Annotated in this window: 170 protein-coding genes, 1 tRNA gene and 4 pseudogenes (1 of these 175 running past the window's edge); 49 read left to right on the top strand and 126 right to left on the bottom strand. The window is 67.5% G+C overall.

Going from position 1 to position 194592, the window contains the following annotated elements; translation table 11 throughout:
• Positions 1 to 75: 75 nt before the first annotated feature.
• From CDN99_RS12655 to CDN99_RS12485, 35 genes are all read right to left on the bottom strand, one after another.
• Positions 76 to 486 carry a conjugal transfer protein TraH gene (locus CDN99_RS12655; protein WP_238139497.1) on the bottom strand — a complete coding sequence of 137 codons (411 nt, stop codon included), beginning with the start codon at positions 484 to 486 and terminating at the stop codon, positions 76 to 78.
• A gap of 9 nt (positions 487 to 495) precedes the next feature.
• Complete coding sequence (traF, locus tag CDN99_RS12650) at positions 496 to 1341, bottom strand: conjugal transfer protein TraF (RefSeq protein ID WP_088385197.1); 846 nt, start codon at positions 1339 to 1341, stop codon at positions 496 to 498.
• A 12-nt stretch (positions 1342 to 1353) separates the two neighbouring features.
• On the bottom strand, positions 1354 to 1725 hold the full coding sequence (locus tag CDN99_RS12645; protein ID WP_238139496.1) for a hypothetical protein: 372 nt from the start codon (positions 1723 to 1725) through the stop codon (positions 1354 to 1356).
• Positions 1722 to 4142 (bottom strand): type-F conjugative transfer system mating-pair stabilization protein TraN, encoded by a 2421-nt coding sequence (gene traN, locus CDN99_RS12640; protein ID WP_088385195.1) that lies wholly within the window; start codon positions 4140 to 4142, stop codon positions 1722 to 1724. Before traN ends, CDN99_RS12645 begins: the two co-directional genes overlap by 4 nt.
• A complete protein-coding gene (trbC, locus tag CDN99_RS12635; RefSeq protein WP_202820256.1) occupies positions 4139 to 4912 on the bottom strand; it encodes a type-F conjugative transfer system pilin assembly protein TrbC in 774 nt (257 codons plus the stop codon). Before trbC ends, traN begins: the two co-directional genes overlap by 4 nt.
• Positions 4899 to 5915: a TraU family protein gene (locus CDN99_RS12630; RefSeq protein WP_088385194.1), complete on the bottom strand. Its 1017-nt coding sequence runs from the start codon at positions 5913 to 5915 to the stop codon at positions 4899 to 4901. The genes trbC and CDN99_RS12630 overlap by 14 nt, the downstream gene beginning before the upstream one ends.
• Entirely contained in the window at positions 5912 to 6541 is a 630-nt protein-coding gene (gene traW, locus CDN99_RS12625) for a type-F conjugative transfer system protein TraW (protein ID WP_088385193.1), read from the bottom strand. The genes CDN99_RS12630 and traW overlap by 4 nt, the downstream gene beginning before the upstream one ends.
• Before the next feature lies 1 nt (position 6542).
• Entirely contained in the window at positions 6543 to 6806 is a 264-nt protein-coding gene (locus CDN99_RS12620; RefSeq protein WP_238139495.1) for a hypothetical protein, read from the bottom strand.
• A 78-nt stretch (positions 6807 to 6884) separates the two neighbouring features.
• A complete protein-coding gene (traF, locus tag CDN99_RS12615; RefSeq protein ID WP_088385191.1) occupies positions 6885 to 7469 on the bottom strand; it encodes a conjugative transfer signal peptidase TraF in 585 nt (194 codons plus the stop codon).
• A complete protein-coding gene (locus CDN99_RS12610) occupies positions 7466 to 7822 on the bottom strand; it encodes a hypothetical protein (RefSeq protein ID WP_088385190.1) in 357 nt (118 codons plus the stop codon). Before CDN99_RS12610 ends, traF (CDN99_RS12615) begins: the two co-directional genes overlap by 4 nt.
• Positions 7819 to 10425 carry a type IV secretion system protein TraC gene (gene traC / locus CDN99_RS12605; RefSeq protein ID WP_088385189.1) on the bottom strand — a complete coding sequence of 869 codons (2607 nt, stop codon included), beginning with the start codon at positions 10423 to 10425 and terminating at the stop codon, positions 7819 to 7821. The genes CDN99_RS12610 and traC overlap by 4 nt, the downstream gene beginning before the upstream one ends.
• A 25-nt stretch (positions 10426 to 10450) precedes the next feature.
• A complete protein-coding gene (locus CDN99_RS12600; RefSeq protein ID WP_088385188.1) occupies positions 10451 to 11077 on the bottom strand; it encodes a TraV family lipoprotein in 627 nt (208 codons plus the stop codon).
• A complete protein-coding gene (locus CDN99_RS12595; protein WP_088385187.1) occupies positions 11074 to 11901 on the bottom strand; it encodes a DsbC family protein in 828 nt (275 codons plus the stop codon). Before CDN99_RS12595 ends, CDN99_RS12600 begins: the two co-directional genes overlap by 4 nt.
• Positions 11888 to 13246, bottom strand: a complete 1359-nt coding sequence (locus CDN99_RS12590) for a TraB/TrbI/VirB10 family type IV secretion system protein (RefSeq protein WP_088385186.1) — start codon at positions 13244 to 13246, stop codon at positions 11888 to 11890. Before CDN99_RS12590 ends, CDN99_RS12595 begins: the two co-directional genes overlap by 14 nt.
• A gap of 3 nt (positions 13247 to 13249) precedes the next feature.
• Positions 13250 to 14071, bottom strand: coding sequence for a type-F conjugative transfer system secretin TraK (locus CDN99_RS12585; RefSeq protein ID WP_088385185.1), 822 nt, complete (start codon positions 14069 to 14071; stop codon positions 13250 to 13252).
• On the bottom strand, positions 14013 to 14627 hold the full coding sequence (gene traE / locus CDN99_RS12580; protein ID WP_088385241.1) for a type IV conjugative transfer system protein TraE: 615 nt from the start codon (positions 14625 to 14627) through the stop codon (positions 14013 to 14015). Before traE ends, CDN99_RS12585 begins: the two co-directional genes overlap by 59 nt.
• A gap of 15 nt (positions 14628 to 14642) precedes the next feature.
• Positions 14643 to 14942 carry a type IV conjugative transfer system protein TraL gene (gene traL / locus CDN99_RS12575; RefSeq protein ID WP_088385184.1) on the bottom strand — a complete coding sequence of 100 codons (300 nt, stop codon included), beginning with the start codon at positions 14940 to 14942 and terminating at the stop codon, positions 14643 to 14645.
• 45 nt (positions 14943 to 14987) lie between these two features.
• Positions 14988 to 15332 (bottom strand): hypothetical protein, encoded by a 345-nt coding sequence (locus CDN99_RS12570; RefSeq protein WP_193531709.1) that lies wholly within the window; start codon positions 15330 to 15332, stop codon positions 14988 to 14990.
• Positions 15333 to 15356: 24 nt separating this feature from the next.
• Positions 15357 to 15671, bottom strand: coding sequence for a hypothetical protein (locus tag CDN99_RS12565; RefSeq protein WP_088385182.1), 315 nt, complete (start codon positions 15669 to 15671; stop codon positions 15357 to 15359).
• A complete protein-coding gene (locus CDN99_RS12560) occupies positions 15671 to 16402 on the bottom strand; it encodes an OmpA family protein (RefSeq protein WP_088385181.1) in 732 nt (243 codons plus the stop codon). The genes CDN99_RS12565 and CDN99_RS12560 overlap by 1 nt, the downstream gene beginning before the upstream one ends.
• Complete coding sequence (locus CDN99_RS12555) at positions 16399 to 16941, bottom strand: lytic transglycosylase domain-containing protein (RefSeq protein ID WP_088385180.1); 543 nt, start codon at positions 16939 to 16941, stop codon at positions 16399 to 16401. Before CDN99_RS12555 ends, CDN99_RS12560 begins: the two co-directional genes overlap by 4 nt.
• A gap of 5 nt (positions 16942 to 16946) precedes the next feature.
• A complete protein-coding gene (locus tag CDN99_RS12550; protein WP_088385179.1) occupies positions 16947 to 17408 on the bottom strand; it encodes a hypothetical protein in 462 nt (153 codons plus the stop codon).
• Between the two features lie 152 nt (positions 17409 to 17560).
• Positions 17561 to 18190 carry an IncC plasmid conjugative DNA transfer DtrJ family protein gene (locus tag CDN99_RS12545; RefSeq protein WP_088385178.1) on the bottom strand — a complete coding sequence of 210 codons (630 nt, stop codon included), beginning with the start codon at positions 18188 to 18190 and terminating at the stop codon, positions 17561 to 17563.
• Positions 18190 to 20094 (bottom strand): conjugative transfer system coupling protein TraD, encoded by a 1905-nt coding sequence (gene traD, locus CDN99_RS12540; protein ID WP_088385177.1) that lies wholly within the window; start codon positions 20092 to 20094, stop codon positions 18190 to 18192. The genes CDN99_RS12545 and traD overlap by 1 nt, the downstream gene beginning before the upstream one ends.
• Complete coding sequence (gene mobH, locus CDN99_RS12535) at positions 20081 to 21883, bottom strand: MobH family relaxase (RefSeq protein WP_088385176.1); 1803 nt, start codon at positions 21881 to 21883, stop codon at positions 20081 to 20083. Before mobH ends, traD begins: the two co-directional genes overlap by 14 nt.
• 146 nt (positions 21884 to 22029) lie before the next feature.
• Positions 22030 to 23118 carry a FlhC family transcriptional regulator gene (locus CDN99_RS12530; protein WP_088385175.1) on the bottom strand — a complete coding sequence of 363 codons (1089 nt, stop codon included), beginning with the start codon at positions 23116 to 23118 and terminating at the stop codon, positions 22030 to 22032.
• A 20-nt stretch (positions 23119 to 23138) separates the two neighbouring features.
• The gene (locus CDN99_RS12525; RefSeq protein WP_088385174.1) at positions 23139 to 23450 is read right to left on the bottom strand and encodes a flagellar transcriptional regulator FlhD; all 312 of its coding nucleotides are present in this window, start codon (positions 23448 to 23450) and stop codon (positions 23139 to 23141) included.
• Between the two features lie 267 nt (positions 23451 to 23717).
• Positions 23718 to 24551, bottom strand: a complete 834-nt coding sequence (locus CDN99_RS12520) for a helix-turn-helix domain-containing protein (protein WP_088385173.1) — start codon at positions 24549 to 24551, stop codon at positions 23718 to 23720.
• 251 nt (positions 24552 to 24802) lie between these two features.
• Entirely contained in the window at positions 24803 to 25867 is a 1065-nt protein-coding gene (locus CDN99_RS12515; protein WP_088385172.1) for a DUF932 domain-containing protein, read from the bottom strand.
• A 242-nt stretch (positions 25868 to 26109) separates the two neighbouring features.
• Positions 26110 to 27123, bottom strand: coding sequence for a DUF7146 domain-containing protein (locus CDN99_RS12510; protein WP_238139494.1), 1014 nt, complete (start codon positions 27121 to 27123; stop codon positions 26110 to 26112).
• A gap of 76 nt (positions 27124 to 27199) precedes the next feature.
• The gene (locus tag CDN99_RS12505; RefSeq protein ID WP_088385171.1) at positions 27200 to 29659 is read right to left on the bottom strand and encodes an adenosylcobalamin-dependent ribonucleoside-diphosphate reductase; all 2460 of its coding nucleotides are present in this window, start codon (positions 29657 to 29659) and stop codon (positions 27200 to 27202) included.
• Positions 29660 to 30015: 356 nt separating this feature from the next.
• Positions 30016 to 30366, bottom strand: coding sequence for a hypothetical protein (locus CDN99_RS12500; RefSeq protein WP_088385170.1), 351 nt, complete (start codon positions 30364 to 30366; stop codon positions 30016 to 30018).
• Between the two features lie 27 nt (positions 30367 to 30393).
• Complete coding sequence (locus CDN99_RS12495; RefSeq protein ID WP_088385169.1) at positions 30394 to 30702, bottom strand: hypothetical protein; 309 nt, start codon at positions 30700 to 30702, stop codon at positions 30394 to 30396.
• A 331-nt stretch (positions 30703 to 31033) separates the two neighbouring features.
• Positions 31034 to 31657, bottom strand: a complete 624-nt coding sequence (locus CDN99_RS12490; RefSeq protein ID WP_193531708.1) for a hypothetical protein — start codon at positions 31655 to 31657, stop codon at positions 31034 to 31036.
• A gap of 431 nt (positions 31658 to 32088) precedes the next feature.
• Positions 32089 to 33207, bottom strand: coding sequence for a GGDEF domain-containing protein (locus tag CDN99_RS12485; RefSeq protein ID WP_158218831.1), 1119 nt, complete (start codon positions 33205 to 33207; stop codon positions 32089 to 32091).
• Between the two features lie 422 nt (positions 33208 to 33629).
• On the opposite strand from CDN99_RS12485, the gene CDN99_RS12480 reads away from it, so the two are divergent.
• Complete coding sequence (locus CDN99_RS12480) at positions 33630 to 34418, top strand: AcaB family transcriptional regulator (protein ID WP_088385167.1); 789 nt, start codon at positions 33630 to 33632, stop codon at positions 34416 to 34418.
• Positions 34419 to 34530: 112 nt separating this feature from the next.
• Complete coding sequence (locus CDN99_RS29280; protein ID WP_238139493.1) at positions 34531 to 34758, top strand: hypothetical protein; 228 nt, start codon at positions 34531 to 34533, stop codon at positions 34756 to 34758.
• Between the two features lie 93 nt (positions 34759 to 34851).
• On the opposite strand, the gene CDN99_RS12470 is transcribed toward CDN99_RS29280, so the two are convergent.
• Positions 34852 to 35748, bottom strand: coding sequence for a LysR family transcriptional regulator (locus tag CDN99_RS12470; protein WP_088385165.1), 897 nt, complete (start codon positions 35746 to 35748; stop codon positions 34852 to 34854).
• Positions 35749 to 35850: 102 nt separating this feature from the next.
• Between CDN99_RS12470 and CDN99_RS12465 the strand changes: the two genes are divergently transcribed.
• The 8 genes from CDN99_RS12465 to CDN99_RS12430 all read left to right on the top strand — a co-directional run bounded on the left by CDN99_RS12465 (position 35851) and on the right by CDN99_RS12430 (position 46596).
• Positions 35851 to 37011, top strand: coding sequence for an acyl-CoA dehydrogenase family protein (locus tag CDN99_RS12465; RefSeq protein WP_088385164.1), 1161 nt, complete (start codon positions 35851 to 35853; stop codon positions 37009 to 37011).
• Positions 37008 to 39068 (top strand): 3-hydroxyacyl-CoA dehydrogenase NAD-binding domain-containing protein, encoded by a 2061-nt coding sequence (locus CDN99_RS12460; RefSeq protein ID WP_193531707.1) that lies wholly within the window; start codon positions 37008 to 37010, stop codon positions 39066 to 39068. The genes CDN99_RS12465 and CDN99_RS12460 overlap by 4 nt, the downstream gene beginning before the upstream one ends.
• A gap of 23 nt (positions 39069 to 39091) precedes the next feature.
• Positions 39092 to 40294, top strand: coding sequence for a 3-oxoadipyl-CoA thiolase (gene pcaF / locus CDN99_RS12455; RefSeq protein WP_088385163.1), 1203 nt, complete (start codon positions 39092 to 39094; stop codon positions 40292 to 40294).
• 26 nt (positions 40295 to 40320) lie between these two features.
• The gene (locus CDN99_RS12450) at positions 40321 to 41997 is read left to right on the top strand and encodes an electron transfer flavoprotein-ubiquinone oxidoreductase (protein ID WP_088385162.1); all 1677 of its coding nucleotides are present in this window, start codon (positions 40321 to 40323) and stop codon (positions 41995 to 41997) included.
• Positions 41998 to 42306: 309 nt separating this feature from the next.
• Positions 42307 to 42981 carry a TetR/AcrR family transcriptional regulator gene (locus CDN99_RS12445; protein ID WP_088385161.1) on the top strand — a complete coding sequence of 225 codons (675 nt, stop codon included), beginning with the start codon at positions 42307 to 42309 and terminating at the stop codon, positions 42979 to 42981.
• Positions 42978 to 43901 (top strand): alpha/beta hydrolase, encoded by a 924-nt coding sequence (locus CDN99_RS12440; RefSeq protein WP_088385160.1) that lies wholly within the window; start codon positions 42978 to 42980, stop codon positions 43899 to 43901. Before CDN99_RS12445 ends, CDN99_RS12440 begins: the two co-directional genes overlap by 4 nt.
• 172 nt (positions 43902 to 44073) lie before the next feature.
• Positions 44074 to 45177 (top strand): saccharopine dehydrogenase family protein, encoded by a 1104-nt coding sequence (locus CDN99_RS12435; RefSeq protein ID WP_088385159.1) that lies wholly within the window; start codon positions 44074 to 44076, stop codon positions 45175 to 45177.
• A gap of 477 nt (positions 45178 to 45654) precedes the next feature.
• Positions 45655 to 46596, top strand: coding sequence for an AraC family transcriptional regulator (locus CDN99_RS12430; RefSeq protein WP_088385158.1), 942 nt, complete (start codon positions 45655 to 45657; stop codon positions 46594 to 46596).
• Positions 46597 to 46971: 375 nt separating this feature from the next.
• Here CDN99_RS12430 and CDN99_RS12425 read toward each other — a convergent pair whose 3' ends face one another.
• From CDN99_RS12425 to CDN99_RS29745, 8 genes and pseudogenes are all read right to left on the bottom strand, one after another.
• The gene (locus CDN99_RS12425; protein WP_088385157.1) at positions 46972 to 48192 is read right to left on the bottom strand and encodes a CaiB/BaiF CoA transferase family protein; all 1221 of its coding nucleotides are present in this window, start codon (positions 48190 to 48192) and stop codon (positions 46972 to 46974) included.
• A gap of 22 nt (positions 48193 to 48214) precedes the next feature.
• A complete protein-coding gene (locus tag CDN99_RS12420; protein WP_088385156.1) occupies positions 48215 to 49648 on the bottom strand; it encodes an NAD-dependent succinate-semialdehyde dehydrogenase in 1434 nt (477 codons plus the stop codon).
• A 168-nt stretch (positions 49649 to 49816) separates the two neighbouring features.
• On the bottom strand, positions 49817 to 50881 hold the full coding sequence (locus CDN99_RS12415) for an alcohol dehydrogenase (RefSeq protein ID WP_088385155.1): 1065 nt from the start codon (positions 50879 to 50881) through the stop codon (positions 49817 to 49819).
• A gap of 76 nt (positions 50882 to 50957) precedes the next feature.
• Entirely contained in the window at positions 50958 to 51857 is a 900-nt protein-coding gene (locus tag CDN99_RS12410) for a transporter (protein ID WP_088385154.1), read from the bottom strand.
• 287 nt (positions 51858 to 52144) lie between these two features.
• A complete protein-coding gene (locus tag CDN99_RS12405; protein WP_088385153.1) occupies positions 52145 to 53740 on the bottom strand; it encodes a flavin-containing monooxygenase in 1596 nt (531 codons plus the stop codon).
• 42 nt (positions 53741 to 53782) lie between these two features.
• Positions 53783 to 54685 (bottom strand): alpha/beta hydrolase, encoded by a 903-nt coding sequence (locus tag CDN99_RS12400; RefSeq protein ID WP_088385152.1) that lies wholly within the window; start codon positions 54683 to 54685, stop codon positions 53783 to 53785.
• 553 nt (positions 54686 to 55238) lie between these two features.
• Positions 55239 to 55444, bottom strand: a pseudogene (locus CDN99_RS12395) (IS110 family transposase); the annotation flags it as partial.
• 157 nt (positions 55445 to 55601) lie between these two features.
• A pseudogene (locus CDN99_RS29745) lies at positions 55602 to 55806 on the bottom strand (HAD family hydrolase); the annotation flags it as partial.
• A 138-nt stretch (positions 55807 to 55944) separates the two neighbouring features.
• On the opposite strand from CDN99_RS29745, the gene CDN99_RS12390 reads away from it, so the two are divergent.
• The 3 genes from CDN99_RS12390 to CDN99_RS12380 are packed head-to-tail and all read left to right on the top strand — an operon-like array spanning position 55945 to position 59252.
• Positions 55945 to 56592: a TetR/AcrR family transcriptional regulator gene (locus CDN99_RS12390; protein WP_088385151.1), complete on the top strand. Its 648-nt coding sequence runs from the start codon at positions 55945 to 55947 to the stop codon at positions 56590 to 56592.
• Entirely contained in the window at positions 56589 to 57452 is an 864-nt protein-coding gene (locus CDN99_RS12385; RefSeq protein WP_088385150.1) for a 3-hydroxyacyl-CoA dehydrogenase, read from the top strand. Before CDN99_RS12390 ends, CDN99_RS12385 begins: the two co-directional genes overlap by 4 nt.
• Positions 57453 to 57482: 30 nt before the next feature.
• Positions 57483 to 59252, top strand: coding sequence for an oleate hydratase (locus CDN99_RS12380; RefSeq protein ID WP_088385149.1), 1770 nt, complete (start codon positions 57483 to 57485; stop codon positions 59250 to 59252).
• A 384-nt stretch (positions 59253 to 59636) separates the two neighbouring features.
• On the opposite strand, the gene CDN99_RS28665 is transcribed toward CDN99_RS12380, so the two are convergent.
• A complete protein-coding gene (locus CDN99_RS28665) occupies positions 59637 to 59960 on the bottom strand; it encodes a hypothetical protein (RefSeq protein ID WP_158218830.1) in 324 nt (107 codons plus the stop codon).
• Between the two features lie 94 nt (positions 59961 to 60054).
• On the bottom strand, positions 60055 to 60543 hold the full coding sequence (locus CDN99_RS12375; RefSeq protein WP_088385148.1) for an Lrp/AsnC family transcriptional regulator: 489 nt from the start codon (positions 60541 to 60543) through the stop codon (positions 60055 to 60057).
• 100 nt (positions 60544 to 60643) lie between these two features.
• Here CDN99_RS12375 and CDN99_RS12370 point away from each other — a divergent pair, with 100 nt between their 5' ends.
• From CDN99_RS12370 to CDN99_RS12360, 3 genes are all read left to right on the top strand, one after another.
• The gene (locus tag CDN99_RS12370; protein ID WP_088385147.1) at positions 60644 to 61801 is read left to right on the top strand and encodes a cystathionine beta-lyase; all 1158 of its coding nucleotides are present in this window, start codon (positions 60644 to 60646) and stop codon (positions 61799 to 61801) included.
• 322 nt (positions 61802 to 62123) lie between these two features.
• A complete protein-coding gene (locus CDN99_RS12365; protein WP_202820261.1) occupies positions 62124 to 63029 on the top strand; it encodes a DMT family transporter in 906 nt (301 codons plus the stop codon).
• A 190-nt stretch (positions 63030 to 63219) separates the two neighbouring features.
• Complete coding sequence (locus tag CDN99_RS12360) at positions 63220 to 64122, top strand: DMT family transporter (protein ID WP_088385146.1); 903 nt, start codon at positions 63220 to 63222, stop codon at positions 64120 to 64122.
• Between the two features lie 141 nt (positions 64123 to 64263).
• Here CDN99_RS12360 and CDN99_RS12355 read toward each other — a convergent pair whose 3' ends face one another.
• From CDN99_RS12355 to CDN99_RS12345, 3 genes are all read right to left on the bottom strand, one after another.
• Positions 64264 to 65484 carry a pyridoxal phosphate-dependent decarboxylase family protein gene (locus CDN99_RS12355; RefSeq protein ID WP_088385145.1) on the bottom strand — a complete coding sequence of 407 codons (1221 nt, stop codon included), beginning with the start codon at positions 65482 to 65484 and terminating at the stop codon, positions 64264 to 64266.
• 255 nt (positions 65485 to 65739) lie between these two features.
• Positions 65740 to 67623, bottom strand: coding sequence for an MOSC domain-containing protein (locus CDN99_RS12350; protein ID WP_088385144.1), 1884 nt, complete (start codon positions 67621 to 67623; stop codon positions 65740 to 65742).
• A complete protein-coding gene (locus tag CDN99_RS12345; RefSeq protein WP_088385143.1) occupies positions 67624 to 67914 on the bottom strand; it encodes a PLP-dependent aminotransferase family protein in 291 nt (96 codons plus the stop codon).
• Positions 67915 to 68010: 96 nt separating this feature from the next.
• Here CDN99_RS12345 and CDN99_RS29740 point away from each other — a divergent pair.
• Positions 68011 to 68136, top strand: a pseudogene (locus CDN99_RS29740) (Lrp/AsnC family transcriptional regulator); the annotation flags it as partial.
• A 49-nt stretch (positions 68137 to 68185) separates the two neighbouring features.
• Positions 68186 to 68527, top strand: a pseudogene (locus CDN99_RS29020) (DUF3363 domain-containing protein); the annotation flags it as partial.
• Between the two features lie 192 nt (positions 68528 to 68719).
• On the opposite strand, the gene CDN99_RS12330 reads toward CDN99_RS29020, so the two are convergent.
• The 3 genes from CDN99_RS12330 to CDN99_RS12320 all read right to left on the bottom strand — a co-directional run bounded on the left by CDN99_RS12330 (position 68720) and on the right by CDN99_RS12320 (position 72752).
• Entirely contained in the window at positions 68720 to 69868 is a 1149-nt protein-coding gene (locus tag CDN99_RS12330) for a porin (RefSeq protein WP_088385142.1), read from the bottom strand.
• 163 nt (positions 69869 to 70031) lie between these two features.
• Positions 70032 to 71153 (bottom strand): mandelate racemase/muconate lactonizing enzyme family protein, encoded by a 1122-nt coding sequence (locus CDN99_RS12325; protein WP_088385141.1) that lies wholly within the window; start codon positions 71151 to 71153, stop codon positions 70032 to 70034.
• A gap of 48 nt (positions 71154 to 71201) precedes the next feature.
• Positions 71202 to 72752, bottom strand: a complete 1551-nt coding sequence (locus CDN99_RS12320; RefSeq protein ID WP_088385140.1) for a BCCT family transporter — start codon at positions 72750 to 72752, stop codon at positions 71202 to 71204.
• Between the two features lie 181 nt (positions 72753 to 72933).
• Here CDN99_RS12320 and CDN99_RS12315 point away from each other — a divergent pair, with 181 nt between their 5' ends.
• The gene (locus tag CDN99_RS12315; RefSeq protein ID WP_158218829.1) at positions 72934 to 73842 is read left to right on the top strand and encodes a LysR substrate-binding domain-containing protein; all 909 of its coding nucleotides are present in this window, start codon (positions 72934 to 72936) and stop codon (positions 73840 to 73842) included.
• A 921-nt stretch (positions 73843 to 74763) separates the two neighbouring features.
• Here CDN99_RS12315 and CDN99_RS12310 read toward each other — a convergent pair.
• Positions 74764 to 75894, bottom strand: coding sequence for a tyrosine-type recombinase/integrase (locus CDN99_RS12310; protein WP_088385138.1), 1131 nt, complete (start codon positions 75892 to 75894; stop codon positions 74764 to 74766).
• Between the two features lie 213 nt (positions 75895 to 76107).
• Here CDN99_RS12310 and dusA point away from each other — a divergent pair, with 213 nt between their 5' ends.
• Positions 76108 to 77097 (top strand): tRNA dihydrouridine(20/20a) synthase DusA, encoded by a 990-nt coding sequence (gene dusA / locus CDN99_RS12305; protein ID WP_310732474.1) that lies wholly within the window; start codon positions 76108 to 76110, stop codon positions 77095 to 77097.
• Between the two features lie 25 nt (positions 77098 to 77122).
• The gene (locus CDN99_RS12300; protein ID WP_088385136.1) at positions 77123 to 77704 is read left to right on the top strand and encodes a methylated-DNA--[protein]-cysteine S-methyltransferase; all 582 of its coding nucleotides are present in this window, start codon (positions 77123 to 77125) and stop codon (positions 77702 to 77704) included.
• A gap of 6 nt (positions 77705 to 77710) precedes the next feature.
• Here the strand turns inward: CDN99_RS12300 and CDN99_RS12295 are convergent, their stop codons facing one another.
• The 5 genes from CDN99_RS12295 to CDN99_RS12275 form a co-directional block, all read right to left on the bottom strand.
• Entirely contained in the window at positions 77711 to 78727 is a 1017-nt protein-coding gene (locus CDN99_RS12295; RefSeq protein ID WP_088385135.1) for a recombination-associated protein RdgC, read from the bottom strand.
• A 318-nt stretch (positions 78728 to 79045) separates the two neighbouring features.
• The gene (locus CDN99_RS12290; RefSeq protein ID WP_088385134.1) at positions 79046 to 79750 is read right to left on the bottom strand and encodes a DsbA family oxidoreductase; all 705 of its coding nucleotides are present in this window, start codon (positions 79748 to 79750) and stop codon (positions 79046 to 79048) included.
• A 22-nt stretch (positions 79751 to 79772) separates the two neighbouring features.
• Positions 79773 to 80756, bottom strand: coding sequence for a succinylglutamate desuccinylase/aspartoacylase family protein (locus CDN99_RS12285; RefSeq protein ID WP_088385133.1), 984 nt, complete (start codon positions 80754 to 80756; stop codon positions 79773 to 79775).
• A gap of 190 nt (positions 80757 to 80946) precedes the next feature.
• Positions 80947 to 81855: a PIG-L deacetylase family protein gene (locus tag CDN99_RS12280; protein ID WP_088385132.1), complete on the bottom strand. Its 909-nt coding sequence runs from the start codon at positions 81853 to 81855 to the stop codon at positions 80947 to 80949.
• 273 nt (positions 81856 to 82128) lie between these two features.
• Complete coding sequence (locus CDN99_RS12275) at positions 82129 to 83088, bottom strand: DMT family transporter (RefSeq protein ID WP_088385131.1); 960 nt, start codon at positions 83086 to 83088, stop codon at positions 82129 to 82131.
• A 37-nt stretch (positions 83089 to 83125) separates the two neighbouring features.
• Here CDN99_RS12275 and CDN99_RS12270 point away from each other — a divergent pair, with 37 nt between their 5' ends.
• Positions 83126 to 83575: a DUF3052 family protein gene (locus CDN99_RS12270; protein ID WP_193531706.1), complete on the top strand. Its 450-nt coding sequence runs from the start codon at positions 83126 to 83128 to the stop codon at positions 83573 to 83575.
• 28 nt (positions 83576 to 83603) lie between these two features.
• Here CDN99_RS12270 and aptA read toward each other — a convergent pair whose 3' ends face one another.
• The 3 genes from aptA to CDN99_RS12255 all read right to left on the bottom strand — a co-directional run bounded on the left by aptA (position 83604) and on the right by CDN99_RS12255 (position 86741).
• Positions 83604 to 84914 (bottom strand): omega-aminotransferase AptA, encoded by a 1311-nt coding sequence (gene aptA / locus CDN99_RS12265; protein WP_088385129.1) that lies wholly within the window; start codon positions 84912 to 84914, stop codon positions 83604 to 83606.
• Between the two features lie 66 nt (positions 84915 to 84980).
• Positions 84981 to 85874 (bottom strand): DMT family transporter, encoded by an 894-nt coding sequence (locus tag CDN99_RS12260; protein ID WP_088385128.1) that lies wholly within the window; start codon positions 85872 to 85874, stop codon positions 84981 to 84983.
• Positions 85875 to 85946: 72 nt separating this feature from the next.
• On the bottom strand, positions 85947 to 86741 hold the full coding sequence (locus CDN99_RS12255; protein ID WP_088385127.1) for a ferritin-like domain-containing protein: 795 nt from the start codon (positions 86739 to 86741) through the stop codon (positions 85947 to 85949).
• Between the two features lie 29 nt (positions 86742 to 86770).
• Between CDN99_RS12255 and CDN99_RS12250 the strand changes: the two genes are divergently transcribed.
• Positions 86771 to 87295, top strand: coding sequence for a gamma carbonic anhydrase family protein (locus tag CDN99_RS12250; RefSeq protein WP_088385126.1), 525 nt, complete (start codon positions 86771 to 86773; stop codon positions 87293 to 87295).
• Between the two features lie 113 nt (positions 87296 to 87408).
• A complete protein-coding gene (hslO, locus tag CDN99_RS12245) occupies positions 87409 to 88392 on the top strand; it encodes an Hsp33 family molecular chaperone HslO (protein ID WP_088385125.1) in 984 nt (327 codons plus the stop codon).
• 213 nt (positions 88393 to 88605) lie between these two features.
• On the opposite strand, the gene CDN99_RS12240 is transcribed toward hslO, so the two are convergent.
• The 12 genes from CDN99_RS12240 to CDN99_RS12185 form a co-directional block, all read right to left on the bottom strand.
• Positions 88606 to 90387 (bottom strand): bifunctional metallophosphatase/5'-nucleotidase, encoded by a 1782-nt coding sequence (locus CDN99_RS12240; protein ID WP_238139492.1) that lies wholly within the window; start codon positions 90385 to 90387, stop codon positions 88606 to 88608.
• A gap of 94 nt (positions 90388 to 90481) precedes the next feature.
• Entirely contained in the window at positions 90482 to 91156 is a 675-nt protein-coding gene (locus CDN99_RS12235; protein WP_088385123.1) for an AAA family ATPase, read from the bottom strand.
• Positions 91157 to 91166: 10 nt separating this feature from the next.
• Positions 91167 to 91829 (bottom strand): nicotinamide riboside transporter PnuC, encoded by a 663-nt coding sequence (pnuC, locus tag CDN99_RS12230; protein ID WP_088385237.1) that lies wholly within the window; start codon positions 91827 to 91829, stop codon positions 91167 to 91169.
• Between the two features lie 29 nt (positions 91830 to 91858).
• Positions 91859 to 92128, bottom strand: a complete 270-nt coding sequence (locus CDN99_RS12225) for a septum formation initiator family protein (protein ID WP_088385122.1) — start codon at positions 92126 to 92128, stop codon at positions 91859 to 91861.
• A 289-nt stretch (positions 92129 to 92417) separates the two neighbouring features.
• Positions 92418 to 93704, bottom strand: a complete 1287-nt coding sequence (gene eno / locus CDN99_RS12220; RefSeq protein WP_088385121.1) for a phosphopyruvate hydratase — start codon at positions 93702 to 93704, stop codon at positions 92418 to 92420.
• Positions 93705 to 93920: 216 nt separating this feature from the next.
• Positions 93921 to 94208, bottom strand: a complete 288-nt coding sequence (locus CDN99_RS12215; protein WP_088385120.1) for a DUF1330 domain-containing protein — start codon at positions 94206 to 94208, stop codon at positions 93921 to 93923.
• A 52-nt stretch (positions 94209 to 94260) separates the two neighbouring features.
• Positions 94261 to 95934, bottom strand: coding sequence for a CTP synthase (gene pyrG / locus CDN99_RS12210; RefSeq protein ID WP_088385119.1), 1674 nt, complete (start codon positions 95932 to 95934; stop codon positions 94261 to 94263).
• 135 nt (positions 95935 to 96069) lie between these two features.
• Entirely contained in the window at positions 96070 to 96942 is an 873-nt protein-coding gene (locus tag CDN99_RS12205; RefSeq protein WP_088385118.1) for an alpha/beta hydrolase, read from the bottom strand.
• 49 nt (positions 96943 to 96991) lie between these two features.
• Positions 96992 to 99589 carry a DNA mismatch repair protein MutS gene (gene mutS / locus CDN99_RS12200; RefSeq protein ID WP_238139491.1) on the bottom strand — a complete coding sequence of 866 codons (2598 nt, stop codon included), beginning with the start codon at positions 99587 to 99589 and terminating at the stop codon, positions 96992 to 96994.
• Positions 99590 to 99681: 92 nt separating this feature from the next.
• Positions 99682 to 100101 (bottom strand): hypothetical protein, encoded by a 420-nt coding sequence (locus CDN99_RS12195; protein WP_088385117.1) that lies wholly within the window; start codon positions 100099 to 100101, stop codon positions 99682 to 99684.
• The gene (locus CDN99_RS12190) at positions 100098 to 100568 is read right to left on the bottom strand and encodes a Panacea domain-containing protein (RefSeq protein WP_088385116.1); all 471 of its coding nucleotides are present in this window, start codon (positions 100566 to 100568) and stop codon (positions 100098 to 100100) included. Before CDN99_RS12190 ends, CDN99_RS12195 begins: the two co-directional genes overlap by 4 nt.
• 188 nt (positions 100569 to 100756) lie before the next feature.
• The gene (locus tag CDN99_RS12185; protein WP_088385115.1) at positions 100757 to 101725 is read right to left on the bottom strand and encodes an inositol monophosphatase family protein; all 969 of its coding nucleotides are present in this window, start codon (positions 101723 to 101725) and stop codon (positions 100757 to 100759) included.
• A 122-nt stretch (positions 101726 to 101847) separates the two neighbouring features.
• On the opposite strand from CDN99_RS12185, the gene CDN99_RS12180 reads away from it, so the two are divergent.
• Together CDN99_RS12180 and cysE are read left to right on the top strand one after the other, a co-directional pair.
• A complete protein-coding gene (locus tag CDN99_RS12180; RefSeq protein WP_088385114.1) occupies positions 101848 to 102651 on the top strand; it encodes an RNA methyltransferase in 804 nt (267 codons plus the stop codon).
• Positions 102652 to 102744: 93 nt separating this feature from the next.
• Positions 102745 to 103512, top strand: coding sequence for a serine O-acetyltransferase (gene cysE / locus CDN99_RS12175; protein WP_088385113.1), 768 nt, complete (start codon positions 102745 to 102747; stop codon positions 103510 to 103512).
• Between the two features lie 135 nt (positions 103513 to 103647).
• Here the strand turns inward: cysE and CDN99_RS12170 are convergent, their stop codons facing one another.
• Genes CDN99_RS12170 through yjgA form a run of 3 tightly spaced genes read right to left on the bottom strand, consistent with a single transcriptional unit; the run spans position 103648 to position 105385 of the window.
• Entirely contained in the window at positions 103648 to 104154 is a 507-nt protein-coding gene (locus tag CDN99_RS12170) for an FKBP-type peptidyl-prolyl cis-trans isomerase (RefSeq protein ID WP_088385112.1), read from the bottom strand.
• A gap of 42 nt (positions 104155 to 104196) precedes the next feature.
• Positions 104197 to 104799, bottom strand: a complete 603-nt coding sequence (mog, locus tag CDN99_RS12165) for a molybdopterin adenylyltransferase (RefSeq protein WP_088385111.1) — start codon at positions 104797 to 104799, stop codon at positions 104197 to 104199.
• A complete protein-coding gene (gene yjgA / locus CDN99_RS12160) occupies positions 104792 to 105385 on the bottom strand; it encodes a ribosome biogenesis factor YjgA (protein WP_088385110.1) in 594 nt (197 codons plus the stop codon). The genes mog and yjgA overlap by 8 nt, the downstream gene beginning before the upstream one ends.
• 130 nt (positions 105386 to 105515) lie before the next feature.
• Here yjgA and pmbA point away from each other — a divergent pair, with 130 nt between their 5' ends.
• Positions 105516 to 106883 (top strand): metalloprotease PmbA, encoded by a 1368-nt coding sequence (gene pmbA, locus CDN99_RS12155; protein WP_088385109.1) that lies wholly within the window; start codon positions 105516 to 105518, stop codon positions 106881 to 106883.
• Positions 106884 to 107230: 347 nt separating this feature from the next.
• Positions 107231 to 108313: a TRAP transporter substrate-binding protein gene (locus CDN99_RS12150; RefSeq protein ID WP_088385108.1), complete on the top strand. Its 1083-nt coding sequence runs from the start codon at positions 107231 to 107233 to the stop codon at positions 108311 to 108313.
• Between the two features lie 71 nt (positions 108314 to 108384).
• On the opposite strand, the gene CDN99_RS12145 is transcribed toward CDN99_RS12150, so the two are convergent.
• The 3 genes from CDN99_RS12145 to CDN99_RS12135 form a co-directional block, all read right to left on the bottom strand.
• Positions 108385 to 108819: a response regulator gene (locus CDN99_RS12145; RefSeq protein WP_088385107.1), complete on the bottom strand. Its 435-nt coding sequence runs from the start codon at positions 108817 to 108819 to the stop codon at positions 108385 to 108387.
• Between the two features lie 102 nt (positions 108820 to 108921).
• A complete protein-coding gene (locus CDN99_RS12140; protein ID WP_088385106.1) occupies positions 108922 to 109503 on the bottom strand; it encodes a PEP-CTERM sorting domain-containing protein in 582 nt (193 codons plus the stop codon).
• Positions 109504 to 109511: 8 nt separating this feature from the next.
• A complete protein-coding gene (locus CDN99_RS12135; RefSeq protein ID WP_088385105.1) occupies positions 109512 to 112139 on the bottom strand; it encodes a phosphocholine-specific phospholipase C in 2628 nt (875 codons plus the stop codon).
• Between the two features lie 175 nt (positions 112140 to 112314).
• Here CDN99_RS12135 and CDN99_RS12130 point away from each other — a divergent pair, with 175 nt between their 5' ends.
• On the top strand, positions 112315 to 115656 hold the full coding sequence (locus CDN99_RS12130; protein ID WP_088385104.1) for a DUF8696 domain-containing protein: 3342 nt from the start codon (positions 112315 to 112317) through the stop codon (positions 115654 to 115656).
• Positions 115657 to 115773: 117 nt separating this feature from the next.
• Here the strand turns inward: CDN99_RS12130 and CDN99_RS12125 are convergent, their stop codons facing one another.
• The 14 genes from CDN99_RS12125 to CDN99_RS12060 all read right to left on the bottom strand — a co-directional run bounded on the left by CDN99_RS12125 (position 115774) and on the right by CDN99_RS12060 (position 133373).
• Positions 115774 to 116607, bottom strand: coding sequence for a transporter substrate-binding domain-containing protein (locus CDN99_RS12125; RefSeq protein WP_141100750.1), 834 nt, complete (start codon positions 116605 to 116607; stop codon positions 115774 to 115776).
• Positions 116608 to 116716: 109 nt separating this feature from the next.
• A complete protein-coding gene (locus CDN99_RS12120) occupies positions 116717 to 117196 on the bottom strand; it encodes a VOC family protein (protein WP_088385235.1) in 480 nt (159 codons plus the stop codon).
• A 134-nt stretch (positions 117197 to 117330) separates the two neighbouring features.
• Entirely contained in the window at positions 117331 to 117762 is a 432-nt protein-coding gene (locus CDN99_RS12115) for a YciI family protein (protein ID WP_088385102.1), read from the bottom strand.
• A 140-nt stretch (positions 117763 to 117902) separates the two neighbouring features.
• Complete coding sequence (locus CDN99_RS12110) at positions 117903 to 119165, bottom strand: MFS transporter (protein WP_088385101.1); 1263 nt, start codon at positions 119163 to 119165, stop codon at positions 117903 to 117905.
• A 245-nt stretch (positions 119166 to 119410) separates the two neighbouring features.
• The gene (locus tag CDN99_RS12105) at positions 119411 to 120694 is read right to left on the bottom strand and encodes a hemopexin repeat-containing protein (protein WP_088385100.1); all 1284 of its coding nucleotides are present in this window, start codon (positions 120692 to 120694) and stop codon (positions 119411 to 119413) included.
• A 10-nt stretch (positions 120695 to 120704) separates the two neighbouring features.
• Positions 120705 to 125528 carry a S8 family serine peptidase gene (locus CDN99_RS12100; protein WP_088385099.1) on the bottom strand — a complete coding sequence of 1608 codons (4824 nt, stop codon included), beginning with the start codon at positions 125526 to 125528 and terminating at the stop codon, positions 120705 to 120707.
• Positions 125529 to 125585: 57 nt separating this feature from the next.
• Positions 125586 to 126008, bottom strand: a complete 423-nt coding sequence (locus CDN99_RS12095) for a PASTA domain-containing protein (RefSeq protein WP_088385098.1) — start codon at positions 126006 to 126008, stop codon at positions 125586 to 125588.
• A gap of 36 nt (positions 126009 to 126044) precedes the next feature.
• Positions 126045 to 126638 (bottom strand): hypothetical protein, encoded by a 594-nt coding sequence (locus CDN99_RS12090; protein ID WP_088385097.1) that lies wholly within the window; start codon positions 126636 to 126638, stop codon positions 126045 to 126047.
• Between the two features lie 69 nt (positions 126639 to 126707).
• The gene (locus CDN99_RS12085) at positions 126708 to 127250 is read right to left on the bottom strand and encodes a hypothetical protein (RefSeq protein ID WP_141100749.1); all 543 of its coding nucleotides are present in this window, start codon (positions 127248 to 127250) and stop codon (positions 126708 to 126710) included.
• Positions 127237 to 128589, bottom strand: coding sequence for a hypothetical protein (locus tag CDN99_RS12080; RefSeq protein WP_141100748.1), 1353 nt, complete (start codon positions 128587 to 128589; stop codon positions 127237 to 127239). Before CDN99_RS12080 ends, CDN99_RS12085 begins: the two co-directional genes overlap by 14 nt.
• A 123-nt stretch (positions 128590 to 128712) precedes the next feature.
• The gene (locus tag CDN99_RS12075) at positions 128713 to 128925 is read right to left on the bottom strand and encodes a hypothetical protein (RefSeq protein ID WP_088385094.1); all 213 of its coding nucleotides are present in this window, start codon (positions 128923 to 128925) and stop codon (positions 128713 to 128715) included.
• A 402-nt stretch (positions 128926 to 129327) separates the two neighbouring features.
• Positions 129328 to 130347 carry an AfsR/SARP family transcriptional regulator gene (locus CDN99_RS12070; protein ID WP_088385093.1) on the bottom strand — a complete coding sequence of 340 codons (1020 nt, stop codon included), beginning with the start codon at positions 130345 to 130347 and terminating at the stop codon, positions 129328 to 129330.
• A gap of 119 nt (positions 130348 to 130466) precedes the next feature.
• Complete coding sequence (locus CDN99_RS12065; RefSeq protein WP_088385092.1) at positions 130467 to 131204, bottom strand: GAF domain-containing protein; 738 nt, start codon at positions 131202 to 131204, stop codon at positions 130467 to 130469.
• Between the two features lie 96 nt (positions 131205 to 131300).
• Entirely contained in the window at positions 131301 to 133373 is a 2073-nt protein-coding gene (locus tag CDN99_RS12060) for an alpha/beta hydrolase family protein (protein ID WP_088385091.1), read from the bottom strand.
• 148 nt (positions 133374 to 133521) lie between these two features.
• Between CDN99_RS12060 and CDN99_RS12055 the strand changes: the two genes are divergently transcribed.
• Positions 133522 to 133776, top strand: a complete 255-nt coding sequence (locus CDN99_RS12055; protein WP_141100747.1) for a hypothetical protein — start codon at positions 133522 to 133524, stop codon at positions 133774 to 133776.
• Between the two features lie 24 nt (positions 133777 to 133800).
• Here CDN99_RS12055 and CDN99_RS12050 read toward each other — a convergent pair whose 3' ends face one another.
• The 6 genes from CDN99_RS12050 to CDN99_RS12025 form a co-directional block, all read right to left on the bottom strand.
• The gene (locus tag CDN99_RS12050; RefSeq protein ID WP_088385089.1) at positions 133801 to 134523 is read right to left on the bottom strand and encodes a nucleotidyl transferase AbiEii/AbiGii toxin family protein; all 723 of its coding nucleotides are present in this window, start codon (positions 134521 to 134523) and stop codon (positions 133801 to 133803) included.
• Positions 134520 to 134828 carry a hypothetical protein gene (locus CDN99_RS12045; protein WP_088385088.1) on the bottom strand — a complete coding sequence of 103 codons (309 nt, stop codon included), beginning with the start codon at positions 134826 to 134828 and terminating at the stop codon, positions 134520 to 134522. Before CDN99_RS12045 ends, CDN99_RS12050 begins: the two co-directional genes overlap by 4 nt.
• Positions 134829 to 134918: 90 nt before the next feature.
• The gene (locus CDN99_RS12040) at positions 134919 to 136922 is read right to left on the bottom strand and encodes an ATP-binding response regulator (protein WP_088385087.1); all 2004 of its coding nucleotides are present in this window, start codon (positions 136920 to 136922) and stop codon (positions 134919 to 134921) included.
• 3 nt (positions 136923 to 136925) lie between these two features.
• Positions 136926 to 137384 carry a response regulator gene (locus tag CDN99_RS12035; protein ID WP_088385086.1) on the bottom strand — a complete coding sequence of 153 codons (459 nt, stop codon included), beginning with the start codon at positions 137382 to 137384 and terminating at the stop codon, positions 136926 to 136928.
• 17 nt (positions 137385 to 137401) lie between these two features.
• Positions 137402 to 139720 carry an ATP-binding protein gene (locus tag CDN99_RS12030; protein ID WP_088385085.1) on the bottom strand — a complete coding sequence of 773 codons (2319 nt, stop codon included), beginning with the start codon at positions 139718 to 139720 and terminating at the stop codon, positions 137402 to 137404.
• Positions 139721 to 139736: 16 nt separating this feature from the next.
• Positions 139737 to 140396, bottom strand: a complete 660-nt coding sequence (locus CDN99_RS12025) for a biliverdin-producing heme oxygenase (protein ID WP_158218828.1) — start codon at positions 140394 to 140396, stop codon at positions 139737 to 139739.
• Between the two features lie 362 nt (positions 140397 to 140758).
• On the opposite strand from CDN99_RS12025, the gene CDN99_RS12020 reads away from it, so the two are divergent.
• On the top strand, positions 140759 to 141130 hold the full coding sequence (locus CDN99_RS12020; RefSeq protein ID WP_088385083.1) for a response regulator: 372 nt from the start codon (positions 140759 to 140761) through the stop codon (positions 141128 to 141130).
• A gap of 199 nt (positions 141131 to 141329) precedes the next feature.
• Here the strand turns inward: CDN99_RS12020 and CDN99_RS12015 are convergent, their stop codons facing one another.
• Positions 141330 to 142670 carry a sigma-54-dependent transcriptional regulator gene (locus CDN99_RS12015; protein ID WP_088385082.1) on the bottom strand — a complete coding sequence of 447 codons (1341 nt, stop codon included), beginning with the start codon at positions 142668 to 142670 and terminating at the stop codon, positions 141330 to 141332.
• The gene (locus CDN99_RS12010; protein ID WP_088385081.1) at positions 142663 to 144486 is read right to left on the bottom strand and encodes a sensor histidine kinase; all 1824 of its coding nucleotides are present in this window, start codon (positions 144484 to 144486) and stop codon (positions 142663 to 142665) included. The genes CDN99_RS12015 and CDN99_RS12010 overlap by 8 nt, the downstream gene beginning before the upstream one ends.
• Positions 144487 to 144819: 333 nt before the next feature.
• Here CDN99_RS12010 and CDN99_RS12005 point away from each other — a divergent pair, with 333 nt between their 5' ends.
• From CDN99_RS12005 to CDN99_RS11980, 6 genes are all read left to right on the top strand, one after another.
• Entirely contained in the window at positions 144820 to 145743 is a 924-nt protein-coding gene (locus tag CDN99_RS12005) for a branched-chain amino acid ABC transporter permease (protein ID WP_088385080.1), read from the top strand.
• Between the two features lie 10 nt (positions 145744 to 145753).
• Positions 145754 to 146866: an ABC transporter permease subunit gene (locus CDN99_RS12000; RefSeq protein WP_088385079.1), complete on the top strand. Its 1113-nt coding sequence runs from the start codon at positions 145754 to 145756 to the stop codon at positions 146864 to 146866.
• Between the two features lie 21 nt (positions 146867 to 146887).
• On the top strand, positions 146888 to 147679 hold the full coding sequence (locus CDN99_RS11995; RefSeq protein ID WP_088385078.1) for an ABC transporter ATP-binding protein: 792 nt from the start codon (positions 146888 to 146890) through the stop codon (positions 147677 to 147679).
• 26 nt (positions 147680 to 147705) lie between these two features.
• Positions 147706 to 148422, top strand: a complete 717-nt coding sequence (locus CDN99_RS11990; RefSeq protein ID WP_088385234.1) for an ABC transporter ATP-binding protein — start codon at positions 147706 to 147708, stop codon at positions 148420 to 148422.
• Between the two features lie 352 nt (positions 148423 to 148774).
• Positions 148775 to 149209 (top strand): helix-turn-helix domain-containing protein, encoded by a 435-nt coding sequence (locus tag CDN99_RS11985; protein ID WP_088385077.1) that lies wholly within the window; start codon positions 148775 to 148777, stop codon positions 149207 to 149209.
• On the top strand, positions 149206 to 150615 hold the full coding sequence (locus CDN99_RS11980; RefSeq protein WP_088385076.1) for a type II toxin-antitoxin system HipA family toxin: 1410 nt from the start codon (positions 149206 to 149208) through the stop codon (positions 150613 to 150615). Before CDN99_RS11985 ends, CDN99_RS11980 begins: the two co-directional genes overlap by 4 nt.
• Before the next feature lie 39 nt (positions 150616 to 150654).
• Here the strand turns inward: CDN99_RS11980 and CDN99_RS11975 are convergent, their stop codons facing one another.
• From CDN99_RS11975 to CDN99_RS11950, 6 genes are all read right to left on the bottom strand, one after another.
• Positions 150655 to 150903, bottom strand: a complete 249-nt coding sequence (locus CDN99_RS11975) for a hypothetical protein (RefSeq protein WP_088385075.1) — start codon at positions 150901 to 150903, stop codon at positions 150655 to 150657.
• Between the two features lie 136 nt (positions 150904 to 151039).
• Positions 151040 to 151237 (bottom strand): hypothetical protein, encoded by a 198-nt coding sequence (locus CDN99_RS11970; protein ID WP_088385074.1) that lies wholly within the window; start codon positions 151235 to 151237, stop codon positions 151040 to 151042.
• Between the two features lie 2 nt (positions 151238 to 151239).
• Entirely contained in the window at positions 151240 to 151380 is a 141-nt protein-coding gene (locus tag CDN99_RS28660; protein WP_158218827.1) for a hypothetical protein, read from the bottom strand.
• An 81-nt stretch (positions 151381 to 151461) separates the two neighbouring features.
• Positions 151462 to 152568 carry a Glu/Leu/Phe/Val family dehydrogenase gene (locus tag CDN99_RS11960; protein WP_088385072.1) on the bottom strand — a complete coding sequence of 369 codons (1107 nt, stop codon included), beginning with the start codon at positions 152566 to 152568 and terminating at the stop codon, positions 151462 to 151464.
• A gap of 197 nt (positions 152569 to 152765) precedes the next feature.
• The gene (locus tag CDN99_RS11955; protein WP_088385071.1) at positions 152766 to 153512 is read right to left on the bottom strand and encodes a 2OG-Fe dioxygenase family protein; all 747 of its coding nucleotides are present in this window, start codon (positions 153510 to 153512) and stop codon (positions 152766 to 152768) included.
• 151 nt (positions 153513 to 153663) lie between these two features.
• On the bottom strand, positions 153664 to 154701 hold the full coding sequence (locus CDN99_RS11950; protein WP_088385070.1) for a CDP-6-deoxy-delta-3,4-glucoseen reductase: 1038 nt from the start codon (positions 154699 to 154701) through the stop codon (positions 153664 to 153666).
• Positions 154702 to 154856: 155 nt separating this feature from the next.
• Between CDN99_RS11950 and CDN99_RS11945 the strand changes: the two genes are divergently transcribed.
• Positions 154857 to 155801 (top strand): NAD-dependent epimerase/dehydratase family protein, encoded by a 945-nt coding sequence (locus CDN99_RS11945; protein WP_088385069.1) that lies wholly within the window; start codon positions 154857 to 154859, stop codon positions 155799 to 155801.
• A 57-nt stretch (positions 155802 to 155858) separates the two neighbouring features.
• Here the strand turns inward: CDN99_RS11945 and CDN99_RS11940 are convergent, their stop codons facing one another.
• From CDN99_RS11940 to CDN99_RS11915, 6 genes are all read right to left on the bottom strand, one after another.
• Entirely contained in the window at positions 155859 to 156446 is a 588-nt protein-coding gene (locus CDN99_RS11940) for a rhomboid family intramembrane serine protease (protein ID WP_088385068.1), read from the bottom strand.
• 146 nt (positions 156447 to 156592) lie between these two features.
• A complete protein-coding gene (locus CDN99_RS11935; RefSeq protein WP_088385067.1) occupies positions 156593 to 157936 on the bottom strand; it encodes an HlyD family type I secretion periplasmic adaptor subunit in 1344 nt (447 codons plus the stop codon).
• Positions 157933 to 160134, bottom strand: coding sequence for a type I secretion system permease/ATPase (locus CDN99_RS11930; RefSeq protein WP_088385066.1), 2202 nt, complete (start codon positions 160132 to 160134; stop codon positions 157933 to 157935). The genes CDN99_RS11935 and CDN99_RS11930 overlap by 4 nt, the downstream gene beginning before the upstream one ends.
• A 135-nt stretch (positions 160135 to 160269) precedes the next feature.
• Positions 160270 to 167952 (bottom strand): hypothetical protein, encoded by a 7683-nt coding sequence (locus CDN99_RS11925; RefSeq protein ID WP_088385065.1) that lies wholly within the window; start codon positions 167950 to 167952, stop codon positions 160270 to 160272.
• An 89-nt stretch (positions 167953 to 168041) separates the two neighbouring features.
• Complete coding sequence (locus CDN99_RS11920; RefSeq protein ID WP_088385064.1) at positions 168042 to 169424, bottom strand: TolC family protein; 1383 nt, start codon at positions 169422 to 169424, stop codon at positions 168042 to 168044.
• A 626-nt stretch (positions 169425 to 170050) separates the two neighbouring features.
• Positions 170051 to 170135 (bottom strand) — tRNA-Leu (locus CDN99_RS11915).
• 141 nt (positions 170136 to 170276) lie between these two features.
• Here CDN99_RS11915 and cysM point away from each other — a divergent pair.
• The 3 genes from cysM to CDN99_RS11900 all read left to right on the top strand — a co-directional run bounded on the left by cysM (position 170277) and on the right by CDN99_RS11900 (position 172114).
• Complete coding sequence (gene cysM / locus CDN99_RS11910) at positions 170277 to 171206, top strand: cysteine synthase CysM (protein WP_088385233.1); 930 nt, start codon at positions 170277 to 170279, stop codon at positions 171204 to 171206.
• A gap of 66 nt (positions 171207 to 171272) precedes the next feature.
• The gene (locus CDN99_RS11905; RefSeq protein ID WP_088385063.1) at positions 171273 to 171800 is read left to right on the top strand and encodes an NUDIX hydrolase; all 528 of its coding nucleotides are present in this window, start codon (positions 171273 to 171275) and stop codon (positions 171798 to 171800) included.
• Positions 171801 to 171886: 86 nt separating this feature from the next.
• The gene (locus CDN99_RS11900) at positions 171887 to 172114 is read left to right on the top strand and encodes a sulfurtransferase TusA family protein (protein WP_088385062.1); all 228 of its coding nucleotides are present in this window, start codon (positions 171887 to 171889) and stop codon (positions 172112 to 172114) included.
• Positions 172115 to 172277: 163 nt separating this feature from the next.
• Here CDN99_RS11900 and galU read toward each other — a convergent pair whose 3' ends face one another.
• Positions 172278 to 173147: a UTP--glucose-1-phosphate uridylyltransferase GalU gene (gene galU, locus CDN99_RS11895; RefSeq protein ID WP_088385061.1), complete on the bottom strand. Its 870-nt coding sequence runs from the start codon at positions 173145 to 173147 to the stop codon at positions 172278 to 172280.
• Between the two features lie 85 nt (positions 173148 to 173232).
• Here galU and CDN99_RS11890 point away from each other — a divergent pair, with 85 nt between their 5' ends.
• A complete protein-coding gene (locus CDN99_RS11890; RefSeq protein WP_088385060.1) occupies positions 173233 to 174207 on the top strand; it encodes an NAD(P)-dependent oxidoreductase in 975 nt (324 codons plus the stop codon).
• On the opposite strand, the gene CDN99_RS11885 is transcribed toward CDN99_RS11890, so the two are convergent.
• Positions 174149 to 177007 (bottom strand): valine--tRNA ligase, encoded by a 2859-nt coding sequence (locus tag CDN99_RS11885; RefSeq protein ID WP_088385059.1) that lies wholly within the window; start codon positions 177005 to 177007, stop codon positions 174149 to 174151. The genes CDN99_RS11890 and CDN99_RS11885 overlap by 59 nt on opposite strands.
• Before the next feature lie 247 nt (positions 177008 to 177254).
• Between CDN99_RS11885 and CDN99_RS11880 the strand changes: the two genes are divergently transcribed.
• Genes CDN99_RS11880 through CDN99_RS11865 form a run of 4 tightly spaced genes read left to right on the top strand, consistent with a single transcriptional unit; the run spans position 177255 to position 180328 of the window.
• Positions 177255 to 178028 carry a hypothetical protein gene (locus CDN99_RS11880; protein WP_141100746.1) on the top strand — a complete coding sequence of 258 codons (774 nt, stop codon included), beginning with the start codon at positions 177255 to 177257 and terminating at the stop codon, positions 178026 to 178028.
• Positions 178028 to 178351, top strand: coding sequence for a 4Fe-4S binding protein (locus CDN99_RS11875; protein WP_088385057.1), 324 nt, complete (start codon positions 178028 to 178030; stop codon positions 178349 to 178351). Before CDN99_RS11880 ends, CDN99_RS11875 begins: the two co-directional genes overlap by 1 nt.
• Entirely contained in the window at positions 178329 to 179039 is a 711-nt protein-coding gene (locus CDN99_RS11870) for a response regulator transcription factor (protein WP_088385056.1), read from the top strand. Before CDN99_RS11875 ends, CDN99_RS11870 begins: the two co-directional genes overlap by 23 nt.
• Entirely contained in the window at positions 179036 to 180328 is a 1293-nt protein-coding gene (locus CDN99_RS11865) for a sensor histidine kinase (RefSeq protein WP_088385055.1), read from the top strand. Before CDN99_RS11870 ends, CDN99_RS11865 begins: the two co-directional genes overlap by 4 nt.
• Positions 180329 to 180445: 117 nt before the next feature.
• Here CDN99_RS11865 and CDN99_RS11860 read toward each other — a convergent pair whose 3' ends face one another.
• The gene (locus CDN99_RS11860) at positions 180446 to 182611 is read right to left on the bottom strand and encodes a TonB-dependent receptor (protein WP_375134438.1); all 2166 of its coding nucleotides are present in this window, start codon (positions 182609 to 182611) and stop codon (positions 180446 to 180448) included.
• 87 nt (positions 182612 to 182698) lie between these two features.
• Positions 182699 to 183052 carry a DUF2946 family protein gene (locus tag CDN99_RS11855; protein WP_088385054.1) on the bottom strand — a complete coding sequence of 118 codons (354 nt, stop codon included), beginning with the start codon at positions 183050 to 183052 and terminating at the stop codon, positions 182699 to 182701.
• A 349-nt stretch (positions 183053 to 183401) separates the two neighbouring features.
• Between CDN99_RS11855 and lepB the strand changes: the two genes are divergently transcribed.
• Both lepB and CDN99_RS11845 read left to right on the top strand, forming a co-directional pair.
• Positions 183402 to 184082 carry a signal peptidase I gene (lepB, locus tag CDN99_RS11850; RefSeq protein ID WP_088385053.1) on the top strand — a complete coding sequence of 227 codons (681 nt, stop codon included), beginning with the start codon at positions 183402 to 183404 and terminating at the stop codon, positions 184080 to 184082.
• A gap of 101 nt (positions 184083 to 184183) precedes the next feature.
• Positions 184184 to 184894, top strand: a complete 711-nt coding sequence (locus CDN99_RS11845; RefSeq protein WP_088385052.1) for a glutathione S-transferase N-terminal domain-containing protein — start codon at positions 184184 to 184186, stop codon at positions 184892 to 184894.
• Positions 184895 to 184937: 43 nt separating this feature from the next.
• Here CDN99_RS11845 and msbA read toward each other — a convergent pair whose 3' ends face one another.
• The 3 genes from msbA to glf form a co-directional block, all read right to left on the bottom strand.
• The gene (msbA, locus tag CDN99_RS11840) at positions 184938 to 186746 is read right to left on the bottom strand and encodes a lipid A export permease/ATP-binding protein MsbA (RefSeq protein WP_088385051.1); all 1809 of its coding nucleotides are present in this window, start codon (positions 186744 to 186746) and stop codon (positions 184938 to 184940) included.
• A gap of 187 nt (positions 186747 to 186933) precedes the next feature.
• Entirely contained in the window at positions 186934 to 187857 is a 924-nt protein-coding gene (locus CDN99_RS11835) for a hypothetical protein (RefSeq protein ID WP_088385050.1), read from the bottom strand.
• Positions 187854 to 188957 (bottom strand): UDP-galactopyranose mutase, encoded by a 1104-nt coding sequence (gene glf, locus CDN99_RS11830; RefSeq protein WP_088385049.1) that lies wholly within the window; start codon positions 188955 to 188957, stop codon positions 187854 to 187856. The genes CDN99_RS11835 and glf overlap by 4 nt, the downstream gene beginning before the upstream one ends.
• Before the next feature lie 64 nt (positions 188958 to 189021).
• Between glf and CDN99_RS11825 the strand changes: the two genes are divergently transcribed.
• Positions 189022 to 190155, top strand: coding sequence for a glycosyltransferase (locus CDN99_RS11825; protein WP_238139489.1), 1134 nt, complete (start codon positions 189022 to 189024; stop codon positions 190153 to 190155).
• Here CDN99_RS11825 and CDN99_RS11820 read toward each other — a convergent pair.
• The 6 genes from CDN99_RS11820 to rpsA all read right to left on the bottom strand — a co-directional run.
• Positions 190128 to 191216: a glycosyltransferase family 2 protein gene (locus tag CDN99_RS11820; protein ID WP_088385047.1), complete on the bottom strand. Its 1089-nt coding sequence runs from the start codon at positions 191214 to 191216 to the stop codon at positions 190128 to 190130. The genes CDN99_RS11825 and CDN99_RS11820 overlap by 28 nt on opposite strands.
• A 34-nt stretch (positions 191217 to 191250) precedes the next feature.
• Complete coding sequence (locus CDN99_RS11815) at positions 191251 to 192030, bottom strand: glycosyltransferase (protein ID WP_375134437.1); 780 nt, start codon at positions 192028 to 192030, stop codon at positions 191251 to 191253.
• Complete coding sequence (gene lapB / locus CDN99_RS11810; RefSeq protein WP_088385045.1) at positions 192014 to 193171, bottom strand: lipopolysaccharide assembly protein LapB; 1158 nt, start codon at positions 193169 to 193171, stop codon at positions 192014 to 192016. Before lapB ends, CDN99_RS11815 begins: the two co-directional genes overlap by 17 nt.
• Positions 193161 to 193448, bottom strand: coding sequence for a LapA family protein (locus CDN99_RS11805; RefSeq protein ID WP_088385044.1), 288 nt, complete (start codon positions 193446 to 193448; stop codon positions 193161 to 193163). The genes lapB and CDN99_RS11805 overlap by 11 nt, the downstream gene beginning before the upstream one ends.
• Before the next feature lie 196 nt (positions 193449 to 193644).
• Entirely contained in the window at positions 193645 to 193956 is a 312-nt protein-coding gene (locus CDN99_RS11800; RefSeq protein WP_088385231.1) for an integration host factor subunit beta, read from the bottom strand.
• Positions 193957 to 194172: 216 nt separating this feature from the next.
• Positions 194173 to 194592, bottom strand: partial view of a 30S ribosomal protein S1 gene (gene rpsA, locus CDN99_RS11795; RefSeq protein ID WP_088385230.1) — the 3' end only. Its footprint extends 1293 nt past the window's final position; the window shows 420 of its 1713 coding nt (coding positions 1294-1713); the start codon falls outside the window, past its right edge; the stop codon is at positions 194173 to 194175.

The following is a 194592-nucleotide window of genomic DNA, read 5'->3' as shown; positions in this document are numbered from 1 at the left end:
ACAACCCCAAGCGGCGCCACGGCACCGCAGGCGACACTTCGCCGGTCGAGTTCGAACGACGCCATTCCCAACGGCTCACGGGTGTCTAGGAAATCCGGGGCGATTCACAAGTTGGAACGCGATGCCTGGCAGTGCCGCGGTAATGTTCTTTAGCATGTTCTTGAATTCAGCCGCCGAGATGTGCGAGAAGGAGCCACCGAATAGGTCGATCCCACCGCAACCACCCTTTGCATTCGGGAACTGGATGGCAGCGAGCTGGTACGTCTTGTTGGGCGATCGAAGGTAGAGATTCCCGCCGGTGTATGTGTTGAACGTCTGCCCCTTGAACGCGCCAGGTGACGTGTAGTTGCCGACAGCACCAAGGTTGTTGAACATGTTTGTGACCTCCGAATTGAGGTCACCGGCATAGGAAATTGGCAAGGCCAGAACCAGTGACCAACTCACGGCCACGACGACGGCCTTCCTCGCAAGCGTTTTGAAGTCCATGTTGATCTCCTATTGCAGAGAGACTCGACGGGTTGCCGATGGAACGAGAGCGTCAGCGCCAGGTGCAGTCACCGTGGCGATGCGCTCCAGAAGCTGGGCTTCCGAGAGCACGCCAAAGCCGATCGGGGTGATCTTTCCGGAGAAGGGTTCGGCCAGGAACACGGCGGGCACCTGCGTGACCTGCAGCGTCTTTGAGATGCCGTTGTCGCGGCGGTACTGCGGGAAGTTGGGCAAGCCGCCACCATCCACGCTGATGGGCACGATCTGGATGCCGTGGCGCGCCTGAAAGGCCTCGAGCGTGGGCGCGAAGGCGTGGCAGTAGGGGCAGTCTGATCTGAAGAAGAAGAACAGGACGTGGGTTGCGGCTAGGGCTGCAACGGATTGGTTGCGTCCTTGTGTCTGCTCTCGGTCGAAGACCTCGATCGCACGGCCATTGACGGGGCGGCCTTCCAGCGTCATGTCGAGATTGGGTGTTGCCCATGCGACGCGCTGCGCGACATCAGCGAAGTAGGACGCCTGGCGTACGACCTTGGCCTCCAGCTCCATGTAGCGGCGGACGTTGTCTTCGCTCGGCCGGATGATCGCGATGTTGCGGTAGGCCTCCAGGCGCTTCTGCAATTGCTCGAACTCGATGAGCTCTGGGGCGCGCCGGTCCTTCGGCTCGGGCCTTTCTGTAGCGCGCGGCGCGGCCTTGGCGGGCGGCGCCTCGGGCTCGGGCTCTTCATAGAAATGCCAGCCGCGACGGAAGTCGTCCCAGAAGAGCGGGCGCGGCGCTGGGGGTTGCGGTTCGCCCGACTGGGCCAGCGCGGAGAGCGCAGCCAGCGCCGTGAGGACGGAGACAAGAACAGCTCGCATGGTTGCGCCTCCTCAGGATGTCGACTTGGGCGGCAGCCCGTCGCGGCAGTAGTTCAGGCCGATGTCGATCGACTTGGCCTGCGGTGAAGGGTTGCCGGGCAGGACCACACCGTCTTGGCTGAAGTGCACGTTCAGGCGGCTGCAGCCAGCCTGCGAGAAGCGCTTCTGCGTAGTCACGTCGATGAGGATCGGACCAGATGCCTTGAAGCGATCGGTGATCATCTTGGCCATGTCACCCGTGAACACCCCGCGTGCCTCGCCGGTCGGCGAGTCGATCGCCGCGATCAGCAGCACGCGAACATCAGTGACGGGCATGCGTGGCGCATCTTGTGCGGCGGCCAGCGCGGGAAGGAGGGCGGTCGCCCAGACGAAGAGTGCTTTCAATTGCACCTCCCTTGGCCGAAGTAGCAGTTGTTCACGCGGCCGGCGTTGCTCCCCTGGACTGCCGTGACATCGAGGGCCTTGGGCACCAGGGACGCGTAGAACTCCGTGAAGTCCATCGCCGCGAAGTTGAGAGATTGCAGTTGCGAGACAGTGAAGCCGCTGCAGTCGGGGGAGTTTGAGCCGCCCCAGCCCTTGCCGATCTGGGCCCGGCCCTGCTCGTTGACGATGCGGGCGAGCATCGAGTTGAAGCAGCACTTGGACGTCGTGTGCTCGATGCAGGAGACGCAGTGCCCGAGGATGCGGATGCACGAGGAGCAATAGGTGCCGACGCTGTGGCACAGCCTTGCGCCTTCCTGCAGTGCCAACCGACCCTCGGTTTCGTTGCACGACATCATGGACATGATCACGTAGATGACGATGGCGATCACGAGGGACCACGGATCGAAGGCAATGACCACGCCTTCGCCGGCGACTGCAGAGGACGAATAGAGCACCGTGGAGCCGGCGGGGAGTGCCGTTCCGTTCAGGGCGATCGTGACGCCATAGGAGGTGAACGAGCCACTGAATCCGGCGCCGGTGATCAGTGCGCTCATGCCGGCCATGACGAACTCTCGGTTCTCCGAGTTCATCAGGATGTCGTAGACCAGCCGCGTGCCTGAGCCGAAGACGCTCTGATTAGTCATGCCGGCGCCCGCACCGTCGGAGTAGCAGCAGTTCTTCAGCAGCCGATCTCTGCAGCGGTTGTCTTCACCCTTGAAGACCTGCATGCGGTCCGTGTCCAGGTAGACGCCTGCCTCGCGCGCGGCCTCGAGCATCGACATGCTCTTGCCGAAGTCTGGGTCGTTGGCGTAGCCGATGTTGAAGCAGTTCGATCCGAGGCAGAAGACGTTTGTGGGGCAGCTCGACGCCGTTGTGACCGTCTCTGCGGGCATCGGGCAGCTGTACTGGTCCTGGTAGACCTCGCAAGCGCCTGACACGGCATTGGTCTGGGCGCATGTGGACGACAGCGGCGTGCAGCCGGTGGCGGCGAGAGGTGCGCACTGGTCGCTCGTCACGGTGTCAGAGCAAGACATCGTGGTGCGGTATTCCCAGCAGTCGCGGGTCACCGCGACGCCGTCGATGATCTTGGTGGACGGACCGTCAACACATTGAGGCGCGGAGGCGGGCATGCAGCGTCCGGGCCCTGACAGCGTGGGGCATTGGCTGCTCCAGGTGTCGGCACCGGTGGCGGAGGTCGCCGGCCGGGTATAGGTCAGGCTCATCTGCGGAATCGGGCCGTAGGCCGGATTGGGTGTCCAGCCGATCACCGAGCGCGCGGATTGGGCGCGCCAGTAGATGTCCGGGAACACGAAGCTCATGTCCTGGGCGTAGATGTCAGAGGGACTGCCCGGCTGGTAGCAGGTCTTCTTGTCGAGGAACACGGGGGGCGGGCAACCGGACTCGCCGCCGCTCCAGCAGGGATTGATCTGCAGGTTGTCGCCGCTGAGCGTTCCTGCCGGGCACGCCGACAACACCTCGAGGAACGGCTTTTCGGTGGTGCAGGTCATGGACTCGCTGCCACCGGTGCAGATGTCGCGCTGCGAGTCGGCCAGCATCGCCGTCAGGCTGCACGTTGAGCCCGAGCACGACTTGTCAGCGACCCAGACACCCGATTGGATCTCGCTGCCATCCACCCAGGAGTAGCTGGTGCCCAGGACCGCGACGATCTGCGGGAACACGACCGACGTCGCCATGTCGACGTCGAAGAACGCGAGCGGGCTCCCGCTCGACGTCACCCGGAAATGTTGTTGATTGACCGGCCGATCAGGGAGGCATTGAACGTCGAGGCCGGTGGAGCCGCTGCCGGCATGTGCGAACCAGTCGCCGGGCGTGCAATTCGTGGAGCGCGACACGGCGACGGAAAGCGAGTTCGAGCAGCTGTAGCTGCCGACACCGACATAGCGCGCGCAGGTGCGCGTCTCGTTGCGTGCCGGTGTTGTGACCTCGGAGGTGGTGCAGCCGCTGTAGTACGCCGCGAGGCTCCCCAGGTCGGTGGACGGGTTGCGGGCGATATTGCGCGCCGCCACTACCGCCGGGTCGCCAGGGCTCACCACGGGTCGCGGGGTGTTGGCCGATAGCACGGCGTTGCGCAGCGCTTGGCAGTTGGGGTCGGCCGGAGTGGTCGCGCAAGCGGCGAGCTTGGCATTGACGTCAGCGCCCAGGCTGGCCTTGCCGGCCAGCGCTGCTTCCGGCGGTGTCGTCGTGTAGCCGGGAACGACGGCGGTCGCCGACGGTGTGTTCACCATGCCGCGGATCACCGTATTAGCCGCGGTCCCAGCCGCGGTTCCCTGGTCATGTGCGCTCTGCGCGTAGACGTCGATGCGTGTGAACAGGAAGGCGTAGATGTTCAGCCAGACGACCAGGCGTTTCGTGTTCATCGCCGGCCCCCTTTCATCTTGAGCAGGAAGCTGTCGGCCTCCTGTTTGAAGCCGGGTGCGCCGCGCTTGATGAACTCGAGCGCGTAGTCCACGCTGACGTCACCCACCGTCGAGACGTAGCCAGAGGCCGGGAAACATGTGCCGGCGGCGCAGGGCGCCGGCACGGCGCCAGCGCGCAGAAGCACAAAAGTCGGCGTCGCCGTCACGGAGAAACGATCGAAGGCCTGCGGGTCGATCTGGAAACCGACTTGCCGTTGCCCGATCAACTGCTGTGTGCGCTGGACGGTCTGCTGCAGTGAGCCGCCGACGAAGCCGCGCAGCACCATCGTGGCTCCGGCACGAGCCGCCTGGTCGACCAGCCGGGACAATGCAGGCTCGGGCATGGAGAAGCTCACGAACACGAGCAGCGCCGGTCCGCTCGCCAGTGCGCCGGTGCTTCCGGGCGAAGTCATGGCCTCGTACCCCTTCGCGATCGCGCCGAGGTCGACCGGACGACGGGTGGCAGGCTGCGGCAAGGCGTCGATTCGCAGCGTGCCCTGGATCGGTACCCGCGCCAGCTCGGCGTCGGCGGGCATGCGATGTTTGCGCGCCGCCGCCTCCATGTCCTTCTCGGTGATCACTGGCTGCTGCTTGGCCGCCTTCGCCACGTCGGCCTCGGTTACGACCGGCGCGGCAGGTGCCGTCTGCGAGCCGGTCGACGGGCAGGTGAACGCGAGGAGGGTGGCCAGGCCAAGGCCGGCCAGCCGAGAAGGGTGGTCAGTAGCCGACACAGCAGTTCCTCTTCCTGAACAGCATGAAGGCGAAGTCTTCGCCTCGAACGGGATACTCCTTGCCGGCTCCCCACAGAACCGTCGTGCGTCCGAAGGGCTGGCAGCACTTGCCGTCCAGCTTGTCGGTGGTCGGGATGGGATAGGTCAGCTGCGTCTTGTAGGCCGACTTGTCCATGATCGGTTCGAGGTAGGGTCCACAGAGCCCCTTCTGGCCATGCCAGCCCCAGGCGATCAGCTCCCGATGCATCTTGGCGGTGAGACGCTGCGCCAGAAGTGCAGCGGTGCGCACGCCGCCCAGGTGGTACTGCACCTGGCCGTCCAGCGGATAGATGCCGCCCTGGCAGCCCGCACACCAGAACAGCGAGTTCAGCCCGAAGCCCAGCGTGGCGGCTACACAGTCCGCGGCACAGGCCGCAATGGCCACCGGGTTGGCGAACAGCACGGCGTCCGGGTTGAGAATGACCGTGAGTTCGTCGTCGTTCCAGAGTGGGTCGACCTCCGTGAGATACGCAAGATCGAAGCTCCCGCGTTCGAGGCAGGGGAAGTCCGTCACGACCTCCATCCAGTAGAGGACGGGATTGACGTAGAAGTGGGCCTGATAGAACGAGCCGCCGTCCCCGTCCCCCTCCGGCCGCGTGAAGCGCGCGCCCTCCGGCGCCGCGATGCCAGGATCCAGGTTGAGGCCGCCCAGCGAGGGCAGACAGAAGGGCTTGCGCACGGCCTCGACATGGCGAGCAGGCTCCCAGAACCCGATGGTGAGCCCGACCACGGGGTTCACGCCGCAACTGCACACCGGACTGCTCGGATTGCTGTCGTTGTCCTCCTGGCCACCGAAGTTGCCGACCGTGGCGCGGCCGATGGTGATCGGCAGGATGCACGACCAGCAGATGTCGGTGACCGGATTCGGGAACTTGCCCGTGCAGGTCGCGATGGGGGCGCCCCCCGCCACCAGCGTGCCAAGGAAGAGTGCTGCCGCGAGCAGCGTGCGCAGGAGTCGCTTCACTTCACCACCACCTCGTCGATGCGAAGGCGATTGCCTTCCTGGGAAACGATCGCAGGCACCGCGGTGATGCCCAGCTTCCTGACCAACGCGCCTTCCTGGTCGTAGAAGACCTGGCGGTTCCAGGCCTTCATCAAGTCCAGGTAGCTGCCGCCAACGAGGATGGGCTTCACGCGGCCCTGATAGGTGTCGATCAGCTCCCTCGCGCGTTGCACCTGCCGCGGGTCTCGGGCGTCGAAGAACAGCAGGTGCTTTGACAGTGAGACGACGTCGAGCGGGTTCTTCCTCAACCCGGCAGGGAACAGCACCTGGCCGTTCTCGTCCACGACGTTGCGGTCGAGCGTGAAGCTTGGGTCGAAGTAGTAGGTCCGCGCCGTATCTGCGCGGCGCAGACCCGGCACCGGCTTCGGCGAGCGCACGGACTGCGTCGCGCGAGCCTGGGCCTGTTCCTGCAGTTGCTTCAGCTCACCGCTGCGCTCCTTCTCGCGCAGCTTGGCCATGATGTGGTCGAGCAGATGCTGTTCGGCGATCGGATAGGTCGGCCCGATGGTTCCCAGGCTCTCGGCGCGCGCTGCCGCGCTGGCACCGAGGATGGCGCCGACGAGAATGATGCGCGCGAGCGGAGACACTTCATCCTCGCGGGCAGGTGATCGAGGCGGACAGTCGCTGCATCGCAGCGGTGTCCTTCTGATGCGCTGCGCGAATCATCGCCATCAAAGTCGGGTTGCCACTGCCTTCGGCGAAGGCTTTGCGCAACTCGATCGTGGTCATTGCCCGTCCACATCGCGCCTTGAAGGCGGCCATGTAGGCTTCGGCACCATCGCGCGCTGGCGGCGCGACCTGGGCCAGCAGTGCCAGGTAGGTCTCGATCGGCACGTCGTCGCGGATCTGCATCTCGTCGCTCTGGCCGGCGGCGAGCGAGCAGAGGCCAAAAAGCAGGGCCGGCAGTAGTAAATGGCGCATGGCGATCTCCTACAGAAGCGGCTTGACCCGGGCGGTCACATCGCGCATGGCGACCAGTCCGCTGGATCGATAACGTGAGTCGAAGCTGTCCGGGCTGGTGCCCTGTACATAGAGGAACCCCGGCGGGATGACCGTGGCGGCGATGGGCTCCAGCGGCCGGCGGTCGAAGGTGTGGGTCTTCGCGGTACCGACGCCGACGCCATTGACGAAGACCTCGCGGCCGACCACCGTGACCGTGTCGCCTGGGACGCCAGCGATGCGCTTGAAGAAGGGCTGGTCCTTCAAGCCAGGGAAGTCCCGGCGTGCCGCCTCGCCCTCGAATGCGTAGACCACCAGGTCGCCGCGGGCCAGCGGCAATCCGCTGTAGTCCACGTAGACAAGATGGTGCGGAATGCTCGGCGTCCAGTTCACCATCACCGGCAGCATTGGCGAGTGGTGGACAAACAGGCGCATCGCCGCCAGCAGCCAGATCAGCGCGAGGACGGCGAACAGGTACCAGCGCCGGCGCATCTCGTACCCGAGCAGCCGCGCGCCGCGTGACCACCAAGCAAGCAGGCCGACGCGGGGCGCCGCGGCATTCGACGATGTGCTCATGTTTGCTCCAGCTTGGCCTTGAGCCGTGGTGTCAGGTCGATGGTGTGCAGCGTCGGTCCGGCCAGGGCGCTCTTCATTACGACCAGGCAGCTGCACTCGCGCGGCAGTTCTTCCAGCGCCTGTGGCAGCCGGCGTGCGAAGCTCGCAGCCAGGTCCATCGCGCGCTGCCGGTCATCCTCGTTACGCCCCGCCGTGATCAGCGCGGCGAACTCGGTTTCCTTCTGGCGATAGACCTCGGAGACGTCGACGACCCCAATGCGTTGCGCCGGCCGGGCGACGAGCCGGTCGTAGGCGAGCAGGCCCCCGGAGGTGAGCAGCAGCGAGATGGCCGCGGACAGGGCAATCTGTTTCATGCCTGGTACCCCCTGCGGCGCAGCAGTTCGCTGATCGCGTCGTCAATCGACAGGCCGGCGCGGCGCAACTCGTCGAGAGGCGCGTTGTCGTCGATCTTGTTGCTGAACAGCAGGTGGCTGAACGGATCGAGGATGTTCCGGGCGACGCCTTCACCGACGGGCGAGGAGATATAGCACTCGGAGAACACGCCCGGCTCGGTGCGCAGCGACTGGAGGAGCCGCTTCTTCGGCTCGTCCATCGAGATGCGGCCGTTGCGGCCGAGAAGTTCGATGGATTCCGCCTTTTGCCGCAGCAGGAACGTCCAGTCGGAGCAGTTCAATGCCGCTTCCATCTGGGCAGAGCCGTAGTAGTCGTCAGCACTTTGCGTCGCCGTGCCGAGCGCGCCACCGTACTTCCGCGCGCGGCGCGCGGCCTCCTCGACGACAGCGGCCTTCACCGGATCATCGGATCCGATCTCGCCGAGCTGCTGCTTCAGCTCGTCGATGAAGAGCAGCTTCTTGCGATCACGGGTCAGGTACATCTGCCCGGTGATCTGGTACATGAGAAGGATGTTGACGACGGCATGCAGCTCGGGCTTGCGCTTGAGCTCCTCGTTCTCGATGACCATGAAGTCGTTCGAGAAGTCGACGTTGTTGCGCCCCTCGAAGAAACGGGCGTACTCGCCGTCCTTCGTGTAGGGGTTCAGCATCACGGCCAGATCCTTGATGCGCTGATCACCCTTGAGTCCGAGCTCGGGGATGCTGCCGGTGATGAACGCGTCGCGCAGTCCTGTGATCGTCAACTCGCGGCCGTACTGCTTGTACAGCTTCAACGTCATGGCGCCGAGCGCCTTGATCTGGACCTCCTCGAGCGTGCTGCCCATCGAGCACATCTTGGCCAGGGCCGGCTTGAGCATGTCGATGTCTTCGTTGATGCCGCCCTCGATGGACCCATCTGCCGCCGTCCGCTCTTCGGAGACCACGCTGAAGGGATTCAGGTTGATGCGGGCGTCGCTGCGGAACTCGATGTAGGTACCGCCGGCCTTCTTGCAGAGCTTCTCGAAAGAACGACCCAGGTCCATCATCCAGACGCGCGCTCCGATGGATCGATAGGACCACGCCATCTCGTTCATGAGCACGGACTTGCCGGAGCCTGGCGCACCGATGATGGCGAAGTTGTAGTTGCCGAGGTCGTTGTCGTAGACATCCAGCGTCATGAGCTGTCCGCGGCGGCCGCCGAAGAGCAGGGTCGGCGTTCGCGTGCCGCGCCATTCCGCGACCAGCGGCGCGAGGTGGATCGCGTTGCCCATCGTCTTGCGTGTGACGCGACGCATCTTGCGAAGGTCGCCATGGAAGCGCGGCGACAGCGTCATGGGCAGGCTGGCGATGAGCGCCTGGCGGTGCATGTAGACATCGGCGTTCAGCTCGAAGCCGCGTGCCCGCCAGATGGCCTTGGCCGTCTCCTGCGTCTGCACAGCGCGCTCGGGCGGGCTGAAGACGGCGAGCTGGTGGTAGAGGCTGACGATGGCGCCGCCAGCGTCGATGACGTCGGCAGCTGCCGTCCAGTCGCGCGCCTTCTTGCTCACGTCCGGCATCACCCGCGCCATCTTGCTGTCGGCGTTCTGCGTGGCACGGACATGGTTGGCGATCACCGTCGTGCGCGTGGCGTTCGGGTCCAGCACATGGACACCCATCGTCAGCAGGAATGGCGCGTTGTACTGGAGGGCCGGCTGCATCAGGTCGCCGATTAGCGCGCCCATCTGCCACAGTCCGAAGCGCTCGGGGAAGGACTTGATGGAGTAGAAGCGCACGTCCATGCCCGGGCCGCCGCCTTCCTTCCACAGGTGAAGGCCATTGGCCTTGGCATCCTGGATGGTGTCGTGGTCGACCATCTGGTCGCGGATCTCGCGGCCGTCGTCGTAGTGCAGGTCCGGGCCGTGTGTGCTGGTGATGCGGTCGGGGTTGACGAACAGCGAGCACCAGTTGATGAGGTCCGCCGCGTCGCATACACGGTTGGGCAGCGACGCGGACCGCAGCGTGGTTGCCATGCCGTCGCGCAGCGAGACGATCTCCTCGCGCCGAGCGAGGTTGGACGCATCCCCTTGCACGGACACGCTCATCATCAGGCGGAAGTCACGGATCGTGTAGTGGAAGCCCTGCGTGAGCGAGCGTTGCGCGCCGCCGGTCAGGTGCTCGAAGCGCCGGCGCGCCAGCTTGCGGAACAGGTTGTCGTTTCGCGCCGGACGTCCCCAGGTCTGCGCCTTGTGGACCTGGTCACCGTCTTCGGAGCGCAGATTGGCGTACTGCCGCAACTGGGAACGGATGTGCGGCGACGCGAAAAGGTGGAACTGCACCCCAGCGTTGGGGGGGCAATTGGCATAGAGCGAGATCAGGACCTCGACCATGCGGTCGTCTGCGCCGCTCTGCGGCATGATCTCGAGCATGAAGCCGATGCCGTCTCGGTTGACGAACAGTTGCTCTTCATCGAGGTAGGAGGCATACGGCAGCCAGCTGGCGAACTGGTCGGCGGGCGAGTCGTCCGCGGCGCCGAATCCGAAGAGGCCCGCGCCGATGTCGCCGGCACCATCGCTGCCGAACAGGCCAGTGCGCAGTACGTTGAGCATGGTCGTGATCCTTGGCCGGCGAGGCTCAGTTGTCGGCCGCGGCGGGAGCGCGGCTCTGCAGGGCGCGCAGTGCGCCGGCCAGCGAGTTCCCGTCGTCGTTTGCCTGCGCGGCGCCTGGCTTGCCGGACTCGCTGGCCGCTTGCGCCGCGGAGGTCGGAAGCTTCATCGGGCGCACGGGCGCGTACTGCTCGCGCGCCAGGCGCTGGACGTGGTCCACCATCCAGCGGCCGTTGTCCACCTGGACGTAGACGAGGCTCTCGCCGTTCAGATCTCGGTCGGCGTCTTCCCAGGGTTTGATCCACAGGCGCAGCACCTTGGGCGAGCTGCGTAGAGGCGCTGCCACGTAGGCCTCGCCTACCGGCGCGGGGGCACCGGCGGTCGACACGGACGTGGCATGAAAGCGGGCCGGCGCCGGCGCAGGTGCGGACGGGGCCGGAGCTGAAGAGCCCGACAGGCCCTGGCGCTGCGCAGGCAGGTTGTTCTGCAGCGCGTTGTAGTACGTCCCCGAGACGGAAAGGCACTTGACGCCCTCGGGCGCCTTGCAGCCATAGCTCGAGGTGCCGTCCAACCCACTCAGACTGGAGCAGGCTGACAGGCAGCAAGCCACTGCCACGGCGAGCGTGACGTGCGCGAAGGATTGGCGACGAATCATGGCGACTTCTCCTGTGGGGTGGTGGGTCGCGCGCTGGCCTGGCGGCCCGAGGCATCTCCAGCTGCAGCGATGCGTCGTTCGACCTCTGCGACCGGGGCGTAGCCTGCGGTCCTTGTGCCGTCGGCATAGAACAGCGTGGGCGTGCCAGACACGCCGAGTTGCCGCGCGAGCTGCAGATTGCGGTCCAGGGCGGAGGGGCATTCCGCCTGCGAGGCCAGGCCGGAGCTGTCGCCGTTGACCATGAGCGCGCGCCAGGCCTTTGCGGGATCGGTTGCGCACAGCACGGCCTGTGGAAGGTTGCGGCCCAGGAAGGGAACGACGAAGGTGTAGACCGTCACGTCCCGCAGGTTGGCCAGCTCAGGTTCGAGCCGGCGGCAGTACTGGCACGCCGGGTCGCTGAACACGTAGAGGGTGCGGGCGCCGGTGCCGTGCACGGTCTTGATCGCATCGGTCGCGGGGAGCTTGTCTACCGCGACGGGCTTGTCTTCCGCTTGGGGCGGCTCAGCAGCGCCGCGTGCCTGCTCGGCCCGCGCCAGCTTGGGTCCCGTGATGTCGGTCATCGTCTTGGTGTCGATGACACGACCGAAGACGAAGAAGCGAGGATTCTTCGCTGACACATACGCCACGTTGGGCCCCATCCAGACTTCGTAGAGGTCGGGGATGGCGCTGGCGCTCACGGATGTGAACTGGGTGCCGGGGTGGGTCTTCTTGAGGCCGGCCAGCAGCTTCGCTTCCTGTGGCGTCGCGGCAGCAACCAGCGCAGTGCTCAGGACCAGCACAGCCCCAAGAACACCTTGCACGAAGGGATGCTCAGTCTTCTTCATTGGCGACTTTCAGGTGGCGATCGGAGGGATCGGCGTTGCGGGGGAGGGAAGTCGGCGAAGCCCGGACGGACTCGCCGCCGTCGATGCGCACGCCTTTGGTGAGCACGACGTCGATCTCGCGGCCCGAGTCGATCTCGATGATCGGAAAAGTCTGTTCGGCGAGCTTGATGTAGTACTGCGCGAGGCGGTCCAGCGCCTTCCCGACGCCGCTGCCGAGACCGGCTTTCAACGCGTCGGAGCCATTGGTTGTGGCTACCGACCCGAGGGCCGAAGTGCTGTACGTCGTGTTGGCCGTGGAGATGCCCTGGCCAATCCCGCTGATGACGCCGGCCATGAGCGCGTTCGCGAGCATCTGGCCCTGCTTGGTCACCAGGCGACCGCGCATGCCGACCTTGCCGTCCTCGCCGTAGACGCTGCCCTGGATCTTCACTTCCAAGGCCACGCCGTCGGGACGCACGCAGGACAGTGACTCGGTGCGCAGGTAGGCACGCTCCGAGCTGATGTCGCCGTAGCCCGCGGCCACCACGAAGCATTCGCGGTATTCGGCGCGGAAGCGGTTGGGCAGGACCGAGTTGTCCGAGAGGCGGATCAGCACGGGGTGGGGATTGCTCTGAGCCTGTCCGCCGGTCGGGGCGTCCAGGCCGCCGATCAGCGTGCCCCGCGTGAAGCTCACCGGAAGGAACGTGTCGATGGTCTGTTGACCTGCCTTGCCGCCTTCGGTCGTGCTGTCGGCAGCCTTCTGCGGCTGCGAGAGAGTGACGCGGACCAGTGCAGGCTGCGGCGGCGTTGGCGCAGCTTCGAAGGAGGGCGCGCCGTCGGGGAGGCCCACATTGCGGCCGCGCGCCGGCGGCGGCGGCGGGGGCAGGCCGTTGCGTGCGAGTGCCGCATCCGGTGGGTAGGTCGCGGGCGCGGGCGGCGTCGGCTGCGCCGGAACCACCGGTGCCGAGGCCGCGGGTTGTGGCGGAGGCGCCGCCTTCAGGCGGGTCTCCAACTCGGCGAAGCGGCGTATCAGCGCCTCCTGGCCTTCTTGTCGGTCCCGGTTGATGCGGCGCTGCTCTTCGCGATCGCTCTTGTACTGCTCGAGGTCGCGACCGGCCTTGCCCACCCAGGTCTCGACTTCTCGCACCTGCGCGCCCGGCGCCATCAGGTCCACGTTGGTGGGCTTGAGGTCGGCCTTCGACGCCGCCGCGGCGCGCTGCGACGAGTCGCCGGAGCCCATCGCGAACACCGCCCAGAGGATGCCCATGGCGGCGGCGGAGATGCCGCCGACGGTTGCCCATTGGCGCGTGCGCGGCGACATGCGCTCGACGAGGCCGGCGAACTTGTCCTTGAGGGATGTCGACATGGCTCAGGCTCCCTGCCGAATGACGTAGACCGTGGTGCTCTCGCCGGGCCGCAGGTTGTGGTTCTCGATGGAGACCGCGAGCACGTTGCCGGTTTCCCGGTCGAACTCCTGCTCGGCAAGCACCATGGTCTGGTTGCTGGCGTTCGTGATCGAATAGCGCTCGCCGATCAGGCCGCGACCCTCGTACAGGCGGGTCAGCGAGAAGCGCGCCTCGGTCCACAGCTGCAGCGGGCGGTTGACTTCTTCGACCCGGACGTCCGCCGGCACGCGATCCGACGCCATGGCGACGAGCATTGCCTTCAGCGCTCGGACATGCTGGGGTTGCCGAGCCGTCGGGCCACCGGCCTGGTCGGCCTTGGCCACGCGCGGCGTCTTGTCGCGGATGACGATGGTGTCGGCCGGCGTGTCGGAGCGGCGCAGCAGCAGCGTGTAGGTCGCGTGCTGGCTCGACACGAAGAGGTTCACGGGCTTGCCCGCACCGCCGACCGGGCGCACATAGATTTCGCCCTTGTCGGTGTCGCACTCCAGCACGATCTCACCGGCAGGATTCACCGCGGGCGCCAGTGGCGACACACCGGTCGCGCCGGGCTGGCCCGGTGGCGCGGTCACCGCCGCGCCGCAGTTGCTCGAGTAGATGTTGCCGAAGACGTTGGTGATCGAGGCGCCGTCGATGCGAATGCGCGTCGGCTCCTTGAGCGAGATCACCGCGTCGATGGTGACGCCGTCGCTGCCCTCGACCACCTGCAGCGCATGCGCTGCGGGGCCTTCAGCGAGCCACAGCAGCGGGATCAGCAGCGCTGACGCGAACTTGACCGTTCTGCGCATTCTGGATCTCCTTGAAGGTCTGGAGGTGCACACGGCCGCCCGTGTACTTGAACTGGGCGAGGTAGGCGCGCGTCTCGGGCTCGCCGACGTCGGCGCCGTTGATCTGGCGTCGCAGGCGACCCGTGATGAGCACGGACTGCTCCTTCTCGTCCGCCGTGAACTGCTGGATGAGGAAGGAGGTCGCTGCGTTGTTGCTGCGCAGGCGGTCGGCCTCCAGGTCCATCTTTGTCTTGAGGGCTGCGTGCTGGTCGGGCGCGACCCAGTTCAGCAGCACGTTGCGCTTCCAGTCGATGGTCGACGGCGACACGTCGAGCATCAGCCACGCGACGAAGCCCGCCATCTCTTCCAGGTACTCGCGACTCGCTTGGTCGCGCGTGACCCAGAACGTGCGATCGATGGACGGCGGCACGATGACCGTGCGCTCGCTGCCCACGACGCTCGCGATGACGCCGAGCGAGATCAACTGGCAGGTGGCCAGCAGCGCGACGATGGCGCCGAGCGTGCGGTTGGCCTTGCGCTGCACGCGCAGGTCATTCTGGTGGCGGTCGAATTCCATGGTGTTGGTCCGTGCTCAGCCGACCATGCGGCGCAGGTGGGATGGCGGCGTAGCGCGCAAGGCCGTGATGGGGTTTGCTGGCAGGGCCCAGTGGGCCCAGTGCATGGCAAAGGCCGGGTGCTTGTCCGCCTTCGTGCGCGACACCCACCGGCTGAGATACATGCCGGCGGCCGCGCAGATCGCGAAGCCCAGCTTGGTGCTCGTCAGGTAGCCGACGAACAGCGAGAAAACGAAGGGGAACGCGACGTCGGCGTCCCAGAAGCCGATCTTCCATTGGTCATCCAACCGGCGCGGGATGTAGGTGTCGGACTGCATCGCGTTCCCCTTCTCTTGCCTGTGTGTGCAGGTCTTGCGACCGGCTCAGGCCACTGCACCCAGGATGGCGCCGGCGATGGTCAGACCCACGGCGCCGAAGATGGCCATGCCCAGGTAGAACAGCACCGGGCCGAAGTTGCGCAGGGCGGCGAGGCTGATGAAGGCCACGACGAACCCGACGAAACCCACCAGCGCCTTGACGCCCGGCGCGAGGCCGGCGAGCTGGGTGAGAGCGGACACCAGCGGGCCGGTGATGCCGGTGAAGGCCACCAGGTCCAGCGCGTGGCTGGGCGTGGTGGCCAGCAGGGCCAGGAAAGCCAGGGCGAACAGCCCCGAAACGGCCAGGACCTTGCGCGAAGGCGCGCGGACATGCGAAAGGACAGCGTTCATTGCTTGCTCCATGGAACGTGAAGATCAGGAAGTGGGTCGCACGGGACGCAGGGCATCCAATGCGCGCTTCACGATCGCCTCCGCACCAAGCTCAAGAGCGATCTGCAGGCACGCGTCCGTCAGATAGCTCAAGTCGATCGCGGGATCGCTCGTGGATTTCTGGATGGCCCGTAACTTGGCGAAGGAGTCGGCCCGGACGATCGTTGCCTTCCATCCGGGTCTGACCTTCCGCTTCGGCTGCGGGTATGCAGAGGAGCGCGTCGACGAGCCGCCTTGCGGTGAGTCGGCGTCGCGGTCCTCAGGAATCTGGGCCGCGGGTCTGAGAATCGGCTGATTCATCAGGCACCTCCTGCGGCCAGGAACACGACCTCCACGCGCCGGTTGCGCGCGCGGCCGGTCTCATCGGCGTTCGATGCCACGAAGCAGCAACGCCCCTGCGCATCGATAGAGATCGTCGCTGCGAGATCTGGGGCGACCGTGCGCAGATGGTCCCGGACGGCCAGCGCACGGGACGTCGCCAGGGCCTGGTTCACCTTCACGTCGCCCACCACGTCTGTTCGGCCCGAGATGACGATCCGATCCGCACGCCGCGCGTCCTGGACCGAGGAATCGAGCGTGGCGCGGGCGGCAGCGCTGAGCTCGGCGCTGCCAAACCCGAAACCGACCACCAACTGGCGGATCTGTTCGGGCTCCTGTGGCTGCGGCGTCTTGACGGTCTTTTTCATCGGCGCGATGGGAGGCGGCTGCTCGATCATGCTGACCGGTCGCGCGGTGGGGGCCGGCAGGATTTGCGCGGGTGCGGCCGCCGGAATGGCCGCCGGCGCCGCGCCGGCCAGCGTCTTCGGAGTGGCGCGAGGGCATGCCGGCTCGATGCAGACGCCGAAGCTTGCGTCCCGGCCGAAGGAGAACTGCGCTATGCGCTGCTGGCTTGGCGCTGAAGCGTTGTCGTGTTCCGCTGGTGCCTGCGGCTCGCCACGCAGGTGGGCACACGAGGAGCACGTCAGCAGGAGACTCGCCGCGAAGCCAATCGATGCGGCCATCTCGGTGAACCGGTGATTGCGCGGGGTCATGGAGCGACCCTCGCGGACAGGATGTAGATCGGCTGCTGCTGCGCCGTGGATTCCATCTGTTGCTTGGCCTGGGCGCCCGCGGCCGGAGGCAGGCGGCGATAGACGCGCCAGGCGTAGCGCGACCGAGCCTCGGTGCAAGCCTGGCCTTTGAGCTGGCTGCACGCCGCGTTGTAGGAGCCGACGGCGTTCCATGAAACGCCATGCGTCGCAAAGGCATGCGCGAGAAGCCAGGCCCCGACCTTGATGTTCGTGCAGCTGTCGTAGAGGTCCTGCTCGCGAATGCCGACCGCCGCCAGTTGCTGCAAGTGGCTGCTGTTGATCTGCATGAGGCCGATGTCGTAGGTGCCCGTCCGCTCGCGATGCGAGTTGTTGACGGCTGCAGGGTTGAGGTCGGACTCGGCGCGTGCGACGGCATAGAGCAGGCTCGCTGAGACCCCATAGAGCCTCTCGGCCTCTTCCCAGCAGGCGTAGCTGCTGGCGGGTGCCGTCGTCGCTGCGATGGCGAGCAGCGCGATGAGGTATGTGCGCTTGAAGCTCATGATGGTCAGTTGGCCGTGGCCCGACGCGCCTGGGCGCGCTCCAGCAGGTTCTGCCGCGCTTGCCGAAGCACCTGCATCTGTCCATCCGGACGCTGCATCGCGATGGCCACGCATGCCGTCGTGATGTGGTCGATCTCGAACATGGGATTCGGGAAGCGATTCCACGAGGCGCGGTGGGCCTGCATCACCTGCTCGAACTGCGTGCACCAGATGTCGCAACTGCGGCGTTCGGTCCGCGGGTCCCGCAGGGTCAGGCGGGTCTCGAGGTAGTCGACGAGACGGCGTTGCCCGTCTTCGCAACCGACGGCCAGCGACACGCATGCGCCGAGCAGGTCGGGAAAGCGGAACTTGGGCGAGCAGTTCTCGGCCGACTTGAAGATGCGGTGAAGCCAGTCGTGTTCATCGACCCAGACGCCCGTCTGAACGGTGGGCTGCTGGCTGTCGGCACGGTCGATCGGAGTTTCCATCGATAGACCTCGCGGAAGTTGCAGTACGGCTTGCATCGGGTGAGCCCCTTGCAGACGAGCACAGGTGTCGTCTCAGTGCTTTCAGCGTAGGGAAGAGGTCCCTCTGCCGCACCCGAGAATCCGGCCCATCGAGGGCCGAGTTGATGGGGGTGTCAGCGGATGGCGTGGTAGTTCGCCAGCGCCCTGCTGAGCACGAACAGCATCAGCAGCAGGGTCAGCGTGATGAACATCGGATGCAGCTGCATCGGGAGAAAGCACGCCACGACCACCACGCTTCCCAGCGTGATGCCGCCGACGACGCTGCCGCCGAATAGCTCGGCACTGTGGGGCACGAACTCGCGGGCGCGTACCTGCCGCAGGACCAGGCCGTCCACGGCGACGACACCGCAGAAGATCAGCAGCAACGGCAGCAGTTCGACCAGCGCGCTGAGCCGATAGGTCACCAGCACGAAGAGCGCGTCGATCGAACGGAAGTAGGGGTTGCCGAACAACCGCGTGCTGACGGCGCTCATCTGCTGCGCCACCGCGGTGTCGATGGCGCCGCTGGCGGGGCTTGACGCAGGCTCGGCCGTTGGCGGTGCGCTGAGTTGTTTGCCAGCCTGCTGCATGTCGAGCATTCGACCCAGGATGCGCTGACCTGTGGCCTCGCCCCAGACACGCTCATTGAGCGCATGCTCCGAGCGCAGCACATCGAGGAAGCGCTCCGGCGGCACCGCCGAAGGGATGTAGAGCACGATGCAGAGGATCGCCAGCATGGCGGTGATCCAGACGTAGCGGATCATCAGGTCGCCTCCTTCTGTGCGACAGGAGGGCGGTCGAAATCAGGGTTGAGGATCGTGAACCGCCCCTTGACCAGCCGGCCGGCGACCGACCCGAAGTACTGCAGGTTGGGCAGCTTGCCGAGGATGTCCACCGGCACGCGCTCTTCAAGTGACTCCGTCACCTGCACGCTCTTGCCGGCGCTCCAGTCGCCGAGGTGCGTGTCGGCGCCTTGGTTGAGCCCGACGCGCATCGTGTGGATGCCGGTCTTGCCGAAGGTCTCGACGATGAAGTCCTGTGTCGGCCGGTCCTTGGATCTCAGCGCGAACAGGTTGTTGAGGTTGCCCAGCGCCATCCGCGCGGCATCTTCGGAGCCCAGCCGCTTCGCCAGGTCGGCCAGCGTCTGCATCGCACAGATGGAATGGATGCCGCCCTCGGCCCCCTTGTTCAGGATCTCGATCAGGGGCTGGTTGATCACGTTGGCGATCTCGTCGACCACGAGCGTGATGCGCTGGCTGCTGCCCAAGTTGTAGCGCATGCCCGCGCGAGCGGCGAGGTCCGCGATCGCCAGCGCGCCGATGGCCGAGGCCACCGATGGATCGGGCAGCGAGTCCAGGCACATGTACAGCACATGGCCGCCGCGCTCGATCTTCTCGAAGTTCATGATGGGCCGCTTGTCGTCGAGGTCGAAAGGATCGGGCGATAAGCTCTGGCCCAGGTCGCCAGACGTGAGCATCGACAGGATGGGCAACAGGTTGGCGGTGATCTTCTGGTAGTGCTCGCGGTTGTGGCGGAACACGCGGATTTGTGAGTCGATCACCTTGTCTCGCTGGTTCTGGGGCAGGCGTTGCTCGTAGTAGGCGACAAAGGCCAGCAACTGCGGCGTGGCCACTTCGGAGGGTTTCTTGATGCCGCCGCGCGCGGCGGTTTGCAGCAGTGCACGCATCTCCTGGGAGTCGCGCCAGCCGGGGCCGAGCTGGCGGTCGAAGAAGCGCTGCAGCGACGCTTCCAACACGGGCTCAATGCCGCCCTCGATGTAGCGCGTGAGCTTGAGGAGGTTGGGGCGATCCTCCAGGCTCACGAGACCCTGCACCACGACGTTCACGGCATCCCAACCGAACGCGGTGAACGCCCCGCCAGCGTCGACCGGCATGATCGACTGGATACGCGACGCGATCTCTGTGGGCTTCTGCCAGTTGAAGGTGAAGTCCAGCCGCACCCCGACTTCGGGGAAGGCGGGGTGGAACTCCATGAACGTGTCCGCCTCGCGGTAGTCTTGGCAGGCCCGCTGCACGACGCGCTTTAGCCTGCGACTGTTCTTGGGATCGATGAAAACCACAACGTCGCCGCGGCGGATGGCCTGCGTCAGGAAGATGCCCAGCGCCACGCCTTTGCCGGCTTGTGTCGTGCCGACCAGCAGCGTGCCACCTTCGAAGTTCTGCAGCGGCCGATACAGCGGCTGCTCCCGGGGTTCGACGCCGTGGATGTAGGGCAGGCCGATCTCGGCATCCGGTTGTGGATTCACGGCGAAGCCGAGGAGCCCTAGCAACTGGGGCGATACCGCGTATTCCTTGTAGTTGACCTTGGCCAGTTCGTAGAGCCGCTGCGAATGCACGGGCAACCACTCGAAGCCAAATCCAAGAAAGACCTGATCGGGCTTGCGGGTCAGCGTCTCGAGCTTTCGCGTGGTGATGACCTGCATGGCCTTGCCTGACAGCGATGCGCGGATCGTCAGCACGCGCAGGCCTTGGCGTGCTCGGTGAGCGGCCATCAGCAGCGCGAGGAACGCCAGGCCGAGGGCGATGGGCGACGTGATGAGGCCGCGCCCCCCGAGATAGACGAAGAACAGTAAGCCCACCAGCCATGCGCCGCTGGCCCACATCTCGTAGGCCGGACGCCACGGCATCTCGTAGCTACGCACCAGCATCGCGGGCCTCCTGAGTCGGCGCGAAGTCAGCCGGATCGAGGCCGGCGACGAACTGCGGTTTCAACACGAATCCGAGGACGGGCTGTCCCGCCAACTCGTGCTGCAGGGTGTCGACGCGCGACGCACGCCGTGCCGTTGCCATGCCGGCCTCCGCGAGCGAGCGCAAGACGACGGACACGTCGACGTTGGTGCGCTTGAAGTGGTCGAGAGGCACAAAGACGCCAGTCGGCACCGTGACGGCCACCGCAGCCTTGGCGTCGCCGTTCATGCTCTCGATCGCGAGAGACAGCGCGTCTCTGACCTGTGGGTTCAACCGCAGCGGCGCGTTGAGCTTGAACTGGGGCGCCGCGGCACACATTGGTTGACGTGAAGGGGCTGCTTCAGGCGCATCCTCTGCAGGCAATTCCACGGCAGGGGGTGGGGCGTCGACATCGAGCTCCAGTTGCTGGCCGATCGATGTGTCGGGCGCGGCAGGCGAGGGCGCCGGTGAGGGGGATGCCGTTGGCGACGCAGCGGGTGCAGGCGAAGGCGCTGGCGCTGCCCGACCGGCATGCGGAGCAGCTTGGCTTGGGGCTTGTGCCGCGGGCGGGGAGACGCGAACGACGAGTGCGTCCGGCAGGGGTACGACTGGGTCGAGGTGGGCCGCAAGGAGGATTTCCGGCGACGCCAACTTCACCGCTTCCAGCGGTGTCTTGCCCGGTGGCGGCGCGATGTTCCAAAGCGCCTCGGTACTTGTGCGCGCTTCGAGGACCCTGGCGCCGAGCAGGATCTCCAGAATGGTCTCCGGCGCCTTGGGGATGCCCGGCAGCTCGTCCTCCTCCAGCAGCTTGCGGATCTCGGCCACTGCGTTCGGCCACACGATGAAGAGCCCGTCCTTGCCATACCAGACCCGGGACTTTTCCTGGTTAGGCGCCCACGCCGTGTGCGAGGTGACCAGGCGGCGCATGGCGTCCAGGAGGTAGCGCTCCAGGTGGGCACCGAGGATGGGGCGCCCATACCGGTTCGCGCTGGCGAGCAGATCGCGGTCGATGACCAGTGCAGCCGCGCGTTTCACGAGTTCGACGAGGATGCTTTGCTCGCGATAGAGCGGCATGCCGGCCAGACAGGCAAGAAACTGCGGCACCACCACGGCGTTGCCGTTCGCGAGGTGCTGCATCGTGTGCTCCGGCACGACATGGCGGAGCGCAAACAGGCCGAGCGCGCGGGTCTCCTGCGCGCCCGACAGCCAGCGGATGAAGAAGCGCTTGGAGTGCTGCTGGCCGAGCCATCGCGTCAGCGGGAGCAGGTAGGCAGGCCATGCGTTGCCGTGTTCGTCGGTGACAACGATATGGCTCAGCGTCCGGTGCAGCTCGCTGCAGAGGCCAGCCAAGAAGGTGGCCTGCCGCCACCGTGGCTCGAGATGACGTCGCGTCGTGATGGTGGAGCGGCCCGAGACGATGTGTCCGTCCGTGCCCTGCAGCGCAAAGAAGCCGACCTCAAGGCCGAGGCGGAAGAGCCCGCCCGCTTCTGAGAAGTAGTTGTCCGCGGTGGCCGGCAGCAGGTTGACGTAGTCGGCGAAGTTCCTGATAGGCGCCAGCAGGTCCGCTTCGAACGTCGCGCGGTCGGCGCCGTAGCAAAGCTTGATACGCGACAGCAACTCGGCGTGGGCGGCGAGCAGTTGCTCGACCGTTCCCGCGGCGAGGCCCGGGTCCACGGAGGGATGAGCCGACAGCACGTCCAACGCCGGCTCGACAGGAGGCTGCGGTGAAGCACGCGCGCCGGGGCGGGCGAGGAACGAGAGGAATCGCATCGGTGTCGCTCCCGGAAGTGCGACGACGATGGTGGAAGGGGCGGAAGCGCTGGTCTATGCGAAAAGTCGCGACTCGCAAGGGCGAGAAAGCCACCCGTGGCTGCTCCGGCGTCAGGCGGCTCTGCAGACGGCCGGACGTTCCGTGCTCAGGCCGCCTTGCCTGCGAGATAGGTCTCGGGGTGCCGAAGCAACTGGCAGTAGGGGCAGCGACGCTGCTGTGCTCCGCCAGACCCCTGGTCGGCCAAGCCGACCAGGAAGGAGGCGCCGCAGCGATCACACGGGGCCAGCACGAGCGTGGGCGTGGCGACGCCCCACCGGCCCGCCACCTGGCTGACGACCTCGAAGCAGCGATCGAACGAGGGCGCGGCCGCATGGCGGAACGCGTCCCGGGCTTGTCGATAGGTCGCGATGAGCGCGCGGTCTGCGCCAATGCCCCCAGATGTCAGCCTCTGGAACAGCACGGCCACGAGCGAGAACTGGGCGCGCTGCAGCGTCCGTACGCCGGAGCTCCAGCGCTGGACGGGCAGGGCGCGGCCGATGCGGATCAGTGCGGCGGGCGGTCGATGCGGCGTGTCGGGATAGGCTGAGAGAATCGCCGCTCGGACCCGACGATGGGCGCCGAGTTGTTCCAGTTCGACGTCGACGCGCAAAGCCTCGATCTGCAGCGGCAGGCTCTCGGACACTTCGATGCGTTCGGCCATGGCCGGTGTCCGGCCGGCCACACGCTTGCGCACGCCACGCTCGCCGGATTCTTCTTTGCAGAAGGCACATGCCGGTGTGTACGCGCCACCGAACGCCACGAGGCGCCGTGCTTGGCAGGCCTTGCAGGGTTCGAGCTGCAGCGAAGGCGTCTTGCAGGCCCAGATGCCATCCAGGTTGGAGACCAGGAAGAACGCCTCGTCGAAGCTGAATGAGGGCACCGGCGTAAAGGATAGGTAGTGCTGGTAGGCCGTGACGAGCGACGCCGCGGGCGTGAAACCCGCGGCAGTGAGTTCGCGGTACTTCACCGCGAACGATCCGAGCTCGGCCTGGATCTTGAAGGTGGTCTTGAAAACCAGGTCCTCGGTGTAGGGCGGTCGCCCGCGCGGGGCGCGGTGGCCGGCATCGAACACCTTGCTAAGGATGAAGTGGCTGGGCAGGCCTGTCACCCAGCCGATGGTGCGCGGGCAGGCTCCCAGCGTCGCGCACAGGCGGGCCGTCTCCAGCGAGCGGATGCGGGTGTCGGCGTAGGCCATCTCAGCCCTCGCCTCGCAGGTCAGGACGTCGCGGCGGGAGCGCGGGCCGGGCCGTGGGAACGGGCGCTGGCGAGGATGGGGATCACCGTGCGAGGCGCGGCCAGCAGGAGGTCAATATCGTCCCGGGGCGCGAACAGCAGCACGTTGCCGGTGCTTGCAACGATCTGCATCAGATCGGTGGGGCTCAATGCGGTGATGGTGCGCAGCTGATCGGGATGCAACCCGAACTGGCAGCAGGCGGTGGCCAGATCGCTTCGGGCCGAATCGCGAATCAGCGAAAGCGTTTCGAAGTTGAGGTGCTGGACGGCATTCAACGGCGTGGCGTCGTTCATGTGCTGCTCCCGGTCTGCCAGGTGGCGGATCCGCAGCCGCAGTCGGCTGGGAAATCGGCGCGCTTGAAAGCGCGACAACTGGCACGCAGCGTACTCAAGAAAGTCGCAAAGTGTCAAATAGTTCTATCGTTCAACGATAAAAACTAGAGGTGATGAGTTTTCAAAACTAGACAAATTCGTGAGGACGGAAGCCGCGCGAGAGCGTCCCGCCAAGCGCTGACGCCAGGGAATGTGCTGGATCCGTTGCCGGGGACCGGTGATCCAAATTTAGGCGCGCGGCATAGCCTCGAAGCCGAGTTCGAGAGCGTTGTAAAGACTGAGTGCCCGCGAGGGTTTTTCGTAGAGCTGGGCGCGAAACGCAGCCATCGCTGTGGCCAGATCCGATTCCTGCGCCTCGCCGTCGATCTGGCCGGTCAAGATGATCACCGGGCCGTGCGGGTTCTTGGCGCGGATCAGGGGCAGCAGTTCCTCGGCGCGGCCGTCGCTGAGCACCCAGTCCAGGATGTACCCATCGAAACTGGTCGTCTCAAGCGCGGTTCGTAGGTGCTCAGCTGTGGTGTAAGAGATGGCGTCGAGCCCCTTCTGGCGGAGAAACTGGACGATCGCGCGCCCGAGGTCATCGTCGTCGTCGATGACTGCCACGCGCCGGGGCTGCTCCATTTCAACGACGAGGCGGCGCACCTCGTAGGCATCCCGGCCGGTGGCCTCGGTGGCAGTCACGACGGTCCAGGCATCGCCCGGGCTTTCCGCCGCCAGTGCGACGTAGGGGCCGAAGCCCTGTTCTGCCCGCGGACCGGGCCAGATCGTGCACGGCGTGCGGGTCCCAGCGACGCACAGAACCGCAGGTTCGCCGGGCTGCTCCTCCACTAGGGCACCCAACAATCCGAACAACGGTTCGCCGAAATGGGCCGCGACGCGCTTGATCTCTTCGGCGCTCCACGGCGTTTCGCCCATCATGCGGCGCCTGACCTGCTGGTAGGCGATGCCGGCGGCGGCTTCCAGCGCCACCAAACGCTTGCGCTCCGGCACGCTTCGACGGTCCAGAAGAGCCTGGATGGCCTGGGTGATGGCCGAGTTGGACTTGGCAGGTTCCTGTTCCATGTTCCTGGACTTCTTCTCGAACGACGAACTCTTGAGAGCTTGGTCGAGTGTACGGCCCGCGATAGGCGGGAGGCACGGGCAAGCGGAGCGCCAGTCCCCTGCATTACCCTTATCTGTGACGAGTATTTATCAGAAAACGTCAACTTTGAGGGCGTCCGTGGCGTCGAGAAGGCAAGAAAAAAGGGCACCACCCGAAATCGGTTGGTGCCCTGAAGCGCTTGTCACCGCCGACGCGGCGGCGGTGCTCATCCTTATGCGGCCTCGACCACGGCCTCCCATTCAGACCGGCTCTGGTCGATCATCCGGCCGGCGATCGCCTCGAGCTCCGTGGAGCGGTCGTAGTCGGCGACCTCCTGGGCGTAGCCCGTCACCGCATTGACCAGCCCGTAGCCCGACAGGTCGGCCTCGGCGATCAGTGAGCGCAGCACGCCGGCGCGCTCCTGTTCGTTGAAGAGGTAGCGGGTGGCCAGCACCTCCACCGCCTTCACCGGGTCGCCCTTGAGCGGGATGCCCAGCGTGCGGCGCATCTTGTCGGCGGCGACCGTGAAGGTGGCTTCCGACACCGCCGACTGGACGACGTCGCGCACCTTCAGGAAGAAGGCCTTGTCGTCGGCGGCCAGCGTGTCATCGCGGAAGATGGTGACTTCCTCGGTGGACGCCTCGCTGAGGCGGCCCACGTGCGTCTTGCGCATCGCGCGGTCGGGTGCGATCAGGCCGTTGCTGCACTTCAGCCGGAACACCAGAGGCTGCACCGACAGCGTGCCCTGGCCGATCTCGGAGTTGCTGACGACGACCCCGGCCTGGACGATGTCGCCGGGCTGGATCTCGAACTGCACTTCGGGCGTGACCACCTTCAGGTACATCCGGCTGGCCGTCAGTTCGACCGACTCGAAACGAGCGCCCGGCAACTGCTTCAGGATCGGGAAGACGTGCTGCAGCAGGTCGTAGTTGTCGAGCCGGCGGTAGCGGTCCGAGAGGAAGGCGCGGGCCTGTCCATCGAGCGTGCGCACCATGCGCTGCTCGGGTTCCTGATGGAGCCAGGTGTCGACGTTACGGTCGAGCAGCGTCGGCTGGTCCATGCGCATCCGCTCGAAGTAGGCGAACGGGATCTTCAGCTTGTCGGCGATCTGCCGGCGGAAACCTTCCGTGGTCGGGAAGGACTTCGGGCCTTCGGGCGCTTCGATGGTGACGCTCGTGCCGCCGCCGGCCATCGTCTGGTGATGCATGAGCTGCGTGGGCACGATCATGTCGACCTTGGTCGCGAGCTGGCGTTCGAGTTCGTTGGCCAGGTCGATGAGGGAACGTCCGTACTTCATGGCAATCTCCAATGAAAGACGGGGACGGACCTCCCCGTGGGGAGTGCGTCCCCGCGGGGTGATACCCAGGACTGGCCTGGGCAGGGATGTAGCGAGACGGATCGACGTCACGCTGTGGATTCAAGGGCTGCCTTCGCCGCGATGCGGCCTGGTTTGGTAGCTACCAGAGGGAACCTCTTTCGCTGGGTCCGCTGGGGGCCCACTGAAAGTGAGCGGGGGCATTGCTGCCACCCGCCAAACGGCTATGCCGCCTTCGCCTCGGCGGCGACGCGTGCGAACCAGATATCGGCCCAGTCAGCGCCGGCCTGGCGAGGCACGAACACCTGAACCTTGCGGTCCATGGCGTCGCGCTTGGCCTCGCGCACGAGCCGTTGAGCCAGTGCGAAGGCCGAGGCCTGACCCGCGAACTCCGCATCCGCGTCGTTGTCGGCGTAGATGCAGACCCGTTTCACCGTGGGTGGTATCCACAGCTTTTCGAGGTTGCCGCAGTTCAGTGCGGACCAAACTTGCTTGCCGGTACTCAGTCGCACTGCGAGGCCGGTCTCTATGCCCTCGGTGATCGCCAACTCCTCGGCCGGCTCGTCGAGCCGTACCGCAGCGCCATTGATGCCCGAGGACAGGACCTTCTTGCTCTGCTCGCCAAGCGCCTTGCGACCATCCGTCAGGTACGTCCGGTGGAGCGTGATGGCATGGCCATCGGCGCCCTGCACACAGGCGATCATGGCGGGGTAGTCCGCGATCTTCTTGGCTCGCTGCTGCCCGGGCGTCTTGTCGTAGTAGCCCAGCGCCGGGTGGAAGCGCAGCGAGCGCGGATAGGTGGTCAACGCGATACCTCGATTGCGCAGGTACCGATCCACGTCGTCGCCCATTGCGATGGGCTTGGCCTCGTTCCAGATCCGCTGGCACAGCCGCTTCATGCGTTCCGGGGACGGCCCGGAGCCGCCTGCTGGCAGTGCGCGCACGACGCCGAGTTGGCGTTCGATAGCGTCCAGCAGCTCTCCGAACCGCAGTCCGAGCACGGCTTGCGCGAGCTTCAGGCCGCCGCCAGCGCCGCAGGTGCGGCAGTGGTAGTTGCCCTCTCCGAACTTGTCGGTGTACTGGAAACGGTCGGTGCCGCCGCAGCCGTTCAAGGGACACGGCTGGTTCTTGCCATTGAGGATGCTCTCGTCGACGCCCATGGCCTTGAGGATGGGCGTCCAGTGGTGATGCGCCCGGGTCTTGATGTCCCGGACGCGTGCTTCGAACTCGTCGTTCATGATGTCCTCGACATGTTGTGGGGCCGATGGATTGCGCAGTTCAACCCGCGCTCGCCACCGGCCCCTGGTCCAAGCCTCAGCCGCAGCTGCCGATGTGGTGGCAGTGCTCGCACCGCAGGCAGCCGTCCACCTTGCGCAGCGCGTGGGCGCCGCATTCGGGGCACTGCTTGCCACTGCGGGGAGCCGGCACCGCCGCCACGTGCACGGGCGCCGGGCTCGCTGGGTTACCCGCGTCGTTCGTGCAGGCCAGCGCGCCGGTCGGCATCTGCGCACCCATGGCGTCCAGGAAACCGCGCCGAATCAGGATCTCCTGCAGCGCGTGGCCGATGGCCGCGACCTCGGAGTCGTGGATGCGCGGCACCTGGCCGCCTTCGGCCTTTGCAACCGAGCCGTGGCGCACAGGGCCCTTGTCCCAGACCACTTCGCGCATGTTGGCCAGCGCTTTCGCGATTGACCCGCCGGAGCGGGCCACCATGGAAAGCAGGCGCATGTTCGAAGAGATCCACTGCTGGCCCTCGTCACGCTGTCCGGCGGGCACGAAGAACTCCACCGGCCGCTCGATTTCGACCTCGCGGCCGCCGACCGTCCCGCGCACAAGCATGAAGTTGACCGTGAGGTACACGGACTTCTTGCCATCGCCGGTCCAGTACTCGACCTTGGACGTCACCCCCTGCAGGTCACCGCCGGGACGACTCTCGATCTGCTTGCGCAACGGGTCCTCGTCGCCTGCCGCGGCGTTCGCCGGTGCGATCGACTCGACCGACAAGACGGACCCCGTGACGCTGTTGGGCCGATAGGTCGCCAAGCCCTTGAGGCCGGCCTTCCACGCTTTCGCATAGAGTTCGCGGAAGGCCTCGAAGGGGTAGTCCTTGGGAACGTTCACCGTCTTGGAGATCGACGAGTCGATGAAGGGCTGCACGCTCACCAGCATCTGCAGGTGCTCGTCCGCCGACATCTCCAACGCCGACACGAAGCTGGCCGGGAGGCTCGCTACGTCGCCGCCGCGCTCGCGGTACAGCCGGTATGCATGGTCCTCGACGCGGTACTCCTGGAAGGAGTCGTCGGGCATGCGCTTCTTGCGACTGTAGGTCCACGCGAACGCCGGTTCGATGCCGTTGCTCGCGTTGTCCGCGAAGGCCAGGCTGATCGTGCCGGTGGGCGCGATCGACAGCAGATGGCTGTTGCGCAGACCACGCTGGGCGATGGCCAGCCTGATGTCGGTCGGCAGCCGCTGCGCGAAGCCGCTCTCCAAGTAGCGCGGGGCGTCCAGCGCCGGGAAGGTGCCTTTCTCCTCGCCCAATGCGATCGATGCCCAGTAGGCCGCGTCGCGCATCGCCTGGGCCACTTTGGCTCCGAAGGCGACACCGTCCGCCGAGTTGTAGCGCACGCCCAGCATCACCAGCGCGCTGCCGAGGCCCAGGAAACCGAGGCCGACGCGGCGCTTGAACATCGCCTCGCGCTGCTGTTCCGGCAGCGGCCAGAAGGTCACGTCCAGCACGTTGTCCAGCATGCGCACCGCGATGCGCACGACGGCGTCGAAGGCCGGCCAGTCGAACCGAGCGGCGGCCGTGAAGGACTCGTGCACGAAGCGGGTCAGGTCGATCGAGCCCAGGCAGCAGCAGCCATAGTCGGGCAGGCTTTGCTCGCTGCAGGGATTGGTGGCCTCGATGACTTCGACGTAGTGCAGGTTGTTCTCCTCGTTCATGCGATCGAGGAACACGACGCCGGGGTCCGCGTGGTCGTAGGTAGACCGCACGATCTCGTCCATCAGCTCGCGTGCGCGCACCGTGCGGTACACCCACTTGCCGTCGGCACGCTGGTGCGCGCCGGCGTCGAGCGCTGACGCTGCAGGTTCAGCCACATGCACGAGCTCGAAGGTCTCGTCGGCTTCGACCGCGCGCATGAACGTGTCGGTCATGCCCACGGAGATGTTGAAGTTGTGCAGGCCGTTCTGGTCCTTGGCGTGCACGAACTCCAGCACGTCGGGATGGTCGCAGCGCAGGATGCCCATCTGGGCGCCACGCCGCGAACCGGCCGACTCCACCGTCGCACAGGACTGGTCGAAGATGAGCATGTAGCTCACCGGACCCGATGCGTTCGAGTGGGTGCCCTTGACCATCGCGCCCTTCGGGCGGATGCGGCTGAAGTCGTAGCCGACGCCACCACCTCGACGCATGGTCTCGGCGGCCCTGGCCAGTGCCGTGTAGATGCTGGGCTTGCCGTCGACGTCGTCGGAGACGCTGTCGCCGACCGGCTGCACGAAGCAGTTGATCAGCGTGGCGCGGATGTCCGTGCCGGCGGCGGAGTTGATCCGGCCGGCGGGGACGAAGCCGCTGCGCATCGCATGCAGGAACTGCTCCTGCCAGTGATCGCGTCTGTCGGCAGGCTCGGCCTGCGCAAGCGCACGGGCGACGCGCAGCTGCACATCGTCGATCGAGGTCTCGTCACCCTTGGCGTACTTCTCGAGCAGCACATCCACGGAGATGGGCTGTGGGGCGAGCAGGGCGATGGGCGAGGGAAAGTCATTGAGTTTCATGACGACTCCTGAAATGGAATACCCGCGCGGCCAGGGCTGCGCCGGCAGTGCTCGCGTGTGCGAGCGCTGCCGCGCGGCCTCGAAGGCGTGAGCGGGCGGAAAAGGCGAGGGGACGCGTGTGCGTCGACCGCCTGGCGGTGGTCAGCGGGCGCGGGCTTGCCGCGTGTTGGCTGAATTCGTGCAGCGGCGGGCTGCAGTGGGGACTCTTGGGCTGACTTCGTCGCAGGTGCAACAGGTTCGCCAGCTACCTCGGGGAAAGCTTCTTTCCGGAGCACGCGGCGGCGTGCTCTGGAAAGAACCGCCATGGGCGGTTCTCAAGGCCGGTGAGGTGTTCACCGGTAGTTTGCACTCAGCGCCTAAGATGCGCGCACGGCGGAGGCGGGCACGTTGTCGGCGTCCTTCACGCGCCAGACGGGCGCCTGTACGAAGCCGGACGCGCAACGGCGGCCGGTGTCCTCGAACAGTCCCGACGCGAGCAAAGGTTCGATCAGCGGTTCGTTCTCGGACCAGGACTTCACGGTGAATTCGTCGTGCGCAACACGCGCGCCGTAGGGCCCCAGGTTGGTCGACAGGATCCAGCCATCGTCGGGATCATCGCCGAGCAGGAGTTGCACCGAGATCGCGCCGCCTTTCGGATAGCGACCGACGATGATCCGCGCGGCGCCGTAGGGGGTCTCGACGGTACCGAGGCTCTTGGGTTGGGACATGGCCCGCTCCTTTTGAAAGCCGCGTGGCTACTGCAACGCGGAGGTGTACAGAAGGCCGCACACGAGGGCATTGCCCAGCGCATGCTTGAACAGATCCGGCACCGTCGCGCGGTGTGCCACCTGGGTGTCACCGTGGTCGGTTCGGCGGATCTGGTAGCCGCCTTGATCGAGCTGAACGTGGAACGCCGGGCGGTCCGCACCGGCAACCACAAACTCACGACCGGGTTCACCGGTCATCAACTCGCTTTCCTTCACGAGCCAGTCAAGGTCGTTCAGGGTGTGGACAGGAACCAGCGCGCGCAGGTCGGCGCGACGGATCGTGCTGGTATGGTTCATGTTGCTTCTCCTCATTCGTCGATGACGAGGCAGAAAAGGGCAGTGGGGGTGTGAATGACTCCAAGTTCCGGGCCGGCGCACTCGCCGCCTGGAGCAGCAGAACGCGGCCGCTTCCGTCCGGTGCCATGCCAGGTCTCGCGTCGGCCTCGCGGTCGGTCGCATCGATCAGGCACTGCAGCCGAAGGGACGGCGGTGCGGCGTACGTTGGAGCTTCGTCAGGCGGCTCCGATGCCTGCATCGGCTCATCGAAGGCGCCAGCGATGCCCCAGAGAATGAAGATCGCGAGCAGGGCCCATCCCGGGCTGAGCTTTGCTTGCCGCATCGGATGGTCTCAGCACGGAAGGAGCGAAGCGCTCGAGCCGAACAGATCCGGCTGGGCGGCCTCGCTGTGGGCCTTGATCTGTTCATTGATCCACTGCGGATTGCGGGCCAACTGCTTGGCCACCCAGTCCGGGTGCTCGCGGATCAGCGCCTGTACCCAGTCGGGATAGCGGGCCAGCGTGGCGCCAACCCACTTGCGGGCGTTTGCACGCAACCAGTCGCGCACGTCTTCGACCTGCAGTTCTCCGAAGTACGCGGTAGGCGACATCGGACTGCAGCCAACCACGCGAAGGCAGTTGGCAAACGAGAACGGCCGACTGTCCAGCGCAGGGTCCGTGAGGGCCCAGGCCAGCGTGTCGAGCTTCTCTTCGAGCGGAGTCTCGGGATCGGGTAGGCGGCGCAGCTCCAGCAGCAGTCGCCAGTGCAGGTGGACCACGTCCTCCTCAGTCCACTCCGGCGCGGGGTCCGAGTCGTCGAGGAAGTTGCGAACCGCCCTTTGGGCCTGGGCCGGAAGCTCTTGCATCGCGACGGGCTGGGGATGGTCCAGTTCGTCGTGGTCGCCGTGAAGGGCAAAGAACGCCCGAGACAGCGGGTCTCGCGCCAACGGTACGCGAGTAGCACTGGGAATCGGCATGATGTGCCTCCATGGGATGGCGGAGGCAATGCGATGCCCGGCGCGGGTGCAATGCCCCGCGGGGTTGAGTGGTGTCGGCGTAACCGACGTTCTAGGACTGGTGGTTGGAGCGTGCGAGGACCGCACGCCATCGGCACCAGCTGGCCGATCGGGAAACCTTTCGACGCACGCCCGCATGCGGAGCGGCGCCTCGAAAGGTCAGATCGAATAGGGAAGGATGGGCCCCGTGGGGCAGCACGAGGAATCCGTGCGCAGGATGGACTTGCCGAGGTTTGAGTGCCGGGCCAGCTGCGGCAGTGATGACTAAGTTACTTGCGTCGACGGCGCTTGTCAAATGCCCAGGCGACTGCGCTCCGAGGCCCCGTCAACCAAGGCATGGGACTGCCGGATTTCCGGTTGCCACGACAGCACATTTCTGACCGTGCGCCGCGCTAGCGATCCGAGCTGCGGTGGGCATGCACACGATTGCGACCGCCTGCCTTGGCGGCATACAGCGCCTGGTCCGCGCGCGCGACGAGGTCTTCGACGGTTGCGTCGCTTGGCGTCCATTCGGCGAGACCGAGACTCACGGTGATGGCAGGCAGGGACGCGTCCGCGGGTACGGCGAGCGCATTCCGGATCCGCTCCGCTGCGTGCAATGCAGCTGGCATCGCCGTCTCGGGCATCAGGATCAGGAACTCTTCGCCGCCGTAACGCGCGAAAACGTCGTGAGGTCGAATCAGCGAAGCCGTCCGCTCGCAGGTGTCGACGAGCACGCGGTCGCCCACCGGGTGCCCGTGCTGGTCGTTGATGCGCTTGAAGTGGTCGATGTCCAGCATCGCGACGCAGAAGGTGTGACCACCGCGCTGGCTCCGTGACATCTCGCGTTCCATTGAGGCGAAGAGCGCGCGGCGGTTGAGCACGCCGGTCAGGGGATCCCGGATGGCCTGTTCCTCGATGCGTACGCGAACATGATCGGATGCCATCGTCGCGAAGCCGATGACCAGCATGAGATTGCAGACCGTGAAGCTCGCGGTGTAGATGACCTGGATGACGTCCTGGGTCAGCAAGCCGCTGTTGCCCTGCGGCAAGACCAGTGCGTGCCCGGCACGCAGGCCATACACCAGCGTCAGCAGCGCCAGCCAGGTGATGGTGATAGAAGCCCCGATGCCTCGCTCGGAACTCGAAGCCTTTCCTACGCGGCGCAAGACGAAGGCGTGGCGAGCATTGATCGCTGCGCACAGGCCGGCGACGATCACGACGCGAATCCGGAAGCTGTGGTCGATGGCATCGAACCAGGTCAGGCCGAGCGCAGTGCCAACTACGACGCCGATCCAAGGAAGCCATCTCGCCCTTCCGCCGAAGTGCTCCTGCGTCCCGCCCAGCCACACAACGTAGGCCAGGATGAGCGCGGTGTTTCCGAGGGTCACGGATGCCAGGCTTGAAATCAAGTCCCTCAGGCCAAGCAGGACCAGCGCGGCAAAGACCAGCCATGCGCCAACGACCCAGCTCCGCAGGGCCGGAACGGGAAGGGGCGCGGCGCGCTTCAGAAAGGTCAGCACGAGGGCCATGAGCCCGCATGTGATCCCCCCGATGAGGACGGTTGTGCGAGGGTCCAGCATCGATGTCTCGTGGTCAGCCGGCGCTCGGCCAGCACATCCTCTGGCGAAGGTTCGGCCTGAGCGTTCCGCGTGGGCGCGGCGCAAGGGCGACAAGTACCCACTAGTTCGGTAAGGCTACCAGGATCGATGCGTCTTCTAGCCTACGTATCGCGAGCTCAACCCCTCGGGTTTTGCGCGGCTTGACGCGACGGAGGTGGCCCAAAAGGAGTCAACACCTCCGCAGCGCCACACCGGTTCGGAACGCGGGGGGCAGAAGCGAGGGGCCTGGCAGCCCCCCTCTAGTTCGAGTGTGAACGGGCGGATTTCCGGTTGTTGCGCGCCGCCCTCAGTGGTGAAGATCGAGCCAGGTGTCACAGCACACGGAGATACGCATGAACGAGAGCGCACTGGCGGTGATGGACAGCGGCGAGGCGAACAGGCGCATCCTGGCGAAGGACGAGTACCGTGCGGACTTCCGACGCGTTGAGGCTGCCTCGCTGAAGCGCAAGACGTCGCTGGCCAGCGGCGAGGGCAAGCGCATCTTCGCTCGCTGCTTCTACACCTTTCAGGCGGGCATGTACTTCGTGTCGACGCTGGGCCGCACGAAGCTGCCGCGGGAGTCGATCGAACAGATCGAGCAGGCGGTACGCGTCAAGCTCGAGGTAGCCACCAAGGAAATCGACAAGGTCATCGACGGAGCCGAACTGCTACTCAAGCAGAACAGCATCGAGACGATCGCAACCTATGACACCGTTCCCTTGGAGATCGAGATCGGAATCACGTCGGCGCTGGGGCGCAGGTACTTCGAGCTCATTCACAAGCTGGACCAGGCCATGCCCCTCGTTCAGACCCTGGAGATCGAAGAGATCATCAGCGAGAAACAGGCCGAGCATCAACGCTCGAATGCCAAGCGCATCGTCTTGTCGCTGGCCTCGACGGTCCGCAACTTCTCGTCCGGGGTGCGCCGGCGCATGAACGAGGCTGACGCAAAGAAGGCCGAAGGCGACGAACGTCCGGCGGCACGACCGGCGGACGATGCACCTTTGACAGAAGCAGCCGGCGGGACGAACGGCCACGACATTGCCGTCGACTCCTCTGTAGATCAAGACGCGCAGGTCATCGTTCCAGCTCAACTTGGTGCGGTCGACGGCGTGCACGTCGAGCAAACGACGGTCCAGTAGTGCCTCGCCTCGCGTCGCGCTGGCGCTGCAGGCGCCGATGGTTACCCAGCGGCCCAGCGCTGATCGAGGTTCGAGAAACGGCAATCAGCGTTCCGGTTCCACCGTGCTCCAGATGCGCAGCGTCGAGGGCTCGCTGTGTGGGCGGGACAGGCAGAGCGTGTACGGGGTGTTGGCCCGCCCCCAGTTGTTCCGGAACCTAGCCAAAGGCTTTCTCGCCGGTCGCCCTGACGGGCATGTCATCAACGTGGGTTGCGGTCTCTCCCACTACTTCCAGTGGCTCGACAACGGACAGGCGACGATGACCGACGCAGACCTGGAAGAAGCCCTCAATACCTGGTGACTCGGACATCCGAACTCCCGGCCTACAGACGCCCCATCACAGGACTGAGGCCGGATGTCAATTGGAGGGAAACCCGTGAGAAGCACGAGCGGCTCAAGCAGCCCAGACACGGGTCTTCGCCACGACGAAGTCGATCAGCGCGCGGGTTGCAAGCGTCTGATACCGCCCAGGCATACGAAGCAGGAACATCCTGGTGCCGAAGACACTCAGCCGCCAGTCGTTCAACGCCGTGATGACGTGGCCCGATTTCACGTCCTGTGCGACCACGTAGTCAGGCACCAGGCCCACGCCGATACCCGCCAATATGGCTTCGCGGAGGAACTGGAAGTTCTCTGAGGCAAGGGTCGGATGCAGCGTCAGCTCGCGACGATGCTCACCCTGGTAGGCCGACACGCGCAATTCACGCCCTGCGACTGCCGAGGTCACCAGAGGGGTGACGGTGAGGTCCTCAAGCTGCCGAGGCATTGGCCGAGTGGCGGCGTATTCGACTGATGCGCATGTCACATATCGAACCTGTGCCAGCTCGATGGCCACCATGAGTTGGGGTGGCTCCGACATGACGCGAACCGCGACGTCAACCTCTTCCTTCAAGAGGTCATCAACGCGGTTCTCGAAGAGGAGGTCGAGGGCGATGTCGGGGTACTGGCGCTTGAACTCAATCAGCCAGTCGGACATCACCATGTGACCGAATCCGGTGGGTACGCTCAGGCGGACCGAGCCGTGTAGCCCCTTTCCGAGCATCGTGATGGACTCGCGCGCAGCGAGAACCTCGTCGCGAATGATGCGGCCGTGCTGATAGAGCTTTTGCCCTGCCTCGGTCAGCTCCACACGTCGGGTGGTACGACGCATCAGCTGCATGCCTACCGACTTCTCCAACTGGGTCAGGTGGTAGCTGACGTTTGCCCGGCTCATCTTCATGTTTCGAGCCGCTAGGCTGAGATTCCCGGCTTCCACGATGTCGACGAAAAGGGCGAGCGATTGGGCATCCATCAGTTATTGGTCAAAAATCCTTGACATACTGTTCACAGTCTTTGTGATTGTCAAGCGGGTTCGATGGTCGAAGAATGATCGGCAATCAACAGGAGACCACCCATGTCGCTCGATCAGGAAACCTTCCAACTTCTCAAGGACAGCGTCCATCGATTCGTGAGGGACCGCCTGATGCCGGCTGAGGACCAGGTCGAAGAGAACGATGAAGTCCCTGCTGACATCGTCAGCGACATGAAGGAACTCGGACTGTTTGGTATCTCCATTCCCGAAGAGTTCGGCGGCATTGGCCTGTCGATGGCGCAGGAATGCGAGGTGGCCTATGAGTTGGGCCACACAGCGCTGGCGTTCCGCTCTGTGGTCGGTACAAACATTGGCATCGGGTCACAAGGCATCCTGATGGATGGAACGCCGGAACAAAAGGCCAAGTACCTGCCTCAGATTGCCAGCGGCGACCTGATCGTCTCGTTCGCTTTGACCGAGCCTGACGCAGGTTCCGATGCTGCGTCGATCAAGACCAAGGGCGTGAAGGATGGTGACGACTATTTGCTATCGGGCACCAAACGATTCATCACCAATGCACCGCGCGCCGGCGCTTTCACTTTGATGGCTCGCACTGAAGGGGCGAGCGCCGCGGGCATCACCGCGTTTGTCGTTCCGGCAGGCCTGCCTGGCCTTTCGCTCGGCAAGCCCGACAAGAAGATGGGCCAACGCGGCACCAAAACCTGCGACGTCATCCTTGACAACGTGCGCGTGCCGGCTGCAAACATCATCGGAGGAGTGCCGGGCAAGGGCTTCAAGACCGCCATGAAAGTGCTGGACCGCGGGCGCCTGCATATTTCGGCGCTGGCATGCGGCATGGCGAGCCGGATCCTGCAGGAGAGCATCGCCTACGCTCAGCAACGAAAGCAGTTTGGACAGCGCATCGGCGACTTCCAGCTCGTTCAAGCCATGCTTGCAGACAGTCAGGCGGAGTTACTCGCTGGCTGGGCGCTCGTTCAGGCTACGGCTCGTCGTTACGACGCCAAGCAAATCGGCGTCAGCGATCCGGATGTCAGCATGCAGGCCTCCTGCACCAAGATGTTCACCACAGAGATGGTCGGACGCGTTGCCGACCGGGGTGTCCAGATTCACGGCGGATCGGGCTACATCAACGAGTTCAAGGTCGAACGGTTCTACCGTGATGTGCGCCTGCTTCGCCTGTACGAGGGCACGACGCAAATTCAACAGACGGTCATCGGCAAGCACCTGATGAAAGCGGCATGAGCACCATGACGCTGGACATCCGCGACGGCATAGCGATCATTGCCCTGGACCATCCGCCGGTCAACAGTCTAAGCCTCGCGCTGCGCGAGCGCATCGTCGAACAGCTCGATGCGGCAGCCTCAAATCCGGCCGTGCGCGGGATTGTGCTCGCCGGTGGAGAGAGGGCGTTCTCAGCAGGCGCAGACCTGACCGAAATCGGTACCCCCCGCCAGTTCCAGGAACCGATCCTGCGCACCGTCATCGACAGGATCGAGAGCAGTTCCAAGCCGGTGGTCGCCGCAATCGCAGGCGTTGCGCTCGGTGGCGGGCTCGAGTTGGCTCTTGGATGCCATCGACGCGTGGCCCTTGAGACGGCACGTGTTGGACTGCCTGAGATCAATCTGGGTCTCATCCCTGGCTCCGGTGGAACCCAGCGACTGCCGCGCCTCATCGGTATCGCCGCCGCCCAGGCCCTGATGTCCAGCGGTGCGCAGCAGAACGCTCGCCAGCTCGCCGGTTCCGGCCTGCTTGATGAAGTCGTGTCAGCCGACGTTGTGGGGGCTGCAACTACGCTAGTGACCAAAATCGTCGACTCGGGCGCGCCTTTCCCGCGCGCTCGGGATCGCAATCTCGACATTAGCGAGGTCCGGACTATTGTTGTTGCGCAACGTGAAAAGCTGACCGCACGACAGCGACTTCAACCTGCCTACGGCGCCTTGCTCGACGCTTTGGTCGCCTCATCCCTCCCTTTTGATGAGGGAATGAAGAAGGAGCGCGAGCTGTTCCTCGACCTCGTTCCGACCGCAGCCGCACAGGCATTGCGCTACCAGTTCAAGGCCACGCAAGATGCTACTAAGCGCCCTACGGAACTGACTGCGCCTCCGCGACGTGTGGGCACCGTCGCCGTAATTGGCGCAGGAACCATGGGGTCGGGCATTGCCATCGCTGCACTGGACGCGGGCCTGACCGTTCAATTGATCGAGCAGGATGCAGAGGCCCTCGACCGCGGCAGGGAGCGCATCGTCGAGCACTATCGAGCTCGCGTTGCTGTGGGCAAGCTGTCCCAAGAGATCGCATCTTCGAACGGAGACCGACTGCGGGCAGTTATCGATTGGCACGTTCTCCGCGACGCGGATCTGGTCATCGAAGCAGTATTCGAAGACCTGGGTGTGAAGCAGGACGTGTTCCGCAAGATTGACGCCCACGCTCGGCCCGGCGCCATCCTGGCAACGAACACTTCCTATCTCGACATCGACCAAATTGCTGCCGTGACCTCACGCCCAGAGGACGTCCTGGGGCTGCACTTCTTCGGCCCGGCAGAGGTGATGAAACTGCTGGAAGTCGTGCGCGGTTCGAAGACAGCAGCAGACGTCGTGGCAACCGGCATGTCGGTTGGATCGACGTTGAAGAAGGTTCCGGTGCTCACGGGGAACGCCTTCGGCTTTGTAGGCAACCGCATCTACAACGCTTACCGGCGTCAGTGCGAGTTCATGTTGGAAGACGGCGCTTGGCCCGAAGACGTCGACAGAGCCTTGACCGACATCGGCTTCGCGATGGGGCCCTTCACAGTGGCCGATCTTTCTGGCCTCGACGTCGCATGGCGTATGCGCAAGGCACAGGCCGCCACGCGGGATCCGCGCGAAAGGTATGTCGCCATCTTGGACCGCTTGTGCGAGGCGGGACGACTTGGGCGCAAGGCTGGCGCGGGCTACTACACCTACGTCGACGGCAAGCAATCCAAGACGACGGACGAAGCCGTCCGCTACGTGATCATCAAAGCGAGCGCTCAACGTGGACTGCACCGAAGACGGCTGAAGCCGGAAGAAATTCAACGTCGAGCTCTGCTGGCGATGGTCAACGAGGCCGCGTTGCTGTTGGCCGAAGGCGTTGCAGGCCGACCCAGTGACGTCGACGTTGTCCTTGTCCATGGCTATGGCTTTCCCCGTTGGATGGGTGGGCCGGTGTTCTGGGCACGCAAACAGGACAGAGCCCAATTGCAAGCGGACCTGAGAAATTTGGCCGAAGAAGGCGGCCATGGCTTTGTTCTCGCCGATCTGTCCCCGTTGCTCAACGCCTGAACTTAACCCAAGAACCCATGACAATGCCCCAAGCATTTATCTGCGATGCCATCCGCACGCCCTTCGGTCGCTACGGTGGATCCTTGTCCAGCATTCGTGCCGACAACCTCGGCGCGATCCCTCTCAGAGCATTGATCGCCCGCAACCCGAACGTAGACTGGGCTGAGATCGGCGACGTGCTTTACGGCTGTGCCAACCAGGCAGGGGAAGACAACCGAAATGTCGCCCGCATGAGTGCGCTGCTCGCAGGACTGCCCGTAGCTGTGCCGGGAAGCACGATCAACCGCCTCTGTGGCTCAGGCCTGGATGCCGTGGGAACGGCGGCTCGGGCCATCAAGTCCGGCGAGGCGGGGCTGATGATCGCCGGCGGTGTGGAGAGCATGAGTCGCGCTCCCTTTGTCATGCCGAAGGCCGAATCGGCCTTCGGCCGGTCCAACGCCGTTTATGACACGACCATTGGCTGGCGCTTTGTGAACCGGCTGATGAAGGCTCAGTACGGTGTCGATTCGATGCCTGAAACCGCCGAGAACGTGGCAACTGACTTCTCCATCGAACGAGAGGCCCAGGACCGCATGGCGCTTGCCAGCCAGCTTCGTGCCGTCGCAGCTCAAACGGCGGGACACCTGGCCCGCGAGATCACGCCGGTGACCGTGCCACAGAAGAAGGGCGACGCTCTTGTCGTTGACAAGGACGAGCACCCGCGACAAACCAGCCTCGATGCCTTGGCCAAACTCAAGGGCGTGGTGCGCGAAGGTGGGACGGTGACCGCGGGCAATTCGAGTGGGGTCAACGATGGTGCTTGCGCGCTCCTGCTGGCAGACGAAGCGTCCGCGACGAAGCACGGGTTGTCCCCGAAGGCACGTGTTGTCGGCATGGCCTCCGCAGGTGTGCCGCCGCGAGTGATGGGCATCGGTCCTGTCCCGGCCACACAAAAAGTGATGGCTCTCGCCGGGTTGCATTTCGACGAGTTGGACGTGGTCGAGCTCAACGAAGCGTTTGCCGCACAGGGCCTAGCAGTGCTGCGTCAGCTCGGACTGCCGGATGACGATGAGCGCGTCAATGCATGGGGCGGAGCAATCGCACTTGGGCATCCACTGGGTGCCAGTGGTGCTCGCCTTGTCACGACAGCGGTGAACCGACTTCATCAGACCGGTGGTCGATATGCACTGTGCACGATGTGCGTCGGTGTCGGTCAAGGAATCGCTATCGTGCTGGAGCGCGTCTGAGAGATAGCCATTTCACAACTGCTCAGATGAAGCCATCAGAAATCCTGGCCCAGTTCGGCCCCCGCGAGTCCATGGAGTACGACGTGGTCATCGTCGGCAGTGGCCCGGCCGGCCTGGCCACTGCCATACGGCTCAAACAGATCAGGCCCGACGCCAACGTCGTCGTGCTGGAGAAGGGCTCGGAGCCTGGCGCCCACATCCTGTCCGGCGCCGTCATGGACCCGCGCGCCATGGACGAGTTGTTCCCGAACTGGAAGGAACTGGGCGCGCCGCTGAGCCAGGCCGTCTCCGGCGACGACGTGCTGTTCATGACCGAGACCGGCAGCACCCGCACACCCGACTGGCTGGTGCCGCGCAACTTCCACAACCACGGCTGCTACGTCCTCAGCCTGTCCGACGTCGTCAAGTGGATGGCGCAACAGGCCGAGAGCCTGGGCGTGGAGATCTTCCCTGGCTTTGCCGCTGCCGAGGTGCTGTACGACGAGCAGGGCCGCGTGAAGGGCGTGGCCACCGGCAACATGGGCATCGGCAAGGACGGCGAGCCCGGCGACAACTTCCAGTTGGGCATGGAACTGCTTGGCAAGTACACGGTCTTTTCTGAGGGCGCACGCGGCCACCTGGGTAAGCAACTGCTCTCCAAATTCAAGCTGACCGAGGGCAAGGACACGCAGACCTATGCCATCGGCATCAAGGAGCTGTGGGAGATCCCCGCCGACAAGGCTCAGCCCGGCAAGGTGGTGCACACGGCCGGCTGGCCCATGGAGGGCGACACCTTCGGTGGCGGCTTCCTGTACCACCTGGCGGACAACAAGGTCACGCTGGGCTTTGTCATCGGCCTGGACTACGACAACCCCTACCTCAGCCCATTTGAAGAGATGCAGCGCTGGAAGGCTCACCCGGCCATCCGCGCCCATATCGAGGGCGGCAAGCGTATCGGGTACGGCGCGCGCGCCATCAACAACGGCACGCCGCAGGCCCTGCCCAAGACGGTCTTTCCGGGCGGCGCCCTGGTCGGCTGCGACGCCGGCTACCTGAATGCCGCCCGCATCAAGGGCAGCCACGCGGCCATCAAGAGCGGCATGCTCTGCGCCGAGGCCCTGGCCCCCGCGCTGGACGCCGGCCGCGCGCAGGACGAGCTGACGGCCTACCCTGAGGCCTTCGAGAAGAGCTGGCTCAACGAAGAGCTGCAGCAGACCCGCAACTTCAAGCTGTGGTTCAAGAAAGGCAAGATGACCGGCCAGCTGATGACCGGCATCGAGCAGTGGCTGCTGCCCAAGCTGGGCGTCAGCAGCCCGCCGTGGACGCTGCACAACCACAAGGCCGACAACGTCTCGCTGCGCCCCGCCGCCGAGTGCAAGCCCATCGTCTATCCCAAGCCGGACGGCAAGCTGACCTTCGACCGCCTCTCGTCGGTGTTCATCTCCAACACCAACCACGAAGAGAACCAGCCGGCCCACCTGACGCTGAAGAACGACTCGGTGCCGGTGCAGGTCAACCTTGCCAAGTTCGCCGGCCCAGAGAGCCGCTACTGCCCGGCGGGCGTGTACGAGTTCGTGCCGGTTGAAGGCGGCAGCGGCCAGCGCCTGCAGATCAACGCGCAGAACTGCGTGCACTGCAAGACCTGCGATATCAAGGACCCGACACAGAACATCGTCTGGGTCACGCCCGAGGGCGGCGGCGGGCCGAACTACACCGGCACGTAGCCTGACGCTGTCTCTCAGCGTCGGTCGTGCTCATCGTCCTCGGATTGCACGGGGCTCCAAACACAGCCGGAACCTTCGCAAGACGATCGATCGCATGGGGACAAGCTGCCGTGGACGCCGATCGCAGCAGCGCCTCCAATGGCTCGCTGGACAGTGCGAGCATCTTGCGGGGGCAGGACGACTTCGCCCGAGGCTCAAGTGCATCTTGCAAATCTGTTGGCACGACCGTTATTCGACACGTGTTGATTATTTGTGGACATCCGTCTATCATCTGGATGAACGCAGGCAAGCATTGATTTGGAGGGATGAATGTCAGACCGAAATGCTGCGGCTCCTTCGCGTCGCGCGCAGCGCAAGGCCGAACAGCCGCGTAGCGGAGATGAGCGAGAGCGCGCCATTCTCGAAGCGGCCCGAACTGCGGTGAAGGGCGGCACCTTTGAGACCGTATCCATCTCGGAGTTGGCAGCCAGTGCGAAGGTTTCCCGCTCGAGCTTCTACTTCTACTTTGCCTCGAAGGATGCACTCCTCGCCACGCTGGTCGAGCAGGTGCTGGCAGAGATCTTTGCGAACCTGAGGTTGGCCGCATCGCGCAAAGGCGCAAACATACGATCGCAGATCAAAGAAGCCGTCGGCCACATCGTGAATGCGTGGTTGGCCCATCGCGAGATTCTTTGCGCCGCAGTGGAGCTCAGCAGCCGCATGCCGGTCATAGCGCAACTGTGGAACCAAGCCGTCGTCGGAAGCGTAGATCTGTCTTTGGAACAGCTTGACCTTGCCGCTTTGGCACGAAGGCGTTCCACCTTGCGACGGCAGGCCCATCTGCTCGCATGGGGGCAGGAACGCAACCTATACAACCTGGCGAAATCCGGTGGGGACGCCGCCGCATTTGCTGCAATGACTGCAGACTTGACCGAGATGTGGATCACGGCCTTGTATGTCCCAGCTGAATCGCCGATTTCAAAAGTCAAAGGATCAAAACGATGAGCCAGACCAACCGTATCGACGAGAGTTTTTATGTGAGGGGCGTCAAGTGCGCCGCCTGGCTCTATCTTCCCGCCAACCACAGTCAAGGGCCTGTTCCTGCTGTCGTGATAGGCCATGGCCTTGGAGGGGTGCGCGAATGGCGCCTCGACAATTTCGCGCAAGCTTTTCGGGCGGCGGGCTACGCGTGTCTGGTCTTCGACTATCGGGGTTTCGGAGAGAGCGATGGCGCCCCACGGCAAGTGGTGGAACCGGAAATGTTGCTGGAAGACTGGCGGGCGGCGATTGTCTACGCTCGTGCTCGCCCGGAAATTGATCCGGATCGCATTGTGTTGTTTGGCACATCGTTCAGCGGTGGGCATGTGACGCGCCTTGGCGCCGAAGACCAGAGACTCGCGGCCATCATGGCACAGGGACCCTTCATGGATGGCCCCGCATCGCTGCGTATGGCGGATCCAATCAGATTGCTGCGCTTGATGGTTTCTGCCATCCGAGATCTGGCTGGCGAGCGATTGGGCAAGCAACCCTATTTGGTGGACATCGGTGGCGCACCTTGCAGCAACGCACTGGTACGGGCCGATGAGGCCGACTTTGCTTCAATGATCCCCGAGGGTGTTCAGTCAGAAACCAGGGTTGCAGCGCGTATTGCGCTCAAGATCATGAGATACCGGCCCGGCCAGTCAACGCCGCAGATTGGATGTCCCGCACTTTATGTGCTCTGTGAGTACGACAAGCTCATTCCGGTGAAGAACTCATTGAAGCACGCGCGGCGCGCGCCACACGGCGAGGTCCATGTCGTTCCCTACGGTCATTTTGATATCTACAGCGGTGCGCCCTTCCGCGATGTGCTGAACAAGGAGCTGGCCTTTCTCGCCCGCGCCGTACCCATTGGGGCATCCTCACAGGTCGGGAGCCAGCGATGAAGCGGCGGAAGCTCAAAGGCATGGTGCTGTCCATCATGGGGGCGCTGCGTGGACCGGGCTCTACCCTTGCTCTCAAGTTGGTTCATAGCGGCCACTTCGGTCGGATTGACGCGGTAGTCGCCGATGCGGCCATTAAGAAGTTCACATCCGTTGCTAATGCACAGGGGGCGCGATGACCGCAGCTCGAATCGTCGTCTTCGGTGCGACTGGATACACGGGCACGCTGCTGGCTCGAGCCCTTGTGAAGCGTGGTGCTCGACCGGTGCTGGCGGGGCGCTCCAAGGAGAAGTTGTCATCCCTGGCGGCTCAACTGGGCGGTTTGGAAACCCATGTTGCGGATGTTTCGAACCCAGCCTCCATCCAGTCTGCGCTGCGTGCGGGAGACGTGCTTGTATCCACCGTCGGCCCGTTCCTGCGTTGGGGTGATGCTGCAGTCTCGGCCGCCATTGGAGCCCGTGCGATCTACCTTGACTCGACAGGCGAGCCGGGCTTCATCCGGAAGGTGTTTGAACACTATGGTCCGCTTGCGCATGAGCGCTCGTCCACACTCTTGACGGCTTCCGGTTTTGATTGGGTACCCGGCAACCTGGCGAGTGCCTTGGCGCTCACCAAGGCCGGTGGATCAGCCGCGCGGTTGGAGGTCGCCTATCTGCTCAACGGCACCAGCGCCGAAAGCGGTGGGGCCCAGGCGAGTGCCGCCGCTGCCTTGATCGCGCCTTCGTTTGCATACCGAGACGGTGGCCTCACTTCAGAACGGACAGCAGCGCGAGCTCTTCGCGTGACGGACAGCAATGGGCAGTCGCGATGGGTCCTTAGTGCGGGGGGCACTGAACATCTCACCATGCCGGAGCTGTTCCCGCACGTACGCGACATTGAAGTGGGCTTGGGTCTGTATGGCGCGGCCTCAGTGGCTGTACCTTACGTATCAGCCGCGCTGAACGCCGGGATGCGGGTCCCATTCTTGGCGCGTGTCATCCGGCGTGCTGTTGAACGCAGTGCGACCGGGTCCACGGGGGGGCCTAGCGACGAGGCACGCGCCGCTGGATCGACGAATGTCATCGCGCGCGCCTATTCGGCAGATCGTGAGTTGCTGCACAGCGTCTCACTCTCCGGTTTAGACGGATTCACGTTCACGGCGAACTTTCTGGCGTGGGCAGCAATCCAAGCCGCGTCGGGTGGTGTTCGAGCCGCTGGGGCTCTGGGCCCCGTCCAAGCCTTCGGCATTGAAGCACTGACCGAGGGTGTCCGGCAAAGCGGCTTGTCTATCGCAACGTAGCGTGGCGGCGCGATCCCTGGGGCGGCAATGGAACTCGGATCAACAGCTGGTGTGAGCATTGTTTGACCGAGCGTTCGCCGTCCTTGAGGTACGCCCCAAGGCGTTGCGAACCGCTTGCGCGCGCAGTTGTGTGTCGAGCGTGCCAACCGTGACCAGAAGCGGGAAGCAAGCATTGGGCTTGCCATGTGGCCTTGCACGTCGCGCAGACTCAATGGCGAGGTTCGGGCTCTTCAGTCGGTCTCTGCTTCGGGTTGGAGGTTCGCGATGCTCGCGCGATAAGCCGAGAGTGCCGACAGTTGGGCCCCGGCAACTGATGAGGATCTCCTGAGTACCCGATCCCGGTACCTGCTTGCGCAGCGGGGGCGCTACACATCGGCTTGGCGCTGCAGGGGAGGGGGAACCCTGACAAAAAACCCAGCCATAGAGACGAAAATATAAGGCTGGGCGCAAACAATCGGACTATCGGAGACGTAGTTTGTGAACAAGCTGATCGCACCTGACGAAGTACCCCACTGGATCCCCGGTGAGTTGACGCTCGACAGCGCAGCGTCCGGGTGGGAGCAGGTGACCGTCAAGGGCTACCGCTACGACGCGCTCGACGTCGCCATCCCCTCGATGCGCGACTACATGCTCGTTTGCTACAAGGGCGACGAAGCCGTCATGAGCCGGCGCGCCGGCGGACCCTGGCGCAGCGAGCACGTCGGCCGCGGTGTGTGTTCGTTGCTGACCCGTGGCGAATCCTCGCAGTGGCGGTGGGACCGCCCCATCGACGTTGGCCACATCTACCTGTCACAGGTCGAACTATGCCGCGTTGCCGAGGATGTCTTCGAGCGCCGCGTCAGCGAGATCGGCATGGAAGACCGGGTCCGGGCCGAAGATCACATCCTGCCGGGCCTGATGATGGCCTTCGAGAACGAACTGACCAGCGGCGGGCTCGGCGGCAATCTCTACCGCGCGGCACTGGTGAACCAGCTGTGCATCCACCTGCTTCGCCGCTACGCCAAGGCCGGAGTCCGCGAAGTGCCGCTGGCGGGTCGCATGGCCGAGTGGCAGCGGCGACGCCTGGTGCAGTATGTCGAAGACAATCTGGAACGCAATTTCAAGCTCGACGAGTTGGCGGGCGAGGCCAACGTCAGCGTGTCCGGGCTGATCCGAAAATTTCGCGTCGAGTTCGGCTGCTCACCCCATGCCTACGTTCTCCGCCAGCGCCTGGAGCGTGCGCGGCGCCTGCTGGCGCGTCCGGTTGGCGAGCCGCTGAAGTGCATTGCCACGGACTGCGGATTTTCCGACCAGAGTCATCTGGTTCGCCACTTCAAGCGCGCCTTCCTGCAGACGCCCGCCGAGTACCGGAGCACGCTCACCGGGCGTCCTCTGGAAGCGCCGGGGCCGATCAATCAGATCGACGTTTCGAGCCGCTAACCGGCAATTCGTCCAACCTTCGTCCGGAGCACCGTCCGAGCGTCCCGGCGAGTCCCACCACAGCCTCAAGCGATCGACCTCCAGGTCGCAGTCGGCGACGCTGAAGGCTGGCGTCTCCCGATGGAAAGCGTTGAGAAGTGGAGAGGGCCGTTGTTTAGGAGCGTCCAAGGCGGCGTGAATATCCCCGCGATTCGCCCTGTGCTCTGGTTCTTGGGCTTTTTCAGGTTCGGTGCGGCGGGTGCGGCCGGCACCGAGCACCGGCCACCCCGCCTCGGAGACCCAGGTGGCGGCGGCGATCGTCATCGTGAGCGTCGTGAACACCGGGGCCGTGCCGCGCTGCATCAGGGCCTCGATGAAGGCCTAGCGCAGGGAGCGTCAGATGACTTGGCTGCGACGCAGGTCCTGCAGTTCAGCGGATGAGATCCCGGCCAACTCGCTCAGCACTGCATCGGTGTGCTCCCCGAGCAAGGGCGGCGGCAGGCGGTACTCGACTGGCGTGCCGTTCAGCTTCAACGCGCTGGCCGGGAAGCTGACTTGACCAGCGGTCGGGTGCGCCATGTCGAGTTGCATGCGGCGCGCGACGACCTGAGGGTCGGCGAAAACCTCGGCGAGGTCGTTGATCGAACCGCAGGGCACGCCCGCAGCTTCCAGTTCGGCCAACCATCGCGCGCGGCTCCGGCTCAGCAGCAGGGGTTCGAGCAGCGGGATCAGGACCTCCCGGTGGCGAATGCGCTGCGGGTTGGTCGCGAAGCGTTCATCGTCGGCCAGAGAGGGCTGCCCCGCCACCTCGACCAGCTTGCGGTACTGGCCGTCGTTGCCGCAGGCCACGATCACCCAGCCGTCGGCAACCTTGAACACTTGGTATGGCACGATGTTCGGATGTGCGTTGCCCCAGCGCTTTGGCGGTTCGCCGGTCGCGAGAAAGCTGGTGGCCATGTTGGCCATCATTGCCACCTGCACGTCCAGCAAGCAGATGTCGAGGTGCTGACCTTCTCCAGTGCGCTCGCGATGCGCCAGTGCGGCCAGGATGGCGATGGTGGCGTGCGCCCCGGTGAACAGGTCGGCAATCGCGACTCCCGCCTTCTGCGGGCCCCCACCGGGCAGTTCGTCACGCTCGCCCGTGACGCTCATGAAGCCGCCCATGCCTTGCACGATGAAGTCATAGCCCGGACGTGGTGCGTAGGGGCCGGTCTGACCGAAGCCCGTGATGGAGCAGTAGATCAAGTCGGGCTTGATGGCCCGCAGGCTGTCGAAGTCCAGGCCGTAGCGGGCCAATTGACCGACCTTGTAGTTCTCGACCAGCACATCGGATTGCGCCACCAGTTGGCGCACCAACGCCTGCCCCTGAGGCGTTGCAATGTCCAGCGTGACCGACTTCTTGTTGCGGTTGACCGCGAGGTAGTAGGCCGCCTCGCTCGTGGGGTGGCCTTCGGCGTCTTTCGCATACGGCGGCCCCCACTGGCGCGTGTCATCGCCCGCGCCGGGCCGCTCGATCTTGATGACCTCAGCCCCGAGGTCGGCGAGCGTCTGCGTGCACCAGGGACCGGCGAGCACGCGGGTCAGGTCCAGCACACGCAGATGGCTTAGGGCACCCATGTCGGTCCTCGCTGGTCCGCGTTCAGCTCAGTTGCGAGATGAACTTGGTGGTCAGGTAGCCGTCGAAGGTTTCGCTTCCGCCTTCGCTGCCGTAGCCGCTTTCCTTGACGCCGCCGAAGGGGGTCTCGGCCAGTGCAAGACCGATGTGGTTGATCGAGACCATCCCCGCCTCCAGCCCGCGGGAGATCTGGTGGGCATTCTTCAGCGACGTGGTGAACGCATACGAAGCGAGCCCGAAGGGCAGGCTGTTGGCGCGCACCAGCACCTCGTCCACGGACTTGAACGAGACGATGCCGGCGATCGGACCGAAGGGTTCCTCCGTCATGAAGCGCGAATCGTCCTCCAGTTCAGCCAGTACGGTCGGTGCGAAGAAGTTGCCGTTACCGGGCAGGCGCTTGCCGCCCGTCAGCACCTGGCCGCCACGGTGCCGAGTGTCCTCGACGAAGCTCTCCATCACCGCCACGCGGCGGCGTTGCGCCAGCGGGCCCATACGCGTGGCCTCGTCCAGGCCATCACCCACCTTCAGGGCTTCGACCTGTCCCACGAAGCGGTCGACGAAGCGGGCGTAGGCGCCCTCCTGGACATAGAAGCGCGTGGGCGAGATGCACACCTGCCCGGCGTTGCGGAACTTGAAGGCTGCCAGCACCTTGGCGGCCTGGTCGATGTCAGCGTCGTCACAAACAATCACCGGTGCGTGGCCGCCCAGTTCCATGGTGCTGCGCTTCATCTTGGCCCCCGCGAGCGCCGCCAGCCGCTGGCCCACCGGCGTCGACCCGGTGAACGAGATCTTGCGCACGATCGGCGAGCGGATCAGGTGCTCAGAGATCATGCCCGAGTCGCCGGATACGACGTTGAGCACACCCGGGGGCAGGCCGGCGTCGTGGAACACCTTGGCGATTGCCAACACCGAGGCGGGTGTGTCGCTCGATCCCTTGAGGATGACCGTGCAGCCCGCACCGATCGCCGCCACCACCTTGCGGAAGGCCTGGCTGAACGGGAAATTCCACGGCGAGAAGGCCACGCAGACGCCGATGGGCTCGCGCAGCACCGTCTGCTGGACGCGGGCGTCGCGGGCCGGAATGAGGCGGCCGTAGATGCGTCGCGCTTCCTCGGCATGCCACTCGGCGTGCTCGGCGCAGCTCATCACCTCGCCCAGCGCTTCGGCCAGGGGCTTGCCTTGCTCCAGGGTCAGGTTGCGGCTGATCGCCGGTGCGTGTTCGCGGATCCCCGCGGCGACCTTGCGCAGCAGCTGCGAACGCTCCAATGCCGAGACCGTGCGCCAGGCCGCAAAGGCGCGCTGCGACGAGGCCAGCGCCGAGTCGAGATCGGCCTGCGTGGCGTGTGGCAACTGGCCAATGACCTCGTTGGTAGCCGGGTTCAGCACGTCCTGCTCTTGGCGGCCCTCGCCACGCAGCAGCTGCCCGTCGATGTAGAGGTTGAGCTGTGGGTATTGCACTGGTTTTCTCCAGAGATGTCGAAGTGGCTGCCTTAGGGCAGGTGCAGCAGTACGCACGCAGACCGGGCCGGGCCCGGATCGCCCGGGCTGGGCGCGTTCAACGCAAGGTGATTCACGGGTCTCGCGATGGGCTGTTGGAACGGAAGCAGTGACGACGTACAACGCGCGTCAGTGAGCGAATTCAGGAGCGAGGACGATGCGACCGATGACACGCCCGTGGTGGAGGTCGGCGATGGCCTGGTTCACCTGGTCCATCGGGCGGCGCGACACCGGGATCGGCTTCATGCCGGTCCGCTTCACGAGGTCCACGAGTTCGCGCAGTTCAGCCAAGTTGCCGACATAGCTGCCCTCGATGCACAGCGGGCGCAGCGGAATGGTGGCCAGCGACACCGTGAGGTCGCCGCCCATCAACCCGCAGATGACGATGTGCCCGCCACGCCGTGCACCTTGCATCGCCAGCGTGACGGTGGGCGCGGCGCCTACCAGGTCCAGGATCAGGCCGGCACCGCCCTCGGTCGCCGCGATGACCTGCTGCGCCGCATCCGGTGCCTTCCCGTCGATGGCTGCCAAGGCACCGGCCGCCAACGCAGCCTCGCGCTTGGCTGGATCGATGTCGACGACGATCGCGCCTATCCCTCCCAAGGCCTTCAGCACCTCGATGGCCATCAGGCCCAGGCCGCCGGCACCGATAATGAGCACGGGCTCGTTCCGGATGCCGTCGCCCAGTTTTTTGATCGCGCTGTAGGTGGTCACGCCCGCGCAGGCCAGCGGTGCCGCCTCGGCCCCGTCGAGGCCCTCAATGTCGACGAGGTAGCGCGGGTGAGGCACGAGCACGTAGTCCGCAAAGCCGCCCGGCCGCGCCACGCCGAGGGCGCGCCCCTTCAGGCAGATGTTCTCGTCGCCGCGCAGGCAGGTCGGGCAGGTGCCGCAGCCGATCCACGGATGGATCACGAAGCGGCCGCCCGGCTTCATATCACCCGCGGCAGCCCCGGCGGACACCACCTCGCCGCAGATCTCGTGGCTGAGGACCAGCGGCGGCTTGATTCCCCGGTCCGCCAGGTTCAAGCGCTTGCCTCCGCCCAGGTCGTAGTAGCCCTCCCAGATGTGCAGGTCCGTGTGGCACAGACCCGCGGCCGTCACGCGGACCAGGACTTCCGTGCCCACCGGTGTTGGAATGTCCTTCTCGACGAGCTCAAGCGGCTGGCCGTGGTGCATGACGCAATAGCAGCGCATGGTGTGTCTCTCCTTCGATGCGTCGTGGTTCTGGTTCGAATGACGGGCAGCGGACCCGGGCTGGCGGGGCCGAGGCTCAGAAGAGCGTCAACAGGCGCAGGTTGAGCTGGTTGTTCACCTTGAAGCCCTCGCGCGCCTTGATGTCGCGGCCATAGGTGGCGAGCAGCTGCGTCGTGGGCGCGACGAACCAACCGGCGCCGACGTTGAACTTGGTCGTCGCCTGGCGGTTGTCCTGGTCCACGCCGCCGAGCTTGGTCTCGCCGCCGGCGGTGTAGAACAGGCCGCCGCGCAGATCGAGCGTCGGACTGAGCTGGTAGCGCAAGTGCGACTGCAGCGCGAGCAGCGGCTTCTGCTTCAACGTCGTCGCGCCGCCAGCGCCGTTGTTTGCATCCGTGTTCTTGCCGTAGAAGGTGACGTCGGCCGCCAGGTCCAGGTTCACACCCGGTGCCAGCTCGTGGATGCTTCCCACCTGCAGCGCGAACTTGTAGCGGTTCTCGCCCAGGCTCAGTGGGTCGTTGCGGTTGTATTTGCCGGTGGGCAGCCACAGGTAGGGCGTCACGGCGAAGTGCGTCTTTGCGCCGGGCTGGGTGAACCAGATCGCCGAGGCCAGGATGAGATCGCCCACGCCGCTCGACGAGCCCAGCGCGGCGGTATCGTCCTTGCCCTTCAGGCGCCCGAATGGCAGCAGGAACTGCGGATCGATGATGAGGCCACCGACCTCCATGAAGTGCACGCCACGCAGGATGCCGATATCCGAGTCCAGCCCCGGATGGATCGGCACCTGGTCGCCCTTGCTGTACAGCTTGTCGCGCGTGGCGTGCTGGCCATACACGACGAGCGCGTTGGTGCCGGCAGGCAAGGCCGTGTAGTCGCCGGCATCGAGGTCGATGGCGCGGGCCGGCGCCGTCAGCGCCAGTGAGGCTGCGGCGGCTGCAATGGCCGTGAGGGGCCTGAGGGGCTTGAGGGCTTTCGTCATTCTCTTGTCTCCAGAGTCGTTGTTCATGGATCGGGAACTCCTTGAGGTCGGTTCGTGCCTCATGCAGAGCTCTTCGCCAGCCAGGCGTGCAGTGACGGCCATGGCCGCGGTCACGACCGCGTGACGGTGTTGCTCCCAGTCACGAGGTCGGTGTGGCCACGTTTGGGCACGATGTGTTCGGCATGCTGGTGCTCACGGCGCCCATCGGGCGAAGCGGCGTGGCACGAAGAACCCATGCACTCTCAGCCCGCCCGGGTGTCGGGCTGGCCGGTGGCTACACCTTGGCGTCAGACGAGGGCGAAGCCCTCGTAGCCTTTGCTCTTGACCGCATCGAGCTGCTGCCGGTAGGCGCCGATGCCGGCCATGTAGAACATCACGGCGTTCTTCTTGCCCGGGATGTTGGCGCCGAAGATCCACGAGTCGACCTTCGGGAACAGCGTCATGTGCGCGATGTCGTCGCAGGTTTTGGTCCAGGACTGCTCGGCCTCGCGCGTCGGCTCGATGGTCGAGACCTTCGCACGCTCGGCGTGGCCGATCGCTTCGCCGATCCATTCCACCTGCGCTTCGATGCTCGGCGGCAGGTTGGTGAAAGGGCCGTTGGGCCCGAGGATCATGAACATGTTCGGGAAGCCATGCGTCGACAGGCCCAGATAGCTGGTGGGGCCGTCGGCCCAGTACTCGTTGATGTGTTTGCCCCCGCGGCCGCGCAGGTCCATCGAGCGGTAGTTACCGTCCACCGCGTCGAAGCCGGTGGCGAAGACCAACACATCGAGTTCGTGTTCGACGCCGTCGGCGGTCAGGATGCCCTTGGGCGTGATGCGGTCGATCGGGTGTTCCTTGATCGAGACCAGGCTGACGTTGTCGCGATTGAAGGTCTCGTAGTAGCCCTCGTTGCAGAGCGGACGCTTGGCGTACAGGCCGCTCGGGCAGAGCTTGCGGGCGGTCTCCGGGTCCTTGACGATCTGCTTGATCTTGGAGCGGATGAAGGCCGCCGCAGCCTCGTTGGCCTCGGCGCTGGTGGCGATGTCGCAGAAGGTCCCGAACATGAACCGGAAGCCGTTGCCCTTGTCCCAGTTCTCCTGGAAGACGCGCTCGCGCTCAGCGTCGGAGACCTTCATCGCCTCAATGCCGCTTTCCTGGAAGCCGAAGGCGACAACCGAGTTGCGCACCTGGTCCCAGATCGCGTCGAAGTTCTTTTTGGTCTCGACGACCTCGGCCTGACCCACCGGGCCGTTGCCTGAGGGCACGCAGTACTGCGGCGAGCGCTGGAACACCGTCAGGTGGCTGGCCATCTTGGCGGCCTGGACAATGAACTGGGTGCCGGTGGAGCCGGTGCCGATCACGCCGACGCGCTTGCCGGTGATGTCCAGGTCCTTCGGCCACGCATTGGTGTGCACCGTGCGGCCGGCGAAACTGTCGCGACCCGCGATGTCGGGGATGTTGCTCTTGGCCAGCAGGCCGAGGGCCGTGACGAGGTAGCGGCAGGTGAAGACCTCGCCCTTGTTCGTGCGGACGGTCCAGCGCTTGCGCCCCTCGTCGAACACCGCGCTTGTCACTTCGGTGTTCAACTGGATGTCGCGGCGCAGATCGTGGCGATCGACGACGTGGTTGAGGTACTTCTCGATGTCGGGCTGCTCCAGGTAGCGGGTGTTCCAGTCCCACTCCTGCAGCAGATCCTTGTCGAAGGAGTAGCGGTAGACGAAGCCCTCGGTGTCGGACTTGGCGCCCGGGTAGCGGTTGAAGTACCAAGTACCGCCGACGCCGCCACCCTTCTCGAGGGCGCGGGTCTTCAGCCCGAGTTCGTTGCGCAGCTTGTGCAGCATGTAGATGCCGCCGAAGCCGCTGCCGATCACGATGGCGTCGAAGCCATGTTCGTTGCTCATGGGGATGTCTCCTGTGCGTTTTTTTGGGGCTGTGGGGAGCGCTCAGGCGCTCTTGAACCACTGGGCAATGCGACGCAGTTCATCGTCCGCCGCGGCGGCCCTGCCGGCCAGGAACGGGAAGACGTGCTGCATGCCAGCGACCACCGACAAGGTGACGGACACGCCGGCCGCCTTCGCAATGCGCGCCAGGTCCTGCGCGTTGTCCAGCAGGGTCTCCACTTCACCGGCGTTGATGTACAGGCGCGGGAAGCCCGTGTAGTCGGCCTTCAGTGGATTGGCGAGCGGATCGACACGCGAGCCCTTCTCGCCGAGGAACATGCCCGACATGCCTTCGAGGATGGCTTTGCTGACCAGGGCGTCCGTTGCCGCATTGGTCTGCAGGGTCTTGCCGACGTGCTCCATGTCGAGCCAGGGCGAGAAGGCGATCACGGCCCCCGGCAGCGCCACGCCATCGGCGCGCAGTTTCAGCACTGTGGCGATGGCCAGATTGCCCCCGGCGGAGTCGCCGCTGGTGGTGATGTCTGTCGGCTTGAAACCACGCGACAGCAGCTCCTTGTAAACGGCCGTCGCGTCCTCGATTTGCGCCGGGAAGGGATGCTCCGGCGCACGGCGATAGTCGATCACCACGGCGGTAACGCCCAGGTGCTTAGCCAGGTGCCCGGCGAGTTTGCGGTGACTCGCGGCCGACCCGACCGCGAAGCCGCCGCCGTGGGTGTAAAGGATGACCTTCTTCGTGTCGGCGCCGACCGGCAAAGCCCAGAGGGCGTCGACGCCCGACAGAACGTCCGACTTGTAGGTCACACCCTCGGGCTCGAGCGTCGATTGATGCCATTCGTCGAACAGGCTGCGCAGGTCGGCAATGGTCATCTCGGGGTTGGCCGCCATGCGGTCCGACCACGATCGGTACAGGGTTCGCAGGAAATCTGACTGGTCAGTATTGCCCATGCTTGTCTCCATCTCGTGTTGTTTGGGGTGACGGTATGGTCGGCACAGGCGCCCGGGTGGTCTTGAACGTCCGGGTCAGGCGTGTTGAAGGAAATGCGCAGTGATGGGCTAGTGGCGGTGTTTCTCGACGGCTTGCGCTATGGCGCCGCGCCGCGGGCTGCACGATCAAGGGCGAAGTGAGGCTGGTGCGCGCAGAGGCATCTCTGCCGGCTTGAGCGATCTAATCAGGATTCGATCGATCTCATCGAGGCAGGTCGTGAGTGCGCTCTCGTGTTTCGTGTTCCCGTTGCCTGGCCCGAGAGCTGCGTGTGTCTACGCTGCGTCGTCCCCCGGCCCCGCAAACGATGTACTCGGCCTGGCGCCCGGGGCGCAGCATGTGTTCGCCGCTGGTTCAGTCAAGTTACCTTCGAGCGGAGGAGGTTCCCTTGGAGTTAGGAGTTCCAAAGAGCATCTCGCAGAAGACGACCGGGTGGACCCGCCCTAGCGTGCACAGCACGGCCAAGTGACGAGCCAGCGCTTCGTCGAACTGAGCCATGAGCGGCGGCGCTTCAGCGAAGTACATCGAGGGCCGGGCCACCGCCTCGCAGATCGCTTCAGCATCCGCGGCATCGTTCTTGTTGCGCTTGACGTACGGCTTGATGAACGGAGAGGCCATCCGCCGTACCGTATGACCCAGCGCCTGCAGCTTGCGCGTCCAGTGATGAGCGCTGGCACGGGCCTCGATCCCAACATGCAGGCCGACAGGTGGGCGAAGAAGGGCGGACACCGTGAACCTGGAACACGTTCTGGGCCCAAATCAAGCCCGCTCGTCGTAATCTCCATGGGAGACGCTTCTTGCGGATCGAGTGGCTGTTGACACTTCCACCGAGGCACTTCGATGCCGTCTACGGTTGGAGAGCGTCCATCCCATTGCTTACGCAACGCCCACTCCCGCACGCGCCAGCGCCGGGCGTCGTCAATGCTGTCGCCGCGCCTTCGCCACTGCGCGGCCCTCGCGTTGCAGTCGTTCGACCAAAGCCAGTCTGTCCGCCGGATTGACCTTGCACCTCATCGATGCCCAGGCTCCCTGCGACCGCGCGTGCGGTCGTTTTGCCGTCCCCGGTGGCCATGAAGATGCGGATCTGGCGACTTAACGATCGGCTCGGCAATTGTGGAATCAAGTGCCGTATAGTTATTAATGAGTTTAGTCATTAACGATGGGATCCGTAATGGTCATAGCTCCGCGCGCATCTGCAGCCCCTCGCCGGCGCGAACGCAACATGCCCGACAAGCATGCGCGCATCTTTCGCGCGGCCGCTCACCTGTTCGCCGAGCGCGGCTTCGGCGGGGTGACCACGCAAGCGGTGTCCGAACGCGCCGACATCGCGGCCGGCACGCTGTTCCGCTATGCCGCATCCAAGGACGCGCTGTTGCTGATGGTCTACAACCAGGAACTGCGCGCTGCGCTGGCGCAGGGCGCCGAGCGAGCCAGTCGCTTGCCAGATCTGGTGGACAGCATCGCGGCGATGGTGGAACCGATCCTGGAACTGGGACGCCTGCATGCCGAGAACCTGGCGGTCTATCAACGCCAGTTGATGTTCGGCTCGCCCACGGAGAAGTATCGGTTGGAAGGTCTGGCGCTCATCGCCGATCTGGAGGCGGCCATCGCCGCGCGTCTGACCGCGCACGCGGAACGATCGGACTGCCCCCCGCAGCCGGATGCGGCCCGCTTGGCCAGCATCTCGGTGTTCGCGGCGGCGCACTTGGCGGTCTCGCGCGCCTCGACCGGCGCGCATCCCGGCCACTCCCCGATGGAGGACCTGCGTGCGCAGATCCGGCAGATCGTGGACGGCTATCTGGCCGGACTGACAGCGGGTGTCCCGGCGTCCAGACGGAAGCGACATTCACCCACAGGAGCGACACGATGAGTACCATCAGCAAGGTGACGGTACTGGGCACCGGTGTGCTGGGTGCGCAGATCGCCTTTCAGACGGCCTACAGCGGCTTCGACGTCAGCGCCTACGACATCGGCGAGGCGGCCCTGGAACAGGCCCAGCAGCGTTTCGCTGGTCTGGCTGCGACCTACGCGAAGGACGTGCCCGGCTCGGACAGCGCCAAGACCGACGCGGCGCTGGCGCGCATCGTCACCTTCACCGACCTGGGCGCGGCCGTGGCCGAGGCCGACCTGGTGATCGAGGCGATCCCTGAAGTGCTTGAGCTCAAGCAGCAGACCTATCAAGAACTTGCCACCCTGGCCCCCGCCAGGACCATCTTCGCCACCAACTCCTCGACCCTGCTGCCGAGCGCCATCAAGGATTCCACCGGCCGGCCGGATCGCTTCCTGGCGCTGCACTTAGCCAACCAGATCTGGAAGTTCAAAACCGCCGAGGTGATGGGCACAGCGGACACCGACCCGGCCGTGTTCGATGCGGTGGTCGCCTTCGCCGCCGCGATCGGCATGGTGCCGATCCCGGTGCGCAAGGAGAAGGCCGGCTACGTGCTCAACTCGCTGCTGGTGCCGCTGCTCAACGCGGCGGCCGAACTGGCGGCCGGCGGTTATGCCGACCCGCACGACGTCGACAAGGTCTGGCGCATCGCCACCGGCGCGCCGCTGGGGCCGTTCCAGATCTATGACGTCATCGGCCTGACCACGCCCCACAACATCCTCTCCCACGGCGATGAGCACGCCCGGCAGCTCGCCGCATGGCTGAAGGAGAACTACATCGACAAGGGCAAGTTGGGCATCGCCAGCGGCGAGGGTTTCTACAGCTACAAATCCGCCAATTGATCAATCAGCACGCAAGAAAGAGAGATCGTCATGCATTACAGCAGTGGAAACTATGAGGCATTCGTCCGTCCCCGCAAACCCGAGGGCGCGGACAGGAAGACGGCCTGGTTCGTGGGATCGGGGCTTGCCGGGCTTGCAGGCGCCGCTTTCCTCATCCGAGACGGCGGTGTCGCGGGAGAGAAGATCACCATCCTCGAGGAACTGGCCATTCCGGGCGGCGCGCTCGACGGTCTTGACGTTCCCAAAAAGGGATTCGTCATTCGCGGCGGCCGCGAGATGGAAGAACATTTTGAGTGCCTGTGGGATCTCTATCGCTCGATCCCATCGCTGGAGATCGAAGATGCCAGTGTCCTCGACGAGTTCTACCGCCTCAACAAAGACGATCCCAACATTTCATTTCAGCGCACGACGCAGAACCAGGGCCAGGACGTGCCCGACAAGGGGCTGCTGACGCTGAACGACCAAGCGCAGAAGGACTTGATCTCCGTCTTCCTGGCGACGCGCGAAGAGATGGAGAACAAACGGATCAATGAAGTCTTTGGCGAGGATTTCCTCAAGAGCAATTTCTGGCTCTACTGGCGCACGATGTTTGCCTTCGAGGAATGGCATTCCGCCCTGGAGATGAAGCTCTATCTCCATCGCTTCATCCATCACATCGCCGGTTTGGCGGACTTCTCCTCGCTGAAATTCAACCGGTACAACCAGTATGAGTCGATGGTTCTGCCGCTGGTCAAATGGCTGACCGACCATGGCGTCCAGTTCCGCTACGGCGTCGAGGTCACCGATGTCGATTTCGATATCCAGCAGGACCGCAAGCAGGCGACCCGCATTCAGTGGGTCGAAAACGGCGTGCAAGGCGGTGTCGACCTCGGCCCCGACGATCTCGTCTTCGTCACCATCGGATCGTTGACGGAGAATTCTGACAATGGCGATCACCACACGCCGGCCAAGCTGAAGGACGGTCCGGCACCGGCTTGGGATCTGTGGCGCCGCATTGCTGCCAAGGATCCCTCGTTCGGCCGTCCCGACGTGTTCGGCGCGCATATCCCCGAGACGAAATGGGCCTCCGCGTCGATCACCGCCTTCCACCCGCGGATTGCGCAACAGGTGGAGAAGATCACGAAGCGCAATCCGTTCACCGGCAAGGTGGTCTCCGCCGGTATCGTGACGGTGAAGGATTCAAGCTGGCTGTTGAGCTGGACGGTCCACCGGCAGCCGCATTTCAAGAAACAGCCGAAGGGCCAGATGATCGCGTGGTTCTACGCGCTCTTCGTCGACAAGCCGGGCGACTATGTGAAAAAGCCGATGCAGGAATGCACCGGTGAGGAAATCACTCAGGAGTGGCTGTACCACCTCGGCGTGCCGGTCGAAGACATTCCCGAACTCGCCGCGACGGGCGCCAGCACGGTCCCCACCATGATGCCCTACATCACCGCGTTCTTCATGCCGCGTCAGACGGGTGATCGGCCGGACGTGGTGCCGCAGGGCGCGGTCAATTTCGCCTTTATCGGCCAGTTCGCGGAGTCGAAACAGCGGGACTGCATCTTCACCACGGAGTATTCGGTGCGCACGCCGATGGAGGCGGTCTACACCCTGCTGAATGTCGAACGCGGCGTGCCGGAAGTGTTCAATTCCACTTACGACATCCGCACCTTGCTGGCGGCGGTCCATACGTTGCGCGACGGGAAACCCGTGGGTGCCGGTATCCCTGCATTCCTGCGCGATCGCCTGCTGAAGAAACTCGACGGCACCCAGATCGGTGTATTGCTGCGAGAAAACGGGTTGGTGCCGGAAGATTGAGCCATCCGTCTCATGCGGTCAGTTCAATAGCGGGTCGCTCTGTGCAAAAGCAAAAGCGCACCCCTCTGGGCTGCGCTTTTGCCGTCAGGATGCAACGACGACGACATCATCGCGGGTGACTGCATCGTGGCGGGAGACGATATTCTTGATCGCTCGGCGACAACTATCGTGAGCGGTTGACGCAGGTCGCCGGGCGGCGTTTGCGGGTGGATTTCTACAGTGGTGGGCTTCCAGAGGGAGGCTGTCACGGTGCCCGGCAAACGCATATCGGACATGCAAGTGAGCAAGTACAAGGAACTCAGAGGCAAGCACAACCAGGAGGCCGCAGCGGGCAAACTGCCAATCAAAATCCGCGAGCCCTGCGATCTCGCTCTGACGGCAACTCTACGAAGACAGCTCTGAAGGGTAGGTTAAGGCCAGGTCCATACGCTCCAGTGTGGCATTGAGGCCAGAAATTTCTATGGGCGATGTGCCACGTTCGATGGCTGCGCGCTGCTCAACTTCCTTGGCTTCGCGAGGTATGTCCCTCGTGCCGCTGGTGCTGGCGGTGGTTGTGCGCTGACGGTGACGCTGCACAAGACGCAGATGGCACGGGCTTGATGCCATGCAGTACTCTTTGTACCGCGAAGCCTTGGCAATGATCCTGCTGTGGTGCTGCACGATCAGCAGGGCCTGGCCTCCAGCGGCTTGTTCTCGTCGGCTGGACAAGCCGCAGTTTCTAGACACTCCGGAGGTCTTTAAGCTGCAACTGGCAAAAGTTTTCTAAATCCAGCTTGGGCTGCGAGGCCAACGGTATATTTATCTAATTACTTGCCTCAGCGTCAGTGAGCGGGACGTGAAGTGTTGTTTTCACCCTATCCATTACTACAATAGTTCTGAACCATTTAACGTTTGGATTGTTGTAGAAAAGCCTATTTGAAATCACTTGAAACTCAGCCATGCTGGCGACATTCAGAATCAACAGAAAGTCAGCATCCCCTGTGACGTAATAACACTGTTGGATTTCCTGACCGGAGAACTGCTTTTTGATGGCTTTTAGATCATCGGATTGAACGCGATCCACATGCACTTCGACCGCAATCGTGATCACCCTCCCCACCTTATCGGGGTCTATGACGGCTGTATTAGCCTTGATGACCCCTGTTTTCTGCATCCGCTGAATACGCCGCTGGACTGAGGCGGTTGACAGGTGTACTTGATCAGCCAGCTCGCGCAACGGGACGCTGTTGTCCACCTGCAGCGCAGCGATCAAAGCCATATCGAATTTATCCAGGTGCTGATCCTGCGCCATAGAGAAAATTTCTCATTTCAAGTTGGAAAAACGGGGCAATCTATCAAGCCATACGCAATAGACTAACACCAAATCGTGGCCACGTTATAAGGTGTTTCTCATGGATTGGCGTACTCGTCTCGTTCAACCGCAGCAACTCGCACCCACCGGCTTCAAATCCCTCACCGTTCCGACGTACCGTGGTTCGACAGTCCTGTTCGACTCGCAAGCTGACGTCCGGGACGATTGGAAACAGCAGCAGGACCGGTACACCTACGGTCTCTATGGCACCCCTACCGCCATGGAACTTGCGGCGCGGGTTGGCCAGCTTGAGGGGGCTCATCACACCTTCACGGTACCTGGTGGTCAGGCTGCTATTACGTTGGTGTATTTCGCTCTCTGCTCTGCGGGCAGCCATGCCCTCGTGCCGTATAGCGCCTACGGCCCGAACAAGGAGATGGCATCCAATCTGCTCAAGCGGCTTGGCGTTGAAGTTGAACCCTACGATCCGCTGATCGGGGCCGACATCGCTGCGTTGATCCGTCCAAACACTGCCCTGATTTGGACGGAAAGTCCGGGGTCGGTGACGATGGAGATTCAAGATATTCCAGCCATCTGCAAGGCTGCGCGTGCGCTTGGTGTTCCGGTTGCGATCGATAACACGTACGCCGCCGGAGTTCTGTTTGATGCGTTCGCGCACGGGGTGGATATCAGTGTCCAGGCGCTGACGAAGTACATTGGCGGGCATAGTGATCTCTTGCTGGGGACGGTCTCGGTCAGGAACGAGCACCTCAAGGAAGTGGTGGGAGACACGTTCAAGCAGCTTGGCTTGGCGGTCTCGCCAGATGATTGCAGCCTCGCGCTCCGTGGCCTGCAAACACTGGGTATCCGACTGACCCATCTGGAAAAAAGCACGCTGGCGATCGCCGGCTGGTTGGCGGAGCAGCCAATGATGGAGTCTGTTCTCCATCCTGCCTTCGCTTCTTGCCCGGGCCACGAAATCTGGAAGCGAGATTTCACCGGCTCGGCAAGTGTCTTCTCGATCAAGTTCCGCGATGAGATCCCGGCAGCGCAAGTCGAAGCGTTTGTTAACGCGCTGAAGGTGTTCAGAATTGGAATGAGTTGGGGTGGGGTCACCAGCCTGGCGCTGGTCTACCCGAATCTGGAGCGGCCGGGCAAAAACTACGGTGGACGCTTGGTCCGATTGAATATTGGTCTTGAAGCGCCGGAGGACCTCCGTTCCGATATCGAACAGGCCTTGAGGACTGGCATCAAATAGGTAGCGCCAGCGTGCAAGTGGCTCTCTAGGAGGGTGTAGACAAAAGAAAGAAACTGCTTGGGAGCGTCTGCAAAAACCTCCCTGCTTGCTCGTCCGTAGAGCCAAGCATTCCCGCGCGTGCTGCTGAATCAGCGCCGCAAGCACTGGCCAGGGCACCACCTGATTCATCTCATCGAGGAAGACTTCTATGCGGGTCTTCTTGGGCAGTGGGTCAAGGGCCGAGCATGCCTGGTTCATGTCCGAAATCTTGCGCGATATTCAACTCCGAATCCAGTTTTTGGCGGGTGGGTCTTGGAGAGATTCCTTAAAACCGACGAGGATAATGGACGTGAACGAACGAGCACGTGGAATGATTGAGATGGTTGCCGCGATGATGATCTGTGGCACCATCGGCTGGTTGGTGGTTGTATCTGGACGTCCAGTCACGCAGGTCGTGCTTTGGCGCTGCGTGTTTGGCGCACTGGTACTTCTACCGATCTGCGCAACCAAAGGATATCTGAGATCGGGAAGGATGAGCTGGCGCCAGTTTGCGATCGCGGTCGCGGGTGGGGCCGCCCTGGTAGCAAACTGGCTGCTACTGTTCTCGGCCTACTCGAAATCCTCCATATCCATTGCCACGACGGTCTACAACACCCAGCCGTTCATGCTGGTCGGCTTGGGCGCACTGTTCCTTGGAGAACGATTGACACTGGCTAAACTCGGATGGTTATCACTGTCATTCTGCGGCATGTTGCTGATCGTGCGAACTCAATCCGAACCCGGTGCGGCGCAGAGCAATTACCTTTGGGGCATCGCACTATCTTTGGGTGCAGCGTTTTTCTATGCTTTGGTGGCTCTGTTCGCAAAACAACTCAAAGGCGTTCCTCCGCATTTGATCGCACTGGTTCATGTGATCGTGGGAGTTGTCGTGCTGTCGCCACTCGTATTACAAGGGGGTTGGCCCGCTGGAGCACTTACCTGGAGTACGTTGGCCACGCTTGGGGTAATACATACAGGCCTGATGTATATCTTGCTGTACGGGGCCATTCAGAGACTGCCGACACACCTGACGGGTGCCCTGTCGTTCATCTACCCGATAGTAGCTATTGTCGTGGATAACGTGGCCTTCGGCCATCGGCTGCATCTGCTGCAAGTGATTGGAGCTGCGTTGATCTTGCTAGCAGCCGCAGGTATGACGTTGGGCTGGTCATTGCGACGGAAGGCCCATGAAGAAAAAGCGATCGTGTGACGAAGGCCCACCAGCTCAATACCAATACGCGCGAAATGAGTGACCAAGCAAACTCTATGACTGTCGGCTCTGCGGTTGGTCCACTACGAACCTCACACCCCCAAGGTCGTACCGACGCGAAATAGGCAGTGGCTGAGATGCGGGCACCACTGGCCTTACCCTCTGCAGTACAACGCTGAAGGCGACAATCATGACTACACCGTCTTTATCCGGATCTTCACCGAACGGTGCCCATCGTCTTGCGCTACCTGCACTCCTCATCGGCGGCGTTGCCATCGGCTGCTCGCCGATCTTCGTACGTATCTCCGAGTTGGGCTCAGTCTCAACGGCCTTCTGGCGCCTGGCTCTGGCACTGCTCCCATTGTGGTACTTGTTCAGACGCTCCCACACGGGCGAAACCGCTGCACAGATGCCGCGCAGGCTCAGCGAGCATATTGCTGTGGCCATGCCCGGCATTCTGCTGGCGAGCGAGCTTGCAACCTGGCACATATCGCTACGGATGACGTCAGTGGCGAACTCGACGCTGCTCGTTAATATGGCGCCGATATTCGTGACGTTATTCAGTTGGTTCGCGCTAGGCCAGAAAGTCAGCCGAGTGTTTCTGGCGGGGTTAACACTTTCGATCGCAGGAATAGTGGTTCTGAAATGGGGAGACAGTGCTATCGGTGCAGGCAGCGCCAAAGGAGACGCGGTAGCCCTATCGGCGGCGGCCCTCTACGCTGGCTACATCCTGCTGCTCGGTCGACTGCGAAAGATATACGCCACGATCATCATCATGCTGTGGAGCACGATATCAGCGGCGTTGTGCACGCTGGTACTTGCACTGATTGTCGATACTGCGATCGTGCCCTGGACGCTTGCTGGATGGGCCATTGTTCTTGGCCTTGCCTGGATCAGTCACACAGGCGGGCAAAGCCTGATCGCCTATGCGCTCGCGTGGCTGCCACCAACTTTTTCTTCACTCACGCTTTTGATTCAGCCAGTGGTCGCGGCGCTGTTGGCGTGGTTTCTGTTAAGAGAACCTCTGTCAATGTTTCAGATCACAGGGGCGCTGATCGTGATTGCCGGTATCCTCATTGCGCGAAGAGGCTAGTCTGGCCGCCACTTTCTCGCGGCAGTCGGCACCAAATCCGCGCTGTGCCAACAATGCTTCCGATTTCGGCCATTTTCGCTGCAGGCCCGACAGCGCAGCCGTTAAGCCGGCCTCCTTCGCGTGGGCGCATTATCGCGTTGATCAGTTGAGGCACATCTCGAGTGCTGTCGCCAGGTTTTCAAGTAGCGTGGTGACATCTGCATTCGGATTTGCGGCGACATTCCGGAGCCAACGTTCGCCTTTGATCGTTGTCGTGGAAACCATACCGGGCGGCAATGCGGCAAGAAGGTCATCAAATCGGTCCTGTCGCGCAGGTCGCCACACCACCACGCCGGATTGAGGCTCTGCCAATAACTGCAGGCGAGCGTCGTTTTTGATAAACCCGGCCAGACTGTCCGAAATTTCTACGCAGCGCTCGATCCGCTCGGCAAGCCCTTGCCTTCCCCAAGCTAACAGGGTTGCGAGCAACGGGACGGCAGTAGCGCCATGAGAACCTAATATTCCGACGTTGGGAACAGCAAGATATGCGCCCCCGAAACTGATAGCAGCGCTTGCTTCGGCGTTGTCCCGGAACAAGATCAGCGCAGACTCTTTGGGTTGAAACAACCATTTGTGAGCGGATACAGCCACGGAGTTCGCTCGCTCGATTCCGTTGAGTAGCGTTCGATACCGGGTCAGGCGCAGCGGACCCGCCCATGCTGCGTCTACGTGGGCCCAGGCCGCCTCGCTGGCCAGATGAAGTGGATCGATAACTCCAGTACTCGTCGTCCCGGCAGTCAGTACCAACGCCGCGCGTGAGAGATCGGTCGGAACCTGATCCGCGAGCATAGCCCCTGTTGCGTCCGTGGCAACCTGACGAAATCTCAGGCCAAGAATGTGTGCCGCCTTGGCGATGGAAAGATGTGCGCTGTCTGAGGCAACGACCTCGTCAATACCGGCACACTCTCGGGCAGCCCATAAAGCTGTCAGGTTGGCGAGTGTCGAACCGGGTGTGATATGTCCACCCGACATGCCGAAGTATGGGGCCAACCAGTTAACGACGGCTTCTTCAATCCGACGGGCCACGGGGGCCGTTGCGGGGTGAAGTAGGTTCTGATTGAGCGAGGCATTCCACAACGTTGTTGCCCAGGTAATCCATGGGGTAGGTGGGTCCATGTGAGCCAGGGATGAAGCTGCGCCAAGATGCGCGGCGCCTCCTAGAACGAGCGGAGCAAGTAACTCCAGCGCCGCGCTTGCTCCAAGTCCGGTGTCGGGCAGGTCAGCTGGCAGCGGTTGCGCACCGCTCTGAGCGTGCGTCTGCAATAACATTTCGAGGGATCTTTTTAGACCCTCCTCGTTTCCCAGAAAGTCGGCGTCAGACATTTGCTACCCAATTCGCTTGTCCTGAAGGCTCCCCCTTTAAAGTGAGGGCGTGAGCGGTATTCGTGACCGCAATGCGATCAAACCTGTCACAGCGTGAGCGCCTTGCGCGTGTTCCGCAGTGCCAGGCTCCCCTATCTTCGGGATACGGTGCCGGCGACCGGCGTTGTTCTTGTGAGGCATGCATCAACTTCAGGACAGCGGGCCAATACGTCATTACCCTGACCTTTCGTCGACCTACCCATGTACCAACGCCGGTCAGATCGTTACGGCGGAAACTGGCACCGCGCAACAGGTGAGCACGTCGCGCGGACCGAGAGGGAACGGTGACTCGATCAGATGAACGACTTCGCCGGCCAGTAATGTCTGCCGACACGCTCCGCAAACGCCTGCGCGACAATTCGCCGGTAGGCTCAGCCCACATGCCTCTGCGAGTTCTAGCAGCGTGCCATCCTCCAGATGCCATGTCGCATCTATCCCATCGGCTTCAAAGCGGACCGATATTGGCCCGTTGACTGGTGGCTTGCGTCGCTGTGCCGAAACGGCTGCCGGTGAGGCAAAGCTTTCGCTGTGGATAGCCTCGGGCGCCACGCCCGCCTCCTCGGCCCACCGACGCACATCCGTGACGAAACGTGGTGGGCCGCAGACATAGACTTCGGCCTGCGCTGGGAGACCGGCAAAAGCGTTGGCGGACAGGCGGCCGGCCTCAGCATGAGGGACCATGTCCAACGCCCCGCCGTCCTCCGGTCGGCTCAGGAACAACCGCAAGCGCGCTGCCGGCAGCACCATCGCCAATTCACTGGCCTCGCGCCACAAGGCCAGCGAATTTTCATGCCGCGCCGCGTGCAGCACCGTCACCGGGCGGCCACCGTCCTCGCGATCCGCGAGTGCACGCAGCATAGCGACAATAGGCGTGATGCCGATGCCGGCGCTGACCAGTACCAGTGGACGCTCACGCTCCGCCGCGCCCAGGTGAAAGCTGCCGAATGGCCCGGACATCAGCAGGCTGGAAGACTCTCGCAGCGTCGCGTGCATGAGCGGAGACACGGTGCCGCCCGATCCTTCGTTCTTGACGCTTAGACGCAGCTGATCGCCCTCGGCCGCGGAAATCGTGTAGGAGCGCCAGTACGGCTGTGCATCAGGGCCCGGCACGCTCACGCGCACATGCTGCCCGGGCAGCGGCGCCGGGCGAAGGTGAGCGAGCGGGTCGCGCAGCCAGAAGCTGTCAACGTCGGCGCTTTCCTGAACGCGCCTGACCACCTGCGCATGCCGTGGCCATTGGGCCGGCGGCGGGCCCGGATTGGGGGCGCCGACTTCCTGCGCGGGACTGGCTGGCTCGCCGGTTCGCAGCGGATCGCCGGCGCGAACAAACCCGGCGCGCGTCACCCGCGCATAAACGCCGAAGAACAAATGCCCCTCCCGGCCCGCCAAAAGCGCCGGCACGTTGATGTCAGATTGCCCCGTCATGGGGTTAACGGAAGTGGCCTTGCATCGCTCGATCGGCCGCAGAATTTCCAGTTCAACCGCGTCACCGATTCGAATGCGCCCCCCGACCCAGCGAAATTCCTCCCAGGCCGGCAGACCGTCCAGGTAAAGGTTGCCGCGGAAACGAAGCGGGTCCAGCACGGCGCCTGCCTGACGCGACAGCGCGCGCACAGTTTCAAGGTTGATGAGCGACAGGGGGGCATCCTCGAAATCCCACCAGCCCAAATCAGCATTGCGGCGTACGAAGCGGGGCGCATCAAGTGCACCGGGAGAAAACCAGGATGCAATCGCCTGGTTCGCGTGTTCCCATGTATCTGGCTCGGACAAGCTGATGCTCGCGCAGCCACCCATCGGCGCATTCAATGTCAGCCGCAGACGTTCCGGGTCGAAGTTCAGGCTATAGCACGGCAGTCCTTCGTTGCGTGTCATACGCACGAAGCCCTGGCACGGTGCCCACCCCTCGCCGGGGATCACCGCGTGGCCGTTGGCGATACCCAGGAACCGGTCCATCGGGATGCCGCGGCCTGGCTCTAGTTTGACCTCGGTTAAGGTTTGTCCACTGAAACCCTTGACCGGGTAGCGATAGAGCGACGCCAGTGTGGGCATTGCATGGTCGACATCTGGCAGGTCGAAGGGCTGCGTCCTTGCATCGATCATTTAAGGCATCTGCTCCGTCGTTTGCACCAGCGCGATTGCCGCCTGCCCACCAAGTACCGCGAAGGTATGCAGCGCGTCTTCCAGCTGGCCGACGCGGGCAGCCAACTCCAGCGCAGTTGCCGTTCCGAATAGTCCGTAGGTGTAGCCCCTCTCCCGTTGGCGCCAGTCGTCGGCCACATCGGCGAGCCGCCCGAACAGCACGGTCGAGCCTCGGTGGGTGGGCACGGTCAGCGAGGCGAAGTCGCCACGGGCCAAGGTTTGAGGCTGGACAAGTCGGGTACGCCAGTGCATGCGGGGGGCGCTGGACAATGGAAGATTGTGATAATTTAGTTCGCGTAGATTGATAAATGATCTCTAAATAACACCTATGAACGAGAAACTTTATCGATGAAGCCCGCCGCCCAACTGGACGAATTCGACCTGGCTCTACTCGACATCCTGCAGCAGGACAACATGGTTCCGCTGCTCGAGATGGCGGCACGCGTGCACTTGTCCACTGCCTCGGCGCAGCGTCGCATCCAGCGGGCAGTGCTATTACGTGACGGGAGACGCGGATTTTCTGTTGATGGAGGTGAAGGGATCGGCCGACGTGCGCGCGGCCGACAGGAACATCGCCGCGCTGGCGAGCGATGGCCTGTACCGCACCGCCCACCACTTGGCGGTGGCACAGGGCCAGGCCGTACCCGGACGCGACCCGCAGGAGGTCGTGGCCGCCCACCTCCGCTGGCTCGAAGCCCTGCGCCGTGTCGGCGTCGTGGAGCGCGTTGCCGAAGGGCTATGGAAGGTGCCGGGTGACCTACCCGAACAGGGCCGCCAGTACGACGCGCAGCGCCTGGGCGGCGTGGCCGTGGAGCTGAAATCGCATCTGCCCATCGAGCGGCAGGCGCGCGTGATTGGGGCCACCAGGCCGACGGGCATGCAATGCTCACTGGACGGCGTTCACTTTCGGGGGGAACTCTCCGGTCGCAGATCGCGTGCCGCTGCGATGTGCGGGATTCGGTTGAGTGTTAAATCGAAAACAGTCGAAGGCGATTCGAACCGACTCAACGCAAGGCGCGCGCAGCCCGCGATTCTCTGCAGGCATCAACGCTGAATCCTAGAACTTGTGAACCACGCCCAGGCGGAGCACCAGTTGCCGCTGTGTGGATGAGGCATCTCCGACGACGCCGTCAAAGATCGCAGCGGGCTGGGCCGCACCGGCCGCGACCTGGTAGGCGGTCGACACATACAGCTCGGTCGACTTGTTCAGCTTATAGTCGGCCATCAGATTGAGCTGGTGGTATTTCGGCCGCGACGACGAGTAGCCGACACGGCCGTCGGTGAAGGTGTAGCCGGCAGCGATGGTCGCGGCCTTCGAGAGAGCGTAGGAGCCCCAGGCCTCGTAGTTGTCGAATCTGACCGTGCTGCTCGTCCCATTCGCATCGGCGAAGCGCGTGCTCGTGAAATCCGCGCCCAGCGTGGTCGAACTCAGGGTCCAGGTCGCACCGGCGCCGAAGATCTGCTGTTTGGATGGCGTGCCGACATAGCTGAAGGCGCCATGGGCGCCGATGGCGGAACCCGTGGTGTTAGCGACGAAGTCGCCGTCCGTGAAGAGCGCGGCCGGCTGCTTGGCCGAGAGGTAGCCCGCGGAGACATTGAAGCCATCGGTAGCGTAGGACGCCCCGGCGCTCCACATGCCGAGCGTGCTGGCGCCCGCTGCATTGCTCTCGGCGAGGCTGGCCATGCCACCGAACTGGAGGCCAGCCATCCGCGGGCTGGTGTACTTAATCGCATTGTTCACGCGGTAGGAATCGGCGATGTTGTCGACGTCGCCGGCATGGAAGGCGAGGCCACCCCAGTTGCCGTCCATGCTCACCGGCTGGAGGTAGTCGACGATGGAGTCGTATTGGCGTCCCAGCGTCAACGTGCCCAGCGTGGCAGAAGACAGGGCCACCCAACTCTGCCGGCCGAACTGCCGGCCGCCTTGCGCGAGCGTGCCGCTGTCCACCCTGAAGCCGCTTTCCAGCTTGAACAACGCCTTGAGGCCGCCGCCCAGATCCTCTTCGCCTCTCACGCCCCAGCGGCTACCGTACATGCCGTCGGAGGTGCCGTCCCGCATGTTCCACAGCTTCTTGCCGCCGCTGTTGTTGGTGAAGTCCATGCCGACGTCGAGGACGCCGTACAGGGTGAAGCTGGCTTGTGCACTTGCAGCGCCGCAGAGGCTGGTGATGGCCAGCGCCGCGAGGGTCTTAGTGAAGTGATTCATTCTGTCTCCTGCTGATCGTTGTATGAACCGGATATTCGGTTTTTGGTAATGACACAGGCACAGCAAAGCCTAGGCGACCGAATTTCACGGGGCCTGATTACTGGCGGTTTGTGTTTTTGGTTCTTTGCCGAGACGATGGTGTCTCAGGCCAAGCGCGCAGCGCTTATTTCCGGACTCGGTAGCGCTGCACCATGTCCTCGTCGAGAACGATGCCGAGGCCCGGGGTATCGGATACCTTGACACTGCCGTTTTCGAGCGGCGTCAAGTTCTTGACGAGACCGCGGAACAAGGGACTGTCGCTCTGCGAGTATTCGATCAGATTGCCGAATTCTCGAGAGGCCAGGAAGTGAATCGTCGCCGCCAACAGGATGCCGGTGCTGAAACCATGGGGCACCAGGCGGGCGCCGTATTCCTGGGCCATTTCGTAGATGTGCAGCATTTCGCTGATGCCGCCGCAACGAGTGATATCGGGCTGAACGATGGCCGGCCGGCTGCCTTCGAGGAAGGCGCGGAATTCATGCCGCGTCGCCAGGCCTTCGCCGCCCGACACCGGAATGCCGGCATGCTCGGCGAGATAGGCGAGACCGCGCAGATCGTCCGAGGAAAGCGGCTCTTCGATCCATCCCAGATTGAACTCGCGCAGCGCATTGCACTGCGCCATCGCGTGGGAAGAATTCAGCCAGCGCCCGACCAGATCGATCTGGATCTGGACCTCGTCACCGACCTGTTCGCGAATCTTGCGCAGGATGTGCGCATCCCTCGGCAGGTTCTCGCCGAAGCCTGCGCCGCCCAGCTTGATGCTGCGCAGCCCTTGGCTCAGCAGGCGCGCGACGATGGCATGGTTCTGCTCGTCCGTGGCCGCGGGAATGAAGGTGCCATAGGCCTCGATGCGGTCGCGGTACTTGCCGCCCAGCAGCGTGTGGACCGGCACCTGGTAGTGCTGGCCGGCAATGTCCCAGAGGGCGATGTCCAAGGCGCTGATCGCATGGATGGCCACCCCGCGACGACCCATGTATTCGGTCGAGCGGTACATCTTCTTCCACAGCCGATCGATCTCCAGCGGGTTCTCGCCGATCAGCACCTGCCGCAGCCCCTGGCAGGTCTCGTGAGACGCGGGCGTCTCGATCAGCGCCTTCACGACGGCGGGCGAGCTGTCGGTCTCGCCCAGGCCGATCAGGCCGGTATCCGTGTGGATGCGTACGATCAGGGCGTCTTCGCCCCATTCGCAGGCCTGGTCCAGGGCGGGAACCCGCAACCAGATGGCTTCAACATCGGTGATCTTCATTTTTTAGCGCTGGTAAGTTGGCTTGGCTTCGATCGACTGGCGTGTCGATCAATATTTGGCAGGCAGGGGCGCCACTGAGTCGTGATCCTCGCGCAGCCACTTGAACAGGCCCCAGATCTTCACCGCGAGGATGATCACGAAGGGGATGGCCGTCAGGATGACCGCGGTCTTGAGGGTGCTCAGCGGCGCCTTGATGTAGAGCATCCCCAGCGGCAGGATGGCCAGCATCACGCACCAAAACAGGCGCAAGCCCGGGGACGGGTCTTGCCCTTCGCGGAGGTTCTTCGTGCTGGTGGCGGCGACGGTGTAGGCCGTCGCATCCAGGTGCGAGGCGAGGAAGACCAGCATCAGAACGAAGTACACGACCGACATCAGCTTGCCGAGCGGTAGGTTCGAGAGCAGCTGAGACACCGCCGCTTCGCCGCCCAATCCGTTCAGCATGGCCGGAGTGTTCACCACGTTGTGCATGAACTGATGGATCGCATAGCTTTCCAGGCTGCCGAAGAAGAACCAGCAGCCGCCGCAACCGCCCAGGATCATCGCCAGCACCACCTCGCGGATCGTGCGGCCCTTGGAGACGCGCGTCACGAAGATGGCGACGCCAGGCGTATAGGTGATCCAGTAGAGCCAGTAGAAAACAGTCCAGTCGCGCGTGAACGCACCGTCCCCGATGGGGTCGGTGAAGAAGCTCATGTGCACGAAGTTCTGCAGGCTCAGTCCGACGGCATTAGCGAAGTTGTTGACGATGAAGCCGGTCGGGCCCATGACGAGAACCACCAGCGCGAAAGCCAGGGTGAGGCCGCAGGCCAGCTTCGCAAGGCGCTGCATGCCGGAGCCGATACCGATCCACGAGCTCAGCGAGAACACCAGAGTCACGAGGGCGACGAGGCCGGCCTTGAGCGCGAAACTGTCTTCGATGCCGACCAGATCGGCGAGCCCCTTGGCGACGGTCGATGTCGTCAGCGTGGTCGTGAGGATCAGGCCGCCGAAGGTCGCGAACAGGAACACCAGGTCAATAATCCGGCCGAGCACGCCGTGCGCGCTGAGGCCAGTGACTGCTTCGATGATGCCGGCCAAGCTGAGGCCCTTGTTGCGGCGCACATGGAAGTGATATGCCATCGCGAGCGAGGCGATGCCGTAGAAGCCCCAGGGCGTGATGCCCCAGTGGAAGAACGAGTAAGCGACGCTGAATTCCAGCGCTTCCTTGCTGCTTGCAGCAATATTGAGACCCGGCGTCACATAGTAATATGCCCATTCGGTGAAAGCCCAGTACATCGTGGCCGAACCGAGGCCCGCACAAACAAACATGAATACCCAAGCGGTATTGCTATATTCAGGGCTGTCCGTTCCCAGGCGAATATTTCCATACTTGCCGGCGGCCAACCATCCTATCAATACGACGCAAACAAATCCGAGTAGTTGAACGATCGTGCCGAAGGTCTTGGTTGCACCATTAAATAACTCATCAGCGAAGGTCTTGGAGCGATCTGGAAAGGCTATCAACAGCGCCATGGTCAATGCAACTACCACGATGCTGGAGACAATCAGTACTCGGTCCTTTTGAGGGGCTGATTCTGTGGCGATCAAGTATTTAGACATGACCGCCTCCTGCCATGAGGTGACCGATAGCGATGGTTTGCATGATGTCTCGCTCCTATAATAAGTTAATTGCCGTAGCTTCCATGCGAGATGTAATGTAAGCTTCACCAAGAGCGCGGGGAAACGTCAGTTCTTAATGGATTCATAAGCGGTGCTTATTAAACGGCCTAATGAGACCCAGGTGGTCACCCGACTGCCTCATCTCAGTCTGCTGCTGGCGTTCAAGACGGTGGCGGAACATGGCAGCTTCACGCGAGCAGCCGATCTGCTCCACCTGTCCCAGTCGGCCGTGAGCCAACAGGTGGTGAGGCTGGAGGAAGCCCTCGGCGTGCAACTGTTCGTCCGCTCCACGCGCTCGGTCAGCCTGACATCTGCGGGACACGACCTGCTCAACGACATTCGCGGCGCCTTCGACGAGTTGGTGGTCGCCTTCGACCGCTGCGCACGCAAGGGAGAGGCACCGACGCTTCATGTAGAAGCCGAACCGGTGTTGAGCGCGTTCTGGCTGACACCCCGGCTGAAGCAATTCACGCAGCGTTTCCCTGGCCTGCAGATCAAGCTCCTGCTGACGACCCAGCGAGTCGAGTTTCCGCGCGAGGTCGAGTTCGCCATCAAGTGGGGCGATGGTCATTGGCCAGGCTTCGATGCCGAGTTTCTTCTGGGTCTGAACTACGCACCAGTCTGCAGCCCGAGCTTGCTGAAGGGACCGAAGGCGCTTCTCCTTCCGGCTGACCTTCAGCACTACCAACTGCTGCATGATCGAAATGCGGATGACTGGGATCGCTGGCATCAGCAGTTCCCGGAGGTACCGCTGAACTTCCAGCGGGGGCATGTCGTGACGGACTCGAATGTGCTGGCACAACTCGCGGCTGCGGGGCATGGCGTCGCCTTGTGCGCGCTGGAGTTGGTGGAGTCGCAGCTTCGACACGGGGAACTGGTCACGCCATTTCCGCAAATGACAATGCGCCACTGGCTGGCGTATCACGTCCTCACCCGCCGGCACCAGATGTTGAGCGAGGTCGCGACGCAGTTCGTAGCTTGGCTGAAGGCCGAGGCTGCCGCAGCGGATCAAAATCCGCCCCGGGCATGAGGCGAGACGTGATGCCAAGCACGCTGAGCATCGCTGCTGTGTCCGCAAAATCGCGCACGTCGTCGCCAAAGCCGCGCGTTCGGTTGAACCAGTCTGTCATTGACCAATTCGAGCTGAGCACCGTGCCAATGCAGCACCGGCTGCGAGCCGAGATGCACTAGTGGCGACGCTAGGGCTTGCGGCGACATCTCGACGGGGCCGAAGCCGATTTTTTTGTGACCCATCGGCGCGACGCGGGCTCCTGGATTCTCGCGATGAACTCTGCGACCCTGATGATTTCGCTCGTTTAGTCTCTGGTTGTCGGACTTCTGTATACCTCGTAGCTGCAACGGCCACTGCTTCTCTGCCAAGGGGGTTTGTCCGTCTTCAACCTATCGTTCGCCCGCTCTCACAGTCGCTCGCGGAGGTGATGGAGTGCGTCGTGGCGAGCTATAGACACAAGTACTTGGGCAAACAGGTGCTGCCTAAGCTCATCCACCGATCGACTTGAGAGCCGCCGGCCGCTACTCGGCATCTACCTGGGCGCACACCCATGCATCATGGGCTAAAGGGGGCGTGTCGACTTTCCGCCCTAAACCGAGATCACCCCTTGCGGCCGGCCTCGGTCACAAGTTCCGGGCGCAGCGAGTGCGCCGAAAACGCCCCGTCCACGCAGGCCAGCCGAGTCAGCGGACATCGCCCTCGGGGTTGTCGGATCAAATTGGCCGTACTGTGGACCGGCCACGGACTCCTGAGGGGCTCGCAATAGGCTTCTTCCGTCGATCGCGCCCACTTGCCGCACGCCTGCAGAACCGCTCGGGACCCGCTGCAGCCCTTGCGGGGCGCGGTCGCTCAAGTGGCCTGCGAATACGTGTCAGGAGACAGCCTTTGCGCACTCGCGGGGCGGCGCCGCCGTATGTAGCAGCAGGCGCGGGCTGACACTCAATCGTTCGCCATTTTGCGCGAGAGATCAGCATGCGGCGCCGACTTCGAGGGGGCCGCCTGCTTGAGTTGCTCGAATCGCCGATGCAAATCTTCCGGGCGGATATGGGTGTAGCGCCGCAAGGTGTTCCAGTTGGTATGGCCGGATACCATGGCTACTTCCGCGATCTGGAACCCGTGCCAGAACAGCATGCTGATCCCTGTATGTCGCAGATCATGGAATCTCAAATCCTTGATGCGCGGCATGCCGGTGATGGCAATTCGGTTGCGCGCCCTTTCGAAAGCGGCCGAGGCGGATTCCATGTTGTGGGGAAAGACCCGCGCCTCCAATTTTGGGATGATCTGTAGGAGATCCCAGGCCGGCGCGAGAAGCGGCACGGTCTGGTCGTTGTATTCCTTCCGCTTCGGATGTTTCACCTTCCGAATAATGATCGTGCGGCGCTTAGAATCAATATCTTTCCATTCCAAGCGACCAAGCTCGCTCAGCCTGCGTGGAAATGCCAGCGCAAATTTATAGACCAAAATCATGTCAATTTCGGTCTGGTGATGCTGATTGCGCCGTTCAAACTCAGCCAGTAAGGCGTCTTCCTCCTCTTGGTCAACCCATCGAATGATTTCCTTCGATTTGGAAACCAGACCTTGCTCATCCAGATAATGCATGGCCGTCTGGATAACCTCCGGATCGGCATCAATCTCGTAGGCAATCCTGGCCACGCCGAAGGCGGCGGAAACCGGCGAGAGGTCGCTCTTGATCGTCGCTGGCGTCACGCCGTCCTTTGTCTTGCGACGGATGGCATAATCAATAAGGTGCTTCGGCCTTAAGTCTTTGACGAGAACTTGATCGAACTCCTGCGCGATCTTCTCGTGGTTGTGGATGGTCGATCTCCCCAGCAGGGGGCGGACCTTCAACTGAGCTTCGAGGTGCATGCGCACCAACTGCCCGACCGTCGTCTTGGACGATGTGTGGCGGGCAGGGCCCTCGGCCTTGACCTTTGCTTCCAGGCGCTCTCCCCAGGAGGTCGCTTGGGCGCGGGTGTCGAAGACCTTCGACTCTGAGAAAATTACGACGCCGCCTTGCTTGATGCGGACTTGAGCAAGGAACTTGTCGCCTCGGGGTGTGACCGATGCCATGCGTGTTCTCCAGTGCAACTGCAGGTGCAACTGCGGGTGTTTTGACGGTGCAACTGGCCCGTCGAGTTGCACAGGCTAGTCACACTGGACGGTTCTGGATACCCAAAAATCCGACCCAAAGCCCGCAAGTTAGAAGACCCAGGAATGACGCGATCTGAGAAAAATCAACAGGTTAGAAGCGATATCTCACCTTGGCGTTTAAGTATTGCGCCCATGCTCGACTGGACCGACCGCCACTGCCGCTATTTCCACCGGCTGCTGACCCGCCACGCCCTGCTGTACACCGAGATGGTCACCACCGGTGCCATCCTGCACGGCGACAAGCCACGCCACCTCGATTTCAACGCCGAGGAGCACCCCGTCGCGCTGCAGCTCGGCGGCTCCGAGCCGGCCGATCTCGCCGCCTGCGCGAAGCTGGCCGAGCAATGGGGCTACGACGAGGTCAACCTGAACTGCGGCTGCCCCAGCGAGCGCGTCCAGCGCGGCGCGTTCGGCGCCTGTCTGATGGCGGAGCCCGCGCTGGTCGCCGACGGCGTGAAGGCGATGAAGGACGCCGCGAGCCTGACCGTCACCGTCAAGCACCGCATCGGCATCGACAAGATCGAGAGCTACGACTTCGTGCGGGACTTCGTCGGCACCATCGCCGATGCCGGCTGCGAGGTCTTCATCGTCCACGCCCGCAATGCGTGGCTGCAAGGGCTCTCCCCGAAGGAGAACCGTGACATCCCGCCGCTGCGTCATGAGCTGGTTCATCGGCTGAAGCGCGAGTTCCCCCATCTGACCATCGCCATCAACGGCGGGATCAAGACGGACGACGAGATCGCCGAGCAGCTCCAGTACGTCGACGGCGTCATGGTCGGCCGGCAGGCGTATCACGAGCCCTGGCAGATGACGCAGTGGGACCAGCGCTTCTTCGGCGAGGGCGCCGCCCCCGTGGTCAGTCGCGAGGAGGTCGAGGAACGCTGGCTCGGCTACCTCGACAGGCAGGTCGCCCAGGGGCGCCCGTGGTCGCAGGCGATGCGGCATGCGCTGGGGCTGTGGAACGGGCTGCCGGGCGCGCGTCGCTGGCGCCAGGTGTGGTCGGACCACAAGCTCAAGGCGCTGGCGCCGCGCGAGGTCGCCCGGCTCGCGACCCAGGCGCGCCTGCAGGCCGTCGAGTCGGCCAGCCAGCATCCCGCCTTCCCGGCGTCGGTCACGAACTGATCGCGCGTCCCGACACCGCACCGCCATGGCTCCGCAAGTCTTCTTCCATTGCTATCCGACGGCGCTCGGCCACTGCGGCATCGCGTGGACGGAGCGAGGCATCGTCGGCTCGCAACTGCCGGAAGAGAGCGCCGCGGCCACCCGCGATCGCATGCGCGTGCGCTTCCCCGCGGCGCGTGAGGAGGCGGAGGTCGAACGACTACCCGAATCGGTCCGGCAAGCCTGCGACGGCGTCAGGGCGTTGCTCGACGGCGAGCCCCGCGATCTGCTGGAAGTGGTGATCGACGACAGCGCGCTGGCGCCGTTCGATCGCGAGGTGCTGGCGTTCACGCGCCGCATTCCGGTCGGGCAGACGCTGACGTACGGCGAGGTGGCGGCCCGGCTGCATCAGCCGGGCGCCGCGCGCGCGGTCGGGCGGGCCGAGGGCCACAACCCGTTCGCGCCCATCGTGCCGTGCCATCGCGTGATGGGCGCGCCGGCCGCGAGCAAGGCGGCCAACCTGACGGGGTTCTCCGCGCCGGGCGGCGTCGCGACCAAGCTCAAGCTGCTGGCGATCGAGGCGCGGGCGACCGGCCAGCAGGTGGGTGAACAGCAGGACCTGTTCTAGCCCAGATCAATCCCACGGCGCCGCTTCGGTCGCGAGGTCTGCATCCTTCGCCGTGGAGGGGGCTTGCGCGGTCTTTGCCTCGGCGCCAGCCGGCGCATGTTCCGCCGCGATCTTGGCCGATTGGCCGATGAAGTCCAGCTCGCCGCCCAGGCCTTCGATCAGCTCCGGGATCAGCTGACTCAGTTCGCCGGTCGCCAACGCCGCGTCGACGTCGAACGCCTCGTCCTTCGCCGGCTTGTCGCGGCCGTCGAACACGATGTCCAGGAACTTGATGCCCTTGATCTGCATCGTGTCGGTCAGCGTGATCGACATGCGTTCCTTCCACGTCAGCGCCAGCCGCGTCGGCATCTTGCCGCTGGTCAGGTGGGCCTTCACCTCGTCGGTGTCGAGGTTGTGGCGGGCATAACGCACCGCCGCCTTCATCTCGTCCGCGGCCTTGAGCTCGCAGTCGCGGTCGATGACGAAGTCCTTCGGCGGCACGCCGTCCATCAGCCACGCGGCCATGCACGCGGCCGGCGATTCGGCGGTCTGCAGCAGGTGCAGATTGATCGAGCTGTCGGCCTTCACCAGCAGTGTGATCAGCTCGTCGGCCTTGCCGATCGAACCCGCGTCCACCATCAGCAGGCCCTGCTTGGGCGAGATCCAGATCCGCAGGTGCGACTGCGACGTGAACGCGCGCGGCAGCAGCTCCAGCGTGGCTTGTTCCTTCAGGTCGCGCTGCTGCTTCTTGCCGGGACGGCGGCCGGTCTCGAGCTCGATCTTCTCGAGCATCTCCTCGACATGCTCGCGCACCACCGACCCCGGCAGCACACGCTTCTCCATCCGCAGGCTCAGCAGCCAGTGGCCGTCGATCTCCTCCAGCAGACGGGCGCCGGGCTCGCCGCGCGGCGGTACCCAGCCGGCCGACAACGCCTGCGTCGCGCCGCAGGGCTGGAAGCGTTCCTGTTCCAGCGCGTCTTCCAGCGCGTCGGCGTTCGGTTGCCAGTCGTTGGCGATGCGGTAAACGATCAGATTCTTGAACATGGGAGCAACTTCTCGGACTGTGCGGATCGCATCGCGGACAACGGCGGTCCGTCACGGCGATCCCAATGACAACGGGGCCACGCGGACGACGCGGGCCCCGTTCGAAACGATGGCGGATTGTCTCAGGTCTGGTGCTCGGCCGGCCAGCGGATCATCCCGGTTGCACGACTTGCGACAGTCGTTGCAAGAACGCGGGAGACGCCTGCCGCCGGTTGCCGTGACAGGGGGTCGCCAGTGGGCGCGATCAGGCGAGCGTAAGGCGAGGGGGCGACGCTCAAGCAACGACCGTCAGGCCGCGGCCGGCGAGGGGCCGACGGATCAGGGGGCGGCCTGTTCGGCGGCGATCTGCCGCAGCGCCTGCTCGAAGGCCTCGGGCGGCTGGCCGCCCTGGATCATGTAGCGCTCGTTGATGACGACGGCCGGCACCGAGCTGATGCCGCGGCCGAGCCACAGCGATTCGGCATCGCGGACGTCCTCGGTGTACTCGCCGCTGTCCAGCACGCGCGCCGCCTCGGCCTTGTCGAGGCCGATCTCGCCGATGGTGTGCAGCAGCACTTCCCGGTCGCCCGGGTTCTTGCCGTGCGTGTGATACGCGGTCAGCAGCGCCAGCTTCAGGTCGTGCTGCGCCCGCGCGGACTGCAGCCCGGCCCAGTGCAGCAGCCGGTGTGCATCGAAGGTGTTCCAGATGCGGCTGCGAGCGCCTTCGGTGAAGGTGAAGCCGACCTCGGCGCCGCGCTGGCGCAGGTGCTCGCGGATCTGCTGGCGCTGCTCGGTGGTCGAGCGGTACTTGCGCGTCAGGTGCTCCTCGATGTCCTCGCCCTCGGGGGGCATCTGAGGATTCAGCTCGAAGGGCTGGAAGTGCAGGTCGACCGCGATATCCGGCAGGCGCTTCAATGCCGTCTCCAGCGACTTGAGGCCGACGGCGCACCACGGGCAGGCGACGTCGGAGACGAAGTCAATGCGCAGCGGCGCGGGGGTGGACGGGGCGGCGGTGGTGCCGGGGGTGGCGGTCGTGTCGTTCATGTCGGCGACTCTAGCCGCGAGCTCAAGACAACACGCGGTCGCTGGGCTTTGCCAGGTAGAACCACTCGTGGCCGGGTTCCGACCGGCTGTTGGGGAACACGATGCGGCCGCCGAAGGGCGCCAGCACCGGCGTGCCGTCGGCGCGGGTGCCGATGCGCTCGCCCTCGGCGATCGCGTCGAAGCTGGCCCATTCACGCTCGAAGCGGTCATCGGCATGCTCGCGGTCGACCACCTCATACAGCTGCAGCAACTCGACCGGCCGCGTCGGGTCGGCCGGCTCGACGCAGCCCGGCGCCACCATGCCCAGCAGCACCAGCGTGCGCAGGATCGCCTGGAACGCGACCTCGGGGCCGCGCGGGTCGGCGTGCTGGCCGCATTCCAGCGTGATGCAGTAGCCGCCCTGGCTGCGCATGTACTCGGTGGTGCCGACGCCGTAATGCGGGTCCTGCTGCAGCGCCATCTTGCGCGAGCCGTCGGCGGCCTTCTCGGCGCGGCGCTTCAAGCCCAGCGCGTAGGTCGACAGCCAGCCCTCGACGATGCGATCGGTGCCGACGGCCAGCGCCAGCGCGCTCTCCGCGGCCTGATGGCGGAAGGGCTCCAGGTCGCCGTCGTTGTCCCGCGGGCCGAGCATCGCGAAGGCCGGGCCCGGGTTGTTGAAGCTGTGCAGGTCCAGCAGCACGTCGCTGGCGGCGAGCCAGGGGCAGAACTTGTTGGCGATGCGGTCCTCGAAATCCTGCGGGATCGGGTTGACGCGCAGGTTGCGGTTCAGGTTGCGCTCGCCCTCGCGGCGCTGCAGGCGGTGGGCCAGCGGATTGACGATGGGGATGAAGGTCAGGGTGCCCTTGCGCAGCGTCAGCGCGCCGCTGTCCAGCATCGCCATCACGCGTTCGATCGCGCCGACGCCGGCGATCTCGTTGCCGTGGACCGCGGCGCTGACCAGCAGACGCGGGCCGGGCTTCAGGCCGGCGAACTGGTGGATGCGCAGATGGGTGGGGTGATCGCTCATGGCTCGGACACGGGGACGAGGAGGGGAGGAATGAGGCGCCGACGGATCGAGGGGCCGTCCTCGGCCCAGCCAGGCACGGACGACGACGGGAGGCCGGCGGCGAAAGCCTGAAGGATAGGCCCCGAGCGGGCCAGGGACGTGCGCAGGGCGCGCGATCCGGGCGTCGCCCGGTGTGGGCTTGGCCGCGACGTCAGGCGCCGAGCAGCGCGGCGACGTCCAGCGACGCCTGGCAGTGCCAGTGCGTGTTGGGCAGGTCCCCGGTGGCGGCGCCGTCGACCCAGCGGGTCAGGCGGTACAGCGTGCCGAAGGCGAAGTCCGGCGGCGCCTCGCCCGGTCCGGCCAGCAACTCGCCGCCGCGGCGGACGTTGTCGGCCATCCAGGCCGGCAGGCGCAGGTGATACGGGTTGCGGGCGATCTCGCCATGGTGGCAGGCCAGCGCGCGCACCAGCAGCGCGGTGTCGCGCTGGCTGGTTTCCACCAGCGTGGTCGGCGCGGGCTGGGTGGCCCAGAACTCGGTGTGGGCGACGACGGTGCTCAGCCGCGCCTCGCGCAGCGCCTCGGCCACCAGCAGGTGCACGCCGATGTGCGTCGGGATGCCATCCCCGGCGTGGGGCACCAGGATCAGCGCGGGTTTCTCGGCGGCCAGCAACTCCGCCACCAGCCGCACCTGCTGCTGCCACAGTGGCGTGCGGGCGGCGGCGGCTTCCGGCTTGACCTGCTCGAAGCCGTCGGCGGACAGCAACCGGACGTCGAAGCCCAACACGTCGCAGGCCGCCTTCAGTTCGGCCCAGCGCTCGGCGCGCCGCTCCTGCTTGCTGCCCAGCGTCACCGCGACGTTGGTGACGCGCCATCCGGCTTCCTGGCGCAGGCGTAGCGGCAGCGCGCCGACGATGCATTCGTCATCCGGATGCGGCGCGAAGACCAGCACGTGCGGCCGATCGGCCGGCGCCGTGGTACCGGCACCATCCGGTGGCAAAGGACTGACACCGGTACGCACCGGCTGCCGCAGCACGGCATACCAGCCGGCGATCCAGGACTCCCATTCCGCCTGGCTGACGGGCGTTGGCAAACTCGGCGAGGTAGTAGCGTTGGCGGTCATCGACGGGGAGTTTTCTGGGCGGACGGCTGCCGTCCGTGTTTCGATTTAGCGGCCAATCTTAACGGGCCGAATTCGCAAATGGTATTACATTGGTAGTAAAACTAGATGAAGACCGGATATGGCCGGCCCGGCCCCGTCGCGGAGGCTTTCCGTAGCGCGCGGGATGTGCCGTGCCAGGCTTGATCGGGTCGCGCGAGGCCTTGGGCTGCCCGTCACGCTGATGACGCGCTGGAGGCGCGCCGGAGGCGCCCGCCGCGGTTGGCGGCTGCCGCCTCAGGCGCGGCGGGTGGTCGAGGAGGGCCAGGTCGCCAGCATCACGCCGGCCAGCGCCAGCGCGTAGGCGAGCGCCTGGATGCCGCTCATCCGCTCGCCGAGGAAGACCAGGCCGACCAGCGCGGTGGAGATCGGCAGGAACACCATGAAGACACCGGCCTTGGCGGCGCTGATGTGCCGCAGGCCGCGCATCCAGAGCCAGACGGTCACGGTGCTGGCGGCGATCGCGTAGAAGAGCAGCAGGCCCCAGGAGCCGGTTCCGACGCCGCCGAAATCGAAATCGAGCGCCTGCCAGATCCCCAGCGGCGTCACCAGGACGAGTCCCCAGAGGTTGATCAAGGCGCTGATGCGCTTGGGGGACAGGTCATGCGTCAGGCGCTTGCCGATGACGACGTAGCTGGCCTCGCAGACCATCGCCCCGACCAGCAGCAGCGCGCCCCAGCCGGAGGTGTCGCCCGAGCCCGGCGCGTCGCCATGTTTGTTCAGCGCCACCATCGCGATGCCCGCCACCGCCAGCGCGATGCCGGCCAGCGTGCGGCCGGCGATGCGCTCGCGCAGGAAGATCCAGCTCAGCAGCGCCACCGTGGCGGGGATGCCGGCCATGATCACCCCGGCCACGACCGCGGAGCTGTGGCGCAGCCCGTACAGCAGGCAGATCGAGAACAGGAAGTTGCCGAAGAACGATTCCAGGAACAGCAGGAAGCGCGTGCGGCCGGACAGCGGCGCCTCGGCCGGTCCGCGCCTGAGCCACGGCAGCATCAGCACCGCCGCCATGCCGAAGCGCAGGAAGGCCAGCAGGAAGATCGGGAAGACCAGCACCAGCAGCTTGGACAGCCCGACGTAGCTGCCGATCAGGCTGGTGCTGGCGGCCAGGCTGGCGTAGGCCCACAGCGGCGCGTGGCCGTGGTGGCCGCGCGGGGCGGACGGGGGCGGGTCGCGATCGGTTGTGGTGCTGGACATGGTGCGGGATGATGCCGCACGGATGGAGGCTTCCACGATGGCGACAGCGGCGACTCCCGCAAAGACAACGGCGGCCGGTTATTCAGGCACGCCCCTCGCACGCAAGCTCGGCCTCCGGGCGGGGCATGCGCTGTGGGTGCTGAACGCGCCCGAGGACTACGACGCGTGGACCGCGCCGCTGCCCGAGGGCGTCACCCGCGCCGGGCGGCCGACGGCGAAGGTCGACATCGCGCATGTGTTCCTGGTCGAGCGCGCGGACCTCGCGCGATGGTTGAAGGACCTCCGCGCCCAGTTGCGCGACGACGCGGCGCTATGGATCTCCTGGCCCAAGAAGGCCTCGAAGGTCCCCACCACCCTCACCGAGGACGTCATCCGCCAGGAGTGCCTGCCGCTGGGCTGGGTCGACGTGAAGGTGTGCGCCGTCAGCGACGTGTGGTCGGGGTTGAAGCTGGTGGTGCGCAAGGAGCTGAGGGCCAAGGCGCCGTGAGGCGCCCATGAGGCCCTCGGTCTGCTGACTACGCCAGCCGCCGCAACGCGGTCCTGATCGCGCCGATCATCCGGTCCAGGTCCTCGCGCGCCGCGATCAGCGGCGGCGACAGCGCCAGGATGTCGCCGGTGGTGCGGATCAGCACGCCTTGTTCCCAGCAGTCGAGGAAGGTGTCGAAGGCACGCTTGGTCGGCTCGCCGGCGCGCGGCGTCAGCTCGATGCCGCCGACCAGGCCGATGTTGCGCACGTCGATCACGTGCGGCTCGCCCTTGAGCGAATGCAGTTGCTCCGCGAAGTAGCCCTGCAATTCCGACGCGCGCGTGAGCAGCCCTTCTTCCTCGTAGGTGTCCAGCGTCGCCAGCCCCGCCGCGCAGGCCAGCGGGTGCGCCGAGTAGGTGTAGCCGTGGAAGAACTCGATCAGGTGCTCCGGGCCCGTCATGAAGGTGTCGTGCACCGACTGCCTGGCGAAGACGGCGCCCATGGGCACGCAGCCGTTGGTCAGGCCCTTGGCGACGGTCATGAGGTCCGGCGTCACGCCGAAGGTCTGTGCCCCGAAGGCGTTGCCGGTGCGGCCGAAGCCGGTGATGACCTCGTCGAAGATCAGCAGGATGCCGTGCCTGTCGCAGATCTCGCGCAGGCGCTGCAGGTAGCCCTGGGGCGGGATCAGCACGCCGGATGAGCCCGCCACCGGTTCGACGATCACCGCCGCGATGGTCGACGCGTCGTGCAGCGCGACCAGCCGCTCCAGGTCGTCCGCCAGGTCCGCGCCGTGCGCCGGCTGGCCGACGCTGAAGGCGTTGCGGGCCAGGTCGTGGGTGTGCCGGATGTGGTCGACGCCGGCCAGCAGCGTGCCGAACATCTTGCGGTTCGCGACCATGCCGCCCACCGACATGCCGCCGAAGTTGACGCCGTGATAACCGCGTTCACGGCCGATCAGGCGGGTGCGCTGGCCCTCGCCGCGGACGCGGTGGTAGGCGAGCGCCATCTTCAGCGCGGTCTCGACCGACTCCGACCCGGAGTTGGTGAAGAACACCTTGTTCATGCCTTCGGGCGCCAGCTTCGCCAGCCGCGAGGCGAGCTCGAAGGCCTTCGGGTGTCCCATCTGGAACGGCGGCGCGAAGTCCAGTTCCGCGGCCTGCTCCTGGATCGCCTTCACGATGCGCGGCCGGTTGTGGCCGGCGTTCACGCACCACAGGCCGGCGATGCCGTCCAGGATCTGGCGCCCGCGGTCGTCGGTGAAGAACATGCCGTCGGCACGGGTCAGCAGGCGCGGCGACTTCTTGAACTGGCGGTTCGAGGTGAACGGCATCCAGTAGGCGTCGAGATCGGGCGTGGTCATGAGAAGCTCCCCGCTTGGGCTGTCGATGATCGAGCCAGTCTAGCCCCGCCGGAGCACCCCGTCGGCCTAGGCCGCGCGCGGCCTGAGCACCCGCAGCATCGGCAGCAACTGGATCAGCAGCATCGCGCCGAGGATCAGCGCGCAGCCCAGCAGGCCGGCGGCATTGAGCCGGTCGCCCATCAAGAGGTAGCCGAAGACGGCGGCGAACAGCGTTTCCGACGACAGGATGATGGCGGCGTCCGCCGCGTGCGCGTAGCGCTGCGCCACGACCTGCGCGGTGAAGGCGACACCAACGGACAGCACGCCGGTGTACAGCAGCGGGCCGGTGGCGGCCTGGATGCCGGACCAGCTCCACGGCTCGAAGCACAGCGCCCAGGCCAGCGACACCAGGCCGCAGAACAGGAACTGCCCGCCGGCTACGGTGAACGGCGAGTTCATCCGGTCCGCCACCTGGCCGACCAGCAGCACGTGAACCGCCCAGGGCAGGGCGGACGCGATCACCCAGGCGTCGCCCAGGCCGATGTCGAGCTCATGCGCGCCGGACAGCAGGAAGGCGCCGATCAGGCAGGCCGCCGCGCCCGGCCACACCGACCAGTGCGGCAGATGACGCAGCAGCGCCCAGCCCAGCAGCGGCACCAGCGGCACGTAGAGCGCGGTCAGGAAGCCGGCGTTCGTGACGGTCGTGTACTGGATGCCGATCTGCTGCAGCACGGCGCCCAGCGTCAGCAGCACGCCCAGGCCGACGATCTTGAGCGCGTCGCCGCCGCGCAGCGGCAACGCGGAGGGTGCGCGGCGCTCGCGCACGATCAGCGGCAGCACCACCAGCGCGCCGATCAGGAAGCGGATGCCGGTGAACATCATCGGCCCCATCGCCTCCATGCCATGGGCCTGGGCGACGAAGGCGGAGCCCCAGATCATCGCGATCAGGGTGAGCAGCAGGTTGGCTTGGATGCGGGTCATGGAGCGGGAGTGTCGGGGACGAAGGGCGGTGCGCGGTATGGCTGGGAAACGCCAGCCTTCACGAGCCGCGGGTCATGAGCTGAGATAGGCGATTTCCTCATCGCTGAAGCCGGCCGCCGCGCGGGCCTCGACGTTGAACGGCGGGCGCAGCCGGGGTGCCTCGAAGCGTTCGACGAGCTCGGGATACAGCGCCACCGGATCCAGGCCGCGTTCGCGGCACAGGTGTCGGTACCAGCGGTTGCCGATGCGGACGTGGCCGACCTCGTCGCGCAGGATGATGGCCAGGATCTCGACCGCGCGCGCATCGCCGCCCTTGGCGAACTTGGCCTGCAGCGGCGGCGTCGCGTCCAGGCCGCGCGCCTCCAGCGTGCGCGGCACCAGCGCCATGCGCGCCAGCACGTCGCCCTCGGTGCGGCGGGCCATGGACCACAGGCCGTCGTGCGCGTCGAAATCGCCGTATTGGCGGCCGTGCGCGCGCAGGTGCTCGTCCAGCAACGTGAAGTGCAAGGCTTCCTCGGCCGCCACCTGCAGCCAGTCGAAATAGAAGTCCCGCGGCATGCCCGGGAATCGCCAGACCGCGTCCAGCGCCAGGTTGATGGCGTTGAACTCGATGTGCGCGATGGCGTGCAGCAAGGCCGCGCGACCGTCCACCGTGAACGGCGAGCGCGAGGCCACCTGCACCGCCTCGACCAGGCGCGGCCGCGCCGGACGGCCGGGCGGGTCGGTGTCGGGGGTGAGGCGGGCGGCGGCGTCCAGCGGCGCCGCGTCGCGGTCGGCGGCGGCGGCGTGCAACTCGCGGGCCGCCTGCGCCTTGGCCTGCGGGTCCGGGATGAGAAGGACCTGCAGCGCGCGGGTTCTGAGTTCCATTCGTAGAATTATCCCTTTTGGAGAATCGCATGGCCGTCTATCGCCTCGGCGAGCACACGCCGCAACTCGGCACCGGCGTCTGGGTCGCCGAGAGCGCGCAGGTCATCGGCCGCGTGACGCTGGAGGACGACGTCAGCATCTGGTTCAACGCCGTGCTGCGCGGCGACAGCGACCACCTCACCATCGGCGCCGGCAGCAACATCCAGGACGGCAGCGTGCTGCACGCGGACGCGGGCATGCCGCTGAAGCTCGGACGCAACGTGACCGTCGGCCATCAGGTGATGCTGCACGGCTGCAGCGTCGGCGACAACGCGCTGATCGGCATCGGCGCGGTGGTGCTCAACGGCGCCAGGATCGGCAGCAACTGCCTGGTCGGCGCGGGCTCGCTGGTCACCGAAGGCAAGGAGTTTCCGGACGGCAGCCTGATCATGGGCTCGCCGGCGAAGGTGGTGCGCGAGCTCACGCCGCAGCAGATCCAGGGGCTGGCGCTGAGCGCCGCGCACTACGTGCGCAACGGCCGGCGCTACGCCGAAGCGCTGGTGCGCATCGATTGACGCGGCACCCGGCAGGCGCCGCGGGCCCCCTCGGCCGCGGTCCTCCGCGCCGATGTCCGGGCTTGCGACCGCGCGATTCGCCCCCATCACTCGATATCAATGAAGGAATCCCAATGACAACCAACAGCCCCAAGGCCGCCCCGAGCGAGCTGCACAAGTTCCTGTTCGAGGGACTGCCGGTGCGCGGCATGCTGGTCCGGCTGGATGGCAGCTGGAAGGAGCTGCTCAGCCGCCGCAAGGAGCCGCTGGAGCCCGCCGTGCGCGACCTGCTCGGGCAGATGAGCGTGGCCGGCGTGCTGATGCAGGCCAACATCAAGTTCAACGGCGCGCTGGTGTTCCAGGTGATGGGCGACGGACCGCTGAAGCTGGCGGTGGTCGAGGTGCAGCCGGACATGAGCTTCCGCTCCACCGCCAAGACCCGCGGCGAGGTGGCCGACGGCGCCACGCTGCAGGAGATGCTGAACGCCCACGGGGAAGGCCGCTGCGCGATCACGCTCGATCCGAAGGACAAGCTGCCCGGGCAGCAGCCCTACCAGGGCGTCGTGCCGCTGAGCGGCCCGACCGGCCAGCCGCTGGAGAAGCTCAGCGACGTGCTGCAGCACTACATGCGCCAATCGGAGCAGCTCGACACCACGCTGGTGCTGGCGGCCAACGACGAGGTCGCCGCGGGCCTGCTGATCCAGCGCCTGCCCATCGAGGGCGAAGGCAACCTGGAGGCGGGGGCCTCCTCCGGCATCGAGCGCGAGGAGATCGAGGACGCCTACAACCGCGTCAGCATGCACGCCGCGACGCTGACCTCGGACGAGCTGCTGACGCTGGACGTCGACACCATCCTGCGCCGCCTCTTCTGGGAAGAGAACGTGCGCCGCTTCGAGCCGCAGTACCCGCGCTTCGCCTGCACCTGCTCGCGCGAGCGCGTCGGGCGGATGCTCATCGGCCTGGGCCGGCAGGAAGTGGACGAGATCCTCGCCGAACTCGGCGGGGTGGAGATCGGCTGCGAGTTCTGCGGCAACCACTACGTCTTCGATGCCGTCGACGTGGGGGAACTGTTCACCGAGCGCGAGAAGCAGGCGCCGGGGTCCAGGCAGGTGCAGTGATCGTTCGCGTCGCTTGAAAGGCGAAGGCCGCGTCGGTGGTGAGCCGGCGCGGCCTTCTTCATTCCTGCCGGCCACCGAGCACGTCGGCGGAATCCGGGGGCGCTCCGCCCCTCCAAGTCCCAAGTCGCTCAGGAGCCCCCCGATCTCGCTGACCCGCGAGACCGTGCGGCGTTCCTTCGGTGGACGTTGCCGACGTTGCCGTCGCGCAGGGGCTTATTGATCGACGCGGATGGCGCGGTTCAGCGTCGTCGCTTTCACACGCGTCGTGCCCAGAGACTGGAAGTAGGCCTCCAGCGCGTCGACGTCCATCGGGCCCGTCCGGATGAAACGCGCCCGGGTGAAGGTATCGAAGCTGTCGCCGCCGACTTGCAGGAAGCTGTTGATCGTCACGCGGATCTTCTGGTCCGGCGCGATCGGCTGGCCGTTCAGCCGCATGCTGCCCGGTTCCACGCGCGAGCCGATCGGCCGACGCTTGTCCCAGCGGTAGCTGAAGCCCTGCGAGACCTGCAGCGGCAGCCACTTCGCGTCATTGGCCCACCACTGTTCCTCGAGTGTCTGGCGCAGCTCGTCGCCGCTCATCTCGACCACCACCAGCGCATTCGAGAAGGGCAGCGCCGCGAACAGGTCGCCGTAGGTGACCCGGTCGTCGTCGCGATGGATCAGGCCCGTGCGCACGCCGCCGCTGTTCTGGAGCGCGAGCTGCGCGCCGCCGTTCTCCGGCGCGCGCGTGGCGGCCAGCATGCCGTCGGCGACGAGCTGGCCCATCGTCGAGCCGCCACCGACATCCTTGTCGTCGCCTTCCTTGCTCAGCGCTTGCGCCAGGAATCCCACCGGCCGGTCGATCAGCGGCTGCGCCACGCGCTGGTAGCTGTCGATCAGCAGGGTCTGGCGCGCATCCTTCGGCGTCTCCGGGCGGACCACGACGTTGGCGGCGCGCGCCTCGGTCATCGTGCCGGTCGCGCGGTCCAGGGTCAGGTCGATCTCGGTGACGAGGGTGCCGTACTTGTCGCCGCTGGTGACCAGCCGGCCGTCGATGCGGCAGTTGTAGGCGCGGTGCGTGTGACCCGAGACGATCAGGCCCACGCGCTTGTCCAGCTTCTTGACGATGTCCACGATCGGGCCGGAGATCTCCGGGCACTCGTCGATGCCGCCGCTGGGGTAGCCGCCCTCGTGGATCATCACGACGATGGTGTGCACGCCCTGGCGTTCGAGCTCTGGCACCAGGCGGTTGACGGTGTCGGCTTCATCGTCGAAGCGCAGGCCCCGGATGCCGGTCGGGCTGACCAGCTCCGGCGTGCCTTTCAGCGTCAGGCCGATGAAACCCACCGGCACGCCCTCAAAGCGCTTGATCGCGTAACCCGGCAGCACCGACTGTCCGGTGGCCGTGTCGATCGTGCTGGCGGCCAGGTACTGGTACTTGGCGCCCTTGAACTCGGTCGGACCCTTGCAGCCGTCCTTCGGATGGCAGCCGCCGCGCTGCTTGCGCAGCAGCTCGTCCAGGCCCTGGTCGAACTCGTGATTGCCCACCGAGGACAGGTCCAGCCCCATCATGCCGAGCGATTCGATCGTCGATTCGTCATGGAACAGCGCCGACAGCAAGGGGCTGGCGCCGACCAGGTCACCCGCCGCGACGAAGACGTGGTTCGGGTTCTTCGCCTTGATCCGCGCCACCACGGTGGCCATGCGCTCGGAGCCGCCGGCCTCCAGCATGACCGTCTGGCCGGGATTGGCCGGATCGGGCAGCTTGATGCCGCCGGCTGGCGGCAGCAGGTTGCCGTGGAAGTCGTTGATCGCCAGCACCTTGACGGCGACCGTGCCGGCGGCCGCCTTGGCGATCGCGCTTGGCGCGCCCACCGACGGGGGCATCGGCGCCTGTGGCGATGATGGGGTCAACGAGCCGCAGGCGGTCAGCAGGACCGTGCTCAGCAGCGCCGACAGCAGCATCGGCATCGACGGCGCGTGTGGCGAGCGACGGACGGAAAGGGGACGATTCATCGGAAAATCTCCAGAAAACGTCGCGCGCAAATGTTTGCGGGCGGGCGACGGCGCATTCTGCCTCGCGTCCTTGTCGATGACGTGAAGCTGGCGTTCAGATGCGCGGAAGGCGCTCGGCGAGGCGGCTGGCGTGCTCGCAATCCGGGTCGTCGCAGTGCTCGCAGCGCCAGTCGCCGCCGAGGTGGTCCTCGCGCTGCAGCAGTCGGCCGAAGAGGCCGTCCTCGCGTCCCAGGCGCGGGCGCAGCAGCGGCCCGAGCGCGTTCAGCGCCTGGCCGAGCCGGTCCGGCCCCGTGCCCGTGACCAGGCTGTAGCCCAGGCCCGCGTCGCGCAGCGCGCGGCGGATCGCCCGGTCGACGGGCTGACGCACATGCGGGCCGTCGCGCTGCAGGCCGTCGGCGATCCAGGGCAGGTCCAGCGCCATCAGCAGCGTGGCGTCCATGCGGGCCTGGACCTGCATCGCGAACGGGTACAGCGAGGGGTCGTCGAACAGCAGCTCGCTGTAGATGGCGGTCATCAGCGGCGTGGTGTCGTGGATGACGAGGTCATGATCGACCGCGGCGGCCTCGGCGCGGCGCCACTGCTCTTCGGCGATGGCGCGCTGCTCGTCGGCGCGAGGGGTGCGGTCTTCGCGCTCGCACCATTCGCGCAGGTATTCGGGGACGAGCGCGCAGCGCAGGCGCGTCTGGTCGCGCAGGTGCGCCGTCAGCGCGAGGCCGAGCTGGCTCTTGCCGGTGCTTTCCGCGCCCAGCAGCGCGATGTGCAGCGCCATGGCCGGTCCGTCAGGCCGCGACGGCCGACGACCGCGGCGTCGCGAGCTGCCGCTGCCAGGCGCGCCAGCCGGCCACCGACATCGGCACGAACACGGCGTACAGCACGACGGTCAGCCAGTAACCCTTGAGCGCGAACAGCGCGATGCTGACCAGGTTGACCATCACCCAGACGGGCCAGTTCTCCTGGTATTTACGGCCCAGCAGCCACTGGCCGGTGATGCTGGCCACCGTGGGCAGCGCATCCCAGAACGGCAGCGGCGAGTCGGTGCGGTGCTGCAGGAACAAGCCCAGCAGCGGCCAAGCAGCGAGCGTCGCCAGCAGCGCCATCAGCCGGCCTCTCGGGCCCAGCGTGCGCACGTGCAGTTCGTCGCCGTCGGCGGTCCTGCCGCGCATCCACTGCCACCAGCCCCACAGCGCCAGTCCGGCGAAGAGCAGTTGCAGCGACGCTTCGCCGTAGAGCTTGCCACTCCAGAACAACAGGAAGTAGAGCAGGGAGCTGGTCAGCGCCAGGGGCCAGGCCAGCACCTGCACCCGCATGTTGCACACGACCATCCAGATCGCCAGCACGAAGGCCACCAGCTCCAGCCAGCTGACCGGGCTGCCCAGCGCCGTGAACGCGGGCGCGAGCGCCGTGTCGAGAAGAGGCCGCAACGGCCCGAAGAGGGCTTCCATCTGCGTGAGCATGCGCGAAGAAGAGAAAGTCAGCGACGCAGCGGGACGAAGACCTCGTCCGCCTTGACCATGCCCAGTTCCATGCGCGCCTTCTCCTCGACCATCTCGAGGCCCTCGCGCAGGTCGAGCAACTCCGCCTGCAATTGCGCGTTGCGCGCGCGGGCCTTCTCGTTGGCTTCTTCCTGCTGACGCAGTTCGGCGCGCAGCTGGACACCGCGGGCCAGCCCGCCCTTGCCGAGCCAGAGCTGGGCCTGGATGGCGACAAGAAAGGCGGTGAGGACGATGGCCAGGGCTTTCACAGGCGGCGAGTGTAGCCGGCTGGAATGCAGCTGCGAACTCGTGTGGGGGTGGGGTGGCCTGGATTCGAGGGGGGAGACCGCCTGCCTGCTTGTGTCAAGCGTTGGCCGCCGAGGCATGGGGCCTTGGCCTGCGCCAAAACCCCATGCCCCGCCGTCCCCCCTTACCGCCGTCCTTCCTCGGTTCTGCGACCGAGGGCCCCGTTGGATTCAGGGAGGGGACTGGGGGGTGATCGGGACTGGATCGGATCGGTCCGATCCAGTCCGGTCCGGTCCGACGGCGGCCGAGGTCTTAGCGCAGGTTGTAGAACGCGCTACGGCCGGGGTACACCGCCACTTCGCCCAGGTCTTCCTCGATGCGCAGCAGTTGGTTGTACTTGGCCATGCGGTCCGAGCGCGACAGCGAGCCGGTCTTGATCTGGCCGGCGTTCAGTCCGACGGCGATGTCGGAGATCGTCGAGTCTTCCGTTTCGCCCGAGCGGTGCGAGATCACGGCGGTGTAGCCGGCGCGCTTGGCCATCTCGATGGCGGCGAAGGTCTCGGTCAAGGTGCCGATCTGGTTGATCTTGATCAGGATCGAGTTGGCGATGCCCTTGTCGATGCCTTCCTTCAGGATCTTGGTGTTGGTGACGAACAGGTCGTCGCCCACCAGCTGCACCTTGTCGCCGAGCTTCTCGGTGATGTGCTTCCAGCCGTCCCAGTCACCCTCGGCCATGCCGTCCTCGATCGAGATGATCGGGTACTTGTCGACCCAGGTGGCCAGCATGTCGGTCCATTGCTCGGCCGTCAGCTGGATGCCGCCTTCGCCTTCCAGCACGTACTTGCCGTCCTTGTAGAACTCGCTGGCGGCGCAGTCCAGGCCCAGCGCGATCTGCTCGCCCGCGGTGTAGCCGGCCTTGTCGATCGCCTCCAGGATCAGCTGGATCGCGGCTTCGTGGCTCTCGACGCTGGGGGCGAAGCCGCCTTCGTCGCCGACCGCGGTGCTGATGCCCTTGTCGTTGAGGATCTTCTTCAGCGCGTGGAAGACCTCGGCCCCCCAACGCAGCGCCTCGCGGAACGACGGCGCGCCCACGGGGATGATCATCAGCTCCTGCAGGTCCAGCGTGTTGTTGGCGTGTGCGCCGCCGTTGATGACGTTCATCATCGGCACCGGCAGCTGGTTGCCGCCCATGCCGCCGAAATAGCGGTACAGCGGCAGGCCGGATTCCTCGGCCGCGGCGCGGGCCACGGCCATCGACACGGCCAGCATCGCGTTGGCGCCCAGGCGGCTCTTGTTCTCGGTGCCGTCCAGGTCGATCAGGGTCTTGTCCAGGAAGGACTGCTCCGAGGCGTCCAGGCCCAGCACGGCTTCGCTGATCTCGGTGTTGATGTGCTCGACGGCCTTCAGCACGCCTTTGCCGAGGTAACGCGACTTGTCGCCGTCACGCAGTTCGATCGCTTCGCGCGAGCCGGTGGACGCGCCCGACGGCACGGCCGCGCGGCCCATCACGCCGGACTCCAGCAGCACGTCGCATTCCACGGTGGGGTTGCCGCGGCTGTCGAGAATCTCGCGGCCGACGATGTCAACAATGGCGCTCATGGGAACAGTCTCCAGAAGTGAAAAAGCTTGTGCGGCGCGCATGGTGCCAGCAACGGGTTACCTGCGCTGAACAACCTGCGGCTCGAACGGCCCGCGTGGCCGAGTGGGCTCAAGCGGGATCGGAAAAGAAAAAAACCACCGCGCCGCGATCGCCCGATGCGACGGGCTGGCGGTGCGATGGCTGTGTCATGGATGAGGCGATCGGCTCGGGCCGGATCAGACGCCGTCGACCACGATCATGCGCATGACGCCGGCGTTCTCGCGCAGCGACTTGGCGTGCTGGTAGGTCTCGGATTCATAGAAACGCCTGGCCGCGGCGCGGTCGGGGAACTTCAGGACCACCAGGCGGCTCGGCGTCCAGGGGCCTTCCAGCACCTCGAACTCGCCGCCGCGGACCAGGACCTCCGCGCCATGCTCCTGCATCGCCTTCGTGCTCCATTCGCGATAGAGCGCCATCTGGGCGGCATCCGTCACGGTGACGTCGGCGATGATGAAGGCGGGCATGGGCGGTGTCTTTCCTGAACGTTGAATCCTGAAGTCCCGGTGACCCGGTCGATCAGGCGGCCTTGACGGAGGTCGCGTGGCCGGCCTTGGCCTTGTGCTCCAGCGCGGCCTTGATGAACGCGATGAACAGCGGGTGGCCGTCCCACGGCGTGGACTTGAACTCCGGGTGGAACTGCACGCCCATGAACCAGGGGTGCACCTCGCGCGGCAGCTCGACGATCTCGGTCAGCTTCTCGCGCTGCGTGATCGCCGAGATCACCAGGCCGGCTTCCTGCAGCGCGTCCAGGTATTGCTCGTTGGCCTCGTAGCGGTGACGGTGACGCTCGGTCACGACCGGGCCGTAGATCTCGTGCGCCAGCGTGCCCGGCTTGACGTCGGAACTCTGCGCGCCCAGGCGCATCGTGCCGCCCAGGTCCGACTTCTCGTCGCGCTTCTGGATGGAGCCGTCGGCGTCCTGCCACTCGTCGATCAGCGCGATCACCTTGTGCGGGGCGTCGGGTTCGAACTCGGTCGAGTTGGCGCCGGCCAGGTGCGCCTTGTGGCGGGCGTATTCGATCGTCGCGACCTGCATGCCCAGGCAGATGCCCAGGTAGGGCGTGCTGTGCTCGCGGGCGTACTGGGCGGCGAGGATCTTGCCCTCCACGCCGCGCTTGCCGAAGCCACCCGGCACCAGGATCGCGTCGTACTTGCCGAGCTGGTCGACATGGTCGGCGTCCAGCGTCTCGGAGTCGACGTACTCGATGTTCACGCGGGCATGGTTATGGATGCCGGCGTGGCGCAGCGCCTCGTTGAGCGACTTGTAGCTGTCCGACAGGTCGGTGTACTTCCCGCACATCGCGATGGTGACTTCGGTCTTGGGGTTCTCGACCTCGCTGACCAGCGTGTCCCAGCGCTTCAGGTCCGCGGCCTTGGTGTTGAGCTGCAGCTTGGTGCAGATCATCTGGTCCAGGCCCTGCTCGTGCAGGACGCGCGGCACCTTGTAGATGGTGTTCACGTCCCACATGGAGATCACGCCGTACTCGGGGACGTTGGTGAACAGCGAGATCTTCTCGCGCTCGTCGTCCGGAATGCGGCGGTCGGCGCGGCACAGCAGCGCGTCGGGCTGGATGCCGATCTCGCGCAGCTTCTGCACGGTGTGCTGGGTCGGCTTGGTCTTGAGCTCGCCGGCGGCGGCGATCCAGGGCACGTAGGTCAGGTGCACGAAGGCGACGTTCGTCGGACCGGCCTTCAGGCTCATCTGGCGCGCGGCCTCGAGGAAGGGCAGCGACTCGATGTCGCCGACGGTGCCGCCGATCTCGACGATCGCCACGTCCACCGCCTCCGGCGTGCCGTGACCGGCGCCGCGACGGATGAAGTCCTGCATCTCGTTGGTGATGTGCGGGATCACCTGCACCGTCTTGCCGAGATAGTCGCCGCGGCGTTCCTTCTCCAGGACCGACATGTAGATCTGTCCGGTCGTGAAGTTGTTGGTCCGCTTCATGCGCGTCGTGATGAAGCGCTCGTAATGGCCCAGGTCCAGGTCGGTCTCGGCGCCGTCGTCGGTGACGAAGACCTCGCCGTGCTGGAACGGGGACATCGTGCCCGGATCCACGTTGATGTAGGGATCCAGCTTGATGAGGGTGACCTTGAGGCCGCGGGACTCGAGCAGGGCGGCGAGAGAGGCCGATGCGATGCCCTTGCCGAGGGAGGACACGACACCGCCGGTGACGAAGACGTACTTGGTCATTGTCTTGCAGCGCCTGGGTGTTCCGTCGGGAACCCAAAAACGCCGTGGTGGTAAAGCGCGATTATAGCGACGCGGCAATGGCTCGACCCGAGGTCCACGCCGTGCCCCCTCAAGCGGGCGAGGCGCGGGGGATGGTCAGGCGACAGCGTCGCTGGCGACCGCCGCGGTCGATGGCCCGGCACCCTTGGCGCGCATCGCGGTCATCAGTTCGAGCACCAGCGCCGCAGTGTCGTCCGGTCGTTCGAATGGGTAGAGGTGGGTGCCTTCGAACCAGCGGAACAGGTCCTTGGCCAACGCCTTCGATCCGGCCGCCGTCGCCTGCCGCAGTTCCTCGGACTGCGTGCCCGCGATGAAGGCCACCGGGCACTTCGGCGCATGGCGGTGCAGCAGGCCGGGCAGGTTGTGCGGCAGCGTGTTGTAGATGCGGGTCTCGATCTCGCGGTTGAAACCGAGCCGCACCTGACCGTCCGCGTGTTCGTCGAAACCGCTGTCGATGTAGTCCTGCAGCACCCGCGGGTCCCAGCGCGCGAACTTGCCCTTGGCCGCGAAATGGGAGCGCACGTCGTTGCGGCTCGGCCATTCGTAGCGCCGTTGATGCGAGACCTTGCCGGGCGACACCCGCTGGATCAGCCCGGCCGCCTTGACCGCGCGCAGGCTGTGCGCGCGCCAGCCGTCGATGACGGGGGAGTCCAGCATCACCAACCCCTGCGCCACGCCCGGCTTGCGGCATGCGGCCAGCAGCGAGACCAGCCCGCCCAGCGAGTGCCCGACCAGCATCACCGGGCCCTCGGGCCGGACCTCGTCGTGGATGAAGTGCAGCAGCTCGTCGCGCAGATGCGGCCAGTTGCTGGTCACCGGGTACCGCGGGTCGTGGCCGATGCGCGGCAGCGCATGCACCTGCCAGCCCGCGTCGCGCCAGCGGTCGAAGAGCACCCGATAGCAGCCCGCCGGGAAGCCGTTCGCATGCGAGAAGACCAGGGTCCTGGGTGCGGTGCCGGTGGCGCTCATGGTGGGGTGGTCGCGGTGCGGTCGGGGGCGCGGTCGGAGGGCGGGGCGATCAATGCCGGCCGGCGGCCAGCAGCTTCAGCTGATACAGCGCCGCATGCGCCTCGCGCGGGCTGAGCGCGTCCGGGTCGATGTCCCGCAGCGCGTCCATCAGCGCCGAGGGCTCTTGCGCGGCGGCGGAGGGCGCGGGTTCCGGTGGCGGGGCGAACAGGTCGATCTGCGCCTCGCCCTCGCTGGCGCGGGCCTCCAGCGCCTCCAGCGCCGCGCGGGCCTGCCGCACGACCGGCGACGGCATGCCGGCCAGCCGCGCCACTTGCACGCCGTAGCTGCGGCTGGCGGGGCCGGGCTGGATCTCGTGCAGGAAGACGATGTCCTCGCCGCTCTCGACCGCCGACACATGCATGTTGACCGCCTGCGGATGCTTGGACGGGAACTCGGTCAACTCGAAGTAATGGGTCGCGAACAGCGTGAACGCGCGGCACTTGTCGTGCAGGTGGGTCGCGATCGCGCCGGCCAGCGCCAGGCCGTCGAAGGTCGAGGTGCCGCGGCCGATCTCGTCCATCAGCACCAGCGACTGCTCGGTGGCGCCGTGCAGGATCGCGGCGGCCTCCGTCATCTCCAGCATGAATGTCGACTGGGCGTTGGCCAGGTCGTCCGCCGCGCCGATCCGGGTGTGGATCGCGTCGATCGGGCCGAGCCGGCAGGCCGTCGCCGGCACGTAGGCGCCCACCGCGGCCAGCAGCGCGATCAGCGCGACCTGCCGCATGAAGGTGCTCTTGCCGCCCATGTTCGGCCCGGTGATGACCAGCAGCTTGGTGCGCGCGTCGAGCCGGCAGTCGTTGGACATGAACTCGCCCGCGCCGGTCTCGCGCAGGCGGGCCTCCACGACCGGATGCCGGCCGCCCTGGATGTCGATGCAGGGATGGCCGACGAACTCGGGCCGGCACCAGGCCAGCGTCTCGGCGCGCTCCGACAGCGCGGCCAGCACGTCCAGCGACGCCAGCGAGCGCGCCAGGCGGCCGAGCGCCGGCAGCTCCTCGGTGAGCTGGTCGATGACCAGTTCGTACAGCATCTTCTCGCGGGCCAGTCCGCGTTCCTGCGCGGACAGCGCCTTGTCCTCGAAGGCCTTGAGCTCCGGCGTGATGAAGCGCTCGGCGTTCTTCAGCGTCTGACGGCGCTGGTAGTCGGAGGGAACCTTGTCGATGCCGCTGTTGGTGACCTCGATGTAGAAGCCGTGGACCTTGTTGTACTGGACGCGCAGGTTGGCGATGCCGGTGCGGGCGCGCTCGCGGATCTCCAACTGGAGCAGGAAGTCGTCGCAGTTGGTCTGGATGGCGCGCAGCTCGTCCAATTGCTCGTCGAACCCCGGGGCGATCACGCCGCCCTCGCGCAGCAGCGCGGCGGGCTCCTCGGCGATGGCGCGGGCCAGCAGCTCGGCCAGGTGCGGGGACGCGCGCAGGCCCTCGGCCAGTTGGTCCAGCAGCGCGGCACCCGCCGGCACGGTCTGGGCCAGCTCGGGCAGGATCTGCAGCGTCGCGCGCAAGCCGGCGAGCTCACGAGGGCGCACCTGGCGAAGCGCGATGCGCGCGGCGATGCGCTCGACGTCGGAGACCTGCCTGAGCGCCTCGCGCAGCGGCTCGAAGCCGGTGCTCATCAGCTCGGCGATCGCGTCCTGGCGCTCTCGGGCGATGGCGCGCTCACGCGGCGGGTGCAGCAGCCAGTGGCGCAGCGCGCGGCTGCCCATGCAGGTGCGGCAGGTGTCGAGCAGCGACAGCAGCGTCGGCGAGGTCTCGCCGCGCAGCGTCTGGGTCAGCTCCAGGTTGCGCTGCGTCGCGGGCGGCAGGTCCAGCAGGTCGGTCGAGCGATGCACCTGCAGGCTCTTGACGTGCGCCAGCGCGCGACCTTGGGTGTGTTCGGCATAGGACAGCAGCGCGGCGGCGGCGGCCTGCGCGGCGGGCAGGTCCTGGGCATTGAAGCCTTGCAGGCTGGCGACGCCGAGCTGCTCGCACAGCTTGCGCGCACCCAGCCCCGTGTCGAATTGCCAGCTCGGGCGGTTGGTGATGGGCAGCCGCGCGGCGATGACCGCCTGCGGATGCTTGTCGCGGTCCACCAGCACCTCGGCCGGCGACATCCGCGCGAGCCAGGAGCCGAGCTCGCGTTCATTGCACTGGGCCAGGCCGAGTTGCCCCTGCGTCATCGACAACCACGCCAGCCCGAGTGTCTTGCCTTGCGCCGACACGGCCAGCAGGATCGAGTCCTGCTTGTCCGCCAGCAGCTCCGAATCGGTGACGGTGCCGGGCGTGACCACGCGCACCACCTTGCGCTCGACCGGGCCCTTGTTCGCGCCGACTTCGCCGACCTGCTCGGCGATCGCGACGGCCTCGCCGAGCTTGATCAGCTTGCCCAGATAGGACTCGAGCGAGTGCACCGGCACGCCCGCCATGACGACGGGCTGGCCGCCGCTCTGGCCCCGCGTCGTGAGCGTGACGTCCAGCAGCGCGTTGGCCTTGCGCGCGTCGTCGAAGAAGACCTCGTAGAAGTCCCCCATGCGATAGAACACCAGCGTGTCCGGGTGCTCGGCCTTGATGCGGAAGTACTGCTGCATCATCGGCGTGTGCTGGCTGAAATCGTCGGTCGCGGCGCTGCTCATCGGGGTCGGGAAATGGGCAACGCCCTCGGCGGGAGGGCGTTGCGGTGGGTGGTTGGCATGGGAGTGTAGGGGATGCGTCGGGGCCCGACGCCTCACGGGTGCAGACGGTGTTCGGGATCCAGCCAGACGACGTAGAAGACCTCGTCGACCAGGATGCCGTGCACGCGGCCGTGTTCGTTGGCGCTGAGCTGGAATTGCCAGGCAGGGCAGGACTGCCACTGAGCGGGCAAGGCATAGCCGAGCTTCTCCGTCGTGCGCGCCCATTCATGGGCGTGGGCACGAAGCGACTTGTCCTTGTTGGTCAGAAATTCCTTCGGTCGCATGGAAGAGATGCTTTGCAACCGCCGCAGCAGGTGCGGCAGGTAGCCTGCCGCATTGCTGATCTGCTCAAGGCCGAACTTGCATGTGGCGTGTAGGTGTCTGAAGGAGAAGCGCAGCAGATCATCCGGCAGTCCGCGTGTCGCATGCTCGCGCGCCGCTGTTGCGTTGGCTTGGCGCTTGTTGACTTTCATGAGCGATCCTCCGCGATCGCTTCAGCGATGAAGAAGCGCTTCATCGACTCGTGGGTGATCTCCGCCGTTGACTCCTCATGGGAGGAGATGCCCTGGCGAGCCTCGATCCACGGTGGCTCGTGCCGCGTGCGAAGCTGCAGGTGCCAGGCGTTGTCGATGCCGTACTGCTCGAGGACCTCGTCGATCACCGCCCGCAGCGTGGGGTCGAGCCCCTCGGGCACGTGGACTTCTTGCGTGATCGGGCACCATCGCAGGTGCTCGTAGAGGGCTTGCACAGAAGTGCAGGTCGGCCCGGAGATCCAGGCTTCGATGCGCTCCGGGAAGGCGGGCGTGTCATGCAGCGCCAGGCACCAGCCTTGCACGTAGTACAGCAGCTTCTGGAGCTTGGCGCTGGTGATGGGGTCGCGAACTTCCTGGAAGAAGGCGAGGATGTATTCGGCGACGGTGGCGGCAGTGGACGTCTTCATCTTCGAGCGGCATCGAATGAGCGAGTGAGCGAGTGATGAAGATCCTAGGACCGCGCATTTGACAACCCTGTCTCATCGACGCCGAATCGATCCCGAAAACGACAAAGCCCTCCATCCGGAGGGCTTCGTCAGCAGTCGGCAAGCTGGCCCGGAAGACCGCTCCGGAGAGCGGCGCCGGTACGCGCGGGTCAGGCCTGCGCGTCGTCTTCCGACTTCTTGATGCGCACCGGCGCGCGCTTCTTGGGCGCCTCGCCTTCGGCGCCGGCGGCGGCCTTGGGCTTCTTCGACGCGGCGGCGTCGACCGGCGGCTGCGCGGCGGCCGCGTCGGCGTCCAGCGCTTCCTGCGTGATCACGCGGGTGTACGGCGCCAGCGTCGCCACCAGTTGGCCGTAGATCTTGGGCGTGCCGGCCAGGATCTCGCGCTGGAACAGGAAGTCCGGCTCGCCGGTGAAGTTGCCCACCAGGCCGCCCGCCTCGGCCACGATCAGCGATCCCGCGGCCACGTCCCAGGGGTTCAGGCCGGTCTCGAAGAACGCGTCGTAGTAGCCGGCGGCCACGTAGCACAGGTCCAGCGCCGCGGCGCCCGGACGGCGCAGGCCGGCGCACTGGGTCATGATCTCCTCGAACATCTTCATGTAGCGCTTGAAGTTGTCGCCGCGACGGAACGGGAAGCCCGTGCCGATCAGCGCGTCGCTCATGCGGGTGCGCTTGGACACGCGCAGGCGCTTGTCGTTCAGGAAGGCGCCGCGGCCCTTGGTCGCGTAGAAGAGGTCGTTGCGGGTCGGGTCGTAGACGACGGCCTGCTGCACGATGTTGCGGTGCGCCAGCGCGATCGACACGCAGTACACCGGCAGGCCGTGGATGAAGTTGGTCGTGCCGTCCAGCGGGTCGATGATCCACTGGTACTCGGAATGCTTGGCGCCGTAGGCGCGGCCGGACTCTTCGGCCAGGATGCCGTGGTCGGGATAGGCCTGCAGCAGGGTCTCGATGATGGCCGCCTCGGCGGCCTGGTCCACTTCGGTCACGAAGTCGTTGGGCGACTTGGTGTTGATCTTCAGGATGTCCAGGTCCATCGACGCTCGGTTGATGATGGCGCCTGCGGTGCGCGCCGCCTTGATGGCGACGTTGAGCATGGGATGGAGGGCGGCTTGCGTCATGCGGGACGATTCCTGTGCTGGAAGTGGACTGGCGAAGGGAAAGAGCAAGCGCCGGGAGCGGGAGTTGACCTGCTGCCGGCGCGGATAATGCGCGATTTTGGCACAGACACGTGGTTTCCCCTATGCCCCTGGCTTCATCCGGCTCCGAACAGGCCGCCCCGGCGTCGGATCCGACACGTTTCGTGCTGATCGAGACCAGCCATCCCGGCAACGTCGGCTCGACCGCCCGGGCGATGAAGGTGATGGGCTTTCGCGACCTGGTGCTGGTGCGGCCGCGCTTCGCCGACGTGCTGAGCCAGGAGGAGACCGTCGCGATGGCCAGCGGCGCCGCGGACATCCTGGCCCGGGCGCGCATCGTCGATCGTCTGGAGGACGCGCTCGGCGGTTGCACCTTCGTCTGCGCCACGGCGATGACGCCGCGCGACTTCGGTCCGCCGACGCGCGCGCCGCGCGAGCTCTTCGCTGAACTGGCCCGAGGCGAGCCGACGCGGCATCAGGTCGCGCTGGTGTTCGGGTCCGAGCGCTACGGCATGGCCAACGAGGACGTCTACCGCGCCCACGCCGTGCTATCGATCCCGACCCACCCCAGCTACGGCTCGCTGAACCTGGCGCAGGCGGTGCAACTGCTGGCCTACGACTGGCGGCAGGCGCTCGGCGGCTTCGAGGTGGCGCCGCGCACGGCCGATCCGCGGCTTGCCGACGCGCAGGCGGTGCAGGGGCTGCTGGGGCACCTGGAGACCAGTCTGGTCCACCTCGGCTACCTCGATCCGGCGTCGCCGAAGAAGCTGATGCCGCGGCTGAACCAGCTCTTCAACCGCGCCGGGCTGACGCAGGAAGAGGTCCACATCCTGCGCGGCATCGCCCGCGCGATCGAGAAGACCCCGGCCGCCGGCCCGGCCGCCCCCATCCTCGGCGGCGACGAGTAGGCCCGCGCCGGGCAGGGGCGAGGCCCGCCGATACACTGGCCGACCCGCCTCCGGGCCCACGTTCCCGAAAGACAGCCGTCGGCTGAAGTCCCCATGTTCCAGCGTCTTCGCGAAGACATCGCCTGCATCCTCGAACGCGACCCCGCCGCCCGCTCGGCCTGGGAGGTGCTGACCTGTTATCCGGGTCTGCATGCGTTGGTGGTGCATCGATGCGCGCGCTGGTTCTGGGTGCGCGGTTTCCGGTGGCTGGGGCGGTTCACGTCGCACGTCGGTCGATTCCTGACCGGCATCGAGATCCACCCCGGCGCGACCATCGGTCGGCGCGTCTTCATCGACCACGGCATGGGCATCGTCATCGGCGAGATGACGGAGATCGGCGACGAGGTCACGATCTACCAGGGCGTGACGCTGGGTGGCACCTCGCTGGTGAAGGGCGCCAAGCGGCACCCGACGCTGGAGCGCGGCGTGATCGTCGGCGCCAACGCTTGCATCCTCGGCGGCTTCACCGTCGGCGAGGGCGCGCGCGTGGGCTCCGGCGCGGTGGTGACCAAGCCGGTGCCGGCGGGCGCGACCGCGGTCGGCAATCCGGCTCGCATCATCGAGGCCCGGCGCGACGCGCAACGCGAGGAGGTCGCCGCGCGCATGGGCTTCTCCGCCTACGGCGTCACGCAGGGCGACGATCCGGTCGCACAGGCGATGAAGGGTCTGATCGACAACGCGGCCGGCCACGAGCACCAGATCGCGCTGCTGTGGCAGGCGGTGGCCAAGCTCTCCGAGGCTGAACGCGCCGACTGCGTGCCGGCCGGCGCGCAGCAGGGCGAGCACTTCGACGCGGCGGAGCTGTCGCGGCTGGTGAAGTGACGGCGATGGCGATGGCGTGACGTCGACGCTTGCGCAGGGCTGAAACGGAGAAGGGCGCCGATGGCGCCCTTCATGCTTTGTGGCGCTCGATGCGCCCGGCCCGGCCCGGCCCGGACCGCGGTCCGGGCGCCTGTGTCAATGGTGGTGGCCGTGGGCGCCGTGGGCGTGGCCGTGCTCGATCTCTTCCTGCGAGGCGGCGCGCACGTCCTTGACCTTGACGCTGATCTTCAGGTGCTGGCCGGCCAGCGGGTGGTTGCCGTCCAGGTGCACCGTGTCGCCCTTGATCTTGGCGACCGTGAAGACCTGGAAGTCGCCCGCGGCGCCGTCGGCCTCGCTCTCGCCTTCCTTGGCAGCGCGCAGCTCGATCTGGCCGCCGACCTTCACGCCCGGGGGGAAGTCCCTCTTGGGGATGGTGATCAGCAGGCTCTCGTCGCGCTCGCCGAAGCCGTTCTCGGGCGTCAGCTCGATGGTGGTGGCGAAGCCCTTTTCCTGGCCTTCGAGCGCCGCCTCGACGGCCGGCAGCGTGTTGCCGTAGCCGCCGATCAGCAGCGCCATCGGCTCGTCGGTCTTCTCGATCAGGCGGCCCAGCTTGTCGGCCACCTTGAGGTCGACGGTGGCGATGGTGTCTTTGGTGATCTTCATGGTGAATGCGGTGGTGGTGGGGCGGATGCGGCGATCCGGGTGCTAGCGCGCCGGGCGCCGGGCGTTCTTGGGTCGGAAGGCGGCGCAGACGTCGTCGCGCGTTTCCAGGTAGGGGCCGCCGATCAGGTCGATGCAATACGGCACGGCGGCGAAGATGCCCGGGGCCGCGTCGTGGCCCGACAGCGTCTCGGCGATCGCCTTGGGCTGGCCGGGCAGGTTGACGATCAGGGCCTTGCCGCGGATCACCGCGACCTGGCGCGACAGGATCGCCGTCGGCACGAAATGCAGCGAGATCTGCCGCATCTGCTCGCCGAAGCCCGGCAGCTCGCGGTCGGCCACGTCCAGCGTGGCCTCGGGCGTGACGTCGCGCGGCGACGGGCCGGTGCCGCCGGTGGTCAGGACCAGGTCGCAGCCGGCGTCGTCGACCAGCTCGCGCAGCGTCCGCGCGATCAGCGCGCGCTCGTCCGGGATCAGCCGGGGCTGGAACGAGATCGGGTTGATCAGCGCGGCGCCCAGCCAGTCCTGCAGCGCGGGCAGGCCCTGGTCCTGGTAGACACCGGTGGAGGCGCGGTCGCTGATCGACACGATGCCGATCCGGACGGGCTCCGGCGGCGGAGCGGCGGCCGGCGCGCCGGCGTCACTCATCGTCGCCCTCGTCGCCGGCCTTGCCGTCGCCCAGGTCGTCGTCCGTGGCGCCCTTGGCGGCGAGCACGTGCGCCTTCACGAACTGGAACAGCTCGCGCCAGGCGCGGCCGTTGCGTTGCTCGGGTTCCTGGGCGCGGTCCTTGCGAGCGGCGCGGATGAGGCTGCGCAGTTGCTGCACGTCGACGTCGTCGAAGCCGTCGATGAAGCCCTGCAGCGCGTTGTCGTCGCTGACGAGCCGTTCACGCCAGCGCTCGGCCTGATGCAGCTCCAGCGCGTCCTGGGCGCGGCCGAGCTTGAACTCGGCGACGGCTTCGCGGATGGGCGCGGGGTCGACGTTGCGCATCAGCTTGCCGAGCAACTGCAGGTGGCGGCGCTTGCCGCTGCGGGCGGTGCTGGCCACGATGCGGCGGCCGTCGCGGATCGCGTCCATCAGCGGCTCGGGCAGGTCCAGCGCGGCGACGCGCTTCTCGGGCAGCGACAGCAGTTCCTCGCCCAGGGCCTGCAACGCGTCCATGTCGCGCTTGAGCTGGCTCTTGCTGGGGCGGTCGTCGCCGAAGTCTTCGGGGTCGTCGTGATCGTCGTGCATGGGGCAAAAGAGAGAAGCCCCGACCGAGAGGGAGGGGGCATGGCGCCCGTATGATAGTCGCCACCCCGTGGTACCCCTTTCGCGCGGACGGCTTTCGTCCCGCGCATCGCATCAGATCGAGACCGTATTCATGAGCCAAGCCGAGCAAGGATTCGCCTACAGCAAGGACCAGTTCCGCCAGTTGATCGAGGACGTGCTCGCCGAGGCGAAACAGATCGGCGCGTCCGACGCTGGCGCGGAAGTCTCCGAGGGCAGCGGCATGTCGGTGTCGGTGCGCCGCGGGCAGCTCGAGAACGTCGAGCGCAACCGTGACAAGTCGCTGGGCATCTCGGTCTACCTGGGCCAGCGCCGCGGCAACGCCAGCACCTCGGACTTCTCCGCCAAGGCGTTGAAGGACACGGTCCGCGCCGCCTACGACATCGCCCGCTTCACCGCGGAGGACGAATTCGCCGGCCTGCCCGACGCCGAGGACCTGTCGCTGGACGAGTCCACCCGGCCGGCGCTGGACCTGTTCCACCCCTGGGCCGTCACCGCCGAGCAGGCCGCCGAGCTGGCGCTGCGCTGCGAGGAGGCGGCGCTGAAGACCGACGCGCGCATCACCAATTCCGAAGGCGCGGCGGTGTCGGCGCAGCAGTCGCATTTCTATTCGGGCAACTCGCGGGGTTTCCGCGGCGGTTACGCCAGCTCGCGCCACTCGATCTCCGTCGCGCCGATCGCCGGCCGTGGCGCGGGCATGGAGCGCGACGCCTGGTACAGCTCGATGCGCGACGCGGCGGACCTGTCCTCGGCCGAATCGATCGGCCGCTACGCCGCCGAGCGCGCGCTGGCGCGCCTGAAGGGACGCAAGGTCAAGACCGCCAACGTGCCGGTGCTGTTCGAGGCCCCGGTCGCGGCGGGCCTGCTGGGCGCGCTGGTGCAGGCCACCAGCGGTGGTGCGCTGTACCGCCGCGCGAGCTTCCTGCTGGACAGCCTGGACAAGCAGGTCCTGTCCCCGCACGTCGAGGTGGTCGAGGACCCGCACATCGTCAAGGGCAAGGGCAGCGCGCCCTTCGACGACGAGGGCGTGACCACGCGTGCACGCACCGTGGTCGAGGCGGGCGTGCTCAAGAGCTACTTCCTGTCGACCTACTCGGCGCGCAAGCTGGGCTTGAAGACCACCGGCCATGCCGGCGGCTCGCACAACCTGACGATGCGCAGCACGGCCACCGCGCCGGGGGACGACCTGCCGACGATGCTGCGCCGGCTGGGCACCGGTCTGTTCGTGACCGAGCTGATGGGGCAGGGCGTCAACTATGTGACGGGCGACTACTCGCGCGGCGCGAGCGGCTACTGGATCGAGAACGGCGTGATCGCCTTCCCGGTGCATGAGATCACCATCGCCGGCAACGTGAAGGACATGTTCCGGCAGATCGTCGGCATCGGCGCCGACACGTACACGCTGGGCAGCAAGACGGTCGGCTCCATCCTGATCGAGAACATGAAGCTCGCCGGCGCCTGATTCCCAGCCTCACGCCCCACGCCTCACGCCCTGAGGTGTCTCGCTGCCTGACTCGGTGGATCGGGTCGGCAGGGCCGGGGGCCCCGGCGAGGAATTTTGACTGACGAGCCGGGGCCCCCGGCCCTGCCGACCAGCGCTCGGCCGCTCGCACGCAGACCGACACCACGCTCACGCAAACCAGGCCCGAGATCGCCCTTTGGCCCTGCCAGCCGGCGCCCGGCCGCCCGCACGAAGACCGGTGGTGCCGCCCCGACTCCGCACCCGATTCGGGTCTGTCAGGTTGACGCCAGTCACGCCGTGGTTAATCCTGTTTTCGCTCTCGACATACCAACGAAACAGGAGACTTCATGGAGCGTCGTTCGTTCGTCAAGAATGCCGGCCTGGCCGGCGTGCTGGCCGCGGGTGTGGCCCCGGCCATCGTGCATGCGCAGGCCAACCTGCGGTGGCGCATGGCCTCCAGCTTTCCCAAGCAGCTCGACACGATCTACGGTGGCGGCGAGGTTTTCGCCAAGAAGGTCAGCGAGCTCAGCGGCGGCAAGTTCCAGATCAGCGTGCACGCGGGCGGCGAGCTGATGCCGGCGTTCTCCGTCGTCGACGGGGTGCAGAACGGCACTGTCGAGATCGCGCATACGGTGCCGTATTACTTCTTCGGCAAGGACGAGACCTTCGCCATCGGCGCGTCGATCCCGTTCGGGCTGAACTCGCGCCAGATGACTGCGTGGACCTTCCACGGCAACGGTCTGAAGCTGATGCGCGAGTTCTATCGCAACTACAACATCATCAACTTCCCGGGCGGCAACACCGGCGCGCAGATGGCGGGCTGGTATCGCAAGGAGATCAAGTCGGCGGCCGACTTCAAGGGCCTGAAGTTCCGCATCGGCGGCTTCGCCGGCCGGGTGATCGAGCGCATGGGCGGCGTGCCGCAGAACCTGCCGGGCGGCGAACTCTATTCCGCGCTGGAGAAGGGCACCATCGACGCGGCCGAATGGGTCGGGCCGTACGACGACCTGAAGCTCGGCTTCAACAAGGTCGCGCCGTACTACTACTACCCCGGCTGGTGGGAGGGCGGGCCGCAGATCGATTTCTACATCAACACCAAGGCCTACGAATCGCTGTCGCCCGAGTACAAGGCGATCGTCGAGGCGGCGTCCGCGTACACCCATGTCGACATGCAGGCCAAGTACGACGTCGTGAACCCGCCGGCGCTCAAGCAGCTGGTGGCGTCCAAGACCAAGCTGATGCGTTTCCCCAAGGACGCGATGGACCTGGCGTTCAAGGAATCGATGGCGCTGTACAGCGAGCTGTCTGCCAAGAACCCGAACTGGAAGAAGGTCTACGAGGATTACGCCAACTTCCGGCGTGACCAGAACCTGTGGTTCCGTTTCGCCGAGGCGGGCTTCGACGACTTCATGCAGTCGCAGCGCTTCTGAGCGACGTCAGGCTGGAATGAAGGCGGGCCGTGTCCGGGAGGGCACGGCCCCGTTTGCATGGGGCGCCGTGATCAGTCCACGAGGATGCCGCGGTGCTTCAGCGCCAGATGGATCTTGTCGCCGATCGTGTCCTTGTTGAAGGGCTTGACGACGTAGCCGGTCGCGCCGAGCTGGGCGGCCCGGATGATGTCTTCCTTGCGGCCCTCGGCGGTGACCAGCAGCACCGGCACGTTGCGCACCGGGTCGGTCTCGGGCTTGGCGCGCAGGGCTTCCAGGAACTGGAAGCCGTTCATCACCGGCATGTTGATGTCGCTCAGCACGAAGTGCACCGGCTCGCCCGACTCGGCCGCGATCTCCAGCGCGCGCAGGGCGAGCTTGCCGTCCTCGGCCTCGACGATCTTCCTGAATCCCAGTTCGCGCAGCAGGCCGGAAATGATGCGGCGCATGGTCGAGAAGTCGTCCACCACCAGAAAGCAAAACTCTTCGCGCTTGATTGTCGTGACCATGTCGGGCTCCGTGAGGACGGAATCCTAGCGTGACCCGATGTCGACCCGACGGCGGTGGGCACCATGGTGCGCCCACCGCTTGCGCGGCTCGCCGGCGCGCGCTCAGCGCCCCGCCTGTCGCCGCCGCCCCACCATCGCCAGGCCTCCCAGCCCCAACGCGGCCAGCAGCGCCGACGTCGGCTCCGGCACCGCGCTCACCGGCAACGCCAGCGAGGCGTTGATCGGCTGCACGTTGCTCCACAGGTAGCTCAGGCCGTGGTTCAGATTGCCGGCATCGCTGATCAGGCTGATCTGCGCCAGCCCGCCTTGCAGCGCGTCGAAGTGCAGCGTGCCCAGCAGCAACGAGGCCTGACCGGCGTTGCCCAGGCCCGGGAAGCGCGACGCGCCGAACTGGCCCGCGCCCAGCCACGGGCTGTCGTCGTCCCAGCCGGCGACCGGCGTGAAGCCGGCCAGCGACAGTCGCGTGGTGTCGTAGCTCAGCCGGAAGCCGAAGGACAGCAGCTCCTCGTCGAGGGGCCGGCCGCCGAAGGGATCGATGACGCTGATCAGCAGGTCCACGCCGCCGCCGACCTGGGCCGGACCGGCCGTTTGCAGCGACACCGTGGCGGCCTGCGCGGCCAGCGATGACAAGGCCAGCGCGGCGGCCGCGAGCCAGGGCTTGAGGGGCAAAGGCTTGAGATTCATGGGTGCTTTCATTGGGCGCTGAAGAGCTGGTACCAGACGCGGTAATCGGCCTGCGTGATGCACTTGTCGGCATCCATGTCGGCCAGCGGTTCGAATCGGCTGTCGCCGGCGCAACTGCCGATGGCGTTGCGCAGCGCGTCGCGGTCGGCGGCGTTGACGACGCCGTCCGCGTTCACGTCGCCGTTCTTGCGCACGCGCAGCGACAGTCGCGGCGCGGCCTCGGCGTAGCCGTCGTTGAGGAACAGACCGAGGAAGTAGTCGCCCTCCGGCTGACCGGCCAGCGAGAACACCTGCGCGCCGCCCGGGCTGGCCACGTAGTTCCACTTCAGCGAGCCGGGGCCGCCGGGCGTCATGCCCTGGCGGTAGAGCCCGATCCAGTGCGTGGTGCCGGCGGGCAGGCCGGTCCAGGTCAGCGACACGCCGCCGCCGATGCGCAGGCGGTCGACGTCCGCCTTGAAGGTGACCGTCACCGGCGCGACGGGCGGCAGCACCGGCGGCGTGTTCCAGGTCACCTGACCGAGGCCGTTCAGCACCGGGTCGGTGTAGTCCAGCCCCGCGCCCTCGACGTGTCCGGCCAGGCGCCGCTGGAAGGCGCTGTCGCCGTCCACCGTGACCACCAGGTCGTACCAGCCGTAGCTCGCGGTGACCGCGCGGACATGGTCCCGGTTACTGCCCGCCGGCACGTCGATCGTGACGATCGCCTTGTCGCCGTAGGCGTTGTCCACCACGCGGAAGCGCAGCGGCTGCGTGCCGGCGTTGCGCAGCGTCACCGTGACGGCGGCGTTGGCGGGCTGTTCCTTCAGGCTGACGGCGGCCAGCCGGCCCAGGCCGTCGAAGCTGCCGCGGAACTCGCGCAGGAATCCGTTGTCGCCCTGCACGGCCAGTTGCATCGGGGCGCTGCTCCAGTTCCAGACCTCCTGGTCGATGCGCTTGCCTGGCTCGACGGTGTAGTGCCAGGGGCCGTCGGTGCGCAGCGTCGAGTAGACGATGAAGGCGGCCGTCGCGCTGCCCTCGTTGGCGAAGCTCAGCGCGAACTGGCGCGCGTTGGTCGCCGCCACGCCGTCCACGGTCGAGCGGTACGGCAGCGGCGCCGCGCGGCGCGGCACGCCGCTGGCGGCCTTCTCCTGCCGCGGCAGGCTCTGGTTGGTCGGCGGCAGCGCGTCGCGCGTGCCCCAGCCCTTGAAGTACACCGCCGTGGCCGGCACGCCGGACGGCACCTCGGCGCCGCCGGACTTGAAGTCGAAGGCGCTGGTCATGTCGCCGCAGACCGCGCGCCGCCACGGCGAGATGCCGTTGCACTGCACGCTGGCGCGCGGCAGGCCGATGCCGTTCACCAGCCACTCCTCGGTGAAGCGGATCAGCGAGGTGTGGTCGAAGCGTTGCGAGCACACGCGCCCGCCCTTGCTCCACGGCGAGATGACCATCGTCGGCACGCGCGGGCCCAGGCCGATGGGCTGGCCGCCAGCGATCTCGCCCTGCGTGGCGTTGGCCATCGTGGTGCGGCCGCGGTCGGTGTTGAGCGGCGCCATCACCGACGGCATGTGGTCGAAGAAGCCGTCGTTTTCGTCGTAGGTCAGGATCAGCGCGGTGCGCGACCAGACCTCGGGCGATTGCACCAGCGCCTGCAGCAGCCGCGCGGTGAAGTTCTCGCCGGCGTTGGGCGTGTCGGATGGGTGCTCGCAGTACTCGGTCGGCGCGCAGATGTAGGACACGCGCGGCAGGTTGCCGCTGCGCACGTCCGCGGCGAACTGGTCGATCAGCCACTGGCCGGTCGTGCCCGGCGCGTTGGCCGCCGTCGAGCCCGGCGCGATCGCGCGGCCGCGGCGGTACAGCGACGAGGCGTCCGTCAGCCGCTGACCGGCCGCGTCGGTGCGGAAGTTCTTGAAGTACTGCAGGTAGTTGTCGCCGTAGTTGTCCCACTCCTGGTAGACCTTCCAGCTCACGCCGGCGGCCTCCAGCACCTCGGCGTAGGTGAGCCACTCGTTGCCCTTGGCGGCGGCGTTGTCGTTGGCGATGTCGGCGTTGTAGGTGCCGTTCGTGACGTTGTAGAGCCGGCCGTCGGCCAGGCCCGTCACGTAGGCGTTGCTGTGACCGGTGAGGGCGTAGAAGCGGTTCGGATCGGTGGGACCGAAGATCGAGCAGTGATAGGCGTCGCAGACGGTGAAGGCATCGGCCAGCGCGTAATAGAAGGGCAGGTCGCTGCGGTCGAAATAGCCCATCGTGCGCGGCGTCTTCTTGGCGATCCACGCGTTCCAGTCCTTCCACGCGGCCTCGGTGCCCTTCCAGCTGTGGTCCAGGCCGATGCGCAGTGCGTTGGTGTTGCGGATGTCGAAGTGATAAGGCAGCACCTGCGAGTCGACGGCGTTGCCGGGCTGCATCCACACCGGCTGGCCGGTGGGCAGCGCGATGGGGCGCGGGTCGCTGTAGCCGCGCACGCCGGACAGCGTGCCGAAGTAGTGATCGAACGAGCGGTTCTCCTGCATCAGGATGACCACGTGCTGCACGTCGGCGATGGTGCCGGTGAGGTTGTTGGCGGGCGTGGCGAGCGCCTGCCGCAACGTCCGCGCGAAGGTGTGGCTGCTGGCCATGCCGGCGACGGCTGCGGTCAGGAAGGACCGGCGGGATGTCGTGCTCATGAAGCTTCACCAGGGAATCCGAGAAGTCCGTGATTCTTTTGGCGAAGGAAGTCAGCAGCGTGAAGCGACGGTGTCGCGGGGAGGGTCCTCGCGAACATGGTTAGCATTCGCCCGCCGCGCCTTGTCGCGGTCTTCACGATCCGCTCACAACAATGACATGTCCTCGGGAGGGACCATGATGCACGCCCCCTGGCGCGCGCCGTTCGGCGTTCTGTCCGTTGTTCGCCTCTTCGCCGCCGCGGTGCTCGCCGCGCTGCTGCTGTCCGCCTGCGGCGGCGGAGGCGGCGCCAGCCCCACGGTGACGCCCGCCGTGCAGCTTGGCATCGACGTGCAGCCGCAGGACCAGTCCGTGGTCGAGGGCGACAGCCTGTCCCTGAACGTGGTGGCCCGGCATGTCGACGGCTACCAGTGGCAGCAACTGAGCGGCGGCGCCTGGACCGCGGTGCCCGGCGCCACCGGATCGACGCTGCAGATGCGGGCCACGGCCGAGCTGGACGGCGCCAGCTTCCGCGTCCTGGTGCGAGGCGGCGGCGCGGAGCTGGCCAGCTCCGCCGTGACGGTGCGCGTCAGGCGCCTGGTCGTCGCGCCCAGCGTGCTGACGCATCCGGCGGCCGCGACGGTGATGGAGGGGCAGGACGTGACGCTGCACGTCACCGCCCAGGGCACGTCGCTGACGTATCAATGGGAACTGAGCCGCCCGGAAGGCGGTTGGACCGAGGCGCCCGGCGGCAACGCCGCCTCGCTGACCTGGGCGGTGCTGGCCCTGGCCGACGACGGCCGCTGCGCGCGCGTGCGCGTCAGCAACAGCGCCGGCGCGGTGACCAGCGAGCCGGCCTGCGTCCGCGTGACGCCCGCGCCCAAGCTGCCCGAGTTTCTGACGCAGCCGGCCGACGCCTCCGCCGTGGAGCGGCAGAACGCGTCCTTCGTCGTTTCCGCGATCGGCACGCCGGTGCCGACGCTGCGCTGGCAGACGCTGGGCTCCGGCGGCTGGGTCGACCACGGCGAGACGCGCAACACGCTGACGCTGGGCGCGCTCGGCATGGCGGACGACGGGCGCCAGGTGCGCGTGATCGCCACCAACGCGGCGGGCAGCGTCACCAGCCGCGTCGCGACCTTGCGTGTCGTGCCCTACACCGTGCCGCCCAGCATCGGCGGCATCGCCAACCCGGCGCCGGGCTGGGCCGGCATGACGCCGGAGATGCGGGCCTACCAGATCGGCGGCATCCCGGCGCCCACGCTGCAATGGCAGCTCAGCCTGGATGGCGGCGCGTGGACCAACGTCAACGGCGCCACGGCCGAGGTGTACACCGCGCCGCCGCTGGCCTACGGCGTCAAGACGCGCTACCGCGTGGTGGTGTCCAACAGCGTGGGCTCGGCGACCAGCGATGCCGTGCTCTACGAGCCGATCGCGCTGGCGCCGACGATCACCCAGGACCCCATCTCCCAGCAGGTGACCAACAACGGCACGGTCACTTTCTCGGTCACCGTGGACAGCGCCGCGCCGTTCACCTACCAGTGGCGCGAGTTCAAGCAGGTCGGCGTCGCCAGCTTCGACTGGGTCGACATGCCCGGCGAAACGGGCCGGACGCTGAGCTTGCGCAACCTCACGGTGCCGGTCGACGATCAGCGCCGCTTCGCCGTGCGCGTGACCAACCCGAACTCCAGCCTCCAGAGCGGCTCCGCGACGCTGACCGTCGTGTCCGAGCCCATGCCGCTGGTATGCAGCGGCGCAGGCGAGAGCGGCTGGTGCTGGATGAACAGCAAGCCGCAGGGCAATCCGCTCTACGGCGGCGCGGTGTGGGGCCTGACGCGCAAGCTGGCCGTCGGCGCTTTCGGCACGATCCTGTTCAGCGACGACGACGGCCGCACCTGGCGCGTCCGCCCCAGCGGGACGGAGATGGACCTGAGCGGCGTCGCCTACGCGAGCCCGTCCACGGCGGTGGCGGTGGGCGACGGCGGCGTGATCCTGCGCAGCGGCGACGGCGGGCGCACCTGGGCGGCCGCGGCGAGCGGCGTGACGGAACGCCTGCGCCACGTGACGGCCTCGGACGGCGGCGTGTTCATCGCGGTCGGCGACGCCGGGGTGATGCTGCGCAGCGCCGATGGCGGCGCCACCTGGCGCCGCGTGGCGGTCGGGCTCTTCACGGACTGGTTCGACGGAGTCGCCTTCGCGGATGCCGACATCGTCGTGGCCGTGGGCTGGAACGGTGCGATGCGCAGCGTCGACGCCGGCGTGACCTGGACCGTGCAGCCCCCGATCGCCGGCGTCTACGGCCTGCGTGGCGTGGGCTTCAGCCGCAAGACCGCGGGCCTGGGCGTGGCGACGGAGTCCTTCGGGATCTCCCGGACCAGCAATGGCGGGGCGAGCTGGAACGATCGGCTGACCAGCCTCCCGATCGTGCGGGGCGGAGGGCCGGTGGCCTTCCCCTACGACGACCTGGACCTGGTGCTGACGCTGCAAGGCGTCGACGTCAACTCCGCGAGCGATGGCGCGGAGTGGGGCACCTGGGCCTATTGGCGCACCGGATTCTTCGCGCCCACGGGCCTGGTGTCCGGCCGGGCCGGTGGCCAGGGCTTCATCGTCGGGACCGGAGGGCGGATGTACCAGTACCGCGACAAGACGCTGCGGAAGGACGAGGCGTTCTCGGCCGGATCGCCGGACCTGGGCGCGATGGCGTTCTGGGATGGCCAGAAGGGCCTGGCCGTCGGTTACGGCAGCGACGGCGCCATTCGGGGCGGCGTGCTGGCGACCCAGGACGGCGGCAAGACCTGGACCTTCCTCGCGTCGACGACGCAGCCGCTGCTGGGCGTGGCCCTGCCGGCGCCGGGCGTGGCGATCGCCTCGTCGAGCGACGGAGGCCTGCTGCGCAGCACGGACTCGGGCAAGACCTGGACCGAGGTCGGGCGCGTCGGCAGCGCGCCGGTGGAAAACCTGGGCGCCAGCGGCACGCTGGCCTTCGCGGTCGGGCCGAACGCTGCCAACGCCGCCTATGGCTTCATTCAGCGCAGCACGGACGGCGGCCAGACCTGGGCCAACAACGGCCCCGCCTCGATCGACGCGCCGCGCGACGTGGTGGTCCGCGGCAACACCGCGGTGGTGGTCGGCGACCGCGGCCTGGTCCTGCGCACGATCGACGGCGGCGCCACCTGGACGCGCATCGGCGCGGCCGTCACCGATCACCTCTTCGGCGTGGCGATGAACAGCGGGCAGGTGATGCTGGCGGTGGGCGCGGGCGGTCGCATCCTGCGCAGCACGGATGGTGGATCGACGTGGTCGGCGGTCGCCAGCGGCGTGACCGATGCGCTGCGCGGCGTGCGTTTCGGCAGCGCGACGGTGGCCTACGCCTACGGCACCGAAGGCCGCGTGCTGCGCAGTGGCGACGGCGGCCAGACCTGGACGCTGCAGCCGCGCATGACGCAGCTGCGTTTCCTGGCCGGCTGGGCGCTGGACGCCGACACGATGCTGCTGGGCGGCGAGGGCGGTGCGATCCTGCGCACGCAGACCGGCGGCCAATGACGCGACGCCGGTCCGGTCGCGCGCGAGCGCGGTCCCGGACCCGGCGCCGCCGCTGGGCCGCGGCGCGCCGTCGCGGACCTGGCGATGCCGTCCGGCCGCCGCGCGCCGCGTGACTGCTCAATGCGCCCTGAGGACCGGCGCGAACCCGACGCCGGAGTTCGGCAGGTAACGGTCCACCAGGCGCTTGAGCGTGCCGTCCTTCTGCAGGGTGCTCAAGGCGTCCAGCAGCCGGGCCTGGTCCTGCGCCGACACCGTGCGGTGCGACAGCGCCAGGCCGGAGTGGATGGTGGGCCCGTCGGGATGCCAGTCGGCGACCTCGATCTTGCCGGGCATCGCCCGCAGCTGCCGCGCCATCACCCACGGATAGGTGACGATCAGGTCGACCCGATGCGCCATGAACACGCGCGTCGCGGCGTCGACGTCGGCGACGGCGCTGACCCGCGCCGAGGCGGCCAGGGTCCCGAGCATCGCGTCGAAACCCGGACCATAGGACGAGCCCTTCACGACCACGGCCCGGAGTTCCTGTCGCGCCAGGAACGCCCGCGGCGTGGACACGCCCGCGGAGGCCCAGGTGTAGGCCATCGGGCGTACCGTCAGCAGGGGCACGATGGTGACGTGGCGCAGCCGTTCCTCGGTGGGGATGGCCCAGCTGGTGATGTCGAGGGAGCCCTCGCGCAGGCGCACCCAGACGCGGGGCTGAGACTCCAGTTCGTAGACGAAGGCGCAGCCGCTGCGAGCGGCGAGGAGGGTGAAGAACTCGCGATCGAGCCCCGCTCCTTCCTGGTCGCGGTTGGCGCCGACCTCTTGGCCGTGGCGGTCGTAGATCTGCGGGTAGGGCTTGAGTCCGACGCGATACGGACCGCAGGCCAGCGCGTGCGCGTGCACCAGTCCCGATGCGACAAGCGCCAGCACAGGCGGCACCAGCGTGAGCAGCATTCCCGGCTTGCGCATCTCGACCACCCCCGGCGATTCCTCCGGTCGATTAAACGCCTGCGGGGGAGGGCGTGGGCTGGGGATTTCCCGTCCGGGGGCGCGGGGTCGCCGGCGCGCGGGTCGCGGGTCAGCCGCGCACCGCCGCCTCGATCCTGGCCACGTCGATCTTGCCCATCTGCATCATGGCGCTGAAGGCGCGGCCGGCCGCCGCGCGGTCCGGGTTGGAGAGCGCGTCCGTGAGCACGCGCGGCGTGATCTGCCACGAGATGCCCCACTGGTCCCGGCACCAGCCGCAGGCGCTCTCCTGCCCGCCGTTGCCGACGATGGCGTCCCAGTAGCGGTCGGTCTCGGCCTGGTCGTCGGTGGCGACCTGGAAGGAGAACGCTTCGCTGTGCTTCATCGCCGGGCCGCCGTTCAGGCCGATGCAGGGGATGCCCAGCACCGTGAACTCGACGACCAGGACATCGCCCTGCTGACCCGACGGATAGTCGCCCGGCGCGCGGATGACGGCGCGCACCGCGCTGTCCGGAAACGTCTGGGCGTAAAACCTGGCCGCGTCTTCCGCGGTGCCGTCGTACCAGAGGCAGATCGTGTTCTTGCTGGTCATGCTGATCTCCAATTCGCTTCAGGGGGTTGCAAACGGCGGTCTCGGCAGTGACCGCGACAAGTGATTCAGGCGGGCCGCCCCGGAGGGCGGGCAACCGACGTTCCTTTCGCCCGCGCCGCGGCGCGCGGCGGGGTTCAGAACAGCTCGCGCTTGGTCGTCTCGGCGCGCAGGCGCACTTCCTGGTCGCGCAGCTCCGGCGTCAGCGCGTCGCCGAAATCCTCCGCCGTGAACAGGCGCCGGATCTCGATCTCCGACGGGCCGGGCATCGGGTTGGGGCAGCGCTTGACCCATGAAACGGCTTCTTCCATCGACGCGCATTGCCAGATCCAGAAGCCGGCCACCAGCTCCTTGGTCTCGGCGAACGGGCCGTCGATGACGGTCCGGGCCGCGCCGTCGAAGCGCACGCGGGCGCCCTTGCTGCTGGGGTGCAGGCCTTCGCCGGCCAGCATCACGCCGGCCTTGACCAGCTCTTCGTTGAACTTGCCCATCTGCTCCAGCAGCTCGGTGCTGGGCATGGTGCCGGCCTCGCTGTCCGCGGTGGCCTTGACGAGGATCATGAACTTCATGGGGACTCTCCTGGAAGAAAACAGGCCGGACGGGCCCGCATGACCACACGACGATCGGCCCGGCCGGAATTCGACAGCCGCGACCGATCGCCGTTCATCTTTTCCGCCGCGACCGCCGCCGCGACCCTCGGCCGCCGTTCTCAGCCGCGATGCGTCACGGCCTCGTGCGCGCGTCGTCCCGCGGTGAACCAGAGCATCAGCGCGAAGGCCGCGCCGACGACGCCGGCCAGACCGAAGAACAGCATCATCGGCTCGTAGCCGGCAGGGTTCTGGGCGCTGGCGCCGGCGCGGTCGTTGAGCCAGCCGGCCACCAGGTTGGCCGCGCCGATGCCCGCGTTCTGGGCCACCCACATCAGGCCGATGGCGGTGCCGAAACGCGCCGGCGCGACCAGCTTGCTGGCCAGCGGCCACATCACCGCCGGCACCAGCGAGAAACTGACCCCGATCAGCGCGGTCGAGACCCACAGGCTGGCCGAGGTCAGCGTCATCACCGCCATCGCCACCGGCAGCAGCACCGCGCCGAAGGCCAGGAACGGCGCGTATCGCCCGATGCGGTCGCACAACCAGCCGAAGGCCGGGGTGGCGAAGACGGCGGCCAGGAACACGTAGCTGTTCATCGCGCCCGCGGTGGCCAGGTCCAGGCCGTGCACGTGCTGGAAGTACTTGATCGAGAAGGTGCTGCGGAAGGCCAGGATCACCGAGTACCAGAGCACGCACAGCGTCAACAGGTACCAGTAGGCCTTGCCGAAGTGCAGCAGGTCGCGCAGCACGAAGGGCTGGGCCTGCGGCACCGCGGGGCCCTTGCCGGACGAGGCGGCGCGGCGGTCCAGCCACCAGTACAGCAGCGCCGCGCCGAACGAGGTGGCGGCCATGCCCGCGGCGATCAGCAACGGCGGCTGCCAGCCCTGCGCATAGGCGGCGGCGAACCACGTCGGCGACATGTCCGACGAGAACGAGCCCAGCCGTCCGATCGACAGCGCCAGGCCCATCGCGAAGGCCACGTTGCCGCCGACGAAGTACTGCGCCAGCACCGCCAGCGTGGCGATGCTGAAGGTCTCCGCACCGATGCCGAACAGCAGCCGCCCGGCGGCCATGCCGAAGAAGTCGGGGCTCAGCGCCGTCAGCACCGCGCCGGCCAGGCAGACGGCCGCCGTCCACAGCGTCACCCGCGCCGCGCCGAAGCGGTCCACCAGCATGCCGCCCAGCAGGATCAGCACGACGTTGGGCAGGTTGTAGATCGCGTTGAGCAGCCCGACCTGCGTGTCGCTGAAGCCGCGCTGGCGCTGCAGCGCGTCGGCCACCGGGCCGATCGAGTCGTAGACGTAGTAGTTGCCGTACAGCGCCGCGGCCACCAGGGCGCAGACCAGCCAGGGCAGGGCGCGGCTCGAAAGCTTGTCGTTCATGCGGGATCAGGAATCGGTGAGGATCGGGAGCGATCCGAAGCGCCGATTGTCGAGCCGGGCCGCATGCCCTGCGCGCCCGCGCCGGGCGGGATTTTCCCGGTCGGGCGATCGGCGCCCTCGTCCCCGCCACGCCCTCACCCCCGCGCCCGCGCACGCGCCTCGCCGTTGGACTTCGACGGCGACGGGCGCGCGGACCGTCCGGGCGGGACGGGCGCACCGGTGCGTGCGGTGGCCGTGGGCGGGGCTCAGAAGAAGCTCGTCACCTGCTGCCGGAAGGCCGCCATGTCGATGCCGCGCGGATCGGGCTTGCGGCGCGTCCACTCCGCGTGCGAAATGATGCGGCTGGCGCTCCAGCAGTGACGCTGGCACAGCGCCGCGCAGGCGCGCGCCATCGTGTCGAGCTGCGCCGGGGGCCACGCCTGGCCGTTGCCCAGGTTCTCGTTCTCGAAGCCGTAGAACACGCCGTTGCCGACCGGTCCGTCGCGCAGGCCGCGCCGCAGCGCCGTGTCCGACGGCGCGATGCCGCGTCGCAGCTCGTCCAGCACGCGCTGCGCGCCGCCGCCTGCGTGGTTGGCCTTGCCGGCGCTGACGATGTGGATGTCGGCATTGCGGGCGACGTAGAAATTGGCCAGCGGTCCGCTCAGGCCCGTGCGTCCGTTGATCACCGTGTTCAGGTCGCCCGGCCCGTTGCCGGCGGTGTGGTGGATGACGATGCCCTCCGGCGCGAAGTCGCCCGGCCGCCCGTTGGTCTCCCACCCCGGTACTTCGATGACGGACAACCCCGCCGATTCCATCAGCCGCGCCAGGTTGCAGGGCTGGGTCCAGTTCACGGCGGACTCCAGGTTCGACTGGAACGCCGTCGGCAGCGCCGTCCAGTTGACGGCGATCTCGGTGGGGCCGACATCGACGGTGTCGCTGGTCGTGTCGTAGCGCAGGTAGCGGTTGCCCTTGAAGAAGTACGCGCGATCGTTGCCCCAGTGCACCACCGCGTCCAGGTCGCGCTGGAACTCCGCCGGTAGCGCGGTCCAGGCGGAGGCGATGGTCACCGGGCCGAACTCGACGCGGTCCGCCGCGATGTTGTAGCGCACGTACTGGTCCCGCCGGAAGAAGTAGGCGATGCCGTTGCCCCAGTTGACCGCCGCGTCGATCTTGGACTGAAAGGCCGGGGGCAGCGTCGGCCAGTTGATCGCGATGCTCGCGTCGTCGAAGTCGGGACGATCGGTCGTGAGGTTGTAGCGCAGGTAGCGGCCGTCGCGGAAGAAGTAGACCTTGCCGTTGCCCCAGTTGAGCACCGCGTCGACCTTCTGCTGGAAGAACGGCGGCAGGCGAGGCCAGAAGGTGGCCACGGGCACGGCGCCGACGTCGACCGTGTCGCTCAGCAGGTTGTAGCGGACGTAGTTGCCGCCCTTGAAGAAGTAGGCGCAGGCCGAGCCCAGGATCGGAGGCGGCGCGCTCTCCGCCGACAAGGGCTGCCCGACGACGGAGGACGGCGCGGATGGCCGCGCGCGGGATTCGATGACGTGGCTCATGACGGCTCCTTCAACGCACGCGCGTGGGGTCGCCGGAGGCGCTGTCCCACAGGTTGGAGAACGGGCCCTGGCGCACCTCGTGGGTCCGCGTGCCGTCCAGCCAGACGCGGTGCGACGGGAAGCGGCTGCCTTCCACCACCAGGTTGGTGATCACCGCCGTGCCGCTGCTGCAATCGATGGTGCCCTTCACCTGGTGCCAGATGAAGACGGAGTCGCGGTGGCAGATGGCGTTGAAGCCGGGCTCGACGGTGGTCGGCGGGCGTCCCTTCACGCCCCAGCGGAAGGCGATGCGGGACGCGTCGATGCGGCGCGTGCTGAAGGCCTGGTCGACGATCAGTGGCGGGGCCTGCAGGCAGGCGCCGATGCCGGGCACGCATTCCTTGCCGGCGTCGGTGTCCAGCCCGCCGACCAACGACGCGCCCACCGCCTCGGTGCCGCGTCGGTCCACGCTCAGACGCCCGCGGGAGAACAGCCGGTAGCCCTTGTTGTCCGGCGGCGGGGACGTGAAGATCGCGTCGCTGACGGGGTCCTCGCTGAAGGCCTGGTCGGTGGCCAATGCCAGCGCGCGCAGGCCGAGGTTGGACGCGCCGGGGATGGTCAAGGGGCCGATGTCGATGCCGCAATCCAGCGAGCCGACGTGGGATCCGATGCGCGCGATGAAGCTCTTGGCCACGACGCGGAAGACCTGCGTCTGCACCGGCGCGGGCTGCGGTTGGGGCCGCGGCTGCGGGGGGCGCGGCGTCGGGCGGTCGACCTGCAGGCACAGCGTCACGCGGCGGTTGATGCCCAGGTCGCCGCCGGCGATCTGCTCGGACTCGCCGCGGCTGGTGGCGATCATCGCCACGCCGGCGCTGCTGCCGGGACGCATGCGCTCCAGCGTGGTCCGCAGCTCGCGGGCGACGCGATCGGCGCGGCGCTGGCCGAGCACGAAGTTGTCCGCGTCACCGCCCTCGCTGCTGGCGAAACCCGTCACCAGCACCACGCGGATGCCCTCCGACAGGATGCGCCGCGCGGCGGCGATCAGCAGCGTCTGGTGCGCGGGGGAGATGTCGTCGCCGCCTTGCGGGAAGTACGTGAGCTGGCTGCAGTCCGGGCCGGCGCCGGACCCACCGGCGCTCCGCGGCGCGCCATCGCCGGCGGTGGTCGCGGGACCGGACGAGGCCGGCGCGCCGCCCAGCGCGGCGCGCAAGGCGCCCAGGGTCTGCGGTCCGGCGATGCCATCCACCGCCAGGCCGCGGCTCGACTGGAAGCTGCGCACCGCCTGGCGTGTCCGCGGTCCGGCGGCGCCGTCGACGGCCAACTGCAAGCCCATGACGCGATTCAGCGCGTCCTGCAGCCAGCGCACGTCGGTGCTGGCGTCGTGCGCGACGGCTTCGAGCACGTCTTCAGCCTCCGGCGTCCCGTCCCATTCGGTCGGGCCGCCGTAGGGGCGCAGCAGCAGATGGCCGGGCAGCAGCCGACCGCGCGCGTCGGCGATGCGGCGCGCCCAGCGATCACGCGCCGGGCGGCGGATGGGCAGCACCTCCACCATCTGCAGATACCGCCCCGAGGGCGGTGGCTGCCGGCCGCTCCGGCTGCCGGTGCGCCAGCCCAGCGATGCCAAGTCCCCGTGCCGGCCCACCAGCGGCGACGCCACCACGGACAACTGGCCGAACCCCTGGCCCAGCGCCACGCGCACGACCCAGTCGCCGGCACGGATCTCCAGGTCGTCGAGCGTGTCGCCGGGGCCCGCCAGGCGCCGCAAGTGGCGTTCGTACTGCTCGCGCAGGCGGGGGCGCATCGGGTGGGCGTGGCCGTACTCGAAGGCGTTGAACAGGGCGGTGGCCGACGGCGCGCTCCGGCTGCCCAGGCCCGCCTGCAGTCGCGCGCCAGGATTGGCGGCGTCCAGCAGCCGGGCGACGAGTTGCGCGGTGCCGCTGCAGGGAGCCGCCTCGGCGCAGGCGGCCTCGGCCTCGCGCAGCATCGCCATGCCGATCCGCGCGGCGGCGGAGGGCAGGACCTGCCCCGGCGACCAGCCCGCGTCCACGCCGACGCCGTATCCAGAATCGAAGCCCGAGCCCGAGCCCGAGCCCGAGCCCGAGCCCGAGCCCGAGCCCGAGCCCGAGCCCGAGCTGAAGTCGGCGCGGGGTGGCGAACCGGAGCGTCCATCGGACCAGCCCTCGTCGTTCGACCATTCGGCCGGCCAGGCCTCGGTCGCGGCCGGGAAGTCGATCGAGGTCACGATGTCGAGCGGCGCGTCGCCGGCCGGGGACGGGTTGGTGGGAGCGGCGGCGGTCGTCGGCGCGGGTGGGACCGACGGAGTCGGTGCCGCGGGTGCGGTCGGCGCGCCGCCCAGCGGCACGGCGAAGGCCAGCGGCGATCCCGCGCCGCCCACCGGCACCGACAGCGCGGGCGAGCCTCCGCCCAAGGGAATCTGGAACTGGAACGGCAGGGCCGCCGGTGCGGGCGCCGCGAAGGGCGTGAAGGCGCTCTGGCGCCGCATCGCGATGCGTTCGCGGCGCAGCGCCGCCACCTCGCGACCGACGCGGTCGTCGGCGCGGGTCGCCTCGATGGGCTGTTCCTCGCCAGCGCCTGCCCCGTCCTCGGGCCTGGCGGCGGCGCAGCCGCAGTCCTCGGCATCCTCCGCAGACTCCGATGTGGTCGCCGCTTCCGCGGCTTCCTGCTCGGCGCGATGGCACTCGGCGCATTCGCCGCAGGCGCAATGCAGCGGCGCGCGGGGGGGCGCCAGCGCCTCCGCGTAGGCATGGGCGGCGGCCGCCTCGGCGGCTTCGAGTTCGGGGCGTGTGGGCAGGGTCATGTCGGAACTCCGCAAGAGGCCGCGGGCGCCGCGCGGGGCGACGGCCGGGGCGGGTGGGCTCGTGGCGGGATCGCCGGGCGGCGCTCCCGCATCGTTCGATTCGGACGTCGCGGCGGCCACCGCGGACCCGACGGCCTTGACGGCGGCGACGACGTCCAGCTCGCCGCAGCCGCGTCGCCAGTGCTGCACGAAGCTGGTCTCGCGGCGATGCGGCCGGGTGCTGGCCAGCAGCAGCCGACGTGTCTCCTGAATCGGCAACGGACCGCGCGCGGCCGAGAACATCAGCGCCACGGCGCCGGCGACGTGCGGCGCGGCCATGCTGGTGCCGGACATGCGCTTGAGCAGCGGCACCGGGCCGCGCAGCGCCGCCGAGCACGCCGACAGCACCTGGTGCCCGGGCGCGACCAGGTCGGGCTTGCCGCGCCCGTCGCGGGTCGGGCCGCCGCTGGAGTAGGGCGCCAGCGGGCGGTCGTCGTCATGCGCGTCGATCGCGCCGACGGCCAGGGTCCGCCAGCCGTTGCAGATGGTGCCGACGGTGCAGCACGGGCTGTCGTCCTCGTCGACGAAGCGGGCCTGCGCCGCGCCGCGACCGGGGCCGCGCTCGATCCAGGCGTGGAAGCGGCCGTCGACGATGTCCAGCCCGTCGAGCCGCAAGGTCCATTCACCGCCGGGCGCGTCGGCGTCGAGGTAAAGGACGATCTGGTTGTCGCCGTTGTTGGGATCGGTGAGGCGGTGGTAGGCCCGGCCGATCACGCGGCCCTCGTGGACCAGCGGCGCGGGATGGTCGGGCCGCACGGCCACCGGCTCGATGCCGGGCCCGAGGATCGTCAGCGCGACGCGGTCCGCGCCGGGGTACCAGAGGTCCAGCTCGTGCGCCGGGTGCGGCGTCGTGGCCACGCGCAGCCGCAGCGGCCGCGACTGGCCCGGGCGCAGCAGTCCGCTGGCATGGATCTGGCGATTGAAGTAGTTGCCGGTGCTTTGCACGATCGCGCGTCCGGGCCGCTCGGCGACGAACGCGTCCATCGCCTGCTCGGTCAGCGTGCGGCCGTCGTGCTGTCCCGCCTGGCGGCCCAGGCTGGCGTTGACGACCAGCGGCAGCGGTTCGCCGTCGGGGCGTCGCGCCCCGCGTTCGGCGCCCAGTTGCGCCGCCACGCCGGCCAGGAAGTCCAGCCCCTCCAGCAGCGCCGCCGAGTCGCCCAGGCCCGAGCCTTTCAGCTCATGGTGCGTGGACAGGTCGACGAACGCGAGCATCGCCTCCGGGGCCAGGCCTTGCGGCCCGCCCGCGCGGCCGTTGCCGCCCGAGATGCCCAGCGTGTGCGTGCCGTGGCTGCCGCCCAGCGGCTTGCCGCGGCCGGGGTGGTAACCGAGCGCGGCGTAGGGATCGTCGGTGGCGAGCGCGCGGTCGATGTCCGCCGCGCTGTGGATGCGACCGTAGCCGTAGCGGTTGGGGTGGGCGGGGTCGTAGCGGGCGCCCTGGTCCCACAACGCGACGAAGCGCGTGCGCCCGTCGGCGTGGCGGAAGTCGGGATGCGCGATGTCCGCGCCCCAGTCGATGTGGGCCAGCAGCACGCCGCGGCCGGCCGCGTCCAGCGCCTCGGGGCGGCGCAGATCGCCGGGGCGGAGATCGACGTCGAAGGCTTCCGCATCCTCGATCGCGTCGGCGTCCTCGATGGCATCCGCATCCGCGATCTCGCCACCGCGCGCGGCATCGCCGGACGCTTCGCGCGAAGCGCCGATCGAGCCCGCGCGCGGCGCCTCGCGCGGGTCCCGCCCCGAGTCCTCGGGCTGCAGCACCGGATCGGTGTCGGGCCAGGGCTCCGCGACGTAGCGGTGCGGCGCCTTGATGCTGATCACCGCGGTGCTGGACCGCGCCGGCAGGATGTCGTCGCGCTGGACGCGGCAGGTCGCCACGTCGCCGAAGCGGGCCACGAGGCGCACGCTGGGCGGTGGCGGCATGCCGGCCGCCAGGCGCAGCACCAGGGCGACCTCGTCGTCGGGCTCGCCTTCCGCGATCAGCTCCTGCAGGGCGGGATCCATGGCGTCACCTCGGCGCGGGCGTTTGTCAGCGGTGGGGCGGGGACCGAGGCGCGCGGCTCACAGGTCCTCGAGCGTGCCGACGGACGACGAATCGGGCAGGACGATCAGGTGCACCGTGGTGCCCTTGTCCACCGCCTCGTCGGCCTCGGGGTCCTGCACCGCGATCGTGCCCGGCTCGTAGACGCTGCCGGTGACGTCGCGCTCCACGACGACCGCCGCGAAGCCGCCGGCCTTGAGCGTGGATTGCGCCTCCTTCACCGTCTGGCCGCGCACGTCGGGCACCAGCACCAGCGGCGCCGGCAGCGGGGCGGGCGTCGTCGGCGCGGCGGCGCGCTGGCCCAGCACCGCCAGCGGCAACGCCAGGCCCAGCACGCCGGGCGTGAGCGCGGACAGCGCTGCGATGGCCAGCACCCGGTCCGGCGGCTGCTTGGCGGACTGCATCATGGCCGCGGCAACCGCGCCTTGCATCACATTGATCATGGCTTTCTCCTGAAGGGGTGAACCGCGGCCGGGCCGTCAGACCTTGGGCGTGAGCGCGCCCGACAGGGCCACCAGCGCCAGCAGGCCCATGCCGTTGTTGCCGCCCATGCCGCCGAGGAAGTTGCCGCCGGAGGAGGCCGGCGCGCCGCCGTCGGGCGTGGCGCTGACGTCGTTGCCCAGCAGCAGCAGCGGGGCGATCGACATCAGCGGGTTGCCCGGCGCCAGGCCGGTCAGCAGCGGCATGATGGCGCTCATCTCCCGGGTGCTCTGCAGGTCCTTGCGGACGGCGGCGATGTCGCGCTTTTGCGCGATCGCGGTCTTGCGCAGGCCGTCGTGCAGGCGGCTTTGCTCGGCGCCCAGCGCGCGGTTGCGGCCGTCCAGTTGCTGCAGCGCCTTGCCGTTGGTGGCCAGCGCCGCGTTGATGCGGGCCGTCACCTCCTTCAGCTGGGTCTGCGTCACCGGGCTGTTGGCCACGGACGCGGGCACCGGCGGGCGGAACGGCGCGGCGCGGGCGGTGTTGATCTTGGGGGCGGGCCGCGCGGCGCCGCGCCGCGGCGGGCGCGCCTCGCCGTAGTCCTCGTCGAAGCTTTCGTCATAGGCCGCTTCGTAGTCTTCGTTGGTGAAGTACATGGTGTTGTCCTGCCTTTCTGGGTCCAAGGGGGTCGAGCTGGAGGGTGAAGGAAGCAGCGAGTCGGCGACTCACCGGGTGGCATTCCCGCTGCCGCCCATCGGCATCGGGGAGACGGGGGAACGCAGGGGAGCGACGGACGCGGCGCCGTCGTCGACGGGCGCCGCGGGGCGCAGGCGGTCGAGCAGCGGCCGCAGGTAACGCTTGAACGGTCCCGGCGCCGGCCGGCGCGAGCCGGGCCGCCCGCGGCCGCCGCAATGCGGGCACCACGCGTCGTCGCCGAAGCACAGGTGGCAGGCGCCCAGCGCGGCGGCGAGCAGGTCGTTGCGCTCACGCAGCGTGGTCAGCTCGGCTTCCTGCGCTTCACTGTGGGCCAGCAGCGTGCGCACGTCGGCGCGGGTGGCGTGGTCCAGTCCGTCATGGCGGGCGGGACACGACTCGGCGATGTCCTCGTCCGGCCTATCGGCCATCGCGGGCGCGGCGGCGGCGGTCTGGCGTTGGTCGAACCACTGCATCAGCATCGCCATCGCCGGGTTGTCCGCGGCTTGCCCCGCGAACTGTGCGCGCAGCTGGGCCAGCGCGTCGCCGGTCATCAGCGTGTCAGGCGTAGACATACTGGATCTCCTCGTCCCATTCCTGGAAGTCCTCGCCCGCGGCTTCGGCCGACTCGGCGGACTCGTCCCAGGCTTCGCCGTCGTACGCCCCGTCCGATTCGTCGTAGGCGGCCTCGTAGGCGCCGTCCTGCTCGGCATCGAACTCGCCGTCGAACTCGCCGTCGTACTCGGCGCCATATGCGGCGCCATACCCGGCGTCCTCGGCCTGCTCGTCATACCCGGCGGCTTCGGCGCCTTCGTCGACACCCGCGTATTCGTCGAAGAACTCGTAGACGTTGTCCTCCGCCGCTGGAGGCTGCCAATCCGGCCGGCGCGGTCGCGGGGGTTGACGCTGCTGCATCTGCGCCCGGGCCTGCCCGACGGCCTGCGAGGCCGCCTGCGCGATCGCGGGCCAGTCCGCCAGCGCCGCCGAGGCCAGGCGCTCGAAGTGCGCGTTGTTCAGCAGGTCCATGACACGGGCGGAGCGGTCGAGCTCCTCGCCCGGATCGCCGACGAATTCGCCGTTGGCATCGGCCATGTAGCCGAGCGCGCTCTCCGCGCCTTCGTCGAAGGCGGCGGCCTCGTCGATCGCCTGGGCCGTGAGGTTCTGCAGCAGACCGGCGATGGCGGTCGTCGGCACCGGCGTGCGGGCGGCGCCGACCGGCACCGTGCGCCGTCCGGCGGGCCCGAGGTTCATCGCCATCAGGGCCTGCTGCACCTCGGGCCGGCCGAGCATGCCGCTCAGCAGCCCGGCTGCGCCGGCCATGCCGCCGGCACCACCGCCGCCGCCTGCGCCGGCCATCCCGCCCGCGGCGCCCAGCAGCCGGCCCACGCCGGCCATCGCCGGGTTGCCGCCACCGACGGCGCCCAGCACCTGCGAGCCCTGCAGCAGCAGGCGCTGCGGCGTGATGCGGCCCTGGCCCAGCCCGCTCACCATGGTGCCGACCTGATTGCCCAGGCGCCCCATCGGCGAGAACTGGCTGGCGATCTGCGTGCCGGTGTTCAGCACGTTGCCGACGTCACGCAGCGGGCCTTTCGCATAACTGCTCAGCGCGGTGCCCGCACCGCCCACCACGGCGCCGCCGATGATCCCCGGCAGGCCCAGCGACGAGCCGGACATCGCGCCCCGCGCCACGCCGCCCGCCACGTTGGCGACCACCGGCGCGACCTTGCGGAAGGCGCGACCGACGTCGTCGAAGAAGCCTTCCAGGTACTCGTCGTACTGCTCGGCGGCGCCTTCGCCGAAACGCTCGTCCATGTAGGCCTCGAGCGAGGCGGCGTCGAGCTCGGCGAACTCGGGCGCCAGGCACTGGCGGAGATGGGGGTAGGCGTCCGCGGACGCGAGGGCACGTGAGCTCATGATCACCTCTGCGGTCAATGGGTCAATGGGTCAGGCAGTCGATGGGTCGATCGGGGGCGACGGGTCGGGGGACCGGCGACGTCGATGTCCAGGGGCGTCTGCGATGCCGGGGCGGGGCATCCGTCAGGACGACGGCGGCGGCTCACCGCCGAGCAGCGAATCGATGTAGGGCTGGACGAACGCGACGATCGCGCCGGCCTGGTGGAAGAACACGCGCCGGCCGCTGGGCACGTGCTCGATGGAGCCTCGCCAGACCAGGCCCGGCCGCGCGCCGCGGTCCGGTTCGCACCAGACGCGCAGGATGAATGCGGCCGAATGGTCTTCGAGGAGTGCCATGGCATCGGACCTGGGTGGAGGGGAGTGCTCATGTCTCAGAGTCTGGTCGGCCGACATCACCGCGGCATCACGACGCGGTCACCCGCGGATCACCGGTTCATCACCGTGGCATCACGGGGCGCGTCGGGGCGTGTCGGTGCATGCGACGAGGTGCATGGCGGCCGACATCGCGGCCGCGCCACGAGGTGCATCAGCAGGCGCGGCACCAAGTGCGTCACCAGGCGCATCACGACGCACCGCGGCGCGCGGTGACGCGAGCGGGGCGTCACCGCGTCCCGGAAACGCAGACCGCCCGCGGGCTCGGGCCGGCGGGCGGGCGGTGAGGTGGAGTGGGGAGACTCGGCGCGATCCTGGGGCAACGCGAGGCGCCGCCGCCGGCGGCGGCGCCGCGAGAGGGCCGGATCAGCGCCGGGTCTTGCCGGCCGCCGCGCGGGCGAGCAGGACCTGGCGGTCCGCGGCGGCGAGGTGCCGGTGCGCCTTGTCCAGCAGGTCGGACACGGCGGGCGGCGACAGCGGCGCGATGAGCCCGACGGCGGGCGCGATCGGGACGGGCGGTCGCGGCGGCAGCAGCGCGGCGGGGACAGGCTCGGCCGGTGCCATCGCGCGATCCATCGTCGGCGGCATGGCGGTGTTGAGGGCGCCGATCGCGCCGTCGGCGATCCGCTGATACAGGTCGCGGGTCTCGGGCATCGGCACGATGGAGAGCTCGCGCTTGAGCGCGGCCCGGCAGTGCTCGTATTGGCGCAGCGCCAGCGCGCGTTGACCGGCGCGCAGATAGAGCCGCATCAGCGAGCGGTGCACATCCTCCCGCAGCGCGTCGATCTCCAGGATCGCCAGCGCGTGACGGATGCCGCCGACCGCGTCGCCCTTCAGCGCGTGCCATTGCATCAGCCGATCCAGCGCGTTGAGCTGATGGCGACGCAGGCGTTCGCGCTCGCGCAGGGCCCAGTCGTCCTGCAGGCCCTGCAGCAACTCGGCGGAGTACATCGCCGTGCCCTGGCGCAGGCGTTCGGCGTCGTCGGGCGTGACGCGTTCCAGCGGCAGCGCCAGCACGGGCAGGACATGGCGCAGGTAGTCCTCGACGTCGATCTGCATCGGCGCGTCGGGGCGCAGGCTGATCTGGCCGCCGCGTTGCGCGCAGATCACGTCGCCGGTATCGAACGGCGGTTGCTCGATGGCCGCGCGCAGCCGCCACAGGGCGGTGTTGACGCTGCCGGCCCGCGCGGGGCCGCCGGCTTCGTCCCACAGGGACTGGGCCAGATCGCTGCGGCTACGGCAACTGCCCCGCGACAGCGCGAGGAAGGCCAGCAGGTTGCGGGACTGCGCGCTCAAGGCGACACGCAGCGGAGTGCCGCGCGGCGCCACGCGATGCAGCGCCACGGGGCCGAACAGCGTCAGGCTCAAGCTGCAGTCGATGGGCATGGTGATCGCCTCGTCATGGAGGGGCCGATCATGGGCGCGCTTGGCGGCGCGGCCATCCCAAGGACAGGGGAGTCCACCCGACCCAGGGGCCAAACCCTGCCCCTAGGTTGGACTTCGTCCTAGGGGGCGGTGACGCCTGGAGCCGGCCGCGACGCCAGCGCGTCGCCCGAGAGCGTCGCCGCCACGGCCAGCACGAGCGCGAGCTCGCCGCCGGTGAAGAAACCCCGATCGAAGGCTTCGGAATCGATGATGCCCACCACCCGGCCGTCCTCGCCGAACAGCGGCAGGCAGGCTTCGGCGTTCACCTTCGGGTCGCAGGTGTAATACGCGCCGCCGTCGTTGACGTAGGTGCCGACGTCGTTGATCAGGCGACCCCGGCCGCTCAATCCCACCGCGCTGTTGTTGCTGCCTTTCGCGAACTCGTCGGTCAGCGGGAACTCCGCCCGGCTCTCGGCGCCGAAGTAGGCGAGCTTGACCAGCACGCGCGCTCCGGCGGCGTTGGCACGCGCCTGATAGACGCCGAACCAGTGACTGCGGCTGTGTTGGCGGTAGTAGCCGACCACGGCGGTCGCCAGGGCGAGCAGCTTCTCGGTGTCGGCGGAGCGACCGCCGAGGCTGTCGGCCAGCTCATAGGGCTGCTCGGCCAGGGTGCCGAACAGTGAGCAGGCACCGGCGTCGCCGAGCTCGGGCACGCGGTAGCGCCATTGCACGGGGGTGGCGGCCAGCGCTTGCGGCGTCAGCACGGCCCGCAATGCGTCCTGATGCGCGCGGACTTCGTCGGCCAGGGCCGTTGCCTCGGCCGCAAGCGTGGGGTGATCGGCCAGGCCGCACTGGTCCCAGTAGGTGTTGAACTGCATGGTGAGTTGCCGTCGATCGCGACCGTGCCCCGCGCAGGGGCGCGGACCGGATCGCGACGAGGCGTCGAAGGCTGCGAAGGGGCCGGAGATTAACCGCTACTTGCCCGCCGCGCCGTCCGCGGGTGATTCCGACGGCGCCGTCTGGATGGCCTTGCTCGGCTCCGTGCCGATGTGCCTGGCCAGGAAACGTTCCATGCGGCCGTAGAAGTCGACCTTGGTCGCCAGCTTGCGCCAGCCGTGGCCCTCCTCGGCGTAGGTGACGTACTCGAACTGCTTGTTGCCGGCGGCGTTGAGCGCGGAGCGGAAGTCCTGGCCGTGCTTGAGCGGCACGCGCCGGTCGTCGTGGCCGTACGCCAGCAGCAGCGGCTGGCGGATCTCGGCGGCGCGACGCAGCGGGGAGGTCTTGCGCAGTTGCTCCGCGTCCTTCTCGCGGTCGCCCACCATCAGCGTCATGCCGTAGTCCTTCCAGACATCCGACATGTCGCTCCAGCTGATCGTCGAGAGGTACTCGATGTCCGTCACGCCGACCCAGCTGACGCCGCAGCGGTATTGCCCGGGGTCCTTGATCAGGCCCATCAGCGTCGCATACCCGCCGTAGCTGGCGCCGGCGATGCAGACTCGCTGGGGGTCCACCCAGCCCTGCTTCACCGCCCATCGCAGCGAATCGCTGATGTCGTCCTGCATGGCCAGGCCCCATTGCTTCCAGCCCGCCTTGAAGAGCTGGTCGCCATAGCCGGTGCTGCCGCGGAACTCGGGCTCGATCACGACGTAGCCCCGACTGGCCAGGAACTGCGCTTCTTCGTCCCAGGTCCACTGCGTGCCTCGCAGGTACGGGCCGCCATGGACCAGCACCACGGCCGGCCGAGGCCCCTCGGCCTTGTCGGCGGGGATCGTCACCATGACGGGGAACTCCAGCCCGTCGCGCGCCTTGATCCGCATCGGATCGCGTTGCCCCATCTGCGCGGCCTTGATCCAGGGGCGTGACGAGCCGAGCATCGTCAGCTTCTCCTTCGCCGTGTCGAACAGCAGGAACTGATCCGGCTGCCGGTCGGAGCTGGAGGTGACCAGCAGGCGTCCGGTGCGCAGGCAACGTCCGCAGTCGAGCAGGTTCACGCGTCCGGGCAGGGCCTTGTCCACGAAGGCCTGCCACTGCCTGAGCTGAGCGTTGAACCAGTAGCTGGTCGGCGCGTCCGTCTGGAACTGGACACCGAGCAACTGGCGCGTCTCGGGATCGAAGACGGCGTCGCCGTCGAAGTCGAACCCCTTGGTCGAGATCAACGGCCTGGCTTCCAGCTTCAGCGTCGCGGGATCGATGCGATAGAGCGCCGTCGTGCCTTCCGGCGTGACCGACAGCACCAGGCGCAGGGAGCGGCCGTCCGAGGCGAACGGTGTGACGTTGGTGTACTCGAAGAGTCCGCCTTGCTGCCACAGGGTCCAGGCGCCTTCGGCGTTCTTCAGGTAGAGGCGTTCCCTGGCGCCGCTGACGGCGCTCAGGGCCCAGGGTTCGCCGACGGGGTCGAGCCATTGGTGACGCGTGTCGCTGGGCGTTCCCTCGTCCAGACCACGTCGCAACTGCGTGACGACATTGAGGCGGCTCAGGCGCACGGCGGTCGGCTGGCCGCGGCCGTCGTAGCGGCGGTTGTGGACCATGACCTCGCCGCTGTCGTCGTCCGGCGCGGAGCGGAAGGACCAGTCGTAGGTCAGCGCGCGGTTGGAGATGCGCGAGGCGGTCTGGTCGTTGGCGCCCCACATGGTGTGGATCAGCTGACGCCGTTCCGTCCCGTCGCGGCGGACCGACCAGAGGCCCGAGCTGTGGAGGTCGCGCCACTTGTCGCCCTGGTCCTGGACGGCGGTGTAGACGAGCCGGTCGTTGCCCACCCAGGCGTAGCTGCCGATGTCCGCGTCGGCGAACGAGGCGACGGCCATGACCTTCATGTCGTTGTCGATCTCCGCCACCGCGAGCATCGAGGCGTTGTCCTTGTTGGCGACGAAGGCCAGGAAACGACCGTTGGGGGACAGGCGGGCCCGCCGCATCTCCGGATCGCGGAAGAAGTCCTCGATGGCGGGCCTGGATGGCGCCGGCTGGGCCTGGACGCCCGGTGCGATCAGCGCGACCGACAGCGCGCATGCGGTCAGCGCCGCGAGCGCCGCCCGATGGGTCTTGTGCATGTGCTCCTCCCCGACTGTTTTTTTGCTCGCGGCATTGTGCGAGCGCGCCGGGGTGGGGGATGTGCTCGCTTCTCCCTAATGGAAAGCGGTGGGCGCGCGGACGTTCATCGCGGCATTCGGTGCCGCTCATGACGGCTAGCATCTCGCCATGGAACGAGAAGCAAAGTGGGTCGGCGCATGCCTGCTCGTGATCGGCGCGGCGGGGGTGCTGATGGGCGCGTGGCGCCTGGTGAGCCCCGAATCGCCGATGCCCGAGGGGTCCGGATGCAAGGCCTTGTGCGGATGGTCGCTGCTGGCCGCGGAGTTCCTCGGGGCGACGGCGGGGCGCTGGGTGCTCGGAGGGTTGCAGATCGCGCTGGGGGGCGTGCTGGCGTGGGGCGGGCTCAGGTTGCTCAAGCACTGAGCCACTGCTCGGCCGGGACCCGCGTCAACGCGATCCCTTGGGCGGCGGCGGTGGCGGCAGGGGAGCGGTACGCGCCGCGTAGTCCGCCAACTTTCCTATCGCCCAGTCCGCGGCTTCCCGCAGTCCTGGCTTGTCGTGGGCCTGGATCAGGTCCCACGACCGGGAGGCGCCTGGTGAAGCAGGAATCAATTCCAGGGCCTTGCCCACCTGCTCCAGTTTGGTCGTTTTCAACAACGAGCCGAAGGCAACACCTGCCACCGACTGTGGTGCCAGATGCTCGATCGCGTACCAGTCGAAGAGGTCTCGCGGCGCGAGAAACTGTCCTCGATAGAAGAGCTTCTTCGCCAGGACTTCGGCAATGGGTTCGACCGGGAACGTCGTGTCGGGAATGACCTCCGGCTCCAGGTCCAGCAATGACAGCCCGACGATGAAGTCGATCTCACCCTCGGGCAAGCGGAACTTCAAGGAGGTGTTGCCCTCGTCGTAGCCGGAAATGCGATCCTCGAAGCGGTCATTGAGCCGAGGCGTCAGGAATCCGATCCACTGCGGATCGCGGATGAACAGGTCGATGTCGTCACTGATGCGATGCTCCAGCGTCAGCATCAGACGCGTTCCGCCGCCGAGGTGCGGTGCGAAGCGAACGCCGGAGACAGCGTGAGCGTCGGCCACGATTTCCTTCGCCAAGGACTCCAGCACACGCCAGCGACCATTCCTGCGATGCTCGCGCACGTCCTCGCGGGTGGTCATAGGAACGGCTCCATCTCGGCTTCCCATGCGGGTGCCCGAGGCGCGAGCTTCTCCAGCGTGTCGATGTACAGCGCGTGCGCCTGCAGCAGATTGACGCCGGCTTCGGTCGCGCAACGGGCGATCAGTTGCGGCTGCACTTCGACGAAGAGGAAGGACACCATGGCCTCGACGTCGGGATCGCCAACCAGCGGTTGCAACGATCCGGCTCGCAGCGCCTGCGCGATGTGCGCCGCGGTCACGACAGGGCCGACCGACGCATTCAGATGCGTCGCGGCGAGGTCGAGGCCAGAGGAGCTTTCAAACATCCGGAGATGTTATCCCGCAGCCGCGCGCAGAAGAAGACTCGGGCGCGAACTGGCGACGGCAAAGCCCCGTTCGCGGCTCCCCGCGAGGCCCTATTCCTCGTCGTGCCTGTCCAGCACCTCATGGATCGCCCGCGTCAGCGTGCCCAGCTCGATGGGCTTGGCCACGTAGCCCTGGAAGCCGGCCGCCAGGCCTTCCTGCCGGTCCGCGACCATCGCGAAGGCGGTCAGCGCCACGGCCGGCAGTTCCTCGGGGCTGCCGCCCGGCAGCTTGCGCACCGCGCGGATCAGGGACCGGCCGTCCATCTCCGGCATGCCGATGTCCGATACCAGCAGGTCGAAGCGTTCGTCGCCCAGCCGCTCCAGCGCCTCGGCCGCGCTCGCGGCCACGCTGACCTTGGCGCCGAGCCGGCTCAGCGCCACCTGGCCGACTTCGCGCGCATCCTCCTCGTCGTCGACGAGCAGCACGCGCACGCCCGCCAGGCTGTCTTCGGAGAGCTCGATCGGCGGCGCCGCCGGCGGCGGGGGCAGGGCCTGGTCCTGCAGCACGGGCAGGCGCAGATGGAAGGTCGCGCCGCCGCCCGGTCCGGGGCTGTCGGCGCTGAGGCGGCCCTGGTGCAGCTCCGCGATCGCGCGCGCGATCGCCAGGCCCAGGCCCAGGCCGCCAGCCTTGCGGGTGAAGGAGCCGTCCTCCTGCCGCAACCGGTCGAACACGAAGGGCAGGAACTGCGGCGAGATGCCGCGCCCCGTGTCCCGCACGCGCAGCACCGCGCAGCCGTCGTCGATCGTGACCTCGACATCGACACTGCCGCCGCCGTCGGTGAACTTGATGGCGTTGCCGATCAGGTTGGTCACCACCTGCGACAGCCGCTGCGCGTCCCCCGAGATCCACACCGGCTCCGGCGCGCGGCAGTTCAGCGCCACGCCCTTGCCTTGAGCCTCGTGCAGCGCGCCCAGCACCGCCTCCGACGCGTGCGCCGCCAGGTCCAGCGGCGCGGTCTGCAGCACCAGCTTGCCGGCCACCACCGCGCTCATGTCCAGCAGGTCGTCGATCATGCGCGCCTGCAACTGCGCGTTGCGCCGGATCACCGTCGCCGCCTTGCCCAGCAGCGGATGCGCGTCCGAGAAATTGTTCAGGATGTCCGCCCAGCCGGTGATCGCGCTCAGCGGCGAGCGCAGCTCGTGCGACAGCACCGCCAGGAACTGGTCCTTGAGCTCGTTGGCACGCTCCGCTTCTTCCTTGCCCTCGCGCAGCGCGCGTTGCGCCTCGTAGGCCGGCGTGGTGTCGCGGATCACCTTGGAGAAACCGGTCGGCGCGCCCGCCGCGCTGAACAGCGGCGTCACCACGCCCTCGGCCCGCAGCCGCGTGCCGTCCTGGCGCATCAGCCAGCGCTCGTCGCGCGCCGCGCCCTGCGTCAGCGCCACCGCCAGCTCGTTCTCCAGCACGCCGGCCACGCGGTCCTCCGGCGTCAGCAGCAGCTCCGCGGACATGCCGCGCACCGCCTCCAGCTCGTGGCCGAAGATCGCGCTCGCGGCGCGATTCCAGTCGCGGATGCGGCCCTCGGGGTCCAGCAGGATCACCGCGTAGTCCTGCAGCGAGTCGACGACCCGCGCATACAGCGCGTCCGCCTCGCGCAACTGCGCCTCGATCTGGCGCTGCGCCTCGCGCTGCCGCACCTCGCGCAGCGCGCGGTCGATCGCGACCGGCAGCCGCGCCAGGCGGCCCTTCATGACGTAGTCTGTGGCGCCGCGCTTGAGCAGCTCCACCGTGTTCTCCTCGCCGATCACGCCGGAGACGAAGATGAACGGCGTGCCCGGCACCGTCTTCTGCGCCAGCGCGAGCGCCTCCGCGCCGGTGAAGCCGGGCAACTGGTAGTCCGACAGGATGAGGTCGAAGCGCTGCGTCTCCAGCGCGCCCAGCAGCCCGGGCTCGTCCTTCACCCAGGTCACCCGCGCGCGCGGATGCGTCGCCTCCAGCTGCGCGAGCAGCAGCTCGGCGTCGAAGGTGGAGTCCTCCAGCAGCAGGATCTCCAGCGGCGGGGCGCAGGGCGATGGGGGCTGCTCGGGCTGAGGCTCGGGCCGAGGGGCTTCAGTCATGGATCATTCGTAGCGCCGGGTGGCGCGCAGCGATCCGGGCGGCGGCTCGTTCAGCACGGCCCAGAACACGCCCAGGTCGGCGATCGCGGCGACGAACTGCTTGAACTCCACCGGCTTCACGACGTAGGCGTTGACGCCCAGCTCGTAGCTGTGCACCACGTCCGACTCGGTCTGCGACGAGGTCAGCATCACCACCGGAATGCTCTTCAGCGGCTCGGTGCTGCGCACCGCCTTCAGCACCTCCAGGCCGTTGACCTTGGGCAGCTTCAGGTCCAGCAGGATCACCGCCGGATTGCCGGCCGCGCGGTCCGCGTGCCTGCCTTCGCGGTTGAGGTAGTCGAGGGCCTCGGCGCCGTCGCGCACGATGATCACTTCGTTGGCGAGCTGGCTTCGCTCCAGGGCGACCAGGGTCAGTTCAAGATCGCGGGCGTCGTCTTCGACCAGCAGGATGGGCTTGAGCATGGCGGTGTGGATCAGTATCAATTCGTCTGGGGTGCGCCGCCTTCCGGCGCGAATGTCGGTATCGCCATCACCGGGGACGCTCGCTCCGGAGCGGCCTCGGCGGCCGAGGCCTCCTGCATCTCCCGCGTCGGCAACACGAAGCTGAAGCGCGCTCCCACATCGGGCGCGCCCCAGGCCTGCACCTGTCCGCCGTGCCGCTCGACGATGCGGCGCACGCTGGCCAGCCCGATGCCGGTCCCCTCGAACGCCTCCGTCTGATGCAGCCGCTGGAAGACGCCGAACAGCTTGCCGACGTACTTCATTTGAAAACCGACACCATTGTCGGAGACGCGGAGCCCGATGCCCTCGGGGGTATCGATACCCGCGATTTCGATGCGGGCCGGGTCGCGTGGCCGCGTGTACTTCACCGCGTTGGCGATCAGGTTGCGCACGGCGACCTGCAGCAGCACCGGGTCGCCCCACAGCTTGGGCAGCGGCTGCTGGACCTGCCACTCGATGCGGCGATCCTTCACCTGCGCGTTCTGCTCGGCGATCAGGTCCTCGATCAGGTGGGCGCTATTGATCCAGGTGTGCTTGATCGCCGATCGCCCCATGCGCGAGAAGTCCAGCAGCGCGTCCACCAACTGGCCGGCGTGGGCGGAGGCCTCCTTCACGTGCGACAGGTAGCGGCGGGACCGGTCGGACAGCAGGGTGCCTTCCATCTCCAGCACCAGGTCGACGAAGCCGGCGATGTGCCGCATCGGCGCGCGCAGGTCGTGGGAGACGGTGTAGGAGAAGGCTTCCAGCTCCTTGTTGACGCGGCCCAGCTCCATCGCGACCTCGGCCATTTCCTCGGCGCGTCGCAGCACGATGCCGATCAGCGCCTGGCGCAGCTCCAGCACGGCGTGGACCTCGCTGGCGGTCCATGGCATCGAGCGGCCGCGCACCTGCTCCTTCCAGCTGGAGAAGCTGCGGCGGGGATGCAGCCGGCGGTCCTCGCCGGTGGAGCTTTCCTTGCGCGGATCGCCGGCCCAGACGATGGTCTGCACGATCTCCGGCCGGAACCAGACGATGTAATGCCGGTGCAGCTTGGAGATGGAGATCGCCAGGATGCCCGCCGTCGCGCGCAGGCCGTCGGCCAGCGCGGGCGCCTCGGTGGGCAGCCGGTCGCTGTGCCAGTCCTGGTCGATGCGGTTGCCCAGCCATTGGCCGAGCTGGATCAGCGTGTCCCGGTCCGGCGTCTCGCCCACCGACCAGCAGGTGTCGTTCAGGATCACCGCGGCGCCGGCCGCGCGGCCCAGCCGCAGCAACGGGCCGGGCTCCTCCATCAGCCGCTGCAGCGTCGCGTCGCTGTCGGCCAGGTGGGCGACGATGGCCAGCGTCAGCTGGCGCAGCCGGAGCTGCTCGGTGACCTGCTCGTTTTCTTCCTTGGCCTCGATCTGCAGCGACAGCAACTGCCCCAGGTGCTCGCAGGCCATGCGGGTCTGCCAGGACAGGTGGCGCGGCGCGTGGTCGTGGCAGGAGACCAGCCCCCACAGCCGCCCGCCGACGATGATGGACACCGACATCGACGCCAGCGTGCCCATGTTGCGCATGTACTCGAGGTGCACCGGCGAGACGCTGCGCAGCGCCGCCTGGGACATGTCCAGCGCCGAGCCCTCGCGCCCGTCGACGAAGCGCACCGGCACTGGCGTGTAGGTCGCGTCGCCGATCAGCCGGATGTGATTGATGCGGTAGAGCTCGCGCGCCTGCGGCGGGATGTCGGAGCCCGGGAAGTGGTGGCCGGCGTAGGAGTCGTAGCCGCGGTCCAGCGCCTCGGCGAGCACCGCGCCGTGGCCTTGCGCGTCGAAGCGGTAGGCCAGGCAGCGGCCGAAGCCGGTCAGCCGCTTCATCTCGGCGACGACGACCCGGCACAGCTCGTCGACCGATCCGGTGCGCTGCATTGCCGGCACCAGGTGGCGCGCCAGGCTGTAGATCGGCGCGCGGGTGCCGGCGTCCTCGCTGTCGGCTTCCAGCTCGAAGTAGGCGAGCGCGCTCAGCCGATGCCCCGAGACGTGCAGGCGCCGGCCGCGCAAGGTCAGCGTGCCGCAGGACACCGGGCCTTCGCCGTCCACCAGCGCATGCAGTCCGTCGACGACGGGGCCAAGCGTGTCCTGCACGTACGCGGCCAGCACGCCGGGCGGGGCGTCCAGCAGCGCTGCCCAGTTGTCGCTGAAGGCCGTCAGGCGGCCGTCGGACCATTCGACCGCCGCCAGCCAGCCGTGCGGCTGGATCGCGCCGGGAATGCGGATGGGCTCGCTGGCGCACTGGGCCAGTTGGTCCTCGGAGACGGTGGCGACGGTCGGGAGCGCGGTCATGGCATCGGGAGTCGGGTCAGCCGGCGCTGGCGGCGGCGGGCAGGGGCGGCGCGGCCTCGGGATCGTCCGGCGCGGCGACCGGCTGGAAGGTCTCGATCAGCGCCTCGAAGGTCTGCACCGCGGCGCGGCAGGCGGCGGCCCGGCTGTCCTCGTCGGCGCCGGCGTGCTGCTGGGCCAGTTGGCGGAACTCCCGCCACATCGCGCCGGTGCGGTCGCCGAAGCCGTGGAAGTAGCTCGCGCCGTGGTCCGGGGTCAGGCCGTGCGCGGCGACAAGCCGGGGCGTCAAGACCTGGCCCCCGAGCGCCGATCCCTCGATCACGTACAGCGAGCCGAACGCCGCGGCGGGCGAGTCCAGCCGGATCCGGTGCTGTGACGCGCGGGCGGCGGCGCGCAGGGCGGCGTCCTCGGGCAGCGCCAGCGCGGCGATGTCCCGGGTCGCGAACGGTGAGCGGACGCGGGCGTCGAACCAGGGGCGCAGCGGCTCCGGCAAGGCGTGGCGCACGCGCTGCTCCCAGAGCTTCAGGAACTCATGGAAGCCGCGGACGATGCGGCCGTAACGCGCCAGCGGCATCGGCGCCTCCAGGCGCAGCAGGGTCTCGATGCCGTCGTGCAGCGGTCCGGTGCAGCGTCGCAGCCGGGGCAGCAGATCCGGGTCGGTCATCGCGTCGGTCGTCATGAAACTCCGGGGAAAGCGAAGGCGCCCAGGTGGCGGAGGTCGCATCCCACAGGAAGCGGAACGCGGGATCGGCCACCAGGCAAGGCGCGCATTATGGTCAAGGGACCCTTCAGGCAAAAACCGATCCCGCCCCCAGCAAACGCGGGGGACGAGCGGGCCCCGGCGGCACGACGGGCCCCGGGCGGCCGCGTCCATCGAGACCGGGGGCGAAGGCGGCGGCGAGGTCGAAGGCCGGGGCGGGAGCGCCGTTTGCCGCGTCGACCCATCGCACATCCGTCGCCCGGATCCGACATCGCCTCGTCGGCGCTCGGATACCGTCGCGCGCCGGTCCTCCCCGAAGTCCCCTTGCCGCAGGGTTTGCCATGCCCCACGCCGTCATCGTCGACGACAACCTCGAATCCAGCGAAACGCTGGCCATCCTTCTGGAAATGGAAGGCTACTCCGCCGCCACCGCCGGGTCGCTGCGCGAGGCGCGGCAGCGCCTGGCCGAGCGCCGACCCGACGCGCTGGTCCTGGACCGGGCGCTGCCGGACGGGCAGGGCATGGACTTCATCGCCGAGGCGCTGCGGGACGGACCGATGACGGTCGTGCTGCTGACCGGCTTCTCCGACGCCGGGGACGCCGCCGAGGCGGTGCGCCGCGGCGCCGCGGCCTACCTGGTCAAGCCGGCGACGATCGAGCAGTTGAAGGCGGTGCTGGACGGCGCCGGGAATCCCGCGCGGCAGGCCGCCTGATCCTTCCGGGGCGATCCGCCACGGGGCGCGCCGCCGTTGGTGATCCGTCGGACGTGAGCTGTCGGACGTGATCCGCCCGACGTGAGCTGTCCAACGTGAGCCGCCCGACATGATCCGCCGCGGTGGGCGGTGGCGCTCTGGCGTCGCGGGCCTGCCGAAGGTGGCGCCGGTCCGCGGCGATCGGCCGGGCGACCGTCGTTCAGCGGAACTCGTCGAGCTGGATGCCGTGCCGGTGCAGCTTGTCGTAGAGCGTCTTGCGCGGCGTGCCCAGCAGCTCCATCGCCGCCGGCACCTTGCCGCCGGTGCGGCGCAAGGCCTGCTCGATCAGCGCCTTCTCGACCATCTCCATCTGCCGCGCCAGGCCCAGGTCGGGCACCGCCAGCATCGCGGCGCTGCTGTCCAGGTCTTCCAGCGCCAGCACGAAACGGTCGGCCGCGTTGCGGATCTCGCGCACGTTGCCGGGCCAGTCGTGGGCCATCAGGTCGCGCAGCTTGTCCGGCGTGAGCTCCGGCGCCTCGCGCTCGTAGCGCTTGCAGGCCTGGGCGACGAAGTGCTCGAACAGCAGCGGGATGTCCTCGCGGCGCTCGCGCAGCGGCGGCAGCATCAGCGTGGCGATGTTGAGCCGGTAATACAGATCGCTGCGGAACTGGCCGCGTTCACCCAGCTCCTTCAGGTCGGACTTGCTCGCCGCGATGAAGCGCACGTTGATCAGCTGCTCCTCGTTGGAGCCCAGGCGCTCGATGCGCCGCTCCTGCAGCACGCGCAGCAGCTTGATCTGCAAGGGGATCGGCATGGTCTCGATCTCGTCGAGCAGCAGCGAGCCGCCGTTGGCATGCTCGATCTTGCCGATGCGGCGCTTGCCCGCCGAGGTGAACGCGCCGGACTCGTGCCCGAACAGCTCGCTCTCGAACAGCGCTTCCGGCAGCCCGCCGCAATTGATCGCGACGAAGTGGCGGTCGCGGCGCGGGCTCTGGTCGTGCAGGCAGCGCGCGACCAGTTCCTTGCCGGTGCCGGTCTCGCCCAGGATCATCACGTCGGCCGAGGTCGACGCCAGGTTGAGCACCTGCCGCCGCAGTTGCTGCATCGACGGCGACTTGCCCAGCAGCGCCGCCTCGATGCCGCTGGCCGCCTGCAGCTGGCTGCGCAGTTCGTCGGCGGAGTGGCGCAGCATGCGCAGGTCCAGCGCGCGCCGCGCGGTGTCGATCAGGCGCTCGGGCGCGAAGGGTTTCTCGATGAAGTCGTAGGCGCCGGCCCGCATCGCCTGCACCGCCATCTGCACGTCGCCGTGCGCGGTGATCAGGATCACCGGGATGCCGGGATCGGTGGCCAGCACATGGGCCTGCAGCGCGCGGCCGTCCATGCCGGGCAGGCGCACGTCGGTGACCACGATGATCTGCGCGCCGGGCTGCACATGGGGCAAGGCCTCCTCGGCCGAGCGGCACGGGATCACGCCGAACCCCTCGAGCTCCAGCGTCTGGGTCAGGCTGACCCGCACCGGCAGGTCGTCCTCGACGAACAAGACCTTGTAGCCCTCAAACATACTGACCCTCCTCGGCCTGCCAGGTGTCGACCGCGAGGTCGAACTCGAAACTCATGCCATGGTCCAGCCGGTGCGCCCGCAGCGTGCCGCCGAACTCGTGAACGATCTTGGACGAGATCACCAGCCCCAGCCCCAGGCCCTCGCCCGCGGGCTTGGTGGTGAAGAAGGGCTCGAACAGGCGCGGCAGCAAGGCCTCGCTCAGCCCCGGGCCGCTGTCCTGGACCTGCACCAGCACGCGCTGGCCGTCCTCCAGCGGCAAGGCCGCGATGCGCAGGCGGCGCTCGACGCCGTCGTGCGGCGGCTCCGACGCGATCGCGTCGATGGCGTTGGCGAACAGGTTGACCAGGACCTGCTCCAGCCGGTTGGACTCGGCGCTGACGCGCAGGCCGGCCGGCACCTCGACCTCGAAGCGCAGGTCCAGCGCGCGCGTGCGGTGCTCCAGCAGCAGGCGCGCGTTGTTGACGCTGGCGAGCAGGGACACCGCCGTGCTGGCGCGCTCCGCCTTGCGGGCGAAGCTCTTGAGCTGACGCGTGATCGTCCCCATGCGCTCGACCATCTCGTCCATCGTCTGCAGGTTGTCCGCGACCGCTTGTGTGCGGCCGGCCTCCAGCAGGCGTTGCGAATTCCGTGCCAGCGCGCGCAGGGCGGTCAGCGGCTGGTTGACCTCGTGCGACAGACCGGCCGACATCTGGCCCAGCACCGCCAGCTTGCTGGTCTGCAGCAGCTCGCCCTCGGCCTGCTCGCGCTGGGCGATCTGGTCCACCAGCTCCTCGTTGATCTGGCGGAGTTCCGCCGTGCGGTCGTCCACCGTGCGCTCCAGTTGCGCGTGCGCGTCCTGCAACTGGGCCTTCGCATGGAAGAGCTGGCGCAGCGCGCGGCGCCGCGAGGCCAGGTACAGCAGCAGCATGCCGATCGCCGCGCCGAAGGCGGCGCCGCTCCACGCCGCCAGCCGCGCCTGCCGGCGGACCTCCGACAGGTCCGACAGCGCCAGCAGCCGCAGGCCCAGCGGCAACAGCTGGCGCTCCTGCGCGAGCAGCGTGGTGCTGGCCGGCGCCGGCGCGCGCACCAGCAGGCTGTTGTAGGCCTCCAGCGCGCCGGGCAGGTGCAGGTCCGGTCCGACCCGCGGATACCGCGCGCTGGCGTGCAGGCGGTCGCGCTCGGCCACGTCGGCGCGGCTGAGCACGGCGTACTTCCAGTCCTCCACCGAGCTCATGATCACCACGCCCTGGTCGTCCGCGACCAGGATGCGCTCCCCCTGCGAGCGCAGCCCCAGGTCCACCCAGGTGGCCTCCAGCGGCGCCAGGTTGAGCTTCACCACGATCACGCCCTGCAGCTTCTGGTTGCGGCGCAGCGGATGCAGGAGGAAGAAGTTGGTGCTGCCCGCGACGCCGGCCTGGCCCGTGTCGGAGGCGAAGAAGTGATGGCGGTCCTGCTCGATGGCCTGCTGCAGCCGCAGCGGCGGCGTGAGCGGCTCGCTGGCCGCGAGCACGCGGCCCTGGGCGTCGGCCACGAAGATCTGCGTCGTCCCCGCCCGCACGTTCACGCGCGCGAGCATCAGGCTGGCGGCGCGGCGCGCGGTCTCGTCGTCGGGGTGCTCCATCAGGCGGGCGACGCCGTCGTCGATCGCCAGCAGGCTGGGCAGGTAGGCGTGCCGGCCCAGCTCCGTCTGCAGGTTGGAGGCGTACAGCTCCAGCCGCTCGGTGACCAGCGCGCTGAGCTGGTCCAGGCTGGCGCGTTCGCTCAGCCGGTGGCCCAGCACCAGTCCCAGCAGCATCAGCACCCCGGTCAGATACAGATAGAAGCTGGGGCGGCCCAACTGATGTGCGAGCCGATGCTTGAAAGAAGGGGATGAAGCTACCGAATCCATGTGAGACGAAAAACGTCGCCTAGTGTGCCCAAGTTGTCACTCCCGGTGCACGGGCGCGGAACCGATTTTCTTCACTGGCGGGTATTCGCCCGGCTGTCGAGGCGGTTTGTGCGGATTTCCGCACCTTGTCGCGTCGCCGAGACTGGGATCACGCTGCCGCCCGGTGTCCCTGGACGCTGCGGATCAGTGAATACCCTTGAAACGGACGGATTGGCACGGGGGTTGCACCCACCACTGCGTCGCGCGGGCCGCACGCCGCGTCCAACAACATGCCGGGGCCTTATGGAGATACTTTTTCAGCAGATCATCAACGGGCTGGTGCTCGGGAGCATGTATGCCCTCGTCGCGCTGGGCTACACGATGGTCTACGGGATCATCAACCTCATCAACTTCGCGCACGGTGACGTGCTGATGGTCGGCGCGCTGGTCAGCTGGACCGTCGTGACGGCGCTGGCCTCGCTGGGGCTGCCGGGCTGGGCGCTGATGCTGATCGCGCTGGCCTGCGCCGTCGTGGTGTGCACGCTGCTCAACTACGCGATCGAGAAGATCGCCTACCGGCCGCTGCGCAACGCGCCGCGCCTGGCACCGCTGATCACCGCGATGGGCGTGTCGCTGCTGCTGCAGACGCTGGCGATGATCGTCTGGAAGCCGAACCCGAAGCCCTTCCCGCAACTGCTGCCGGCCGACCCGATCCAGATCGGCGGCGCGGTGATCACGGTGACGCAGATCGTGATCCTGGTGACCACGGTGGTGATCCTGGGCGGCCTGCTGTTCCTGGTGAACCACACCAAGATGGGTCGCGCGATGCGCGCCACCGCCGAGAACCCGCGCGTGGCCGCGCTGATGGGCGTCAAGCCCGACGCGGTGATCTCCCTGACCTTCATCATCGGCGCCGCGCTGGCGGCGGTGGCGGGCCTGATGTGGGCCGCCAACTACGGCACCGCGCAGCACACGATGGGCGTGCTGCCCGGCCTGAAGGCCTTCACCGCCGCGGTGGTCGGGGGCATCGGCAACCTGGCCGGGGCGATGGTGGGCGGGGTGCTGCTGGGCCTGATCGAGGCGATCGGCGCCGGTTACCTCGGCGACCTCACCGGCGGCGTGCTGGGCAGCCATTACGCCGACATCTTCGCCTTCGTGGCGCTGATCCTGGTGCTCACCCTGCGGCCGTCCGGCCTGCTCGGCGAACGTGTCGCCGATCGCGCCTGAGGAGCCCGACATGCAGAAGAAACTCAACCAACTGATCGTCTTCCTGATCGCCGGCATCGTGCTGGTGGCGCTGCCGCTGTTCGCGCAGCAACTGGGCAACGGGCCGGTGCGCATCATCGATCTGGCGCTGCTGTACGTGCTGCTGGCGCTGGGCCTGAACATCGTGGTCGGTTACGCCGGCCTGCTGGACCTGGGGTACGTCGCGTTCTACGCGGTCGGGGCGTATCTCTTCGCCTTGATGAACAGCCCGCACCTGGCGGAGAACTTCGAGAACATCGCGGCCAGCTTCCCGCAGGGGCTGCACATGCCGCTGGTGGTGGCGATCGTGCTGGCGGCGGCGGTGGCGGGGCTGTTCGGCGTGCTGCTGGGTGCGCCGACGCTGAAGCTGCGCGGCGACTATCTGGCCATCGTGACGCTGGGCTTCGGCGAGATCATCCGGGTGTTCCTGAACAACATGGAATATCCGCTGAACATCACCAACGGCCCGCGCGGCATCGGCCAGATCGACGGCGTGCACTTCCTGGGCTTCGAGTTCAGCCAGGCGCATGAGATCCTGGGCTTCACGGTGCAGTCCGTGACGATGTACTACTACCTGTTCCTGGCGCTGGTGATCGGCTCGGTGGTGATCTGCTACCGGCTGGAGAACTCCCGCATCGGTCGCGCCTGGATGGCCATCCGCGAGGATGAGATCGCCGCCAAGGCCATGGGCATCAACACCCGCAACATGAAGCTGCTGGCGTTCGGCATGGGCGCCACCTTCGGCGGCGTGTCGGGCTCGATGTTCGGCGCGTTCCAGGGCTTCGTGTCGCCGGAGTCGTTCAGCCTGCAGGAGTCGATCATGATCGTCGCCATGGTGGTGCTGGGCGGCATCGGCCACATCCCGGGTGTGATCCTGGGGGCGTTGCTGCTGGCGGCGTTGCCGGAGGTGCTGCGCTACGTCGCCGGGCCGCTGCAGGAGATGACGGACGGTCGCCTGGACGCGTCCATCCTGCGTCAGCTGCTGGTGGCGCTGGCCATGATCGTGATCATGCTGCTGCGTCCGCGCGGCCTGTGGCCCTCGCCCGAGCACGGCAAGGCGGCGCCGCAACCGACCGGCGCCAAGGGCGCCGCCAACGCGGCCTGAAGACCGCAGGAGCAAGAACGAATGACTGAAACCGTACTGAAAGTGGCCGGCGCGTCCAAGCGTTTCGGCGGTCTGCAGGCGCTGTCGGATGTGGGCATCGAGATCAAGAAGGGCCAGGTCTACGGCCTGATCGGCCCCAACGGTGCCGGCAAGACGACCTTCTTCAATGTGCTGACCGGGCTGTACGTGCCGGACGGCGGCACCTTCGAGCTGGGCGGCCAGGCGTACAAGCCGCAGGCGGTGCACCAGGTCGCGAAGACCGGCATCGCGCGGACCTTCCAGAACATCCGCCTGTTCGCCGAGATGACGGCGCTGGAGAACGTGATGGTGGGCCGCCATGTGCGCACGCGCTCGGGCCTGCTGGGCGCGGTGCTGCGCACGCCCGGCTTCAAGAAGGAGGAAGCCGAGATCGCCGCGCGGGCGCGTGAGCTGCTGGCCTACGTCGGCATCGCCAAGCACGCCGACTTCAAGGCGCGGACGCTGTCCTACGGCGACCAGCGCCGGCTGGAGATCGCGCGCGCGCTGGCCACCGATCCCAAGCTGATCGCGCTGGACGAGCCGGCCGCGGGCATGAACGCGACCGAGAAGGTGGTGCTGCGCGAGCTGATCGACCGCATCCGCAACGACGGCCGCACCATCTTGCTGATCGAGCACGACGTGAAGCTGGTGATGGGCCTGTGCGACCGCGTGACGGTGCTGGATTACGGCAAGCAGATCGCCGAAGGCACCCCCGCCGACGTGCAGCGCAACGAGAAGGTCATCGAGGCCTACCTGGGCGCGCATGCGGCCCAGGCGGCCCATGCCGCGCCTTGAACGCCGGCGAACAGGAAATCAAGACGATGGCAGACAACATCCTCCTCCAGGTCGAGGGCCTCAAGGTCGCCTACGGCGGCATCCAGGCGGTCAAGGGCGTGGACTTCGACGTCCGCGAGGGCGAGCTGGTGAGCCTGATCGGCGCCAACGGCGCCGGCAAGACCACCACGCTGAAGGCCATCACCGGCCTGCAGCCGCTGGCGGTCGGCGACGTGAAGTTCCTCGGCAAGTCGATCAAGGGCCAGGGCGCCTGGAACCTGGCCAAGCAGGGCCTGGTGATGGTCCCCGAGGGTCGCGGCACGTTCACGCGCATGACGATCACCGAGAACCTGCTGATGGGCGCCTTCATCCGCAAGGATTCGGAGATCCAGGCCGACATCGAGAAGGTCTTCGGGCTGTTCCCGCGGCTGAAGGAGCGCCGCAGCCAGCTCGCCGGCACCATGTCCGGCGGCGAGCAGCAGATGCTGGCCATGGGCCGCGCGCTGATGGCCCGCCCCAAGCTGCTGCTGCTGGACGAGCCGTCGATGGGTTTGTCGCCGATCATGGTCGACAAGATCTTCGAGGTCGTGAACGACATCCACCGCCAGGGCGTGACGGTGCTGCTGGTGGAGCAGAACGCCAGCCGCGCGCTGGAGCTGGCCAACCGCGGCTACGTGATGGAGTCGGGCGTGGTCACCATGCAGGGCGACGGCAAGACGCTGCTGAACGACCCGAAGGTGCGCGCGGCCTACCTGGGCGAGTGAGCGCCGGGCGCGAGGCCCTTTGAACCGCACCCCATCGGTTGGACAACGATCCGGCCGATGGGGTGTTTTTCATGGGCACGTGGCTGCTTGCCTGGTGGGACGGCGCCTGGAGCCGTTCACCGTCTGATCGGTTCATGGGCGTATCGATTTCGATACGTTCGTGTATTTGGTATCGTATACGCAACGAACAGGTGTTGTGTATTCGGTCGAATTGGTTCAAGCTGACCGTATACGCAACGTCGCCAGGCTTGGCGCGATGTGTCGTCCATCGTTTGAAGGGCGCATCGCCTCGGGGCTCGACGCATGCGTCGGCCGATATCTGATCCACGCCTGATCCACGCCTTACTTGCGCATGACCACCTCCTCGCAACTCGCCCAGCGACTGGCCGTGGCGCTCGACGCCAGCGGCCTGACCCGGCAGCAACTGACCGAGCACGCCGGCGTGAGCCGGCAGGCGCTCTATCGCCTCCTGAAGGGGCAGGACGTGCAGCTTTCCACCGTGCTGGCCGTGATGGACGCCCTGGGCGTGGACCTGGCGCTGGTGCCGCGCGGGCTGCGGCGCGGCCTGCCCGAGCTGGACCTGAACGACGTGATCCCGGACAACCTGGGCGGTTTCGTGGCGGAGCCGGCCGCGCCGGGCCATGGGTCGTCGAAGACGGGCGGGCCGGCCAAGCGGGCATCGACCCTGGCCGCGTCGCCCCGGATTCCGGCACCGGTCGCGGCGCATGCGCCGTCGGCGGTGCAGCGGCGGCTCGCGGCGCTCAAGACCAGGAAGGCTGAGCGATGAACATTCCGGTGCTGGTCATCAAGCTGCATGGCGAGCGCATCGGCTGCCTGTTCAAGTTCGAGCAGCCGGGCCTGCCGCCCATCCTTCGTTTCGCCGCCGACGAGGCCTATGCGCGCCTGCCGTGGGCGCGCGCCGACGTGCTGTCGGAATCGATGCGCGCGGGCACGCCCGAGCAGCAGCAGTCCTTCTGGCTGGACGTGACCCGCCCGGAATTCAACGCGGTGCTGGGCGGTCGCGGCGATTGGCAACTGCCGCCGTTCTTCCAGAACCTGCTGCCGGAGGGCGTCTTCCGGCGTTTCGTGGCGGAGGAGGCCGGCATCGATCCGCTGGACCACATGGCGATGATCGCGGCCTGCGGACGGAACATGCCGGGCGCGGTCACGGCGGAGTGGGAAGACCTGCCGCGCCTCGCGCTGCAGCGTCTGATCACGCAGAACCAGGACGCGCTCGAGGCCACGGTCTGGGCGGAGCCGTTCCAGGACGCGCTGTCCATCTCCGGCGTGCAGCCCAAGATCGGGGTGAACCGGGATGGCAGCGGTCGTTTCGTCGGCCGTACCAGCCAAGGCGAGGCCGCCATCATCGCCAAGCTGCCGTCATCGGATTACCCCCGGATGCCGCAACTGGAAGCGCTGTGCATGGACCTCGCCGCGCGGGCGGGCGTGGGCATCTGCGAAGTGGTGCTCGCGCCGATGTCGGCGCTGGCGGCGCCGCATCGCTACGACCTGGGCGAGGAGTTCGGCGGCGAGTTCCTGGCCGTCACCCGTTTCGATCGCGAGGGCCGGACCAAGGTCCACTTCGAGGATTTCGCGCAGGTGCTCGGCTGCCCGCCGGAGCAGAAGTACGCCGAGTCCTACCTCGCGATCGCCGCCGTGCTGCTGGACCTGCCGAGGTGCGGGGAGGGCGCGGTGCACGAGCTGCTCCGCCGCATCGAGGTCAACGAGTTGCTGGGCAATGCCGACATGCACCTCAAGAACATCGGCCTGCTGTATCGGGACCGGCATGAGGCCGAGTTGGCGCCCGCGTACGACATCACCTCGACCGTGCTCTACACCGGGGCGCGCGGCCATGCCCTGAAGCTGATGCCCGAGGGGGACGGGCAGAAGCAGCACGCCGCGCCGGTGCTGGGGCCGGAGCGGCTGCGGGACTTCTGCTCGGCGCTGGACCTGCAGACGCCGTCGGCGGCGAAGGTCGTCAGGGACGTGGCCGCGGCGGCGGCGCAGACCTGGCTCGCGCCCATCCTGGCGAGCGGGCTGACGCCGCGGCAGAAGTTGCTGCTGGTCTCGCGGCTCGCGAATCACCCGCACGCGACGCAGGCGATGGCGCGGCTGCGGCGACCGGATCTGCAGGCGCAATGGGCCGCCGCGGAGGCCGACTTGCGCGCGGCCGGCGCTCCAGCGGGCGCTTGACCGACCAGGCGACAAGGCGCGACACGCGTCGCCCGTGGGTCACTTGCCCTTTTCGATCGACAGCAGCGCGGTGAACACGCATTCGAGGAAATCGCCGCAGCGCGCGCTGCGGTTCAGGTTGTCGGAGCGCGCCTGCGCCGCTTGTGCGGCCTGGCGGGCGCCCGCGCGTTGCAGGTCGATCGAGGCCTGCTGCTCCCGATCGGCCTCGCGAGCGGGGTTGTAGGCGCAGCCGCCGAGCAGCCCCGCGACCAGCACCGTGCCGACCGTCCACCGTGTGGCGTGAATCATCTGTCTCTCCCTGAATTGCGTTGTCGCTCTTCCGCCGACGTGGTCGTCGATCGGGCTGGGCGGCATTCTGCCGTCTTCGGCGCATGGCTGCAGGCGCTAAAGGCGGCGCCGGACGGAGGCGTCGATCGAGCTTGAATCAAAAGCGCTGGTCGAGTCCCGCCTGACGCAGCACGGCGTTGGCCATGAACCGCGACTTGATCGTGTGGTCCATCGGAAATCGGCGTCCGTCCGACGTGGCGACCCCGACGGATGCCTCGGGGTCCCACTCGGCTTGAATCAGCAGGGGTCTGTTCATCCGCGGACCGTACGCCACCATCATCTGGATCGAGTGCATCGTCAAACCCCGTCAATCATGGAGCCGCACAGCCCGGTGCGCGGCCGTTGAAGGAAGGGATGGATGCCGGACAGCCGCGCCTTCAGCGTCATTGACGCGCTGTTGTCGAAAGCGGGGCGGCCCGCGAGCTTGCGGACCTGCATTCGGGCCAGGCCGCGTTCATGGACGTGCCGGCGGACGCCCATCGCGGCGATGCGCCGCGATGGGCCTGGATCAGCGCTCGATCAGACCGGCTTCACCAGCAGCGAGCGGGCCCAGGCGTCCGCCTCGCGGGCCGGCGTCTGGCCGCTGATCTTGATGCGCTCCAGCAGTTCGGCGACACGGCCGCGGATCTGGCCGACCTCGGCCATGACGGCCGCTTCCTCGCCTTCGTTGCGGTATTCGCGGGCGACGCTGACGATGCCGCCGGCGTTCACCAGGTAGTCCGGCAGGTAGGTGATGCCGCGCGCCTGCAGGGCATCGCCGTCGGCGGCCGTCGCCAACTGGTTATTGGCGGCGCCGGCGATCAGGCGGGCCCGCAGCGCGGGGATGGATTGCGCGTTCAGCGTCGCGCCCAGCGCGCAGGGCGCCACCACGTCGACGTCGGCGGCCAGGATCTCACCCACGCCGACGGCTTGCGCCCCGAGCTCGGTCACCGCGCGGGCGACCTTCTCGCCGTTCACGTCGGCGACGACCAGCTTGGCGCCGGCCTGATGCAGGAACTCGGCCAGATGCCAGCCCACCGCGCCCAGGCCCTGCAGCGCCACGCGCACGCCTTCCAGCGACGCGCGGCCCAGCACGCGCTTGACACCCTCGTCGATCGAGACGAACACGCCGTAGGCCGTCTTGGGGCTGGGGTCGCCGCCGAAGGCGCCGTCACGCGGAATGCCAGACACGTAGGACGTGTGGGCGGACATGCCCTTCATGTCGGCGGTGGTGGTGCCGACGTCCTCGGCGGTGATGTAGGCGCCGTCCAGCGACTGCACCGCGCGGCCGAAGGCGGCGAACAGCGCGGGGCGGTCGAAGTCGCCGGCCGGCTTGATGATCACGGCCTTGCCGCCGCCGAAGGGCAGGTTGGCCAGCGCGTTCTTCAGGCTCATGCCCTGCGACAGGCGCAGCGCGTCGTTCAGCGCGGCCAGCTCGTTGTCGTAGCTCCAGAAGCGGCAGCCGCCGAAGGCCGGGCCGCGCGCGGTGCTGTGCACCGCCACGATCGCCTTCAGGCCGGTGACCGGGTCGGCGGCCAGCAGCACGCGTTCGTGCGGGGCCTGGTCGGGCAGGCCGAAGAGCGAGGAGGGGATGGAGTCGGAGGCGCCGGCGGCGAGCGCGCGGGCGATGTCGGTGATGGCGTTCATGAGCGAGCCTGCACTTGTGATGCTTGATGAGACCCGGCGCCTGGCGCGCCGGCGGGGCCCGCTGCGCTTGTGGCGCGCGGGTGCGTCAGTGTAGGCGCAGCCGCGCCCGGCCTTCAGGCGGCGCGGGCATCGCTCGATGCGCGCCTTGCATGCCCGGGCGAGGAGGGGCGGGCTGCCGCCGCGTGGCGCGGCGACCCTCAGGGCCCCATGAAGGCGTCCGACCGCAGCGTCACGACCAGCGTGTCGCGGTGGCCGGGATGGGCCGGGTCGATCGGCTGGATCGGCGTGGTCTCGTGGATGACGCGCTCGTCGTCGAGCAGCAGCAGCGTCCAGGGCTCCATCATCGTGAAGCGCTGGCCGCGCGGGCCGTCGGCCTCGAAGACGCGCGATTCGCCGCCCTTGATGCCGTGGCGGGACAGCATGAAGACCGCCACCAGGTCGACACCGTCCCGGTGCGCGCCCTCCGGCGTCGGGCGGCCGATGCCGCCGGCGGTGTCGATGCGGAACTGGTGCGCCTCGACGAACCAGGGGCGCGCGCCCTTGAGCCGGTCGGCCACGCCGGCCAGTCCCAGCAGCAGTCGAGGCCAGATGGGCAGGTCGACGGCGGCCGGCGCCATCGGCTCGAACCAGCGCTCCAGCCCGCCGTGCAGCGCGTTGTAGTCCAGCGGCTGCCAGTGCGCCCGGTGCGGCGCGAGGCGCACTGCCGGGTCGGCCTGCGCGTCGACGACGAAGCTCGCGTGGCGCCGGGAGCGATAACGGCCGCCGTCGCGAAGATAGGCGTCCGGCGGCAGGTCGTTCCAGAAGGTCTGCAGCGCGCGCAGGTCTGCGCCCTGGCAGTGCAGCCAATGCGTCAGGCTCTCGGGCGCGATGACGGTGTGGCCGAGGTCCTGCAGTTGTTGCTCGAACTGCGCGGCGCTGGAGTAGGGCGGCGGGAAATGCTTCATGGCCGGCAGTATGAAACGAGGCGGGCGCGATGGCTTAACTCACGCCGCGATCGGGGGATTCGCGGTGCGTAAAGCGGAGCTTGCATGCGGCGCCCGCGCGCGGCACTTGCGCGAATCGTGCCGCGCCCGGCCGCCGCATTGCGACGCGGGCTCAGCCCGCGTGCTTGTCCAGCTCGGAGGTGAACGCGTCGGCATAGAACTCCTCCGCCGGCAGGCCGCAGCGCGCCACGAAGTCGCGCTGCGCGGACTCCACCATGATCGGCGCGCCGCAGGCGTAGACCTGATGGCTCGACAGGTCGGGCAGGTCGGCGATGACGACCTGGTGGACGAAGCCGGTGCGGCCGGTCCAGCCGTCCTCGGCCTTGGGCTCGGACAGCACCGGCACGTAGGTGAGGGTGGGCATCGCGGCGGCGGCCTGCTCGGCCCAGTCGTGCAGATAGAGGTCGGCCTTGGAGCGGCAGCCCCAGTACAGCGTCACCGGACGGGTGATGCCCTGGTCCTGGATGCGCTCCAGGATCGCCTTGATCGGCGCGAAGCCGGTGCCCGAGGCCAGCAGCACGATCGGCTTGTCGCTGTCCTCGCGCAGGAAGAAGCTGCCGAACGGGCCTTCCATGCGCAGGATGTCTTTTTCCTTCAGCGCGCCGAAGACGTGGTCGGTGAACTTGCCGCCGGGCATGTGGCGGATGTGCAGCTCGATCGCCGGCGGCGTGCCGAGGCGGCTCGGCGCGTTGGCCATCGAGTAGCTGCGGCGCGCGCCGTCGCGCAGGATGAACTCGACATACTGCCCGGCGCGGAACTGTAGGTTCTGGTTGGCCGGCAGTTGCAGCTTGACGACCGCGACGTCGCCGGCCGGCTTGTCCAGCGTCAGCACGCGGCTGGGCAGCTTGAGCACCGGGAACTCGCCGGCGCCGGGCACCGTGCGGGCCTCGACGACGCAGTCGGTCCGTGGGCGCGCACAGCAGGTCAGGATCATGCCCTTGGCCTCGTCCTCGGGCGGCAGCGCCTTGGACTGGTGCTCGCCATGCACGACCTGACCCTCGATCAACTGGCTCTTGCAGGAGCCGCAGGCGCCGTCCTTGCAACCGTAGGGCAGGCCGATGCCCTGGCGGATGGCGGCGGCCAGCACGGTTTCGTCGTCGTCGACGGTGAAGTTGCGGCCGGCGGGCAGGACGGTGACCTGGAAGCTCATGATGCGAAGGCGGCGCGGGCGGGTCCCGCACGGAGTGGAACAAGGGGCGCGCCCAAGGCGCGCTGGGGCCAAGCGACACGGCCCGCGCGGTCGTGAGACCAGGGCGCGAGCCGTACACTGGGCCTCCATTTTGCCTGAGCCCCGCAGCGCCGTTCATGCCCGGATCGAATCCCGCCTCGCCGTCCCGCACCCGTCGCGCCCGCCGCGGCCGCTTGCTGATCATTGGTTGCGGCGATGTCGGGCAGCGGGTGCTGCGGTTGCTGGCCGGGCGCTGGACGGTGTTCGCGTTGACGAGCAGCGCCGACCGCGTCGCCGCGTTGCGGGCCGCGGGCGCGATTCCGCTGGTCGGCGACCTGGATGACGCGCGCACGCTCGGCCGCCTGGCGGGGCTGGCCGATCGCGTGCTGCACCTGGCGCCGCCCGCGACCCAGGGCCGCACCGACGAGCGCACCCGGCGCCTGCTGGCCGCGCTGGCGCGGGGCGCGAGCCCGCTGCACCTGGTCTATGCGAGCACCAGCGGGGTCTATGGCGACTGCGGCGGCGCCCGCATCGACGAGTCTCTCCTCCCCAACCCGTCCAACGACCGGGCCTGGCGCCGCGTCGATGCCGAGGCGCGGCTGCGGCACTGGGGTCGCGCGGCCGGCTGCGCGGTGACGATCCTGCGCGTGCCCGGCATCTATGCGTTCGACCGCGACGGCGGGCATCCGCGCGAGCGGCTCGCCAAGGGCCTGCCGGTCCTGGCGCGGGAGGACGACGTCTTCACGAATCACATCCAGGCCGACGATCTGGCCCGGGCCTGCCTGCTGGCGCTGATGCGCGGTCCGGCGCAGCGCGTGATCCACGCCAGCGACGACAGCGAGTTGCTGATGGGCGACTACTTCGACCTGGCCGCCGAGTTGTGCGGCATGACGCCGCCGGCGCGTGTCGCCCGGGCGGATGCGGCGGCGGTGTTCTCGCCGATGCAGATGAGCTTCATGAACGAGTCCCGCCGCCTGGACAACGGCCGCCTCAAGCGCGAGCTGCGCCTGAGGCTGCGTTATCCGACGCCCCGGCAGGGGCTGTTGGCGGTCGAGGCCGGACCGCGGCCCGCCGGCGCCTGAGACGACGACGGCGCCCAGGGGCGCCGTCAGGTGCGGAGTCGCGGGTCGGTGGCCGGATCAGCGGCGGCGGCCGCCGCGCCAGTAGTTGATCATGAGCCACGCGCCCAGCATGCCGCCCAGGTGCGCGAAGTGCGCGATGCCGCTGCCGCCGGTGATGCCCATGAACAGCTCGATCGCGCCGAAGATGGCGACGAAGTACTTGGCCTTCATCGGAATCGGCGGGAACAGCGGCATGATGACCCGGTCCGGGAACAGCAGCCCGTAGGACAGCAGCAGCCCGAACAGCGCGCCCGAGGCGCCGACGGTGGGCGCGAAGGATCCCATCACCAGCGTGAACACCAGTTGCGCCGCGGCGCCGGTCAGCGCGCTGGCCAGCAGCAGCTGCGCGTAGCGCTTGCCGCCCCAGACGGTCTCCAGCTCCGAGCCGAACATCCAGAGCCCGAACATGTTGAAGAACAGGTGCCAGATGTCGCCGTGCAGGAAGGCGTAGGTGACGGGCTGCCAGACCTCGAAGCGGCCGCTGTTGAGCGGCCACAGCGCCAGCAGGCCGGTGAGGCCCAGCCCTCCGGGCAACAGGTTGAACAGACAGAACAGGCCCACGCAGATCAGCATGAAGGCCTTGGTCACCGGAGGAATGAAGGGCATGGGTCGGGCGTCTTCAGAAGGCGTCGTGTTCGGCGCGTTGGGAAGGCGCAATGGACATGGGGTCAAGCCAATGCGTTCGGCCCAGTGTAGCCGTGCCCCGCGTCGGTCCGGATCGACCCGCGCGGGGGGACGGCATCGCCTTTTGCTCAGCGCTCGCGCAGGCTTTCCGACCGGTGCTGGATCAGCGGCGACAGGAAGTACTCGATGACGCGCCGCGTGCCGGTGCGGATGTCCACCGTGCCCGACATGCCGGGACCCAGCGGCAGCGTCCGTCCTTCCACGATCAGGTGGCGTTGGTCGAGGTCGACCGTGACGGCGTACAGCAGGCCGCGTTTCTCGTCATGGATGGCGTCGCGCGACACATGCCGGACGTGACCGGTGATGGTGCCGTACCGGGTGTAGTCGAAAGCGTCGATCTTGACGGCGACCTCCTGGCCCTCATGCACGAAACCGACGTCCCGGTTCTCGATGAAGGCCTCGAACTCGACGCGGTCGCTGGTCGGCACGATCTGCATCAGCGGCTGGGCGGCCGGGATCGCCGCGCCGACCGTGTGCACGGTCAACTGCTGCACGGTGCCGTCCACCGGCGAGCGCAGTTGCAGCAAGGACTGGCGCGCGGTCGCCTTCGTCACGTCCTGGGCGGCGGCCTGCGCCATGCGGGTGGCCTCGGACAGCCGGTCCTCGGCCGCCTTGCGCATGTTGGCGCGCAGCTCCACCTGCTGGCTGCGGGCCTGGGCGAGCTGGCCCTCGATGTCCAGGCGGGCCATGCGCCTTTGCATCCAGGCGTCCTGGGAGACGTCGCGGGTCTGCGCCAGCGCCTCGTAGTCCTTCTCGCGCTCGATGGCGATGGGCAGCGCGGCAACATGGTGCCGGATCTCGGCGTCCAGGCGATCGCGCTTGGCGACGTACTCGCTCCACGCATCGGACAGGAACTGCTCGCCCGCGCGCTGGCGCTCGGCGGGGATGCCGGTCACGACGCCCAGGCGCGGCGTCCGCCCGGTGGTCAGCGCATCGATCAGGGCGCGGTGGATGGCGGCCTGGACGGCCCCGGACTGGCGCTCGCCGTCGGCCTTGTCGAACTCGGTGTCGATCTCGCGATCGTCGAGCTCGATCAGCAGCTCGCCGGCGCGCACCTGCTGGTTCTCCGCCACGTGCAGCGCGCGCACGCTCGCGACCTGCGTCGCGGAGATGGTCTTGGTCTCGCCGGTGACGGCGATCTTGCCCTGACCGACCGTGACGATGTCCACCTGGCCGAAGACGGCCCACGCCAGCACGATCAGCACCATCGCGATGAGGATGCGGGCGAGCCAGCGTCCGGCCGGAGACACCGGGCTGGCCTGCAGGGCGAGCGCGGCGGGCAGGAACTCGGCCTCCTGGGCCGTGAGGTCCGGCGCGCCCGCCGCGGACTGCAGACGCCACGCGTGGCGGGTCACGAGCCAGTAACGGCCGAGCAGTTCGGCGGCGGCTTGGAGACGATGTCGGATGTTCATGATTGCACCTCGCGGAGACCGTGCTGCAGCGAATTCAGGTGGGTGTAGATGCCGTCCGGGTGGGCAAGCAACTCGTCGTGCGTGCCGAACTCGGCGACCTCGCCGCGTTCCATGACCACGATGCGGTCGGCGTCGCGGACCGCGGACAGGCGGTGGGCGATGATCAGCACGGTGCGGCCCTTGCAGATGGCGCGCATGTTGTCCTGGATGATCCGCTCCGATTCGTAGTCCAGCGCGCTGGTGGCCTCGTCGAAGATCAGGACGCGGGGGTCGCCGATCAGCGCGCGCGCGATCGCGATGCGCTGGCGTTGACCGCCGGACAGGCCGGTGCCGTTCTCGCCGACCATCGTGTCGTAGCCATCGGACAGCTCGCAGATGAAGTCGTGCGCGCCGGCGAGCTTGGCGGCCTGGATGACGGCCTCGATGGGCAGGGACGGATTGACCAGCGCGATGTTGTCCCGGATGGACCGGTTGAACAGCACGTTCTCCTGCAACACCACGCCGACCTGCTGGCGCAGCGAGGCGGTGTCGATCACGGCGATGTCCTGGCCGTCGATGAGCACGCGGCCGCGGTTGGGCACGTACAGGCGCTGGACCAGCCGCGTCAGGGTGCTCTTGCCCGAGCCGGAGCGCCCCACGATGCCGATCACCTGGCCGGGTTCGATCTTCAGGCTGACGCCGCGCAGGACGTCCGACGCGTCGGGCTTGTAGCGGAACGCCACCTGGTCGAACTCGATCGCGCCCGACAGGCGCGGCAGGCGCGTTTTCTGGCCGGCGACCTCGGGGCGCGCGTTGAGCACGTCGCCGAGCCGCGACACGGAGATGCCGACCTGCTGGAAGTCGTTCCACAGCTGGGCCAGCCGCAGGATGGGGCTGGAGACCTGGCCGGCCAGCATGTTGAACGCGACCAGCTCGCCGACCGACATCTTGTTGTCGATCACCAGCATGGCGCCCATCCACATGATGGCGGCGGTCACCAGCTTGCTGATCAGCGTCACGCCGCCGTTGGACAGCGTGGCCACGTTGTTCACCGACTGGCCGGCGGTGACGTAGCCGGCCAGTTGCTTCTCCCACTTCTGGATCCAGCGCGGCTCGACGGCCATGGCCTTGACGGTGTCGATGCCGCTGATGGTCTCCACCAGGAAGGACTGGTTCTCGGCGCCCTTGTTGAACTTTTCGTCCAGCCGCTTGCGCACCATCGGCGTCACCAGGACGGAGAGCACGATGTAGAGCGGGATCGACAGCGCGACGATGAGCGTGAGGGCGGGGCTGTACCACAGCATCACGGCGAAGAAGACCAGCGAGAACAGCAGGTCCAGCACCAGCGTCAGCGCATTGCCGGTGAGGAAGGAGCGGATGTTCTCGAGCTCGCGGATGCGGGCCACGGAATCGCCGACGCGCCGTGCGTGGAAGTAGGACAGCGGCAGGGTCACGAGGTGGCGGAACAGCCGGGCGCCCAGCTCCACGTCGATCTTGTTGCTGGTGTAGGAGAACACCCAGGACCGCACGCCGGTCAGCACGACCTCGAAGACGATCGCGCAGATCAGGCCGATGGCGACGACGTCGAGCGTGCGCATCGCGTGGTTGACGAGCACCTTGTCCATCACCACCTGGAAGAACATCGGCGTGACCAGCCCGATGAGCTGGATGAACAGCGAGATCACCAGGACCTCGGTCAGCACGCGGCGATAACGGACGATGGCGGGGATGAACCAGGTGAAGTCGAACTTGGCCATCTCGCCGGCGAAGGAGGCCTTGCTCGTGAAGAGCAGCAGCGTGCCGGTCCACAGGGCGAGGAAGTCGTCCAGCGCCAGCACCGTCGGTTGCTCGCCCGGGTACTGGACGAGCAACTGCACCGGCTTGTCGGCGGATTGGCGGCATTGCGCCACGATCAGGAACTTGCCGCTGTGGCGGTCCTGGGCAATCGCGGGCAGCGGCGCCTGTTGAAGTCGCCGCGGATCCTGGCGGACCGCCTTGGCCTTGAAGCCCAGGGACTGGGCGGCCAGCAGCAAGGTCTGTTCGTTGAAGGCCTCGCTGCCGAATTGATGGGAGATCTGGGCCTGGTCGGCGGAGATGCCGTGCAGGGCGGCGAGCGACAGGAGGCAGTGCAGGCCCGAATCGGGCGGCGCATCGGCCGCGGTCGTGGTTGTGGTTGTGGTTGTGGTTGTGGTTGTGGTTGTGGTGTTGTTCTGTTCCATGGGAACTCCCTGTGCAGCCACCGCGTGTCGGGAGCGGGCCGCCGCGAGGGCGGCCCGGCTCGGTGCACTTGAATCAATGGCTCGGTTGGCGTGATCGCCGCGGCCGGCCGGAGCCGGCCGCGGCGCGCGACGGGGTCAGCCCTTGTGCGGGGAGGCCAGGCCGCCCAGGATCGGCGGCGAGCTGGCGGCAGGATTGCTGGCCGTCGGCATCGCGGGCGGGACGTCGAAGCTGGACATCGCCTGGATCAGCGCGGTCGGGTCGGTCGGATTCATCGACATCGTCTTCGCTTGCGCCTGGGCGATCGAGGCGGACAGCATGCTGGCGCCGTACTCGTCGGGCATGCGCGTGATGTCGAAGTAGCCGCTGCCGGGCACGGCATCCAGCTCCGCCGCGGAAAGCTCGAACTGGAGGTTGGACGACCATGGATTGCGGAAGATGATCTTGCCGTTGTCCGGATCGATGCCCACGACGGCGAACGCATGGCTGTTCACCAGGTTGGTCTTGCCATCCGCCCCCGTCGTGCCCTGCTTGAAGCACGAGTAGGTGACCAGGCTCGAACCGTCCTTGAAGGCCGCGACGATCGCATCGTAGGCCGATGCAGCCGTGCCGTACCCGCTGTAGCCACCGCCGGTCAGCGTGTTCATCGTCGTGAACGTGTAGTTGCCGGCCAGCCCCGAGGCAGTGCCGCCTCCCCACATGCCGGTGTTGTTGCCGTCGGTGGTGGCCTTGGAGAGCGCATCCTCCATGAGCCGCGTCCAACTGCCGGCACCGATGGCGGTGCCATAGTTCGCCACGGTGCTGTCCACCGTCACGAAGACCGGGTTGTGGTTGCCGTCGTAGAGCTTGACGGCGTAGGTGCCGTTGCCGTTGGCGCCGATCAGGCCGGACAGCCGCTCAGGTGCCAGGGTGGCGAAATCGACCAGCGTGGAGACCACGCCGCAGTCGCCGATGCCGCCTTGGCTGACGCCCTTCGCGGCCTGCTGGATCGAACCATTGAACAGGGCCAGGTCCGACACATCGGTGTAGCCGGAGTCAAGATGGCCGTCGATGCCCAGGAACCATTCGTTGATGGACGCAGTGAAGGCGGCGGCGCTCATGTTCACGCAGACCCCTTCCTTGATCATGCTGGACATCAGCGACGACACGTAGCTCTGGGTGCCATCCAGCGCCTTGGCGCTGGCCAGCGTGCTCGTGAAGGTGCTGAACTGGGCGGCGGTCAGGCCGTCCGCGCCGATCTGGCCCTGCATCTGCTGCAGCATGGCCAGCACGGAGTCGTAGTTCAGCGTCGCGTCGCCGGACCCGGTGGCGACATAGCCGGCATGGATCGCGTTGGCGCTCTTCAAGGCGATGGCGCGATGCGCGGCGTCAAGACCCTGCAAGGCGGCCAGCGACATCTGGTTGATGCCGGAGGCGGGAATCGCCGCGAAGGCATCGGTGGACAGGGCGTTGAGCCAACGTGCGCTCACCGAGTCCCAGTCCGTTGCCAGACGCAACTGGTCCGGCCGGATGCCGGCGACCGCGGACAACGGGATCCACTCGGGATCGGCGATCGCGGCGAACTGCTCCACGGTCATGCCCTGGACCTGCGCGGCGGTCAGGCTCCGCAGCGCGGAGGCGCCGAAGTTGCCAAACGCATTGCTCGGCACGGCGGCGAAGGCCTGCGCGGACAGGGCGCCGAGCCAGGCGCCGTTTACCGCCCTCCAGGCACCGGGCTGGATGACCGCGATCTGCGCCGCGGTGAGCATGGCCACGGCGTCGGGCGTCAGCGACTGGGGCGACGACAAGGCTCGGAACTGGTCGATCGTCAATGCCTTGACCGCATCCGGTCGCAGGCCCTTGATGCCGTCCGCCGACAGCAGGCCGATGTTGGTGAGCGAGGCGAGTTGATCGAGGGTCATGGCGCCGACGGTCGCGGCGCTCAACTGACCGATCGCGCCGGTGTACAAGGTTTTCATCGCGGCCGGGGGGATGGCGGCGAAGGCCTCGGGCGTCATGGCGTTGAACCACGCGCCCCACATGTTGCCGAAGCTGCTGCTGATGTTGCTCACCTGCGCGGCGGACAAGGCGCCGACGGCGGCTGCGCTCAGCCCCTGCGGGCAGGAGAGCCGGGCGATCTGCTCGGGGGGCATGGCGCGGATCGCATCAGCGGTGATGCCTTGCGACCCGGCCGATGACAGCGAGCCGAGGTTCTTCATCGCCATCAGTTGCGGGCCGCTCAGGGCGCTCACGGCGGTGGCCGTCAGTCCCCCGATCGCAGCACCTGACAACTGGGCCATCGCGCCCACGGGCAGGGCGGCGACGGCGGCTGGCGACAGGGCGTTGAGCCAGGCGCTGCCGACCGCGTTCCAGCCGATCTGAAGGGTCGACACCTGAGCCGCCGAGAGGGCGGCGACCGCGCCGGTCGACAGCGACTGGGGACTGGACAGGGCGGCGACCTGTCGCGGTGAGAGGGCCGCGACGGTGGCGGCGGACAGTCCCTGGATCGTCGTGGCGGTGAGCAGGCTGATGCCGCCGCCGGGCAGGGTGGCCAGGTCGCTCGGCGACAGGCCATTGATCCAGTCCGCGCCGACTTGAGTCCACGTCACCGAGGCCCACGGACCGAGCGCGGCGCTGCGCACGGCGTTGGCGTCCGAGGACAGGCTGGCTGAAGGCAGGGCCGCCAATTGGTCGATGGACATCTGGGACACCATCGCGGTGCTCAGTTGCGCGAGGACCGAGGTCGACAGGCTGGCCAGTGCCGCTGGCGGCAAGGCCGCGAAGGCGCTTGGCGACAACGCGCCGAGCCACGATGCATTCACCCCGCCCAATCCTTGGGAGAGGGCGCCGACTTGAGCCGGACTGAGCGCGGCCACGGCGCCAAGCGATAGCGAGCCGACGTACTTCATCGACCCGACCTGCGCTGGCGACAGGGCGGCGACGGTCGACACGCCGAGCCCCGCCGTGGTCGCCGCGGTGATCTGGCCGCAACCGGACGGGGGCACCCCCGCCAGGCCGTCGAGGGACAGCGCGTTGAACCAGTTCGCGTTCATGTAGAAGAAGGTGAACGTGATCGCCGCGACCTGAGCGCTCGACAGCGTGCCGACGGCCGCTGCGGGAAAGCTGTCGACGTGCATGCTGCCGATCTGTTTCGGAGACAGGGCGCGGATGAAGTCGGCGCTCAGCGCCTTGCAGGCGGCGGACGAGATCTGGGCGCTGCCCGCGTTGCCCGCCGGAATGGCTGCCACGGTTGGTGCGGACAGGGTATTGAGCCAGGTCGCGGTGATGGTGCTCCAGGTCGCCGCTGCGATCGCTCCGGCTTGGGCCGGGCTGATCGCGGCGATGGCGGCGGGCGACAGCGTACCCAGCGCGGGCAGGACCGCCAGTTGCGCGGGCGTCAAGGCGGCGATGGTCGAGGCGGCCAGTCCCGGTGCCACGGAGGGGGACAGCTTGGCGATGTCCGCGACCGCGATGCTGGCGATGAACGCCGAGGTCTGTCCATTGAGGCGGTCCGCGCCAGCCAGGGCCCAGTCCGTCGGAGCGAGCGCGTTGACGCGGATGGCGGCGGCCTCGGGCGACAGCAGCTCGGGCGACGGGATCGCCGCGAGCTGGGCGATGCTCATGGCGGAGAGCACCGCCGTGCTCAGCCCCTGAACGATCGACGGCGACCAGGCGCCGATGGCGGCCGCGGGCAGCGCGGCGATGGCCTGCGCCGACAGCGCGTCGATCCAGCCGGCGCTCACGTGGTCCAGGTGGTTGGCGATGGCGCCGACCTGCGCGGCGCTCAAGGCGGCCACGCTGGCCGGTGCCAGGAGCGCCGGGTCCGCCAGCGCGCCCACTTGCTCGGCCGTCATGGCGCGCACGGTGCTGGCGTCCAGCGCCGCGACAGCCGCGGCGCTGAACCTGCCGACGCCGGTCAGCGGAATCGCCGCGATGGCGGCCGGCGACAGGGCGCCGATCCAGGCACCGCTGACGCGATCCCAGGGGGCGGGCAGGTTCGCGATCTGCGAAGCGGTCAGGCCCGCGACCGCGGAGGGCGCGAGCAACTCCAGGTGCGCCAGCGCGGACAGTTGCTCGGTGGACATCGCGGCGATCGTGCCGGCCGGGAGCTTGCCGATGGCCTGATCGGAGATCCGGGCCACGATCGAGGACGGGATGACGGCGATGGCGGCGGGCTGCAGCACGTTGAGCCAGTCGGATCGCAGTGTGCCTTGCCGAGCCAGGATGGCCCCCAGTTGGGGCCCCGTCAGCGCGGCGACGACGCTGACGGGCAGCGTGTCCGGCGACGGCATGGCGGCGATCTGCTGGGGCGTCATCGCGGCGGCAACCGCGGCCTTCAGCGACGACGTCATCTTCGGGTCGAGCTGGCCCAGCACGCTGGTGGGGATCGCCGCCAGGGCGGAGGCGGAGAGCGTGTCGAACCCCATGCGCAGCCAGTCCGAGGGCAGGAATACCGGCGTCTGGGCGGCCGTCAGGCCGGCGACGGCCGCGGGCGACAGATAGGAGGCGTTGCTCATCGCGCCGAGCTGCGCCGGGGTCAGCGCGGCGACGGTGGTGGCGGTGAGCTGGCTGACGACACTCGGGGTCAGCGACTGGACGAGGGTTGGCGCGATGGCGGAAAGGGCCGTCGGCGACAACGCGTTGATCCAGCCTGCGCGCATCGATGCCAGCGAGGGCAGTGCCGCGGCCTGATCGGCGCTGAGCGCCGCGACGGCCGCGAACGACAGATTCTCGACGTGCGAGAGCGCGACGATCTGCGCGGGCGACATGGCCCGGATCGTGTCAGGCGACAGCACCTCGGGGTTGGCCAGGGCGGTCAGTTGAGCCATGCTCATGGCGGTGATCGCGCCGGGGCTCAGCGCCCGCAGCGAGTCGCTCCGCAGCTTGGCGATGCCCGCGGGCGGGATCGCGGCGATGGCGTCCGTGGACAGCGCGCTCAGCCACGCGGGTTGCATGTTGTTCCAGCCGACGGAGATGCTGGCCACCTGGGCAGCCGTCAGTGCGCTGACGGCATCAGGGCTCAAGCCGTCGATGTGGACCAGCATGCGGATCTGCTGCGGCGTCATGGCACGCACCGCGGCGGCGGAGACGCCCTGCGTCGCGAGCGTTGTCAGCGAACTCAGCTGCGTCATCGACGTCAACTGGGCAACGGTCATGGCGCCGACCGCGTTGGCGCCCAAGGCTGCCACGGCGGTCTTGGACAGTTGAGCCATCGCGCCGACCGGGATCGCGGCGATGGCCGACGACGACAAGGCATTGAGCCAGTCACCGCCGACCGCGGCCCAGCCGGTCTGCAGGGCGTTGACCTGCGCGGCCGTCAGGCTGGCGGCGGCCGCGGGACTGAGCAGCTCCGGATTGCTCAGGGCCGCGATCTGACGGGGGGACAGGGCGGCGACGGTGCCGGCCGAGAGTCCCGCGATCGCGGTGGTGGGGATCAGGCTGAGGCCGCCGGCCGGCAGGGTCGCCAGCTCGGCGGGCGACAGGGCATTGAACCAGTCCGCGCCGAGGGTGGCCCACTTCGTCGAGGCCCAGGGGCCGAGCACGGCGTTGCGGATCGCGGCGGCGTCGGTGGACAGCATCTCCGGGGCGGGCAGTGCCGCCCACTGGTCGGCCGACAGCGCGGAGGCCGTGGCGACGCTCAGGCCCTGGATGGTTGCGTTGGAAAGCTGACGGAAAGCGACCGGTTGCAGGGCCGCGACGGTGGCGGCCGACAGGCCGTTGATCCAGGCCGGGCTGACGTTGCCAAGGCCTTGCGTGATGGTGCTGGCCTGTGCCGGGCTCAGCGCGGCCGCCGCAATCGGCGACAGTGAGCCGATGAGCGTCAGCGACGCGATCTGTGTCGGCGACAGGACGCTGATCGTCGAAGCACCGAGCCCCGCCACGGTCGACGCGCTGATCTGGGAGAACGCGGTGGCTGGCACGGCGGCCAGGGCCTGCGGCGAGAGCGCGTTGAACCAGCTCGCGTTCATCCAGTAGAAGCTGAACGTGATCGCCGCGACCTGAGCGCCCGACATGGCGGCGACGGCCGCCGTCGAGAAGGCGTCGACATGCATGGAGGAGATTTGTTGCGGGGACAGGGCGCGAACGAAGTCGGCGCTCAACGTCCTGCAGGCAGCGGTCGAGATCTGATTGCTGCCCGCGCTGCCCGCCGGGATGGCGGCCACGGCTTGCGCGGACAGCGCGTTCAGCCATGCGGCGCTGAAGCTGGCCCAGGCCGTCGTGCCGATTGCGCCGACCTGTGCCGGGCTGATCGCGGCGACGGCGGGAGACGACAGGGTGCCGAGCGCGGGCACCGCCGCCAACTGCGTTGGCGACAGCGCGGTGATCGTCGAGGCGACCAGTCCGGGGGCCACGGCGGCCGGCATCTTGGCGAGGTCCGTCGGCGCGAAGGTCGCGATGACTTCCGGCGACTGGGCGTTCAGCCAGGCGGCGGTCACCAGCGTCCAGTCTGCCGGCCCCAAGGCGGCGGTGCGAACCGCCGCGGCCTGTGTCGACAGCAGCTCGGGCGACGGGATCGCGGCCAGTTGCGGAGCGCTCATGCCGGACAGCATGTTGGCGTCCAGTGCCGGAACGGCAGCGGGAGAAATCTTGCCGATGTCCGCCACCGACAGCGAGGCCACGGCATCGCGCGGGAGCGCATTGAGCGAGTCGGCGCCCACGCTCGACCAGTCGATGGTGAAGGACGCGATCTGGGCCGCGGTCAGGGCGGCGATGGTCGTCGGCGAGATGAGCTCGGGGTGGGGAATCGCCGCCAACTGCTGAGCCGACATCGCGCCCAGGGTGGTGGCCGTCAGCCCTTGGACGACCGCGGACGAGAGAGCGGGGATGTTGCCGACCGGGATGGCGCGCAGGGCGTCCGGCGACAGGGCGTTGAACCAATCGGCGCCGACGCTGATCAGACCTTGGGCCAGGGCGGCGACCTGGTCCGGGCTCAACGCCGCCACGGCGGCCAGGGACAGCGAACCGAAGGCCGGCAGCGCGGCGATCTGCGCGGGGTTCATCGCGCGGATGGTGCTCGGGCTCAAGCCGGCGGCCACCGTCGCGGAGAGCCGGCCGATGGTGGTGAAGGGAACGGTGGCCAGCACATCCGCCGACAACGCGTTCAGCCACGCCGCGCTCGCCTTGGGCCAGGCGTCCTGACCCAGGGCGGCCACCTGCGCGGCGCTCAGGGCCGATACCGCGTCGGGGGCCAGCGCTTCGATGTGGGCCAGCAGGGCCACTTGCGCCGGCGTCCAGCTCTTTACGACGGCGGCCCGCAGGCCTCGGGTGCCGTCCTCGGAGAGGTCGGCGAATTTGGTGAACGAGCTGAACTGGCCCGCCGAGAGGCCGGCGACCGTGGCGGCGGTCAAGCCCGCGACGGTGGTGGCCATGAGGCGCCCGATGCGCAGCGCCGGGATGGCGGCGATGGTGGCCGGGGCCAGGTCATTGATGAATGCGGCCGGCAAGGTGGACCAGCGCCGTAGGCCGGGAATCCTCTGCGCCGTGATGCCCGCGCGGGCGGCGGGCGTCAGGGCGCTGAGCCAGGCCACGCTGAAGTAGCTCCAGCCGTTCACCATGGCCGCCATCTGGGGCCCGGAGAGGCTGCCGACCGCCGCCAGGGACAGCGACTGCGGCTGATGCATCGCCGCGATCTGCTGGGGAGTCAGCACACCGATTTGCTGCGCCGTCAGGGCGTGGAGTTGCGACGCCGTCATCGCTGCGATTTGCGCGCTGCTCAACCACTGGCAATGCGCCATGTCGAGCGTGCCGATCGCGCTGGTCGGCACATGCGCGAGGTCCTGCGCGCTCAGCGCGGAAAACTCGGCTTGACTCAGGGCATTCAGATTGGAGAGGGGGGTCATTTGGGTATCCGGTGGTTACTGGATGAAATGCCGGGGAATGGCTGGCGCCGCCCCCCGGCCGGCTGGGGGAACTCAGGAAGGTTGGAAGGTCAGGGGGTGGGCGCGGCGGAATCCGGCGCGGTGAGACGCGCGCGGTCAATCCGGCCGGTCTCGATCATCAGTTTCAGGCGCGCTGAATCCCACTGGTTTTCGAACTGCCCGAGAACGTCCATCGCGTCGCCGATGGCGTTTTGCGCGATGATCAGTTCGAGAATGTCGCCGACGCCATGTTCATACCGATTGCTCGCTGATTCCAGTGAAGCGCTGGCGGCCTTGATCAACTGTTTCGAGGCATCCAGGTTTTCCAGCGATGAAACTGCGTCGGCATGCGACTTGATCAGATCGCCGAGCACTTGGTATTCGGTATCAAGCGCCTGGATGGCACTCTTGTCGGCCTGCGCTCTGGCCTGATCGATTTTGAATTTTCTGGCGAACCCGTCGAATATCGGAATCGTCAACGTGATGCCCGCGGTGACGGTGTTGGAGCGGGTGGCCTGGATACTCTGATTCGGATAGCCGTTCTGATAGCGGGAGACGCTGAAATCGACCGTGGGACGGCCCTCGGACCGTGCCGCCGCGATGCTGCGCTCGCTGGCGTCGCGCTGGGCGCGGGCGGCGAGGATGGCCGGGTGGCTGGCACGGGCGTCCGTCAGCAGCTCCGACAGCGGCGGGAGGTCGGTCGCCGGGACCGGGGCCATGTGTTCCGGCAGGGTCAGGGGCGTGTCGGTCGCGACACCGATCACGTACACGAGCGAGGTGATGGCCTTGTCGAAATCGGCCTTGGCGCGTTGCTGCGCCAAGCGTGCACGGGCGTGGGCGGTTTCCGCCTGCAGGGTGTCGCTGCGGCTGGTGACGCCCTTGGCTTCCCGACGCTGAGCGGCGGCGACCGTCTTCTGCGACAGCTCCGCGGCGTACTTCTTCGCGTCCAGCGTGGTCCGCGCCTGCAACGCCGCGAAATAGGCCTGAACTGTGTCCGAGAGCGTCTTGCGCACGGCGTCGTCATGGCTCGCCATCGCAGCGGACAGCAGGGTGACGGCGCTCGCTTCGTTGGCGGCGCGTTCGCCGAAGTCGAACAATCGCCAATTCAATCCCAGATAACTGGTGTGGCCCTTTACCCGATTGCCTGGGGTGTCGCTGCCGGGGTATTGGGTGGCATTGGTTTGCGCGGTGATCGAGCCGTTGATCGTCGGCAGATACGCGGCCTTCGCCAAACCGACCTGCGCAGTTTGCGCGTCAATCGCGGCCCACGCCGAGGCGGTCCTCGCATTCAGGCACAGCGCGGTATCAACGGCGGCTGAGAGCGTCAATGGCGCGTTGGCCTGGAGGGATGTGTCACAGCGCTTCGGCTCGGCCGCGGCGGGTTGTACTGCGGCCGGGCCATACAAGCCGGCGAGGAGCAGGATGCAGGCTCGGATAGAAAGGATCTTGTGCATGACAACTCGCCCGTTCCCTTTCGCCGCACGGGCATGGAGGGGGGTGGATTGAAGAGTGAATCAATGCCTGCAGTCTAGGTAGCATCGATTTGTCACGCCATGATATCCGTCAATGAATTCTCGATCGAAGGTATTTGTAGATGTTTTCTGAAAATGCCAATTTCAACACTTGTTGATGGTTTTTCTTTGAGGTGTGATTAATATGTGGTTGTAGTTATTGAAAGTATATTAATGTTTGCTATTGCATAACTGGTCAATGTTGGTTCAGGCAGGAAAACGGGCCTCACCGGATTGACGTGAAAGTGGTGGCTCAAAGTCCTGAACGGCGGAGCGAGGGCGAGCGAGTGGGTGGTCGGAGCCGCGCGCGAAGGGCACGTGGCGGGCGCGAGGGGAGCAGGAAGGCCGGCAAGTGCTGCGCAGCCCTGGGCAAACGACCGCTGGGCGTCACCGCCGTCGAATGGTCACGGCGAACAGCCAGGGTCGTGAGAGATCCGGTCCTGCTGCGTGGCGGCGCGACGGCTCGGCTGATCCGAGTCAAATCCGCATTCGATGAATGCGGAGCGACGCGGAGGAAAACGCGGAACGGGAGGGGTCAACTGATGAGCAGACTGCACCACTCTTGAGAGTGGTGCCCGGAGCCGGACTCGAACCGGCACACCTTGCGGCGGGGGATTTTGAGTCCCCTGCGTCTACCGATTTCGCCATCCGGGCTCATCAGCAACGCGGCCCCTGGGATGGGGCCGCTGCGCGGGACCGTCGTCCAGAACCTTCGTTCGAAGGAGAGGCGAGGGGCCGCGAAAGAAAAGGCATTATGCCACGCACTGCCTTGCGGCCGAGGAGAGAATGCGCGGCATGAGTGATGCAAGCGCCTTCGATCCCACGAGCTATCCGACCCTGGAAGATGTCATCGGCAACACGCCGCTGGTGCGGCTGCAACGGATGCTCGGTCCCGAACTGGCGGCCCGGGGCAACGTCCTGCTGGCCAAGCTGGAGGGCAACAACCCGGCCGGATCGGTGAAGGACCGACCCGCCATCAGCATGATCCGGCGCGCCGAGGAGCGCGGCGAGATCAAGCCTGGCGACACGCTGATCGAGGCGACCTCCGGCAACACCGGCATCGCGCTGGCGATGGCCGCGGCGATCCGCGGCTACCGGATGGTGCTGATCATGCCGGAGGACCTGTCGATCGAGCGCGCCCAGACGATGAAGGCCTTCGGCGCCGAGCTGATCCTGACGCCGCGCTCCGGCGGTATGGAGTACGCCCGCGACCTGGCCGAGCAGATGCAGCGCGACGGCAAGGGCCGGGTGCTGGACCAGTTCGCCAACAACGACAACCCGCGCATCCATTACGAGACCACCGGTCCCGAGATTTGGCGCGACACCGGCGGCCGCATCACCCATTTCGTCAGCGCGATGGGTACGACCGGCACCATCACCGGCGTCTCGCGCTTCCTGAAGGAAAAGAACCCCGAGGTGCGCATCATCGGCGCCCAGCCGGCGGAAGGCTCGCGCATCCCCGGCATCCGCAAGTGGCCGCAGGCCTACCTGCCCAAGATCTACCGGCCCGAGACCGTCGACGAGCTGGTGCTGGTCGGCCAGTCCGACGCCGAGGACATGGCCCGTCGCCTGGCGCGCGAGGAGGGGCTGTTCGGCGGCATTTCCGCGGCCGGCGCCTGCTGCGTGGCGATGCAGATCGCCCGGCAAGTGTCGAACGCGACGATCGTGTTCGTCGTCTGCGACCGCGGGGACCGGTATCTGTCGACCGGTGTGTTCCCGGCCTGACGGCGCGCCGGCGATCGGGGATGATCGCCGGGTCCCGACTCGCCAGCCTCCGCTCGCCCACGCCTCATGACGTTCCGCTTCTGCCCGCAATGCGCCAGCGAACTGGCCTGGATCGAACTGCCGGAAGACGGCGGTCCCAAGACCCGACCGCGTTGCCCGAACTGCGACTTCACCCACTGGAACAATCCAACCCCGGTGCTCGCCGCCGTCGTCGAGTGCGTCGATCGCGAGGGCCAGGTCTTGCTGGCGCGCAACGCCGCCTGGCCGATGCGGTTCTTCGGGCTGATCACCGGCTTCATGGAAGCGGGCGAGACGCCGGAGGAGGGCATCCGGCGCGAGGTGTTCGAGGAGACCTCGCTGGAGGCGCTCGGCGCGACGCTGATCGGCGTCTACGACTTCCAGAAGAAGAACCAGGTCCTCATCGCGTACCACGTGCCGGCACGCGGAGAGGTCCGGCTGTCGCCGGAGCTGACGGAGTACACGCTGACGCCGCCTGAGCAGTTGGAATGCTGGCCGCAGGGCACGGGCCAGGCGCTGGCCCAGTGGCTGCGAGGACGTGGCATCGAACCGCGCTGGATGCCGCCCAGGGGCTGAATCCGCGCGCCTAGAATCCTCGATCAACGCGCCGCGCGCGCTCCCGGGTCCGCCGGGGCCGGCGCGACGGCGGCAAGGACGCTCTCATGGACATCCACAAGGAACTCGACACCCGCGGCCTGAATTGCCCGCTGCCCATCCTCAAGGCCAAGAAGGCGCTGGCGGAGATGGAAAGCGGTCAGTTGCTGAAGGTGGTCGCCACCGATCCGGGCTCGACGCGAGACTTCCAGGCCTTCGCTCGCCAGACCGGCAATGAGCTGGTCGAGCAGACCACCGAGGGCGATGACTTCATTCACGTGCTGAAGCGGCGTTGATCTCTTCCGCTGGTCCTCTTGCGTGCCGTGCGGAGCGGCCATGAAATGACGAAGGCCACGCGATGCGTGGCCTTTGTGTTTCGAGCGCCCGGGCACGAGCGTGATGCCCCGGCGCTCCGGGCGCCGAGGCGCCCGGCATTGCAGCGCCTCGACCTTCCTGCCGTCAGATTTCCAGGGCCTTCAGGTATTCGCGGAAGCTGGGGCCGAGCTCCGGATGCGCCAGCGCCAGTTCGACGTTGGCCTGCAGGAAGCCTTCCTTGCTGCCGCAGTCGTAGCGCTTGCCCTCGTAGCGATAGGCGAAAACCTTCTCGCGGCGCATCAGCGCGGCGATGCCGTCGGTCAGCTGGATCTCGCCGCCGACGCCGCGCGGCTGTGCCGCGATCTCGCGGAAGACCCCCGGCGTCAGGATGTAGCGGCCGGCGACGCCCAGGCGCGACGGGGCGTCCTCGGGGGCGGGCTTCTCGACCATGTGGGTCAGGTCCATCAGGCGATCGCTGATGGGCGCGCCGGCGACGATGCCGTAACGCTTGGTGTGCTCGGCCGGCACTTCCTGGACGGCCAGGATGGACGCCTGCCATTCGGCGAACTGGTCCACCATCTGCTTCAGGATGGGCGGCTTGCCCACCATCAGGTCATCGGCCAGCAGCACGGCGAAGGGCTCGTTCACCACCACGCATTGCGCGCACAGCACCGCGTGGCCCAGGCCCAGTGCCTTGGGCTGGCGGATGTAGATGCACTCCATGTCGTCGGGCTTGATGGAATGCACCAGCGCGAGCAACTCCTTCTTGCCGGCGGCTTCGAGCTCGGTCTCGAGCTCGAAGGCGGTGTCGAAATGGTCCGGAATGGCACGCTTGTTGCGACCGTTCACGAAGATCATCTGGCGGATGCCCGCCGCGTAGGCCTCCTCGACCGCGTACTGGATCAGCGGCTTGTCGACGACGGGCAACATCTCCTTGGGCTGAGCCTTGGTAGCGGGAAGAAAGCGCGTTCCCAAGCCCGCGACCGGGAAGATTGCCTTGTTGATAAGGGCCATTTACGTACACTCCAAAGCGTAGTTGCGCCGGCATTTTTGCATGGCGCCATTGCAAGAAAATCAAACAATCCTCTCCAAATCCCTCATGTCAGTGCTTGTGCTGGAACCGCTGGAGGCTGACGTGCTGGAGTGGCTGGCCGAGCGCCATGCCGTCCAGTCGCTGCCCGAGCTCGCGGCCGCCCAGATCGCGCTGAGGGAACATGTTGCGCAGGCCCAGGCAATTTTCCTGCCCGCCTCGGTCGCGCTGGATGGCGAGACGATACGCCGGTCGCCGCGCTTGCGCGCGGTCGGCCGCATCGGCGCCGGGGCGGAGAACATCGATCTGGACGCCTGCCGCGCTGCCAACATCGAGGTGGTGCGCGCGCCCACGGCCGCCGCGTCGGCCGAGGCGGAGTTCATCATCGGCGCCTTGCTCGCGCTGCTGCGCCGGGTGCCGGTGCAGGGGGCGGACGGCGCATGGGTCGGACGCGAGCTCGGCTGCGCCACCGTCGGCCTGGTCGGGTTGACGCCGGCGGCGCGGCAGCTCGCGACGCTGCTGCCGGTTTTCGGTGCGCGGGTGATCGGTTACGACCCCAGCCTGCACCATGCGGATCCGCTCTGGTCGCAATGGGGCATCGAGCCCTACGGCCTGCGCGAGCTGATGCAGGCGGCCGACGCGGTCAGCATCCAGCTGGCCTACTTCCCACGCTATCGCGGCCTGATCGGCGAACGGGTGCTGGGCTTCTGCAAGCCGTCGCAGGTGATGGTGTCCACGTCGCACTCGGCGCTGTTCGACGAGCAGGCGCTCGCCGATGCCTTGCACGGCGGCCGCCTGCTGGCGGCCTGGCTGGACCTGATGGAGCCGGGGCTGATGGAAGCCGGACGCCCGCTGCACGGGGCGCCCGGCCTGCAGGTCACGCCGCGCGTGGCGGCGACCACGCGGGAGTCACGCATGCGCGCCGCCTGGAGCGTGGCGCGGCGGATCTCGGAGATCCTGGCCGTGCCGGCGGCGCAGCCCGACTTCAGGCCGACGCACCCAGGCGCGCTGCCTGATCTTTTAGCCGAATCACGGTGGCGCTGAAGTCGGCGATGCGCTGACGCTCCTGTGCCACCACGGCCGCCGGCGCGCGCGCCACGAAGCTCTCGTTGCCCAGCTTGGCGGTGGCCTTGGCCACTTCGCCTTCCAGGCGCGCGATCTCCTTGCCGATGCGGGCGCGCTCGGCCTCGACGTCGATCTCCACCTTCAGCGCCAGTCGCGCGGCGCCGTGCACCAGCACCGGCGACATGGCGCTCTGCTGGTTGAAGGCGGCCTCGTCCTCGATCAGGTCGACGCTCTGCAGCTTGGCCAGCACCTTCAGCGCCGGCGCGGCCTCGCGCAGGAAACCGAGGTCGCCGGTGGCGAGCAGCGGCACGCGGTCGGACGGGCTCAGGCCCATCTCGCCGCGCAGGCTGCGGCAGGTGCCCACCAGCGCCTTCAACTGCTCGACCCAGGCCACGGCCATCGGGTCGATGCGCTCGGGCTGGGCGATCGGGTAGGGCGCGGTCACCAGGTAGTCGGTCGTCTTGCGGCCCGCGATCGGGGCCACCGTCTGCCAGAGTTCCTCGGTGATGAACGGGGCGATCGGGTGCAGCAGGCGCAGGATGGTCTCCAGCACGCGGATCAGCGTGCGCCGCGTGCCGCGCTGCGCGGCTTCGTCGCCGGCCGCCTGCGCGGTTTGCAGCTGCACCTTGGCCAGTTCCAGGTACCAGTCGCAGTACTCGTCCCACACGAACGAATAGATCGCGTTGGCGGCCAGGTCCAGCCGGTAGTCGGCGAAGCCTTGCGCGACGGCCTGCTCGACCTTCTGCAGTTCGCTGACGATCCAGCGGTCCGACGGGCTGAAGCTCAGGTAGCCGTGCGCCGGGCCGCCCGGAGCGCATTGCTCCTTGGTGTGCTCGACCAGGCCGCAGTCCTGGTCTTGCGTGTTCATCAGCACGAAGCGGGTGGCGTTCCAGAGCTTGTTGCAGAAGTTGCGGTAGCCCTCGCAGCGCTTGCTGTCGAAGTTGACGCTGCGGCCCAGCGTCGCCATCGCGGCGAAGGTGAAGCGCAGCGCGTCGGCGCCGTAGCCGGGGATGCCGTCGGGGAATTCCTTCTCGGTGGCCTTGCGCACCTTGGGCGCCGTCTCCGGCTTGCGCAGGCCCTGCGTGCGCTTGTCCAGCAGCGGGGCGAGCTCGATGCCGTCGATCAGGTCGACCGGGTCCAGCACGTTGCCTTCCGATTTGCTCATCTTCTTGCCCTGCGCATCCAGCACCAGGCCGTGGATGTACACATGCTTGAAGGGCACCTTGCCCGTGAAGTGGGTGGTCATCATGATCATCCGGGCGACCCAGAAGAAGATGATGTCGTAGCCCGTCACCAGCACCGACGACGGCAGGAACAGGTCCTGCTCGACCGTCCTGGCGGGCCAGCCCAGCGTCGAGAACGGCACCAGCGCCGCCGAGTACCAGGTGTCCAGCACGTCCGTGTCACGCGTCAGCGCGCCGGCGTAACCGGCGGCGCGCGCCTTGGCCTGCGCCTCGGCCTCGTCATGGGCGACGAAGACCTGGCCGTCCTCGCCGAACCAGGCGGGGATCTGGTGGCCCCACCAGAGCTGGCGCGAGATGCACCAGTCCTGGATGTTGTTCATCCACTGGTTGTAGGTGTTGACCCAGTTTTCCGGGACGAACCTGACCTCGCCGGAGGCGACGACGTCGATCGCCTTCTGCGCGATGCTCTTGCCATCCTTGCCCGGCTTGCTGGTGGCGACGAACCACTGGTCGGTCAGCATCGGCTCGATGACCTGGCCGGTGCGGGTGCAGCGCGGCACCATCAGCTTGTGCTTCTTGACCTCGACCAGCAGGCCCTGCTCGTCCAGCGCGGCCACGATCTGCTTGCGCGCGGCGAAGCGGTCCAGGCCGCGGTAGGCGGCGGGGATCTCGTCCAGCGTGTCGATGACGGTCGCGTCCAGCGTGAAGATCGTCAGCATTGGCAGCTGATGGCGCAGGCCGACCTGGTAGTCGTTGGTGTCATGCGCGGGCGTGACCTTGACGACGCCGGTGCCGAAGTCCTTGTCGACGTAGTCGTCGGCGATCACCGGCACCAGACGGCCGGTGATGGGCAGCTTCACTTGCCGGCCGATCAGGTGCTTGTAGCGCTCGTCCTCGGGGTGGACCATGACGGCGGTGTCGCCGAGCATCGTCTCGGGCCGGGTGGTGGCCACCACCAGCGTCTCGTCGCCTTCCGCCATCGGATAGCGGATGTGCCACAACGAGCCGTCTTCCTCCTCGCTCTCGACCTCCAGGTCGGAGACGGCGGACTTCAGCACCGGATCCCAGCTGACCAGGCGCTTGCCGCGGTAGATCAGGCCCTCGTCGAAGAGCTTGACGAAGGTGTCGGTCACGACGGTGGACAGCTTGTCGTCCATCGTGAAGTACTCGTGCTCCCAGGACACCGAGTCGCCCATGCGGCGCATCTGCTGGGTGATGGTGTTGCCGGACTGCTGCTTCCACTCCCAGACGCGGGCGACGAAGTTCTTGCGACCGAGGTCGTGGCGGCTCTGGCCCTGACCCTGCAACTGGCGCTCGACGACGATCTGCGTGGCGATGCCGGCGTGGTCGGTGCCGGGGACCCACAGCGTGTTGTGGCCGAGCATGCGGTGATAACGCGTCAACGAGTCCATGATGGTCTGGTTGAACGCGTGCCCCATGTGCAGCGTGCCGGTGACGTTGGGCGGCGGCAACTGGATGCTGAACGACGGGCGGGCCGGATCCAGCGTCGGCTTGTACAACCCCTTGGACTCCCACAGCGGGCCCCAATGGGCTTCCAAGGACGAGGGTTCGAAGGACTTCGCGAGTTCGGTCATGAGCGGGCTCCGCCTCGGGGCGGTGTCGTCTGGGCGGGGGACACGGGGTGAACCGGCGATTGTAGAGGGGCGACGGCGGTGCGAGCCGCGTGCCAGAGGGGGCCGCGCAGGCATGGCAACTGCCGCGCGCTGTCAGGAGCAGCGCCCGTTCCCCCTTCGGAGGCATTCCATCGGACCAGGGGCGGCGATACAAAACGAAAAACAGCGATACCGCGGTGAGATCCCCCGGAGGCCGGGGATGGGAATCATGGCGACATGGATTCACCGCCCGGACACCCGGGCTTTACCGAGGAATTGCACCATGCATTTGTTTCGACGCTGGAGTCACCACCATGAACGTCACCACCCTCACTTCGGCCACGATGATCGCTTCGGTCCTTTCGGCGCTGTGTGTGGCGCTGGCTACCACGGCCCGCTGCCCGTCCATGGACCCTGGCACCCTTGCGGCGTCCCAGGCGCCCACCCAGACGGCTTCGGTGGCTTCCCCCACCGCTGGGGAGGATTCGGACATCGCCACGGCCACCACGGTGGCCATGGTCACCACGGCTGTCATGGGTGGGCAGGCTTCGGCCGGGGCCTGGGATCCCATCCCGGTGGCCGCCACGGCGAAAGGCTGCAAGCCCGGGCCAGTGCCTTTCTGGACCTGAGCGACACGCAGCATGAGCTGCTCGCGCGCCTGATCGATCAGCTCGGCACCGCGCGGCGCGCCGTCAAGGCGCTGGCCCGCGGTCCGGAAGTCGCCAGCCTGATCGAGGGCGACAACTTCAAGCGCCAGGACGCGCAGGAGCTCTTCGACGGCCAGGTCGAGGCGCTGCGCGCCACCGGGCCGTCGCTCGTCGCGGCTTTCGGGGACTTCTTCGACGCGCTGGACTTTGATCAGCAGCAGATGCTGCGATTCGTGTTGCGCCGGCTGCGTCGCCGCGCCGGCCGTCGCGACGATGAGCGGGGCAGTCGCGGTGGTCGGGGCGGCAGAGACGGTCGCGACGCGCGCGACGACGGCTTCGACGACCGGAGCTTCTGATGGACAGCCGGGACTGCCGGCAGCCCCCCGGGCTGCTGCGCCCGGTCGTGGACCGGAACCGCTGCGAGGGCAAGGGCGATTGCGTCGAGGTCTGCCCCTACGGCGTCTTCTCCATCGGCACCCTGGCGCCGGACCGGCGCAAGGCGTTGAGCCTGATCGGCAAGCTCAAGGGTTATGCGCACGGCTGGCAGCAGGCGTTCACGCCCAACGCCGACGTGTGCCGCGCCTGCGGCCACTGCGTGAAGGCCTGCCCGGAGCGCGCCATCACCCTGGTACGCCATGGGCACAATGGACGACACGATGCATCGCTTGCTGTTGATTGATGACGACGAGGCGCTGGCCGCGCCGCTGGCGCATTACCTGGCGCGTTTCGATTTCGAGCTGGTCGCCGTGACGCGGCCCAGCGCCGCGCTGGCGCGGTTGGCGGTGGAGCGCTTCGACGCGCTGATCCTGGACGGCATGCTGCCGGAGATGGACGGCTTTGCGTTCTGCAAGCAGTTGCGCGGCGGCCAGGACGCGTGGCGCGAGATCCCCATCCTGATGCTGACCGCGCGCGGCGACCTGACCGACCGCGTCGTTGGCCTGGAGCTGGGCGCCGACGACTACCTGGCCAAGCCGTTCGAGCCGCGTGAGCTGGCCGCGCGCTTGCAGACCATCCTGCGCCGCGCGCGGCTCGCGCCGGCGGCCGCGACGCCGACGACGCTGCTGCGCTTCGAGGGGCTGGACATCGATACCGCGCGACGCCAGGTGAGCTGCGCGTCCGGGCCCGTCGAGCTGACCAGCACCGAGTACGAGTTGCTGCTGATGTTGGCGAAGGAACCCGGCAAGGTGTTCTCGCGCGACGAGATCCTGAACCGCCTGCGCGGTCAGGAAGCCGACCTGTTCACCCGCGCGGTGGACATCCTGGTGAGCCGCATGCGCCGCAAGCTCGAGCCGCTGGAAGCGCTCAAGACGCTGCGTAACGCGGGCTACTGCTTCGCGTTGCCATCGCGTGGGGAGGATGCATCGTGAAGGGGCCGCGCCACCCCTACGACCATTGGGATCCGCGCGATCCGCATGATCCGCGCGACGCGTCCCATCGCGGCGATCCTCGCGATGACCCGCGTGGCGACCCGCGAGACAAGCGGCGCGGCGGCCCGCGCGGCGGCGACGCGCGATGGGATCCTCGCGAGGACCTCCAGCGCGAGCGGTGGCGCGAGGCGCACCAGCATCAGCTGCGCAAGATGCGCCACATCCAGCAGTTCCGCCGTTGGGCGGAGATGGAGGCCAAGGGCATTCCGTTTCCGCGCGCGCGCGGCTGGCGCTGGCACATGCGGGCGCGCAACCGCTGGCATCAGCGCTGGCATCGGCACCATGCGAAGTTCAATCACTCGCTGGGCGCGCGGCTGATCGCGATCTTCATCGTCCTGGCCTGCGTGAGCTGCACCATCCTCTGGGGCAGCATGCAACTGGACGACGGCGTGCGCGGCCTGCTGTGGGCCGTGCCGCTGCTGTTGCTGGTGACCGGCGTGGCCTACGGCGGCATCCGTCACATGATCCGGCCGCTGCGTGCGTTGGCGGCGGGGGCCGAGGCCTTCGGTCGCGGCGATCTGCAGCATCGCGTGGCGATCTACCACCGCGACGAGATCGGCGACCTCGCCCACCGCTTCAACCAGATGGCCGAGGACATCCAGGCGATGCTGGACGGCAAGCGCGCGTTGCTGCTGGCGATCAGCCACGAGCTGCGCAGCCCGCTGACGCGGGCGCGCCTGCATGCCGAGCTGGTGGACGACGGGGCGTCGAAGGAGGCGCTGCTGGACGAGCTCGGACAGATGCGGGAGCTGATCGCCGCGCTGCTGGAGAGCGAGCGGTTGGGCAGCGGCCACCGCGCGCTGCAGGTGTCGGACTGCGACCTCGGCGCGCTGGCGCGGGAGCAGGACCAGCCCGGCGTCGCGCTGCGCGTCGACCGCGACGTGCCGGTGCTGAAGCTGGACCGGACACGCGTGCAGCTGCTGCTGCGGAACCTGGTGCAGAACGCGCTGCGCTACAACGATCCGTCGCAGGGGCCGGTGCTGCTGTCGGTGGATCGCGACGGCGACGGCGCCCGCCTGACGGTCCGCGACCACGGCCCGGGCGTGCCGCCCGAGGCGCTGTCGCAACTCGGCCAGCCGTTCTACCGCCCGGACGAGGCGCGAGCGCGCAGCGAGGGCGGCGTCGGCCTGGGCCTGTCGCTGTGCCGGCTGGTCGCCGAGGCGCACGGCAGCCAACTGGTGCTGCGCAATGCGCAGCCGGGATTCGAGGCGACCGTGCGTTTCAACTGATCGCCGGCATGACCAATGACCGCGGAGCGCGGTCTCCCGGTCGCGCCGGGTGACCGGCTGCCAGCAGCCCGCGGGCATCAGGCGGAACGCGCCGGCGCGAGGCCGGCGCGTCGTCGCTCAGAACTCCTTCGTCAAGCTCAGGTACACCGTGCGGCGCTGCCCGAACTGCGGCGCGCCGACACCGATGCCCGAGCCGTCGCGCAGTTGATAGACCCGGTCGAACACGTTGAGCAGCGACAGCCGCGCCTCCAGTGGCCCCGCGCCGCCGAGGTCGAAGCGCTTGCTGACGTCGGCGTTCACGCTGGTGTAGGAGGGGAGGTGGGTCGTGTTGGCGAAGCCGTTGCGCAGGCCGCTGCCGTACAGCGCGCTCGCGCCCACCGCGTAGCCGTCGTCCATCCGGACGTTGAAGCCGGCCGAGGCGCTGAGCTTCTGCTCATGGTCCAGGTGGACCCAGTGATTGGCGATGAAGTCCAGCTCGTCCTGATCGAAGTTGAACTGGCCCGTTTCCACTTGCCGGGCGCGCGCCTTGACGGTGCCCAGGTTGGCGTACATCGACCAATTGCGCTCCCTGTAGTTGGCCGACAGGTCCAGCCCGTAGATGCGTCCCTGCGCGTAGTTGAAGGCCGAGTAGATCAGCGCGTTGCCGAACTGGCCTTCATCCTGCAGGTGGGACAGGGAGCGGTAGTAGCCGTCCAGCCCCAGCGTCAGGTGCGTGTTGACCTGGTAGACGAGGCCGGCGTCGTAGTAGTTGGAGCGCTCCGAGCGCACCGCGGTGTTGGCGTCCGACGGCAGCGCGTTGGTGGTGCCGGCGAAGGCGGCCACCGAGGTGGTGTCGATCTTCTCCGTCGGCGGCGGCGTGAAGTAGCGCGCGTAGCCGGCATGCACGCGCAGCGCCGGCGTGGCATCCCAGACCAGGCCGATGCGCGGGCTCCATTGATGCTCGCGCGTGACCGTGTTCACCGAGTCGTAGCGCACGCCGTAATTCAGCGTCAGCGCGCGGTCCAGCTTCCATTCGTCCTGCAGGTAGAGGCCCCACAGCTGGCCGCTGATCCGTGCGTTGTCCTGGACGGCCAGCGGCGTGCCGCTGCTCTGGTTGCCGTCGGCGTCGGCCGGGAAGACCAGGGCGTTGTTGAGCGCCGCCGCGTGCTCGCGCTGCGCGAACAGGCCGCTGCGCAGCGTGTGGGCGCCGTCCAGCCGGTAGGTCAGGTCGGCCTGCACGCCGTTGGCCTCGTTGCGGCGCAGGATGTCCGCGGCGACGCCCAGGTACTGCAGGTCGCCGACCGGATCCGGCGTGTAGTGGACGTCGGTGAAGCGGTGGAACAGCGACACCTGGTAGTCGGCCTTGTCGCCGATGACGCTCTGATAGCTGACGACCGCGAAGCGGTTGCGCTCGCGCTGCCGCGCGTCCAGCGTGCTCGAGTCCTTGTCCGGCGTGCCGTCGATGTTGAAGCTGGTCGACTGGCCCGGGGAGTTGGGGATCTGGAAGCGGTTGTCGGTGACGCCGAACATCGCGGTGACGCGGCTGTCGTCGTCCAGCAGGTAGGACACCACGCCGAAGCCCTTGCCCTGGTGCGTCTGGTCGTGCAGCGCGTTGCGCGTGGCGGTGGGGTTCTCGATGCCCAGGTTGTTGCCGAGGTAGGAGCCGCTGAACTCGTAGCTCAGCCGGCCCTGCGTGCCGTGCAGGGTGAGGTCGGTCTCGCGCTGGCGTTGCGTGCCCACCGTCACGCCGACGCTGCCGGCGAAGGGTTTGTCGTTCTCGTCGACGCCCAGGGTCTGGATGTCCACGATGCCGGCGGTCCGGTAGCCGTATTGGGCCGGCAGCGCGCCCGTCAGCAGGCTGATGCTGTTGGCGAAGCGCGTCTCCAGCGTCTGGCCGAAACCGCTGATCGCCTCGGGGATGACGACGCCGTTGATGCGGTACTGCAGGTTGGCGTGGTCGCCGCGCACATGCAGTCCGCCGTAGGAGTCCTGCACGACTCCCGGCGCCTGCAGCAGGACCTGGTTCAGCGGCGTGTCGTCGCCTTGCGGCAGGCGGGCGATGTCGGCCTTGTCGAACTTGTAGATGGTGCTGCCGGTGTCCGGCGACAGGCCGTTGCGCGCGGCGTCCAGGCGGCTGCGCGCGCCGTGGACCTGCACGGTGGGCAGTTCGTTGCCGGCGGCGGCCGATGCCGCGGGGGCGGGCGACGGCGCGGGAGCGTCGTCCGCGCGGGCTTGCTGCGCGTGCAGCAGCGGATAGGCGAGCGACAGGGACAGCGCGAGCACGCGCAGAGGGGGCATGGACATGATGTGAAAGCTCTGAAGAACGGTCGATCGAGCGCAAGCCGGCGGCTCCGGGGGGAGTTCGGCGATGCGGTCAGGGGAACGCGGGGGTCAGAGCGTCACGGGCGGGCCGCGGCTGCGCGGCTGGGGCGCGGGGGTCGAGCGGGTGCCGGGCTCGTGCGCCGGGGTGCGCACATGGCTGGCCTCGGCCAGCGCGAGGGTCGGCGCCTCGGAGCGTGCCGACACGGCCAGGCCGTCGAAGGCCAGGCAGACCTCGCACAGCGCGCCGGTCGACGGGTCGTCGGCGCTGGCCTGCGTGGTGCCGCCAGTGCCGCCGACGCCGATCGAGCCCGGTGCGCCGATCCCGTGCGAACCGGCCAGATGGCCGATCTCGTGCCAGGCCGCACCCTGCTGCGAGAGCAGCATGAACAAGGGCAGCAGCAGGTGCAGGAGATGCTTGCGCATGGGGCGCGATTATGAGCGTCGCCGGAGGGCGCCGACGAAGGTCAGGGCGCTGTTTTCCTCGATGGCCAGGGGCTTGTCGGTCGATTGTTGCTGGCGGGTTTCCGTGGCGTTGGGGTGGCGTTCGGTCGACGTGGAGGTGGCGTCAAGACGTCTGCGGGCAGGCTGCGCTGCCACCGTCGCGCCGCCACCGGGGCGCCGATTCCAGCCATCCGCCGCATGAGCGTTCGGGAGGCCGGGCGTGGCGGCAACACTCCACGGCGTAGTCGCCACGCTCTGCGTCGCAGGACGTGTGGCGGCCCGCTCGCCATCCCGCCGCAATCCGCGCGGCGCTTTTCTCAGGAGATGCCCCATGAAGTTCCCCCTCAAGTCCTGGCTGCGAGAGAACCGCAACTTCCTCTTGCTGATCGTGGGTTTCCTGTTCTTCCGCACCGCGATCGCGGACTGGAACCCGGTCCCCAGCGGCTCGATGCGGCCGACGATCCTGGAGGGCGACGTCGTTTTCGTCGAGCGCATCGCCTACGACTGGAAGCTGCCGCTGACCGATGTCTCGGTGCGCCGTGTGGGCGAGCCGCGGCGTGGCGACGTCGTGACCTTCGGATCACCGCGCGACGGCACGCGGCTGATCAAGCGTGTCGTCGGCGTGCCCGGCGACACGGTCGAGTTGCGCGCCGACCGGCTGACCATCAACGGCCAGCCCGCGACCTACGCGCCGGTCGAGGAGGTGGCCGAACCCGTCGCGCCCGGCATCGAGGTCCGCGGCGTCCGCGAGGTGGAGCAATGGGGCGGCCAGCGCCGCGTGGTGCAGTTCCTGCCCGACGTTCGCGCCCGTCGCGACTTCGGTCCGGTGGTCATCCCGCCCGACGAGTTTTTCATGATGGGCGACAACCGGGACAACAGCGAGGACTCGCGCTTCATCGGCCTGGTGCCGCGTCGGTTGATCATCGGCCAGGCGCATCGGGTGCTGGTGTCCGCCGACATCACGTCGCATTGGGCGCCGCGCTGGGACCGCTTCGCGGCGCCGCTGCGCTGAAGCACGGGCCGCATTGACCCGTGTCGCGCAGGGTCTCTGCGGGGCCACGGAGAATGGTCCGTCGAACCCCCTCCATCACCCCCATTCCCACCGGAATCTCCATGACGGACCTGTCCCGCTTCGCCATCACCCAGAAATGGCCCGCCCAGCATCCCGAGCGCCTGCAGCTGTACTCGCTGCCGACCCCCAACGGCGTCAAGGTCTCGATCGCGCTGGAGGAACTGGGCCTGCCGTACGAGCCGCACCTGGTCAGCTTCCAGACCAACGACCAGATGTCGGCCGAGTTCCTGTCGCTGAACCCGAACAACAAGATCCCCGCCATCATCGATCCCGACGGTCCGGGCGGCGAGCCGCTGCCGCTGTTCGAGTCCGGCGCGATCCTGGTGTACCTGGCCGAGAAGACCGGCCGGTTGATCCCGCAAGACCCGGCACGTCGCTACGAGACGCTGCAGTGGGTGATGTTCCAGATGGGCGGCGTCGGGCCGATGTTCGGGCAGCTCGGCTTCTTCCATAAGTTCGCCGGCCGCGAGTATGAGGACAAGCGCCCGCGTGACCGCTACGTCGCGGAATCAAAGCGGCTGCTGGCGGTGCTCGAAGAGCGCGTCACCGGCCGCGGCTGGATCATGGGCGACGAGTTCACCATCGCCGACATCGCCATCTGGCCGTGGGTCAACAACCTCGTGGGCTTCTACGAGGCGGGCGAGCTGGTCGGGTTCTCCGAGTTCAAGAACGTGCAGCGCGTGCTGGCGGCGTTCCTGGCGCGAGATGCGGTGAAGCGCGGGTTGAACATCCCGGCGCGTCCGGCGGCCTGATCGATCGCCCGGCGTCGCGGCTGCGCGGCGCCGGACTCCGGCCTCAGTGCTGGACCTTGACCATGCCGGCGTAGACGCCGTCCTGGGCCAGCAGCGTGTCGTGGTCGCCGGTCTCGATGACCTGGCCTTCGCTCATCACCTGGATGCAGTCGGCGCGGCGGATCGTCGAGAGGCGGTGCGCGATCACGATCAGGGTCTTGCGGCCCTGCCACAGCTCCAGCGCCTGCTGCACGGCGCGCTCGCTCTCGGTGTCCAGCGCGGAGGTGGCCTCGTCGAAGATCCACACCGGCGCATCCTTGTACAGGGCGCGGGCGATCGCCAGGCGCTGGCGCTGCCCGCCCGACAGCTTGCTGCCGTTGGCGCCGACGTCGGTGTCCAGCCCTTGCGGCAGCCCCTGCACGAAATCCCACAGCGCCGCGGCGCGCAGGACCTGCTCCAGCTTCGCGTCGTCGCGCGGCAGCGCGTAGGCGATGTTCTCGGCGACCGAGGTGTCGAACAGCACGATGTCCTGCGAGACCACCGCGAACTGACGTCGCAAGTTGGCTTTGGTCAGCTCGTCGATCGGCACGCCGTCGAACAGGATCTGCCCGCCGTCCGGTCGCTCGAACCCCAGCAGCAGGTTCACCACCGAGCTCTTCCCGGCGCCCGAGCTGCCCACCAGCGCCGTCGTCTTGCCGGCGGGGATGCGCAGGTTGAGCCCCGACAGGGCGTCGCGATTGGCGCCCGGGTAGCGCAGGGTGACGCCTTGCAGCGCGATGTCGCCGCGCGGGTCGGTCAGCTCGCGCGTGCCGGTGTCGGGCTCGGCCGGCGTGTCCAGCAGGCCGATGCAGCCGCGCGCCACGACCAGCGCGTTGGTGATGGGCTGCATCACGTCGCTCAGGTGGCGCAGCCGCGAGCTCATGAACAGCAGCGCCGCGACGAAGGACGCGAATTCGCCCACGCCCGTCTGGTTCTGGCGCGACTGGTACAGCGCCAGGCTGACGATGATGGAGATGCCGATGCTGGCCATCAGTTGCGAGAGCGGTTGCGCCATCGCGTTCGCGGCGGCCGTCTTCAGCGAGCTGCGCTGGACCTCGCGGGCGCGCTCGGCGAAGCGGCGGCTCTCGAAGTCCGCGGCGTCGAAGCTGCGCACCACGCGCCAGGCGCGGGTGACGTCCTCGACCACCGAGACCAGCCGCAGTTGCGCGTCGTAGGCCCAGGTGCCCATCGCCCGCACGCGGCGGTTGACCTTGCGCACCACGAAGGCCAGGCCCGGCACGGTGATCATGGACAGCAGCGTCAGCTTCCAGTTCAGCAGGAACAGGTAGCCCATCAATGCCAGCGCCGGCAGCCCGTCGCGCAGGATGGTCACCAGCGCCCCGGCGATCAGCGTCACCACCTGCTGCGGGTCGTTGACCACCTTGGTCACCGCGGTCGCCGGCTGGATGCTGGTGTAGACGCGGGCGTCGGCGCGCAGCAGCACCTGCAGCAGCGCGGCGCGGATGTCCATCACGGTGCGGGAGATGGTCCAGTTCAGCATGTACTGGCCGCAGAAGCTGAACAGCCCGCGCAGGCCGAACAGCCCGATCAGCACGATCGGCACCATCCAGATCGGGAAGCTGTACTGCATGTCCACCGAGGGCAGGGACACGCCCGGCACCGCGGGCGTGGCGGCCGGCTTGGGCTGGAACCCCTCGCCCAGCGCGTAGCCCAGCAGCTTGGGGATCAGCGGCTCGGTGGCCGCCACCAGCACGAAGGCCAGCACCGACAGCATCAGGCCCCAGCGGTGCGGCTTCATGAAGCGCCACAGGCGGCTCGCGGTCGGACCGAGCGGTTCGAGGTCTTTCTTCGGGGAAGAGGAATCGGCGGTCATGTCGGAGGCCCCGTCCGGACGCGTGCGCGCAGTCCGAACCAGCCTGGGATCGGGCGAAGGAAGCGGGATTGTGCCGGAGATGCCCATCGCGGCCGAACGGCGGCGCCGGTGCGCGCACGGGCACGGGCCAACCTGTCGAGCGAGCCGTCGGTTGATCCTTCGGTCCGCGGCCGGCGCGGGCGGGGCCTCAGCTGCCTTCGTCCAGCAGGCGCTTGAGCACGCGGGCGATGCGGCGTTTCCATCGAATCCACTTGTTGGGCGTCTCGCGCGCGACGAACAGGCGGTGGAAGATGGCCGAGTCACGCAGCGCCGGCGCTTCGCGATCGACCAGGTCCAGGCTGGCCTGGCGCAGCAACTGACGCTCCTGCCAGGCCGTGCGGCCGTTGCGGTAGACCTTCGCGCCGCTGGTCACCGGCCGCCGGTGGCTGACCATGACCGCGTCCAGCAGCGCGGTGCGGGCGCACCCGTTCAGCTGCTGCAGCACCGGGATCAGGAATCGGTCCAGCCCCCAGGATGAGATGTTGTCGCGGTAATACTCGCGCGCCGCCAGGAACAGCGACCCGCGATAGAACGGCGTCATCACCTCGACCCAGTCCACCTCGCGATAGAGGCGGTTGGGCTGATGCCGCATCCAGTGATGCGAGTAAGGGCTGTCATGGCTCAGCGTCGGCGAGAACACGTCCAACTGCTCGCATCGACCCAGGTGCAGCGCGAAGTTGATCTGGCCGATGGACACGAGGATGTCGTCGTCGATCAGCGCCACGTACTCCGGCGGCTCGGACGCCGACCCGGCCATGGGGGCGGCGAGGTGCTCAGCCAGGTGGTGGAAGATCTCGCCCTTGCATTCGGTGCGGGCGGACAGCACGGTGACGTGTTGCCCGCGAATCTGGCGTTCGCCGCCGGCCTGCCGGCCGGTGTAGTCGAACAGGATCCAGTCGAACTCGGGCGTCGCGTCGAAGTGGATCAGCGCCAGCGGCACGCTCGCGCCGTCCCAGGACACCAGCACGACCGGGCGTCCCCCGGCGTGCGGCGGCCAGGTGTCGTTGACCTCGTCGCGCCGGGTCTCGGAAGCCGGCGCGGACCCCGGGGCTGGATCGGCCGCCACCGTCACGCCGCGGCGCCGCCCAGCAGGTCCTGCGCCGTCTTCAGCGCCGCGGCCACGATCTGGTCCATGTTGTAGTAGCGGTACTGCGCCAGCCGGCCGACGAAGGTCACCCCCCGCGCCTGCTCCGCCATCGCCTCGTACTTCTTGAACAGCGCCTCGTTCTCGGGACGCGGCACCGGGTAATACGGGTCGCCTTCGGCCTGCGGGTATTCGCGCACGATGGACGTGCCGGCGTGGGTCTCGCCGGTCAGGTGCTTGAACTCGGTGATGCGCGTGAACTCGTGGTCGTTCGGATAGTTCACCGTGCCGACCTGCTGGAACTGCGCGGTGTCTGGCAGATGCTCGTGGGCGAAGCTCAGGCTGCGGTAGGGCAGCGCGCCGTGGCAGTGATCGAAGTAGGCGTCGATCGGGCCGGTGTAGATGATGTGCGCGCCGGGGAACTGGTCGCGGACCTCCTTGAAGTCGACGCCGGTGCGCACGGTGATTCCCGGGTGGTCCAGCAGGCGCTCGAACATGCGGGTGTAGCCCTCGGCGGGCATGAACTGGAAGCTGTCGCCGAAGTAGCGGTCGTCGTCGTTGCTGCGCGTCGGGATGCGGGCGGCGACACCGGCCGACAGCTGCGACAGGTCCAGCCCCCACTGCTTCTTCGTGTAGCCGCGGAAGAACTTGTCGCACAGGTCGGGGCCGACGCTGTTGAGCACCACGTCCTCGCTGGTCTGCAGCGGATCGCGGGGCTCGCGCACCGTCTCCAGGTAGCCCTGGACCTCGTCCTCGGTCAAGGACAGGCCGTAGAGCTGGTTGATCGTCGTGCGGTTGATCGGGATGGGCAGCAATTGCTCGCCGACCTTCGCCAGCACGCGATGCTCGTAGAAGCGCCAGGTGGTGAAGCGCGACAGGAACTCGAACACCTTCTTCGCATTGGTATGGAAGATGTGCGGCCCGTACGGATGGATCAGTACGCCGTGGGCGTCGCGCTGGTCGTAGGCGTTGCCGCCGATGTGCGGTCGCTTGTCGATCAGATGGACCGTCTTGCCGGCATCGGCCAGCACGCGGGCGCAAACGGAGCCGGCATAGCCGGCACCCACGATGAGGTAATCAGTCTTCATAGGACGGGCCGCGACGGACCTGCTTGAGGAATGGGCGGATTGTGACTCCGAATAAACTCGTCCGATGGTTGAACCTCTCCCGCGCATGCCGTCGACTTCAAGCCGTCGCCGCGTGCTGCATTTCGTCACCGGCGGGTTTTCCGGCGCGACCCAGGTGGCGGTCGATCTCTGCCTTGCGCAATTGAACAGCGCCCGCATCGAGCCCATCCTGGTGCTGCGCCACAAGCGCCACACCGACTCCCCCGCCACCCGCGCGCGCATCCAGGCGCTGCGCGATCAAGGCCTGCCCGTGCACGTGGTGCCGGGCTGGGCGCATTTCGCGACCCGGCGCGCGCTGCGGCGGCTCTGCGCCGAGCTGCGTCCCGACGTGCTGATGGCGCATGGCTTTCCCGAGCACCTGCTGGGCCGGAGCGCCGGCCTGGAGGCGGGCGTGCCGGCGCTGGTGCAGGTCGAGCACAACGCCCGCGAGCGCTACACCCGCGCCACGCGCGCGCAGGCGCGGCGGCTGAGCGAGCGCAGCGCGCGCCTGGTCGGCGTTTCCGAGGGGGTGCGCCGGCAGCTCGTCACGCTGGGCATGCCCGAGGCCCGGACGATGGCGATCCCCAACGGCATCCGCCTGGACCGTTTCGCCGAGGCCGACCGGCATCCGGCCGATGGCCGCGAGCCGGGCATCGTGATGTCGGCCCGCTTCGCACGGCAGAAGGATCAGATGACCCTGATCCGCGCGGTGGCGCTGCTGCGCGATCGCGGGCTGCGGCCGGTGCTGTATCTGGCCGGCGGCGGCAAGGCCGGCTACCGCTGGTGGGCGCGGCGACTGGCGAGCCGGCTGGACCTGGGCGATCAGGTGCGTTTCCTGGGCCATCACGGCGACATGCCGGGCCTGCTGATGAGCCAGCGGATCTTCGTGCTCGCCACCCATTGGGAAGGCATGCCGCTGGCCCTGCTGGAGGGCATGGCGGCGGGCTGCGCCTGCGTGGCGTCGCTGGTGCCGGGCGTGGAGGGCGTGCTGGAGCAGGATCGCACCGGCCTGCTGGTGCCGGAGTCCGACCCCGCGGCCCTGGCCGATGCGATCGAGCGCTTGTTGCGCGATCCGGCGCTGGCCGCGCGGCTCGGTGCGGCGGCGCGCCGGCGGGCTCTCGAGGAGCACGGCGTCGCGCTGATGATGCGGCGCTACGAGGACATGCTGCTGTCGCTCTGAGCCGGGGCCTGATGGCCCAGGCTGCCGCAATCGGCCTCGCGCAACCAGCGGCGCAGGCGCAACGCGCGGATCCACCAGCCGCGACGCAGGTAGGTGAACTTCAGCTCGCGCAGCGAGATCGGCGACGCCTCCTCGAAAGCTTGCCGGTAATGCGTGATCAGGCCGCCGCAGCGATCGGGCTGCGCCTTGGTCGCCATGCGCGCCGCGCCGATGAAGTTGCGCGCGGTGAAATGAGCCCACGCGAACAGCGCCGCATCCGTCAGCGAGGACCGGACCGCGGCCTCGCGCAGGTTGGCCAGCGCGTGGGCCAGGTGCTCGGCCTTCTTGAGGTTGGGCGTGTGCAGGATGGAGCCCTCGCGCTGGCGATAGCCGATCCAGACCTCGGGCTCGTACCAGAACGTGCTCGCCGCCAGGGCCAGCAACGGTGTCGTGGCCATGTCCTCGAAATACCTGCCGACCGGGAAGCGCAATTGCTCCCCCCAGACGCTGCGCTTGGCGATCTTGGACCAGCTGTGCAACTGCCCGGCCTCGAACAGGCCCTGGACCAGCAGCGAGGTGTCGTTCAGCAGCTCGCGCGCGGGGCCATGGAAGGTGTGCATGTGCAAATGCCCCCGCCAGCGGTGGCGGGCCTTCATCCGTTCGCGGACCATGCGGAAGTCGCACAGCACCAGCGATGGCGCCTGCGCCTGGACGATGCCGCGCAGGCTGTCGATCGCGCCAGGCGTCAGGAAGTCGTCCGAGTCGAGGAACCAGACGTACTCGCCCTGGGCGGCCTGCAGCAGCGTATTGCGCGCGCCGGAGAGGCCCAGGTTCTGCGTGTGGAACAGGCAGCGCGCGCGCGCGTCGCGCGCCGCGAGTTCGCACATCAACTGGCCCGAGCCATCGGTGGAGCAGTCGTCCACCATCAGCACCTCGACGCCTTGGTCGGCCTGGGACAGCACCGACGCGAGGCATTCCCGCAGGTAGTCCTCGACGTTGTAGACGGGGATCAGCACCGACAGCCACGGGCGCACGCGTGGCGGTTCGGTCGGTGATGAGGGGGGCGGAGCGTCTGAGGTCATCGCTAGATCGTCGAAGGCGTCATCGTCCGCGCGTTCACTCGTGCCAGTGATCGGCGATCCACGGGGCCGGCAGCGGACGCCGCCAGTTGCCGTTGCTGCGGCCCTCCTGCGCGTCGGGCGGGTTCATCACGCCGTGGAAGATCAGGATGCGGGCACCGTCCGGAATGAACGGCGCGCGCCAGTAGTTCGACGGCCAGCGCGGGATGCAGTGGTACTTGAAGCTCGCGCACCAGCGGTCGTCCCAGTACTGCAGCTGACCCTTTTGATGGATCGCGTCGGACAGGTAGGCCTGCTCGTTGCGGAACTCCTTGCGGATGGTCTCGAACTCGCGCCGGAACTTCGCCAGCACGTCGGCATGCGCGCCCAGCGTGTAGCGGTAGACCGACGAGTTGCCGGTGATGCGCCAGGGGCGCTTCCAGTCGTGAATGATCAGGAACTCGCCCGGCACCTCGAAGAACGGCGTCATGTCGTCGACGATGACCACGTCCAGATCCAGGAACAGCGCGGTGCCGCGCAGGCCGTGCAGGTCGGCCTCGAAGGTGGTCAGCTTGTACCAGCCGCGGTCCGGGATGCCCGGCGGCAGCGCCAGCGGCGGGATCGGCAGGCATTCGACCTCGGCCCGCACGCCTTCGCTGCGATCGGTCAGGCAGACGAAGCGGAAGTCGCCGCGCAGGTGGCGGCGCACCATCGCGTAGAGCCGGTTGACGTACTCGGGGCCGTACTTGGTCCCCCACTTCATGCACAGGATGACGCGGTCGCCGCCGGGCATGCCGGAGGCGGGCAGGGTGGACGGGAATTCAGAGCTCTTCGACATGACGCGGGGGATAACTGTCCCAGCTGAGGCAGCCCGGGCATTGCCAGAAATAATGCTGCGACTCGAAGCCGCAGGCGGCGCAGCGATAACGTTGCAGCGGACGCACCGCGCGTTGCAGCGCGGTGCCGACGAGCTGGGCCTCGTCCTCGTTCAGCGGCTGCTGGCGGGACTGGCTCTGCTGCAGCAACTGCGTCGCGGCGGACAGCGCGGGCTCGACGCGCAGGTGCTCGGCCAGCCGCTTGCGCTGCGCCTCGGGCGCGGGCTCCAGCAGCGCGATCGCCTGCAGCAGCGCCATGCTCGGATGGCGGCGGTACTGGGCCTCGAGCAGCGCCAGCGCCTGGCCCGTCGTGCCGATGGCCTGCGCGGCTTGCGCGTAGTCCCGCGCGACCAGGTTGAACGCGTCGGGGTTGGCCTTCAGCAGCTCGCCGTAGATGGCCTGCGCGCCGGCCTGGTCGCCCTGGTGGGCGAGCATCTGGCCCAGCAGCACGTAGGCGCGCGCCGATTGCGGCGCGCGGTCGCGGGCCTGGTCCAGCCAGCGGCGCGCGGCGGTCTCGTCCTGGTGGGCGTGCGCCTCCAGTGCCAGCTCGCACCAGTAGTTGGCGATGCGGCCGGCGAAGCTGGCGGTGCCGGCTTCCTCCAGCTGTTCCGAGATCCGCGCCGCCTTGGCCCACTCGCGCGAGCGCTCGTACAGCGACAGCAGGGCCAGCGCGGCGTCGTGGTCGAAGGCGGTGCCCTTGAGGGCCTCGTAGGCGCTCTCGGCGCGGTCGAACAGGCCGGCCTTGAAGAAGTCCTGCGCCAGCGCGTACTGCGCGCGGTCGCGCTCCGCCTTGGGCAGGTCGCCGCGCGACAGCAGATGCTGGTGCACGCGCACGGCACGTTCGTACTCGCCGCGGCGGCGGAACAGGTTGCCCAGCGCGAAGTGCAGCTCCGAGGTGTCGGGGTCGGCCTGCACCGCTTCGATGAAGGCGTCGATGGCCTTGTCCTGTTGCTCGTTCAGCAGCAGGTTCAGACCCTTGAAGTAAGCGCGGGGGGCGTCGCGCTGCTCGCGTTTCCACTGGCGAGCGTCCAGCTTGGAGGCGAGCCAGCCCAGGCCGAAGACGAGGGGGACGCCGATCAGCAACCAGCTGAGATCAAATTCCATCGGGGATCTTGGGGTCGGGAATGACGGCCGGCGGCAGATCGTCCGCCGGCGGGAGCGAGCGCGCGGCGGCGCGCTTGTGACGCCACCAGGACGGCACCATCGCCAGCACGCCGAAGGCGCAGCCGACCGCGAAGGTCAGCAGCACTACGATCACCAGCGGGGATCGCCAGGCCTGGCCGAAGAACCAGTGCACGACGACCTCCTGGCTGTTGTTCAGCGCGAAGGCGAAGAGGGTGAAGAACAGGAAGGCGCGGAAGAGCCAGACCAGGATTCGCATGGGCGCGATTCTAGGCGTGTGCGCAAGGCGGTATGACGGAAGGCAGGGCGTGGTAACCCGGCTTTTACTTCCTGACGCGGCACCGGGAAATCCCGCGATGCGCGGCGCTGCCGGTCATCCGCGCGTGATGTCCGCCGAGCGGACCCGCGGGTCGGACGAGACCCTCGATCGAGGGGGTGTGCGCGTGCGTGGCCGCTCAGGCGGCGGCTTCGTCGTCCAGGACGGGCAGTTGCGCGTCGACGGCTTCGCGCAGGGCCTTGCCGGGCTTGAAATGGGGCACCAGCTTTTCGGGGATCAGCACTTGCTCGCCGCTGCGCGGATTGCGGCCCATGCGGGGCGGGCGGCGGTTGATCGAGAAGCTGCCGAAGCCGCGGATCTCGATGCGGTGGCCCCGGGCCAGCGCGTCGGACATCGCGTCCAGGATGGTCTTGACCGCGAACTCGGTGTCTCGTTGCGTGAGCTGGCCGAAGCGCTCGGACAAGTGGGCCACCAGGTCGGATCGGGTCATGGTCGTGGGCATCTGAATAAAAACAGGCTCGCTGCGGAGCGAGCCTGTTGGAGCGGTTTCGCGTGTCTGAGGGGGAGGCTAACTCAGCCGCACCCCGGCCAGAACAGGGATTCTCAGGAGACCGGTGCCGCGTTGTTCGCGTTTCGCGACAGGCGCGGCATCCGGTTCCGGATCGTCCCGGCGATCGGTGGGGTCCTCGATCGAGGCCCCGCGCGATCAGCCGTTGTTCTGGTTGTCCAGCTTGGCGCGCAGCAGGGCGCCCAGGCTGGTCGTGCCGGCGTTTTCACGCTCGTTCGACTGCGACAGGCGGTGCATGGCTTCCTGCTGGTCGGCGTTGTCCTTGGCCTTGATCGACAGCTGGATGCCGCGCGACTTGCGGTCCACGTTGATGATCACGGCGGAGACTTCGTCGCCTTCCTTCAGCACGTTGCGGGCGTCTTCCACGCGGTCGCGGGAGATTTCCGAGGCGCGCAGGTAACCGATGATGTCTTCGCCCAGGTCGATCTCGGCGCCACGGGCGTCGACGGTCTTGACCTTGCCGGAGACCGTCATGCCGCGGTCGTTGACCGAGACGAAGGTCGAGAACGGATCGCCGTCCAGCTGCTTGATGCCCAGCGAGATGCGCTCGCGCTCGAC

The sequence above is a fragment of the Roseateles aquatilis genome (assembly GCF_002205645.1).
Lineage (GTDB): Bacteria > Pseudomonadota > Gammaproteobacteria > Burkholderiales > Burkholderiaceae_C > Roseateles > Roseateles aquatilis.
The sequence above is the reverse complement of the archived record's forward strand: the minus strand, read 5'-3'. Positions and strand labels throughout refer to the sequence as shown.

Excerpts from the sequence above, each read along its gene's own strand:
- CDN99_RS12655 (WP_238139497.1), bottom strand. The coding sequence starts at position 486 with ATGGACTTCAAAACGCTTGCGAGGAAGGCCGTCGTCGTGGCCGTGAGT.
- traF (WP_088385197.1), bottom strand. The coding sequence starts at position 1,341 with ATGCGAGCTGTTCTTGTCTCCGTCCTCACGGCGCTGGCTGCGCTCTCC.
- traN (WP_088385195.1), bottom strand. The coding sequence starts at position 4,142 with ATGAACACGAAACGCCTGGTCGTCTGGCTGAACATCTACGCCTTCCTG.
- CDN99_RS12620 (WP_238139495.1), bottom strand. The coding sequence starts at position 6,806 with ATGCAGATCCGCGACGACGTGCCGATCGAGACCTACCTGGCACTGCTG.
- traF (WP_088385191.1), bottom strand. The coding sequence starts at position 7,469 with ATGAGCACATCGTCGAATGCCGCGGCGCCCCGCGTCGGCCTGCTTGCT.
- CDN99_RS12610 (WP_088385190.1), bottom strand. The coding sequence starts at position 7,822 with ATGAAACAGATTGCCCTGTCCGCGGCCATCTCGCTGCTGCTCACCTCC.
- traC (WP_088385189.1), bottom strand. The coding sequence starts at position 10,425 with ATGCTCAACGTACTGCGCACTGGCCTGTTCGGCAGCGATGGTGCCGGC.
- CDN99_RS12600 (WP_088385188.1), bottom strand. The coding sequence starts at position 11,077 with ATGATTCGTCGCCAATCCTTCGCGCACGTCACGCTCGCCGTGGCAGTG.
- CDN99_RS12595 (WP_088385187.1), bottom strand. The coding sequence starts at position 11,901 with ATGAAGAAGACTGAGCATCCCTTCGTGCAAGGTGTTCTTGGGGCTGTG.
- CDN99_RS12590 (WP_088385186.1), bottom strand. The coding sequence starts at position 13,246 with ATGTCGACATCCCTCAAGGACAAGTTCGCCGGCCTCGTCGAGCGCATG.
- CDN99_RS12585 (WP_088385185.1), bottom strand. The coding sequence starts at position 14,071 with ATGCGCAGAACGGTCAAGTTCGCGTCAGCGCTGCTGATCCCGCTGCTG.
- traE (WP_088385241.1), bottom strand. The coding sequence starts at position 14,627 with ATGGAATTCGACCGCCACCAGAATGACCTGCGCGTGCAGCGCAAGGCC.
- traL (WP_088385184.1), bottom strand. The coding sequence starts at position 14,942 with ATGCAGTCCGACACCTACATCCCGCGCCGGTTGGATGACCAATGGAAG.
- CDN99_RS12570 (WP_193531709.1), bottom strand. The coding sequence starts at position 15,332 with ATGAACGCTGTCCTTTCGCATGTCCGCGCGCCTTCGCGCAAGGTCCTG.
- CDN99_RS12565 (WP_088385182.1), bottom strand. The coding sequence starts at position 15,671 with ATGAATCAGCCGATTCTCAGACCCGCGGCCCAGATTCCTGAGGACCGC.
- CDN99_RS12560 (WP_088385181.1), bottom strand. The coding sequence starts at position 16,402 with ATGACCCCGCGCAATCACCGGTTCACCGAGATGGCCGCATCGATTGGC.
- CDN99_RS12555 (WP_088385180.1), bottom strand. The coding sequence starts at position 16,941 with ATGAGCTTCAAGCGCACATACCTCATCGCGCTGCTCGCCATCGCAGCG.
- CDN99_RS12550 (WP_088385179.1), bottom strand. The coding sequence starts at position 17,408 with ATGGAAACTCCGATCGACCGTGCCGACAGCCAGCAGCCCACCGTTCAG.
- CDN99_RS12545 (WP_088385178.1), bottom strand. The coding sequence starts at position 18,190 with ATGATCCGCTACGTCTGGATCACCGCCATGCTGGCGATCCTCTGCATC.
- traD (WP_088385177.1), bottom strand. The coding sequence starts at position 20,094 with ATGCTGGTGCGTAGCTACGAGATGCCGTGGCGTCCGGCCTACGAGATG.
- mobH (WP_088385176.1), bottom strand. The coding sequence starts at position 21,883 with ATGCGATTCCTCTCGTTCCTCGCCCGCCCCGGCGCGCGTGCTTCACCG.
- CDN99_RS12530 (WP_088385175.1), bottom strand. The coding sequence starts at position 23,118 with ATGGCCTACGCCGACACCCGCATCCGCTCGCTGGAGACGGCCCGCCTG.
- CDN99_RS12525 (WP_088385174.1), bottom strand. The coding sequence starts at position 23,450 with ATGAACGACGCCACGCCGTTGAATGCCGTCCAGCACCTCAACTTCGAA.
- CDN99_RS12520 (WP_088385173.1), bottom strand. The coding sequence starts at position 24,551 with ATGGAACAGGAACCTGCCAAGTCCAACTCGGCCATCACCCAGGCCATC.
- CDN99_RS12515 (WP_088385172.1), bottom strand. The coding sequence starts at position 25,867 with ATGAAGTACGGACGTTCCCTCATCGACCTGGCCAACGAACTCGAACGC.
- CDN99_RS12510 (WP_238139494.1), bottom strand. The coding sequence starts at position 27,123 with ATGAACGACGAGTTCGAAGCACGCGTCCGGGACATCAAGACCCGGGCG.
- CDN99_RS12505 (WP_088385171.1), bottom strand. The coding sequence starts at position 29,659 with ATGAAACTCAATGACTTTCCCTCGCCCATCGCCCTGCTCGCCCCACAG.
- CDN99_RS12500 (WP_088385170.1), bottom strand. The coding sequence starts at position 30,366 with ATGTCCCAACCCAAGAGCCTCGGTACCGTCGAGACCCCCTACGGCGCC.
- CDN99_RS12495 (WP_088385169.1), bottom strand. The coding sequence starts at position 30,702 with ATGAACCATACCAGCACGATCCGTCGCGCCGACCTGCGCGCGCTGGTT.
- CDN99_RS12490 (WP_193531708.1), bottom strand. The coding sequence starts at position 31,657 with ATGCCGATTCCCAGTGCTACTCGCGTACCGTTGGCGCGAGACCCGCTG.
- CDN99_RS12485 (WP_158218831.1), bottom strand. The coding sequence starts at position 33,207 with ATGGCCCTCGTGCTGACCTTTCTGAAGCGCGCCGCGCCCCTTCCCGTT.
- CDN99_RS12480 (WP_088385167.1), top strand. The coding sequence starts at position 33,630 with ATGAACGAGAGCGCACTGGCGGTGATGGACAGCGGCGAGGCGAACAGG.
- CDN99_RS29280 (WP_238139493.1), top strand. The coding sequence starts at position 34,531 with ATGCGCAGCGTCGAGGGCTCGCTGTGTGGGCGGGACAGGCAGAGCGTG.
- CDN99_RS12470 (WP_088385165.1), bottom strand. The coding sequence starts at position 35,748 with ATGGATGCCCAATCGCTCGCCCTTTTCGTCGACATCGTGGAAGCCGGG.
- CDN99_RS12465 (WP_088385164.1), top strand. The coding sequence starts at position 35,851 with ATGTCGCTCGATCAGGAAACCTTCCAACTTCTCAAGGACAGCGTCCAT.
- CDN99_RS12460 (WP_193531707.1), top strand. The coding sequence starts at position 37,008 with ATGAGCACCATGACGCTGGACATCCGCGACGGCATAGCGATCATTGCC.
- pcaF (WP_088385163.1), top strand. The coding sequence starts at position 39,092 with ATGCCCCAAGCATTTATCTGCGATGCCATCCGCACGCCCTTCGGTCGC.
- CDN99_RS12450 (WP_088385162.1), top strand. The coding sequence starts at position 40,321 with ATGAAGCCATCAGAAATCCTGGCCCAGTTCGGCCCCCGCGAGTCCATG.
- CDN99_RS12445 (WP_088385161.1), top strand. The coding sequence starts at position 42,307 with ATGTCAGACCGAAATGCTGCGGCTCCTTCGCGTCGCGCGCAGCGCAAG.
- CDN99_RS12440 (WP_088385160.1), top strand. The coding sequence starts at position 42,978 with ATGAGCCAGACCAACCGTATCGACGAGAGTTTTTATGTGAGGGGCGTC.
- CDN99_RS12435 (WP_088385159.1), top strand. The coding sequence starts at position 44,074 with ATGACCGCAGCTCGAATCGTCGTCTTCGGTGCGACTGGATACACGGGC.
- CDN99_RS12425 (WP_088385157.1), bottom strand. The coding sequence starts at position 48,192 with ATGGGTGCCCTAAGCCATCTGCGTGTGCTGGACCTGACCCGCGTGCTC.
- CDN99_RS12415 (WP_088385155.1), bottom strand. The coding sequence starts at position 50,881 with ATGCGCTGCTATTGCGTCATGCACCACGGCCAGCCGCTTGAGCTCGTC.
- CDN99_RS12410 (WP_088385154.1), bottom strand. The coding sequence starts at position 51,857 with ATGACGAAAGCCCTCAAGCCCCTCAGGCCCCTCACGGCCATTGCAGCC.
- CDN99_RS12405 (WP_088385153.1), bottom strand. The coding sequence starts at position 53,740 with ATGAGCAACGAACATGGCTTCGACGCCATCGTGATCGGCAGCGGCTTC.
- CDN99_RS12400 (WP_088385152.1), bottom strand. The coding sequence starts at position 54,685 with ATGGGCAATACTGACCAGTCAGATTTCCTGCGAACCCTGTACCGATCG.
- CDN99_RS12390 (WP_088385151.1), top strand. The coding sequence starts at position 55,945 with ATGCCCGACAAGCATGCGCGCATCTTTCGCGCGGCCGCTCACCTGTTC.
- CDN99_RS12385 (WP_088385150.1), top strand. The coding sequence starts at position 56,589 with ATGAGTACCATCAGCAAGGTGACGGTACTGGGCACCGGTGTGCTGGGT.
- CDN99_RS12380 (WP_088385149.1), top strand. The coding sequence starts at position 57,483 with ATGCATTACAGCAGTGGAAACTATGAGGCATTCGTCCGTCCCCGCAAA.
- CDN99_RS12375 (WP_088385148.1), bottom strand. The coding sequence starts at position 60,543 with ATGGCGCAGGATCAGCACCTGGATAAATTCGATATGGCTTTGATCGCT.
- CDN99_RS12370 (WP_088385147.1), top strand. The coding sequence starts at position 60,644 with ATGGATTGGCGTACTCGTCTCGTTCAACCGCAGCAACTCGCACCCACC.
- CDN99_RS12365 (WP_202820261.1), top strand. The coding sequence starts at position 62,124 with ATGGACGTGAACGAACGAGCACGTGGAATGATTGAGATGGTTGCCGCG.
- CDN99_RS12360 (WP_088385146.1), top strand. The coding sequence starts at position 63,220 with ATGACTACACCGTCTTTATCCGGATCTTCACCGAACGGTGCCCATCGT.
- CDN99_RS12355 (WP_088385145.1), bottom strand. The coding sequence starts at position 65,484 with ATGTCTGACGCCGACTTTCTGGGAAACGAGGAGGGTCTAAAAAGATCC.
- CDN99_RS12350 (WP_088385144.1), bottom strand. The coding sequence starts at position 67,623 with ATGATCGATGCAAGGACGCAGCCCTTCGACCTGCCAGATGTCGACCAT.
- CDN99_RS12345 (WP_088385143.1), bottom strand. The coding sequence starts at position 67,914 with ATGCACTGGCGTACCCGACTTGTCCAGCCTCAAACCTTGGCCCGTGGC.
- CDN99_RS12330 (WP_088385142.1), bottom strand. The coding sequence starts at position 69,868 with ATGAATCACTTCACTAAGACCCTCGCGGCGCTGGCCATCACCAGCCTC.
- CDN99_RS12325 (WP_088385141.1), bottom strand. The coding sequence starts at position 71,153 with ATGAAGATCACCGATGTTGAAGCCATCTGGTTGCGGGTTCCCGCCCTG.
- CDN99_RS12320 (WP_088385140.1), bottom strand. The coding sequence starts at position 72,752 with ATGTCTAAATACTTGATCGCCACAGAATCAGCCCCTCAAAAGGACCGA.
- CDN99_RS12310 (WP_088385138.1), bottom strand. The coding sequence starts at position 75,894 with ATGGCATCGGTCACACCCCGAGGCGACAAGTTCCTTGCTCAAGTCCGC.
- dusA (WP_310732474.1), top strand. The coding sequence starts at position 76,108 with ATGCTCGACTGGACCGACCGCCACTGCCGCTATTTCCACCGGCTGCTG.
- CDN99_RS12300 (WP_088385136.1), top strand. The coding sequence starts at position 77,123 with ATGGCTCCGCAAGTCTTCTTCCATTGCTATCCGACGGCGCTCGGCCAC.
- CDN99_RS12295 (WP_088385135.1), bottom strand. The coding sequence starts at position 78,727 with ATGTTCAAGAATCTGATCGTTTACCGCATCGCCAACGACTGGCAACCG.
- CDN99_RS12290 (WP_088385134.1), bottom strand. The coding sequence starts at position 79,750 with ATGAACGACACGACCGCCACCCCCGGCACCACCGCCGCCCCGTCCACC.
- CDN99_RS12285 (WP_088385133.1), bottom strand. The coding sequence starts at position 80,756 with ATGAGCGATCACCCCACCCATCTGCGCATCCACCAGTTCGCCGGCCTG.
- CDN99_RS12280 (WP_088385132.1), bottom strand. The coding sequence starts at position 81,855 with ATGACCGCCAACGCTACTACCTCGCCGAGTTTGCCAACGCCCGTCAGC.
- CDN99_RS12275 (WP_088385131.1), bottom strand. The coding sequence starts at position 83,088 with ATGTCCAGCACCACAACCGATCGCGACCCGCCCCCGTCCGCCCCGCGC.
- CDN99_RS12270 (WP_193531706.1), top strand. The coding sequence starts at position 83,126 with ATGGCGACAGCGGCGACTCCCGCAAAGACAACGGCGGCCGGTTATTCA.
- aptA (WP_088385129.1), bottom strand. The coding sequence starts at position 84,914 with ATGACCACGCCCGATCTCGACGCCTACTGGATGCCGTTCACCTCGAAC.
- CDN99_RS12260 (WP_088385128.1), bottom strand. The coding sequence starts at position 85,874 with ATGACCCGCATCCAAGCCAACCTGCTGCTCACCCTGATCGCGATGATC.
- CDN99_RS12255 (WP_088385127.1), bottom strand. The coding sequence starts at position 86,741 with ATGGAACTCAGAACCCGCGCGCTGCAGGTCCTTCTCATCCCGGACCCG.
- CDN99_RS12250 (WP_088385126.1), top strand. The coding sequence starts at position 86,771 with ATGGCCGTCTATCGCCTCGGCGAGCACACGCCGCAACTCGGCACCGGC.
- hslO (WP_088385125.1), top strand. The coding sequence starts at position 87,409 with ATGACAACCAACAGCCCCAAGGCCGCCCCGAGCGAGCTGCACAAGTTC.
- CDN99_RS12240 (WP_238139492.1), bottom strand. The coding sequence starts at position 90,387 with ATGAATCGTCCCCTTTCCGTCCGTCGCTCGCCACACGCGCCGTCGATG.
- CDN99_RS12235 (WP_088385123.1), bottom strand. The coding sequence starts at position 91,156 with ATGGCGCTGCACATCGCGCTGCTGGGCGCGGAAAGCACCGGCAAGAGC.
- pnuC (WP_088385237.1), bottom strand. The coding sequence starts at position 91,829 with ATGGAAGCCCTCTTCGGGCCGTTGCGGCCTCTTCTCGACACGGCGCTC.
- eno (WP_088385121.1), bottom strand. The coding sequence starts at position 93,704 with ATGAGCGCCATTGTTGACATCGTCGGCCGCGAGATTCTCGACAGCCGC.
- CDN99_RS12215 (WP_088385120.1), bottom strand. The coding sequence starts at position 94,208 with ATGCCCGCCTTCATCATCGCCGACGTCACCGTGACGGATGCCGCCCAG.
- pyrG (WP_088385119.1), bottom strand. The coding sequence starts at position 95,934 with ATGACCAAGTACGTCTTCGTCACCGGCGGTGTCGTGTCCTCCCTCGGC.
- CDN99_RS12205 (WP_088385118.1), bottom strand. The coding sequence starts at position 96,942 with ATGAGCGCCACCGGCACCGCACCCAGGACCCTGGTCTTCTCGCATGCG.
- mutS (WP_238139491.1), bottom strand. The coding sequence starts at position 99,589 with ATGAGCAGCGCCGCGACCGACGATTTCAGCCAGCACACGCCGATGATG.
- CDN99_RS12195 (WP_088385117.1), bottom strand. The coding sequence starts at position 100,101 with ATGAAAGTCAACAAGCGCCAAGCCAACGCAACAGCGGCGCGCGAGCAT.
- CDN99_RS12190 (WP_088385116.1), bottom strand. The coding sequence starts at position 100,568 with ATGAAGACGTCCACTGCCGCCACCGTCGCCGAATACATCCTCGCCTTC.
- CDN99_RS12185 (WP_088385115.1), bottom strand. The coding sequence starts at position 101,725 with ATGACGCAAGCCGCCCTCCATCCCATGCTCAACGTCGCCATCAAGGCG.
- CDN99_RS12180 (WP_088385114.1), top strand. The coding sequence starts at position 101,848 with ATGCCCCTGGCTTCATCCGGCTCCGAACAGGCCGCCCCGGCGTCGGAT.
- cysE (WP_088385113.1), top strand. The coding sequence starts at position 102,745 with ATGTTCCAGCGTCTTCGCGAAGACATCGCCTGCATCCTCGAACGCGAC.
- CDN99_RS12170 (WP_088385112.1), bottom strand. The coding sequence starts at position 104,154 with ATGAAGATCACCAAAGACACCATCGCCACCGTCGACCTCAAGGTGGCC.
- mog (WP_088385111.1), bottom strand. The coding sequence starts at position 104,799 with ATGAGTGACGCCGGCGCGCCGGCCGCCGCTCCGCCGCCGGAGCCCGTC.
- yjgA (WP_088385110.1), bottom strand. The coding sequence starts at position 105,385 with ATGCACGACGATCACGACGACCCCGAAGACTTCGGCGACGACCGCCCC.
- pmbA (WP_088385109.1), top strand. The coding sequence starts at position 105,516 with ATGAGCCAAGCCGAGCAAGGATTCGCCTACAGCAAGGACCAGTTCCGC.
- CDN99_RS12150 (WP_088385108.1), top strand. The coding sequence starts at position 107,231 with ATGGAGCGTCGTTCGTTCGTCAAGAATGCCGGCCTGGCCGGCGTGCTG.
- CDN99_RS12145 (WP_088385107.1), bottom strand. The coding sequence starts at position 108,819 with ATGGTCACGACAATCAAGCGCGAAGAGTTTTGCTTTCTGGTGGTGGAC.
- CDN99_RS12140 (WP_088385106.1), bottom strand. The coding sequence starts at position 109,503 with ATGAATCTCAAGCCTTTGCCCCTCAAGCCCTGGCTCGCGGCCGCCGCG.
- CDN99_RS12135 (WP_088385105.1), bottom strand. The coding sequence starts at position 112,139 with ATGAGCACGACATCCCGCCGGTCCTTCCTGACCGCAGCCGTCGCCGGC.
- CDN99_RS12130 (WP_088385104.1), top strand. The coding sequence starts at position 112,315 with ATGATGCACGCCCCCTGGCGCGCGCCGTTCGGCGTTCTGTCCGTTGTT.
- CDN99_RS12125 (WP_141100750.1), bottom strand. The coding sequence starts at position 116,607 with ATGCGCAAGCCGGGAATGCTGCTCACGCTGGTGCCGCCTGTGCTGGCG.
- CDN99_RS12120 (WP_088385235.1), bottom strand. The coding sequence starts at position 117,196 with ATGACCAGCAAGAACACGATCTGCCTCTGGTACGACGGCACCGCGGAA.
- CDN99_RS12115 (WP_088385102.1), bottom strand. The coding sequence starts at position 117,762 with ATGAAGTTCATGATCCTCGTCAAGGCCACCGCGGACAGCGAGGCCGGC.
- CDN99_RS12110 (WP_088385101.1), bottom strand. The coding sequence starts at position 119,165 with ATGAACGACAAGCTTTCGAGCCGCGCCCTGCCCTGGCTGGTCTGCGCC.
- CDN99_RS12105 (WP_088385100.1), bottom strand. The coding sequence starts at position 120,694 with ATGAGCCACGTCATCGAATCCCGCGCGCGGCCATCCGCGCCGTCCTCC.
- CDN99_RS12100 (WP_088385099.1), bottom strand. The coding sequence starts at position 125,528 with ATGGATCCCGCCCTGCAGGAGCTGATCGCGGAAGGCGAGCCCGACGAC.
- CDN99_RS12095 (WP_088385098.1), bottom strand. The coding sequence starts at position 126,008 with ATGATCAATGTGATGCAAGGCGCGGTTGCCGCGGCCATGATGCAGTCC.
- CDN99_RS12090 (WP_088385097.1), bottom strand. The coding sequence starts at position 126,638 with ATGTACTTCACCAACGAAGACTACGAAGCGGCCTATGACGAAAGCTTC.
- CDN99_RS12085 (WP_141100749.1), bottom strand. The coding sequence starts at position 127,250 with ATGTCTACGCCTGACACGCTGATGACCGGCGACGCGCTGGCCCAGCTG.
- CDN99_RS12080 (WP_141100748.1), bottom strand. The coding sequence starts at position 128,589 with ATGAGCTCACGTGCCCTCGCGTCCGCGGACGCCTACCCCCATCTCCGC.
- CDN99_RS12075 (WP_088385094.1), bottom strand. The coding sequence starts at position 128,925 with ATGGCACTCCTCGAAGACCATTCGGCCGCATTCATCCTGCGCGTCTGG.
- CDN99_RS12070 (WP_088385093.1), bottom strand. The coding sequence starts at position 130,347 with ATGCCCATCGACTGCAGCTTGAGCCTGACGCTGTTCGGCCCCGTGGCG.
- CDN99_RS12065 (WP_088385092.1), bottom strand. The coding sequence starts at position 131,204 with ATGCAGTTCAACACCTACTGGGACCAGTGCGGCCTGGCCGATCACCCC.
- CDN99_RS12060 (WP_088385091.1), bottom strand. The coding sequence starts at position 133,373 with ATGCACAAGACCCATCGGGCGGCGCTCGCGGCGCTGACCGCATGCGCG.
- CDN99_RS12055 (WP_141100747.1), top strand. The coding sequence starts at position 133,522 with ATGGAACGAGAAGCAAAGTGGGTCGGCGCATGCCTGCTCGTGATCGGC.
- CDN99_RS12050 (WP_088385089.1), bottom strand. The coding sequence starts at position 134,523 with ATGACCACCCGCGAGGACGTGCGCGAGCATCGCAGGAATGGTCGCTGG.
- CDN99_RS12045 (WP_088385088.1), bottom strand. The coding sequence starts at position 134,828 with ATGTTTGAAAGCTCCTCTGGCCTCGACCTCGCCGCGACGCATCTGAAT.
- CDN99_RS12040 (WP_088385087.1), bottom strand. The coding sequence starts at position 136,922 with ATGACTGAAGCCCCTCGGCCCGAGCCTCAGCCCGAGCAGCCCCCATCG.
- CDN99_RS12035 (WP_088385086.1), bottom strand. The coding sequence starts at position 137,384 with ATGCTCAAGCCCATCCTGCTGGTCGAAGACGACGCCCGCGATCTTGAA.
- CDN99_RS12030 (WP_088385085.1), bottom strand. The coding sequence starts at position 139,720 with ATGACCGCGCTCCCGACCGTCGCCACCGTCTCCGAGGACCAACTGGCC.
- CDN99_RS12025 (WP_158218828.1), bottom strand. The coding sequence starts at position 140,396 with ATGACGACCGACGCGATGACCGACCCGGATCTGCTGCCCCGGCTGCGA.
- CDN99_RS12020 (WP_088385083.1), top strand. The coding sequence starts at position 140,759 with ATGCCCCACGCCGTCATCGTCGACGACAACCTCGAATCCAGCGAAACG.
- CDN99_RS12015 (WP_088385082.1), bottom strand. The coding sequence starts at position 142,670 with ATGTTTGAGGGCTACAAGGTCTTGTTCGTCGAGGACGACCTGCCGGTG.
- CDN99_RS12005 (WP_088385080.1), top strand. The coding sequence starts at position 144,820 with ATGGAGATACTTTTTCAGCAGATCATCAACGGGCTGGTGCTCGGGAGC.
- CDN99_RS12000 (WP_088385079.1), top strand. The coding sequence starts at position 145,754 with ATGCAGAAGAAACTCAACCAACTGATCGTCTTCCTGATCGCCGGCATC.
- CDN99_RS11995 (WP_088385078.1), top strand. The coding sequence starts at position 146,888 with ATGACTGAAACCGTACTGAAAGTGGCCGGCGCGTCCAAGCGTTTCGGC.
- CDN99_RS11990 (WP_088385234.1), top strand. The coding sequence starts at position 147,706 with ATGGCAGACAACATCCTCCTCCAGGTCGAGGGCCTCAAGGTCGCCTAC.
- CDN99_RS11985 (WP_088385077.1), top strand. The coding sequence starts at position 148,775 with ATGACCACCTCCTCGCAACTCGCCCAGCGACTGGCCGTGGCGCTCGAC.
- CDN99_RS11980 (WP_088385076.1), top strand. The coding sequence starts at position 149,206 with ATGAACATTCCGGTGCTGGTCATCAAGCTGCATGGCGAGCGCATCGGC.
- CDN99_RS11975 (WP_088385075.1), bottom strand. The coding sequence starts at position 150,903 with ATGATTCACGCCACACGGTGGACGGTCGGCACGGTGCTGGTCGCGGGG.
- CDN99_RS11970 (WP_088385074.1), bottom strand. The coding sequence starts at position 151,237 with ATGCACTCGATCCAGATGATGGTGGCGTACGGTCCGCGGATGAACAGA.
- CDN99_RS28660 (WP_158218827.1), bottom strand. The coding sequence starts at position 151,380 with ATGCAGGTCCGCAAGCTCGCGGGCCGCCCCGCTTTCGACAACAGCGCG.
- CDN99_RS11960 (WP_088385072.1), bottom strand. The coding sequence starts at position 152,568 with ATGAACGCCATCACCGACATCGCCCGCGCGCTCGCCGCCGGCGCCTCC.
- CDN99_RS11955 (WP_088385071.1), bottom strand. The coding sequence starts at position 153,512 with ATGAAGCATTTCCCGCCGCCCTACTCCAGCGCCGCGCAGTTCGAGCAA.
- CDN99_RS11950 (WP_088385070.1), bottom strand. The coding sequence starts at position 154,701 with ATGAGCTTCCAGGTCACCGTCCTGCCCGCCGGCCGCAACTTCACCGTC.
- CDN99_RS11945 (WP_088385069.1), top strand. The coding sequence starts at position 154,857 with ATGCCCGGATCGAATCCCGCCTCGCCGTCCCGCACCCGTCGCGCCCGC.
- CDN99_RS11940 (WP_088385068.1), bottom strand. The coding sequence starts at position 156,446 with ATGCCCTTCATTCCTCCGGTGACCAAGGCCTTCATGCTGATCTGCGTG.
- CDN99_RS11935 (WP_088385067.1), bottom strand. The coding sequence starts at position 157,936 with ATGAACATCCGACATCGTCTCCAAGCCGCCGCCGAACTGCTCGGCCGT.
- CDN99_RS11930 (WP_088385066.1), bottom strand. The coding sequence starts at position 160,134 with ATGGAACAGAACAACACCACAACCACAACCACAACCACAACCACAACC.
- CDN99_RS11925 (WP_088385065.1), bottom strand. The coding sequence starts at position 167,952 with ATGACCCCCCTCTCCAATCTGAATGCCCTGAGTCAAGCCGAGTTTTCC.
- CDN99_RS11920 (WP_088385064.1), bottom strand. The coding sequence starts at position 169,424 with ATGCACAAGATCCTTTCTATCCGAGCCTGCATCCTGCTCCTCGCCGGC.
- cysM (WP_088385233.1), top strand. The coding sequence starts at position 170,277 with ATGAGTGATGCAAGCGCCTTCGATCCCACGAGCTATCCGACCCTGGAA.
- CDN99_RS11905 (WP_088385063.1), top strand. The coding sequence starts at position 171,273 with ATGACGTTCCGCTTCTGCCCGCAATGCGCCAGCGAACTGGCCTGGATC.
- CDN99_RS11900 (WP_088385062.1), top strand. The coding sequence starts at position 171,887 with ATGGACATCCACAAGGAACTCGACACCCGCGGCCTGAATTGCCCGCTG.
- galU (WP_088385061.1), bottom strand. The coding sequence starts at position 173,147 with ATGGCCCTTATCAACAAGGCAATCTTCCCGGTCGCGGGCTTGGGAACG.
- CDN99_RS11890 (WP_088385060.1), top strand. The coding sequence starts at position 173,233 with ATGTCAGTGCTTGTGCTGGAACCGCTGGAGGCTGACGTGCTGGAGTGG.
- CDN99_RS11885 (WP_088385059.1), bottom strand. The coding sequence starts at position 177,007 with ATGACCGAACTCGCGAAGTCCTTCGAACCCTCGTCCTTGGAAGCCCAT.
- CDN99_RS11880 (WP_141100746.1), top strand. The coding sequence starts at position 177,255 with ATGGCGACATGGATTCACCGCCCGGACACCCGGGCTTTACCGAGGAAT.
- CDN99_RS11875 (WP_088385057.1), top strand. The coding sequence starts at position 178,028 with ATGGACAGCCGGGACTGCCGGCAGCCCCCCGGGCTGCTGCGCCCGGTC.
- CDN99_RS11870 (WP_088385056.1), top strand. The coding sequence starts at position 178,329 with ATGCATCGCTTGCTGTTGATTGATGACGACGAGGCGCTGGCCGCGCCG.
- CDN99_RS11860 (WP_375134438.1), bottom strand. The coding sequence starts at position 182,611 with ATGTCCATGCCCCCTCTGCGCGTGCTCGCGCTGTCCCTGTCGCTCGCC.
- CDN99_RS11855 (WP_088385054.1), bottom strand. The coding sequence starts at position 183,052 with ATGCGCAAGCATCTCCTGCACCTGCTGCTGCCCTTGTTCATGCTGCTC.
- lepB (WP_088385053.1), top strand. The coding sequence starts at position 183,402 with ATGAAGTTCCCCCTCAAGTCCTGGCTGCGAGAGAACCGCAACTTCCTC.
- CDN99_RS11845 (WP_088385052.1), top strand. The coding sequence starts at position 184,184 with ATGACGGACCTGTCCCGCTTCGCCATCACCCAGAAATGGCCCGCCCAG.
- msbA (WP_088385051.1), bottom strand. The coding sequence starts at position 186,746 with ATGACCGCCGATTCCTCTTCCCCGAAGAAAGACCTCGAACCGCTCGGT.
- glf (WP_088385049.1), bottom strand. The coding sequence starts at position 188,957 with ATGAAGACTGATTACCTCATCGTGGGTGCCGGCTATGCCGGCTCCGTT.
- CDN99_RS11825 (WP_238139489.1), top strand. The coding sequence starts at position 189,022 with ATGGTTGAACCTCTCCCGCGCATGCCGTCGACTTCAAGCCGTCGCCGC.
- CDN99_RS11820 (WP_088385047.1), bottom strand. The coding sequence starts at position 191,216 with ATGACCTCAGACGCTCCGCCCCCCTCATCACCGACCGAACCGCCACGC.
- CDN99_RS11815 (WP_375134437.1), bottom strand. The coding sequence starts at position 192,030 with ATGTCGAAGAGCTCTGAATTCCCGTCCACCCTGCCCGCCTCCGGCATG.
- lapB (WP_088385045.1), bottom strand. The coding sequence starts at position 193,171 with ATGGAATTTGATCTCAGCTGGTTGCTGATCGGCGTCCCCCTCGTCTTC.
- CDN99_RS11805 (WP_088385044.1), bottom strand. The coding sequence starts at position 193,448 with ATGCGAATCCTGGTCTGGCTCTTCCGCGCCTTCCTGTTCTTCACCCTC.
- CDN99_RS11800 (WP_088385231.1), bottom strand. The coding sequence starts at position 193,956 with ATGACCCGATCCGACCTGGTGGCCCACTTGTCCGAGCGCTTCGGCCAG.